Annotated in this window: 247 protein-coding genes, 1 tRNA gene, 1 pseudogene, 1 riboswitch and 2 other annotated features (1 of these 252 running past the window's edge); of the genes and pseudogenes, 211 read left to right on the plus strand and 38 right to left on the minus strand. The window is 46.6% G+C overall.

What is annotated here, in order from left to right:
* Positions 1–98: 98 nt before the first annotated feature.
* From ACKTT9_RS13815 to ACKTT9_RS13845, 7 genes are all read left to right on the plus strand, one after another.
* Positions 99–791: a response regulator transcription factor gene (locus tag ACKTT9_RS13815; RefSeq protein ID WP_407872044.1), complete on the plus strand. Its 693-nt coding sequence runs from the start codon at positions 99–101 to the stop codon at positions 789–791.
* Positions 784–2,340: an ATP-binding protein gene (locus ACKTT9_RS13820; protein ID WP_407872045.1), complete on the plus strand. Its 1,557-nt coding sequence runs from the start codon at positions 784–786 to the stop codon at positions 2,338–2,340. The genes ACKTT9_RS13815 and ACKTT9_RS13820 overlap by 8 nt, the downstream gene beginning before the upstream one ends.
* Positions 2,341–2,565: 225 nt before the next feature.
* A complete protein-coding gene (locus ACKTT9_RS13825; RefSeq protein ID WP_407872046.1) occupies positions 2,566–4,800 on the plus strand; it encodes a GDYXXLXY domain-containing protein in 2,235 nt (744 codons plus the stop codon).
* Positions 4,801–4,859: 59 nt separating this feature from the next.
* Positions 4,860–5,741: an EamA family transporter gene (locus ACKTT9_RS13830; protein ID WP_407872047.1), complete on the plus strand. Its 882-nt coding sequence runs from the start codon at positions 4,860–4,862 to the stop codon at positions 5,739–5,741.
* A gap of 48 nt (positions 5,742–5,789) precedes the next feature.
* Positions 5,790–6,010: a binding site (T-box leader), on the plus strand.
* Between the two features lie 54 nt (positions 6,011–6,064).
* Positions 6,065–7,954: an arginine--tRNA ligase gene (locus tag ACKTT9_RS13835; RefSeq protein ID WP_407872048.1), complete on the plus strand. Its 1,890-nt coding sequence runs from the start codon at positions 6,065–6,067 to the stop codon at positions 7,952–7,954.
* A 148-nt stretch (positions 7,955–8,102) separates the two neighbouring features.
* Positions 8,103–8,252 (plus strand): hypothetical protein, encoded by a 150-nt coding sequence (locus ACKTT9_RS13840; protein ID WP_315949087.1) that lies wholly within the window; start codon positions 8,103–8,105, stop codon positions 8,250–8,252.
* Positions 8,253–8,342: 90 nt separating this feature from the next.
* A complete protein-coding gene (locus tag ACKTT9_RS13845) occupies positions 8,343–8,975 on the plus strand; it encodes a hypothetical protein (RefSeq protein WP_407872049.1) in 633 nt (210 codons plus the stop codon).
* A 58-nt stretch (positions 8,976–9,033) separates the two neighbouring features.
* Here the strand turns inward: ACKTT9_RS13845 and ACKTT9_RS13850 are convergent, their stop codons facing one another.
* The 3 genes from ACKTT9_RS13850 to panD (ACKTT9_RS13860) form a co-directional block, all read right to left on the minus strand.
* Positions 9,034–10,245, minus strand: a complete 1,212-nt coding sequence (locus ACKTT9_RS13850; RefSeq protein ID WP_407872050.1) for a threonine synthase — start codon at positions 10,243–10,245, stop codon at positions 9,034–9,036.
* A 130-nt stretch (positions 10,246–10,375) separates the two neighbouring features.
* A complete protein-coding gene (locus tag ACKTT9_RS13855; protein ID WP_407872051.1) occupies positions 10,376–11,110 on the minus strand; it encodes a YheC/YheD family protein in 735 nt (244 codons plus the stop codon).
* On the minus strand, positions 11,103–11,504 hold the full coding sequence (gene panD, locus ACKTT9_RS13860) for an aspartate 1-decarboxylase (protein WP_157319858.1): 402 nt from the start codon (positions 11,502–11,504) through the stop codon (positions 11,103–11,105). The genes ACKTT9_RS13855 and panD (ACKTT9_RS13860) overlap by 8 nt, the downstream gene beginning before the upstream one ends.
* Positions 11,505–11,762: 258 nt before the next feature.
* Between panD (ACKTT9_RS13860) and ACKTT9_RS13865 the strand changes: the two genes are divergently transcribed.
* Both ACKTT9_RS13865 and ACKTT9_RS13870 read left to right on the plus strand, forming a co-directional pair.
* Entirely contained in the window at positions 11,763–12,392 is a 630-nt protein-coding gene (locus tag ACKTT9_RS13865; RefSeq protein WP_407872052.1) for an ATP-binding cassette domain-containing protein, read from the plus strand.
* 2 nt (positions 12,393–12,394) lie between these two features.
* Positions 12,395–13,138 (plus strand): ABC transporter permease, encoded by a 744-nt coding sequence (locus tag ACKTT9_RS13870; RefSeq protein ID WP_407872053.1) that lies wholly within the window; start codon positions 12,395–12,397, stop codon positions 13,136–13,138.
* 71 nt (positions 13,139–13,209) lie between these two features.
* On the opposite strand, the gene ACKTT9_RS13875 is transcribed toward ACKTT9_RS13870, so the two are convergent.
* The gene (locus tag ACKTT9_RS13875) at positions 13,210–13,974 is read right to left on the minus strand and encodes a sulfite exporter TauE/SafE family protein (protein ID WP_407872054.1); all 765 of its coding nucleotides are present in this window, start codon (positions 13,972–13,974) and stop codon (positions 13,210–13,212) included.
* Positions 13,975–14,175: 201 nt separating this feature from the next.
* Between ACKTT9_RS13875 and ACKTT9_RS13880 the strand changes: the two genes are divergently transcribed.
* The gene (locus ACKTT9_RS13880; RefSeq protein ID WP_407872055.1) at positions 14,176–15,510 is read left to right on the plus strand and encodes an MFS transporter; all 1,335 of its coding nucleotides are present in this window, start codon (positions 14,176–14,178) and stop codon (positions 15,508–15,510) included.
* 70 nt (positions 15,511–15,580) lie between these two features.
* On the opposite strand, the gene ACKTT9_RS13885 is transcribed toward ACKTT9_RS13880, so the two are convergent.
* Positions 15,581–16,702 (minus strand): MHYT domain-containing protein, encoded by a 1,122-nt coding sequence (locus tag ACKTT9_RS13885; protein ID WP_407872056.1) that lies wholly within the window; start codon positions 16,700–16,702, stop codon positions 15,581–15,583.
* A gap of 151 nt (positions 16,703–16,853) precedes the next feature.
* Here ACKTT9_RS13885 and ACKTT9_RS13890 point away from each other — a divergent pair, with 151 nt between their 5' ends.
* From ACKTT9_RS13890 to ACKTT9_RS13925, 8 genes are all read left to right on the plus strand, one after another.
* Positions 16,854–17,504, plus strand: a complete 651-nt coding sequence (locus ACKTT9_RS13890; RefSeq protein ID WP_407872057.1) for an HAD family hydrolase — start codon at positions 16,854–16,856, stop codon at positions 17,502–17,504.
* A 39-nt stretch (positions 17,505–17,543) separates the two neighbouring features.
* Entirely contained in the window at positions 17,544–17,969 is a 426-nt protein-coding gene (locus tag ACKTT9_RS13895; protein WP_407873037.1) for a GNAT family N-acetyltransferase, read from the plus strand.
* Between the two features lie 277 nt (positions 17,970–18,246).
* Positions 18,247–19,080, plus strand: a complete 834-nt coding sequence (locus tag ACKTT9_RS13900; RefSeq protein WP_127449553.1) for an electron transfer flavoprotein subunit beta/FixA family protein — start codon at positions 18,247–18,249, stop codon at positions 19,078–19,080.
* Between the two features lie 75 nt (positions 19,081–19,155).
* Complete coding sequence (locus ACKTT9_RS13905) at positions 19,156–20,268, plus strand: electron transfer flavoprotein subunit alpha/FixB family protein (RefSeq protein WP_407872058.1); 1,113 nt, start codon at positions 19,156–19,158, stop codon at positions 20,266–20,268.
* Positions 20,265–21,575, plus strand: a complete 1,311-nt coding sequence (locus tag ACKTT9_RS13910) for an FAD-dependent oxidoreductase (protein ID WP_407872059.1) — start codon at positions 20,265–20,267, stop codon at positions 21,573–21,575. The genes ACKTT9_RS13905 and ACKTT9_RS13910 overlap by 4 nt, the downstream gene beginning before the upstream one ends.
* Entirely contained in the window at positions 21,572–21,859 is a 288-nt protein-coding gene (locus tag ACKTT9_RS13915; RefSeq protein WP_407872060.1) for a ferredoxin family protein, read from the plus strand. The genes ACKTT9_RS13910 and ACKTT9_RS13915 overlap by 4 nt, the downstream gene beginning before the upstream one ends.
* Before the next feature lie 161 nt (positions 21,860–22,020).
* On the plus strand, positions 22,021–24,216 hold the full coding sequence (locus ACKTT9_RS13920) for an alpha-galactosidase (protein WP_407872061.1): 2,196 nt from the start codon (positions 22,021–22,023) through the stop codon (positions 24,214–24,216).
* Between the two features lie 67 nt (positions 24,217–24,283).
* Positions 24,284–24,796: a DinB family protein gene (locus ACKTT9_RS13925; RefSeq protein WP_407872062.1), complete on the plus strand. Its 513-nt coding sequence runs from the start codon at positions 24,284–24,286 to the stop codon at positions 24,794–24,796.
* A 45-nt stretch (positions 24,797–24,841) separates the two neighbouring features.
* On the opposite strand, the gene ACKTT9_RS13930 is transcribed toward ACKTT9_RS13925, so the two are convergent.
* A complete protein-coding gene (locus ACKTT9_RS13930) occupies positions 24,842–25,069 on the minus strand; it encodes a 3-dehydroquinate dehydratase (protein WP_127449564.1) in 228 nt (75 codons plus the stop codon).
* Positions 25,070–25,321: 252 nt separating this feature from the next.
* Positions 25,322–26,122, minus strand: a complete 801-nt coding sequence (locus ACKTT9_RS13935; protein ID WP_407872063.1) for an AraC family transcriptional regulator — start codon at positions 26,120–26,122, stop codon at positions 25,322–25,324.
* A gap of 134 nt (positions 26,123–26,256) precedes the next feature.
* Between ACKTT9_RS13935 and ACKTT9_RS13940 the strand changes: the two genes are divergently transcribed.
* A complete protein-coding gene (locus ACKTT9_RS13940; RefSeq protein WP_157319875.1) occupies positions 26,257–27,030 on the plus strand; it encodes a sugar phosphate isomerase/epimerase in 774 nt (257 codons plus the stop codon).
* A gap of 36 nt (positions 27,031–27,066) precedes the next feature.
* A complete protein-coding gene (locus ACKTT9_RS13945; protein WP_157319877.1) occupies positions 27,067–28,086 on the plus strand; it encodes a Gfo/Idh/MocA family protein in 1,020 nt (339 codons plus the stop codon).
* A gap of 69 nt (positions 28,087–28,155) precedes the next feature.
* Here the strand turns inward: ACKTT9_RS13945 and ACKTT9_RS13950 are convergent, their stop codons facing one another.
* Entirely contained in the window at positions 28,156–30,270 is a 2,115-nt protein-coding gene (locus ACKTT9_RS13950) for a sulfatase-like hydrolase/transferase (protein ID WP_407872064.1), read from the minus strand.
* A 258-nt stretch (positions 30,271–30,528) separates the two neighbouring features.
* Between ACKTT9_RS13950 and ACKTT9_RS13955 the strand changes: the two genes are divergently transcribed.
* Positions 30,529–31,374, plus strand: a complete 846-nt coding sequence (locus tag ACKTT9_RS13955; protein ID WP_246068925.1) for a YitT family protein — start codon at positions 30,529–30,531, stop codon at positions 31,372–31,374.
* Here ACKTT9_RS13955 and ACKTT9_RS13960 read toward each other — a convergent pair.
* Both ACKTT9_RS13960 and ACKTT9_RS13965 read right to left on the minus strand, forming a co-directional pair.
* Positions 31,371–32,072, minus strand: a complete 702-nt coding sequence (locus ACKTT9_RS13960) for a LuxR C-terminal-related transcriptional regulator (RefSeq protein ID WP_407872065.1) — start codon at positions 32,070–32,072, stop codon at positions 31,371–31,373. The genes ACKTT9_RS13955 and ACKTT9_RS13960 overlap by 4 nt on opposite strands.
* A gap of 11 nt (positions 32,073–32,083) precedes the next feature.
* On the minus strand, positions 32,084–33,442 hold the full coding sequence (locus ACKTT9_RS13965; RefSeq protein ID WP_407872066.1) for a sensor histidine kinase: 1,359 nt from the start codon (positions 33,440–33,442) through the stop codon (positions 32,084–32,086).
* 154 nt (positions 33,443–33,596) lie between these two features.
* Here ACKTT9_RS13965 and ACKTT9_RS13970 point away from each other — a divergent pair, with 154 nt between their 5' ends.
* Together ACKTT9_RS13970 and ACKTT9_RS13975 are read left to right on the plus strand one after the other, a co-directional pair.
* Entirely contained in the window at positions 33,597–34,493 is an 897-nt protein-coding gene (locus tag ACKTT9_RS13970) for a lysostaphin resistance A-like protein (RefSeq protein ID WP_407872067.1), read from the plus strand.
* A gap of 24 nt (positions 34,494–34,517) precedes the next feature.
* Positions 34,518–35,498, plus strand: coding sequence for an aldose 1-epimerase (locus ACKTT9_RS13975; protein WP_407872068.1), 981 nt, complete (start codon positions 34,518–34,520; stop codon positions 35,496–35,498).
* A gap of 53 nt (positions 35,499–35,551) precedes the next feature.
* Here ACKTT9_RS13975 and ACKTT9_RS13980 read toward each other — a convergent pair whose 3' ends face one another.
* Complete coding sequence (locus ACKTT9_RS13980) at positions 35,552–35,935, minus strand: YmaF family protein (RefSeq protein WP_407872069.1); 384 nt, start codon at positions 35,933–35,935, stop codon at positions 35,552–35,554.
* Positions 35,936–35,990: 55 nt separating this feature from the next.
* Complete coding sequence (locus tag ACKTT9_RS13985; RefSeq protein ID WP_407872070.1) at positions 35,991–38,090, minus strand: LTA synthase family protein; 2,100 nt, start codon at positions 38,088–38,090, stop codon at positions 35,991–35,993.
* A gap of 165 nt (positions 38,091–38,255) precedes the next feature.
* On the opposite strand from ACKTT9_RS13985, the gene ACKTT9_RS13990 reads away from it, so the two are divergent.
* The gene (locus ACKTT9_RS13990; RefSeq protein WP_407872071.1) at positions 38,256–39,665 is read left to right on the plus strand and encodes an MFS transporter; all 1,410 of its coding nucleotides are present in this window, start codon (positions 38,256–38,258) and stop codon (positions 39,663–39,665) included.
* Positions 39,666–39,771: 106 nt separating this feature from the next.
* Here ACKTT9_RS13990 and ACKTT9_RS13995 read toward each other — a convergent pair whose 3' ends face one another.
* Together ACKTT9_RS13995 and ACKTT9_RS14000 are read right to left on the minus strand one after the other, a co-directional pair.
* On the minus strand, positions 39,772–40,428 hold the full coding sequence (locus ACKTT9_RS13995) for a DsbA family protein (RefSeq protein ID WP_407872072.1): 657 nt from the start codon (positions 40,426–40,428) through the stop codon (positions 39,772–39,774).
* A 65-nt stretch (positions 40,429–40,493) separates the two neighbouring features.
* Positions 40,494–41,315, minus strand: coding sequence for an AraC family transcriptional regulator (locus ACKTT9_RS14000; RefSeq protein ID WP_407872073.1), 822 nt, complete (start codon positions 41,313–41,315; stop codon positions 40,494–40,496).
* Between the two features lie 126 nt (positions 41,316–41,441).
* Between ACKTT9_RS14000 and ACKTT9_RS14005 the strand changes: the two genes are divergently transcribed.
* From ACKTT9_RS14005 to ACKTT9_RS14050, 10 genes are all read left to right on the plus strand, one after another.
* Positions 41,442–43,469 (plus strand): beta-galactosidase, encoded by a 2,028-nt coding sequence (locus ACKTT9_RS14005; protein ID WP_407872074.1) that lies wholly within the window; start codon positions 41,442–41,444, stop codon positions 43,467–43,469.
* A gap of 96 nt (positions 43,470–43,565) precedes the next feature.
* On the plus strand, positions 43,566–44,372 hold the full coding sequence (locus ACKTT9_RS14010; protein WP_127449590.1) for a pyruvate, water dikinase regulatory protein: 807 nt from the start codon (positions 43,566–43,568) through the stop codon (positions 44,370–44,372).
* 1,115 nt (positions 44,373–45,487) lie between these two features.
* Positions 45,488–46,213, plus strand: coding sequence for a transposase (locus ACKTT9_RS14015; protein WP_407872075.1), 726 nt, complete (start codon positions 45,488–45,490; stop codon positions 46,211–46,213).
* A 92-nt stretch (positions 46,214–46,305) separates the two neighbouring features.
* The gene (yidD, locus tag ACKTT9_RS14020) at positions 46,306–46,554 is read left to right on the plus strand and encodes a membrane protein insertion efficiency factor YidD (protein ID WP_407872076.1); all 249 of its coding nucleotides are present in this window, start codon (positions 46,306–46,308) and stop codon (positions 46,552–46,554) included.
* 372 nt (positions 46,555–46,926) lie between these two features.
* Entirely contained in the window at positions 46,927–48,924 is a 1,998-nt protein-coding gene (metG, locus tag ACKTT9_RS14025) for a methionine--tRNA ligase (protein ID WP_407872077.1), read from the plus strand.
* A gap of 110 nt (positions 48,925–49,034) precedes the next feature.
* Positions 49,035–49,436, plus strand: coding sequence for a hypothetical protein (locus tag ACKTT9_RS14030; protein WP_407872078.1), 402 nt, complete (start codon positions 49,035–49,037; stop codon positions 49,434–49,436).
* A 143-nt stretch (positions 49,437–49,579) separates the two neighbouring features.
* A complete protein-coding gene (locus tag ACKTT9_RS14035; RefSeq protein ID WP_407872079.1) occupies positions 49,580–50,500 on the plus strand; it encodes a metal ABC transporter substrate-binding protein in 921 nt (306 codons plus the stop codon).
* Positions 50,501–50,534: 34 nt separating this feature from the next.
* Positions 50,535–51,314, plus strand: coding sequence for a metal ABC transporter ATP-binding protein (locus tag ACKTT9_RS14040; protein WP_157319907.1), 780 nt, complete (start codon positions 50,535–50,537; stop codon positions 51,312–51,314).
* A 12-nt stretch (positions 51,315–51,326) separates the two neighbouring features.
* Positions 51,327–52,127, plus strand: a complete 801-nt coding sequence (locus ACKTT9_RS14045) for a metal ABC transporter permease (protein WP_407872080.1) — start codon at positions 51,327–51,329, stop codon at positions 52,125–52,127.
* 1 nt (position 52,128) lies between these two features.
* A complete protein-coding gene (locus ACKTT9_RS14050; RefSeq protein WP_127449603.1) occupies positions 52,129–52,842 on the plus strand; it encodes a cytochrome c biogenesis CcdA family protein in 714 nt (237 codons plus the stop codon).
* Here ACKTT9_RS14050 and splB read toward each other — a convergent pair.
* Entirely contained in the window at positions 52,839–53,900 is a 1,062-nt protein-coding gene (gene splB, locus ACKTT9_RS14055; RefSeq protein ID WP_407872081.1) for a spore photoproduct lyase, read from the minus strand. The two genes, ACKTT9_RS14050 and splB, sit on opposite strands and share 4 nt — an antisense overlap.
* Before the next feature lie 163 nt (positions 53,901–54,063).
* On the opposite strand from splB, the gene mntR reads away from it, so the two are divergent.
* Positions 54,064–54,489 (plus strand): transcriptional regulator MntR, encoded by a 426-nt coding sequence (mntR, locus tag ACKTT9_RS14060; RefSeq protein WP_127449606.1) that lies wholly within the window; start codon positions 54,064–54,066, stop codon positions 54,487–54,489.
* 111 nt (positions 54,490–54,600) lie between these two features.
* Positions 54,601–55,569 carry a patatin-like phospholipase family protein gene (locus ACKTT9_RS14065; protein WP_407872082.1) on the plus strand — a complete coding sequence of 323 codons (969 nt, stop codon included), beginning with the start codon at positions 54,601–54,603 and terminating at the stop codon, positions 55,567–55,569.
* Between the two features lie 10 nt (positions 55,570–55,579).
* On the opposite strand, the gene ACKTT9_RS14070 is transcribed toward ACKTT9_RS14065, so the two are convergent.
* Together ACKTT9_RS14070 and ACKTT9_RS14075 are read right to left on the minus strand one after the other, a co-directional pair.
* Positions 55,580–55,840 carry a hypothetical protein gene (locus tag ACKTT9_RS14070; RefSeq protein WP_407872083.1) on the minus strand — a complete coding sequence of 87 codons (261 nt, stop codon included), beginning with the start codon at positions 55,838–55,840 and terminating at the stop codon, positions 55,580–55,582.
* Entirely contained in the window at positions 55,837–56,781 is a 945-nt protein-coding gene (locus tag ACKTT9_RS14075; protein WP_127449611.1) for a DUF1385 domain-containing protein, read from the minus strand. Before ACKTT9_RS14075 ends, ACKTT9_RS14070 begins: the two co-directional genes overlap by 4 nt.
* 152 nt (positions 56,782–56,933) lie before the next feature.
* Here ACKTT9_RS14075 and ACKTT9_RS14080 point away from each other — a divergent pair, with 152 nt between their 5' ends.
* The 5 genes from ACKTT9_RS14080 (at position 56,934) to ACKTT9_RS14100 (ending at position 60,999) form a co-directional block, all read left to right on the plus strand.
* A complete protein-coding gene (locus tag ACKTT9_RS14080; protein ID WP_407872084.1) occupies positions 56,934–57,422 on the plus strand; it encodes a YqhR family membrane protein in 489 nt (162 codons plus the stop codon).
* 77 nt (positions 57,423–57,499) lie between these two features.
* Entirely contained in the window at positions 57,500–57,934 is a 435-nt protein-coding gene (gene aroQ / locus ACKTT9_RS14085) for a type II 3-dehydroquinate dehydratase (protein WP_127449615.1), read from the plus strand.
* A 19-nt stretch (positions 57,935–57,953) separates the two neighbouring features.
* Positions 57,954–59,027 (plus strand): M24 family metallopeptidase, encoded by a 1,074-nt coding sequence (locus ACKTT9_RS14090; protein WP_407872085.1) that lies wholly within the window; start codon positions 57,954–57,956, stop codon positions 59,025–59,027.
* 15 nt (positions 59,028–59,042) lie between these two features.
* Positions 59,043–59,600 carry an elongation factor P gene (gene efp / locus ACKTT9_RS14095; protein ID WP_181646554.1) on the plus strand — a complete coding sequence of 186 codons (558 nt, stop codon included), beginning with the start codon at positions 59,043–59,045 and terminating at the stop codon, positions 59,598–59,600.
* Positions 59,601–59,742: 142 nt separating this feature from the next.
* Complete coding sequence (locus ACKTT9_RS14100) at positions 59,743–60,999, plus strand: aspartate kinase (protein ID WP_407872086.1); 1,257 nt, start codon at positions 59,743–59,745, stop codon at positions 60,997–60,999.
* Between the two features lie 9 nt (positions 61,000–61,008).
* On the opposite strand, the gene ACKTT9_RS14105 is transcribed toward ACKTT9_RS14100, so the two are convergent.
* From ACKTT9_RS14105 to ACKTT9_RS14115, 3 genes are read right to left on the minus strand one after another with little or no spacing between them, the layout of a single operon-like run.
* Positions 61,009–61,473: a DUF441 domain-containing protein gene (locus tag ACKTT9_RS14105; RefSeq protein WP_407873038.1), complete on the minus strand. Its 465-nt coding sequence runs from the start codon at positions 61,471–61,473 to the stop codon at positions 61,009–61,011.
* Positions 61,474–61,530: 57 nt separating this feature from the next.
* Positions 61,531–62,268: a 2-phosphosulfolactate phosphatase gene (locus ACKTT9_RS14110; RefSeq protein ID WP_157319920.1), complete on the minus strand. Its 738-nt coding sequence runs from the start codon at positions 62,266–62,268 to the stop codon at positions 61,531–61,533.
* Positions 62,269–62,271: 3 nt separating this feature from the next.
* Positions 62,272–63,075: a phosphosulfolactate synthase gene (locus tag ACKTT9_RS14115; protein WP_407872087.1), complete on the minus strand. Its 804-nt coding sequence runs from the start codon at positions 63,073–63,075 to the stop codon at positions 62,272–62,274.
* 354 nt (positions 63,076–63,429) lie between these two features.
* On the opposite strand from ACKTT9_RS14115, the gene ACKTT9_RS14120 reads away from it, so the two are divergent.
* From ACKTT9_RS14120 to ACKTT9_RS14250, 27 genes are all read left to right on the plus strand, one after another.
* A complete protein-coding gene (locus ACKTT9_RS14120; protein ID WP_407872088.1) occupies positions 63,430–63,693 on the plus strand; it encodes a YqhV family protein in 264 nt (87 codons plus the stop codon).
* Between the two features lie 72 nt (positions 63,694–63,765).
* Positions 63,766–64,749 (plus strand): stage III sporulation protein AA, encoded by a 984-nt coding sequence (gene spoIIIAA / locus ACKTT9_RS14125; RefSeq protein WP_407872089.1) that lies wholly within the window; start codon positions 63,766–63,768, stop codon positions 64,747–64,749.
* A 6-nt stretch (positions 64,750–64,755) separates the two neighbouring features.
* Positions 64,756–65,274, plus strand: a complete 519-nt coding sequence (gene spoIIIAB, locus ACKTT9_RS14130; protein ID WP_127449631.1) for a stage III sporulation protein SpoIIIAB — start codon at positions 64,756–64,758, stop codon at positions 65,272–65,274.
* A 59-nt stretch (positions 65,275–65,333) separates the two neighbouring features.
* Positions 65,334–65,537 (plus strand): stage III sporulation protein AC, encoded by a 204-nt coding sequence (gene spoIIIAC / locus ACKTT9_RS14135; RefSeq protein ID WP_029197158.1) that lies wholly within the window; start codon positions 65,334–65,336, stop codon positions 65,535–65,537.
* 10 nt (positions 65,538–65,547) lie between these two features.
* Positions 65,548–65,937 (plus strand): stage III sporulation protein AD, encoded by a 390-nt coding sequence (gene spoIIIAD, locus ACKTT9_RS14140; RefSeq protein WP_127449633.1) that lies wholly within the window; start codon positions 65,548–65,550, stop codon positions 65,935–65,937.
* A 24-nt stretch (positions 65,938–65,961) separates the two neighbouring features.
* On the plus strand, positions 65,962–67,161 hold the full coding sequence (gene spoIIIAE, locus ACKTT9_RS14145; RefSeq protein WP_407872090.1) for a stage III sporulation protein AE: 1,200 nt from the start codon (positions 65,962–65,964) through the stop codon (positions 67,159–67,161).
* A 13-nt stretch (positions 67,162–67,174) separates the two neighbouring features.
* Entirely contained in the window at positions 67,175–67,897 is a 723-nt protein-coding gene (gene spoIIIAF, locus ACKTT9_RS14150) for a stage III sporulation protein AF (protein ID WP_407872091.1), read from the plus strand.
* 4 nt (positions 67,898–67,901) lie between these two features.
* On the plus strand, positions 67,902–68,540 hold the full coding sequence (spoIIIAG, locus tag ACKTT9_RS14155; protein ID WP_127449639.1) for a stage III sporulation protein AG: 639 nt from the start codon (positions 67,902–67,904) through the stop codon (positions 68,538–68,540).
* A gap of 36 nt (positions 68,541–68,576) precedes the next feature.
* A complete protein-coding gene (locus ACKTT9_RS14160) occupies positions 68,577–69,344 on the plus strand; it encodes a SpoIIIAH-like family protein (protein WP_407872092.1) in 768 nt (255 codons plus the stop codon).
* Positions 69,345–69,500: 156 nt separating this feature from the next.
* Positions 69,501–69,998, plus strand: a complete 498-nt coding sequence (gene accB / locus ACKTT9_RS14165; RefSeq protein WP_127449643.1) for an acetyl-CoA carboxylase biotin carboxyl carrier protein — start codon at positions 69,501–69,503, stop codon at positions 69,996–69,998.
* Between the two features lie 41 nt (positions 69,999–70,039).
* Complete coding sequence (gene accC, locus ACKTT9_RS14170) at positions 70,040–71,398, plus strand: acetyl-CoA carboxylase biotin carboxylase subunit (RefSeq protein WP_157319926.1); 1,359 nt, start codon at positions 70,040–70,042, stop codon at positions 71,396–71,398.
* Between the two features lie 83 nt (positions 71,399–71,481).
* On the plus strand, positions 71,482–71,895 hold the full coding sequence (locus ACKTT9_RS14175) for an Asp23/Gls24 family envelope stress response protein (protein ID WP_127449647.1): 414 nt from the start codon (positions 71,482–71,484) through the stop codon (positions 71,893–71,895).
* Between the two features lie 88 nt (positions 71,896–71,983).
* Positions 71,984–72,544 carry an alkaline shock response membrane anchor protein AmaP gene (amaP, locus tag ACKTT9_RS14180; RefSeq protein ID WP_407872093.1) on the plus strand — a complete coding sequence of 187 codons (561 nt, stop codon included), beginning with the start codon at positions 71,984–71,986 and terminating at the stop codon, positions 72,542–72,544.
* 14 nt (positions 72,545–72,558) lie between these two features.
* Positions 72,559–72,786 carry a DUF2273 domain-containing protein gene (locus ACKTT9_RS14185; protein ID WP_127449651.1) on the plus strand — a complete coding sequence of 76 codons (228 nt, stop codon included), beginning with the start codon at positions 72,559–72,561 and terminating at the stop codon, positions 72,784–72,786.
* A gap of 164 nt (positions 72,787–72,950) precedes the next feature.
* Positions 72,951–73,409, plus strand: a complete 459-nt coding sequence (gene nusB / locus ACKTT9_RS14190; protein ID WP_407872094.1) for a transcription antitermination factor NusB — start codon at positions 72,951–72,953, stop codon at positions 73,407–73,409.
* Positions 73,410–73,459: 50 nt separating this feature from the next.
* On the plus strand, positions 73,460–74,326 hold the full coding sequence (gene folD / locus ACKTT9_RS14195) for a bifunctional methylenetetrahydrofolate dehydrogenase/methenyltetrahydrofolate cyclohydrolase FolD (RefSeq protein ID WP_127449655.1): 867 nt from the start codon (positions 73,460–73,462) through the stop codon (positions 74,324–74,326).
* An 8-nt stretch (positions 74,327–74,334) separates the two neighbouring features.
* Entirely contained in the window at positions 74,335–75,705 is a 1,371-nt protein-coding gene (gene xseA / locus ACKTT9_RS14200) for an exodeoxyribonuclease VII large subunit (RefSeq protein ID WP_407872095.1), read from the plus strand.
* Positions 75,692–75,946 (plus strand): exodeoxyribonuclease VII small subunit, encoded by a 255-nt coding sequence (xseB, locus tag ACKTT9_RS14205; RefSeq protein WP_407872096.1) that lies wholly within the window; start codon positions 75,692–75,694, stop codon positions 75,944–75,946. The genes xseA and xseB overlap by 14 nt, the downstream gene beginning before the upstream one ends.
* 10 nt (positions 75,947–75,956) lie before the next feature.
* Complete coding sequence (locus tag ACKTT9_RS14210) at positions 75,957–76,853, plus strand: polyprenyl synthetase family protein (RefSeq protein WP_407873039.1); 897 nt, start codon at positions 75,957–75,959, stop codon at positions 76,851–76,853.
* Between the two features lie 117 nt (positions 76,854–76,970).
* Entirely contained in the window at positions 76,971–78,857 is a 1,887-nt protein-coding gene (dxs, locus tag ACKTT9_RS14215) for a 1-deoxy-D-xylulose-5-phosphate synthase (RefSeq protein ID WP_407872097.1), read from the plus strand.
* Positions 78,858–78,895: 38 nt separating this feature from the next.
* A complete protein-coding gene (locus ACKTT9_RS14220; protein ID WP_407872098.1) occupies positions 78,896–79,729 on the plus strand; it encodes a TlyA family RNA methyltransferase in 834 nt (277 codons plus the stop codon).
* Positions 79,730–79,882: 153 nt separating this feature from the next.
* On the plus strand, positions 79,883–80,335 hold the full coding sequence (locus ACKTT9_RS14225; protein WP_407872099.1) for a hypothetical protein: 453 nt from the start codon (positions 79,883–79,885) through the stop codon (positions 80,333–80,335).
* A 2-nt stretch (positions 80,336–80,337) separates the two neighbouring features.
* The gene (gene ahrC / locus ACKTT9_RS14230; RefSeq protein WP_127449667.1) at positions 80,338–80,787 is read left to right on the plus strand and encodes a transcriptional regulator AhrC/ArgR; all 450 of its coding nucleotides are present in this window, start codon (positions 80,338–80,340) and stop codon (positions 80,785–80,787) included.
* A 15-nt stretch (positions 80,788–80,802) separates the two neighbouring features.
* Positions 80,803–82,533 (plus strand): DNA repair protein RecN, encoded by a 1,731-nt coding sequence (gene recN, locus ACKTT9_RS14235; protein WP_407872100.1) that lies wholly within the window; start codon positions 80,803–80,805, stop codon positions 82,531–82,533.
* A 118-nt stretch (positions 82,534–82,651) separates the two neighbouring features.
* Positions 82,652–83,992 carry a SpoIVB peptidase gene (spoIVB, locus tag ACKTT9_RS14240; protein ID WP_174806719.1) on the plus strand — a complete coding sequence of 447 codons (1,341 nt, stop codon included), beginning with the start codon at positions 82,652–82,654 and terminating at the stop codon, positions 83,990–83,992.
* 232 nt (positions 83,993–84,224) lie between these two features.
* Positions 84,225–85,028, plus strand: a complete 804-nt coding sequence (gene spo0A, locus ACKTT9_RS14245; RefSeq protein ID WP_157319935.1) for a sporulation transcription factor Spo0A — start codon at positions 84,225–84,227, stop codon at positions 85,026–85,028.
* 101 nt (positions 85,029–85,129) lie between these two features.
* Positions 85,130–85,357 (plus strand): helix-turn-helix domain-containing protein, encoded by a 228-nt coding sequence (locus ACKTT9_RS14250; protein WP_407872101.1) that lies wholly within the window; start codon positions 85,130–85,132, stop codon positions 85,355–85,357.
* 73 nt (positions 85,358–85,430) lie between these two features.
* On the opposite strand, the gene ACKTT9_RS14255 is transcribed toward ACKTT9_RS14250, so the two are convergent.
* On the minus strand, positions 85,431–85,523 hold the full coding sequence (locus ACKTT9_RS14255; RefSeq protein WP_145655433.1) for a YjcZ family sporulation protein: 93 nt from the start codon (positions 85,521–85,523) through the stop codon (positions 85,431–85,433).
* A gap of 202 nt (positions 85,524–85,725) precedes the next feature.
* Here ACKTT9_RS14255 and ACKTT9_RS14260 point away from each other — a divergent pair, with 202 nt between their 5' ends.
* The 4 genes from ACKTT9_RS14260 to ACKTT9_RS14275 all read left to right on the plus strand — a co-directional run bounded on the left by ACKTT9_RS14260 (position 85,726) and on the right by ACKTT9_RS14275 (position 89,092).
* Positions 85,726–86,820 (plus strand): MBL fold metallo-hydrolase, encoded by a 1,095-nt coding sequence (locus ACKTT9_RS14260; protein ID WP_407872102.1) that lies wholly within the window; start codon positions 85,726–85,728, stop codon positions 86,818–86,820.
* Positions 86,821–86,909: 89 nt separating this feature from the next.
* Entirely contained in the window at positions 86,910–87,335 is a 426-nt protein-coding gene (locus ACKTT9_RS14265; RefSeq protein WP_407872103.1) for a hypothetical protein, read from the plus strand.
* 124 nt (positions 87,336–87,459) lie between these two features.
* On the plus strand, positions 87,460–87,690 hold the full coding sequence (locus ACKTT9_RS14270; protein WP_157319937.1) for a hypothetical protein: 231 nt from the start codon (positions 87,460–87,462) through the stop codon (positions 87,688–87,690).
* Positions 87,683–89,092, plus strand: coding sequence for a cobyrinate a,c-diamide synthase (locus tag ACKTT9_RS14275; protein WP_407872104.1), 1,410 nt, complete (start codon positions 87,683–87,685; stop codon positions 89,090–89,092). The genes ACKTT9_RS14270 and ACKTT9_RS14275 overlap by 8 nt, the downstream gene beginning before the upstream one ends.
* A 41-nt stretch (positions 89,093–89,133) precedes the next feature.
* Here the strand turns inward: ACKTT9_RS14275 and ACKTT9_RS14280 are convergent, their stop codons facing one another.
* Entirely contained in the window at positions 89,134–89,400 is a 267-nt protein-coding gene (locus ACKTT9_RS14280) for a hypothetical protein (protein WP_407872105.1), read from the minus strand.
* A gap of 102 nt (positions 89,401–89,502) precedes the next feature.
* Here ACKTT9_RS14280 and ACKTT9_RS14285 point away from each other — a divergent pair, with 102 nt between their 5' ends.
* Positions 89,503–89,742, plus strand: coding sequence for a hypothetical protein (locus ACKTT9_RS14285; RefSeq protein ID WP_407872106.1), 240 nt, complete (start codon positions 89,503–89,505; stop codon positions 89,740–89,742).
* Here the strand turns inward: ACKTT9_RS14285 and ACKTT9_RS14290 are convergent.
* Complete coding sequence (locus ACKTT9_RS14290; protein WP_407872107.1) at positions 89,709–89,942, minus strand: hypothetical protein; 234 nt, start codon at positions 89,940–89,942, stop codon at positions 89,709–89,711. The two genes, ACKTT9_RS14285 and ACKTT9_RS14290, sit on opposite strands and share 34 nt — an antisense overlap.
* 114 nt (positions 89,943–90,056) lie before the next feature.
* Here ACKTT9_RS14290 and ACKTT9_RS14295 point away from each other — a divergent pair, with 114 nt between their 5' ends.
* Positions 90,057–90,245 (plus strand): hypothetical protein, encoded by a 189-nt coding sequence (locus ACKTT9_RS14295; protein WP_407872108.1) that lies wholly within the window; start codon positions 90,057–90,059, stop codon positions 90,243–90,245.
* A gap of 72 nt (positions 90,246–90,317) precedes the next feature.
* Here ACKTT9_RS14295 and ACKTT9_RS14300 read toward each other — a convergent pair whose 3' ends face one another.
* Positions 90,318–90,503, minus strand: a complete 186-nt coding sequence (locus ACKTT9_RS14300) for a hypothetical protein (RefSeq protein WP_157319941.1) — start codon at positions 90,501–90,503, stop codon at positions 90,318–90,320.
* Between the two features lie 121 nt (positions 90,504–90,624).
* Here ACKTT9_RS14300 and steA point away from each other — a divergent pair, with 121 nt between their 5' ends.
* Genes steA through ACKTT9_RS14315 form a run of 3 tightly spaced genes read left to right on the plus strand, consistent with a single transcriptional unit; the run spans position 90,625 to position 93,373 of the window.
* Entirely contained in the window at positions 90,625–91,785 is a 1,161-nt protein-coding gene (steA, locus tag ACKTT9_RS14305; RefSeq protein ID WP_407872109.1) for a putative cytokinetic ring protein SteA, read from the plus strand.
* Entirely contained in the window at positions 91,782–92,513 is a 732-nt protein-coding gene (locus ACKTT9_RS14310; protein WP_407872110.1) for a glycosyltransferase family 2 protein, read from the plus strand. Before steA ends, ACKTT9_RS14310 begins: the two co-directional genes overlap by 4 nt.
* Positions 92,483–93,373 (plus strand): hypothetical protein, encoded by an 891-nt coding sequence (locus ACKTT9_RS14315; protein ID WP_407872111.1) that lies wholly within the window; start codon positions 92,483–92,485, stop codon positions 93,371–93,373. The genes ACKTT9_RS14310 and ACKTT9_RS14315 overlap by 31 nt, the downstream gene beginning before the upstream one ends.
* 17 nt (positions 93,374–93,390) lie before the next feature.
* Here the strand turns inward: ACKTT9_RS14315 and ACKTT9_RS14320 are convergent, their stop codons facing one another.
* Positions 93,391–93,648 (minus strand): DUF2627 domain-containing protein, encoded by a 258-nt coding sequence (locus tag ACKTT9_RS14320; protein ID WP_407872112.1) that lies wholly within the window; start codon positions 93,646–93,648, stop codon positions 93,391–93,393.
* Between the two features lie 157 nt (positions 93,649–93,805).
* Between ACKTT9_RS14320 and lpdA the strand changes: the two genes are divergently transcribed.
* The 4 genes from lpdA to ACKTT9_RS14340 all read left to right on the plus strand — a co-directional run bounded on the left by lpdA (position 93,806) and on the right by ACKTT9_RS14340 (position 98,762).
* Positions 93,806–95,230 carry a dihydrolipoyl dehydrogenase gene (lpdA, locus tag ACKTT9_RS14325; protein ID WP_407872113.1) on the plus strand — a complete coding sequence of 475 codons (1,425 nt, stop codon included), beginning with the start codon at positions 93,806–93,808 and terminating at the stop codon, positions 95,228–95,230.
* Positions 95,231–95,335: 105 nt separating this feature from the next.
* Positions 95,336–96,346, plus strand: coding sequence for a thiamine pyrophosphate-dependent dehydrogenase E1 component subunit alpha (locus ACKTT9_RS14330; protein ID WP_407872114.1), 1,011 nt, complete (start codon positions 95,336–95,338; stop codon positions 96,344–96,346).
* 3 nt (positions 96,347–96,349) lie between these two features.
* The gene (locus ACKTT9_RS14335) at positions 96,350–97,330 is read left to right on the plus strand and encodes an alpha-ketoacid dehydrogenase subunit beta (protein WP_127458222.1); all 981 of its coding nucleotides are present in this window, start codon (positions 96,350–96,352) and stop codon (positions 97,328–97,330) included.
* Between the two features lie 67 nt (positions 97,331–97,397).
* The gene (locus ACKTT9_RS14340; RefSeq protein ID WP_407872115.1) at positions 97,398–98,762 is read left to right on the plus strand and encodes a dihydrolipoamide acetyltransferase family protein; all 1,365 of its coding nucleotides are present in this window, start codon (positions 97,398–97,400) and stop codon (positions 98,760–98,762) included.
* 1 nt (position 98,763) lies between these two features.
* On the opposite strand, the gene prli42 is transcribed toward ACKTT9_RS14340, so the two are convergent.
* Entirely contained in the window at positions 98,764–98,868 is a 105-nt protein-coding gene (gene prli42 / locus ACKTT9_RS14345) for a stressosome-associated protein Prli42 (protein WP_307719957.1), read from the minus strand.
* A 73-nt stretch (positions 98,869–98,941) separates the two neighbouring features.
* Here prli42 and ACKTT9_RS14350 point away from each other — a divergent pair, with 73 nt between their 5' ends.
* Positions 98,942–100,072: a M20/M25/M40 family metallo-hydrolase gene (locus tag ACKTT9_RS14350; RefSeq protein WP_157319948.1), complete on the plus strand. Its 1,131-nt coding sequence runs from the start codon at positions 98,942–98,944 to the stop codon at positions 100,070–100,072.
* 132 nt (positions 100,073–100,204) lie between these two features.
* Positions 100,205–101,329 (plus strand): DUF3866 family protein, encoded by a 1,125-nt coding sequence (locus ACKTT9_RS14355; protein ID WP_407872116.1) that lies wholly within the window; start codon positions 100,205–100,207, stop codon positions 101,327–101,329.
* Here the strand turns inward: ACKTT9_RS14355 and mciZ are convergent.
* The gene (gene mciZ / locus ACKTT9_RS14360) at positions 101,262–101,429 is read right to left on the minus strand and encodes a Z-ring formation inhibitor MciZ (RefSeq protein ID WP_407872117.1); all 168 of its coding nucleotides are present in this window, start codon (positions 101,427–101,429) and stop codon (positions 101,262–101,264) included. The two genes, ACKTT9_RS14355 and mciZ, sit on opposite strands and share 68 nt — an antisense overlap.
* A 102-nt stretch (positions 101,430–101,531) precedes the next feature.
* Here mciZ and ACKTT9_RS14365 point away from each other — a divergent pair, with 102 nt between their 5' ends.
* From ACKTT9_RS14365 to ACKTT9_RS14445, 17 genes are all read left to right on the plus strand, one after another.
* Positions 101,532–102,086, plus strand: coding sequence for an NUDIX hydrolase (locus tag ACKTT9_RS14365; RefSeq protein WP_407872118.1), 555 nt, complete (start codon positions 101,532–101,534; stop codon positions 102,084–102,086).
* Between the two features lies 1 nt (position 102,087).
* Positions 102,088–103,266, plus strand: coding sequence for an endonuclease Q family protein (locus ACKTT9_RS14370; protein WP_407872119.1), 1,179 nt, complete (start codon positions 102,088–102,090; stop codon positions 103,264–103,266).
* A gap of 63 nt (positions 103,267–103,329) precedes the next feature.
* The gene (spoIIM, locus tag ACKTT9_RS14375; RefSeq protein ID WP_309492296.1) at positions 103,330–103,971 is read left to right on the plus strand and encodes a stage II sporulation protein M; all 642 of its coding nucleotides are present in this window, start codon (positions 103,330–103,332) and stop codon (positions 103,969–103,971) included.
* A 105-nt stretch (positions 103,972–104,076) separates the two neighbouring features.
* Entirely contained in the window at positions 104,077–104,562 is a 486-nt protein-coding gene (locus ACKTT9_RS14380) for a Fur family transcriptional regulator (RefSeq protein WP_127458229.1), read from the plus strand.
* 166 nt (positions 104,563–104,728) lie between these two features.
* Positions 104,729–105,859: an alanine dehydrogenase gene (gene ald, locus ACKTT9_RS14385; protein ID WP_407872120.1), complete on the plus strand. Its 1,131-nt coding sequence runs from the start codon at positions 104,729–104,731 to the stop codon at positions 105,857–105,859.
* Between the two features lie 59 nt (positions 105,860–105,918).
* Positions 105,919–106,158: a DUF4227 family protein gene (locus tag ACKTT9_RS14390; protein ID WP_407872121.1), complete on the plus strand. Its 240-nt coding sequence runs from the start codon at positions 105,919–105,921 to the stop codon at positions 106,156–106,158.
* 77 nt (positions 106,159–106,235) lie between these two features.
* Positions 106,236–107,132 carry a site-specific tyrosine recombinase XerD gene (gene xerD / locus ACKTT9_RS14395; protein ID WP_407873040.1) on the plus strand — a complete coding sequence of 299 codons (897 nt, stop codon included), beginning with the start codon at positions 106,236–106,238 and terminating at the stop codon, positions 107,130–107,132.
* Positions 107,133–107,246: 114 nt separating this feature from the next.
* Positions 107,247–108,419, plus strand: coding sequence for a phosphopentomutase (deoB, locus tag ACKTT9_RS14400; protein WP_407872122.1), 1,173 nt, complete (start codon positions 107,247–107,249; stop codon positions 108,417–108,419).
* Positions 108,420–108,458: 39 nt separating this feature from the next.
* Positions 108,459–109,286 carry a purine-nucleoside phosphorylase gene (locus tag ACKTT9_RS14405; protein ID WP_407872123.1) on the plus strand — a complete coding sequence of 276 codons (828 nt, stop codon included), beginning with the start codon at positions 108,459–108,461 and terminating at the stop codon, positions 109,284–109,286.
* A 39-nt stretch (positions 109,287–109,325) separates the two neighbouring features.
* Positions 109,326–110,180: a purine-nucleoside phosphorylase gene (locus tag ACKTT9_RS14410; RefSeq protein ID WP_407872124.1), complete on the plus strand. Its 855-nt coding sequence runs from the start codon at positions 109,326–109,328 to the stop codon at positions 110,178–110,180.
* A gap of 224 nt (positions 110,181–110,404) precedes the next feature.
* Entirely contained in the window at positions 110,405–110,788 is a 384-nt protein-coding gene (locus tag ACKTT9_RS14415) for a hypothetical protein (RefSeq protein ID WP_127458235.1), read from the plus strand.
* 72 nt (positions 110,789–110,860) lie between these two features.
* Positions 110,861–112,162 carry a pyrimidine-nucleoside phosphorylase gene (locus ACKTT9_RS14420; protein ID WP_407872125.1) on the plus strand — a complete coding sequence of 434 codons (1,302 nt, stop codon included), beginning with the start codon at positions 110,861–110,863 and terminating at the stop codon, positions 112,160–112,162.
* 232 nt (positions 112,163–112,394) lie between these two features.
* On the plus strand, positions 112,395–113,525 hold the full coding sequence (locus ACKTT9_RS14425; RefSeq protein ID WP_246239195.1) for a D-alanyl-D-alanine carboxypeptidase family protein: 1,131 nt from the start codon (positions 112,395–112,397) through the stop codon (positions 113,523–113,525).
* A gap of 167 nt (positions 113,526–113,692) precedes the next feature.
* Entirely contained in the window at positions 113,693–114,046 is a 354-nt protein-coding gene (spoIIAA, locus tag ACKTT9_RS14430; protein ID WP_127458238.1) for an anti-sigma F factor antagonist, read from the plus strand.
* Positions 114,043–114,489 (plus strand): anti-sigma F factor, encoded by a 447-nt coding sequence (spoIIAB, locus tag ACKTT9_RS14435; RefSeq protein WP_127458239.1) that lies wholly within the window; start codon positions 114,043–114,045, stop codon positions 114,487–114,489. The genes spoIIAA and spoIIAB overlap by 4 nt, the downstream gene beginning before the upstream one ends.
* An 11-nt stretch (positions 114,490–114,500) precedes the next feature.
* Positions 114,501–115,256: an RNA polymerase sporulation sigma factor SigF gene (gene sigF, locus ACKTT9_RS14440; protein WP_029192952.1), complete on the plus strand. Its 756-nt coding sequence runs from the start codon at positions 114,501–114,503 to the stop codon at positions 115,254–115,256.
* Between the two features lie 156 nt (positions 115,257–115,412).
* Positions 115,413–116,843: a SulP family inorganic anion transporter gene (locus ACKTT9_RS14445; protein WP_407872126.1), complete on the plus strand. Its 1,431-nt coding sequence runs from the start codon at positions 115,413–115,415 to the stop codon at positions 116,841–116,843.
* A gap of 95 nt (positions 116,844–116,938) precedes the next feature.
* On the opposite strand, the gene ACKTT9_RS14450 is transcribed toward ACKTT9_RS14445, so the two are convergent.
* Entirely contained in the window at positions 116,939–117,148 is a 210-nt protein-coding gene (locus ACKTT9_RS14450) for a DUF378 domain-containing protein (RefSeq protein WP_127458241.1), read from the minus strand.
* Between the two features lie 177 nt (positions 117,149–117,325).
* Between ACKTT9_RS14450 and ACKTT9_RS14455 the strand changes: the two genes are divergently transcribed.
* The 14 genes from ACKTT9_RS14455 to ytfJ all read left to right on the plus strand — a co-directional run bounded on the left by ACKTT9_RS14455 (position 117,326) and on the right by ytfJ (position 130,554).
* Positions 117,326–117,961, plus strand: coding sequence for a stage V sporulation protein AA (locus ACKTT9_RS14455; RefSeq protein ID WP_407872127.1), 636 nt, complete (start codon positions 117,326–117,328; stop codon positions 117,959–117,961).
* A complete protein-coding gene (locus tag ACKTT9_RS14460; RefSeq protein ID WP_407872128.1) occupies positions 117,958–118,377 on the plus strand; it encodes a stage V sporulation protein AB in 420 nt (139 codons plus the stop codon). The genes ACKTT9_RS14455 and ACKTT9_RS14460 overlap by 4 nt, the downstream gene beginning before the upstream one ends.
* Positions 118,378–118,399: 22 nt before the next feature.
* Positions 118,400–120,019, plus strand: coding sequence for a spore germination protein (locus tag ACKTT9_RS14465; RefSeq protein WP_407872129.1), 1,620 nt, complete (start codon positions 118,400–118,402; stop codon positions 120,017–120,019).
* Positions 120,020–120,184: 165 nt separating this feature from the next.
* Positions 120,185–121,516 (plus strand): diaminopimelate decarboxylase, encoded by a 1,332-nt coding sequence (gene lysA, locus ACKTT9_RS14470; RefSeq protein WP_127458245.1) that lies wholly within the window; start codon positions 120,185–120,187, stop codon positions 121,514–121,516.
* A gap of 180 nt (positions 121,517–121,696) precedes the next feature.
* The gene (locus ACKTT9_RS14475; protein WP_127458246.1) at positions 121,697–122,128 is read left to right on the plus strand and encodes a peptidylprolyl isomerase; all 432 of its coding nucleotides are present in this window, start codon (positions 121,697–121,699) and stop codon (positions 122,126–122,128) included.
* A 978-nt stretch (positions 122,129–123,106) separates the two neighbouring features.
* Positions 123,107–123,288: riboswitch (FMN riboswitch) on the plus strand.
* Positions 123,289–123,522: 234 nt separating this feature from the next.
* Positions 123,523–124,632 (plus strand): bifunctional diaminohydroxyphosphoribosylaminopyrimidine deaminase/5-amino-6-(5-phosphoribosylamino)uracil reductase RibD, encoded by a 1,110-nt coding sequence (gene ribD / locus ACKTT9_RS14480; RefSeq protein ID WP_407872130.1) that lies wholly within the window; start codon positions 123,523–123,525, stop codon positions 124,630–124,632.
* A 16-nt stretch (positions 124,633–124,648) separates the two neighbouring features.
* Positions 124,649–125,320 (plus strand): riboflavin synthase, encoded by a 672-nt coding sequence (gene ribE / locus ACKTT9_RS14485; RefSeq protein ID WP_407872131.1) that lies wholly within the window; start codon positions 124,649–124,651, stop codon positions 125,318–125,320.
* A gap of 43 nt (positions 125,321–125,363) precedes the next feature.
* Complete coding sequence (locus ACKTT9_RS14490) at positions 125,364–126,590, plus strand: bifunctional 3,4-dihydroxy-2-butanone-4-phosphate synthase/GTP cyclohydrolase II (RefSeq protein WP_407872132.1); 1,227 nt, start codon at positions 125,364–125,366, stop codon at positions 126,588–126,590.
* Positions 126,591–126,639: 49 nt separating this feature from the next.
* A complete protein-coding gene (gene ribE / locus ACKTT9_RS14495; RefSeq protein WP_127451174.1) occupies positions 126,640–127,110 on the plus strand; it encodes a 6,7-dimethyl-8-ribityllumazine synthase in 471 nt (156 codons plus the stop codon).
* Positions 127,110–127,748 carry a site-2 protease family protein gene (locus ACKTT9_RS14500; RefSeq protein WP_407872133.1) on the plus strand — a complete coding sequence of 213 codons (639 nt, stop codon included), beginning with the start codon at positions 127,110–127,112 and terminating at the stop codon, positions 127,746–127,748. Before ribE (ACKTT9_RS14495) ends, ACKTT9_RS14500 begins: the two co-directional genes overlap by 1 nt.
* A gap of 15 nt (positions 127,749–127,763) precedes the next feature.
* The gene (locus tag ACKTT9_RS14505; protein WP_157319966.1) at positions 127,764–128,555 is read left to right on the plus strand and encodes a ScpA family protein; all 792 of its coding nucleotides are present in this window, start codon (positions 127,764–127,766) and stop codon (positions 128,553–128,555) included.
* Positions 128,539–129,141 (plus strand): SMC-Scp complex subunit ScpB, encoded by a 603-nt coding sequence (scpB, locus tag ACKTT9_RS14510; protein ID WP_315950364.1) that lies wholly within the window; start codon positions 128,539–128,541, stop codon positions 129,139–129,141. Before ACKTT9_RS14505 ends, scpB begins: the two co-directional genes overlap by 17 nt.
* Before the next feature lie 100 nt (positions 129,142–129,241).
* Complete coding sequence (locus tag ACKTT9_RS14515) at positions 129,242–129,943, plus strand: DUF2953 domain-containing protein (RefSeq protein WP_157319968.1); 702 nt, start codon at positions 129,242–129,244, stop codon at positions 129,941–129,943.
* A 116-nt stretch (positions 129,944–130,059) separates the two neighbouring features.
* Positions 130,060–130,554: a GerW family sporulation protein gene (ytfJ, locus tag ACKTT9_RS14520; RefSeq protein ID WP_407872134.1), complete on the plus strand. Its 495-nt coding sequence runs from the start codon at positions 130,060–130,062 to the stop codon at positions 130,552–130,554.
* 52 nt (positions 130,555–130,606) lie between these two features.
* Here the strand turns inward: ytfJ and ACKTT9_RS14525 are convergent.
* Positions 130,607–131,908, minus strand: a pseudogene (locus tag ACKTT9_RS14525) (ArsB/NhaD family transporter); the annotation flags it as partial.
* A 252-nt stretch (positions 131,909–132,160) separates the two neighbouring features.
* Between ACKTT9_RS14525 and ACKTT9_RS14530 the strand changes: the two are divergent.
* The 9 genes from ACKTT9_RS14530 to ACKTT9_RS14570 all read left to right on the plus strand — a co-directional run bounded on the left by ACKTT9_RS14530 (position 132,161) and on the right by ACKTT9_RS14570 (position 141,550).
* Positions 132,161–133,354 (plus strand): D-alanyl-D-alanine carboxypeptidase family protein, encoded by a 1,194-nt coding sequence (locus ACKTT9_RS14530; RefSeq protein ID WP_407872135.1) that lies wholly within the window; start codon positions 132,161–132,163, stop codon positions 133,352–133,354.
* A 24-nt stretch (positions 133,355–133,378) separates the two neighbouring features.
* A complete protein-coding gene (locus ACKTT9_RS14535) occupies positions 133,379–133,978 on the plus strand; it encodes a nucleoside recognition domain-containing protein (protein ID WP_127451185.1) in 600 nt (199 codons plus the stop codon).
* A gap of 6 nt (positions 133,979–133,984) precedes the next feature.
* Positions 133,985–134,518, plus strand: a complete 534-nt coding sequence (locus ACKTT9_RS14540) for a spore maturation protein (protein WP_127451186.1) — start codon at positions 133,985–133,987, stop codon at positions 134,516–134,518.
* Positions 134,519–134,579: 61 nt separating this feature from the next.
* Positions 134,580–135,326, plus strand: a complete 747-nt coding sequence (locus ACKTT9_RS14545; RefSeq protein WP_127451187.1) for a pseudouridine synthase — start codon at positions 134,580–134,582, stop codon at positions 135,324–135,326.
* Between the two features lie 86 nt (positions 135,327–135,412).
* Positions 135,413–135,946: a thiol-disulfide oxidoreductase ResA gene (gene resA, locus ACKTT9_RS14550; protein WP_127451188.1), complete on the plus strand. Its 534-nt coding sequence runs from the start codon at positions 135,413–135,415 to the stop codon at positions 135,944–135,946.
* A gap of 35 nt (positions 135,947–135,981) precedes the next feature.
* The gene (locus tag ACKTT9_RS14555) at positions 135,982–137,643 is read left to right on the plus strand and encodes a cytochrome c biogenesis protein ResB (RefSeq protein ID WP_127451189.1); all 1,662 of its coding nucleotides are present in this window, start codon (positions 135,982–135,984) and stop codon (positions 137,641–137,643) included.
* Positions 137,640–138,899, plus strand: a complete 1,260-nt coding sequence (gene ccsA / locus ACKTT9_RS14560) for a cytochrome c biogenesis protein CcsA (RefSeq protein WP_407872136.1) — start codon at positions 137,640–137,642, stop codon at positions 138,897–138,899. The genes ACKTT9_RS14555 and ccsA overlap by 4 nt, the downstream gene beginning before the upstream one ends.
* 40 nt (positions 138,900–138,939) lie before the next feature.
* On the plus strand, positions 138,940–139,653 hold the full coding sequence (locus tag ACKTT9_RS14565; protein WP_127451191.1) for a response regulator transcription factor: 714 nt from the start codon (positions 138,940–138,942) through the stop codon (positions 139,651–139,653).
* Position 139,654: 1 nt separating this feature from the next.
* On the plus strand, positions 139,655–141,550 hold the full coding sequence (locus ACKTT9_RS14570; protein WP_407872137.1) for an ATP-binding protein: 1,896 nt from the start codon (positions 139,655–139,657) through the stop codon (positions 141,548–141,550).
* 125 nt (positions 141,551–141,675) lie between these two features.
* Here ACKTT9_RS14570 and serA read toward each other — a convergent pair whose 3' ends face one another.
* Complete coding sequence (gene serA / locus ACKTT9_RS14575) at positions 141,676–143,256, minus strand: phosphoglycerate dehydrogenase (protein WP_407873041.1); 1,581 nt, start codon at positions 143,254–143,256, stop codon at positions 141,676–141,678.
* A 73-nt stretch (positions 143,257–143,329) separates the two neighbouring features.
* Positions 143,330–143,562, minus strand: a binding site (T-box leader).
* 238 nt (positions 143,563–143,800) lie between these two features.
* On the opposite strand from serA, the gene ACKTT9_RS14580 reads away from it, so the two are divergent.
* Positions 143,801–144,124, plus strand: coding sequence for a rhodanese-like domain-containing protein (locus ACKTT9_RS14580; RefSeq protein WP_246068971.1), 324 nt, complete (start codon positions 143,801–143,803; stop codon positions 144,122–144,124).
* Between the two features lie 77 nt (positions 144,125–144,201).
* Here ACKTT9_RS14580 and ACKTT9_RS14585 read toward each other — a convergent pair whose 3' ends face one another.
* Entirely contained in the window at positions 144,202–145,122 is a 921-nt protein-coding gene (locus tag ACKTT9_RS14585; RefSeq protein ID WP_157319974.1) for a hypothetical protein, read from the minus strand.
* Positions 145,123–145,211: 89 nt separating this feature from the next.
* Here ACKTT9_RS14585 and ACKTT9_RS14590 point away from each other — a divergent pair, with 89 nt between their 5' ends.
* On the plus strand, positions 145,212–145,823 hold the full coding sequence (locus ACKTT9_RS14590) for a CPBP family intramembrane glutamic endopeptidase (protein WP_157319975.1): 612 nt from the start codon (positions 145,212–145,214) through the stop codon (positions 145,821–145,823).
* A gap of 305 nt (positions 145,824–146,128) precedes the next feature.
* The gene (locus tag ACKTT9_RS14595; RefSeq protein WP_407872138.1) at positions 146,129–147,787 is read left to right on the plus strand and encodes a stalk domain-containing protein; all 1,659 of its coding nucleotides are present in this window, start codon (positions 146,129–146,131) and stop codon (positions 147,785–147,787) included.
* Between the two features lie 57 nt (positions 147,788–147,844).
* On the opposite strand, the gene ACKTT9_RS14600 is transcribed toward ACKTT9_RS14595, so the two are convergent.
* The gene (locus ACKTT9_RS14600; RefSeq protein ID WP_407872139.1) at positions 147,845–148,702 is read right to left on the minus strand and encodes a polysaccharide deacetylase family protein; all 858 of its coding nucleotides are present in this window, start codon (positions 148,700–148,702) and stop codon (positions 147,845–147,847) included.
* Positions 148,703–148,867: 165 nt separating this feature from the next.
* Here ACKTT9_RS14600 and ACKTT9_RS14605 point away from each other — a divergent pair, with 165 nt between their 5' ends.
* From ACKTT9_RS14605 to ACKTT9_RS14915, 63 genes are all read left to right on the plus strand, one after another.
* A complete protein-coding gene (locus tag ACKTT9_RS14605) occupies positions 148,868–149,212 on the plus strand; it encodes a hypothetical protein (RefSeq protein WP_407872140.1) in 345 nt (114 codons plus the stop codon).
* A 246-nt stretch (positions 149,213–149,458) separates the two neighbouring features.
* Positions 149,459–150,064, plus strand: a complete 606-nt coding sequence (locus ACKTT9_RS14610; RefSeq protein WP_127451207.1) for a genetic competence negative regulator — start codon at positions 149,459–149,461, stop codon at positions 150,062–150,064.
* A 132-nt stretch (positions 150,065–150,196) separates the two neighbouring features.
* Positions 150,197–151,699, plus strand: a complete 1,503-nt coding sequence (locus ACKTT9_RS14615; RefSeq protein WP_407872141.1) for a DnaB-like helicase C-terminal domain-containing protein — start codon at positions 150,197–150,199, stop codon at positions 151,697–151,699.
* Between the two features lie 95 nt (positions 151,700–151,794).
* Complete coding sequence (prsW, locus tag ACKTT9_RS14620) at positions 151,795–152,490, plus strand: glutamic-type intramembrane protease PrsW (RefSeq protein WP_127451210.1); 696 nt, start codon at positions 151,795–151,797, stop codon at positions 152,488–152,490.
* A 70-nt stretch (positions 152,491–152,560) separates the two neighbouring features.
* Positions 152,561–152,716 (plus strand): hypothetical protein, encoded by a 156-nt coding sequence (locus ACKTT9_RS14625; RefSeq protein ID WP_164819461.1) that lies wholly within the window; start codon positions 152,561–152,563, stop codon positions 152,714–152,716.
* Positions 152,717–152,825: 109 nt separating this feature from the next.
* Positions 152,826–154,199, plus strand: a complete 1,374-nt coding sequence (gene ypeB / locus ACKTT9_RS14630) for a germination protein YpeB (protein WP_407872142.1) — start codon at positions 152,826–152,828, stop codon at positions 154,197–154,199.
* 116 nt (positions 154,200–154,315) lie between these two features.
* The gene (locus ACKTT9_RS14635; RefSeq protein WP_407872143.1) at positions 154,316–154,969 is read left to right on the plus strand and encodes a flagellar brake protein; all 654 of its coding nucleotides are present in this window, start codon (positions 154,316–154,318) and stop codon (positions 154,967–154,969) included.
* A gap of 87 nt (positions 154,970–155,056) precedes the next feature.
* Positions 155,057–155,329 carry a hypothetical protein gene (locus ACKTT9_RS14640; RefSeq protein ID WP_246068972.1) on the plus strand — a complete coding sequence of 91 codons (273 nt, stop codon included), beginning with the start codon at positions 155,057–155,059 and terminating at the stop codon, positions 155,327–155,329.
* Between the two features lie 139 nt (positions 155,330–155,468).
* Positions 155,469–156,152 carry a (d)CMP kinase gene (gene cmk, locus ACKTT9_RS14645; protein ID WP_157319981.1) on the plus strand — a complete coding sequence of 228 codons (684 nt, stop codon included), beginning with the start codon at positions 155,469–155,471 and terminating at the stop codon, positions 156,150–156,152.
* Between the two features lies 1 nt (position 156,153).
* Positions 156,154–156,735 (plus strand): 1-acyl-sn-glycerol-3-phosphate acyltransferase, encoded by a 582-nt coding sequence (locus tag ACKTT9_RS14650; RefSeq protein WP_127451218.1) that lies wholly within the window; start codon positions 156,154–156,156, stop codon positions 156,733–156,735.
* 148 nt (positions 156,736–156,883) lie between these two features.
* A complete protein-coding gene (gene rpsA, locus ACKTT9_RS14655; RefSeq protein ID WP_127451220.1) occupies positions 156,884–158,194 on the plus strand; it encodes a 30S ribosomal protein S1 in 1,311 nt (436 codons plus the stop codon).
* Positions 158,195–158,225: 31 nt separating this feature from the next.
* Entirely contained in the window at positions 158,226–159,284 is a 1,059-nt protein-coding gene (gene fni, locus ACKTT9_RS14660) for a type 2 isopentenyl-diphosphate Delta-isomerase (protein ID WP_407872144.1), read from the plus strand.
* Positions 159,285–159,411: 127 nt separating this feature from the next.
* On the plus strand, positions 159,412–160,038 hold the full coding sequence (locus ACKTT9_RS14665; protein WP_407872145.1) for a hypothetical protein: 627 nt from the start codon (positions 159,412–159,414) through the stop codon (positions 160,036–160,038).
* On the plus strand, positions 160,038–160,943 hold the full coding sequence (locus ACKTT9_RS14670) for a YIEGIA family protein (RefSeq protein WP_407872146.1): 906 nt from the start codon (positions 160,038–160,040) through the stop codon (positions 160,941–160,943). The genes ACKTT9_RS14665 and ACKTT9_RS14670 overlap by 1 nt, the downstream gene beginning before the upstream one ends.
* Before the next feature lie 6 nt (positions 160,944–160,949).
* Positions 160,950–161,129, plus strand: a complete 180-nt coding sequence (locus ACKTT9_RS14675) for a capping complex subunit for YIEGIA (RefSeq protein WP_127451228.1) — start codon at positions 160,950–160,952, stop codon at positions 161,127–161,129.
* Between the two features lie 131 nt (positions 161,130–161,260).
* Entirely contained in the window at positions 161,261–162,586 is a 1,326-nt protein-coding gene (gene der, locus ACKTT9_RS14680; RefSeq protein ID WP_407872147.1) for a ribosome biogenesis GTPase Der, read from the plus strand.
* A 14-nt stretch (positions 162,587–162,600) separates the two neighbouring features.
* Positions 162,601–163,209, plus strand: coding sequence for a glycerol-3-phosphate 1-O-acyltransferase PlsY (plsY, locus tag ACKTT9_RS14685; protein ID WP_157319986.1), 609 nt, complete (start codon positions 162,601–162,603; stop codon positions 163,207–163,209).
* A gap of 54 nt (positions 163,210–163,263) precedes the next feature.
* Positions 163,264–164,307: an NAD(P)H-dependent glycerol-3-phosphate dehydrogenase gene (locus ACKTT9_RS14690; RefSeq protein WP_157319987.1), complete on the plus strand. Its 1,044-nt coding sequence runs from the start codon at positions 163,264–163,266 to the stop codon at positions 164,305–164,307.
* A 93-nt stretch (positions 164,308–164,400) separates the two neighbouring features.
* Entirely contained in the window at positions 164,401–164,667 is a 267-nt protein-coding gene (locus ACKTT9_RS14695) for a stage VI sporulation protein F (protein ID WP_127451790.1), read from the plus strand.
* 101 nt (positions 164,668–164,768) lie between these two features.
* Positions 164,769–164,948: a DUF2768 family protein gene (locus tag ACKTT9_RS14700; RefSeq protein ID WP_127451234.1), complete on the plus strand. Its 180-nt coding sequence runs from the start codon at positions 164,769–164,771 to the stop codon at positions 164,946–164,948.
* An 18-nt stretch (positions 164,949–164,966) separates the two neighbouring features.
* Positions 164,967–165,260: a 2Fe-2S iron-sulfur cluster-binding protein gene (locus ACKTT9_RS14705; protein WP_157319988.1), complete on the plus strand. Its 294-nt coding sequence runs from the start codon at positions 164,967–164,969 to the stop codon at positions 165,258–165,260.
* Between the two features lie 27 nt (positions 165,261–165,287).
* On the plus strand, positions 165,288–165,872 hold the full coding sequence (locus tag ACKTT9_RS14710; RefSeq protein ID WP_407872148.1) for a nucleotidyltransferase domain-containing protein: 585 nt from the start codon (positions 165,288–165,290) through the stop codon (positions 165,870–165,872).
* Positions 165,873–165,906: 34 nt separating this feature from the next.
* Positions 165,907–166,260: a 2Fe-2S iron-sulfur cluster-binding protein gene (locus tag ACKTT9_RS14715; protein ID WP_127451240.1), complete on the plus strand. Its 354-nt coding sequence runs from the start codon at positions 165,907–165,909 to the stop codon at positions 166,258–166,260.
* 25 nt (positions 166,261–166,285) lie between these two features.
* Positions 166,286–167,035 carry a hypothetical protein gene (locus ACKTT9_RS14720; protein ID WP_407872149.1) on the plus strand — a complete coding sequence of 250 codons (750 nt, stop codon included), beginning with the start codon at positions 166,286–166,288 and terminating at the stop codon, positions 167,033–167,035.
* Positions 167,036–167,299: 264 nt separating this feature from the next.
* Entirely contained in the window at positions 167,300–168,778 is a 1,479-nt protein-coding gene (spoIVA, locus tag ACKTT9_RS14725) for a stage IV sporulation protein A (RefSeq protein ID WP_090821662.1), read from the plus strand.
* Between the two features lie 247 nt (positions 168,779–169,025).
* A complete protein-coding gene (locus ACKTT9_RS14730; RefSeq protein ID WP_145655310.1) occupies positions 169,026–169,298 on the plus strand; it encodes an HU family DNA-binding protein in 273 nt (90 codons plus the stop codon).
* A gap of 154 nt (positions 169,299–169,452) precedes the next feature.
* Positions 169,453–169,526, plus strand: a tRNA-Pro gene (locus ACKTT9_RS14735).
* A 104-nt stretch (positions 169,527–169,630) separates the two neighbouring features.
* Entirely contained in the window at positions 169,631–170,548 is a 918-nt protein-coding gene (locus ACKTT9_RS14740) for a phosphatase PAP2 family protein (protein WP_407873042.1), read from the plus strand.
* A 78-nt stretch (positions 170,549–170,626) separates the two neighbouring features.
* The gene (gene mtrB / locus ACKTT9_RS14745; RefSeq protein WP_407872150.1) at positions 170,627–170,875 is read left to right on the plus strand and encodes a trp RNA-binding attenuation protein MtrB; all 249 of its coding nucleotides are present in this window, start codon (positions 170,627–170,629) and stop codon (positions 170,873–170,875) included.
* Positions 170,876–171,001: 126 nt separating this feature from the next.
* Complete coding sequence (locus tag ACKTT9_RS14750; RefSeq protein ID WP_407872151.1) at positions 171,002–171,535, plus strand: hypothetical protein; 534 nt, start codon at positions 171,002–171,004, stop codon at positions 171,533–171,535.
* Between the two features lie 97 nt (positions 171,536–171,632).
* Positions 171,633–172,499 carry a heptaprenyl diphosphate synthase component 1 gene (locus tag ACKTT9_RS14755; RefSeq protein WP_127451372.1) on the plus strand — a complete coding sequence of 289 codons (867 nt, stop codon included), beginning with the start codon at positions 171,633–171,635 and terminating at the stop codon, positions 172,497–172,499.
* 19 nt (positions 172,500–172,518) lie between these two features.
* A complete protein-coding gene (locus tag ACKTT9_RS14760) occupies positions 172,519–173,268 on the plus strand; it encodes a demethylmenaquinone methyltransferase (protein ID WP_407873043.1) in 750 nt (249 codons plus the stop codon).
* 7 nt (positions 173,269–173,275) lie between these two features.
* A complete protein-coding gene (locus ACKTT9_RS14765; RefSeq protein WP_315949259.1) occupies positions 173,276–174,151 on the plus strand; it encodes a UbiA-like polyprenyltransferase in 876 nt (291 codons plus the stop codon).
* Complete coding sequence (locus tag ACKTT9_RS14770; protein WP_127451375.1) at positions 174,148–174,750, plus strand: UbiX family flavin prenyltransferase; 603 nt, start codon at positions 174,148–174,150, stop codon at positions 174,748–174,750. The genes ACKTT9_RS14765 and ACKTT9_RS14770 overlap by 4 nt, the downstream gene beginning before the upstream one ends.
* Positions 174,743–175,606, plus strand: a complete 864-nt coding sequence (locus ACKTT9_RS14775; RefSeq protein ID WP_407872152.1) for a menaquinone biosynthetic enzyme MqnA/MqnD family protein — start codon at positions 174,743–174,745, stop codon at positions 175,604–175,606. Before ACKTT9_RS14770 ends, ACKTT9_RS14775 begins: the two co-directional genes overlap by 8 nt.
* Positions 175,603–176,580 carry a polyprenyl synthetase family protein gene (locus ACKTT9_RS14780; RefSeq protein WP_127451378.1) on the plus strand — a complete coding sequence of 326 codons (978 nt, stop codon included), beginning with the start codon at positions 175,603–175,605 and terminating at the stop codon, positions 176,578–176,580. Before ACKTT9_RS14775 ends, ACKTT9_RS14780 begins: the two co-directional genes overlap by 4 nt.
* 166 nt (positions 176,581–176,746) lie before the next feature.
* A complete protein-coding gene (gene ndk, locus ACKTT9_RS14785) occupies positions 176,747–177,190 on the plus strand; it encodes a nucleoside-diphosphate kinase (protein ID WP_407872153.1) in 444 nt (147 codons plus the stop codon).
* Positions 177,191–177,318: 128 nt separating this feature from the next.
* Complete coding sequence (locus tag ACKTT9_RS14790) at positions 177,319–178,104, plus strand: CheR family methyltransferase (protein ID WP_407872154.1); 786 nt, start codon at positions 177,319–177,321, stop codon at positions 178,102–178,104.
* Between the two features lie 95 nt (positions 178,105–178,199).
* Positions 178,200–178,364 carry a hypothetical protein gene (locus ACKTT9_RS14795; RefSeq protein WP_167053794.1) on the plus strand — a complete coding sequence of 55 codons (165 nt, stop codon included), beginning with the start codon at positions 178,200–178,202 and terminating at the stop codon, positions 178,362–178,364.
* 240 nt (positions 178,365–178,604) lie between these two features.
* On the plus strand, positions 178,605–179,768 hold the full coding sequence (gene aroC / locus ACKTT9_RS14800; RefSeq protein ID WP_407872155.1) for a chorismate synthase: 1,164 nt from the start codon (positions 178,605–178,607) through the stop codon (positions 179,766–179,768).
* A gap of 1 nt (position 179,769) precedes the next feature.
* Positions 179,770–180,879, plus strand: a complete 1,110-nt coding sequence (aroB, locus tag ACKTT9_RS14805; protein WP_407872156.1) for a 3-dehydroquinate synthase — start codon at positions 179,770–179,772, stop codon at positions 180,877–180,879.
* Positions 180,869–181,255, plus strand: a complete 387-nt coding sequence (gene aroH / locus ACKTT9_RS14810) for a chorismate mutase (protein WP_157319999.1) — start codon at positions 180,869–180,871, stop codon at positions 181,253–181,255. The genes aroB and aroH overlap by 11 nt, the downstream gene beginning before the upstream one ends.
* 293 nt (positions 181,256–181,548) lie before the next feature.
* A complete protein-coding gene (gene trpE, locus ACKTT9_RS14815; protein ID WP_407872157.1) occupies positions 181,549–183,096 on the plus strand; it encodes an anthranilate synthase component I in 1,548 nt (515 codons plus the stop codon).
* 27 nt (positions 183,097–183,123) lie between these two features.
* On the plus strand, positions 183,124–184,164 hold the full coding sequence (gene trpD, locus ACKTT9_RS14820; RefSeq protein WP_157320001.1) for an anthranilate phosphoribosyltransferase: 1,041 nt from the start codon (positions 183,124–183,126) through the stop codon (positions 184,162–184,164).
* Positions 184,154–184,960 carry an indole-3-glycerol phosphate synthase TrpC gene (gene trpC, locus ACKTT9_RS14825; protein WP_407872158.1) on the plus strand — a complete coding sequence of 269 codons (807 nt, stop codon included), beginning with the start codon at positions 184,154–184,156 and terminating at the stop codon, positions 184,958–184,960. The genes trpD and trpC overlap by 11 nt, the downstream gene beginning before the upstream one ends.
* A gap of 15 nt (positions 184,961–184,975) precedes the next feature.
* Positions 184,976–185,674, plus strand: coding sequence for a phosphoribosylanthranilate isomerase (locus tag ACKTT9_RS14830; RefSeq protein ID WP_407872159.1), 699 nt, complete (start codon positions 184,976–184,978; stop codon positions 185,672–185,674).
* The gene (gene trpB, locus ACKTT9_RS14835) at positions 185,671–186,867 is read left to right on the plus strand and encodes a tryptophan synthase subunit beta (protein ID WP_407872160.1); all 1,197 of its coding nucleotides are present in this window, start codon (positions 185,671–185,673) and stop codon (positions 186,865–186,867) included. Before ACKTT9_RS14830 ends, trpB begins: the two co-directional genes overlap by 4 nt.
* A gap of 3 nt (positions 186,868–186,870) precedes the next feature.
* On the plus strand, positions 186,871–187,680 hold the full coding sequence (trpA, locus tag ACKTT9_RS14840) for a tryptophan synthase subunit alpha (RefSeq protein WP_157320003.1): 810 nt from the start codon (positions 186,871–186,873) through the stop codon (positions 187,678–187,680).
* A gap of 224 nt (positions 187,681–187,904) precedes the next feature.
* Positions 187,905–189,005: a histidinol-phosphate transaminase gene (gene hisC / locus ACKTT9_RS14845; protein WP_407872161.1), complete on the plus strand. Its 1,101-nt coding sequence runs from the start codon at positions 187,905–187,907 to the stop codon at positions 189,003–189,005.
* Between the two features lie 23 nt (positions 189,006–189,028).
* On the plus strand, positions 189,029–190,117 hold the full coding sequence (locus tag ACKTT9_RS14850; protein WP_407872162.1) for a prephenate dehydrogenase: 1,089 nt from the start codon (positions 189,029–189,031) through the stop codon (positions 190,115–190,117).
* Positions 190,118–190,288: 171 nt separating this feature from the next.
* Positions 190,289–191,146 carry a polysaccharide deacetylase family protein gene (locus ACKTT9_RS14855; protein ID WP_407872163.1) on the plus strand — a complete coding sequence of 286 codons (858 nt, stop codon included), beginning with the start codon at positions 190,289–190,291 and terminating at the stop codon, positions 191,144–191,146.
* A 435-nt stretch (positions 191,147–191,581) separates the two neighbouring features.
* On the plus strand, positions 191,582–192,163 hold the full coding sequence (locus ACKTT9_RS14860) for an RNA polymerase sigma factor (protein ID WP_157320007.1): 582 nt from the start codon (positions 191,582–191,584) through the stop codon (positions 192,161–192,163).
* Positions 192,164–192,170: 7 nt separating this feature from the next.
* Positions 192,171–192,800, plus strand: coding sequence for an anti-sigma factor (locus tag ACKTT9_RS14865; RefSeq protein WP_127451407.1), 630 nt, complete (start codon positions 192,171–192,173; stop codon positions 192,798–192,800).
* A 50-nt stretch (positions 192,801–192,850) separates the two neighbouring features.
* Positions 192,851–193,432 carry a histidine phosphatase family protein gene (locus tag ACKTT9_RS14870; protein ID WP_407872164.1) on the plus strand — a complete coding sequence of 194 codons (582 nt, stop codon included), beginning with the start codon at positions 192,851–192,853 and terminating at the stop codon, positions 193,430–193,432.
* 139 nt (positions 193,433–193,571) lie between these two features.
* Entirely contained in the window at positions 193,572–194,726 is a 1,155-nt protein-coding gene (locus ACKTT9_RS14875; RefSeq protein WP_407873044.1) for a hypothetical protein, read from the plus strand.
* Between the two features lie 174 nt (positions 194,727–194,900).
* Complete coding sequence (locus tag ACKTT9_RS14880) at positions 194,901–195,089, plus strand: IDEAL domain-containing protein (RefSeq protein ID WP_127451411.1); 189 nt, start codon at positions 194,901–194,903, stop codon at positions 195,087–195,089.
* Between the two features lie 149 nt (positions 195,090–195,238).
* Entirely contained in the window at positions 195,239–196,318 is a 1,080-nt protein-coding gene (locus tag ACKTT9_RS14885) for an LCP family protein (RefSeq protein WP_407872165.1), read from the plus strand.
* A 72-nt stretch (positions 196,319–196,390) separates the two neighbouring features.
* Complete coding sequence (locus tag ACKTT9_RS14890) at positions 196,391–196,822, plus strand: DUF2487 family protein (protein WP_407872166.1); 432 nt, start codon at positions 196,391–196,393, stop codon at positions 196,820–196,822.
* Between the two features lie 281 nt (positions 196,823–197,103).
* Complete coding sequence (locus ACKTT9_RS14895) at positions 197,104–197,649, plus strand: ubiquinol-cytochrome c reductase iron-sulfur subunit (RefSeq protein ID WP_127451417.1); 546 nt, start codon at positions 197,104–197,106, stop codon at positions 197,647–197,649.
* Positions 197,650–197,666: 17 nt separating this feature from the next.
* Positions 197,667–198,338 (plus strand): menaquinol-cytochrome c reductase cytochrome b subunit, encoded by a 672-nt coding sequence (qcrB, locus tag ACKTT9_RS14900; protein WP_127451419.1) that lies wholly within the window; start codon positions 197,667–197,669, stop codon positions 198,336–198,338.
* Positions 198,339–198,358: 20 nt separating this feature from the next.
* Complete coding sequence (locus ACKTT9_RS14905; protein ID WP_181646563.1) at positions 198,359–199,249, plus strand: menaquinol-cytochrome c reductase cytochrome b/c subunit; 891 nt, start codon at positions 198,359–198,361, stop codon at positions 199,247–199,249.
* A 62-nt stretch (positions 199,250–199,311) separates the two neighbouring features.
* On the plus strand, positions 199,312–199,974 hold the full coding sequence (locus tag ACKTT9_RS14910) for a DUF1405 domain-containing protein (protein WP_407872167.1): 663 nt from the start codon (positions 199,312–199,314) through the stop codon (positions 199,972–199,974).
* 66 nt (positions 199,975–200,040) lie between these two features.
* Positions 200,041–200,931 carry a sporulation protein YpjB gene (locus ACKTT9_RS14915; protein ID WP_407872168.1) on the plus strand — a complete coding sequence of 297 codons (891 nt, stop codon included), beginning with the start codon at positions 200,041–200,043 and terminating at the stop codon, positions 200,929–200,931.
* 41 nt (positions 200,932–200,972) lie between these two features.
* Here ACKTT9_RS14915 and ACKTT9_RS14920 read toward each other — a convergent pair whose 3' ends face one another.
* Positions 200,973–201,845: a YitT family protein gene (locus ACKTT9_RS14920; protein WP_407872169.1), complete on the minus strand. Its 873-nt coding sequence runs from the start codon at positions 201,843–201,845 to the stop codon at positions 200,973–200,975.
* Positions 201,846–201,959: 114 nt separating this feature from the next.
* On the opposite strand from ACKTT9_RS14920, the gene ACKTT9_RS14925 reads away from it, so the two are divergent.
* From ACKTT9_RS14925 to ACKTT9_RS14990, 14 genes are all read left to right on the plus strand, one after another.
* On the plus strand, positions 201,960–202,298 hold the full coding sequence (locus tag ACKTT9_RS14925) for a nucleotide pyrophosphohydrolase (RefSeq protein ID WP_145655280.1): 339 nt from the start codon (positions 201,960–201,962) through the stop codon (positions 202,296–202,298).
* Positions 202,299–202,360: 62 nt separating this feature from the next.
* Positions 202,361–202,870 carry a hypothetical protein gene (locus tag ACKTT9_RS14930; protein ID WP_127451813.1) on the plus strand — a complete coding sequence of 170 codons (510 nt, stop codon included), beginning with the start codon at positions 202,361–202,363 and terminating at the stop codon, positions 202,868–202,870.
* A 26-nt stretch (positions 202,871–202,896) separates the two neighbouring features.
* Positions 202,897–203,700, plus strand: coding sequence for a 4-hydroxy-tetrahydrodipicolinate reductase (gene dapB, locus ACKTT9_RS14935; RefSeq protein WP_157320015.1), 804 nt, complete (start codon positions 202,897–202,899; stop codon positions 203,698–203,700).
* Between the two features lie 27 nt (positions 203,701–203,727).
* On the plus strand, positions 203,728–204,147 hold the full coding sequence (locus ACKTT9_RS14940; protein WP_157320016.1) for a methylglyoxal synthase: 420 nt from the start codon (positions 203,728–203,730) through the stop codon (positions 204,145–204,147).
* Position 204,148: 1 nt separating this feature from the next.
* Positions 204,149–204,841, plus strand: coding sequence for a bacillithiol biosynthesis deacetylase BshB1 (gene bshB1 / locus ACKTT9_RS14945; RefSeq protein ID WP_407872170.1), 693 nt, complete (start codon positions 204,149–204,151; stop codon positions 204,839–204,841).
* Positions 204,842–204,860: 19 nt separating this feature from the next.
* Positions 204,861–206,048, plus strand: coding sequence for an N-acetyl-alpha-D-glucosaminyl L-malate synthase BshA (gene bshA, locus ACKTT9_RS14950; protein ID WP_407872171.1), 1,188 nt, complete (start codon positions 204,861–204,863; stop codon positions 206,046–206,048).
* Positions 206,049–206,074: 26 nt separating this feature from the next.
* Positions 206,075–207,361 carry a CCA tRNA nucleotidyltransferase gene (locus tag ACKTT9_RS14955; RefSeq protein WP_407872172.1) on the plus strand — a complete coding sequence of 429 codons (1,287 nt, stop codon included), beginning with the start codon at positions 206,075–206,077 and terminating at the stop codon, positions 207,359–207,361.
* Positions 207,362–207,420: 59 nt separating this feature from the next.
* Positions 207,421–208,389, plus strand: coding sequence for a biotin--[acetyl-CoA-carboxylase] ligase (locus ACKTT9_RS14960; RefSeq protein ID WP_407872173.1), 969 nt, complete (start codon positions 207,421–207,423; stop codon positions 208,387–208,389).
* 257 nt (positions 208,390–208,646) lie between these two features.
* Positions 208,647–209,501 (plus strand): 3-methyl-2-oxobutanoate hydroxymethyltransferase, encoded by an 855-nt coding sequence (gene panB, locus ACKTT9_RS14965; protein ID WP_157320021.1) that lies wholly within the window; start codon positions 208,647–208,649, stop codon positions 209,499–209,501.
* A gap of 27 nt (positions 209,502–209,528) precedes the next feature.
* Positions 209,529–210,392 carry a pantoate--beta-alanine ligase gene (gene panC / locus ACKTT9_RS14970; protein ID WP_407873045.1) on the plus strand — a complete coding sequence of 288 codons (864 nt, stop codon included), beginning with the start codon at positions 209,529–209,531 and terminating at the stop codon, positions 210,390–210,392.
* Between the two features lie 5 nt (positions 210,393–210,397).
* Entirely contained in the window at positions 210,398–210,781 is a 384-nt protein-coding gene (gene panD, locus ACKTT9_RS14975) for an aspartate 1-decarboxylase (protein WP_127451443.1), read from the plus strand.
* Between the two features lie 79 nt (positions 210,782–210,860).
* Positions 210,861–211,454, plus strand: coding sequence for a tetratricopeptide repeat protein (locus tag ACKTT9_RS14980; protein WP_127451445.1), 594 nt, complete (start codon positions 210,861–210,863; stop codon positions 211,452–211,454).
* Between the two features lie 89 nt (positions 211,455–211,543).
* The gene (dinG, locus tag ACKTT9_RS14985) at positions 211,544–214,399 is read left to right on the plus strand and encodes an ATP-dependent DNA helicase DinG (RefSeq protein ID WP_407872174.1); all 2,856 of its coding nucleotides are present in this window, start codon (positions 211,544–211,546) and stop codon (positions 214,397–214,399) included.
* Between the two features lie 2 nt (positions 214,400–214,401).
* Positions 214,402–215,022 carry a redox-sensing transcriptional repressor Rex gene (locus ACKTT9_RS14990; protein ID WP_127451448.1) on the plus strand — a complete coding sequence of 207 codons (621 nt, stop codon included), beginning with the start codon at positions 214,402–214,404 and terminating at the stop codon, positions 215,020–215,022.
* Positions 215,023–215,067: 45 nt separating this feature from the next.
* On the opposite strand, the gene ACKTT9_RS14995 is transcribed toward ACKTT9_RS14990, so the two are convergent.
* Complete coding sequence (locus tag ACKTT9_RS14995) at positions 215,068–216,069, minus strand: anion permease (protein ID WP_407872175.1); 1,002 nt, start codon at positions 216,067–216,069, stop codon at positions 215,068–215,070.
* A 63-nt stretch (positions 216,070–216,132) separates the two neighbouring features.
* Entirely contained in the window at positions 216,133–216,759 is a 627-nt protein-coding gene (locus ACKTT9_RS15000; protein WP_127451452.1) for a DUF47 domain-containing protein, read from the minus strand.
* 244 nt (positions 216,760–217,003) lie between these two features.
* Here ACKTT9_RS15000 and ACKTT9_RS15005 point away from each other — a divergent pair, with 244 nt between their 5' ends.
* The 8 genes from ACKTT9_RS15005 (at position 217,004) to ACKTT9_RS15040 (ending at position 225,398) form a co-directional block, all read left to right on the plus strand.
* Positions 217,004–218,299, plus strand: coding sequence for an amidohydrolase (locus ACKTT9_RS15005; protein WP_407872176.1), 1,296 nt, complete (start codon positions 217,004–217,006; stop codon positions 218,297–218,299).
* Positions 218,300–218,339: 40 nt separating this feature from the next.
* The gene (locus ACKTT9_RS15010; protein ID WP_407872177.1) at positions 218,340–218,834 is read left to right on the plus strand and encodes a DUF5590 domain-containing protein; all 495 of its coding nucleotides are present in this window, start codon (positions 218,340–218,342) and stop codon (positions 218,832–218,834) included.
* A gap of 114 nt (positions 218,835–218,948) precedes the next feature.
* A complete protein-coding gene (locus tag ACKTT9_RS15015; protein WP_157320025.1) occupies positions 218,949–219,479 on the plus strand; it encodes a hypothetical protein in 531 nt (176 codons plus the stop codon).
* Positions 219,472–220,983 (plus strand): AAA family ATPase, encoded by a 1,512-nt coding sequence (locus tag ACKTT9_RS15020; RefSeq protein ID WP_407872178.1) that lies wholly within the window; start codon positions 219,472–219,474, stop codon positions 220,981–220,983. The genes ACKTT9_RS15015 and ACKTT9_RS15020 overlap by 8 nt, the downstream gene beginning before the upstream one ends.
* A 228-nt stretch (positions 220,984–221,211) precedes the next feature.
* On the plus strand, positions 221,212–222,084 hold the full coding sequence (locus ACKTT9_RS15025; protein WP_407872179.1) for a 3-hydroxyacyl-CoA dehydrogenase family protein: 873 nt from the start codon (positions 221,212–221,214) through the stop codon (positions 222,082–222,084).
* The gene (locus ACKTT9_RS15030) at positions 222,081–223,289 is read left to right on the plus strand and encodes an acetate kinase (protein WP_407872180.1); all 1,209 of its coding nucleotides are present in this window, start codon (positions 222,081–222,083) and stop codon (positions 223,287–223,289) included. Before ACKTT9_RS15025 ends, ACKTT9_RS15030 begins: the two co-directional genes overlap by 4 nt.
* A 99-nt stretch (positions 223,290–223,388) precedes the next feature.
* Positions 223,389–224,684 (plus strand): asparagine--tRNA ligase, encoded by a 1,296-nt coding sequence (gene asnS, locus ACKTT9_RS15035; RefSeq protein ID WP_127451466.1) that lies wholly within the window; start codon positions 223,389–223,391, stop codon positions 224,682–224,684.
* Between the two features lie 33 nt (positions 224,685–224,717).
* Positions 224,718–225,398, plus strand: a complete 681-nt coding sequence (locus ACKTT9_RS15040) for a DnaD domain-containing protein (RefSeq protein ID WP_407872181.1) — start codon at positions 224,718–224,720, stop codon at positions 225,396–225,398.
* A gap of 71 nt (positions 225,399–225,469) precedes the next feature.
* Here ACKTT9_RS15040 and mtnB read toward each other — a convergent pair whose 3' ends face one another.
* The 3 genes in view from mtnB to ACKTT9_RS15055 are tightly spaced (each overlapping or abutting the next) and all read right to left on the minus strand, a layout consistent with a single transcriptional unit that may run on beyond the window.
* On the minus strand, positions 225,470–226,105 hold the full coding sequence (mtnB, locus tag ACKTT9_RS15045) for a methylthioribulose 1-phosphate dehydratase (RefSeq protein WP_407872182.1): 636 nt from the start codon (positions 226,103–226,105) through the stop codon (positions 225,470–225,472).
* Positions 226,102–226,764, minus strand: a complete 663-nt coding sequence (locus ACKTT9_RS15050) for a 2-hydroxy-3-keto-5-methylthiopentenyl-1-phosphate phosphatase (RefSeq protein WP_407872183.1) — start codon at positions 226,762–226,764, stop codon at positions 226,102–226,104. Before ACKTT9_RS15050 ends, mtnB begins: the two co-directional genes overlap by 4 nt.
* A protein-coding gene (locus tag ACKTT9_RS15055; protein WP_407872184.1) for a 2,3-diketo-5-methylthiopentyl-1-phosphate enolase crosses the window boundary here: on the minus strand, positions 226,761–227,140 show its 3' portion. Its footprint extends 889 nt past the window's final position; the window shows 380 of its 1,269 coding nt (coding positions 890–1,269); its start codon lies beyond the right edge, outside the window; its stop codon occupies positions 226,761–226,763. Before ACKTT9_RS15055 ends, ACKTT9_RS15050 begins: the two co-directional genes overlap by 4 nt.

Genomic DNA, 227,140 nt, shown 5'->3' on the forward strand with positions numbered 1-227,140 from the left:
ACTAAACCTCATGATAGCTATCAATATTTTGATTGAATTTACGAGACCAACTTGATACGTTTAGTAACACAGAAATGATGTAAAGGAGGAAATTCGGCATGGCACAACCTACAATACTCCTAGTCGACGACGAGAAAGAAATTATAGATATGCTTGCCATTTATTTGAAAAATGAAGGTTATCAACTGCTTCGAGCATCTGATGGAGCAGAAGCCCTTCAGGTTCTTCAAAAGGAAGAGATAGATCTTATTGTTCTCGACATCATGATGCCGAAAATGGATGGGATCGAGGCTTGTTTAAAAATCCGAGAGCAAAAAAATATGCCGATCATCATGCTGTCTGCAAAGAGTCAGGATATGGATAAAATATGGGGCTTAAGCTCAGGGGCCGACGATTACATGAGTAAGCCATTTAATCCGTTGGAGCTTATCGCTCGCATTAAGTCCCAGCTTCGCCGCTACACTAGGCTTAACGTACCTCATGTGAACAAGGATCACGAGTTCGAAGTGGACGATCTGACGATTAACACACAGACGCATGAAGTCAGGCTGGAAGGTAGAGAAATCAAACTAACCCCAAGGGAATTCGCTATTCTTGAACTGTTAGTCCGCAACCGAGGGATGGTGTGGAGCTCGGAAAAGCTGTACGAAACCGTATGGAAGGAAGCCTACTATGACTCTGATAATACGGTCATGGTGCATATCCGCAAAATTCGCGAAAAAATTGAATCAAATCCAAGATCTCCGAGATTTATAAAAACGGTTTGGGGGGTTGGCTATAAAGTTGAATAAACGTTACGATATCGATCCTTACGCTAAAGTAAACCGATTTCCATTTACCTTTTTTCCCTTTAATCTTATTCGAAAGCTGATTATTTTGGTACAGACGCTCTATAAGATTACGATGGGGCAAGTTGAGCGGAGTATAAGAATGCAGTTGATGATAACCTTTGTCGTTTGTTTGTTGGCAGGACTACTGACTTATGGCATTTGTTCGAATCTTTTCGGAGAAATGAGGCAGACGGCTAATATTGATTATAAATACGGAATTGAACGAATAGATAATGAAGCCAGAAGCTTGGTTAATGAACTATCAACCCTCCAAAATCAACGAGATTTGCCCGGTGGTGAAGATTCTGGGATGAATGCTGAGTTCTTCGAAAATCATGTTAAGGGGATGAGTGATCAGAAGTTCAAAGTTCTAATAACGGATCTGGAAGGTAGAGTCGTTTATCGAAGTCAAAATGCAGCAGAAACAAATGTCGAAATTTACAATGTGATCGGCAACGCGATGAACGCCAGGACGGAACAGGATTATGGCCGAAAAGAATTTTCAAGTTTTTACCCTGTTAACTATAGGGGACAAAAATCTTATCTGATTGTCTCCGGCATCCCGGAACCGCACATTACGTATCAGAAGGGTGAAAGTCCGCTGTCCCTGTTGAGTGCTGTTGCTGTTTTTATCCTTTTGTTCTACTTCATGACGCAAAAGAAAATGCGCCACATTGAGGAATTGGCGGGTGGTCTGCGTATCATTGCAACCGGGAATTTGGATTACCGCGTCATTGAACGTAGTCAAGACGAGCTTGGTTCCCTTGCCCGGGATTTGAACTTTATGGCTGAAGATTTGCAGAAAAAGATTGAGGAGGAAAGAAGAAGTGAGCGTTTGAAGCGCGAGCTGATTACCAATGTTTCTCATGATTTACGCACGCCTCTGACGCTCATCATGGGGTATTTACGGCTGCTGCATGATAAAAGCTATGAAACACCTGAGCAGGCGGCTGGGTATATTAGTATTGCTTATCATAAGTCCGAAAAGCTGAAACTACTTATTGATGACTTGTTCGAGTTCACGAAGTTATCCAATCACGATGAACCTCTTTACAGAGAAGGGGTAGCAATCAACGAGCTATTGGACCAATTGCTTGAGGAGTTTGTCACATTGGCTGAGGAGCAACAGCTTAAGATCAACCGCACAATCCCGAAGGAGAAGCTGTTGGTTCGTATTGATGTGGATAAAATGATTCGTGTCTTTGAGAATCTTCTGGGAAATTCCCTGAAGTACAGTTTGAAGCCAGGGGCGATTACCGTTAGCCTGCACCATGATTATCGGTATGTCACTCTACAAGTCAGCAATCAAGCAGAAGTGATTAGCGATGATGCTTTGCATCAGTTATTTGATCGGTTCTATCGGGTTGATGCATCACGATCTTCCAATACCGGAGGCTCCGGTCTAGGGCTCGCGATTGCCAGAAGTATTGTGGAATCGCACGAAGGTGCCATTTGGGCTGAGCAAAGCAACGGCCAAATTCATTTTTTCGTGAAATTAAAGCTTGTTTAATGAAATAGACGTTTGAAGGGGATTTGCTATAAGACATCCCTTATACATACACTCAGCCGATTATTGCCCCTGAGGCAGAATTGGCTTTTTTCTTATGATTTTATAGTCAAGATTCGCAATGGAGCGTTATTAAAGGCTAATGATGGGGTACTAGGAATAGTTAGTACTTCTCAAAACGTATAACTCAAGTACAATGAGAATTAAGACGAGAGGGGGTTATGCATCATGAAATCGAAATGGATTACGATTCAATTAGGCTATGTGCTGGGAGCCAGTTCCCTGCTAACGGCCATTGTATATTTCTTCGCAACCAACTGGGAGCAATTAAACCGCTGGGAGAAGTTTGCGCCTGCCTTTCTGCTTATTCTCGGCTTCTATGGATTATCAGTTTGGCTTTCCCATCAAACGGGTCGGCAATTTCTAAGTAGGCTTAGCTTGTTTGCAAGCTGCGTTTCCTTTGGTGTAGGAGCGGGGCTCATTGGGCAGACCTACAATTCTCATGCCGACAGTTACACGTTGTTTGCGGTCTGGTTTATTCCGGCCTTTCTTTTTGCCATATGGACGAGGTGGCAGCCCTTTTACATCCTGTCGTATATTCTTGGACATTTGGCTTATTCCTTTTACTTTTTCCCTCATTGGCAAGGCGGATCGGATTCGGAATGTGTTCAAATTGCGATCTGGGTAGGCTTAGCAATTGTGAATGGTATTCTCTATCTGTTAACAGAGCGTGGGAAGCTGAACTCTTCGTTAATGAAGTGGATTTCATTTCAAGCGGTAATAGGTATACTGCTCCTCCTTTCAAATTCGTACGCATTCGAAGATTACGGGGTGTTCATGAATCTGCCCCTGATTGGAGCTCTTGCGGCAGCGGTATGGTACTCACATAAAATGCGCAACAAAGCTTATTTATTGTACTCAGGCTTATTTATTTCAGCCACGATTACGTTTAAATACATCGAACTCGTCGTTCGCCATTATAATGAGCTTTTTTTCATCATCAGTTTGCTATTTGTGATTGTATTCATCGGTGCCAATGTGAAGTTCATGACATTTATTCGGGCATGGCAGCCTGCTGAGAAGCCAAGGAATGAAGTACTCGAAGGTGAGGCAGGAGAGGACGTTAAACCGGAAGGTGATTTTACCAAATGGATTGTGCGTGTTCTCACGGTTTCCGTTGTTATCATCGGATCGCTGTTAGGCAGCCTGACGGTTATCGGGATTGTTACGTTGGTGCTGGGGTTTGAGAACCCTGAGAATGTGTTGATGGGTTTTGGACTTGTCGTTGTAACCAGCATGATCTTTTTGAAAAAGCTAAATGCGCTAGTGAGGTACACCATACTCATCAGCGGACTGCTTCTTGGAGCGGGGGCGGCTGTGTTTGCAGAAAATATTCCCGTCCAATTCGCTTTCTTAGCGCTTACAATCGCCGCGTTTATCTATATTGCCGGGATGGTGCATCGCATTTTTTTCTTCCTTGCGGCAATTTTGATCACAGCTGCGATACTAACCAATTGGCTCGATAGCAGCGTTGTCATTTTGTCAGTGATTACGGGCTTATTGTTCGTCCTGTTTGCAGGCGGGCAGGTCATCGGGAATGCTGCAGTTAGGCAGCCGGTGCTCTATAGCAGCTATCCATCGTTTCTCTTCACATTGTTTGTGTTAACTTTCATGACCGAATCTGCTTGGTATTATGTCACCAACGCCCTTTTCTTTATCCTTGTCGTGCTTGCCTTAGTTGTTAGCAGGCAGCTGCATAGCCGTTGGATTTTTGCTTGGTCGATGGGGTTCTGGACAGCTTTCCTCGTGTATAAATATTACGATTTAGCCTGGAAGCTGCTGCACAAATCGATTACGTTTGGCATGATTGGCATCTTGATACTGATCTTTACCGTTTGGTACGAAAAAAGGCATCGCCTTGAAGCTGTCGAACCCGAAACGGCTGCTGGGGCAAACGTGAAAGCAAATCGGCTCCTTATTGCCGTGCTGGTGCTGCTGCAGATCGCAGCCATGTCGATACAAATTGGCAAAAGCGAGTGGCTGCTCTCCCATGGACAACTCATCAAACTCCAGCTTGAACCGCTGGACCCGCGTTCGCTTATTCAAGGGGATTATGTACGTTTGCGCTACACGATTTCTGAGCCGCCTATTTCCGATTTGAAGAACGATGATGTGACATCTAAAAAGAAAATCTCTGTCGTGCTCGCTCCGAACACAGCTACTGATGTGTATGAATTCAAACGTGTCTATACGAAAGGGGAAGAACTTGCCCCAGGAGAAGTGCGTATGAACGGTACTTGGAAAGGGTATGAGGGGATCGAATATGGCATTGAAAATTATTTCATTCCAGAAGGAACAGGCCGTACTTACGAACAAAATGCCAAGTTTGCGGAAGTGAAAGTCTCTGCTAGCGGTGATGCCATTCTTGAGCGACTTGTGCTGCAACAAAGTGTTGTTCATTAAAGATTAATGTGGTAAAATTACCCGATCTTTGCAAGCAAAAGAGAGGGGTAGCTGTTCGGATGTGGCTCATGTATTCCGTACTTGCGGCTTGCAGTTTCGGGCTGCGAGGCATTCTGTATCACTGGTCCAGCCAGCAATCATTAAACCGGAATGTGCTGCTATGCGGCACATTTTTCATGGGGGCGTTAATTAGCGGCAGCTGCGCCCTTCTATTACATCAAGCTTGGACCGTGACTGCGCTGATTGGCGTTCAAATGGGGCTGTTTTCTTTCGGGGCCAATGCCAGTATGTTCAAAGGTTTTGCCGTAGGGAAAGCGTCATTGGTCGCGATTCTGACCGGTTTGCCCTCCGTCGTTGTGGTTTTCGTTGCGTATCTGATTTGGGATGAACGACTTAATATCATGCAGTTTCTAGCCTTTGTTATTATCGTTATCGGAATTTTAGTCGTGCGTTACTCCAATGACATTACGCTCAAAAATTTGCAAGGCGCCGGTTGGGGTGCGCTGGCCTTGATTCTTTTTGCCGCCAATGACTTGTCGAGTAAGTGGACGACCTTGGTCGCGGCCCCGCTGTTTCCAACGTTATTTTGTATGTTTGCTACCGGAACTGTTTGTTTTGGTCTGTGGTGGTTGCGGGATCAGAAGCAAAGTGATCAGCAGCCTACACAGGTAAAAGTGGCAGCTACCTCAGGCTGGACGGAACGACGGACTTTTCTATTCGGGATGATCGTGGGCATTACGAATGTGGTTGGCATGATTTTCATCCTTCATGGATTTGATCATGGCAAGGCAGGCTTGGTTTCAGCTGTTGTCGCATTGAATGTACTAATCGTTCTGTTGTACACGCGATTTGTTTTGAAGGATAAATTCTCAAAGATGGAACAGTCTGGATTGGCTTTGGCCTTTATTGGCATTTTAATGATGAAGGTAGTTGCCTCTTGACAACTCCAGCATATTGAAGTAATATTCAGTCAATTCATAACTTGATATGTAACATTGATGAACAGGACAGTAGTTCTTGTCGGACAGTCGCAGCGAGCCGGAATTGGTGGGAACCGGTACGAATGTCAGGAACGAAACGGACCTGGGAAATGGTCTTCCGAAATGAGCAGTAGGAAGATCCGGCATAAGCCGTTATCGTTGGAGGGGTTAAATCTGCAGATTTAACACTTAGAGTGGTACCGCGGGAATGAACAGCTCTCGTCTCTTATTTAGAGACGGGGGCTTTTTTGTATGCAAATGATGCCATTTGGGAGGAAACTACGATGATTCAGCAGCTATTAACCGTTGAAATTGAGCAGCACGTCGAAGCCATGTTTCAGGAATCCGGGACGCAGCGTCCAGCTACTTTAAAAATTTTAACCGAGCATCCGGCGCACCCGGAACATGGAGACTACAGCTCCAACATTGCCATGCTTTTGGCCAAAATATTGCGCAAGTCCCCCTTGCAGATCGCTGGGGAGCTTCAAAGCCGCATCGAACAGAATGGGCTTGTTCAAGGTTTGTTTAGCAAAGCAGCTGCTGTTGCACCCGGCTTTCTGAACTTTTATATCAACTGGGATGCCTGGGCTAATGGGGAATTTCAAGCTCCAACGAAGCGCACCAGCCGCAGCAAACAAAACAAGGTGTTGGTGGAACATACCTCCATTAATCCTAACAAAGCCGCACATGTGGGGCATTTGAGAAATTCATGTATCGGTGACTCTTTGTCACGTATGCTATCGCATGCCGGGTATGACGTGGAGGTTCATAATTATATTGATGACCTCGGGAACCAATTAGCCGATACGGTGGTAGGTATTCTTCATACGCAAACGGAGGGAAGTTTTCCGCGATTCGGGGATTTTTGTTGGGAAACCTACGCGAAGGTGAATCAGGCCTATAAAGATCAGCCGGCGTTAGCCGAGCAGCGTTCTGTGGTCCTTCATGCTATTGAAAGCGGGACATCGAATCTTGCGTGGATGGGTGCTTTGGTTGCGGAGCGAATTGTGCGTGAGCAGTTGGAGGAAATGAAGCAATTTGGCATCTCCTATGATGTGCTGGTGTGGGAAAGCAGCATTGTTCGTGCAGGATTCTGGGATACCACTTTCGAGCTGCTGAGTAAAACGGAAATGTTTCATAAGGTGACGGAGGGGAAACTGGCAGGCTGTTGGGTACTGAAGAACCTTGAAGAAGGCGGAGCTGAAACCCCAGCGGACAATCAGGATTTTCAAGGGGATAAAGTGCTTGTTCGTTCAAATGGCATTCTCACCTACACCGCGAAGGATATCGCGTATCACCTTTGGAAATTCGGACTGCTGGAAAATGATTTTGTGTATAAAAAATGGGAGGATGGCTTGTGGTCAACGGCTGCTCAAGGAAGTAAAAAAACGATCGGGCGCGCAGATATGGTCATTAATGTCATTGACTACCGTCAGCAGTATCCGCAAGAGATGGTGAAGCTGGCACTTGAAGTGCTCGGTTATCAACAGCAGGCCAGTCAACTCAAGCATGTAAGCTACGGTGTTGTTTCTTTAAGTCCCGATACAGCGGCTGGGCTTGGTCTGGATACTTCCGAAGGCAAAAGTTCCTATGCGATGTCAGGCCGTCAAGGCATTGGGATTAAAGTCGCAGACCTTCTTGATCGCATGGAGAAAGTGATTGATTCCAAACGTTCAAGGAAAGCGGGAATATCCAGCAGATCCATCGCCGCGGCTTCGATTCGTTACTATTTGCTGAAATATCAACTGCAAACCGAAGTGATTTTTGATCTGGAGCAAGCGACCGAAGTGACAGGGAATACAGGTGTTTATTTGCTGTATGCTTACGCAAGAGCGAATCGTATTTTGGACAAAGCGAAGGTGGACGATCGTCTGCAAGCCATAGCGGCCAAGTTCCACGGAACTCTTCTGGAAGATCAGGAATACCAGCTGCTGAGGCATATCGCTTACTGGCCGGAAACTTTGGAGAATGCCACTGCTCAGTTGGCTCCTAGTTTAATTTGTCATTATGCGTTTGAATTAGCATCGTTGTTCAATCATTTTTATAGCGCATGTCCGGTTTTAAAAGGGAGCGAAGAGAGCATTTCCCACCGCTTATGGATTACACAAACGGTGAAGGCTACCCTTCATGAAGCGCTTGAACTGCTCGGTATGCCGACTCCTAAACGATTATAAAAAGATCCCTTAGATAGAGCCTATTGTGCTCCCCTTATGTATTTGCTGATACAGCCTGTCAACGGGCTGCATAAAAAGCAGAAAAAGCGCTAACCCCTTCCGAGTTCGAGCATGAAGTGCCATGTTTGCTGAGAGGGGGTGGTGATGTATGCAGCGTAAAACAAACAAAAAATCGAGCTACAGCAGCGGAAAAACAAAAGTGAGAGTCAGACAATCCGCGAGTGCAACCATTGGTCAAGGCGGGAATTCGATCTCGGTGAACGCTTCTGAGGTTGGCGTCGTCCGCATTCGTCCTTAAAAATGCAACAATAGCTTTCTGATCTGGATTAAATGCGGTACAATAGGGATATTCGTGCCAATATGAATGATTCAGGAGGCTTTTACCACAATGACAGAAAAAGAGATCGAAACACAAACCGAAGAAAATAACGCACAAGATTTGGAACAAGAACAGGCCCAGATCATTATGACTTGGTTTCAGCACATAAACGAAGTTATGAAGGCGCAATTTCCCGAATATGAAGTCGAGGGACAAATCGGAAATAACCCAACGTATGGCCCGATGTTTGCTTTTACACTTAAAAAAGATGAGAAGTTCACGTCATGTGGATTTTTCCTCAATGAAATTATGAGAAATTTCCAAACCAATCCGAACGCTGGACTCTGGCTTTCTTCCTTCTTTGTGGACTTGCTGAGAAGCCCGGAGAATCATCTGCTGCCTAATCCGCCGCAAACGGAAGACCAAGCGAAAGAACTTCTGGATAAACATATTGTTCCTTACTGTGCATCAGCTGTTCGTGAAGAATTCCCTGATCAAAAGATTTATGTGGATTTAGAGCTTCATGAGGAGCATGGCCCGGTTCTGGAAGCCGGCTTCGTTGCTGTGCAAGACGGGAACAACACTTGCGCGCTTCCGCTGCAATATTTAATGACTTTATTCTTATTGAACCGTGATCCGGCAGAGCCTCTGATTCAAGCGATGTACCGTTTGTATGAGGAAAATAATCTAGGTCAAGCTTAGATTCGCTAAACATAAAAAGGACCATCAGGAGCAATTCTCTCCTGACGGTTTTTCTTTTTTAGCGCCCAAGCGACTTATAATCCGCATAGCTCCTTATCCTTGGAACGGAGGACATACGTTCCAACTGCGCATATTTCATGGCATGCGAAGTGTTAAACAGCACGACCGAGTCGGTGGGACGCAGCCAGCCACTGTCACAGAGCTCGATCAAGCCTGCCCAGGTGGCAGAACCTTCCGGCGAGGAAGAAATGCCTTGAGCGCCTAAAGCACGTGTGGCATCGGCGATCTGGTTCTTGGATAAGGCGAGCGCTGTACCGCCGCTTTCCTTAACGATCGACAAGATCAGAGGCAAATCAGGTGGCAGAGGAACTCGCATGCCTGTCGGACTAGGCTCATTGGTTGTTCCGGCCTGACCTCTTGCCGTTTGCGGCAGCAGACCGTCGACGATGGGTTGGCAGCCTTCTTCCTGCACGCAAACGAACCGTGGCATAGGTCCGTCAACCCAACCAAGCGCTTTGAGCTCATGGTAGGCTTTCCACATGCCAATAATCCCGGAGCCTCCGCCGGTCGGATAGATAATAACGTCGGGAAACGTCCATCCGAGCTGCTCGGCGAGCTCAAGTCCCATTGTTTTTTTGCCCTCTACGCGCCCTGGTTCCTTCAAGGTGCCAACGTTTACCCAACCCTGCTCCCCCTTGCCGGTTTCAATAATTGCTGCGGCGTCATGGATTAAGCCATCCACAAGAAAGGTTTCCGCCCCATAAAGTGGACACTCCTCTACGATGAGCGGAGGGCAATCCAAAGGGATGAATACCGAAGATTTAATCCCGGCATGGCTGGCATAAGCAGCGAGCGCGCCAGCGGCATTGCCGTTGGAAGGAACCGCCGCTCGGGTTGCTCCCGATTCTTTCAGGAGAGAAACGGCGACGGAAAACCCCCGTGATTTGAAGCTTCCCGTCGGGTTCTGTTCTTCGCGTTTAATCCACAGCTGCCTAAGGGACAGCTTTTGTTCCCAATTCAGTAAGCGTACTAACGGGGTCCAGCCTTCGCCAAGCGTGATGATACAATCCGGGTTGCTCACCGGAAGCAGTTCGTTGTATCTCCACATGGATGGGTAGCGAGTCTGTAATGCTTCCTTCTTCAATGATTTGCTCAAGCGCTCCAAGTCGTAATCGACCAATAACGTACCGCCGCAAGTACATTTCATGTCTTGATAGCGGAAAGGGAGCTTTGCCGAACATCGTGAGCAATAAAGCCCCAATTGTTTCATTCTCTGGGCCTCCTCGCCGTTTTCAGCGGGAAAACGAATGGTTAGTTAGCATGAATTCGCGTCTGCCAACTCTAATGTAGATTATTACAGCCGGGAGAAGATGGAGACGGCTTGTGTCTCTTGCATCTGTTTATTTTTTGTGAAAGGACTTGATTCGGCGGAACATCGACTTATCTTTTAGTTTCAAAAACAGTTCCAGCATCGGTGCATAGTTGACCTCAATGATCCAAACATGCCCCGATTTGTCAAAAGCCATGTCGATGCCCATCGTTTTTACCCACCGGTAGGAGGGGCCAAGCGTGGCAGCGCTCTTAAGTGCGACTTTATCGAGCTGTGCCAAAAGATCGGAGGATCGCATGGATTTTAGCTGAGAATGTTTGATAGCATGCTCCACGGATACAACTTTGCCGCTGCTCATGCGGATATTCGTCACAATAAAACCGCTGCCAGCGACTTTAGCCAGTTTACCGGTTACTTGCCACTTCGAATGGGGGTGCCGCTGCACCATCACACGCATATCAAAAGGCCGCCCGTTAACGGTAGCGAGTGGAATGCGCTGCTGGACAATGAAATTTTTGCCGGTTTTCTTTTTGAGAAAGGCGTTTACTTGCTCTTGATCGGTAAATCGCTTCTTTTTCGCCCCGTCCTGGAGTTCGTATCCGGAATCTTCCAATTTTTTAATTCGAATGACGCCATGTCCGCCATAGCTGCCAGTAGGCTTAATAATAACTTGTTGGTATTTGTTCAGCAGTCGCCAGAACGCGGATTCCTTCAGCCATTCGGTTTCCGGGAGGTACGCGCGGAGCTTCTCCGATTTGCGGAGCAGCTTGTATTTCGTCCACTTGCTGGTGCTGAGATTACTCATAGGGCTTCACTTCTTGCTCTTGAATGATGACATCATGCTCCTCGACCCTGAGCACCTGATTCTCTTCATCGACAAATACGACTTGTGGCTTTAAGGAGGCAATTTCAGCTTCATTCATCAGACCCATACTCAAAATGATGACAAGATCCCCGGGGTGGAAAAGATGGGCGGGCGGGCCGTTCAGTCCGATTTTTCCGCAGCCTTCTGTCGCAGGGATGGCATATGTTTTCCATCTGGTGGCGTTGCGCAGGCTGGTAACCTGAACCATCTCATAGGGTAAAATGTTTGCTTTACGCATTAACAAAGCATCTATGGTAATGCTTCCGACGTAATTCAGATCGGCTTCCGTTACCGTAGCGCGGTGGATTTTACCTTTACACATTAGTCGCTGCATATGCAGTAGCTCCTTTATCATCACATTGGGTGTTCATCACAACGTATGAATAGGGCAAGTCATCTTGTGTAGGCCAGCGCCTGTTTGCGAAAAAAATGGGTTCATACCACCGTGAAATGTTAGCTATGATATAATTTAGTTATCATATATGTTAATTCATCTAGGGAGTGAGACATTCTGCAGCCTTTTTTCGTTATTGAAAATGTACATAAGAACCATCCAAACGGAGGGGCAACTCCACTTTTTAAACAAATCAGCGTGGAAGTAAAGCCAAAAGATGTTATAGCGATCCAGGGGCCGTCCGGGCAGGGGAAAAGTACGCTATTACGAGTTTTAGCCGCATTAGATAACATTCAGAGTGGTCGTTTATCCTTACATGGACGTCCAGTTGAGAGTTGGGGACCCTGCGAATGGCGGAAACAGGTATGTTATGTGCCTCAACAACCAGCCATGCTGCCGAAAACCGTGGAGGACAATTTAGCTTTGGTGAGCAAGCTCCATCAGCGCAAGTTTGATCAGTCTCTAGCAAAGAGACTAATGGATGAGGTTGGGCTGGGGGATCTTAGCTGGTCTCAAAATCCGGCGGAGTTGTCAGGCGGACAAAAACAACGCGTTCAGCTTGTGCGTTCAATGTTGATGGGGTCTGACATCCTTTTACTTGATGAAGCGACCTCAGCGCTGGATGCACAGAGCAAACAAGCGGTGGAGTCGATGCTCATGAGATGGAAGGAAGAAAGGGGAACAGCGCTTGTTTGGGTGACCCATGAGCAGGAGCAGGCCGAGCGAGTGGCCAATCGGTTTTGGTATCTGGAGAACGGAGTGTTATCAGAAACAGTGAAAAAAGATGACTTATCTTCTTTTTCCCTTGGTCAAGGGGGAGTGGAGTAATTATGTCAGCAGTTGCCTTGGGTTTTACGCTTACTTTTATTATGATTACGATGGTTTTATCCAGATGGCAAAAACTGGGTCTTGAGAAGGACATTGCATGGGGAACGATTCGTGGCGCCTTGCAGCTATTATTCATAGGTTATGTGCTACATTTTGTTTTTCAAACTGAACATTTGGGACTTATTATAGGAATTATCGCGATAATGATCATGATCGCTACACAAAATGCGGGGAAACGAGCAAAAGGGTTAAAGGGAATCCATTGGCGAATCGCAGCAGCCATTGCCATAACGGAAATTCTAACGATGGGACTGATGCTCGGCCTCCAAATTATCAAACCAACGACGCAATTCATCATTCCTATCAGCGGGATGACCATTGGAAGTTCCATGATTGTTTGCGGTTTGTTTTTGAACCAAATGAATCGTGAGGTAGGGTCCTCCCGGGACATGATTGATGCCCTTCTTGCATTGGGAGCAACACCGAAACAGGCCATCCAACAAGCGCTTCAGCGCTCTGTGAAGGCAAGTATGATTCCTACAATAGACGGGATGAAGACGGTTGGATTAGTTCAATTGCCTGGGATGATGACAGGCATGATTATTGCAGGCTCAAGTCCGATTGAAGCGGTGAGGTATCAAATTTTGATTTTGTTTGCGTTCACGGCTTCGGCAGCAATGACAGGAATTATTTTAAGCATTCTCAGCTATAAATTATGGTTTACGAAAGAAATGACGTTGAAGTAAGGAACAGTTATTTCCCGGGGAATCCAAATGAAAAAAAAGCGTCCGAATACATTCGGGCGCTTATGTCATTCTCATATTAATTTAAGGCCACTAATTAATACCAGGCTGGCAATAATGGTCCGCAGGACGTTGGTCGGAGCCTTGGTAGCTAGCATGCTGCCGATTAGTACGCCAGGGATTGAGCCAAGTAGAAGATTGATAACGAGTGTGTAATTGACATTCCCCATGCTGGCGTGCAAAATACCTGCTGTCGTTGCCAGGAAAAATGCATGTGCGATATCTGTACCGACGAGTTGTGCTGGAGCCATGCGGAAGAAGTAAAGCATGGCAATGGCATATAAGGAGCCGGAACCGATGGAGGTCATGCCTACAATGAAGCCAAGAACCGCGCCAATGGTGATTGTCAGACCGCGTTTCTCTTTCAAGCTTTTGAGCTGCCAACGGTTTTCTTTGATCTTATGGCCGAAGAAAACTTTGAACAAGGTGGCAAAGGCAACCAGAATCAAGACGTAGCCGAGCGCGTGTTTGATAATGACTTCTTGATTATTATAAAACGAGTTGAAGAATTTCAGGAAGATTACCGCAACGATGACGCCGGGAATGCTGCCCATAGCTAACATTTTGACGAGCTTAAAATCGATCGTTTTCTGCCGCCAATGCTGAATGGTGCCGAAAAGCTTCGTGATGGAATTATAAAGCAGGTCTGTTCCGACAGCAATAGAAGGATGAATACCGATCATGATCAAGATGGGGGTGAGCAGCGAAGCTCCGCCAACACCAGTTAATCCAACCAAAAAACCAACAATTACACCCATAAATAAAATACTCAAAGTCATGTAGTCATGTCCCCTGTCAATTACCCACTAATTCAATTGGATTAATTTTATTATATGCATTAGCCATATGTAAAGAATTTTTTTACAAGCAGTTTCGAGTCATGGCGACCAAATCTTTAATCACGCTATTCATTAGATAGCGAATCAGTTACAATATATGGATGTGACTAGGAAGACAGCATAAGGAGGTACATAAGAAAAATGATGAGTAGTAACCGAAGCAATCGCACAACGGTTATGGTCAGCATCGTACTGGCGATGCTAGTGGCGTCTATGGATGCGACCATAGCCAATACGACGATGCCGATCATTGTGAAGGAAATTGGCGGTAGTGACCTGTTCGCCTGGGCATTTACCTCGTATATGGTGCTATCTACCGTACTTGCTCCACTAGCAGGCCGTTTATCCGATTTATTTGGTCGGAAAAAGATCTATGCCGCAGGGATCCTTTTGTTTCTTGGAGGGTCTGTTCTTTGCGGTTTATCCCAGAGCATGCTCCAGTTGATCTTGTTTAGAGCCGTCCAAGGGATAGGCGCAGGGGTGATGATGCCGTTTCCAGCGATCATTGCAGGAGATATATATCCCGTGGAGCAGCGTGGGAAAGTGCAGGCCTTTTTCACAGCGATGTGGGGGCTGGCGGCTGTATTAGCACCGTTATTAGGGACATTTTTTGTGACTTATTTGAGCTGGCGATGGATATTTTTCGTTAATATTCCGATTTGCTTGGTCTCGCTTTTAGCTTTGAAGCCGTATAAGGAAGTTTATCAAGCGAAGAAATCCGTGGTGGATTACGGCGGTGCCGTGCTGTTCGCCTTGGGGATCTCGCTGCTGCTCCTTACGACAACGGTTGAGCAATACAACTTTATTTACGGGGCATTAGGCGTAGTATGTATGGTTGCCTTTTTCTTTTATGAGAAAAGGCATAGCGCACCGATTGTTCCTTTGAACCTGCTTCGAAATCGGCCTGTGGCCATTATGATTGCGGTCTCGTTCATCTCCTGTGCAGCACTATTCGGGACTTCAAGTTTTATACCGCTATATTTGCAAAATCAAGGGTATTCGCTATTTGTGAGTGGGCTTGCTCTGCTTGGTACGTCGATTGGTTGGATGGTGGTTGCTGTTCCAAGCGGGAAATGGGTGCTCAAATATGGGTACAAACCGCTGCTGATCATTGGGAACGGTTTGCTCTTGGTTACGGCAATTATGCTTTATTTTATGGGTGAAAAAACAGCTTACTGGTACTCATTTGCGACGATGACGATGCTTGGGCTTGCTTATGGGCTCATCTTTACGGTTTCAACGATTGGTTCACAGCAGCTAGTTGAGGCGCACCAGAAAGGGATCTCTACTTCGCTGCAGCTATTCGCCCGTAATATTGGAACGGCTGTGAGCGTGACCATCATGGGGGCGATTTTGACGAAAGCGACTGCTTTTTACATCGGCTTCCATGGGATGTTCGTCTTTGGCTTCATTGTCTGCTTAATTTCCATGTTCATTCCATTTATGATTCAATCTACATCCAAACAGGCGGCTTAAGCGGGGAATAACGAAAATGACCAAAGAACCTGAGGGAGTCCCTCAGGTTCTTCGTGTCGATTAGGACGATTCAGGAAGCAGAAGCTGAATCAGAAGCTGAACGCTTCTGATTCGTTATATCCCTGATTGTTGCTGCAAACATCATTTTTCCTTTGAATTGGAAGCCGGTGATGGTGATCTCTGCCGGAAATTCGGAACGGTCTGCACGGTAGGCCGCCATTTCCATTCGTTTGCCGAGCAAAGCGGCATCTTGCCGTGATACCTGCTGAAACAAAGAAGCGGCCGCTTCGCCATTTCGATCAAAAGGAAATAGAAAATCAAAGACCGTTAAGGACAAAGCTTGTTTGCGCGTATAACCGAATGTTGCAGATGCTGCCGGATTACAATCAATAATCCAACCCCGGCTGTTAAACACCATGATGCTGTCGATGCTTGTATCCAGTAAAGAAGCTTTCAGGGCAAATTGTTCGGCAACCTTCTGATCGATTTTCATGGAATAAAACAAGTTGATGGAGAGAAAAATGATCGTTCCAAAAGCAATTAACAAGGCGAGAACATAACTGTCCATGCTCGTACGATAATGTTCTGCTAGCATGCTGCTATCTGGATATGTCATCTTCCCCGCAGACATCCCGAGGTAATGCATGCCAGTCAGGGTTAAACTGATGACAAGGCTACTAATGACTACTTTTTGCTTGGCGTAGGCGGATAGATATAAAGCGGTTATGGATGCTATGATAGCTATTAGAATAGTAAGGATAAATGGAATAGGCGCATAGCGAATTTCCACTTGATTGAGGGCACTCATATTCATGAAATGCATACCGGCTATGGACAAGCCCATAAATGTACCGCCGAGCAGAAATTTTGGGAATTCGAATGCGGCATAGTGCATGACTGTAAAGCCGATGATGGAGCCAATGATTACGATCGCCAGAGATGTAAATAAGGTTGTCATATCGAAGCTTTTAACAGACGGATATGGACAGGCCAATATCGCAATGAAATGCATGGACCAGATGCCTACCGCTAAGGTGGAAGCACATCTTAAAATCCATAATTTTTGTTGCCAGGGACTGGAGTCGGCAATTCTTTTGGTCAATTTCAGACTAGTACAAGAAGCTAACAGAACAACGACGAAAGCTAGAAGAATGAGGTACAAACTATAGGGATGAGCTTCTGCAAGATGCATATCCGATTCCTCTCATAGATTGATGGTGTGCCAGTCTGTGGTGGTTTTATTATAGTTGTCAGTCAATGGCGTGTATATAGCGGTTATTGTTAATTAAAATCGAATTGTGTCGAAATACACTAAATCTTGATATAGGGAGGAGGAAGCGCTGTTGAAAAAAGCTATAGCAATTCGTGGCATTATTTTTGATATGGATAATACTCTTCTTCAATCTCATATTGATTTCCCCGCAATGAAACAGGCAGTTGCCCGTTTTTTAGTTCAAGAGGGGATGCTATCGCGAGAGTTTGCGATTGACTCGCATACAACCTCAACTATTCTTGCTCATGTCAAAGAAGCGGGGGCATCGGATGAAGTACTGGCAGCCGCCTTGCAGATTGCTGAGGGATTTGAGCTTCAAGGTATGGAGGGGGCGGGTCTTGAGCCGGGTGCGCAGGAGCTTTTGGAGAAGCTTCAGGGAACTTATACACTTGCGCTTGTGACCAATAACTCTTACGCGGCCGCTATTAAAGCGTTGGAGACCACGGGAATTAAAGAACGATTTGATTTGATTGTCGGAAGGGAGCAGATGGACGCGATGAAACCCTCTCCCTCAGGGAATTTATTTGTGATGAGGCATTTTTCGGGAATTGCAGCGGAGAATTGGATGTCTGTTGGTGATTCCTGGATTGACGGCCAAGCCGCTAAGGAAGCAGGGATTCCTTTTATAAGTTATGGGAGTGGCGTGCCGTTGATGGTGGAAAAAGGCGTTAACCCAGCAGCTCAGATTGACAAGCTGTTAAGTCTGTTAGATTATGTATAGATACATATGAAGAAGAGAAAGAAGTGATCGTAAGTGTTAATGGATGTGAAGTCTCGCCTTCAAGAGAACCTTATTCAGGAACTGCTCAGCTACAGCGTTTTTCCTGATCCGGATGTATTGGAAGAGACGATTAAGAGATATGAAACGGATTCGAATATGTGGCTTTACGGGTATGAATCAGAAGGAGTACTTGTCGGCATTATCGGGTTTCGAATCAATGATAAGCAGGAAATGACGATTCATCATCTGGCGGTAGAACCTCATAGCAGAGGAGCCGGGTTTGGCCGGGGCATCATCCTCGAAATCATAGAAGAGATGCACCCAGTTAGAATCGTGGCGGAGACGGATGAGGAAACGGTTCAATTTTACCGGAGCATTGGTTTCGTGATTCGCAGTCTTGGCGAGAAATACCCTGGTGTTGAGCGGTTTGTATGCACCTATGAGATTGAGCCGGAAGATGAATAGCAGTTGGCAATTAGGTCGGTCAGGATGAATCCTGGCCGGCTTTTTTTTTATGCAGAATGTTCACAGTAACGCAGAACTAATAGCCCAAGCCAAAAGTAAATGTCATGTTAGATAGCAATTTGCATATATTGTTGTAGGCTGTTGCGTTATGAAGTTAGTCATGAAAGCGATTTCCATACGTCATTTAAGTGACATTTTTCACAATGATGACAAGCATTGCGGGTGTTTTGTCAAACGGTGTCATACAAGATTCCGGAAGAAACAGGAGGGTGCAGAAATGCTGCATATCGTAGTGTGTATCAAGCAGGTGCCTGACTCTAGAGAAATTCGCATTGACCCGAAAAATAACACGTTAATTCGTCAAGGCGTTCCCAGCATTGTGAATTTTTACGATATGCATGGGCTGGAAGAGGCGCTTCGCATCAAGGACGAAACCGGGGCAAGAGTGACCGTCGTGACCATGGGACCGCCTCCCGCTGAGAAAGGCCTGAAGGAGTGCATTTCGCTTGGCGCGGATGATGCCGTCCTCGTAACGGACCGCGGCTTTGCTGGAGCGGACACGCTGGCTACTTCTTATGTCGTGGCACGGACGATACGTAAAATCGCCGAGACGTGGGGGCCGGTGGATATTGTTTTTTGCGGGAAACAAACTCTCGATGGCGACACGGGTCAGGTCGGGCCAGGGGTCGCGTGCCGATTGGATTTGGAGCAGCTCACGTACGTGAACAAAGTGGTGGACGTTGATGAACAGAATCGCAAAGTTCGCGTGCACCGCCTTTTGGAAGACGGTATTGAAGTGGTTGAGACAAGCATGCCTGTGTTGATCACAGCACTGAAGGAGCTGAACAAGGTACGAAGGGCATCGCTGCCAGGCATGATTCGAGCGGCGCGATATAAGCCGACAGTGTGGACGACGGCGGATTTTCCAGACTTGGAGCGGGCGAAAATCGGTCTCAAAGGCTCCCCGACAATTGTTGCAAAGACTTGGGTGCCTGAAGTGAAGGCTGTTAAAACCAATATGATCGCTTATGATTCGCCGGAAGCGGGCGCGGCACAACTCGCTGACCAGCTTATGAGCAAGGAAATGCAGACGCTGCTTGACTGGGCTTAGGCAAAGCCGAAAAGCCGGAAGGATGCAAGAGCAGAGATGACAGTAAGGAACATGTAACGAATGGAGGAAGTCACTATGGCCAATGAACAAACGACGGAGCAGGCCGAAGCGGCAATGCCCGATTGGTCCGCTTATCGGGGCGTATTAATCGTTGTGGAGCAGCGGGACGGAGTAGCGAAAAAGGTGTCTTGGCAGCTGCTAGGCGAAGGCAAGAAGCTGGCAGCGAAGCTGGACGCGCCGCTCATGGCGCTCGTCATCGGCGAAGGTGTAGCCCACCTCGCCGATGAAGCCGTGCACTACGGCGCGGACCGGGTGTACCTCTGCGAAGCGCCGGAGCTTCGCACGTACCGAACCCGGCCCTACAGCCGGGTCTGTTTGAAGCTGATCGAGGAAGCAAAGCCCGAGATCGTGCTGTTCGGCGCGACAGCAACGGGCCGAGATCTGGCAGGCGCCATCGCGACGCACCTGCCGACGGGGTTGACGGCCGACACGACGCAGCTCGACGTGGAGCCGCCTCCGTCGCGGCTGCTGCTGGCCAGCCGGCCGGCTTTTTCCGAGAAGATGATGGCCACCATCCTCTGCAAGCAGTACCGGCCGCAGATGGCGACGGCGCGGGCCGGGGTGTTTCAGGCGCTGCCGAAGGACACGGCGCGCCAAGGCGAAATCGTCGCCATCGAGGCGGCGATGCGGGAAGATGAGATTGCCGCGCAGGTGCTGGACTTCCTGCACGAGACGGGCAAGCTGAATCTCGAGGACGCCGAGATTATTGTGGCCGGGGGCCGCGGATTAGGCGGCCCTGAGCCCTTCGGGCTGCTCGCCGAGCTGGCGGAGGCGCTCGGCGGTGTCGTTGGCGCATCCCGCGCGGCGGTGGATGCGGGCTGGATCGGGCATGAGCACCAGGTCGGGCAGACCGGTGCGACCGTGCGGCCGAAGCTGTACTTCGCCATCGGCATCTCCGGCGCTGTGCAGCATACCGTGGGCATGAGCAACGCGGACGTTGTCGTCGCCATTAACAAAGACGAGAAAGCGCCTATTTTCCAATTTGCTCACTACGGGATGGTAGGCGATCTGTTTAAGCTGGTTCCGGCGATCACGCAAGAGGTGAAAAAACGCCGCACCCTATTTGCCAAACCCGCTGCCGATACAACCGCTTCCGTACCAACGCTGGAAAGGAGTGAGGCCAAATGAATGAAAAATTCGATGCGATCGTCGTTGGCGGGGGCCCAGCCGGTGCTGCAGCAGCGTTAACCATGGCACGAGCCGGATTATCTGTTGTACTCCTGGAGCGGGGAGAGTTCCCCGGTGCCAAAAACATTTTCGGCGGCGTCCTCTACCGAAAGCAAATTGAAGAGCTCGTTCCCGAGTTTTGGAAAGAGAAAAACTTTCCGATGGAACGGTACATTGTGGAGCAGCGCATTTGGATGATGGGCAAGGAATCGATGGTTACATTCGGTCACCGCAATGAGGCGTACAAAGAGCCTTACAATTGTTTCACCGGTTTACGTGTCAAGTTTGATCAATGGTTTGCCGATAAAGCGGTTGCCGCCGGAGCCATCCCTGTGTATGAAACCGTTGCGCTGGATGTCATTCGTGAAGGCGATAAGGTTGTTGGGGTTAAAACAGATCGGGATGACGGCGATTTATATGCCGACGTTGTCGTGATTGCCGATGGCGTCAATTCCTTGCTCGGAAAAGCCATGGGCATTCATAAGGAATGGACGCCGGATCAAGTGTCGCTTGCCGTGAAAGAAGTGATTGCGCTGCCCAAAGAGAAAATCGAGGACCGCTTCGGGCTGGAAGGCGACGAAGGCGTGACGATTGAATTTATGGGCGAAACTTCACTTGGCATGGCGGGAATGGGTTTCCTTTATACGAATAAAGATACGATTTCTTTAGGCGTGGGCGTGATGGTCAACCATTTGCGCGATAAAAAAGTGAAGCCTTATGCCGTTCTGGACGCGGTGAAACAGCATCCGATGATTCGCAAGCTGATTCAGGGTGGAGAAACGAAAGAATACTCCGGGCATTTGATTCCCGAAGGCGGCTTTCACTCCATTCCTCCGCTCTCGGGCAGCGGCTGGTGCGTCTGCGGGGATGCTGCGCAGCTCATCAATTTCGTCCATCGGGAAGGCACGAATTTGGCGATGACTTCCGGCCGATTGGCTGGCGAAGCCATTGTGGAGGCCAAGGGTCGCGGGGATTACACAGCCGCTTCGCTGCAGGCGTATGATCAAAAGATACGCGAATCCTTTGTGCACAAAGATTTGCAAAAGTATAAGGGCATGCATCAATTCCTGAAGGAGCAGGACCCTGAACTCCTGTTTGATAAGCTGCCGAGAGCGCTGAATGAAGCGGCTTATAACATGTTCCTGGTAGATGGCATTGCCAAGGCGGATAAGCAGAAAATGGCCATGAAGCTGATTAAAAACGCCGCAGGCGGCACGGTGAACTTGATGAAGCTGGGCTACAAGGGATGGAGGGCGATGAACGGATGAGTCAAAGCGACATTTCTGATAAGCTGTTTACGATCCGTTACAAATGCGACGACAAGTCACACCTCGTCATTAAAGACAAACAAACTTGCTTGAGTTGTGTGACCAAGGATTGCAACTACTTTTGTCCGTCAGACGTGTATGAATGGGAAAAGAAACTCAAGATTACGACAGTCGCCTTTGAGAATTGCATTGAGTGCGGAACCTGCCGAATTGCCTGTCCGTCGCACAACATTGATTGGGTTTACCCCAAAGGTGGGTATGGCATGACGTATAAATTCGGCTAAATGGAAGGATTTATGGAAGGGAGCAGGGCTTTCGAGCCGCTGCTCCTTTTTGCTGAAATTAGGGAATACTATAGTAAAACTACATTTCTCCATATGTAAGTGTACAATCTCCATAGTGCGGATTGGCAAAGAATAAGATAATAAGGAGCAGGAGGGATATTATGCAGATAACTTTTGAACAGACACAAGGTATTTTCCATTTAAAAAACAGCCAGATGAGTTATGTGATTCAGCTTGTCCAAAATGCCTACCCGGCACATGTCTACTGGGGTCGCCCCATCCGGTCCGGGCAATTGGCCGCCATTTTACAATTTCATGAAAGATGTTCGTTCTCTCCGAACCCGGTTCCGGAAGACCGCAGCATCTCTTTCGATACGTTACCGCAGGAATATCCAGCTTATGGAACAAGTGACTTCCGGGAGCCTGCTTATCAAGTTGCGCTTTCGAACGGCTCAACAATTACTGAACTTATCTATGATAAACATCGAATTTACGCAGGTAAACCTGCATTAGAAGGTTTGCCAGCTACGTATACAGAGAATGAGAACGAAGCGCAAACGCTTGAGATAGAATTAGTGGATGCGTTGATTGGTTTGCGCGTCATTCTTTCTTACACCATCTTTGACCAGCATGCGGCATTGACTAGATCCGTGCGTTTCGTGAACGAAGGCACAGCTGATTTGAAGCTGCTTCGTGCGCTTAGTATGAGCGTTGATTATTCGCACAGCGAATTTGATCTGCTGCAGCTTTCAGGCAGCTGGGTGAGAGAGCGGCATATCGAACGCAGAGCGCTTGCTCCCGGCAAATTGACTGTAGAAAGCCGCCGCGGCTCCAGCAGCCATCAGCATAACCCATTCATTGCATTGCTTGCCAAAGAAGCAGGCGAAGACCATGGGGATGTATACGGGTTTAGCCTCGTGTACAGCGGAAATTTTGCTGCTCATGCCGAAGTAGAGCCGTATGGGAATACACGTGTATCCATGGGGATTAATCCGTTTGACTTCTCTTGGCTGCTTGAGCCTGGACAAGCTTTTCAGACGCCTGAAGCCGTTATGGTTTACTCCAGCTCCGGTTTAGGAGAAATGTCCCGGTCTTATCATAAACTGTACCGTACACGCCTATGCCGTGGGGAGTTCCGTGATCGTACGAGACCGGTGCTCGTGAACAACTGGGAAGCGACGTATTTCCAATTTAACGCGGACAAAATCGAAAGCATCGCCAAAGCAGGCAAGGATCTTGGGATTGAGTTGTTCGTCCTTGACGATGGTTGGTTTGGCAAAAGAGACAGCGATAATAGCTCCCTAGGCGATTGGTTCGTCGATAAAGCGAAACTGCCGAATGGATTGGAAGATTTGGTTTCCAGAGTGAACGGCATGGGGCTTCAATTCGGACTTTGGTTTGAACCGGAGATGGTGTCTCCGAACAGTGAATTGTACCGGAAGCATCCAGACTGGTGCTTGCACGTGCCGAACCGCCGCCGTACAGAGGGCCGGCAGCAATTAATTCTGGACTTCTCTCGCGAGGATGTTTGCGAGGCTATCTTGGGGATGATTCGCAACATTCTGAGCAGCAGCCCGATTACTTATGTCAAATGGGACATGAACCGCAATATGACGGAAATCGGTTCCGCAGCGCTGCCGCCTGAACGTCAAAGGGAAACGGCTCATCGTTATATCCTAGGGCTATATCGTGTTCTAGAATCATTAACGAAAGAGTTTCCGCATATTTTGTTTGAAAGCTGTTCTGGTGGAGGAGGCCGCTTCGACCCTGGTATGCTCTATTACATGCCGCAAACGTGGACGAGCGATAACACGGATGCCGTCTCTCGCTTGAAAATTCAATACGGTACAAGCATCGTCTATCCGGTCAGCTCGATGGGCGCACACGTATCCGCTGTTCCGAATCACCAGGTGCACCGCGAAACCTCGCTGAAGATGCGCGGTGATGTGGCGATGTCCGGCAACTTCGGTTACGAGCTGGATCTCACCCGTTTCACGGATGAAGAGAAAGAGATTGTTAAACAGCAAATCGCGAACTACAAAGAAATTCGTCCGCTTGTCCAATTCGGCGACTTGTATCGTCTCTTAAGTCCGTTTGAAGGCAACGAAACGGCTTGGATGATCGTCTCTGAAGATAAGAAACAAGCGCTGGTCGGCTACTTCCGTGTATTGGCAGAACCGAACGCACCTCTTAAATCACTGCGGTTAAAAGGGCTTAACCCAGATTTCGATTACCGCATTGCGGGCAAGGAAGAGGAGTATCCAGGCGATCACCTGCTTTACGCCGGTCTTCCCGTCAACGATTTGCGCGGAGACTTCCAAAGTAAAATATGGGTGCTACAGGCATCTTCTCAATGATCCAAATTTCCGCTATGATTAGTCTATTACATAAATAGACTGATTATGGAAGGGAGATTACTGCGCTATGTTGAAGCGGCCTGGGACAGATGAATACGCGCCATATTATGAACAGTACATCAGCAAAGTGACTGATGAGGAATACGAGGTGTTCTTAGATCGTCAACGTGATGAAATCCTTGCTTTATTTGGGGAGATCGACGATGAAAAGGCACGATATCGCTATGCGCCGGAGAAATGGAGCTTGAAGGAAGTATTAGGGCATATTACGGACACAGAGCGGGTAATGAGCTACCGGATGCTGCGTATTTCTCGCGGAGATTCGACGGTACTGCCCGGATTTGATCAAGACGTCTTTGTTGCGAATACTTCATTCGACGAGCTATCTATCGAGGATCTATTAAATGATTTCAAGGCGGTCAGGCAGGCGACCTTAACGCTTCGCCGTACGATTGCAGATTCCGCTTGGTCGCGCCAGGCGAACGTCAGCACGTTTGACATCACTGCACGAGGCCTTGCTTACGTGATTGCCGGTCATGCTGAACACCATCTAAGCATTGTGAAGGAAAGATATTTATAGAAAAAAAAGAGTTTGTCTGGGGGACGCCCTCGACAAACTCTTTTTTTAATATAGCGATAAAGCCAACGAATCGCGTTCGTTAAAGGAATGAAGGATCGCTTCACAGCCAACGATTTCGATGCTGATGATCGACTCCAAACATTTCTTAATGGTGGCTCTGCCTTTCGTAACTTTCGCTTCAAGAGCGGATTTCAATAGGTTGAATTTCTTTTTATTTTTCTCATCGGAGTAGACAGGCACGGGTTTGTTATGAATCGTAATAAACATTTTCATAGATTTTCACCATCCTAGGAATTGGATATACATCAAGCATATATGAGGATTATTAATTTAACCTTAAAATAGTTTTACAATTTTGAAACAAACTTGCATTTCATGTATATATGTTAAAACTATTCTAAATAATTCCTCATTTTGAATCTAGCAAACGGACCAGCTTTTTCCGTTGTCAAAGAATATACGATTTAGAAGGCAAAAAAGTTCCATACTCTAAGAAAAACTACATGAAAAATTTGTGAATTTTCTTTAATTTTGCGAATCTTTCTGCCGATACAGTTTTGGAGAGATCCCGAATCGATGTTTAAAGGCGCGATGAAAGTATGGATAGCTGCCAAAGCCGCAGCTCAAGGCGATTTGCTCCAAGGACATGGAGCTATCATGCATGCGTTCCACTGCACTGGATAAGCGGACTTCCAGGGCGTACTGAATCATGGTTTTGCCGAAGCATTCCTTGAACAAATGAACAGCGCGGGATACGCTGAGTCCCACATGGTCAGCAACATCGTCCACTTTGAAAGTGGCTGTTGCATGGGCCTCAATAAACCGTTTCATCCGGGTGCCCGTAAAAGGGCGTCCTTGCAAGGAGACGGTTTCCGTTGCCGCGCGTTCCACATACAGGCATAACGCTTGCAGCAAATACCCGCTAAGCTCCCGGTTTTCCTCTTCCATTCTGCGTTTTTCAAGAATAAGCTGGCGCCAAAGCGAAATGAGCCGCGCATCTAGATCAATTCGTGTGCAAGTTTGCTTGTAGCTCCGTTTCCACCAGGCGTCGATCCAGGCTCCTTTGCAAAATAAATAATAATCTCCGCTGGCGATTTTGCCGCCGGGGTTATCTTTCGCAGGTTCGATCTTTAACTCGTACGGATCGCCCGGCTTATATAGAAGCAAATGACCCGATTCGATTTGAATCATTTGCCCATCAACGAGAATTTCACATGTACCCTCTGTCTGTAAACGGAAAAGATAAGTATTGAGTCCGGATTTCGTACTCACATTAAACGGTTCCATATGAAAAGAATAGCCGCAGGTCAACAACTCTGTATCCATTGTAATCACCTTTCGTAGCCAAATAAGAGATGTTTTGATTATATCGTGAATGGTCATAATAAGCTATGTTCCGTTATACTGTCTACAAGGTTAAAGAAATGCATAAATTGGAATTTAAGAAAAGAGGGAAACAAATGGGACGTTTAGGAATCGGTCTTCAATTGTATACACTTCGTGATGATATGGCTAAAGACTTGGAAGGCACACTTCGTCATGTTGCGAAGTTAGGTTATGAAGGCGTTGAGTTTGCGGGTTATTTTGACAAGCCTGCTGCTGAAATGAAAGAATTGCTGGATGAGCTTGGCCTGAAAGCTATTGGCAGCCATGTAAGTCTGGAGAGATTCCGCAATGATCTGCAAGGCGAAATCGACTACCTGCACACGATTGGCGCGAAATATGCGATCTGCCCTTATGTAGGTGCTGAAGAACGAGAAAATGCAGAACAATGGAGAAAGCTAATTGCTGAGTGTGAGCAAATTGCGATTGAAGTTGGCAAACAAGGTTTGCAGTTCTTATACCATAATCATGATTTCGAATTTCATCATAAGGTAGACGGCGAGTTCGTCTTTGATGCGATGTACGCGGGGAAAGATGCGATCCAAGTGGAAATGGACGTGTGCTGGGTTAAATATGCCGGACAAGATCCATTAGCTTATATTGCCAAGTATGCTGGACGTCTGCCGCTGCTTCATTTCAAAGATTTCTCCAAGGATGCTGAGGGCAAGCTGGTTACGTTGGAGCTGGGCTTAGGCGAAGTTCCGCTGGAGCAAGTGATTAAAGCTGCTGAGCAAGCAGGCGTGGAATGGCTTGTAGTTGAGCAAGATCACTGCCAGAAGCCGCCGCTTGTGAGCATTGAAAACAGTTTGAACTGGGTTAAAGAGCACTACATCAACGTTGTTCCTAACTAATTCATAACTTATCTTTTAGAGGAGTGTACAATTATAATGAGTAAAATTAAAGTGGCCGTCGTTGGTTGCGGCTCGATTTCCAAACACAGACATATCCCGGAATACGCATTGAATCCTAATGTTGAGCTTGTTGCTTTCGTTGATCCGATTATCGAAAGAGCTGAGCATTACGCTCAGCTTCACGGCGGAAAAGCTTACAGCAGCTACGCTGAAATGCTGAAAGAAGAAAAAGTCGATGCTGTTAGCGTATGTACGCCTAACTATTTGCACGCAGAAGTTTCTATTGCCGCAGCAAATGCTGGCGCGCACGTACTTGTAGAGAAGCCAATGGCTGCTACAGCTGAAGAAGCGGAAGCTATGATTGAAGCTGCTAAGAAAAACGGCGTGTTCTTGATGGTTGGCCACAACCAACGTCTAATGGCGCCGCACGTGAAAGCGAAAGAAATTTTGGAATCCGGCAAGCTGGGCAAAGTGCTGACATTCCGCACCTCTTTCGGGCATCCAGGACCGGAAGGCTGGAGCGTTGACGGCCGCGAGAGCTGGTTCTTCCGTAAAGAAGAAGCCATCATGGGCGCAATGGGCGACCTTGGCGTGCACAAATCCGATTTGATCCGTTATTTGCTGAATGATGAAGTTGCACAAGTGGCAGCTTTCGTGGGCACTATTCACAAAGAGGGAACGGATGTAGATGATAACTCCACGTGCTTGCTGCGCATGAAGAGCGGCGCTACTGGCTCTCTAGTTGCAAGCTGGACGTACTACAAAGGCCAAGACAACTCCACGGTTCTCTGGTGCGAGAACGGCGTTATCAAAATCGATACAGATCCTAACGATCAAGTTATCGTTGAACTTCGTAACGGCACGGTTGAACGTTACAAAGTTGGTCAAGTGGCGACGAATGAGAAGCAAACGGTCAGCGGCGTAATCGATGAGTTCGTATCTTGCATCGTGAGTGGTACAAAACCGCGCATTTCCGGCGAAGAAGGCAAGCGTTCCTTGGAAGTTATCCTGGCTGCATTCGAATCCGAAGCAACAGGCAAAGTCATTACGCTCTAATTGCATTTTATATGAAAAAAGAGAGTGTCCCACAAGCCATGAATTTGGCTGTTGGACACTCTCTTTTGTTTATCTTCCGCCCATCTCAATCGGGAGCGTGTTCGATTTCCCCACTACCGTTTCCTTCGAGTCTTTCACTTGCACTTGGATGTCCCAAATGCCGGCTTTTAGCATATTGCCTTCCACCCTGGCCGTAACCATGTGTTCATCTTGCCATGTCGTCGGAATGGCTTTACCGTTCAGCGTTACAATGCTGAGAGGGGGCAAGTTATTGCCGCGTATCAGGAGTGTAACACTGGAGCGCCCTGAGATATCTTGGTCTTGTGTATCTGCCTCGACTTTATCAAGGAGTATGGGACCAAAACCTAGCATATATTTCGAATTAATAATAGGCACCTTGTAATCCTTGTAGGCATGTCGATCGCCAAACATAATGTCATACTGCAAGGTTTCATAGTCTTTTAAATCTTGTTCGTTGATGTGCATCGCCTCAAAATAATCTTTGGGCGGGATGATCGGGATCTTTTTCGAAAGTTGGCTCAAATAATTAGTATAATAGCTGCCTTGCTGTTTAGATAATTCAATAAGATAAGGACCTAGGAATGATGGGCTGATATCAAGCTTATCCTTGCGCTCCGTGTCGAAATTGTTCCAAACGACAAGGGGAACGCTGTACATTTTTTTCAAGAAATCCGGATCATCTTTACCACTAATATACTTGGTATCAATATAGGTGGCGTAATCATCGCCTAAGGCCGGCAAATGGTCGCCCCAGAATGCGATAATGGTAGGCTCGCCTTTTTTCTCATAATACTCGACAAGCTCTCTCAGCATTCTATCTGATGCACTGATGCCTTGAGCAAGCGTTTCGAGCATACCTTGAGAAGAAGGAGACATGTCCCCTGTGACATCAAACGTATTTTTCGGGAATTTACCCGGGAAGAAATGGAAATGATTTTCCATCGTGTTCGCGAAAACAAAGTCGGGACCGTCGCTAAGATCCGTCGCATGGATAATATTCGCAGCAACTTCACTATCCGCGATATAAGGGCCCGAATAGTTAGGCTTAAAATATTCAATCGGAATATACTTCGAGAAACCAAAGTCTTTATAGATGCGATTGCTGTTAAAATACCAGTTATAGAAAGGGCTAATCGCTGTAGATGTGTAACCTTGTCTTGCATAAATACTAGCCAAGGAATCCACTTCATTCGTAATAAATTGGTTATACGCAATCGATCCTTGCGGCAAGAAGCGCATCGAGTTCCCCGTCAAAACCTCAAACTCCACATTGGCAGTCCCACCGCCGTACTGCGGCGAAAGCATGGTACCGCTCGTACCTGTCTGCTGTAATTGGTGAAAAAATGGGATCGGATCCCGGCTGAATTGTACGCCTTTGATCACAGTAGGATCCCAGAATGCTTCGCTCAATACGACAATCACATTCGGCTTAACATTCGGATCGCCGGCTTTAATCGGCGGTTTAGGTGAGTTGCTGACGATGGCTTCGACCGCTTTATCGTCGTAACCTTCTCTTTTATCGCTGAACATCGACTTGGTATTCAGGAACGTGGCTAGCGCATAACCGTTGGTTTGCGTATTTTCAACCTGATTCCATACCGAAGCTTTAATGCCGCACCATTTCTGAACAGGTAGTGGCAAATCGGTATAAACCGCTGCCAACATGGCTAGCGCAATAACGGCGACAATTCCCCGTTCTTTTATATGAATTTTCTTCATAAATAACTGTGTGCGGTATAACAAGAAATAGCTGGCTGCAAGGAACAACACGATCATAAACAGCACATTGAAGGTGAAAATATTTTTAATATATTGCACCATATCGGATGCTTCGCCTGCTATTACAATATCCCAAGGTGTCAAAGGGACACCTAGTATTTTGAGTTTTATCCCGCTAATGAGTCCCATCACCAGCAGTATGCCTGAAAGAATCCAATAGGCTACTCTAGTACGGCCAATAATGGCGATGAAAAGCAGAAGCAGACTAAATACAATCCATTCATTATAGAGCAGCTCAATAATATGTTTATAGCTCCAGGTGAACATCTCTATATATTGACCGCGGCTTAAAATTTCCATGATGACCACAGGAATTAAAGCTATAAGAATAAAGGGCAGCCGCTGCCGGGACAGCTGCAGTAAACGTTCTAGATGTAATTTCATATTTTCTCCTATGGATTGTAGATAAATTGTAAAGGACATCTGACATTATACCATGGGAATCGGCAATATTCGATGGTAGTTTATCTAATTATTTTAAGGCATTTTGACGTGAAAAATTGGCTGCTTTAGGCAGGGAAATGATGGTCCCGACGAGAAGATAGTAAGTAGAAAAATGTAAGTGACGAAAGGGGATGAACGATGGCTAAAGAACAGATTCAATTGCAGAAGAGAGCTGCCATTAGAGCGCAGCATCGCAGGATGACCAAAACCAGCTTACTGCGGAGGGGTGTCTTTCTATTTATCGGTGCAGCCTTAATGGCTGTCGGACTCGAAATATTTTTGGTTCCTAACAAAATTATTGATGGTGGAATCACCGGTATTTCCATCATTTTGTCTTATTTAACCCACATTCAGGTAGGGATTTTCCTTACGCTATTAAATCTTCCATTCCTGTTTATCGGCTATAAAATGATCGGAAAAACGTTTGCGTTATCGACATTATTCGCTATTCTGGTGATGTCCGCAGGCACGGCCTTGCTTCATCCGGTTCATGAACTGACGAATGACCCTTTATTGGCTGCCGTATTTGGAGGGATTATCCTTGGGATTGGCGTCGGGATGGTTATCCGGTTCGGAGGATCGCTTGACGGAACAGAAATTATTGCGATTCTGATCTCGAAAAAGATTCCTTTTTCCGTCGGCGAGGTTGTGATGTTTTTCAACGTATTTATTCTAGGCAGTGCAGGTTTTGTATACAGCTGGGATCGCGCGATGTACTCATTAATTGCTTATTTTATCGCTTATAAAATGATTGATGTGACGATCGAGGGTTTCGACGAGTCCAAATCCGTTTGGATCATCAGTGATCGGTTTAGACAGATCGGTGAAGCCATTTTGGACCGTCTGGGGCGTGGTGTTACGTATTTGGAAGGGGAAGGCGGTTTCTCCGGAGACAATAAAAAGGTTATCTTCTGTGTCATCACGCGACTGGAGGAGGCGAAGCTGAAATCCATTGTTGATGAACTAGATCCATCGGCATTCCTCGCAGTCGGCAATATCCACGATGTCAAAGGCGGAAGATTTAAAAAGAAAGATATTCACTAGTCCTTTTCGCTATCACCTGTCTGTGTCGAGTTTCCTCGCTCGAACAGTCCTAATTCTCTCATTTTCTGAGCGGCATCCTTGCTGCTTGGACTTCCTAATTTCTTCAATATATGGCCCACGTGAATTTTCACTGTCCGCAGCGAAATGAAAAAACGGCTCGCAATTTCCGTTTGCGTATGGCCTTGATCAATCATTTCGAGTACTTGAAGTTCTGTCGGTGTAATCAGATCACGGGCTTCCTTGACCTTGAATTGATGTTCAAGCCGCTTGAGCCTGCGAAACTCTTCCCGCATTTGCTCGGCTACAGCGGCGTTAATGGACGCTTTCCGGGCATGCGCACCGCGGATGATATCCGGCAGTTCCTCAAATCTGGATTTGATTTGGTAATCGATGGCGCCGGCTTGGAAGGAACGGAAAATAAAGTCCTTTTCCTCCATGGAAGTTAGCATGATGACTTTGGCACCCCACGCCAAAAGGGCTTGCTCGGCAAGGCCGATCCCAGCGGGTTCATCCTGCAGCATAATATCCATAAGTACAACGTCAGCATCCGGTTCAGACGCCGTAAAGAGCTCTCTCGCTTCTTCTGCGGTAGAGAGGGTACGAATGACTTGCAGATCAGGCTGTCGGTCTAAATACGCTTTGAGGCCGCGCAGCCAATCCAGGTCATCCTCAACGATTAATATGCGAATTGGTTCCATCTTGAACCTCCTTAAGTTAGTATTCGGCTGCTTGGAAATGTAAGAAACACGCTCGTGCCTTTCCCCGGTGAACTGCTAAGCTCCAAAGACCCTCCATGTTTTTTCATGACGCTATAGCAATAGGCGAGCCCAAGGCCGAAGTTGTTGCGGCTGCCGCTTTTCGTCGTATAAAAAGGTTCCAGAACTTGTTTCAAAACATCTTTGTCCATCCCCATGCCGTTATCTTTGATTTCCAGGACGATATTTTTCTTCACGTGCAACGTGCGAATCATAAGCTCGCCATCATGCGGCATGGCTTCAATGGCATTCATCAGCACATTCGTTAACGTTTCCGCCATTTGAATGCGGTCAATTTGGAGCGTTAAATTTTCTGCGATGTTCAACTGAACGGCGACGTTCGCAAGAAAAGGCTGTAGAGGGAGAAGCACCTCATCGATCAGATCACCGATAGGAACAGAAGTGACTCGCAGGGGGAGCTCCTGTGTTTGTTCGTGGACCCGGGAAATCATATCGCGGATATGCCCGGAAGCGCCCATGACGACCTCAATGTCCTGCAAAAGCTCCGTTTGCTGGGTTTCTTCGGCATGCTGCTTCATTTTCTCCAGAAACAACCGCATTTTCCCGACATCATTTTTAATGGCATGATTTAATATAGCGGTCCCTGAGGTGATAGCACGAAGTGTCGAGTCCAGCTTACGACGTTCAATTAAAAGCCTCATCCCGAGGAAGCCATATTTGAAAAATGTGTAAACGAAAAAAGGAACGACAAAAGCAAGAATCCATACGTGGTACACCCACATCCGGTAGTAACCGAAACTTGGCATTACATAGTTCAACACACCAACACAGAGGATTGGCGGCAAGAGCGCAAGACATGTAAATAAATGCGTTCGTTTTAAAGCGGGCAGGCGCTCTGTTTTCATAACAATGAGTACGGAACCAATGATAAAATAAGGCACTGCCCATAACGCGACGACGGGGAAAGTAATCGGCATCTCCTCTGTGTATCCAGGTGTGAGCAGAATGCACATAATCACAGGCAGAAATAAAACAAATGGCAGCCATTTGCGTAAAACGGGTTTCTGCCATGTCGTATTATAGCTGAGCGAGAGCATAGCGAACGAATAGGGCAAGCCATAATAAGAAATTAGCGAGCAAATCCCCATGATGTGATAAAGCATGGTGCTAATGGAAGGATTAGGCACGGTTTGTTGAATGTAAGGGATGAAGGTTTCCGATAAGACGGCTGCGAGGGCGCCGAAACCACCTGTAAAAGCGATGGCGCTCATCCAGCGCATAGTGCTCGACCGGGGATCGACCATCACAAGGCCAAGAGCGATAATCCATAATGCAAATAGAACGAACAGCATGAGTCCTCCGTAGGCAAATCCAATATTTCCTCTATTGTGGCACGGAGCCAACAATTGCACAAGAGTTCCTTTGCCGGGTAACTGGCAGGATTTAGGTCCTTTTTCGCGAATAAGTGGGAGAAAGGAGTGAAGCCTCATCGATGTAAAGAAGCGAATGTCCTTATCCATTCTGACCATTTTGGGCAAAGTACTCTTGACCCTTGTTTTCATTGTTGTCATTACGGTTATCTTATCGATTGCGGCAGCGGTTATTGCGATTTTGAAGCAGCCGGAGCTGGAGAGGAGCATGGCGGCTGTTGCTGGCGATTCCTTTTTCGTTAAGGCAGCTTTGTGGGCGCAAATTATCGGATTCATAAGCGGCGTATTTCTCTCGTATGGGATCTTTGAACGGCGCAAAGGATGGACGCTAGGCTTACAGAGTCGCCATCTTGCGAGGCGATTGGGTGAAGGCTTCGTTGCGGGGGCGCTCCTTATCACAGTCTCCTGCTTAGGCATCTGGCTGCTCGGCGGCATTAACGTCCGGTCCAATTCATGGACCGAATCGATGCTGGCCGAATTAGTAGGAGGTTTCTTGTTGTTCATTGGCGTCGCTGTCAATGAAGAATTATTTGCCCGAGGTTATCTGCAGGGACTAGTGAAAGAAAGGTTTGGTGGGGCGGCTGCCATCACCATATCGACGCTTGTGTTCGCATTCCTGCACTCTTTCAATCCTGGGATGTGGAACACGCCTATGCCGCTATTGAACTTGATTTTGGCAGGATTGTTGTTCGGTTTGTCCCGCGAGCTTTCAAAAGGTTTGTGGATGCCGATCGGCATGCACTTGTCGTGGAACTTTATTCAAGGCTGCATTTTTGGATTTCAAGTATCTGGCACACCGATGCCTTCAATTTTCAAAGTCCAAGATCAAGGCAGCGCGCTTCTTTCCGGTGGCAGCTTTGGCGCGGAAGGCAGCTTGGTCACCATGATCATACTCGTAGTGGGGATACTGTTGGTCATGAGCTATTATGGACAACCAACCAGAAGACAGACCTACAAGAAAAGCTTATCTTAACCATAAACAAAGGAGGATTTAATAATGTCACGTTATGAACTTATCCATAGTGAATGGGACGGGGAGTCGACGCTTCGCCTCGTCGACCACGAAGCCCAAGCAACGGCCGAAATCATTCCGGCCGTTGGACTGCACCTGTTCCGCTTCGATGTGCGGAACCAGGCCTACATCGCGAAGCCAGCCAGCGTCGCTGAGCTTCGCGTCAAGTCTTCGCGCTACGGCGTGCCCATTCTGTTCCCGCCGGGGCGCGTCAAGCAAGCGGCCTTCACCTTCGAAGGCCGCGAATACCGGCTCCCCGCGAACCGGGAGCCGGATCACTCCCACGGCGAGCTGCGCGAGCGGCCGTGGAAGGTCGTTGCCAGCGGCGCGGATGCGGCTGGCGGGGCTTATGTCTCCGCGGAGTTCAATATCGCGGAGCACCCGGACGTGCTGGCGTATTTTCCACACGCCGCATGCTTTCGCTTTACGTACCGGCTGAAGGACGGTACGCTGTCCCTCAGCGGTGAAATCGCCAATGAGAGCGGCAGCACGATGCCGCTGTCACTTGGCTTTCACCCGTACTTTGCTTACGCGGACGGCGAAGCTAGCCGCGTGAAGGTGTTGATCCCCGCGGCGGCAGAGTGGCCGCTCAGCGCTGATGGCTACGCCGCTGGCGAGCCTGCTCCATCACCGCTCACCGCGGCGCTTCAGCAAGGCGAGCTCGTTACGGCGCTGCCGAGCTATCCAGGCGGCTCGCAGATGCTTAGCATCGAGCCGGGCCCTCAGACCTGCGAGATTCAGTATGAAGCTCGCGGAACCAAGCTTGTGTTCAACATGGGCGACAAGTTTCCCATTCATGTTCTGTTTACGGCGCCATGGACGAATGCCGTATCTCTGGAGCCATACACGAGCATCATGAATGTATTCAACGAGTCTTATGCACCCGAAATTTCCGGTGCACTGGGCTTAGCGGCAGGAGAGAACTTCACTTTCGAGTGGTCCATTCAAATCCAAACATTAGAATAATACAGCGAGAGTCAAGAGGAGGCCGTCCGGCTTCTGAACTTGGCTCTTTTTTTTCACCAAGGTTCATAGCCAAAACCTGCCGTAGAATACCCGGAATAAGTATGCTGATGCAACTCAGAAATCAGTCCTGTTTTTTGAGCGGAGCTTACAAGTGCACCCCCTCTAGATGTGTTATATGCATTAAGTTCTACGATTCCCTCTAAAAAATGGATATGCGTGCCGTTTTGCAGCGGAATGGCAGGACCTGTCGTACCAAAATAATTATGGTAATGCCCATATCGAATGCCGGTAATCCCTTGGTATTGGTGAACATGGCCATCATAAGCAGTGCCATTCACATTAAAGGTATATAGGCGTAATAAATGATTATGATCGAGAGTCATGGATGTCATGGCCTTAAAAAAATGAACGTGAGCAGGCGGAACATAACTGGACAAACGAAAAACCCCCTTGAAGCAGGATATGGTTCATCCTATTCCAAGAGGGCTATCGTCATGACTGCGGGAGCGGGTATAAAGGTGATTGGCCAATTTTCATCTTTTTATCGTCATAAACCCGAACTTCGACCTGATGAGGCTTGTCGTTATCGAGGACCGGATTCTCTTTATCCGTCAGGTCAACATACAAGGTATCTTCACCGTCAAAATTAGACTTAAACAACCTACCATCGATATACACATTGCAAGAAGAATAAAATGGCTTGCCCACAACCTGAAGTTTATTACCACTGCGAGTTAACTTAGTAATAACTGGATCTCCATACCCTAACACATATCCTGGCTGAACGATTGTGTCTTTGAAACCTTTGGCCTCATATCCGTAACGACCGCCAAATAAATTGTCATACTGAAGCTTCATATAGTCACTAAGATCGCTTGCTTTAATATTATATTTTTCCCACATGTCATTGGGCGGTATAACCGGAATCTTCTGCGATAAATCATACAAATAATCGGTGTAGTAACTTCCTTTGACACCAGCCATGTGAAGGAGTTTTGGACCTAGGAACGAAGGACTCATCTTGAGATTCAATTGTTCTTGGTCTGCAGGAAGGAAATTGTTCCATATCAAAAATGGCGTATAGTGAGTTTTTGTATATAGATCAGGATCACCCGGAAGAACATACTTCGCATCGCGGTACACTTTGTAATCATCTTCAAAAAAAGGAAAGTGGTCGCCGAAAAACAGCAGAATTGTAGGCTCAGATTTTTTGGAGTAATAATCCACTAAGGACTGAAGCGCTTTGTCAGTTCCCGAAATACCTTGAGCATACGTTTCCAAAATACCTTTGGATTCCGAACTAATATCCCCCGTCACTTCAATCGTGTTTTTGTTGAACTTCCCTGGCTTGTAAGGATGATGATTTTCCATCGTGTTTGCAAAAATAAAATCAGGTCCCGGGCTTTTTTCAGTTTCCTCAATAATCTTCTTCACGACAGCCCGATCTGCATAGTTCGGCCCCTCAAAATCATTTGGGAAATACTCGCTGGAAATAAACCGCGAAAATCCAAAATCCATATACACCTTTCGACTGTCAAAAAAATAGCTGAAGAAAGGGTTGATAGAAGTAGCGGTGTACCCTTGTCTAGTCATGATACTGGCCAAAGAATCAACGCCATGATTCATATATTGGATATAAGGCAATATTTTATCCGGAGATTTGCCGAAAAACCGCATAGAATTACCGGATAGTACTTCGAATTCTACGTTTGCCGTACTGCCGCCGAATTGGGGAGACAGCATCCAGCCGCTCGTGTACGTTTTTTGAAGTTGGTGCAGGTTAGGGATCGGATCACGGCTAAATGTTACGTTTTTCATCAGTGTTGGATCCCAGAATGATTCCCCAAGCATGACGATGATATTTGGTTTTTTATCACCTGCAGCCGGTTTCTCTGGAATTTTGCCTAAAATGTCCGCTATCGCTTTTTTACTATATCCCTCCGGCTTGGCTACATTCAGAAAACCTAGCATCTGCACGGATGAATAAAGGTATCCATTCTCATCATAGGTTATTGTTTGATCCCAGGGGACCGTGTATATCCCGTAAAGATTCATGAATGGAATTGGCTTATCCATATAAAGGCTCGATGCCATTACGATGGCAACAACAGCATAAATACCGCGTTCTATCCAGGTAAACTGGATACGCTGACGTCGCAGCACCAAATGAAATAACAAGGCGAGCAATCCGAGAAAGAGCGCGACAAATCCGAGTATTCGCAGATTGAGATACCCTTTCAAAAAGGGCACGTACGCCACAATTTGATTGTTAAAATAAAGATCCCACGGGTAATACGGGGCTCCTATCGCCTTTAATTTACTTCCGCTAATTGCACCAAGCGGTAAAAGGGCAGCACAAAGCAGCCAGAAGGATAAGCGGCTTTTGCCGGTAACAGCAATAAGGAAGAGATACAAAGTTCCTACTACGAAGTAGGCAAGAACCATGGAGAGAGGGTGGTTCATCACCCATTTGTGGAGCTCTTCATATGAGCCGCGTTCCAAATATTCGACCATCATCATCAGGAAAAAAGGCAAAATCACAATCATAATACGGGAGGGCAGCTGCTTGAGCCATTGAAGTAAAGTGGTCATTAAAGTAACTCCTGTTCGATTAGTGCAAGTCCATTCGTTCATTATCTTATATCTTGATCAAAGAGGGAAGATATCCCTTGACAGATTAAACTATAACAATTAACATTACAGTTAATTGTAATCTAAAAACTTACAGATAACTGAAGGAAAGTGGAGGTGAAAACCATGCAACACGTTGCTTCTGCAACTGAGGTGTCACAAGAGAAGGTTATAGATGCCAAAAAGGCTGTGCCATGGATTATTTTTCTTATCTTTTTTGCTGTACTAAACGAAACAGTTTTTAACGTTTCAACACCCGAAATCGCTAAGCAGTACGGGATTACGCCGACAGGAGTTAGCTGGGTGCTCACTACGTTTATCATCTTTTTCGGGATTGGGTCCGTCATATATGGGCGGTTATCCGATATTTTTTCTTTGAAAAAGCTGATTGTTGCCGGAATCCTCATCTATAGTATTGGATCTGCGCTTGGCTTTGTGCTTCAGGCCTGGTATCCGGCGGTCATCTTTGCGCGCGCCGTGCAAGGCGCAGGAGCCTCAGCCATACCAGCGCTCGTTATGGTCGTTGTTGCACGCTACTTTTCACCTTCGGATCGAGGAAAAGTTTTCGGGCTTTTAACTTCCACTGTTTCCTTTGCCATCGCCGTAGGGCCTGTAATGGGCGGATTTGTATCCTCGTCACTCCACTGGACGTACTTGTTCATTATTCCTTTGTTTACTCTGATTTCAATCCCGTTTTTCAATCAGATTTTACCTGAGGAAAAACGCAAAGAAGGCAGTGTCGACATCTTGGGAGCGGCGCTCGTTGCATTTTCCGTCGCTGGTATAATCGTCTACTTATCATTCCCTCATTGGTACTATTTGGCCGCGAGCTTAGCGCTATTCATTTGGTTTATTTCTCATATTCTTAAAGCCAAAGATCCTTTTATTGAACCGTCGCTATTCCGGAATAAACTGCTGCGGGGCGGTTTAATCGTTGGATTCCTCGTATTTTGCACCGTCATGGGGATCATGTTTGTCATTCCGCTCATGTTGGCCAAAGTGAATGAGCTTGGCACGAGCACAATTGGGCTTATTCTGTTCCCAGGGGCCATGTGTGCCGTTATTTTTGGTACAATTGGCGGAAATTTGGCGGACAAAAAGGGCAATAACTTTGTCGTGTTTATTGGTCTTGGGCTTTTAGTAATCAGCCTTGTGGCCATTGCTTTCTTGGTTGGCCATTCTCCATGGTTCATTTCTGCGGCGCTTCTTCCTACTTACGTCGGCTTCTCCTTCGTGCAAACGGCTCTGGCGAACCGGGTCTCCTTGACGCTGAGCGTTAGTGAAACCGGAGTAGGCATGGGACTTTTCAACCTGATCAGCTTTATTTCAGGGGCTGTAGGAACGGCACTTGTCGCCAAATTGTTGGATGGCGGCATGATGGAGTTTTACAAGAATCCTGTTCTGAATTCTGTAACAGCAATTCCTTACAGTAATCTGCTCATCATTTTTGCGGCAGTGATCATCGTTAGTGGATTGTTCTACTTGCGAATATTCACTAAAAAGGCAGCAGAAGTAGCATCAGAAGCAGCAGCCTAAATTGTAAATAAAAAAACCGACAGCTTTTCTTGGAGAAAAGCGAGTCGGTTTTTTGCTGCACAAATTTATAATTCGTTTTTATAATTTTTTTTATAATTCGTTTCTATTACTCGTTCTCATTACCGTTTTCCTCAGGTTGTTCAGCGCTAATCTGCTGTATGGCCTGCAGGAGCGTCGCGGATGGCTGTGCGCCAGTAAGCGCATATTTTCGGTTAATCACAAAAAAGGGAACGCCGGTGACGCCAGCTTGCCTAGCGAACTCAAAATCATCTTCAACCTGTTCCAGTCCTTCTTTCGCGTCCAAAAGCGATTTTGTTTTCTCACGGTCCATACCGAGTTGTTCTGCTGTGGCCAGAAGCTCATCCAACTGGCCAATGTCTTTGCCATCTTCAAAATAAGCTTTAAATAATGCGTCTACGACTGGTTTTTTTAACTCTTTTGGTGCAATTGCAATCAGTTGGTGAGCTTTTAGCGTATTCGGCATTTTCTCAACTTTGGAGAAGTCAAAATGCAAACCGGAGGCTTTGCCTGCTTGAGTGACCTGCTGCAGCATACCGTTTAATCGATCTTCGTCTGCTTGCATCTTTTTGTGCATGACCTCGCGGAACGGAGAGCCTTCAGTTGGGGTATACGGATCTAGTTGAAAGGCGCGATAGTGAACTTCAACCGGCTCCGCTGTAAAATTGGCTAGAGCATCTTCCAAATTCTTTTTGCCGATACGGCACCAAGGACAAACAATATCTTCAAAAATTTCTATCATCATAAAGAATTCAAACTCCTTCGATAAAAAAATAGTTACTATATTTTCATTATATACGATTAGCTTCTTTAATTCATCTGTCGGAACCTTTCCGGTGTCAGTCCGACGTGCTTGCGAAAGCTGGCTACAAAGTGGCTCGTATCACGGAACCCAACGTATTTAGCCACTTCCTTGACTGTTTTTGCAGGTTGGTGAATGAGGATTTCTTTGGATTTGCGAAGCCTCATCCGAATTAGATAGGAGTAAGGCGAGAGCCCGAAAGCGTGCTGAAACAACGTGTTCATATGCCGAGGTGTTATGGCTAACACTTCAGACATTTCTTCAAGACTTGTATCAGGGTTATGATAATGAATTTCAAGCCACATCAGTAAAGGTTGTAAAAGAGCAATTTGATTGCGAATCGAGGTGCGGTTATTGACCTGACCATGTTTCTTAAGCTGGATGAAAAAATGATATAAATCGGCTGAGGCGTCATACCCGGAGTACTCGGAGCTTGCATCCATTTGTTTGATTATTTGACCAATTGCCGTATTCATCGGACCACCCAAATCCCACCTGTAAACAGCAGAATCCAACAGATCTAAAGTGCCAAGGATGGCTTCAATACAAGCTCCGCCAAAGGTGACATACTGCGTGCACCATAATTCCGTAACGGCATAATAAGAATGCGGAACTCCCGGTAGCATGAAAACACCCGTTCCTTCCGGCAGTGAATATTTTTTGCCATCCAGGACGAACTCTCCTTCACCGGCATAGGTTTGGAGCCAATGATAATTGGGGAAGCCCTCCGGTCTAACCAATTTTTCCTGATCCTCATGATGTCCAATACTCTCAATAAAGATTGGAAACGGTTGCGCAGTTGAAGGCGTTAATTCATATCTTTTGTGCATGAGTAAGTCCACCTGTTCCATTTTATTATATGAATATGTAAAAATATTATATTTTAAGATGAAAAATAATCCAATACAATGGATTTATTCTTATATTTATTTATCCAATTTGATGAGGTGGCAGTTATGATCAATGAGAAACTCCCTAAGATTTGGTACGGCGGAGACTACAATCCCGAGCAATGGGATAAAGAAATCATGGATGAAGATCTACGCATGTTTAAGCTTGCGGGCATTGATGTAGCGACGGTTAATGTTTTTTCGTGGGCGAAATTGCAAAAAAATGAGGATACATACGACTTTGAATGGTTAGATGAAATCATAGACAAGCTTTATGAGAACGGGACTTATGTTTGCTTAGCCACAAGCACGGGTGCTCATCCTGCTTGGATGGCGCGTAACTATCCGGATGTTCTCCGTGTTGATTTTGAAGGAAGGAAGCGTAAATTTGGCGGGAGACACAACTCTTGCCCAAACAGCCCTTCTTATCGTAAATACTCTACGCTCCTCGCTGAGAAGCTGGCAGAACGTTATCAAAATCACTCTGCCATCTTAATCTGGCACATTTCAAATGAATACGGCGGGTATTGTTACTGTGAGCAATGCGCAGACGGTTTCCGCAGTTGGCTTCAAAAACGCTATACGACAATTGAAACATTAAATAAAGTTTGGAATACAAGCTTTTGGGGTCACACCTTTTATGAATGGGAAGAAATCGTTTCGCCAAATGCTTTGTCAGAAGAATGGGGTGTGGACAACACCAATTTCCAAGGCATTTCACTAGATTATCGGAGATACATGTCTGATAGCATGCTAGAGTGTTATAAGCTTGAATACAACGCTATCAAAAAACATACGCCTGATCTTCCAATCACCACAAATTTAATGGGATTATACAAAGAACTGGATTATTTTAAATGGGCCAAATATTTGGATGTGATTTCTTGGGATAACTATCCATCCCTGGACACGCCGATCAGCTTGACGGCTATGACGCATGACCTTATGCGAGGGTTAAAACAAGGACAACCCTTCATGCTGATGGAACAAACGCCAAGCCAGCAAAATTGGCAACCGTACAACTCACTCAAACGTCCAGGCGTTATGAAACTTTGGAGCTATCAAGCCGTGGCCCGCGGTGCGGATACCGTCATGTTCTTTCAACTTCGCAGATCGGTTGGAGCATGTGAAAAATACCACGGAGCCGTCATCGAGCATGCCGGTCACGAGAATACGCGGGTATTCCGCGAATGTGCGGAACTAGGGGCTGAACTGCAAATACTTTCAGATAAGCTGCTGGATACAAGAGTCCAAGCTAAAGTAGCTATCGTATTTGATTGGGAAAACCGTTGGGCAGTCGAACTTTCCAGCGGGCCAACCGTTGCGCTGAAGTATGTGAATGAAGTCCATAAGTACTACGACGCGCTTTTCCAGCAAAACATCCAAGTTGATATGATTGGGGTTGAAACCGATCTATCTGGCTATGACATCGTAATTGCACCAGTTCTCTACATGGTTAAAAAGGGCTATGCAAAACGTGTCGAAGACTTTGTACATGCAGGTGGGACATTCCTCACCACATTCTTCAGCGGTATTGTCAATGAGAACGATATCGTCACCTTAGGCGGTTACCCTGGTGAGTTACGTAAAGTACTCGGGATTTGGGCTGAAGAAATCGATGCGTTGTTCCCCGACCAGTCCAACCAAATCGTCATGAGAGAGCAGTGGGGAGAACTGAAAGGCGAATATCCATGCGGCATACTTTGTGACCTAATCCATTCAGAAGGCGCCGAGATCAAAGCCGTTTATGGCAGTGACTTCTATGCAGGAATGCCTGCACTAACCGTAAACACATACGGTTCTGGCCAAGCTTGGTATGTAGCTACCAGCCCGGAACCTTCATTTTTACAAGGACTCATTCGCAATTTGTGCCAGAACAAAGGAATTATTCCGCCTGTAGCACCTGTTGCAGGTGTGGAGATATCCGTAAGAACTCGAGATGAAGACACCTATATGTTCCTTCTGAATCATAATGATCATGAGGAAACAGTGGATTTAGGAGATCTCAAAGCAACAAATATGATAACCAATCACCAAATGGAAAACACCATCACGCTCCCGGCAAAAGCAGTTATCATTCTAAAAAAACATTAGCCATTAGCGAAAAACCTCTGTCGCTTTAAAGGATAGAGGTTTTTTTGCATTTTTGGTATAATTTCACGTATAGTAGGTTCAAAGGGGAGGTGCAGAGTGACCGAACAACAGCAGCTGTTTATTTGCTCAGATTCAATTGGAGAAACCGCCGATGCCGTTGCCAGAGCTACCGTTCGTCAATTCAATTCCGAACAGATGAGAATTAAACGTTACGGTCATATCAGCCAACAAAGTGAAATCGTTCAAATGCTGCAGGAAGCAGCTGCAGCCGGGGGCTTCGTGGCCTATACATTCGTGCAGCCCGAGCTTCGCGAAACCATGAAAAATGAAGCGCAACGCCTCGGTGTGCGAACAGTTGATATAATGGGACCGATGTTGGAAGCATTTTCAGAAACGTATGGACACCTACCTAAGCGAAAACCGGGTTTACTGCACGAGATGGACGCCGATTACTTCCGCAGAGTAGATGCCATCGAATTTGCCGTCAAATACGACGATGGCAAAGATAACCGCGGCATGCTTCAAGCCGAAGTAGTTCTTATCGGAGTTTCACGCACTTCCAAGACACCGCTAAGTATTTACCTAGCACACAAAGGAATTAAATCTGCTAATCTTCCTATCATCCCAGAAATAAAGCTACCACCGGAGCTTTTCAAAATCCCAAGCAAACGCATCATCGGCCTCACCATGGACGCCAACCAAATCCTGCAAATCCGTCTCGAACGCCTCAAAGCCGTCGGCCTCCCGGATGGTTCCCAATACGCCACCTTCCGCCGCATCCAAGAAGAACTCGACTATGCCGAGTCCATTATGAAGCAGCTCGGCTGCCCAGTAATCAACGTCACCAACAAAGCAATCGAAGAAACAGCTGGAATAATCCTGGATCTTGTTTCATTCAGATAAATGAAATCCTTCACCATAAACGATGCCCAATGAACCCTACCGTTCATAGGCATCTTTTTTATATTAAGCCAAACGAACCGGTGCGAACCGTCCCCCCAGACTTCCACGCATACTCAACCTACAGAAAACATCGACATCCACGATAACACTCGCTCCAGCGCATACCGCATAAACGTGCCCACCTCCATCTTATCTCCAACGCCCAAGCATACCAAACCTATAGAAAGCACCAACAGTCACAACAATCCAGACCCAAGCGCACCCCCAGCCTATCAACGTACCAATCCGCCACTTACCCCAGCCCCATGCTTACTCGACATACAGAAAGCACCAACAGTCACAACAATCCAGACCCAAGCGCACCCCCAGCCTATCAACGTACTGATCCGCCACTTACCCCAGCCCCATGCTTACTCGACATACAGAAAGCACCGACATCCACGATAACACTCGCTCCAGCGCATACCGCATCAACGTGCCCATCCCCATCTTATCTCCAACGCCCAAGCATACCAAACCTATAGAAAGCACCAACAGTCACAACAATCCAGGCCCAAGCGCACACCCTATCAACGTGCCGATCCGCCTCTTACCCCGGCCCCATGCATTCCAGACATACAGAAAGCACCGACATCCACGATAACACTCGCTCAGCGCATACCGCATCAACGTGCCCATCCCCATCTTATCTCCAATGCTCAAGCATACCCGATTACAAATAGTACCAATAACTACATCACTCCCCCGAGAGTGCATTCACAGTTACCCTCGACCAACACTACCGCGCCAACCTGCAGTCTAACACCCGCATTGACATTGAACCCACACGTATTTCTGTATCCTAAGTAAGCTCTGATGGCGACTCCATATAACTTGATTTAGCAAAATCTGTCGTATCTACAACAAGGAATTGTCGGTTTGAATTAACCTTTTATTAGTTAAGCATCTAAGCACTAGATAAACAGTACTTTTACTACTTTTGTATATATCACAGAAATCGTATTTCACCGACTTATCCTCCTCCAACTAAGGGGGGAAATAAAAAAACTTCCAATTAGAACATATGTTTGGTATAATGGAAATAAGAACAAAAGTTCTATTTGCGGGGTGAGAAGATGGAACAGCAATTTATGGATCTGAGCTCATACACATTTCGTTCGGAAGAAGAATGTGAGGAGTTTTTATTGAAAATGCGTTGGACAAATGGGTTTTGCTGTCCGCGTTGCGATCATAATGAGGCTTTCAAGATTCGAACTCGTAAATTGCTAGAATGCAAAGAGTGTAGAATGCAGGTTTCTTTAACTACGGGGACACTCATGCATAAATCGAAGCTTCCATTATTACTATGGTTCCAAGCCATACAATTTTTATTTAAAGAGGGAGTAGAGTGTACCGCTAGCGGTCTATCTCATGTTCTTGAGATTAATTATAGAAGTGCGCAATTATTGTTGAAAAAAATCCAGTTTGCATTCGAATATACTCAGAATAGAACTAAATTACTTAATAAACTTGAAACATCTAACCGCGAATCACAAAAATCTGATAATCTTTCAACCACGGATGAACCAAACCAATGCGCCCCGACTTCGCCAATTCCACCGACTCATAAAAAATCTTCAACTCGAGATCTGCATGCGTATCTTGAATCCAAATTAAATAGACTAAACAAGAAATTAACAATTTATAATAATCACTACAGCAATACACAACTAAGTAGATATATCGAAGATCAATTTAATGATAAGTGTGATCGTGAACGTTTTTTGATTAAGTGGATCAAAATGGCAATATCCAATTATTTTTATCCTACATTTCTTAAGTGTTTTCACATTCCTGAATAAGTATAATTCTTCGATTTGACCCGATACTGTTTTTGAGGCATGATGGTAGAGTATCATGTTCAATTAACTTTGGGTGAGGAGAGAGACATTATATGAAAAGGACGCTGCAAGCTCCTATTCATTTCTATCGGAAGTTCATTTCGCCGTTAAAGCCGCCGACCTGTCGATTCTATCCCACATGTTCGCAGTATGCATTAGAAGCTATTGAAGTGCATGGTCCTTTAAAAGGTTCGTGGCTCTCTATGAAGCGGATTTGTAAATGCCATCCATTTCATCCTGGAGGGATTGATCATGTGCCTCCGCGGGTGGAAAAATTAATTCATACTGATCAGTCGGCTTGACAGGTGGCTCTTTTTTTCGATATATTTGCCTTAAGATGTTATATATGGATTCGATGAACGGATAAGTACAGACGGAAGCCTATGAACAGAGAGCCGGGGAAGGTGAAAGCCGGCATAGGAGTAAGTTTGGAAGATGGTCCTGGAGAATAAGCCTTCGAGCGGCTCAGACTGCGTATGAGAAGTATCAATGCGCAAGATTGGGGGTAAGCTGGCTTCGTGTCCCAGCGTTAATGGGCAAGTCGTTATAGACTTACTGAGCCCCGAGCTTGTGAAAGGCGGGGGAAACTGGGTGGTACCGCGTGAGTTCAGCTCTCGTCCCAAGATGGATGAGGGTTTTTTGTGTTTTCTACATTTAGCTAGGAGGAATTCTGGATGACAACAAAATCAAAAACGTTTTACATCACGACGCCCATCTACTATCCAAGTGATAAGCTGCACATCGGTCATGCCTACTCAACGGTGGCAGGCGACGCTATGGCTCGCTACAAAAGGCTTCGCGGCTTTGATGTAAGGTACCTAACGGGGACAGACGAACATGGACAAAAAATTGAACGTAAAGCACAAGAAAAAGGAACAACGCCACAGGAGTTTGTAGATGGTATTGTTGCTGGAATTAAGGACCTGTGGAGCAAGCTTGACATTTCGTATGACGATTTCATTCGTACTACAGAAACTCGTCATAAGGATGCGGTGGGCAAGATTTTTCAAAGATTGCTTGATCAAGGGGATATTTACTTAGGGGAATATGAAGGTTGGTACTGTATTCCGGATGAGTCATTTTTCCCAGAGAGCAAGCTCGTGGATGGAAAATGTCCTGATTGTGGCCGTCCTGTTGAGAAAATGAAGGAGCAAACTTATTTCTTCCGGATGAGCAAATATGCTGACCGTTTGGTGCAGTATTATGAAGAAAATCCGGAGTTTATTCAGCCGGAGTCCCGCAAAAATGAGATGCTTAATAACTTCATTAAGCCAGGACTTGAGGATTTAGCTGTTTCTCGAACGACGTTTGATTGGGGGATCAAAGTCCCTGGGGATCCTAAACATGTGATTTACGTGTGGATTGATGCTCTTTCGAACTATATTACTGCACTTGGATATGGTTCGGATGATACGAGTAATTTTGATAAGTATTGGCCTGCCGATGTTCACTTAATGAGTAAGGAGATTGTTCGTTTCCATACGATCTATTGGCCGATTATGTTGATGGCGCTAGACCTGCCGCTGCCGAAAAAAGTATTCGCTCATGGCTGGCTGTTAATGAAAGATGGCAAAATGTCAAAGTCCAAAGGGAATGTTGTTGATCCTGTGACATTGATTGATCGTTATGGCTTGGACGCGCTTCGTTATTACTTGATGCGCGAAGTGCCTTTCGGGGCTGACGGAACATTCACGCCGGAAAGCTTTGTAGAGCGGGTCAATCATGACCTCGCCAATGATTTGGGGAATCTGCTTAACCGTACGATCGTCATGATCGATAAGTATTTTGCGGGCACGATTCCCGCGTATGTGCAAGGGGCTACCGAATTCGACGACAGTCTCTTGGAGACTGTTCAAACGACGGTAGCGAAGTATGAAGAAGCAATGGAAAAAATGGAGTTTTCCATTGCGCTTTCCGCGGTGTGGCAGCTGATTAGCCGCACGAACAAATACATCGACGAGACTCAGCCGTGGTCGATGGTTAAGGATGAAGCCAAGCGCGAAACACTTGGCTCCGTCATGTATGTGCTGGCTGAATCCCAGCGCATTTCGTCTGTACTGCTGCGTCCGTTCATGACGAAGACGCCGCAACTGATTTGGCAGCAGCTTGGCTTAGCTGCCGAGGATCTGCCGCGCTTAACCGCCTGGGAAAGCGTGCAATCATTCGGGCATCTCCCAACGGGTACAACCGTTCAAAAGGGAGATCCAATGTTCCCAAGATTGGACGCTCCGGCTGAGGTCGCGTACATCGTTGAAGCTATGGGCGGAGGAGCGGCAAACGCCGCCGATGAAGTGAAAGAAGCAGCACCTGCGGCTGCTGCTTCAACAGTACCCGCGCCAGAGCCTAAGGAGGAAATCGGGATTGACGATTTCGCCAAAGTGGAGCTGCGCGTAGCTCAGGTACTATCGGCGGAGCCTGTGAAAGGCGCCGATAAGCTTCTAAAACTGCAGCTCGATCTTGGATATGAGCAGCGTCAGGTTGTTTCGGGCATTGCGAAGTTTTACACGCCCGAGGAACTGGCTGGACGCAAAGTTATTTGCGTCACCAACCTCAAGCCGGCCAAGCTGCGCGGCGAGCTGTCGCAAGGAATGATTCTCGCGGCTTCGCACGGGGACCAGTTGACACTGGCCACAGTTCCGGATTCTATGCCTAATGGCGCGATTGTAAAATAATCAAGTCAGCACCCTTTCCCTATTTTTACATAGGTCGAGGGTGCTTTTTTTCGTATGGGGGTTCATATAAGTGGGGTACTCTAAGGGAAACTAACCACGGAGTGATATAGATGAGAGCGAGAAATTTCTTTAAGTTGATCTGTATTTCGGTGATGGTTCTTGTTTTAACGTCTTGTTCTATTTTTGGTGGAGGTTCGGATAAAAAGAAAGAGGAAGAGAAAGCAAAAAATGAATCTAAGTCCAAGGCATCGAGCACAAAAAAAGAGGATGATAGTGTCATTAATCAAGAGTTGAAAAAACAATATGAGATGTACAATGAGATTATTCAATATAAGGTAAAGCAAGAGAATAAGCTAATTAAGCAGTCGGAAGAGCGGTATAAGAAATTGAAAGAGGAAAGCAACAAAAAAACGGAATCCAAATCTGGAGACGGAGCCGATAAGGAAGATAAGAGTTCCTCCAAAGAAGATTCTGACAGTTCAAAGCAAAAGGATGACCAAGGGAAGCAGTAATTGAATTAAGTCCATGCTGTGACATTTCACGGCAGGGCTTTTTATTTTGCCTATAAGATGTATTGACTTCAAGTAGGGGGACTCGTATAATCAATTCGTTAATAAAAATTATTACGATTTAGAACGCGAGTGGAGTGAGGATTATGATACGTTCGAAATGGATTATGTCCATAACCGTTATGGTTATTTTATCTGTTATATTGGCTGGATGCGGTACTGCTGCAAGTTCAAAAGCTAAACTTGTTGAAGGTAAGGTTAATGTTGTAACAAGTTTTTATCCTTTATATGAGTTTACTAAGGCAATTGGCGGCGAATATGTGAATGCCATTAACCTGGTTCCGGCAGGAGTTGAGCCTCACGATTGGTCTCCGAAGAGCAGGGACATCAAAAATATGACGCAAGCACAGGTTTTCGTCTATCAAGGTGCTGGATTTGAAGGTTGGGTGAAAGATTTTCTGGGAAGTCTAGCACCAGATTCTACTTTAAAAGTAGTAGAAGCGAGTAATGGGGCAAATTTGATAAGAACCTCTGAAAATAAAGAGGAATTTGACCCACATGCATGGCTTAGCCCGTTAAATGCTGTGAAAATGGCTAATAATATTAAAACGGCACTAATTAGTGCAGATCCGGCACATAAAGATGCATTCGAGCAAAATTATGCGAGCTATGCTGCCAAGTTAACAGATCTTGATGCTCGCTATAAAAAAGAGCTGGGGCAAACCTCCAAAAAGGAAATTGCTGTTTCTCATCAGGCGTTTGCTTATTTATGCAGAGATTATGGCTTAACGCAATTATCCATTATGGGTCTATCGCCTGATGCCGAGCCAACCGCTCAGGACCTAAAGAATATGAATGAATACATCAAAGTGCATAACTTGAAATATATATTCTTTGAAGAGCTTGTATCCGACAAGTTGGCGAAGACGTTAGCCAAAGATGCCAAGGTAGAAACGATGGTATTGAATCCTCTTGAAGGATTAACGAAGGAGCAAGCTGACGCTGGCGAGGATTATATCTCGATCATGGACAAAAATTTGAAAAATTTAGTGACTGCCTTACAATAGAAGGGTAGTTCATTCTGAGTCAGGGGTTATGAACATGGAGATAAGCCATAAAGATTTCTGCCACCAAAGTATTGTGTCTATTGATGATGTTTCCTTCTCATACGAAAATAAGAAGGTCATTGATAAGCTTCGTTTTAATGTACTTGAACGAGATTTTGTTGGTGTCATTGGCTCCAATGGTGCAGGTAAAACAACGCTGCTTAAAATGCTCGTAGGGCTTCTTAAGCCTACGAGCGGGGAGATCAGGTTGTTTGACAGTCCACTAAGCCAATTCAAGGATTGGGAACGCATTGGCTATGTTCCGCAAAAAAATGCCTTCAATCCCTTATTCCCGGCTACTGTGCGGGAAATTGTTTTATCCGGGATGTATTCGAAGAAGCGGATTTACCGCAGGTTGTCCAAAGCTGACCTGCAAAAAGCGGAAGACGCGATGCTGGCCATGCGCATCGAGGACTTAGCTGACCGCAAAATCGGCCAGCTGTCCGGTGGACAACAGCAGCGCGCTTTCCTCGCGCGCGCGATCGTGAACAACCCGGAGCTGCTCATATTGGATGAGCCGACCGTGGGAATTGATGCGGAATCGCAGCTCGGATTTTTCCGGATGATCCGCCACATGCATCAGCATCATCATATGACGTTCATCATGGTGTCGCATGATATGGACATGATGCAGTCATATTTAGGTTCAGAGCCGCAGCAAGTTAGCGGCGGTATCAAGTTTCATGTGAAGCATACCCATGATCCCGAGGATTGCCGGGAAACGAATTTGACACATTCGATCGGCCAGATTCGCGAGATGATCGGAGTTCAGTAAGGAGCGGGCATTTTGGACATATTCTCGGAGTATTTTTTTCAACGCGCTTTAATTGGCGGTATATTGATCGGGCTGACTGCGCCATTAATGGGCGTTTTTCTTGTCCTTCGGCGATTGTCGATGATCGGAGATACGCTCGCTCACGTTTCCATTGCGGGGGTCGCCCTGGGATTTCTTATTAACGTGTACCCTTTGGGCGTTGGGCTTATTTTCGCCTTGTTAGCTTCGTTCGCAATTGAACGTCTGCGCAAAGCATACAAAACCTATGCAGAGCTCTCCATCGCCATTATCATGTCAGGCGGCGTCGCTCTGGCTACGATTCTTTTTACGCTGGGCAAAGGCTTTAATATGAATGTCATGAGCTATCTGTTCGGAAGCATCTATACGCTGGATCGGCAAGATCTATGGGTTGTTCTCGGGGTATCTGTGCTTGTTGTCGGAGTCATTGCTGTTCACTTTAAAGAGTTCTTTCTCATGTTTTTTGATGAGGATGCCGCTAGCGTAAGTGGACTTCCGCTTAAATATTATAATATGATGATTACAATGCTTACTGCACTCGTTATTTCGGTTGCCATCAAGATTGTAGGCGCACTGCTTGTTTCGTCTTTGCTCACGATTCCAGTCGCATGTAGTTTGCTAATCGCAAGAAGCTTTAAACACTCCGTTATTTTGGCTGTTATTTTTTCAGAAATTGCGGTTGTCATTGGGCTGGTTGTTGCTGGCGTTTGGGATCTAGCTCCAGGCGGAACGGTTGTGCTTACACTCATTGCTATGTTGATCGGGATCATTTTAAAAAGAGGATTGAGGATTTAACATGGACTCTGTGAATTTATGGATTGCTTTATGGGCGGGGATCGCATCCTTCATTTCGCCATGCTGTTTGCCATTATATCCTTCTTATCTTTCCTACATAACAGGAATCTCGGTAAGTGAATTGAAATCAGGTGAGACATCCTCACAGGTGCGCAGACAAACCATGCTGCATACGTTAAGTTTTATCGTCGGGTTTTCTATCATTTTTTATGCGCTTGGCTTAACGGCAGGATTTTTAGGTAATTTTTTCATTGATTATCGAGATTTGCTTCGGCAAATTGCAGCGTTACTGATTTTTATCATGGGATTGTTTTTGCTTGGCGTTTTCCAACCGCAGTGGTTGATGAAAGAACGCAAGCTGCAAATCAAGTTCCGTCCCGCGGGATATCTTGGTTCGGTGTTAGTAGGAATGGGGTTTGCTGCAGGATGGTCTCCTTGTGTAGGACCCATCTTGTCGGCGATTCTCGCTTTGGCAACTACAGAGCCTGGCACGTGGTTTCAGCTAACAACCGCCTACTCGTTAGGATTCGCTATTCCGTTTTTTGTCCTCTCCTTTTTTATCGGTTCAACCAAATGGATTTTGCGTTATTCCAACCTCATTATGAAAATTGGAGGGGGTTTAATGGTGGTGATTGCGGTTTTACTTTATACAGGTAAAATGACGCAGATCACACTTTGGTTAAACACCATAACCCCGGATTGGTTGAAGTTTTAAGTAAAATACTCAATTTTGGCTTGAGGGAATTTATCAAAGATTTGTTCTGTGATAAATTCCCTTAGCGCGTTTGCTTGCTCATCTGGATATACGTATTTGCCTTGTCCCCAGCGGCCCCATTTGTATTTTCGTTTTTCTTCATCCATCTCAAGCTTTGTTTTGGGATATCGTTTTTCAATGACGTTTTTGGCCGTTCTGGTAAATCGATGTTGAATCATTTCAAAGGTTAAATCTATCGTGGCTTCTGTTGGGAGTTCTTGGTGAAGCCGTTCCAAAAGGGTAGTATAACCTTCTTCCCAACCTTCGTGCCAAATGATGGGGGCAATAATGAAGCCGAGCGGATACCCGGCTTTGGCCACTTTTCCGGCAGCTTCGATTCTTTCGTGAAATTTGGAAGTACCCGGTTCGAAGTTTTTAATGACATAATCGGCATTCACACTAAAGCGAAAACGGGTATGCTTATTATGTTTGGCATCTAATAGGGGCTCTACATGGTGGTATTTGGTGACAAACCGTAATCGACCATGCTCTTGCTGTCCCATGAATTCGATAAGCTGCTTTAACGAGCCTGAAATATGCTCCAAACCTACAGGGTCCGAGGTACAGGCAGCTTCAAAACGGGTAATTTCGGGTACCCGTTCATCGATATATTTTTGAGCGGCGCCTAGAATATCGTCGATATTGACGTAAATACGAATGTAAGGCTTCGCCCCTAAAGTAGTTTGGAGATAGCAGTAATGGCAGTGTCCCATACAGCCAGTAGCGATTGGAATCGCATATTCGGCAGAAGGTTTTGAAGTGTCGAATTTAAGTGTTTTGCGTATGCCGACAACCAAAGTTCGTTTGGCTATACGATATTTTTCGAGTTCGGTATCACCCGGAAGATCGCGTATTTGATTATGCGAGGTTGTCATATGAATCTCTAACCCTTGCTGCTTGGCCCACTCATAGATCATCTTGCCCTTGGTATAATTCATGGCATCCGGTTCAAAATAAACAAGCTCTGGTACGAAGACAGCTGTGTTAGGTACGGGTCTACTAAGCAATTCTGTTGACATGCGATTCTCCTTTCAATCAGCCGGGATGAAGTTCGTTCCTGACATTTAGTTTGCCAGAGAACAGCGTGGATGAACCATGGGATATTTGACCGCATCTAGGTTGATGGATTATGATAGGTAAGCAAGTGGCAGGAAATAAAGGAAAGCAGGGGGAAATAAAGCAATGGCTACGCCTAGCATGGAAGACTATCTGGAGAGAATATATAAACTCATAGACGAGAAAGGTTACGCTCGTGTCTCCGACATTGCTGAAGGGCTTGAAGTGCATCCCTCCTCCGTGACGAAAATGATTCAAAAGCTGGACAAAGACAATTATCTGATCTATGAGAAGTACCGCGGACTTATGTTAACTCCAAAAGGTAAGAAAATGGGCAAGCGACTAGTTGAACGTCATCAACTGCTCGAAAATTTCTTAACAATCATTGGCGTCCAAGAGGACAATATATATAAGGATGTTGAGGGAATCGAGCATCACTTAAGCTGGGATTCCATCACATGTATCGAGACTTTGGTCGAATATTTCCGCAGAGATCCAGGTCGGACAGATGAACTCTTGAATGTTCGTAAAGAATTAGAAGCTGATAACTAGGCAGAGGCCGCAACGCGCGGCGCTCTGCCTTTTTATTGTGCATAGAAACAAACTGCCCCCGCATACATAACAAAGTAAGCCCTTTTGTTTGATTTCGGGGAGGGGTGTCGAATGTTAATCAATGGCGTGTTCGAAGGCGGCGGCGTTAAGGGGATCGCGCTTGCCGGCGGCGTCACTGCAGCAATGGAGCAGGGGCATGTGTTCCATCAAGTCGCAGGTACAAGCTCTGGATCGATTGTAGCGGCTTTATTGTCATCTGGTTATACCGGAGAAGAGATGAGAGAAATCATCCTCAGGACTCCTTTTAAATCGTTTATGCAGCGATCACCGATTTTTAATGCCAAAATCATCGGCCCGGCGGCGCGGCTGTTGATCAAGAAAGGCCTCTACTCCGGCGAAGCGTTAGAGCAGTGGGTGTCGGGGCTGCTTGCTGCCAAGGGCATCCGCAATTTCGGAGATCTCAAGCCCAATCAGCTGCGAATTATCGCATCCGATATTACGCAAGGCAAGCTGCTAATTTTGCCTGCGGATATTGCGCAGTATGGGATTGATCCGCGGAAGTTTTCAATCGCCAAAGCGGTGCGGATGAGCACGAGCATCCCCTATTTTTTTGATCCGGTCATGATTCGCCGGAAAATAAAAAGCTCTGCGAAGGCGGCGCCATTCGCAGAGCAGTTTTACTATATCGTTGATGGTGGGTTGTTGAGCAACTATCCCTTGTGGGTGTTCGACCAGGATACCGATCGTGAAGAAATCATTCCCGTTATCGGGTTTCAATTGGTCGGTAAAAGTGAGACGCCCACACACACCATTAGAGGACCGATTACGATGCTTGAGGCTTTGTTCGGGACGATGCTGAGTGCACATGATGAGCGATACATTGAGATGAAAAACCGGTTCCGTACGGTCAAAATTCCAACGCTCGGTGTGGGGAATACACAATTCAATTTGTCTAAAGAATTGAGTTTGTCCCTGTACGATTCCGGATATCAAGCGACCAATGACTACTTTACTAAATGGACCGCCAAAACCTACGAAGAGAATTATGAGAAATACGTACTTCGCATACCATCCAAGTGAAGCTCAAGGCTTAATGATATTTTGGATAATCATCCGAGTCTGAATCTTTCGTTCCGTTGATGACACGAAATTTTGCGGTTTTCCTTTTTGGCTTAGATGAGCCTCGGCTGCCATAGGAAGGTTTTTTCCAACGAGACGGTGGGAATTTGTATAGAAGAAATATAAGCCCTAATACGAGAATCGGAATGAATAAAGTTCGCAAACTTACCAACAATCCAATCGCAATCAAAACACCGATAGCGATCTCGACCGGCGAAAATCTTCTCCTCATACCCGTCCCTCCATTATTCTTTTTTCTGCTTCACGCATCCGGTTAAAAGAAGCGATGGACACCTCAACCTGGCTGTCTTCAGGTTCTTTGGTTGTCAACAGTTGGAGCCATAGTCCCGGATACCCCAGGTAGCGGAGAACCGGCACTTCACGAAGGGAGTTCGTAAATCTTAGCACTTCATAAGAAACCCCGATTACAACAGGTAGCAGCACTAAACGCTGCAAGATACGCTCTACATATCCATCATAGTGAAGGAATGAGTAGATAACGACGCCGATCAAAACGGTAAAAACAATGAAACTGCTGCCGCAACGATAATGCAGCGTGTTGAATTTCTGTACATTGCTGACGGTTAACTCGACGCCTGCTTCATAGGCGCTGATGACTTTATGCTCAGCTCCATGATATTGGAAAAGTCTGCGAATCATAGGTGTTAAGGATATGAAGTAGATATATCCGACAAGCAAAATAATCTTGATAACACCTTCTATAAGGTTATGAAGAATTTGATTGCTAAATACATTCCCAAACAAAAACTGTTCAATGATTGCCGGGACTAGGGTGAACACGAATTTCCCAAAAAGGAACGAGATCACACCTACAACCGCTACACCGAGGATCATCGAAATATTTGAGAAAAAGCCAGGCTTCTCATCTTTATTGGCTGAGGACTTGTCCTCGCCTTCTTGTTCAGCGAAGGATTCCGCTGAGAAATTAAGATGCTGAGCACCTTTGGCGCTGGATTCTATAATGCCGACGATCCCTCTGATCAATGGGATCTTCTTGAGCGATTGTACCCAGGGGATATCTTTCCTAGGGACTTCCAAGAAATCAAGTGAGCCATCTTTCTTGCGCACGGCGGTTACATGCACATTTTTTCCTGCGAACATGACGCCCTCAATGACGGCTTGTCCTCCGTATATACTGTTTTGTTCTGCCATGAGATCCACCTTCTTATCCTTCTCGAATTCGGTTTTTCGTACTTTCCTATTGTAACGGATTCACGGTTTGAATGCTACCGATAACGGTAGAACATACTATTCTTACCTGTGATTGACGTGCAATCTCTGTAGAGAAAGGAAGAGAACGACTAATGAATGAGAAAAATGTGGGGGAAATGAAAACAAATCGTTGGCTTTTCGTCTTATACATTGGCTTTTTCGCTGGCCTCATTTGGGGAGCAATGAAAATAATTGAACACTATTTTAAATTTACCAACATTGTGGTGGGTTTTCTTGTAGAGCCTTTTTTCAAACATGATTTTCTGCTGACTTGGCAGGGGGTACTCGTTGGCTGGGGCTTTTTTACGGTGTTTTCCATCATCGCGGCCTTCATCTATATGGTTACAATGTGGAAGCTGCAATCTGCCTGGTGGGGAATTGGGTATGGGGCGCTCTGGTGGGCGGCGATCTATTTGTTGATCGGTCCATTGGCGGGAATGACATACTGGATTACGGATCTGGACCTCAACAGCATTCTGACGGATCTATGTTTGTTCCTGGTGTGGGGAATGTTTATTGGATATTCCATCGCGATCGAGTACACAGATACAAGAACAAGACAACCTATACACAAGACATGAAAGTTATGGTAAAATATCAAAGGTTAAATAGGCGGATCAAGTCTGTGCAACTGAAAAATCCTGGGGAGTGATTCCTGTTGAAAAAGGTTCTGGTGATTAACGGGCCCAACTTGAATATGCTGGGCATACGTGAACCTGGTGTGTACGGAACGGTTTCCCTACCCGTCATTATTCAAGGCTTGACTGAATTAGCCGAAGTGCTTTCAGTTGAGATTGAGAGCTTCCAATCGAATCATGAAGGCGATATTATTGATAAAATTCATGAAGCCTTTGGCACGAAAGACGGCATTCTCATTAACCCTGGCGCATTTACGCATTATAGCTACGCCATTCGCGATGCGTTGTCTTCCGTTCAATTGCCTACCGTTGAAGTTCATCTATCGAACATTCATAAGCGCGAGGAGTTTCGTCATCACTCGGTCACCGCGCCAGTTGTTATCGGTCAGATTAGCGGATTTGGCGTGCAGAGCTATGAGCTGGGTTTGAGAGCACTTCTATCCCATATGCAGTAAAGAAGGAGTGGTGATTTCGATGCAGGAGAAACGTATTGAACGTCTTCGCAAGGTTATGCAAGAGCAAAATTTACCGGCTGTACTCATCACGAATGCCTATAACCGTACATATGTATCTGGCTTCACCGGTTCTTCCGGCTATGTTCTTATAACGTTAGATCGAGCAATTCTTTTGACAGATTTCCGTTATATGACGCAAGCCCCTCAACAAGCGAAGCTTTTTGAAGTGGTTGAGCATCAAGCTAAAGTGATGGAAACAGTTAAGGGACTATTGAATCAACAAGGAATTACACAACTTGCCTTCGAGCAAGGGGATGTGTCCTATGGTGACTTCCTGGGTTATCAAGCAGCTTTACCAGGGATTGAGCTTTTGCCGACAGCGAAACTCGTCGAGGGCATCCGAATGGTCAAAGACGATGTAGAATTGCAAGTGATGCAGGAAGCAGCAGATTTGGCTGACCAAACCTTTTCACACATTTTGTCCTATATCAAGCCAGGCGTGAAAGAACTCGATATTGCGCTTGAAATTGAAATGTTTATCCGCAAAAATGGCGGCACCTCGACTTCGTTCGAAACGATTGTTGCTTCTGGCGAACGCTCCGCTCTGCCGCACGGCAAAGCAAGCGATCGCGTGCTCCAAATAAACGAATTTGTCAAATTAGATTTTGGAGCGTATTATAAAGGGTATTGCTCTGACATCACAAGAACGGTTATGCTAGGAAAGCCAACGGACAAGCATAAAGAAATTTATGATATTGTGCTGGAAGCTCAACTCAACTGTTTAGCCAATCTCAAGCCGGGGATTACGGGCAGAGAAGGCGACGCTTATGCACGAGATGTTATCGTGAAGCATGGCTATGGCGATTACTTCGGTCACAGTACCGGACATGGTTTAGGCATGGAGGTTCATGAGTCTCCGCGCTTGGCGAAAACCGAGGATACAATTTTAACTCCTGGTATGGTGGTTACGGTGGAACCTGGCATTTATCTTCCTGGTTTTGGGGGAGTTCGAATTGAGGATGACGCAGTAATTACTGACACCGGCATTAAAATACTTACAAGCTCTACAAAAGATTTTCTTATTATTGACTAGCGGAGGGATTCACAAGTGATATCAGTAAATGATTTCAAAACAGGTCTTACCATTGAAGTAGAACACGATATTTTTACAGTTCTAGATTTCCAACACGTTAAACCAGGTAAAGGTGCTGCATTCGTGCGCTCCAAGCTGAAAAACCTGCGCAACGGCAACACGGTTGAGCGTACTTTCCGTGCGGGCGAGAACGTAGGCCGTGCACACATCGATAACCGCGAAATGCAGTACCTGTATGCAAGCGGCGACGAGTTCACGTTCATGGATACGGAAACGTTTGATCAATTCAGCCTTTCCCGCGAGCAATTGAAATGGGAATTGAACTTCCTTCTTGAGAACATGAACATCAAAATTTTGAGCTACCAAGGTGAAATTCTTGGGATCAATCTGCCGAAAAGCGTTGACTTGAAAGTTGTAGAAACAGAGCCGGGCGTTAAAGGAAATACAGCTCAAGGCGCGCTTAAAGGTGCAAAAGTGGAAACTGGCCTTGTTGTTCAAGTTCCACTGTTCATCAACGAAGGCGACGTGCTTACAGTTGATACCGAAGATGGCCGTTATATCTCCCGTGCCTAGTTTCAACTAGGACAAGCCTCTCTGACTTTTGACAAGTCAGAGAGTTTTTTTATTTTGTGTGTGCAAATTTTCACACAAAACTACATTTTATGCTATAATATTGAATTGTTATGCACTAGTATGCGTTAGGAGTGGGTCAGCTTTGTCTCTAATAGTGATGAAATTTGGCGGAAGCTCTGTCGGTGATGCGGAGCGAATGAAACGTGTTGCAAAAAGAATCGTTGAGCGAAAGCAAGCAGGTCACAGCTGCGTTGTTGTCGTATCTGCGATGGGAGATACAACGGACGATCTTATCGACCTGTCTAAGCAAATTTACGATGGAGCCCCACCGGCTCGTGAAATGGATATGCTCTTAACGACAGGAGAGCAGGTTTCTGTAGCCCTCTTATCGATGGCGATACATAGTTTAGGGGAACAAGCGGTTTCTTATACCGGTTGGCAGAGCGGGATTTTCACGGAAGATGTACACGCAAAAGCGAGAATCACGGATATTCAGCCAGCGCGCGTTCTGAATGCGCTCGAACAAGGCAATGTCGTGATTGTAGCCGGTTTCCAAGGTATGACGGAAGCCGGAGAGATTACGACGCTTGGCCGCGGCGGTTCCGATACGACAGCCGTTGCTCTTGCTGCTGCAATCAAAGCAGATCTTTGTGAGATTTATACCGACGTAGATGGTATTTACTCAACGGATCCGCGCATTGTGAAAGTAGCGAGAAAACTGAATGAAATTTCTTACGATGAGATGCTGGAGCTTGCGAATTTGGGAGCTGCTGTACTTCATCCAAGAGCAGTGGAATATGCCAAAAACTATAACGTTACCTTGGTGGTACGTTCCAGCTTTACTAACAATGAAGGTACCAACGTGAAGGAGGAAGCAGTGATGGAGCAAGGAATCGTTGTCCGTGGCATCGCCTATGACAAGAATGTGGCAAGAGTTAGTATTCTAGGTGTACCCGAGAAACCGGGCCAACTGGCAAAAGTATTCATGGCGCTTGCCGAGGTTCAAGTCGATGTAGATATCATTGTACAAAGCGGTGTACTCAATGGATCAGCGGATTTCTCATTCACAACGACGCTTGCTGACCGCGAAAAAGCTTTGGATGCGATTGAATCCATCCGCGGTGAAATCGGCTTCCGTGAAGTAACTTCCGAAGTGAACATGGTGAAAGTATCCATCGTTGGCGCCGGCATGGTTAGTACGCCTGGGGTTGCTGCTACGATGTTTAAAGTAATTTCTGACCTCGGCATCTCCATCTCGTTGGTCAGCACGTCCGAGATTAAAGTCTCTTGCGTCATCGAGAACTCGAACTTGACGGAAGTGATCCAATCTCTGCACACGGCTTACGGCTTGGACACAACGGAGCAAGCCTTCGTTGGCGGACCGCAAGATCGCAGATAATCCCAGTTCTCAACTGAATTTATCGGATATAAAATAAGCGACTTTTAATAAAAAAGCTGTGATTCCGGCTGCCATCAAAGGGCCGACCGGAATCCCCCGCAAAAAGATAATGCCAAAAATGGAACCAATGACAAGACCCACAATTAATTGTGGGTCTATTTTTAATAGCTCCAACCCTTTTCCGTTCATATACGTTGCAATCGCTCCCCCAAGTAGAGCAATGATTCCCGGCCAAGAGGTAAATACCGACATGATGTCCTTCATCGAGATTCGTTCACTCGCAAATGGCACAAGGACGCCAATGGTCAGAAATAGCAATCCCAGCTCCAAGCCTCTACGCTCCATTGTGGGGAAAAACCGCATTAACCCGACCAGTTTCAAGGCAAGCAGCATGCAAGAAGCAGTTGTAATAATCGGAGAACGGCCTATGAGTCCAATAACAATGAGTGTAACTAAGATTATATTGCCATTCATCATCAAAACCCCTCACCCTCATAACTTTCCATCTTAGTTTATGAGAGGGGCTTGTATTTAGAACGCAGGACGCCCTGAAGTCCCCAGCAGCACCATTTGATCACGTTCAAGGACCGGCACTTGATCCGTGATATTTGTTTTGGCACAGGCTTCAATATCCGCCTGAAAACCGGACTTGCACATTTTTTTTCCATTCGTGGAAGACAGCAGTGTATCGTATAAGGTTTTTTGGGCTTGCAAAAAACATCCTCGCATAGCTAAGCCGAAATCATTGGTTGCTATCTGTTTCTCGCCTAGAGCCAGGTTTAGCTCCTCAAGAATATGCCCAGCACAAAGTCCATCCTCTAGGGAGAAGACGTCTTGTGTCCCTGCGCACAAAATAACAGTGTCCCTCTTGAAGGCAATCGCGGCCGCTGCGCAAGCTTTACTATTTAAAAAAGAACCTGCCAGCACTTGATCGGCTTTTATCGCTTTTTGAATGCCTCTAGTGCCATTCGTTGTCGTCAGGATCACACGTTTGCCCTGTACAGCTTCCTTGGTATATTCCAATGGTGAATTACCGAAATCGAAACCAGGAATTTTCTTGCAAAAGCGTTCCCCTCCAAGCAGATCACCCTCTTGCTGCAGTTCTTTGGCCCTCAGAACGGTATCCACTGGAACGATGGCTTTGCATCCGTTAATCAATGCGGTGATGATCGTGCTAGTTGCACGGATAACATCAACGACGATGACGGTTTTATGAAGAAAATCGTCACTTCTTGCTTCGCCGATGTTGGCGACAACCTCGATATGCATCTTTTATTCCTTTCTGGTACCTAAGGACAACGTATCGGAACGCAATCCTCTGCGCAATGCTTCCAAAGCAATAAGCTCATCCGGTGAGATATTGCCCAAGTGGATATCTGCTCCAAGCATGCTAATCAAGTGCACCTGTTGACTTTTGAGCGGAGCCTCCCACAGAAGCCTCTGTCCGGGAACGGCGGAGAGCACTTGCCCGACTTCCTCATCCTTACATTTTCCCTGTGAATCAAAAATCCCGACACCCATCCCGGATTCACGAGCTTCAATCGTGACTAGGGAAGCTCCGAATTCGGTGTCTAACATAACGGTCTCGATTAATTCCTCTAATTCGATGGCAGAACCCCAGCCCTTTTTACCATATTCGGTAACAACCTCTAGTCCTTCGTCTAGCCCGCGCGCGATCAACTCATTTCTAAGCTTACGGTCGAAATCAATGGTGCCATTGGATATTTCAACACCGTTAAATCCGAGTGCGACAATCATATCGAAATAGGAAGCCACTGCGTGCTGTGTGATCGCAACTTCGAGAAAGGTGCCTCCCGGATAGATGCAAATGCCATTTTCTTTGGCGGCGTTAATTTTGCTTTTCAGCACATGCTGCGGATATAGAGGAGATGTGCCGAAGCCGAGTTTGATCATATCCACATGACTGCTGCCCGCGGTAAGCAAATCTTCAAATGCATTTGGCCCTAAGCCTTTATCCATTACCATAGTTTTACCCAGCGTTCTGGGTTTGGCCTGCCTTTGTCCTGTGGGGTCGGCCAGAACGGGATTCCAGTTCAAATAAGAGGTAACTTCCATCGGTATTTCTCCTCACTGTCCTTCGAAGGTTCAATTATGTGTACAGCATATGCATCTGGGCAAATGGTGGTGCCCACTATGCCTAAAATCAGACGAGCCCGCATAAGGTAGGGTAAAAAGAGTGTGCTGCCGTTGAACTTTGCTGAGCGTTAGAGTTACGCTGGCGTGCTTCGCATTGATATAAAAACCTCCAGGCTCCATTGTAAAACTGTTCCATTTATTAGATAGGTTCTTATGCGGTAGGAACAGTTTTACAAAAGTCGCTCTTCCGGCCTTTTATATCAATGCTCCGCGAGCTACTTTGGTGCAGTGCGGTTCAAAAGAGCTGTTCTTTTTACGAAAGGAGAAGAAAACATGAACAAAATTGTCCTAGCTATGGCGTCGCTGAGGCTGATGTCAGGGAGCATAGAGATCATAGCAGCGATCGTGATGCTGAGACTGGCGACTGTGGAGAAAGCGCTGCTAGTAAACTCTACGCTTGCTCTAGTAGGTCCTCTAGTACTACTAGCTACTACGACGATAGGTTTGGTAGGGATAGCAGAGAAGCTTTCCTATGGGAAGATGCTCTGGGTGATTGCGGGAGTAAGCTGTCTATTCATTGGTATTATAAAAAAGTAATCGGTCATATTTCTTTCTATCAAGCATAGAAATGAATATAGAAGACTGGACAACTTGGAGGGATGTTTCGCTATGCACGACACGATCATGCACATTCTTCCTCAAACGCTTCGGATTCTACTCTCATCTTTGCCGCCGGACGTACAAGCTAGCGTTGAGGAAATCAGGGTGAGAGAATCGCGCCCCTTCGAGCTGATCTGGGGGGACGGGTACGCTTTCGTTGATGAGAGAGGCCAATTGGTGACTGGGGAAGATCGGGCGTACAAGCCAACCCGACAAGATTGCCTGACCTTGCTTGAGATGCTGACGAACCATTCTATGTACACCCATGAAGAAGAACTGCGGAGAGGATATATCACCATAGCCGGAGGCCATCGCGTCGGACTAGCCGGGCGCACGGTGTTAGATCAAGGGGATGTTAAGCAGATTCGCGATGTTAGCTCATTTAACATCCGGATTGCTCGTGAGATTCAAGGGCTAGGCAGGCAAGTGCTGCCGCATCTCTTCGACCCGATTCGGAGAAGTGTCCATCACACGCTCGTGATCTCGCCGCCGCAGCAAGGGAAGACAACCCTGGTTCGTGACGTGGCCAGGCTCATCAGCCGCGGTGAGTGGGGCGTGAACAGCCTGGGGACGACAGGCAAGAAGGTAGGCGTAGTCGATGAACGCTCGGAATTGGCGGCTTGTGTCAGAGGAGTGCCCAGATTCGATCTCGGACCGAGAACAGACGTCATGGACGGCTGCCCAAAAGCGGAGGGCATGATGATGATGATTCGATCCTTATCGCCTGATGTGCTGGTCGTCGATGAAATCGGTCGGCCAGAAGATGCAGGAGCGATCCACGAGGCTGTCCATACGGGGATTCGCGTCGTTGCAACCGCGCACGGTGCCGATTATGAGGATGTGCGAATGAGACCTGTTCTGAAGCAGCTTTTGGAAGAGGGTGTATTTACGAGATATGTCATCCTGCATCGAAGAAAAGGCGAGCCTGCTGCCTATCGCATACTGGATCGGTCGGGTAAGCCATTGGAACACTATCCTGCACGTAAAGGATGATGAAAGATGCTGAAATTCGTTGGCGGGGTGCTCATTATCAGTGCCGCCACCTTGTATGGTTTTCTGCAAGCCGCTCACTACGTTAGGCGACCTAAACAAATTCGGATGCTAATTTCGGCGCTGGGACGCATGGAAACAGAAATCACATACGCAGTTACACCACTGCCCGAAGCCTTCTCCTCTCTTGGCAAACAAGTTGCTGAACCGCTGTCCTCCTTGTTTCGATTAACATCGGAGCGGTTGCTAGCGAGCGACGGGACATCGACTCGTGACATTTGGCATAGAAGCGTTAAGGATGTATGGGGAAGAACATCGATGAAGCAAGCCGAGCAGGAGGTTGTACTGCAGCTTGGGTCTGTACTAGGCGTGACGGATCGCAGTGATCAAATCAAGCATTTGCGGCTAGCTATTTCACAGCTTCAGGCAGAAGAGACCGAGTCTAGAGAAGATCAACGCCGTTACGAGAAAATGTGGAAAAGCCTGGGTGTCCTTATCGGAGCACTAATCGTAATTTTGATGTATTAAGGGAAGCGAGGAACTTACCCTATGCAGAAGTTCCTTGTCAACAGAGTGAGGTGCCTGGAATGAACGTAGATGTGAATGCCATTTTCCAGATTGCCGGCATCGGCATCATCATCGCGATGATCCATTCGGTGCTCAAGCAGATGGGGAAAGAGGATATGGCACACTGGGTCACGGTCATTGGCTTCGTGGTCGTGCTCTTCATGGTTGTCAGCATGCTCGATCATTTGTTTAAAGAAATCAAAACGATCTTCTTATTCCAATGAGGTGCGCCGTATGGAAATCATCCAGATTGTAGGCCTGGGGCTCATCGTTACGATACTAACGCTCATCATCAAGGAGCAGAAACCCATGTTTGCGTTCTTGCTGGCGGCCTTTACAGGCATCATGATTTTCTTGTTTCTGATCGGCAAAATCTCCAGTGTCATCCAGGTGCTTGAAGATTTAGCGCAAAAATCAAATATCAATATGGTGTTTCTTAAAACGATCCTGAAAATCATCGGAGTTGCCTACATTGCTGAGTTCGGCGCACAAATTGTGCGCGATGCCGGACAAGAATCCATCGCCTCCAAGATCGAACTCTCTGGGAAAGTGCTCATTATGGTAATGGCGATTCCGATCATTACCGTCATCATCGAGACTGTCGTTAAGCTGCTCCCTGCTTAGATGATCCATTTAGGAGTGACTCAAATGAACCTGCTTTATTCGCACCAGAAGCTGAACAACCGCTGGATCATCTTGTTCATCATGACAATGGCTTTGTGGCTTGGCATGTCGAACTTCTCGACCGCAGAATCACCGACAGACGCCATCATCAAGGAGCAAGCAGAACATCTGAATACGGAGCCTGTCGAGCAATATTGGGATAAGCTCATGAAAGATTATGGCGGCTACTTCCCCGAAAGCAAGACGCCAACCTTCATGGAACTGCTCCTGGGCACGAAGGGCGTCAGCATGAAAAGCATATTCAAAGGACTCTTACGCTACGTTTTCCATGAAATCATCATCAACGGCAAACTGCTCGCTTCCATTGTGATTCTAACGATTTTCAGCATGATTCTCGAAACGCTGCAGAGTTCTTTCGAAAGAAACACGGTAAGCAAGCTCGGCTACTCGATTACCTATATGGTCTTGATTATTATCGCGATCAATTCCTTCAGCGTAGCAATCGGATATGCCAAAACTGCAATTACATCGATGATAGAATTCATGATCGCAATCATGCCGCTGCTGCTAACATTGCTAGCTTCTATGGGAAATGTAACCTCAGTAGCCATCTTGCATCCGCTCATCGTTTTCATGATTCACTCGGTGGGCACAGCGATTTATGTCTTTGTTTTTCCGTTATTGTTCTTCTCGGCCGTTCTGCACATCGTGAGCTCGCTAAGTGAGAAATACAAAGTCACCCAGCTAGCAAACCTGCTTCGCACAATCAGTCTTAGCATGCTCGGGGTTTTCGTCACTGTTTTCCTCGGCGTGATTTCGATACAAGGGACTGCCGGTGCGGTGCGAGATGGCGTAGCCATCCGAACAGCCAAATACATCACAGGCAACTTTGTTCCTGTGGTAGGTCGTTTATTCTCCGATGCAACGGAGACGGTTATAGGCGCGTCTTTGCTTGTGAAAAATGCGATCGGACTTGTCGGCGTTGTCATTTTGATCATGCTGTGCGCGTTCCCGGCGATCAAGATTTTGACCTTGGCTTTTATCTACAACTTGTCTGCAGCGGTTATGCAGCCCTTGGGAGACAGCCCGATCATTGCTTGCTTGCAGACGATTGGCAAAAGCTTGATCTACGTTTTCGCTGCGCTGGCAGCTGTGAGTTTAATGTTCTTTCTGGCTTTAACGATCATGATTACGATCAGTAACGTCTCGGTGATGATGCGGTGAAAGGAGATTCGCTATGGACTGGTTAGGCGGATGGCTGAAAACGGTCATCATGGTCATCATGCTGGCCACCTTCGTTGATCTTCTGCTCCCCAGCAACACCATGCAGCGCTATGTAAAAACCGTCATGAGCTTATTCATCCTACTAACACTTTTAACGCCCGTCTTGCAGTTATTTCAGAAAGATTGGGATGTGGATCAATTGCTTAGCCAAGCCGAAAAGCAGCAAAACGAAAAGACGATGCTTGCCAGCGGTAGCGGAGGAAGTCCCTGGATGAAATCACTCGATGTGATTACGAAGGATGCCCAAAAACTTCAGGCTGCGGGCCAAGAGCAATCACAGCAGATGATCCAGACCCAACTGGCCGGACTGATGAAAGAGGACATTCAGAAACAGACGGACCTAACCGTTCATGACGTTCAGGTCGTCGCGCAAATAGACAATAATGGGAAGCCCTCCATTACGAAAGTCAGGGTCACCCTTGATGATATAGAAGTCAAAAGCAAGTCAAGTCCTGCTGCCGGGTCCAAAAGTATTGCCGCTATGGAACCGGTCAAGCCTATTGATCCGATAAGGATTAAAGCGAATGAACAAGAAACAACCGCATCTGCCCAGGCTGCAGCACCTTACGAGCAGGAGGTTGAAAGACTGAAACAAGGCATTACGCGCAATTGGCTGGTTGAACCTGCACGCATTGATATCCAAGTTGAACAAAGGAATGGAAGGATTGCGAGGTGAATCGATGGGAACATTGCTGCAATGGATGGAGAACAAATTCGGCGGAGGTCCGGGAGGGCCAAAACGTAAGAACACACTCCTATGGGTCATCATGATTGGACTTATGGGAGCGGCGCTGATGATTATGAATGCATTTATGACTGTAAAAGAGGTTGATCCCATCACTGCGGGCAGAGCCTCTCCGCCTCCCAGTAAAGAAACATTTCTCAATAATACATCCAAGGAAAACTCGAGCTTTCACGAATATGAACTGGCGTATCAGTCGCAGCTCAAAGATATTTTACAGAAAATCGTTGGTGTTGGCGATGTTGAAGTCCTGGTCACCATTGAGTCAACGGAGGAATTGACCGTCGACAAAAATTACAATGATAACCAGCAAATGACGACAGAACGCGACAATGGCGGGGCGACTCGGAATATATCCCAGGTCACGCGAAGCGGAGAAGTGGTTATCTATCAAGTGTCAGGCGACCAGAAGCCGCTTGTGCTCAAATATATCAAACCTAAGATCAGAGGGGTCATCGTTGTCGCGAAGGGCGCTGAGAATCTGACGGTGAAGAAAATGATTTCGGAAGCCGTTGAGCGCGGGCTTGATGTCCCATTGAATCGTATCTCCATTTTACCCCGGAAAACCGGTGAATAAATCCAATAGGTAATCAAAATTGAGGAGGAATATACAATGAACGCAAAAAGACAAACAATTTGGCTCGTATCTATGCTTAGCTTGATGGTGGTGCTCTCCGCGTACTACTTGTTCACTGAGGATGTGAATAAACTCGATCTGGCATCGACGGATACGACGAAGCAGAGCCAGGAAGTGAAGATTGATATGGCTCAGGTTGACACGGCAAATGCAGCGAAAACAGACGTAAAAGCAACTACTGGCACAGATACAAAAGTCGACACAAAAGCAACAACACCGCAAAATTCAACAAAAACAGACGTTAAGACAGACGCGAAAACGGATGTTAAAACAGATGCAAAAACAGATGTGAAAACTGATGCTAAAACAGACGTGAAAACGGACGCAAAAGCAGATGTGAAAACGGACGATCAAGTGCTGAAACAAATGGAAGAACAAGCGAAAACTACGTCGGCAAGCGACTACTTCACGAATGAACAAATGAAACAAAGTGAATATTTCGCCAAAGCTTCTTCCGATCTGATGGAAATCATCATTGACACGAAAAAAACACCTGAAGCGGTAGCGAAAGCAACGAATGATTTATCTAAATTGACAGATGTTCAAGAAAAAGTTGAAAATCTGCAAGATGTGCTGATGAAAGACTTTCCTCAAGCCATCGTTAATCAAGAAGGCAACAAATGGAAAGTAACCGTTCAAAGCGATAAATTGGAGAAAAGCCAAGGGGTTACTATCGTTGATATGGTCGTCAAAGAGCTTGGTGCTGCTCCGGAAAACATCAAAATTCAATACGTTCGTCCATAGTTTAAAAGAGCTATCAACATGGCAAGGGAGGGTACAGGAAAGGGTCCAGGTAAAACTGGACTCTTTCCATTTCTTGCGTTTATGGGTATAATACATACGTTGCGGCTATGAAACCGCATTTTTTACTGGTTCACCAACTTTGAAGGAGTGACATGAATGTTCAAATTGAGTGAAATCAAAGAGTTAATCAAACTCGTCGATCAATCCTCTTTACAAGAACTTGAAATTGAAAATGAAGGTGCTCGCCTGTCGATTCGCAAGCCGAATAAATCAGAGCCTGTATACGTAACAGCACCAGTTCAACACACATATGCTCCGATTGGTCAAGCAAGTGTTCCTCACGCAGCACCGGCTGCAGCTTTGGAAACTTCTGTACCTGCGACTACTGGACATGCTAAGCAAGAGGACTCATCTTTACATAAGATCGTCTCACCGATGGTAGGAACTTTCTATCAGTCTGCTTCTCCTGGCGCTGCTCCTTTCGCAAGTGTTGGTCAAAAAGTAGGCGATAAAACAGTTGTGTGCATCGTTGAAGCTATGAAATTGATGAATGAGATTGAAGCCGAAATCAAAGGTGAAATCGTTGAAGTACTCGTTGAAAACGGTCAACTTGTTGAGTACGGACAACCTTTATTTTTGGTGAGACCGGAGTAAGTTAGTATTTTGCTAACGGAAAACTCTTAGGAGGAAAATTAATGAAATTTCATAAAATCCTAATAGCGAACCGAGGAGAAATAGCTGTTCGTATTATCCGAGCTTGCCGTGAGTTGGGCATTTATACGGTGGCTGTATATTCGGAAGCAGATCGTGAAGCGCTGCATGTGCGACTTGCTGACGAAGCCTATTGTATTGGTCCGACTGCGTCCAAGGACAGCTACTTGAACTTCACGAACCTGATGAGTGTTGCCACCCTGACAGAATGTGATGCCATTCATCCCGGTTATGGATTTTTAGCGGAAAACGCCGACTTCGCAGAAATTTGCGAAAGCTGCAACATTACGTTCATCGGACCTTCACCTGACGCCATTAGCCGTATGGGCGACAAGGCAGTTGCCAAGCAAACGATGAAAGACGCGCGCGTGCCAATCATTCCAGGGTCTGACGGGTTGGTTGAAAACGTGGAAGACGCAATCGTCATCGCAAGAGATATCGGGTATCCGGTTATCATTAAGGCGACAGCCGGCGGCGGAGGTAAAGGGATTCGTATTGCCGAAAATGAAGAGACGCTTGTCTCCCAAATTACGGCTGCGCAGCAAGAAGCGCAAAATGCTTTCGGCAACGCCGGTATTTATTTGGAAAAATATTTAACGGGCATGAAGCATGTAGAGATTCAAATTTTAGCGGACAAACATGGCAACGTCGTTCACTTGGGTGAGCGTGATTGTTCCGTACAGCGCCGTAGACAGAAACTCGTTGAGGAAGCACCTTGTCCAATCCTGACGCCTGAAACGCGTGCAGCGATGGGGCAGGCAGCTGTTCGCGCAGCTCTGGCTGTTAATTACTCGGGTGCAGGAACACTGGAGTTCTTGCTTGGACCTGACGGTAATTTCTACTTCATGGAAATGAATACGAGAATTCAAGTCGAGCATCCCGTAACCGAAATGATTACCGGTATCGACATTATCCAAGAGATGATTAGCGTTGCCGAAGGCAATCCGTTATCCTTCTCGCAAGATGATGTTCGTATCAATGGCTGGGCGATCGAATGCCGTGTAAATGCGGAAGATCCGAACCGGAACTTCATGCCTTCGGCAGGCCAAGTGAAATTCTACTTGCCTCCTGGTGGATTCGGGGTTCGCGTAGACAGTGCCGTTTATCCGGGCTATACGATTCCACCACACTATGATTCTATGATCGCCAAACTAATCGTCTGGGGAAGTACGCGCGATGAAGCGATTGCCCGCATGAAAAGAGCGCTCACGGAGTTTGCCGTTGACGGTGTTAACACAACGATTCCGTTTCATCTGAAGCTGCTTGAACACAAGAAGTTCATCAAAGGCGACCATGATATTAAATTCCTGGAAGAGCACGATGTGAACGATGCAGATTCATAGATAATCATTTGTCATATTTTTGGCAAAATGGTATAGTTATAAATTAAGGATGGCTTATCCAAAAATTCTTAGGAGGTGCCACAATGAGCACAATCGCTCCGGATTACGTCAAAACAGACATGGGCAGCATCCAAATTGCCCCCGAGGTTATTGAAATCATTGCCGGTTTGGCAACGGTGGAAGTGCAAGGAGTAGCGGGGATGAGCGGTGGACTTGCTGGCGGCATTGCTGAATTGCTTGGACGCAAGAACTTGTCCAAAGGCGTAAAGGTAGAAGTCGGACAACGTGAAGCTGCCATTGACGTCTCCATCATTATCGAATATGGGAATCGCATTCCTGAGGTTGCTAGCGCCATTCAACAGAATGTGAAGCACGCAATCGAATCAATGACTGGACTTAGCGTCGTTGAGGTTAATGTTCATATTCATGATGTTCATTTTAAACAGGCAGAGAAACCGGTTGAAGAAGAAACAGCAGCTGCTGGTCGAGTGAAATAAGGCGGAATTGCTGCATCCATATGGATCATTGAAACCCCCTACAGCATGCAGGGGGTTTCCTCTAACTATAGGAAGGGGACAAGCTTACGTGGGTAAAATTGTGGACAGGCTCTTGCTGCTTCTCTATAGCCTAATTATTTTCGTTGCATCTATCCTTGTATTGTTCACAGCATCGAGCTGGATCCCATTAGAACAAGTAGGTCAACTGTTACATAATTTCTATTATGAGAAGAACTACGCATATCCGGCCATCGTGATCAGCTTGGTTATGCTGCTAATTTCTGTTCGGTTTCTTATTCTAACGCTTCGCCGCGGCCGCGCTCAAGCGCCATCGATTGATCAACGCACGGATTTTGGCGATATTCGCATTTCTATGGAAACCGTCGAGAATTTATCTTTGAAAGCTGCTGGTCGTTCGAAAGGTGCCAAGGATCTGCGCGCACGTGTAAGAGTGAATCAATCAGGACTTGAAATTACGCTCAGAACAGTGGTGGATGGGGAAAGTTCGATTCCTGAACTCACAGAAGAGATGCAAAGTACTGTGAAAAGTTACATAGAGGACATTACCGGCATTCCCGTAGCTTCCGTAACCGTATTCGTAGCAAATATCGTGCAATCAGCCCCAACGTTTAAAAGCCGAGTCGAATAGAGGTGAACCCACTCATGTGGAACGAATTGTGGGAGTCCCATAGGGGCAAAGTGATCGGAGTGGCAGCAGGCATTTTCTTCGGCTTCATTTATTTATTTTTTGGATTCTGGGATATGCTGATCTTTGGATTCATTGTTCTGGTCGGATTTTATATTGGGAACAAACTGGATCGCAAGGAAAGTTTCGTCATGCTTGAAGACATTTGGCGCTATCTCACGCAAAAATGGAGAATGTTTCGCTAAAATCCCTGGTACATCCATGGATTTTTTTGTTTGGATTGGCTCCATTATGACGTATACTAACAAAAAGAGCTTTAAAAAGGACGAAAACGGTTTTGCCTAGCAAAACTCAAAGTTAATGCTTACGAAGACAGTTTTGCTAAAGCAAAACTTTTAGGAGGAACAAAATGAAACGCAGAGTTGCACGAGAGCTTGCTGTACAAAGTTTATACCAAATCCAGATGAATGAGGCTACTCCTCAGGAAGCTGTCCAAATCGCCGTTCATGAAGCAGAAAATGACAATGAAACGCAATTGGAAATCAAAGGGGACAAAATTAATTCAGCTTACATTTTGGAGCTGGTTGAGGGGACATATAGCAACAAAGTTCGCATTGATGAGCTGCTTGAAGAGTATTTGAAAGGCTGGGCTATGGACAGGCTGTCACGCATTGATCGTGAAGTGCTGCGTCTGGCTGTCTATGAAATGCTCTACCGAGACGATGTTCCGCCGAAAGTTGTCGTGAATGAAGCCATTGATTTGGCGAAGCATTATGGCACGGACGATTCCGGAAAATTCGTCAACGGTGTTCTTGGTAAAATGATCAAGGAAGTCGAAGATTTGAAAAGTAAGGTCACACCAACTTAACTTAACAGCTTACGAAGATGATGTTCACAACATTTTTAGGGGGAAAAAACATGTCTGGTCAAGTTATTAATGGAAAAGAATTGGTAAGTTCTATTCGTGAGGAAATTCGGGCGGATGCTGCAGCGCTTACAGCGAGTGGCCATCAACCAGGCCTTGTCGTTGTGATTGTAGGGGAAGACCCGGCTTCGCAAGTGTATGTTCGAAATAAAGCAAAAGCATGCGACGACGTAGGCATTTATTCGGAAGTACACCGTCTGCCTGAAGCTACGACTCAGCAAGAATTAATCGCACTCATTCACAAATTTAATAGCGACAACAAAATTAACGGCATTCTTGTACAATCACCCCTGCCTAAACATATTGATGAAGAAGCTGTTGTGGATGAAATCGACCCATTGAAAGACGTGGATTGCTTTCACCCCGTGAATGTTGGGAATTTAATGATCGGTAAAGACGGTATGAAGCCTTGTACGCCTCACGGAGTTATCGAAATCTTGAAACGCACAGGGGTAGAAATCGCTGGCAAACACGCTGTTGTCGTTGGAAGAAGCAATATTGTTGGAAAACCAATGGCTATGTTATTGCTGCGCGAGCATGCAACGGTTTCTATTGTTCATTCACGTACCCCGAATATGGAAGAAATTACGAAGCAAGCGGATATTCTTGTTGTTGCCGTAGGTAAAGCGCATCTAATCAAAGCTAATCACGTAAAACCAGGCGCTGTTGTCATCGATGTGGGGATGAATCGTCCTGCTGACGGCAAGCTGACAGGCGACGTTGATTTCGAAGCGGTAAAAGAAATAGCAAGCGCGATTACACCGGTACCGGGCTGTGTGGGACCGATGACGATTACGATGCTGCTTCGCAATACGGTGGATGCTGCAAGCCGCGCCGCTAAAGTGAATGTGAGTGTTTAACCGAGCTTATGGGTAGAAACGAGACGAAGATTTTTTCTGTCAAGGATTTAAACCGTTACATTAAATTGCTGCTTGAAGGCGACAATCGCCTTCAGGATGTTTGGGTGCGAGGAGAGATTTCCAACTTCACGCATCATTCCAGCGGCCATATGTATTTTACGCTGAAGGATGCCGATGGCAGACTGAAGAGCATCATGTTCGCCTCCCATAACCAGAGGCTAGGCTTCATTCCCAAAGAGGGTACCAAGGTGATTGCCCGAGGTAATATTTCCGTGTATGAACGGGACGGCGCTTACCAGTTCTATGTGACGGCGGTGCAGCCGGATGGCATCGGCAGTTTGTATTTAGCTTTCGAGCAGCTGAAAAAGAAGCTCGAAACGGAAGGGCTGTTCGCGGCGGAGCGCAAAAAACCGATTCCTCGGTTTCCACGTGCGATCGGCGTGATCACCTCCCCGACGGGGGCTGCGATCCGTGATGTCATCATCACGCTTCAGCGGCGCTTTCCGTCGGTGCAAATCCTCCTGTACCCCGTTTTGGTACAGGGGACAGGGGCAGCTCCTTCGATCGTCAAAGCGATCGAAGCGATGAACCGCCTCGGTGAAGCCGACGTGCTCATCGTGGGCCGCGGAGGCGGCTCACTGGAGGAGCTCTGGGCGTTCAACGAGGAAGCCGTGGCGCGGGCGATTGCAGCCTCCGCGATTCCTGTCATCTCGGCCGTCGGCCACGAGACGGACTTCACGATCGCGGACTTCGTCGCCGATCTGAGAGCTCCTACGCCCACGGCGGCGGCGGAGCTCGCCGTGCCTAGCACGCTGGAGCTGAAGCAGCAGCTATCGCAGCAGGCGCAGCGCCTGCACTACGGGCTGCTCCAGCAGCTGCGCCGCAAGCAGGAACGGCTGGAGCGCGCGAAGCGCTCGCCGTTCTTGACGAACCCCCGCAGGCAACTGCTGATGCAGCCTGCGGAAAGGCTCGACCGGCTGGCGGAGCAGCTCGGTTACCGGATGCGCCAGCGCGTTCAGCGGCTGGCGGAACGGCACATGAAGCTGGAGCGTACGCTCAGCAGCTTCAATCCCAAAGAGCAGGCCGTGTTCGCAAGACGGCGCCTCGATACCTCGGGGCGGCAGATGCTCACGGCCATGCAGACCCTCCTGCGTGCGAAGAAGCAGGAGTGGCAAGCCAGCGTCCGTCATCTGGACGCCCTCAGCCCGCTGAAGGTCATGCAGCGCGGCTACAGCTTGGCGTATGACGAAGAGGATCAGGTCCTCATTCGATCCGTTAGCCAGGTGAAGGTTGGGGACCATGTGAAGATTCGCCTCAAGGACGGCAGATTGGACTGCCAAGTATCGGGGATGGAGGAGAACCAAAATGTCAACGAATGAAACGGAAGTAAGCTTTGAAGTCGCAATTGAGCAGTTGGAGCGTATTGTGGCGCAATTGGAAAGCGGCGACGTGCCTCTGGAGAAAGCGATCGAGCTTTATCAAGAAGGTGTGCGGCTCTCTCACTTGTGCGGCGTGAAGCTAGAGCAAGTCGAGAAGAAAATTGAGATGCTGGTTGAAGGGGAAACAGGCACTGTAAACAGGAAGCCTTTCCAACCTGCCTTGGAAGATAAGGGGAATTAGGTTGAAGACAATGTCCACTATTCGTGAATATATTGCTTCGAATGCTGAACTGGTCGAAGCAGCACTAATACAAGCACTCCCTGCGCAATGGAATGTACCTGCCTCTCTGCGTGAGTCCATGAACTATTCGCTGATGGCTGGCGGCAAACGGCTGCGGCCTATTCTCGTTCTGGCGGCAGCTGAGGCGCTTGGCGGATCTCAAGCAGCGGCATTACCTGCAGCACTTGCGATTGAAATGGTACATACGTACTCCTTGATTCATGATGACCTCCCTGCGATGGATAATGATGATTACCGCAGAGGGAAACTGACGAATCACAAAGTATACGGGGAGGCCATGGCTATCCTGGCCGGAGACGCTCTGTTGACACATGCCTTTTACAGCATCACGCAAGCTCACAAAGTACATGGCATCCCAGCGGAACGCGTGCTGTCCATCACGGAAGAACTTGCTGCATACGCGGGTGCAAGAGGTATGGTTGGCGGTCAAGCTGCTGATATGCTTGGAGAACAGGGCTTAACGAAGCTTGAAGAGTTGGAGTTCATCCATCTGCATAAAACAAGTGATCTTATCGTATTTTCGCTGCGGGCGGGCGCACATATTGCCGGAGCCACATCAGGGCAGCTAGCTGCGTTAAGTGAATTCGGGAATGCAATCGGACTTGCTTTTCAAATTCAAGATGATATTTTGGATATTATCGGGGATGAGCAGAAGCTCGGCAAGCCGGTGAAAAGCGATGAGAAGCAGCAAAAGGTGACCTACCCGTATTTTATTGGACTCGAAGCTTCCGAGATGAAGGTCAAAGAATTGACCGAGAAGGCTAAGAAAGCGCTTCTGCAAGGCGGGTTTACCAATCCGGAGAGGCTGTTTCAGCTTGCTGATTATTTAATGGAAAGAGATCATTAAAGGTTTATTTTACATATTTTGTTGTTACTTTGGGTGGATTTTCACGATTTGCCCAAAACTATGATATAATGGTCAAATGAATCACAGTATTTTCACATTGAAAGTGAGGAAACAAGCGTGCTGCTCGAACAAATCAATCGACCTGAGGATTTGAAACGGTTATCCATGGCGGAGCTTGAGGTATTGGCTGGTGAAATCCGTCAATTTCTGATCGAAAAGTTATCCGTTACAGGTGGACATCTGTCCTCGAACTTAGGTGTGGTTGAGCTCACCATCGCTTTACATACCTTGTTCCACAGCCCCTATGATAAATTGCTTTTTGATGTGGGTCATCAGGCGTATGTGCACAAAATTTTGACAGGCCGCAAGGATAAGTTTGATACATTGCGTAAGTACAAAGGCTTGTGTGGGTTTATCAAGCGATCTGAAAGTGAACATGACGTCTGGGAAGCCGGACACAGCAGTACCTCTTTATCCGCAGCGATGGGCATGGCCATGGCGCGTGATCTCAAAGGCGAACACAACAAAGTCGTTGCCATCATCGGTGACGGTGCCATTACTGGCGGCATGGCGTTAGAAGCCATGAATCATATTGGTCATGAGAAGAAGAATATTATGGTCATTCTGAATGACAACGAAATGTCCATTGCGCCCAACGTCGGGGCGATTCATAACTATTTAAGCAAGATTCGTTCGGATCGCCATTATTTGAAGGCGAAAGAAGAAGTTGAACATTTACTTAAGAAAATACCTGCCATTGGCGGCACGTTGGCTAAGACAGCGGAGAAGCTCAAGGACAGTCTCAAATATTTTGTGTTAAACGGAGTTTGGTTTGAAGAGTTAGGCTTTACTTACATCGGTCCTGTAGACGGACATAATTTGCCTGTTTTACTGGATACTTTGAAGCAAGCAGAGAAAGTTGTCGGGCCCGTACTTGTGCATGTCGTCACTATGAAAGGAAAGGGTTACACGCCTGCTGAGCAAGACTCTCATAGCTGGCATGGACCGGGACCTTACAAAATTGAGTCAGGCCAAGTGCTGAAATCGGTTGGACCTCCCATGTATACAGAGGTGTTTGGTAACACACTGATCCAAATGGCTGAACAGGATTCCCGCATCGTGGCGGTTACACCTGCGATGCCAGGGGGATCAGGCTTACTCAAGTTTGCCAAGCAATTCCCAGACCGCATGATCGACGTTGGGATCGCGGAACAGCATGCGGCTACGTTATGCGCAGGTTTGGCCAGCGAAGGATTAAAGCCGGTGTTTGCCGTGTATTCTACCTTCCTGCAAAGAGCTTACGACCAAGTGGTCCATGATATTTGCCGTCCGAAGTTGAATGTGGCCTTTGCCATTGACCGCGCCGGTTTTGTAGGACCTGATGGCGAAACTCACCAAGGCGTATACGATATTGCCTTCTTGCGCTCATTGCCTAATATGGTGTTAATGATGCCGAAGGATGAGAAAGAATTACAGGATATGATGCAGACAGCTCTTGAATATGACGAAGGACCAATTGCCTATCGTTATCCTCGGAACAGCGGAGTCGGGGCGAACCTCGATGAAGCGCCGAAAGCAATCCCTATTGGAACTTGGGAGACGCTGCGTGATGGCGATTATGCCGCTGTTTTGGCGGTGGGTCCGATGGTTCAAGTTGCCTTAGAAGCTTCTGAGCAATTAGCCAAAGAAGGAATCAAACTTCGCGTTGTGAACGCTCGCTTCATTAAACCTCTGGATGAAGTATATTTACACCAGTTGGCGAACGAATCGATACCGATCATCACGATGGAAGAAGGCGCCATTCAAGGCGGGTTCGGCAGTGCTGTCATGGAGTTTTTTGCAGCTAATCATTTCACAGGATTACATGTTAACGTGATGGGGATTCCCGATTACTTCGTTGAGCATGGATCGGTGAAGGAACAACGTGAAGAGGTCGGACTTACTGCACATAATTTAATTGCCGAAGTGAAGAAGCTCGTGCCTCGCAAAAGACAACGGGCCTAAACGCTGCAACGCTACGAATAGGAGTAAAGACAAACACAATGTCATCGGATAAAGAACGATTGGATTTATTGCTCTTGGAGCAAGGCTATTTTGAAAGCAGGGAAAAAGCAAAGGCCGCCATTATGGCAGGCCTTGTTTTTGCTGATGAAGAACCCGTAGATAAAGCAGGGATGAAGATCAGCCGGAAAGCTGTGCTGAAAGTGAAAGGTGCGCTTCATCCTTATGTAAGCAGAGGCGGCTTGAAGCTGGAAAAGGCGTTAAAACAGTTTGAGATCAATCTGGCTGGCGCTGTCATGATCGATATAGGCGCATCCACAGGCGGTTTTACAGATTGTGCGTTGCAGAACGGCGCTTCCAAGGTTTACGCGGTTGATGTAGGTTACAATCAATTGGATTGGTCGCTGCGCAATGATGAGCGTGTTCAAGTGATGGAGAGAACGAATTTCCGTTACACCACAATGGAGGACCTGAATGGCCCGCGGCCAACTTTTTCCAGTATTGATGTCTCTTTTATTTCTTTGCGCATTATTTTACCTCCTCTGAAAGAAATTTTATTGAACGAGGGTGCCGTTGTAGCGCTCATTAAACCGCAGTTTGAAGCAGGACGAGAGAAAGTGGGTAAATCAGGTGTTGTCCGGGATCCAGATGTGCATACTGAAGTTTTGACCACAGTGCTCACTTTTGCAGAAGAGCTTGGTTTTCGATTAAAAGGATTAACATACTCACCGATTACGGGTGGGGAAGGAAATATTGAATTTCTAGCTTACTGGTCAAGCGATTCGAATGATGATGCCACGCTTGCTGACGCTGCTTCGCTGAAAGACCTCATTGCCCTTACCGTAAAAGAAGCACAAAAATTGCATGGCAAATAAACTCATCTTTGAGCACCCTTTTTGCGGCCCAGAGATGGGTTTTTTCAGTTGACAAACGCGCTCGCCCAAAAAAGCACGACGAAGTCGTTTTTCCTTGCTTCATAAAAAGGATTTACGGATCATATCCGCGAATACTATGGCGAGGTGAGGGACATGGAGAAGGGCGATGTCACAGTCATTTTGCTGATCCTGATTGTAGGTATAGGTTTTCTTTTTTTTCGATTTCAAAGGTGGTTGAATGGGCCAACGAAAAAGCGAATCCGAATTCCAAAACATTCAGAAATTCCTCAGGATGAAGTTGTTGAGCTGCTGGAAGGAGCTGGCTTTGACGTGTTGGCCGGTAAAACCAAAATTCCAATCTCCATGACCTTGAACGATAAAGAGCAGCTGGAAAGCAGGCTATTTATTGACTATTTTGTCCAGAAGGATGATCGCATTTACCTGGTTAAAGTAGCCAAGGAACGGAAGCCGCTTGAAATGACAGGCAGTTCCATTCGAGATATGCTGCTGGCTTACAGTCTTATTTATCCGGAGGCTGACGGGGTGCTTTATGTCGATATGGCCATGAATAAAATCAAAAAAATCACATTCCATATAGAGGTGTAGGCATGAAAGGTCAAAGGCATGTAAAAATCAGGGAAATCATTACGAATAACGAAATCGAGACACAAGATGAATTAGTGGAGTCCCTGCGGGCGGCTGGTTTCCACGTTACCCAAGCGACGGTTTCCCGGGATATCAAAGAGCTTCATCTGATTAAAATCCCGCTGGATGACGGGAGATATAAATATTCGATGCCGGCCGATCAACGGTTTAACCCTATGCAAAGGCTGCGTAGAGCGCTCAGCGATCATTTTGTGAGCATTGATAGTACCGATAATCTGGTTGTGATGAAATGTCTGCCGGGAACTGCAAACACCATCTGTGCACTGATCGATAATTTGGAGTGGGAAGGTGTCATGGGAACCATTTGCGGTGATGATACGATTCTTGTGATTTGCCGCGGCAAAGAGAAAAGCGTTTCTTTTGTAAACGAAGTTATGTCCTTATTATCTTAAAGCCAGGAGGAATACATGCTTACAGAATTATCGATTCGTAATTTGGCGGTTATTGAACACGTGCATATCCGTTTTAAAATGGGGTTTCATGTCCTTACAGGGGAAACAGGCGCGGGGAAATCCATCATCATCGATGCGTTAACACTCATTGTTGGCGGTAGGGGTTCTTCCGATTTGGTCCGTTATGGAGCAGACAAAGCTGAGATTGAAGCCATGTTCGAGCTTCCGCCGACTCATCCAGTTTGGGATACGCTGACTGAGCTCGGCATTCAAGCGGATCCGGGCGAGCATTTGCTGATCCGCCGGGAAATTACGGCTACTGGGAAGAGCTCCAGCCGAATTAACGGTCAGCTCGTGAATCTTACGATGCTGCGTCAAACAGGGGAATGGCTCGTTAATATCCATGGACAGCACGAGCATCAATCGCTGCTCAACGATGAAGAGCACATCCATTCTCTTGATTTGTTCGGGGATGTGGAAATAGCTGCTGCTAAAAAAATCTATCAATCTACTTATGATGAATATATGAAATTGCACAAGGATTTGCGCGAGCTTCAGGAAACGAGTAAACAAGCGCTTCAGATGCTGGATTTATATCGTTTCCAAATCGATGAGATATCGGCTGCGAAGCTGAAGGCTGGCGAAGATGAAACTTTGGCGGAAGAGAAGCGCAAACTGGCCAACGCCGAAAGGCTGTATCAAAGCACTTCCGAAGCTTACGATTTCCTTTATGCGACGAACCGTGGCTTGGATGCTGCCGGCAAAGCGGTTTCTCGGATTCAGGATATCGTTCAATTGGATCCGGCCAATCTTACGCCATTGCTTGAACAGGCGCAATCCGCCTACTATCAGCTGGAGGATGCCGCTTACCAATTACGCGATTATCGAGAAGGCATTGAGTTCAATCCGTCACGTTTGGATTTTATTGAACAAAGATTGGATACAATCACGTCTCTTCGCCGAAAATATGGAGAGAATATAAAAGAGATCCTGACTTACTTGGAGAAAATAAAAACAGAAGTCGACACGATCGAGAATAAGGACGAGCATATTCAGAAAATTGAGGGGAAGCTTGCTGCGCTCGAAAAGCAATTAGGCGTCGCTGCGCTTGATCTTTCTAATTTGCGCCGCGGAATTGCTCAGCAGCTCGCTGTTCAGATTGAGCATGAGCTTCGCGATCTGCAGATGGAACGCACCCAGTTCCGCGTCCAAGTCGAGCAAGTGCTTGACGAGCGCAACGGGATCGAAGTCGAAGGGAAGAAAGTGAAATTTTCGCGCCAAGGGATCGATCAGATTGAATTTATGATGGCGCCTAATCCGGGGGAACCGCTTCGTGGACTTAGCAAAATCGCTTCAGGCGGGGAATTGTCGCGAATCATGCTGGCCATGAAAACTATTTTTGCGCGAATCGATCAGATTCCTGTACTTGTCTTCGACGAGGTTGACACAGGGGTAAGTGGACGCGCGGCGCAAGCGATTGCTGAGAAAATGTCTAATTTGTCAGGCAGCTGTCAAGTTTTCTCGATTACACATTTACCGCAAGTCGCCAGTTTCGCTGATGTTCATTTCTATATTCGCAAAGAAGTTGATCAGGACAGAACCTTCACCCGGGTGCAAGATATGCCGGATTCCGGACGAATTGAAGAGTTGGCGCGGATGCTCGGCGGGGTCGAAGTGACGGAAACGACGCTGCATCATGCGGGGGAAATGCTTGCCATGGCAAGAAATAAGAAAGCAAGGGCATGAAAGTATAGATAGTCATCATTTTCAGTTATAAAACAGGGGGAGTGGGGTTAACTTATAGGTACGCATTTGACGACGAAGTTCGTCAGGGCCTAAGGATGTGTGAGGGAGCGTGAAGATATTGCAATCCAGCAAAAGGAAAAGATTGTTCGGACTCCTGCTCGTCTTCTTCGTTTGTATGGTAAGTTTGTCTCCGCCTTTTCAAAGTTTTGCCTCTTTCCCCCAAGAGCTCCGCTTGTTTAGCGGTCAAGGGAAGCAGCTACAATTAACGATGCCCGTTAGCGCTCAAGTGACGGTCAAAGACACGGACATTGTGAAAGTAAATGGCAATGCTGAGCACTCATTTCAAGTTAATCTGAACGAACCCATTTCATTACAGTCCGATCGCTCTGGGCAAACGGAAATGAAGCTCAAGCTGTTCGGCGCAATACCGATTAAAACAGTGAAAGTGAATGTCGTACCTGATTTGAAAGTCATTCCAGGTGGCCAAACCATCGGAGTGAAGATTAAGTCTGCCGGTATTCTGGTCGTAGGTCATCACTTGGTCACTGTTGCCCCAGACCAAAAAGTTTCACCTGGTGAAGAAGCCAAAATTCAAGTCGGAGATTTGATTACCAAGATCAATGGCAAGGATTCGAAGGATGTCAGTAAGGTTGCGGACTTGGTTGCCAAATCCGGAGAGAGCAAAACGCCTCTGGATCTCAAAATCCTGCGCAACAATGAAGAGATCTCGGTTAAGCTTCAACCCGTTTATGATGTTGTAGACAAGTCTTATCGTTTGGGATTATATATCCGCGACTCAGCTGCAGGTGTTGGCACTCTGACCTTCTATGCGCCTGATCAGGGTGTATATGGAGCTCTGGGACATGTCATCACGGATATGGATACCCAGACGCCAATTATTGTAGGTGACGGGGATATCGTGTATTCTAATGTGACTTCAATCTCCAAAAGCCACAACGGTGATCCCGGCGAAAAACATGCTACGCTTTACAAAGATAGCAAAGTGATTGGCAATATCGAACGTAACACAGCTTTCGGTATCTTCGGCAAAATGTATGCAGCACCTGATCACAGCTTGGATAAAGAAGCTATTCCTGTTGCTTTCGCTGAGGAAGTGAAGGAAGGTCCGGCACAGATTTATACCGTCGTTGAAGGCCAGAAGGTTGAGAAATTCGATATTCAGGTTGTTCATGTCTCTAAACAGGACACACCCGGAACAAAAGGCATGGTCATCAAAATCACAGATCCTCGTTTGTTAGATAAAACGGGTGGTATTGTGCAAGGGATGAGCGGCAGCCCCATCATTCAAAATGGGAAACTCATTGGTGCCGTCACGCATGTGTTTGTTAATGATCCTACCAGCGGCTATGGCTGCTTTATCGAGTGGATGCTGCAAGACTCAGGGATCATTCTTAGACCATCAAATGGAGCGACTTTCAAAGAATCAAAGGCGAGCTAAAGCCTTTGGTTCTTTGTTTTATTTTAACCGGATTCTACAAAGGAATATCCGTTTTACTGTGAATTTGTCGAAAAATGTAGTATGCAGAAGATAAATATATTATTATATAAGAAAGTGAAATAAAAGAAAAGAAAAATAATATTCGACAGAAGGAATTTAAGTTGGGGTGTCGAATACCTTTCTTAAGAGAGAAATAACCAAACCTGCCCAGTAGCTAAAGGAGGATTTTACGTTGCAAAAAATTCAAGTTTTACTAGCCGACGATAACCGTGAGTTTACCCATTTATTATCCGAGTTCATTGGTGAGCAAGAGGATATGGAAATTGTAGGGGTTGCGTACAACGGTAATGAAGTTCTTCGTTTTCTCGAACAACAACGCGAATTACCAGACGTACTCATTTTAGATATTATTATGCCTCATCTGGACGGTTTGGGTGTACTCGAAAAAATGAGGGAAATGAACCTCCCTACACAACCCAAGATCATCATGTTGACAGCGTTCGGTCAGGAAAACATTACGCAAAAGGCTGTACAGCTTGGAGCCTCTTATTACATACTAAAGCCTTTTGACATGGAAACGTTAACGAATCGAATCCGCCAACTGGTAGGCAATACGCAGACCAATGCGACAACCTCCTCGGCTTCAACACCTCGCGCGAATGTCGTACATATGCCTAAAGGAAAAAATTTGGACGCAAATATCACCAGCATCATACATGAAATCGGCGTTCCTGCACATATTAAAGGATATCAATATCTTCGCGAAGCGATTACGATGGTGTATAATAACATCGAAATTCTAGGCGCGATCACCAAAACGTTATACCCAGCTATCGCTGAAAAGTACAAAACGACGCCTAGCCGCGTTGAGCGCGCGATTCGTCACGCGATTGAAGTCGCTTGGACGCGCGGCAACATCGACAGCATTTCGTTTATTTTTGGCTACACGATTAATATCTCGAAATCGAAACCGACGAATAGCGAATTTATCGCGATGGTGGCGGATAAGCTCAGAATTGAGCATAAGGTTTCTTGAGACAGTTAGAATCTTTATAACCGTATATGGACCCAATGAACCAATTTGGTTTATTGGGTTTTATTGTTTCCTACAACGAGATGAAGCGGAGGATGTTATCCATGAAATATGAACTCGGCAGGTGTCTGTTAAGTGAGCGTTTGCAAGAAAAGGGGATGTCGATGGAGGAATTAGCACAAGATTTGCAGTATAAGCCGGAGAAGCTCTCTGATTTCGCGGAAAATAAACGAATTATGCCGCTCAAGTCGGCAATTTCGATTGCCGTTACTTTGGGCTGCGAAGTAACTGAATTATATGAATTAATCACAAGCGAGTCCGCCGTGAATTAACTTAAAAGGGCAAGTTGTAGATGGAATGTCAGAAAGACTACCTATCAAGTAGGTAGCCTTTCTGTAAATTTAATTACCAAACGAATGCGCTAGTGATGATTACCAGCAAAATGAAAAGAACCAAGATTGCTGCTGAAGAATTATACCCACCAGTTCCACAACTCATCCGAATCAACCTCCAACTGAGATTTGGTTTGTGTTTCGAGATAGCTTATGACTATTTTCAAATGAATGTTTGGGCGAGAGGACTGATTGTGCTTTTGTCCCGAATTGCAAAAAAATTGGAACCAAACTTTGCAAATTTACGTTATACATCTAAGTCAAAACATACTAACCACCGTAAGGTAAAGCTTGGAGGCGCGAAGAAGTTGTTATTAACATTAGTGATTGTTGTGGTGCTTATTGTTGTTATTGTGCTAGTTATGTATGGATACCCGGTTTTTGGACGACGGCCTTCCAAAGAAAAAGCGTTGAAATTATCGCGTTCTCCCCAATTTGTTCAAGGGAAATTTCAAAATCCTGCTCCGGCCATGATGGAGATGAACTTAAAAACGACATTGGGTATTTTGCGTGATTTTACCAAAAGTGCCCCTAATCGTCGACCGTCCACTCCCTTGGCTATGGATGCCCCGCTTCTTCAAAAGGATACCGAAACGAAAGTAACATGGTTTGGCCATTCCGCGTCACTGCTAACAATCGATGGAAAGGCACTTTTGCTCGATCCTATGTTTGGCCGAGCTCCATCTCCTTTTCCTTGGTTTGGGAAAGGAAGATATAGCGGCGGGTTGCCTTTTGAAGTTGCGGAACTGCCTGTCATTGACGCCGTAGTATTATCTCATGATCACTATGACCATCTGGATTACGGCACTATTCTGAAAATTAAGCACAAAGTAAATAAATTTCTGGTCCCGCTAGGGGTCGGAGGCCATTTGGAACGCTGGGGTGTGCCACCCGAAAAAATTGCTGAATACGATTGGTGGGATGAGTTCACCTACGATGGGCTGACATTTGCCTGTACGCCAGCGACGCATTTTTCAGGTAGAAGCATGACAGACCGTGGGGCTACACTCTGGTGTTCCTGGGTAATCAAAGGCGAGCAATCTAATGTATTTTTCAGCGGAGACAGCGGGTATTCCCCTCATTTTGAAGCAATTGGCCGGAAGTATGGCCCTTTCGATGTTACGTTAATGGAATGCGGCCAATATGATAAACGCTGGGCTGATATTCATATGCTGCCTGAAGAGACTGTACAGGCCCATCAGGATGTGAAGGGAAAGCTGCTCATTCCTATTCACTGGGGTGCTTTCACCTTAGCGCTGCATGATTGGTTCGATCCAGTGGAGCGGGCAGTGAAAGCGGCACATGGAAATCACGTCCGAATCGCAACGCCGAAAATCGGCCAAACTGTGCGTATTCTTGCGGATGAAGTACCGAACACTGCTTGGTGGAAGGTGCGGGGGTAGTCGCCAGGTTGGTAAGAAACTGGATACTGGGTCTTCAGCATGGTATGATGGGTAGATCTAGACAAGTAATCAGGAGAGAAGAATAATTTATGGTTAAGCAAAAAAGTGAAAGAAAATTTCATTTCCTGGGCGTGCTGTTAGGTGTTGCGGTTGATAATGTGGGGACTTTGGTATCAACCGTTTTATTTGGCAGCCTATACTTTGGAAGCAACCCGGTGAACGAGCAGGATATTAGCACATTTTATTCAAATGTCATGCTTTTACTGTTGTTTTTAGTCATTGGCCTTTTCTGGTCGTTTCTTGGCGGATATGTCGCTGCCAGGGTAGCGAAACGTGCGGAATATTTTAATGCGGCATGTATTGGTGTCATTGGGGCGGCGATCGGGTTCGATTCGATGCTGAGCAATAACGGTATCCCATTATGGTATGAGCTGATTGGCTTCTTCGCGATCGTGCCGGTCTCGCTGTTAGGCGGCTATCTGGCATTGAAGAGGAAAAAGGCGCCATTGAAATGAATATGGTTTTCAAAGAGACTTGGGAAGGGTTCGTTTACCGAGTCTTTTCTTTTTTTTGGATGTTAGATCAAGAAATAAGTTATACTAGGAAACATGAATTTATTAGTTTGAGAGGAATCCAACCATGCCTAAATATGCTAATGCAAGTGCGGAAGCAACTGAATTTTTGCGCCAAAAAACAGGAAGCAGCCAGCTCGAATGCTACACGTATATTGACCCGGATAGGGCGGAAGACAGTTTTTTTATTGTTAAAACGAGCAACAAAGTCACTCATGTGTCTTTCTCGGAAATAACCTATGAAGCGAGCAGCTATCAAAGTTTACTAGAGGGGCTTTATCGGGCTGTCTATGAATAAAGGCGTGACACGTAGATTGGTTGTTGCGGGAACGGGAAGCGGTGTAGGCAAAACTACGCTAGCAATTGGCATCATGGCCGCTCTACAAAAAAGCGGGCTGGCGGTTCAAGGATTTAAATGCGGTCCCGATTATATTGATCCGACCTATCATACAGCCGTGACAGGTAGACCTTCCCGCAATTTGGATTCATGGATGGTAGGTCGTGAAGGGGTAAAGGAATTGTTTGTTCGCGGCAGCAGCGGCTCCGATATTTCGATTATCGAAGGCGTCATGGGGATGTTTGATGGAAAAGATCCAGCAACCGATGAGGGAAGTACGGCTGACATTGGCCGAATTCTCGGTGCTCCTATCGTTCTCATTGTGAATATTGCGAGCATGGCCAGAAGCGCAGCAGCTATTGTCAAGGGCTTTCAGCAATTTGGTCAAGGCGACAACATTGTTGGAGTCATTGCCAATCGTGCGGGTAGTGAAGGCCATTATAAAATGGTGAAACAAGCAATCGAGCAGGAATGCGGCATTCCTGTCCTTGGCTGGATGCCGCGTGATGCGAGCATTGAGCTGCCGGAGAGACACCTGGGGCTTGTCCCCTCGATCGAGAGAGGCGAGCTGCAGCCCTTTTTTGACAAGTTGGCTGATCAGGTAGCCGCTACCGTGAACTTGGACCAACTGCTTGAAGTGGCAGTGGTAAAACCGGTTGAAAGTCAGCCGCGGCTGTTTCCTGGCGCAGACCCTGGTGCGCGTAAGCGTGTGAGAATTGCGGTAGCCAAAGATGCCACATTTCACTTTTATTACCCGGAGAACCTCGAACTTTTGGAGGAGGGAGGCGCGCAATGCGTATTCTTCTCACCTCTTGCAGGCGAGGAGGTTCCGTTGGATGCGGATGGCTTATATGTCGGAGGCGGGTTTCCAGAAGAATTTGCTGACCGTCTGGGAGCCGATGAGCGGGTAAAAGCGTCTTTCCGCAATCGCATTACGGAAGGTCTTCCAACGTTGGCGGAATGCGGTGGCTTCATGTATTTAACGGAGCAAATTGTAGATACGACAGGAAATGCTTATAACATGGTAGGAATTGTTCCTGGAAAAGTGACCATGCAAAAGAAGCTAGCGGCATTATGTTACCGTGAAATTACGGGTACGAATGAAGCCAACTTTTTACTCTCACCCGGGGCAAAAGCACGTGGACATGAGTTTCACTACTCCACTTTTGAACCGGCGGAGGGAGTGGTTATACCGGCTGCTTTTCAATCAAGTGGACGCATGGGGATTCGAACGGATGGATATGCGAGCGGGAGTCTTGTGACTGGCTACACGCATTTACATTTCGCTTCGAATCCGGGGATTGTAGAAAAATGGATCCGCGCCTGCGAGCGATATAAAGGTGAGAAAAAGCAAAATGGTTGATCAGGATATCCTCCTGACCAACCATTTTCTAGATGCAGCAATTATTTTATGAGAGTTAAAGCTTGATCTGCGATGGATTCTTTGTACCGGTCTAGGCAGTTGCAAAGGTAATCTTTGCGGCAGATCGGGCAAGGTTCTTTCATCAATCTATTCAGGTCGGTCACTTTGCCGATTCCGGTTTCGGAATCTCTTTCAAAGAATAAACGGCATTTGTTCCGGTCTTTCAATGAAACGACCACTTCGAAAAGACCATTTTTTTTATTATCACTAACGATTGTTGCGTCTACTACTTGCGGATCATAAGCCATTAGTAATTCCTCCTACTAGCATGCCCTTATCTTTATTAGCTTGGGCGCGTTAGTATATTATATAAATAAAAAAGATTTTATTCAATAGGAGGCCTTACGCTGGTGATAATCGATTATTGTGAGCAGGAAATCGTGGAGGGCAAGGTGCAGCTTCATATCGGGCTGCAGTTCGAAGATGAGCCTGATTCTTTATATGTAGCCGAGTTGGCGGTGGATGATGAGGGAGTCGTCACGGAGTGGAAGCTGTTTTTTAATGGATTTGATTGCAAGTATACATTTCGTCCCGACGAAAAAGAAGCATGCATCCATTATGCAGCTGAACAGGGCATTACGATTTCATGAAAAAAGGAATCGTCCCCATGATGATGGTTCAAATTCCTTGATTTGTGTTTATGCAGCTGTTTGGCTTGCAATTCTTTCAGGCTTGGGGTCTTTTTGGATACGGGATTCACGCCGTTCCAGTGTAGACGCTGAATGGCAGGATCAAGTTTACCTTCTCGTAAATGGCGCTGCCGCAGCTTTTGCGCTTGCGATTTGGACATGGATCTTCCTCTTTTCGTTGTAGAATATTTGTAGTACCTCTTCATTCTAAATATTCAGGAGAGCAGCCGCAATGGAAAGTTTTTTTAAAATGAAAATAGATGTGAGTCGAAGAGGTGAGTGATTTGCGTATCAGCATTCAATTGGCTGTGGCCGGCGACATGGTGAAGCAAGATGTGTTGGAAATCGCTGAGCATAAGCTAGGGGAAATGACAGAGGAAGAAATAGAGAGCGCGATTGAAATCAAGATCAGGACTTGGGTCGACCGCATGATCCAGGTGGAATGGGAAGTTATCGAGGAATAACGGTGAAAAAATAGCTCCGAGTTTGGCATGCGATCAGCCACTCGGAGCTTTACTATGTGTGTCTATGTATGTTTAGTGAACGATATTGCCCACTCCTGTTTTTTGCAAGGCGTGTTCCCAGCTTGGGTAGTAATACAGGGCGTTTTTCATAAGATCAGGATGCAGCTTTTTCACATTTTTCTTGGCTAGTGATTCCCCTGTGCTGTGAAGCTGCACAATATGGCCTAGCACTTCCTCTGCACTCATGTTTAGCTCCATGGATGTTAATCTCCTTTCCTCAAGAATATAACCTCAATGCTTGCCATTAACTGCGCATATTATACATAGAATTTCATGGCAGAGGGCAAAATAGACGTATCTATAGACGAAAGGAAAGTCGGTGTCTATTTTGAATTGGTCCTCGCTGTCATTGTTTTCTTCTAAGCCGCTGCCGCAGTGCAGAGGGAAAATTAGCGCAGGAGCGATCACGAAAGTACTGCTTCGTGATTTACCCCCTGGACGCATTGTCGTGCTCCGGCATCGTGACCTCGATGAAGTAGCCGCTCAAGAGCTTATCGATCAGAAAGTCAAGGCAGTCATTAATTGCGATCTGACAATGAGCGGCAGGTATCCGACTCTCGGTCCTCTTAAGCTGCTTCAAGAACAAATTCCGATTTGGGAAGCAGATAGCGCTGTATTCGAAGCTTTCAAGACTAATTCGGAAATTTCGGTTTATGAGGATCGGATCCTAATGGAGGATCAAGTGATTCCTTGCAGCGCTTTTACACGTGAAAAATGGCTTGGCATGCAGCAGCAAGCGAATGAACGGACGACGCAATTGATGGAGCATTTCATTGATAATACGTTATCTTACGCCATGCGTGAAATGCATGCGGTGATGGAGCCGCTCCCGCAGATTGCTATCCAAACAAATTTGGAAGATAAGCATGTGTTGATTGTTTCCAGAGGAAAAGGGTATAAGAAGGATTTGCTTGCCGCAAAAGCTTATATTGCTGAAGTAAAGCCAGTGCTGATCGGGGTGGATGGCGGGGCGGACGCTCTTCTCGAGTGTGGCTACTTGCCTCATTTAATCGTTGGCGATATGGACAGCGTGACAGATAAGGCGCTATCCTGCGGCGCTGAAATTGTTGTGCATGCCTATGCGGATGGATCTGCGCCGGGACTTTCGCGAATCGAAGATTTGGGGCTGTCCGCCCATGTGCTCCCATGTTTTGGTACAAGCGAGGATATGGCGTTGTTGTTTGCTTATGAGAAAAGGTGTGAAGTGTTAGTCACGGTAGGTGCGCGCACGCATATGATTGATTTTCTGGAAAAAGGGAGAGCGGGCATGGGGAGCACGCTTCTGGTCAGAATGAAAGTCGGGGCGCGATTGGTGGACATCAAGAGCATAGGCATGCTATATAAGTCTCGCGGTTGGACGAAAGAGATTAGCTCAACTTTGTTGCTTTCCCTATTTTTTATCGCATTGAGTCTATTCCAATTGCATTGGATCGTGAAGCGGGTCGCCCATGTTGTATGGAAACTTGGAGGTGAAGGATGAAACCTTACATATCCATTATCATTCCTGCTTGGAATGAGGAAGGAAGTATTGAACATACGCTTCGGCACCTGCAGGATCAAGTGGATCTGATGTATAATCCGGGAATGCGAATTGAAATTATCGTAGTGGATGACGGGAGCTGCGATAAAACCTATGAAGCCGCTTGGCCGTGGGCGGACAAGCTGATTAAGCATGAACGCCGCTGCGGGAAAGGGGCGGCCATGCAGTCAGGCGTCGCCGAAGCCAGAGGCGATCTGCTGCTTTTTCTGGACGCCGATCTGCGGGCTACCGCCGGGCGGGCGCTCGTTCTCATCGAGCCGCTGCTGCGGCACGAAGCGGACATGGCGATCGCGAAGCTCCCGCCGCCCCGCACCAAAGCCGGCTTCGGCTTGGTGAAGGGCTTAGCCCGCCGCGGCATCCGCCGACTCAGCGGCTATGAGACCGAAGCTCCCTTGTCCGGCCAGCGCGCAGTGCGCGCAGATCGGCTGCGGGAGCTTGGGGAGCTTCGGCGCGGCTTCGGCGTGGAAGTCGCGCTTACCATCGATGCGGCGCGGCACGGCCTGCGCATCGTCGAGCTGGACGTGCCAATCACGCACCGGGAAACGGGGCGGGATTGGCACGGATTCATGCATCGCGGCAAGCAATTTGCCGCGGTCAGCTTGGCGCTGCTGTCTCGCTGGAAGGAGAGGAAGCAGCTATGGTACTCATCGGATCGCTCCTCGATCTGATGGTGATTGCGGCAGCCGGGCGATGGCTGCTGCCGCACGTTCTGAGGTTCCTGGAGGGCCATAGACAAGTGGAAACTAACTATGCCGGACAGGTAGTCCCGCGCGGGCTGGGAGCGCTGCTGTGGCTGCTTTTATGGCTGCAGGAGCTTATACTGCAAGTGGCCAATCGCGTAATTGCATATTCACAGCTAGGCCCCTTGACAAGGGTGGAATCGCTCGAAACGAACCATCAGGTGTTTGTTTTTGCAGCTAGCCTCATTTTCTTGCTGGGTTGGACGGATGATTTAATCGGCAGTAAAGCTGTGAAAGGCTTAAAAGGTCATTATCGTTATTGGAAAGAGACGAAAACGTTCTCCATGGGAGCCGTCAAGGCGCTAGGAATCGCCACGGCTGCGGGATGGCTGGCATTGTCGGCCGAAAACGAGCGAACCCCTATCTGGTGGATAGGGGGGCAGATGCTTTTGCTTATGCTGATGACGAACGCTTTGAACTTGCTTGATGTGCGTCCTGGGCGTTCGCTGAAGTTTTTTTTCACAGGTGTAGTGACTGTAGGGGTTGTATCCTTATGGATGGAGGGCGGTAACATCCCTCTAGTTTTTCCTATTTGGCCAGTATGCCTGGGCGGTTATTTGGTATATGGCATGGATGTTCGAGGCAAGGGCATGCTGGGGGACGCCGGAGCGAACCTGCTTGGATTTACGCTCGGATATACCGTCATCATGACCCTTCCTTGGGAGATGCAATGTCTGATTGTGATCGTGCTCATCTTGCTGCATAAACAGGCTGAAGTGAGCTCCATTACCGCTCTGATCGAGCGTAACCGATTCTTAAATTGGCTAGACCGTCTAGGCCGGACTTGAGAAATTGAGGGTCCGGTCTATTTGCGCCGTTTGGCTTTAAACCTGGGATCCAGATAGTTGCGTTTGCGGTCGCGGAAGAAAGTCCATCCACCAATAAAGGCGACACCCAATAGAAAAAGAATTAAGCCTAGAAAAAATTTCCCCCACAACATGTGGCCGTCCGTGTCGAACTGTGCGAAAAAAGCGTCTTTCATGGAGAGAAAACCATAAGTTGCTGTCAAACCGGGAATAACGAGTAGAAGAATGGCGATAAATCGGTAAAATGGTGCTTTCATAGCTGCTCCTTACATCTAGGTATCATGGTATTTCTATCATCATACTCTGAAACGGTTTGCCTGTCTAATTCACAAATAAGACTATGATTTCCGATCCAAAAAAGGGTAATATAGTAGAGACTATGATGGCACAGAGGGCAATAGGAGGAATTATATAATGAGTGAACATAGATATGATGTTGTTGTACTAGGCGGCGGAATCGGCGGTTACACGGCTGCTATCCGGGCTGCTCAGCTGGGGAAAACGGTGGCGGTTGTTGAAAGAGAGAAACTGGGGGGCACTTGTCTGCACCAAGGCTGTATTCCAAGCAAAGCCTTGCTTCGAAGCGCCGAAGTGTATGCAACTATGAAAAAAAGCGACGAATACGGGATCACTGCAGGCTCTATTGAACTCAAGTTCGAGAATGTGATTGCGCGCAAGCAGCGTATCGTTGATCAACTGCACCAAGGGCTGCAATTCCTGATGAAGAAAAATAAAATTACCGTTCATTACGGAAATGGACGTATCATCGGTCCTTCCATTTTCTCGCCACGCAGTGGAGCCGTGTCTGTTGAGAAGGAAGACGGCGATATCGAAACACTGCTTTCGAGCAATTTGGTGATCGCGACCGGCTCCAAACCTCGCAGCTTGCCAGGGCTTGAGATTGACGGCACACATATTATGACAAGCGAAGATGCGCTGCGGATGAACGAGCTTCCGAAATCAATCATCATCATTGGAGGCGGTGTGATTGGCGTCGAGTGGGCTTCGATGCTGCGTGATTTCGGTGTTGAGGTGACAATTGTCGAGTATGAGAAACGTTTGGTAAGTCTGGAGGACGGCGATATATCCAAGGAGCTGGAGCGCTTGTTCAAAAAGCGCGGCATTAACTTGGTGACTGGCGCAAAAGTGCTGCCTGACTCTGTGAAGATCGCGGAAGGTTCGGTCACGCTGCAAGCGGACAAGCAAGGCGAGCTGATTGAGCTGCAAGCTGATAAAGTGCTTGTTTCTGTTGGCAGAGCCGCCAATATTGAGGGCATCGGACTTGAAAATACAGATATCAAAGTAGATAAAGGCGTCATTCGTGTGAATCGTTTTATGCAAACAACGGAATCCCACATTTATGCGGTCGGCGATGTGATTGGCGGGTTAATGCTGGCGCATATGGCAGGGCATGAAGGGATTCTTGCTTCAGAACATATCGCAGGTCAAACACCTCACGAGCTTCAGGCGCATCTTGTCCCTAAATGTACGTATACGAGACCTGAAATTGCCAGCGTAGGGTATACGGAGCAGCAAGCAGTCGATCTTGGCCATCAAATAAAAGTGGGCAAATTCAGCTTTAAAGGGATCGGGAAAGCGCTTGTTTACGGCGATAGCGACGGCTTCGTGAAAGTGATTGCCGACAGTGTGACCAATGACATTCTCGGTGTGCATATGATCGGACCGCATGTGACAAATTCCATTACCGAAGCGGCTTTGGCTCAGGTGCTGAACGCGACGCCTTGGGAAGTTGGACAAACGATTCATCCGCATCCGACTTTGTCTGAAGCTTTAGGCGAGGCAATGCTTGCTGTGGATGGAATTGCCATTAGCGGATAAAAAATTGTAATCATAAGCGTTTGCGTTTATAATAAGCTTATAGAGTCAAGTCTTAGGACCAGGTAATAAGAATAGCATCTAAATTATTTTAAGGAGGCAACCTCCATGTCCATTGGTCAGCTTTATAAGCATAGAACATTAGGGTTATCTGACGAAGTCGTTATTCGTATGTATAGAGTCATGTGTCTTGCGGCTAAATATGATGAACGTGCTTTTATGCTTCAACGTGCGGGCAAAATTCCTTTCCATGTTTCCGGAATGGGGCAATATGCAGGTCAAGTAGGGATGGCTTTCGCCATGGAAGCCAAGAAAGATTATTTCCTGCCTTATTATCGTGATTATGCGTTTGTTCTTGCGGTTGGTATGACCGTGAAGGATCTTATGCTTGCCGTATTTTGTAAAGCAGAGGATGTTAACAGCGGCGGCAGACAGATGGCGGGGCATTTCGGTGACCGGAAAAATCATATTGTAACAGGATCTTCTCCTGTAACGACGCAAGTCCCTCATGCTGCTGGTATCGCGCTTGCCGCCAAAATGAAAAAGCAAGATTTGGTTACTTACGTCTCTTTCGGTGAAGGCTCCAGCAACCAGGGGGATTTCCACGAAGGGTGCAACTTTGCCGGGGTACATAAACTGCCTGTCATTTTTGTTTGTGAAAATAATCAATACGCCATTTCGGTCCCCCTACATAAACAAGTAGCCGGGAAAATTTCAGATCGCGCACTTGGGTATGGTTTCCCGGGCGTTCAAGTTGACGGCAGCGATGTGTTGGAAATGTATCGTGTTACCAAGGAGGCCAGAGATCGCGCAGCTCGCGGAGAAGGTCCTACCCTGATCGAAATGATGTCCTACCGTCTGATGCCGCACTCCACTTCCGATGATGATATGCTGTATCGCACGAAAGAGGAAGTTGAGGAAAATCGTCAAAAAGACGGAATTGTCAAGTTCAAAGAATATTTGATGGAGTGCGGTCTATGGAGCGATGAGCAGGATCGTGAGCTTCAGGAAGAACTCAAGCAAGAGATTAACGAAGCTACGAAATACGCGGATCAAGCTCCATATCCGAAGCCGGAAGATACGCTTCGCCACGTTTACGCAGAAGGAGATGACCACTAATTTATGGCAGTCATTACTTATTTGGAAGCTATCCGATCTGCGATGCAGGAGGAAATGCAAGGGGACGACAATGTTTTCGTCCTCGGTGAAGACGTTGGCAAAGGCGGTGTTTTGAACACCACCAAAGGGCTTCGCGATCAGTTTGGAGAAGATCGCGTGTTGGATACACCGTTGGCGGAATCCGCTATCGTCGGTGTAGCGATCGGTGCGGCTATGTACGGCATGAAGCCGATTGCCGAAATTCAATTCGCCGATTTCATCTTCCCGGCGACAAATCAAATTCTAAGCGAAGCGGCAAAAATCCGCTATCGCTCCAATAACGACTGGTCTTGCCCGATTGTGATTCGTGCGCCTTACGGGGCGACCGGCGCAGGCGCCTTGTATCATTCACAGTGTCCGGAATCGGTTTTCTTCGGCACGCCGGGTTTGAAAATCGTCGCGCCTTCTAATCCGTATGATGCGAAGGGATTGCTCAAGGCAGCGATCCGTGATGCGGATCCCGTGCTGTTCTTCGAGCACAAGAAGGCGTATCTTGCGCTGTCCGCTGATGTACCGGAAGAGGACTACATCGTGCCGATCGGCAAAGCTGACGTGAAGCGTCAAGGTACGGACATTACGGTCATCGCCTATGGGATGGTCGTGAATTTTGCGCTGCAAGCCGCTGAGGAGCTTGCGAAGGAAGGTATTTCTTGCCACGTGCTGGACTTGCGAACTTTGCAGCCTTTGGACAAAGAGGCAATCCTGGAAGCTGTGAGAAAGACGGGCAAAGTGCTCATCACGCATGAAGATAACAAAACAGGCGGCGTTGGCGCTGAAGTGTCCGCCATCATCGCCGAAGAACTGCTGTTTGAACTTGATGCACCGATCGCTCGACTTTGCGGACCGGACGCACCGGCTGTGGGCAGCAACCCTCCTATGGAGAAGTTCTTCTTGCTCAATAGCGATAAGCTGAAGGAAGCTATGCGCCAGCTTGCCATGTTTTAATCGCTTTACAATTCCTTTGGTCTAATTTTATGCCATTGATCATTTCCTGAACTTAGGAGGTACACCCATGAACCAAACGAACGGTCGACTCACAGAGGTAACAGTTCCGCATTTAGCGGAAAGCCTCGTATCGGCTACAATCGGCAAATGGCTGAAAAAGCCAGGCGATTATATCGAGCAATATGACGTACTTTGTGAGCTTTTCACAGAGAAAGTAAATACAGAAATGCCTTCACCGATTGAAGGCACCTTAGTGAAAATTATTGTCGGCGACGGTGAAACAGCGGCTGTCGGCGAGGCCATTTGTTTGATCGAGGAATCGGCAGGAGCAGCGGTTGGTTCGCCAGCTGCTGCTGCGGAACAGGCTGGCAGCACGAGTGTGTTCGTGCCGGAAGAAGGCAGCGACCAAAGCATGCGCGGCCGTTATTCACCGGCTGTTCAGCGCCTGGCCCAAGAGAACAACGTAGATTTATCACGTGTGCCTGGGACAGGGCTTGGCGGAAGAATTACGCGCAAGGATGTCGAACAATTCGTCGCAGGCGGCGGCTCCAAATCGGCTCCGGCAGCTGCGGCTGTTCATGCGAATCAGCAAGCAGCACCGATAGCAAGCAGTGCGCCGGCTCCGCAAGTTGAGACGCAGCCTGCCAATCTGCCAGTGCGCAGCTCCGGCATCCATCTGTCTGCGAACCCGCAAACGCCGCTCATTGAAGCGGAAGGTCATTCGCTGGACTCACGCAATGAGCACTTCATCGATGTAACGCCAATTCGTAATGCCATTGCTACTCGCATGCGCCAAAGTGTAACGGAAATTCCGCATGCATGGACGATGATCGAAGTGGATGTTACGAATCTCGTCGTTCTGCGGAACAAAGTGAAGGACGACTTTATGCGCCGCGAGGGTATTAATTTAACCTATTTGGCTTTCATGATGAAGGCCGTCGTGAATGCGATCAAAGATTACCCGATTATCAACTCGGTATGGGCCGTAGATAAAATTATCGTGAAACGCGATATTAATATCTCTCTGTCCGTAGGTACGGAAGACTCGGTTATGACGCCAGTGATCAAGAAGGCGGATCAAAAGAATATCGCCGGACTGGCTAGAGAAATTGATGAATTGACGAAGAAGACGCGTGCCGGCAAGTTGTCCTTGAATGATATGGTTGGCGGAACGTTCACTGTTAACAACACAGGCTCCTTCGGTTCGATTCTGTCTTATCCGATCATCAACTACCCGCAAGCAGCCATTGTGACCTTCGAATCGATTGTGAAGAAGCCTGTCGTTATTCAAGATATGATCGCAGTCCGCTCTATGGTTAACCTGTGTCTGTCGCTTGATCACCGCATTCTGGATGGTGTGATCTGTGGTAGGTTCCTGCAGAGAGTCAAAGAAAATTTGGAAAGTTACAATGCCGATACAAAAATTTATTAAACTAGGAATCAAAAAATAATCCGGCAGTAAACAATATGCTGGATAGCAGCATGGTGATGAGCATTACGTAAATCACGACTTTAAACCAACGTCTATTCTGCAACATGAAGAGTCACTCCTTTATCGTAAAAGCTTGTACCGTATTATTGTAACCCATAGTGAGTATCGGAGGAAAGTACATGATTCAGCAAAACCGTTTAGTGGAAGAATTCATATCGCTCGTGCAAGTAGACAGCGAAACACGCTTTGAGCAAGAAATTTGTGTGGTGCTGAAAGAGAAGTTCAGTCAATTAGGCTTAAAGGTCGTTGAAGATGATTCGATGGCAAAAAGCGGTCACGGATCAGGCAATTTGATCTGTACATTGGAAGCGACGGACAGCAATGCCGCAATCCCGACGATTTTCTTTACATCGCACATGGATACCGTTGCTCCAGGCAAAGGCATCAAGCCGCAAATTGGCGAAGATGGATACATCCGCAGCGACGGAACTACGATCCTGGGCAGTGACGACAAAGCAGGCATCGCAGCTATGCTCGAAGGTATTCAAGTGCTTAAGGAGCAAAACATTCCTCATGGACGTATTCAATTCGTTATTACGGCAGGGGAAGAAAGCGGCCTGAAAGGCGCTCGTGCCATGGATCGCAGCATGATGGAAGCCGAATTCGGCTTCGCGCTGGATTCTAACGGCAGCATCGGTGATATTGCTACAGCAGCGCCGGGCCGTGCGGAAATCGAGATCATTTTCCATGGCAAATCAGCACACGCAGGCGTTAATCCGGAAGATGGCATCAGTGCCATCCAAGTAGCCTCCAAAGCTGTTTCGCGCATGTCGCTTGGTCGCATTGACAACGAAACAACGGCGAATATCGGCAGTTTCTCCGGCGTAGGTCCACTTAACGTCGTGTGCGATAAAGTGAAGATGGAAGCGGAAGCTCGCAGCATCGTGCAGCATAAGCTGGAAGCGCAAATCGCTGCGATGAAAGAAGCTTGTGAATCCGCAGCGGCAGATGCAGGAACGACTTGCGAGTTTAACGCAGACATCGTTTATGCTTCTTACATGCATGATGACTCTGCTCCAATCGTTCAGCTTACATCCAGAGCGTTGTCTACGCTTGGATTAACAGCTCGCACGTTCCACTCCGGCGGCGGCAGCGATGCGAACATCTTTAACGGCATGGGGATTCCAACGGTGAATCTTGCCGTAGGTTATCACGAAATTCATACGACCAAAGAGCATATCGCCATTAGCGATCTGGTCAAAACGGCTGAATTGGTCGTTGCTCTTGTGAAAGAAGCTGCAAAGGTTTAAAGCGATAGATACCGATTAGTTGATGCCAATTGTTATGTTGGCGCGCTAATCGGTTTTTTTTGATAATAAGCTTAACTCTGCGCTAAGTCACATATGCTGCAAGAAGGAAAGAGCTGCAAGGGGGAGATAGGGATGCTGAGGCGGGCGGAAGGCAAGGTAAGCACGATCATTTTGGTTAGGGAAGGGCTGCAGGTCGTCCGTGTGATCATGCGGCATAGCGGCAAGGAGGAGCGCGCTGTCCATTATACCGATAGTTCACCGCCGCTTCGTCCCGGTGATGTGGTTATTCTGAATGTAACGGCTGAGGAGCTTGGATTAGGCTCAGGAGGTTATCACATCGTCCTCCCTGCTGACGCAATGGACAGCGTTCTCCCTGTTGCTGAACGTCTACCCGACGGACATATTATGAAACTCAAATACACCCCGTTGCAGCGGAGTGTGCTTGCTGTGGAGGAAGAGAACAGCAGGTTTCATCCTCTTTTTCAAAAAGAGAAAACGCTGGAGGGGATGCCTGTCTTACTTGGGGAATTACATAGTATGCTGCCTGTGGCGCTGTGTTGGCTTCGATACCGTGAACAGAAATCGAATCAACCGGTTAAAATGGCAAGCAACGTTGCCTATATCATGACGGACGGCGGAGCACTCCCGCTAGCTTGGAGTCAGCATATCGCACAACTGGAGGTCATGGGATGGCTTCAAAGCACAATAACGTATGGTCAGGCTTATGGTGGGAAGTTGGAGGCAGTGAACAAATTTAGCGCGTTGATTGCTGCTAAGCATGCTGCCAAAGCGGACATATGTCTCGTAACAATGGGACCTGGGATAGTTGGTACAGGCACACGATACGGCTATTCTGGAATCGAAGTCGGTGAGCTCGTTAATGCCGTATACGCCTTAGGCGGGACTCCGATTGTGATTCCGCGCCTTTCCTTTGCCGATGAGCGGCCACGGCATCGAGGGATTAGCCACCATACCCTAACGGCTTTGGAGCTTGCTGCGAGATGTCCAGCGATCTTGCCTTTCCCGCAATGTATTGCAGAGGAATATGCGATCATTCAAGAACAGCTGAAGCGTTTGGAGACGCATCAAATCAGGATGATGCCGTCTGTACCGACGGAGCAAATCGCAGAATCTTTTCGCTCCTATCCGCTGCCGATTACCTCGATGGGAAGGGGGTTATGGCAGGACCCTATTTATTTCCAAGGTGTTTGCGCTGCGGTGGATTGTGCAATCCAGCTGCATAGTCCATCAACGTGATGTTTGGCCCGCCTTGCTTCAGCATGAGCTGGAGATGACGTTTGACTTCCCAGGCTTTACCCACTAGACGAATTTGTTTTTCCGCGATATAGCTCTTCATATCGATCTTCCTCTTTTCCGGTTGAAATTTGATATAATGATCGATATGCAAAAGTAGGACAAGTTATGCCATTTTAGAAATTGATGAGGATGAGGTGTCGAAATGACCGTACATAAGAAATTCGAAGAAGTTACTGTACAAACGGAATCCATTTATAAAGGCAGAATCATATCCCTTCAGCTAGACACTGTTACTCTGCCAAATGGGGAAACAGCAACAAGAGAAATCGTGAGGCACCCTGGTGCTGTAGCGGTCATTCCATTAGTTGGGGATAAAATGATCGTCGTGGAGCAGTATCGAAAACCATTGGAGAAAAGTCAGGTTGAAATCCCGGCGGGCAAGCTGGACGCAGGGGAAGAACCGCTGAAAGCGGCTTTACGCGAGTTGGAGGAAGAAACGGGATATCGGTCTGACAACGTAAGGTTGGTGAGTTCCTTTTATACGTCGCCAGGATTTGCGGATGAAATTATCCATCTCTATATCGCGGAAGATTTGGTCAAAGGGGACGCTAATCCCGATGAGGATGAATTTCTGGAATGTGAAGCCATTACCCTGGAGCAAGCTCAGCAGTATATGCGGGAAGGGCGTATCAGCGACGCCAAAACCATTATGGCTGTGTACGCTTGGCAACTATACAAGTTAACGGGCCAGATCTAAGATGAAGTCTTATTACGTAGACCTTCATATCCATATTGGACGAAGCGAAAGCGGTCAAGCAGTGAAGATTAGCGCCGCGAATAACCTTACTTTTTTCAATATTGCCCATGAAGCGGCCGTTCGCAAAGGGATGGAGATCATCGGCATCATCGACTGCCATTCGCCTTCCGTGCAAAAAGACATCCTGACCTATTTGGATCGTGGCGAGATGGTGGAACTGGAGGGCGGAGGTATCGGGTACCGGGATACAACCGTCTTGCTGGGAAGTGAGATTGAAGTCAGGGAACCTGGCATGGGGCCGGCACATTTGTTAGCGTACATGCCCAATCTTGAGGTCATGCAGGGATTTACAAACTGGATGAAGGGGTATATGAAAAATGTAGAGCTCAGCTCACAGCGAATCTATGTGCCTGCGCGAGTCTTGCAGGAGGAGGTGCTTGGCAGAGGGGGAATCCTGATTCCCGCTCACATTTTCACACCTCACAAAAGCGTCTACGGCAGTGCAACGAGCAGGATGGAAAATCTGCTTGATTTGGAAGGTATCTCTGCCGTGGAGCTTGGACTAAGCGCCGATTCGGAGATGGCGGGACTGATTTCTGAGCTGGATCCTTTTACATTCATAACTAATTCGGATGCGCATTCGCTGGGTAAAATCGGGCGTGAATATAACGAGATACAGCTGGCTGCGCCTACTTATGATGAGCTCGTTAAGGCGCTTCATCGCCAAGAAGGGCGTGGCGTGGTCGCAAACTACGGGCTGAATCCCCGGTTGGGCAAGTATCACAGAACCTACTGCTCCTTGTGTGAAGCCGTTCTGGATGAGCAAGAGGGCACAGTAGAGCGCTGCGCAGATTGCGGCAGCAATAAAATCGTTCGTGGCGTTATGGATCGCATACTGGATTTGGCGGATCGCCAAGAGCCGTATCTGCCACCTTACAGGCCGGCGTATCATTTTCAAGTCCCACTGGAGTTTATCCCTGGACTTGGTCCTAAGAAATTGAATCAATTGCTTCACCGTTTTGGAACGGAGATGAATGTGCTGCATCGTACGACGCAGGAAGAGTTGGTTAGTGAAGTTGGTGAAGAAATAGCCGCTTACCTTGTAGATGCTCGTGAAGGTACGCTTTCGCTGGAGGTTGGCGGAGGCGGTAGATATGGCAAAGTGAAAAATCGTTCATAGTTTCCAGCTCTCGCTCATAAGCTTGTCTTTGTAGAGGTTGTACACACGGGAGGAGCTGCGAGAGTGAATAGGAACCTAACGATGAAACAATATATGAAGGATAATTTGCCGCTGTTTATATTCGTCTCCGTACTCTTTCTCATTGGTGTTGTGTTCGGTGCCGTGATGGTTAACGCGCTTTCATTGGAGCAAAAGCAGGAAATGACGCGTCATTTGGGAAGCTTTTTCCATGAGATTAATGATGGCGGCGAATTTGACAGCAGGCAGTCGTTCGTTCAATCCTTTGGCATGCACATGAAGTGGATTTTACTGATCTGGTTGTTTGGGCTGTCCGTGATTGGCCTTCCGCTCATACTTGTGCTGGATTTCCTCAAGGGTGTGCTGATCGGCTTTACAGTCGGCTATCTGGTCGGTCAAATGTCCTGGAAAGGCATGTTGTTCGCGCTGGTTTCTGTAGCTCCGCAAAATTTGATCGTCATTCCGGCGATTCTCTTCTGTAGTGTTGCAGCGATGTCTTTTTCCATTTATATGATCAAAAATCGGTTTATGAGCCGCAATGGCAACATGTACCAACCCTTCATGCGTTTCACAACATTGACCTTGCTAATGGGTGTTTTCCTTCTTGGAGCAGCACTTTGGGAGGGATATGTGTCGCAATTGATGATGAAATGGGTCACGCCGATGCTGGTTCCGCTCTATGGATGACAGAAAACAACATGTTTCTGTTTGACTTTGTCAGTAAGCTCCCCCTATAATGAAAAGAGTGGCTAAAATTGGGCTTGGATGCCCACCTTTCTGAGGGGGAGGCATATGGAAGCAAGGATTGAGAAAATTAAGCAGCAGTTGCAATCCCAAGGGTACAAGCTTACCCCTCAACGGGAAGCGACTGTGCGTGTACTATTAGAAAATGAACAAGATCATCTAAGTGCCGAAGACGTGTTTATGCTTGTGAAGGATAAAGCTCCGGAAATCGGTCTGGCAACCGTGTACCGAACATTAGAGCTGCTGAGTGAGCTGCATGTCTTGGAGAAAATGAATTTTGGCGATGGCGTAGCTCGTTATGATTTGCGCGACGACAGCACGCGTCACCATCACCATCATTTAATCTGCGTTCAATGCGGGACCGTGGACGAAATTATGGAAGACTGGCTCGGGCCTTTGGAAGAAAGGCTGGATAAGGATTTTCATTTTCAAGTACTGGATCATCGACTTGATTTTCAAGGTATATGCTATCGCTGTAACGAACGAGGGAAACCGGACTCATTGGACAAATCCAAAAATAACAGCGCGGAATAAAGCTGTTTATACAAAGAAAATGCCTGTAAGCACATGTGGTGCGTACAGGCATTTTTGCATATTTCTCATATACTGGATATTAGAAAATAGAATCTCCTTCCACATAATTGGACTGGAAGCATGGGTACATTATGACTAACGTTCATGAGAAAGAAGGTAGACGCGAATGACGGAGCAATTATTTGTGATCGGCGTCCCAAAGGAAATAAAAAATAATGAAAACCGCGTCGCATTGACTCCCGGCGGAGCAACGACGCTTATTATGGCAGGACATAAAGTGCTCGTTGAAGCCGGTGCCGGAGCGGGCAGCGGGTTCAGCGACGAGGATTATGCCAAGGAAGGCGCCGTTCTTATAGCGGATGCCGCTGAGGTATGGGCGCGCAGCGATATGATTATGAAAGTGAAAGAACCGCTCCCCGCCGAATATGGCTATTTTCGCGAGGGACAGGTGCTTTTCACTTACTTGCATTTGGCAGCAGCGGGAGATTTGGCAGACCACCTGTTGAACAAGAAGGTGACAGGTGTTGCCTATGAAACCATTCAGCTCGCCAATGGATCGCTTCCTCTGCTAACGCCAATGAGCGAAGTTGCCGGTCGTATGTCCGTCCAGATCGGCGCTCATTTTCTGGAGAAGTTTTATGGCGGGCGCGGCATTCTATTGGGCGGCGTGCCAGGCGTGCCGCCAGCGAATGTTGTCATCCTTGGCGGAGGCATTGTCGGAACCAATGCAGCCAAGATGGCGCTTGGTTTAGGAGCTAATGTCGCCATTATCGAACGGAGCGCGGATCGGATGCGTGCTTTGGACGATATTTTCGGTGGCCGGCTGAATACCTTGATGTCGAATCCGTTTAATATAGCAAGCGCCGTTGCCAAAGCAGATCTCTTGATCGGGGCCGTGCTTATTCCGGGAGCGAGAGCGCCAAGACTGGTGACAGAGGCGATGGTCAAAACGATGAAGCCAGGCGCTGTCATCGTGGATGTCGCCGTGGATCAAGGCGGTTCGATCGAGACGATCGACCGGGTGACCACGCACAGCAGCCCTACCTATGAAACACACGGCGTCGTGCATTATGCGGTAGCGAATATGCCCGGCGCAGTTCCACGCACTTCGACGCTTGCGTTGACGAACGTAACCTTGCCCTACGCTTTGGAGCTTGCCAATAATGGATTAACAGAGGCAATCACAGCTAATTATGCTCTGCAATTGGGGGTTAACACGTACAAAGGCAGCGTAACCCATCCAGCTGTTGCTGAAGCGCTGGGAATGCCGTATGTGAAGTTGTCCGATCTGTCATAAACAGGGCCTGAGCCTCATATCCTGTCCTAAAGAAAAGGACAGAAATGGGGACCTGGCCTATGATTTTTTCCTATCGAAAATTACTTGTTCGCTTGCGCTTTATATTGCTTTTCATGACATTGACGGTTGTTTTGTATCAAGTGATGGTAGTACTCACCAGCTGGATCGAGCCTGTGAACCGCTACCGCGCGCCAGCGGGAAATTCCGTCAAGGTATTTGGACAGCATGAGCATGCCTCGTTTCCGGAGTCAGATAAAATGAGTGACAGGCTTCGGTTATTTTATTGGTATGGTGAATAAAAGAGGAGTTCGGAGGTCCATCGTTGAATGCTATCTGTTAGAAATATGGCAGGTTAACGAAGGAGCTACATAACATGATGTTGGTTGATTTGCAATCCTTCATCCGATTTTTGTCTGTAGAACGCGGACTATCCAAGAATACACTGGAATCTTACGAAAGAGACCTGCAGCAGTTTGTTGACTATTTAGAGCGGCAGGGGATTACAGCTTGGAAAGAAACAAGCAAAGCCAACATTGCGGGTTTCTTATCCCAATTAAAATTGTTAGGCAGAGCTACAGCTACCTTGTCTCGGAATCTCGTTTCGATCCGTGCTTTCTATCAGTATCTGGTGAGAGAACGTTTGGTGGACGCAGATCCATCCCTTTTCATTGAAGCGCCTAAGCCCGAAAAGAAGCTGCCCAAGGTGCTTTCCGTCGAAGAGGTTGGCAAGTTGCTGGATGCGCCTCATCTTGAGCTTGTGAGCGGCGTGCGCGATAAAGCGATGCTTGAACTGCTGTATGCAACGGGAATTCGCGTCTCTGAACTGATCTCGATGAACGTTGATGACGTTCAATTGCAACTTGGCTTCATTCGCTGTATGGGAAAAGGAAACAAAGAGCGTAATATCCCGCTTAGTTCAATCGCTATTCGCTGCTTATCCGCCTATATACATAAAGATCGCAAGAAATTGTTGAAGAAGTCGGCGGACGAAGAAGCTTTATTTATTGGACACTTAGGGACCCGGATGACGAGACAGGGCTTTTGGAAAATTTTGAAAAGATACGCAAATGAGATGAAGATTGAAAGTGAAATCACACCTCATGCCTTGCGGCATTCTTTCGCTGCCCACTTGATCGAAAATGGCGCAGATTTAAGATCCGTCCAAGAGATGCTCGGACATTCCGATATTTCGTCCACTCAGCTGTATGTACAAGTTACCAAGCTCAAAATGAAAGATGTTTACAACCGCGCTCATCCGAGAGCGAATATGTAAAGATGACAGCGGCGATTTCCTGATGGAAAAGGGAAAGCTGCTGTTTTGCATTCATAGAGTGGAAATGCGATAATCAAGGGTGGATAACATTGTGAACAATTTGGAGGGACAAGTGTGCGCTTTGAACGAATAGGTTTAATCGTATTGGATAGCGTAGGCATCGGCGAATTACCGGATGCCAAAGCGTTTGGCGACACAGGCAGCCACACGCTTGGACATATCGCGGAGAGAGTGAGCGGATTCTCGCTTCCTAATTTGCAGCGTATGGGTCTAGGCAGTATCGCTGAGATAAAGGGCATCCCGGCCGCTGACGCGCCAGAAGCTTATTATGGCAAAATGGCCGAGGTGTCGGTTGGAAAAGACACGATGACGGGGCATTGGGAATTGATGGGGCTACGAATTTCTACACCGTTTAACGTATATCCGGATGGATTCCCGGAAGCATTGATTTCGCAGTTTGAGCAGGAGACAGGGCGCAAGGTCATTGGAAATAAACCGGCCTCTGGGACAGAAATTCTAGATGAGCTTGGCGAAGAGCAGATGAAAACAGGGGCTTGGATCGTCTACACGTCGGCGGATAGTGTATTCCAGTTGGCGGCTCACGAAGATGTGATCCCACTTGAAGAGCTGTACCGCGCTTGTGAAATTGCCAGACGGCTAACCCAAGGTGAATTTGCAGTTGGCCGAGTTATTGCGAGACCTTATGTCGGCCAGCCGGGCGCTTTCAAGCGTACGCCGAATCGGCATGACTATGCGGTGAAGCCGCCGGAGCCGACCGTGATGAATCACTTGAAGGACGCGGGATATGATGTCATTGCTATCGGAAAAATCAATGATATTTTTGACGGCGAGGGCGTCACGAAAGCGACATCCACAAAAAGCAATTTAGACGGCATACAGAAGACGATTGAAGTGCTTGGCGAGCCGTTCAAAGGGTTGGCTTTTACCAACCTTGTTGATTTTGACTCGTTATATGGTCATCGCCGCGATCCTGAAGGTTATGGCCGAGCCTTGGAGGAATTCGACAGCTTCGTACCGCAGCTCAAAGCGCAGCTAGGGCCGAAAGACTTGCTGATCCTTACAGCGGACCACGGCAACGATCCCGTGCACGCGGGAACAGACCATACACGTGAGTATGTGCCTATTTTGCTATACAGCCCGAGCTTTGAGGCTCCTGTTTCTCTGGGAATCCGTGGAACATTCGCTGATCTTGGGGCTACCATTGCCGACAATTTCGGCGTAAAACCTACAGATCAAGGCGAGAGTTTCCTGCATCTTCTCAAATAAAGCGACTGCCGAACTGAAAAAGCCAAGGAGGAATATAACATGTCAGATACATCCATGATTCAAAAGATTCAAGAGGCTGCTGCCTTTATTTCGAAAGAAACAAAGATTAAACCGCAAATCGGACTTATTTTAGGTTCAGGACTCGGCGTGCTTGCGGACTTAATCGAACAGCCGATCGTCGTTGACTACTCGCGCATTCCGCACTTTCCGGTATCTACTGTCGAAGGTCATGCGGGGGAGCTGGTCGTTGGTACGATTAAAGGCAAGCAAGTACTGGTTATGAAAGGCCGTTTCCATGCCTATGAAGGGTATGGGGCTGAAACCGTATCATTCCCTGTTCGTGTTATGAAAGAGCTGGGTGTGGAAACGTTGATCGTCACGAACGCAGCTGGAGGCATTAACGAGTCTTACCAAGTCGGGGATTTGATGGTTATCAGCGATCACTTGAACTTGACGTACCGCAATCCATTAATCGGACCCAATGATTCCGCACTAGGCGTTCGTTTCCCGGATATGTCGGAAGCGTACAGCAAACGTCTGCGTAAATTGGCGCATGACGTGGCGGCATCGCAAGATTTTAAACTGCAAGAAGGTGTTTATGTCGGACTGCTCGGACCTAACTATGAAACTCCGGCAGAGATCCGTATGTTCCGTACACTGGGTGGTGACTCCGTAGGTATGTCTACTGTACCTGAAGTGATCATAGCCCGTCATGCAGGCATTGAGGTGCTTGGTTTCTCGTGCATTTCCAATATGGCTTCCGGAATTTTGGATCAGCCTCTTTCCCACGCAGAAGTGATGGAAACTACGGAGAAAGTTAAACCTAAGTTTTTGAAATTGGTACTGGGCATTATTGAGGCTATTTAATTACAAATTAAGGCTATTTATCAGATAAGGAGATTCAACATGGCATTGACGTACATAGAGAAAATTAATGAAGCAGCAGCGTTTATTAAAGGGAAATTAGGGGATGTCGCACCTGTTATTGGGCTGGTTTTGGGCTCAGGACTTGGCGATATGGCGAATCAGGTGGAAAATCCGATTGCGATTGATTACAGCGAAGTGCCGCACTTCCCGGTTTCAACAGTTGAAGGGCATGAAGGCCGTTTTGTCGCAGGAACACTTGAAGGCAAGCAAGTCATCGTGATGCAGGGGCGTTTTCATTATTACGAAGGTTATGATATGAAAAAGGTTGTCTTCCCTGTGTATGTCATGAAAGCAATCGGCGTTCATTCCGTTGTTATGACGAATGCAGCAGGTGGCATGAATCGCGGCTTCAAAGCCGGTGATCTCATGGTGATTAGCGATCATCTCAACATGACGGGTGACAATCCGTTAATCGGACCTAACCACAGCGAGTTGGGTGTTCGCTTCCCGGATATGTCCGAAGCGTACAGCCGCGAGTATCGCGAGCTTGCGCATAAGCTGGCCCAAACGGTAGTGGGAGAGGACGGCGTGCCTCTGAAGCTTCAGGAAGGCGTTTATGCAGGGATTACAGGACCTACTTACTGTACACCGGCTGAACTGACGATGCTGGCTCGAATTGGCGGCGATGCGATCGGGATGTCCACCGTAGGTGAAGTCATCGCAGCACGTCATGCGGGACTTAAGGTGTTAGGGATTTCGTGTATTACTGATATGGCGGTGGGCGAGGAGCTTGAGCCTCTAACACACGAACAGGTTGTTGCGGTGGCTAATCGGACGAAACCGAAGTTCATTGCTTTGGTCAAAGCCTTTGTGCGTGACGTGCAACTGGGATAAAGGGTTCGGCGGCTTCCAAATTCGGGAGAGGCTGAACGGTGTGTAATTTACATCCGTGTGGGAAATAGTAAGGTTAATATCCCCCGATAAGGGGGATGTTTTTACGAGGATTCATTCACAATTCCGTCACAAAATATTCAAAGATTTGCCACTAAACCTGTATGGGATTGTCTCGCGATGTTAGGTAGAATAGATGAAGTGAACACATTATGAGGGGGATATGCATGCAAAAGTGGATTTTCTTTGTGTTATTTATCGTTGCGGGCGCACTGGGGCTGGGAGTCCTCTTTCAAGATATCTCTGAACGCCAAGAGGCGAAAGCAGCAGAGGAAGCCGGCAGCAAAATTCAACAGCTTAAGATTGCAGCCTCTAACTGGCAATTTGACTCGACCGATTACACGATCAAAAGTGGCGAGCCTACGAAAGTTTCCTTGTCTTTGAAAGAAGGCGTACACGCAATCGAAATTAAAGGGTTAGATGTTAAGCTGGATAAAGAAAACCCTTCAAAAGAAATTACGTTTGACAAACCGGGAACTTATGAGATTGATTGCGTACTACCATGTGGCGAAGGTCACGCTAAAATGAAAGCTAAATTAGTTGTACAATAAAAGAGAATACTAGTACAAAGGGGGGCTCAAGCAGCTCCCTTTTTTCGATTTATTATTGAAGGAGGAACTCACATGAGAATGGTTGATTTAATACATAAGAAAAGGTCCGGTGAGGTTTTAACCGAGCAAGAGATCACGTTTATCGTACAGGGTTACACAAAAGGGGATATTCCGGATTACCAAATGTCAGCGCTGTTGATGGCGATTTTCTTCAATGGCATGATCAGTGAGGAGATATCCGCGTTGACGATGGCCATGGCTGGATCAGGGGAAATGATTGATCTGTCGGAGATTGCCGGGATTAAAGTAGATAAACATTCGACTGGCGGAGTAGGGGATAAAATCAGTCTGATTGTCGGCCCGATCGTCGCTTCTATCGGCGTACCGGTCGCCAAAATGTCAGGCAGGGGCCTTGGCCATACTGGCGGTACCGTTGATAAGCTGGAATCGATTCCGGGCTTCCGGATTGAATTATCGAAAGAGGATTTTATTACAGCAGTCAATACGAATAAAATTGCGATTGTTGGCCAGAGCGGCAACTTGGCTCCTGCGGATAAGAAGATGTACGCTCTAAGAGATGTAACAGCGACAGTAGATTCCATTCCGTTAATTGCGAGTTCCATCATGAGCAAGAAAATTGCCTCGGGCGCAGACGCGATTGTCCTTGATGTGAAAATCGGCTCCGGCGCTTTCATGAAAACCGTCGATGATGCAAGAGTGCTTGCCCGCACAATGGTCGATATCGGCGTGAAATTGAATCGCAATACGATTGCGATGATCACGGATATGGAGCAGCCGCTTGGCCGCGAAATCGGCAATGCGAACGAGATCCGCGAATCCATCGAAGTGCTGCGCGGCACTGGCGACAAGGAGCTAACTGAAGTCGCGATTTCCGTAGCGGCATATATGTCGCTGCTAGGAAAAGTGTTTGAGAGCTTTGAAGAGGCGCAGGAGGCTGTTCGCGACATTGTCATGAACGGGAAGGCGCTGGAGACGTTCAAACGGTTTGTAGCGAGCCAAGGAGGCGATCCGAGGGTGGTTGATCAACCGGAGCTGCTGCCGACAGCGAGCTATCGTTTTGAAGTGCCAGCCGAGCGGGATGGCTATGTGAATCAAATCGATGCCGAGCATATCGGAATCGCGGCTATGCTGCTTGGCGCAGGACGCGCCAAGAAAGAGGATCAGATCGACTACGCAGTAGGTCTGACTTTGAAGAAGAAGATTGGCGACGCTGTCCAGGCAGGAGAATCGATTTGCACCATTCATGCCAATCGAGAAGATGTACAGGAAGTTACGGCAATGATTCAAGGGGCTTATCGGATTGCTCCTGGTCAGCCGGCTCCCGTGCAATTGATATATGATGTGATCGTGTAGATCAGGTTCACACTCGTACTTATGCAAGAGGCTATCTCTCAGGTTTTTAGACCTTTGAGATAGCTTTTTTATTTTCCCTCCTTTGGAATATTTTGATGGAAAATCGTCAAGACTGATTAGCAGTCATTCCAGCTGCAAGCGTCTGGTTTTCACTTCATAATCTCACAGGAGGGGTACAAAGGCTATGCGAAAAAAAGGGCTAATAAGTTTAATCTGTTTACAGTTATGTGTGATGCTGATCTTACCGGCTGCTTATGCGGAAGAGAAAAAAGCGCCTACGGTCGACTTAACGCCGAACGCGCAATCCGCGGTATTGATGGATGCAGACACGGGCACAGTCATTGCGGAGAAAAACAAAGACACCAAACTTCCGCCAGCTAGTATTACGAAAATCATGACGATGCTTCTCATCATGGAAGCTATTGACAAAGGCAATATTAAAATGGATGAGAAAGTCCGGGTCAGTGAATACGCAGCTTCTATGGGAGGTTCACAAATCTTCTTGGAGCCTGGCGAAGAAATGACGGTTCAGGAAATGCTGAAGGGCATTGCGATGGCATCTGGCAACGACGCTTCAGTGGCGATGGCCGAGAAGATCGCAGGATCCGAAGAAAATTTTGTGCAAATGATGAACGAACGCGCGCAGCAGCTTGGCATGAAAAATACCCATTTTTCAAATTGCAACGGACTGCCTGTCGCCAATCACTATACAACCGCCAATGATATTGCGGTCATGTCCCGAGAACTGCTTAAGCATGAAGGGATAACGAAATTCACAGGTGCTTATCAGGATTACCTGCGGAAAGAATCACCAAACCCTTTCTGGTTGGTAAATACGAATAAGCTTGTACGCTTCTATAGCGGCGCAGACGGCCTCAAAACCGGCTACACCAGCGAAGCGAAGTTCTGTTTATCGGCAACAGCCAAACGGGATAATTTGCGTGTCGTGGCTGTCGTGCTCGGAGAACCGAACACCAAAACGCGAAATGCGGAGGTCACGAAGCTGTTTGACTACGCTTTTGCCCAATATACCAACTATCCTTTATTCAAATCAGGCGATAGCCTGGGGAATTTTACCGTAAACAAAGGCCAGGTTTCGACAGTGCCGTTAGTTGCGAAGCAAAATTACAGTATTTTAATGAAAAAGGGCACGGCAACAGATAACATTCGACATGAGCTGCAGTTGGAGCCAAACTTGCGAGCACCGATTACGATGGGCCAACCGATTGGTAAAATTGTCGTATACAGCGGGGATAATGTGCTGACGGAGTACCCTCTTGAGTCACCGGTAGCTGTGGATAAAGCGTCTTGGTGGAAGCTGTTCAAGCGGACGACCTCGCACATGTTCCATACAGATAATTGATGAGATTTCGCGAATAATCAGGCTTTTCTTCTAGTTTTAGCGCTTTTCTTCTAGTTTTGTCGGGGTGGCAGGAGTTCCCAACTCAGTTGTAGAAACTTAAGTTTCAAGACTTATTTAGGGATCTTTGAGTGTAGCTCAAAGTCTCTCAGCTGAGGGGAGTGAACAGGTTGAGCCTGCAAATTGAATTCGAGCAAGGCCGAAGAGCGCTGATTGTTAGATTGAAAGGCGAGCTGGACCACCATACTGCCGATGTCGTCAAAGCCAGGATGGAGGAAGCGATTGCCAAAGAGCATACGCATCACTTGATCCTGAGTTTGAAAGATCTTACGTTCATGGACAGTTCAGGTCTGGGCGTCATTCTCGGTCGCTATAAGCAAATCACGAGTAAAGGCGGCAAGATGGTCGTATGTGATGTTTCGCCTGCTGTCTATCGCTTGTTCGAGCTCTCCGGAATGTTCAAGATCGTATCAATTCAGGATAACGAACGTAATGCAATGTCCAGTTTGGAGGTTGCACTATGAGTGAGCACAATTTTATGACGCTGCAGTTTGCCAGCCGTTCCGAGAATGAGGCCTTTGCACGTGTCGCTGTTGCTGCTTTCGTTTCACAATTGGATCCAACCTTGAATGAACTAACGGATATCAAAACGGTCGTTTCAGAAGCTGTGACGAATTCGATTATTCATGGGTATAACAATAAACCGGATGGTGTCATTACCATTACAACGAAAATTGAGGATGACGTAGTCCGAATTACGATTGAGGACCAGGGCTCAGGCATAGATGATTTGGAACAAGCGAAACAGCCACTCTACACATCCAAGCCAGAACTCGAACGTTCCGGAATGGGATTCACGATTATGGAAAATTTCATGGACGAAGTGGAAGTTGTGACGGCCGTCGGAATCGGAACCAAAATAAACATGTTGAAGCGAATTGAATCTAAAAAAGCTTTATACAATTAGGGGTTTGATCTATGGATGTCGATCTGAAGCATGCTTCTCACAGTTATTTAGACGATTCGGAAGTCAAACGGTTAATCGCCCTCAGCCAATCCGGAGATGGACTCGCCAGAGAAACACTCGTCAGCTGCAATATCCGCTTGGTCTGGTCTGTGGTTCAACGCTTTTTGAACCGGGGATACGAAGCCGAAGATTTGTTCCAGATCGGTTGCATCGGACTGCTCAAGTCCGTTGACAAATTCGATCTGTCCTATGATGTGAAGTTTTCAACCTATGCGGTGCCGATGATTATCGGCGAAATTCAGCGCTTCCTTCGGGATGACGGAACACTCAAGGTTAGCCGTTCGCTCAAAGAACTGGCTAATAAGATTCGCAAGACGAAGGACGAGTTATCGAAAAGGCTTGGCAGGCTTCCTACGATTAAAGAGGTGGCAGAAGAGCTTATGATCACGGCGGAGGAAGTTGTTTTCGCGCAAGAAGCGAATAAGCCGCTTTCCTCAATTCATGAGACCGTTTTTGAAAACGACGGGGATCCCATTACGTTAATGGATCAAATCTCCGACGAAAGCGGAGAGAAGTGGTTCGAGAAGCTTGCGCTCAACGAAGCCATCGGGACACTCTCCGAGCGGGAGCGGCTCATTGTCTACCTCCGCTATTTCAGGGATCAAACACAGTCGGAGGTTGCTAGCAGACTGGGGATTTCCCAAGTGCAAGTATCGCGATTGGAAAAGAAGATTTTGCAATCGATCAAAGATCAGATTGCGCAATAACGAAAATAACCGTTCTCCATCAGGAGGACGGTTATTTTTTGTGCGTAGAGACATTGGCGAGATTTATGTATAATAAGTACTGCCAATAACGGTGTGGATTTTTCTGAAAGCGAAAAATCAAAATCAATGCTTTTATCAGTCGAGGAGTGAATCTAGTTGTACGGGAAATGGAAGGATTCGTGGTTTTTTAATGTACGAAAGGATGTTTTGTCTGGAATAACGGTGGCTTTGGCTTTAATCCCTGAAGCGATTGCGTTTTCCATTTTAGCTGGGGTAGATCCGATGGTTGGCTTATATGCTTCGTTCATCATTGCGTTAGTGATCTCATTCACCGGTGGCCGGATGGGGATGATTTCGGCAGCAACAGGCGCGATGGCCTCTCTGATGGGGCCTTTGGTAGCGAAGTATGGCATTGAATATCTATTCGCCGCCAGCATTTTAACCGGTATCATTCAATATCTCATGGGTGTGTTCAAATTCGGCAAATTTATCACTTTCATTCCGCATTCTGTTGTCATTGGCTTTGTAAATGCCCTGGCCATTATTATTTTCATGGCTCAGCTCCCTAGCTTTGCAGGTGCGGGTTGGCAGATGTACGCGATGGTAGCAGGTACCTTGGTCATCGTGTATGGACTGCCGCGGATAACCAAAGCCGTCCCTTCTGCGTTAGTCGCGATTATTGTGATGACCATTATATCGATCAATTTGCATCTGGATGTACGCACGGTAGGAGATATGGGGGAAATCACGCAGACACTGCCGTTTTTCCATGTCCCTGACTTCCATCTCTCTTTGCAAGCCATAGGGGTGATTCTTCCGATTTCCTTGGCTTTGGCCGTGGTCGGTATTACGGAATCCTTGATGACGGCTACGATCGTGGATGAAATGACAGAAACAAAAAGCGATAAAAACAAAGAAGTTCGCGGGCAAGGCATTGCCAATGTGTTTTCCGGTTTTTTTGGCGGGATGGCAGGTTGTGCGATGATCGGTCAAACGGTGATTAATGTGAAATCAGGAGGAAGGTCGCGTCTATCCACCTTTGTGTCCGGCGTGTTTTTGCTATTTTTGATCATGGTGCTTGGTAATGTCGTTAAGCAAATTCCGATGGGGGCATTGGTCGGGGTCATGTTCATGGTCTCCATAGGCACTTTCGATTGGAAATCTCTGAGAACGATAGCCAAAATTCCAAGAAGCGACGCATTAGTCATGGTGATCACTGTCGCTATCGTTGTTGCAACGTCCAACTTAGCCATTGGGGTATTGTCCGGTGTTACGCTAAGTGCGCTCATTTTTGGTTGGAGATCGGCCAAGATTAAAGCTTTTACCTCGATAGACGCTAACGGAGCCAAAACATATCGGGTTTCCGGTCAGCTGTTTTTTGGCACAATGACTTATTTTATTGATTTATTCGATTATCGAAATGACCCGGAGACAATTACGATTGATTTTAGCAGTTCGCACGTCTGGGATCACTCCGCTGTTACGGCTATCGCTAAAACCATTGCGAAGTATGAGCAGCTGGGCAAAACGGTGATTTGCATTGGATTGAATGAGGAAAGTAAGCTTTTGGTGAAGCAAGCAAATTAAATACTGTCACAGCTATTTTTATAGAAATGAAAAAGAGCCGCTATTTACCCGTCAATCTACTGGGTATGGCGGCTTTCTTTTATACACCTATACGTCTATCGTGCAGAATATCTGTTGTCGGAATAGAATCTTACGCAGTAAATGCCACATAAGCCGACGATGGTATAGATGATGCGACTTAAAACCGAAGATTCCCGATGTGAATCCCCACCCAATATAGCTGAAACTAAATCCCATTCGAAGAGCCCAACTAAAAGCCAATTCAGCGCACCGATAATCACTAGAGTTAACGCTACTTTTGCCATGTTATCACCTTCTTTGTATGGAATAAGTTATCGTTATTCATTTCTTACTATGTCAATTTGAGGAGAGCTTTATTCCTGGAGAATTTACCATTGCAGCGGGTGATTATGGGTAGGAAACATTTTGCATACTACTCCTATACATGGATGATACCCGTAAGTAGTGAAGGGAGTGAGACCATGGCTAATAGTGGAGCTCCATACCTGTATATCCGGCTCAGGCGTAAAGCGAGTGTTCGCAAAGGAAGTGTCGTTCAGCTGCGGCATATCGCGCAAATTATTGTGGAACCTGACTATGAAACAGCCTTGAACGAGCTGATTATTCATAAGCCGCAGCAGGAGGATGGCAACCGCGTCCTGATTGATATGATGCTGATTGTTCGAAAAGTGAAAGAGCGGTACCCGGAGCTGCAAATTGAGCATTTTGGGGAACCTCATGTGCTCCTTGAAATTTTTTCTGATAATAAAAAAGCAAGTCCAGTACTCATCGGATTGGTATGGCTGCTGCTGTTCATCGGTTCAGGGCTGGCCATCATGAATTTCCATGCCGATGTCTCCATGCTGGAGGTTCACCAGAGGATCTACGAGCTGATGACGGGTAAAAAGGTAGACCATCCGCTCATTCTGCAAATACCGTATTCCCTCGGCATAGGTGTCGGGATGGTGATCTTCTTCAACCATTTGTTTAAAAAGAAATTCAATGAGGAACCAAGTCCGCTTGAAGTGGAAATGTTCATGTACCAGGAGAATATTAACCATTATGTGATCACCGAAGAGTATATGAAAATTCATGAGGAAGGGGAGTCGAAGGGATGACTCTCCTTGGAGAAGTCCTTCTGATTGCTTTTATCGGTTTAGCGGGAGGAATTGCCGTGGGCAGCGGGATGGTGGCCTTTCTTGTGGTTCTGGACATTATTCCGAGGTTGGCACAGATCACACGAACATTCTCAAAAATACGTGCGTATGAAGCTGCGGTTGTGTTAGGTTCCCTTTTGTTTACTTGGGTGGATTTTAGCGATATGAAGGTGCATCTATTTCCGATAAGTGCTGCGCTCATTGGACTATTTGCCGGCTGTTTTGTAGGGATGTTAGCAGCAGCGCTTACTGAAATTATTAATGTGCTGCCGATCCTTGCCAAGAGGGTGGGTATGGGTTCCTATATGATTTTGCTGCTGATGGCGATGATTTTCGGCAAAGTATTTGGATCCTTGTTTGAGTGGTTGTTTTATTAAGGATTGAAGGAGGCGCACGGACATGAAAGTAATCGTCAAGACTGGGAATGACCATGAACATGAACACGATAATGTGAACGAATCCAAAGAAAATTTAGATAAACTGGCCATTGATGAGGAAGGGAATTTATCGGAATATAATCCAATCACGAATATGACGCCTGAGGAAAAGGAGTTGAAAACTCAGGAAGATATTCCCGATAATTTAGAGGATGTCAAACGAGTTCTGGAAGAGCGCGTTGGCCTCAATCGCAGCTTCGATCTTGTGATGAGGGAGATGGTGTTCGGATCAAAAAGAGTAGGGATCTTCTACTGTAACGGGTTCGTCAAAGATACGGTTTTATCCGATATTCTGACACGCCTTTCCTATGCTAGTGAAAAAAGTGTGAACCACCACACGGTCGAATCTTTCATGGATTATCTAATCCCTCATAATCAAGTCAAGTCCTACAAAAAAATGTCCGAAATCGTAGGGCAGGTGCTCATGGGTGGAACCGCACTCTTCATTGAAGGGGAAACGGCCGCTATCGCTATCGACGTCAAGAGCTATCCTGTTCGATCCATCGGCGAGCCAGATTTGGAGCGGGTTGTCAGAGGTTCACGGGACGGTTTCGTAGAAACCTTATTATTGAACGTAACACTCGTTAGACGAAGAGTGCGCGATGAGCGGTTGAAGCTGGAGATTATGCAAATAGGCAAACGAACCAAAACGGATGTCTGCATCGGTTATATAAACGATATTGCAAATGCGGATTTGGTCGATGCGATTAAAGAGAAAATTAGCGAAGTGAAGATAGATGGTCTCCCCCTTGGCGAAAAGCAGCTGGAGGAACTTATCGTGAATAAAGGCTGGAACCCATATCCGATGGTGCGCTTTTCGGAGCGTCCCGATGTTGTGTCCGCACATTTGATGGAAGGGCATGTGTGTCTATTTGTGGATACATCTCCAAGCGTCATGATTTTGCCAACGACCTTCTTCCATCATGTGCAGCATGCAGAGGAATATAGACAAACGCCGTTTATCGGCACTTATTTAAGGTGGGTGCGGTTTGCCGGAATCATGTCCTCCATTTTCCTGCTTCCGCTTTGGTTTATGATGGTGATGGATCCTTCTTTAAAACCTCCCGGTTTAGAATTTCTCGGGCCGCAGAAAGAGGGAACACTTCCACTTCTAGTTCAATTCCTAATCGCCGATATCGGGATCGATCTGATGCGGATGGCCGCGGTGCATACCCCGTCTCCGCTTGCCACGGCTATGGGCTTGGTAGCAGCCATTCTGGTGGGGGATATAGCTGTTAAAACAGGATTATTCATCAATGAAGTGATTCTGTATCTGGCTCTTGCCTCCATTGGTATGTTTGCCACTCCAAGTTATGAATTGGGGCTGGCTAACCGGATTGTCCGGCTGGGGCTGCTTATTGCTGTGGCTATCTTCCATGTCCCGGGTTTTGTAGTCGGATCAACATTGTGGCTGCTCTGGCTGGCTACAAGAAAATCCTACAATGCGCCCTACATGTGGCCGCTCATTCCTTTCAACGCGAAAAGCTTCTTTTCGATTATTCTACGCCGTCCCGTATTGGCAGCCAAAACGCGTCTAAGCATTACAAAACCGATTGACGGCACACGTCAACCCAAATCTTAATAAACTAAAAGGACAAGAGCATTCTTCTTGTCCTTTTTACGATTTAGGGCCGCGAGGATATTGTCAAATGCGCTTTTCCTATGTTAATTTAAATAGTAATGCGCATTCGGCCGTTTGAGCGAAATATGAGCAGCAGCAGGTTCAGGGTGAGGGGGAAATGAAGCTATGTATTTGCATGGTACAAGTAAAATTAACGGTCAAGGTCACCTTGAAATCGGTGGTGTCGACGCAACGAAGCTGGTTGCGGAATATGGGACACCTTTATATGTGTTTGACGAAGCTCTTGTACGTGAACGTTGCCGCGAGTTTGTAGATGCTTTCAAAGCGTCCGGTCTCAAATTCCAAGTGGCTTATGCGAGCAAAGCTTTTTGCGTGATGGCGATGTGCCGGATTGTTGAAGAAGAAGGAATGTCCCTTGATGTTGTATCGGACGGTGAGCTGTATACAGCTCTTCAAGCTGGATTCCCGGCAGAGCGGATTCATTTCCATGGCAACAACAAAACGATTGACGAGATTGAGATGGCGATTGATGCGAAAATCGGCTGTTTCGTTGTAGATAATTTTATCGAGCTTCAAATGCTGAACGCCATTGCCGGTGAGAAACGTCAGAAAGTGAAAATTTTACTGCGTATTACGCCAGGTGTCGAAGCACATACGCATGAATATATTTCCACAGGCCAAACGGATTCCAAGTTCGGTTTCGATCTAGGCAACGGTTCCGCATTCCGCGCGGTGGAAGAGGCTTCCAAGCTGAGCCATTTGGAACTGCTCGGTATTCATTCTCATATTGGCTCGCAAATTTTTGAAGTGGAAGGCTTCCGCATGGCGGCCGAGAAAATGGCCAGCTTCGCCGTTCAAGTTCGTCAAGAAATTGGCGTGACGTTCAAAGTCATTAACCTTGGCGGAGGCTTCGGTATCCGTTATGTGAACGAAGATACTCCGCTTCCGGTATCCGTCTACGTGAAAGCTATCACGGATGCGATTAAAGACAATTTCGGACGCAACGAATATCCGCTTCCCGAAATCTGGGTGGAGCCGGGCCGCAGCATCGTTGGCGATGCAGGAACGACCTTGTACACCGTTGGAACGGCGAAAGATATTCCTGGTGTACGTAAATATGTATCTGTCGATGGCGGTATGACAGATAACCCGCGCCCTGCTTTGTATGAGGCTGTGTATGAGGCAATGTTGGCAAACCGCGCAACCGAAGAGCCTACCGAGGTCGTATCGATTGCCGGCAAATGCTGTGAGAGCGGCGATATGCTGATTTGGGACGTGAACCTCCCGAAAGTGAACTCAGGCGATGTGCTTGCCGTGTCTTGCACAGGCGCATATAACTATGCGATGGCTAGCAACTACAATCGCATCCGCCGTCCAGGCGTAGTTTTCGTGAGCGAGGGTCAAAGCGATCTCGTCGTGAAGCGTGAAACGTTCGACAACATTGTCGGGAACGATCTAATTCCTGCTAGAATGAAACAAGTGAGCAAAACGGTTTAACATAGAACACAGCTGGATTTTCAGGCTGAGAACGGGCTATCCCTTAGGTCTTAAGGACTTGAGGGATAGTTTTTTGTGTGCTCACGAAACTAGAGTTCTCTATTCAGCTGAAAGGCAGATTTGTGAAATGCATCTTTTCATAGTAGAATAAGATATTATTGTCTAAAGGAGTGGACCACAATGGCCAAACAAGCAAAAATTAAACTAGCAGGCGGTGGCGAAGTTCTAATCGATCTTTTCGAAAATGACGCGCCAAATACCGTTGCCAACTTTGAAAAATTAGCAAACTCCGGTTTCTACAACGGACTTGTTTTTCATCGCGTAATCCCAGGATTCGTTGCACAAGGCGGTTGTCCATCCGGCACAGGAACTGGTGGCCCAGGCTACCAAATCAACTGTGAAATCAACCCTAACAAACATGAGCGCGGCTCCCTGGCTATGGCTCATGCAGGCAGAAACACAGGTGGAAGCCAATTCTACATCGCTTACCAACCACAACCTCACCTTGATGGACAACATACTGTCTTCGGTAAAGTGTCCAAAGGTATGGAACTCGTTGATGCTTTCAAGGGCAGAGACTTGATGGAAAAAGTAGAAGTTGTAGAAGTTTAATATTGGAGAATGGGAATAGCCTGCTGACAGTTGTCAGCAGGTTCTTTTATTTGAGGGGCTGAACATGGAAATTGGCTATGAAATGGCTGAATAAGAGCAAGTCTGCGCACGTAGTCTAGTGCTGGTGAGAAGCTGAGCTCCCTGGAGTCGACCTGGCATGAGCAACTTCAACGATGCAAAACATCGTTGGAAGCCGCCGAAGGTGGGGAAGTTTCAGAGTGGAAGGTGCTGCAGGATGTCAGCCAACGGACAGAGATGACCTTATTCGCAGAAATAAGGCTCTGTGAAATTCTAACGGACTGGAGAGGTGCTATTCATGATAATTGTGATGAAAATGGCCGTGAATTGACTGAATAGCGACTCTGGAGTCCGTTAGAGCTGAGAAATGCGCGAAATAACGGGTATAGCGGCTGTGTGGTCCGTTAGAGAGTGGTGAGCCTGCGCACGACATGCTAGCGAAGGTGAGAAGCTGAGCTCCAACGAGTAGACCAGGCATGAGCAACTTCAACGATGTAAAACGTCGTTGGAAGCGGCCCAAGGTGGGGAGCTTCAGAGTGAAAGTTGCTGCAGGAAGTCAGCTAACGGACAGAGATGACCTTATTTTGCAGAAATAAGGCTCTGTGAAATTCTAACGGACAGGAGAGCCGCTATTCACGATGATTCCGACTAAAATGGCCGTGAATGGACCGAATAGCGACTCTGGAGTCCGTTAGAGCTGGGAAATGCGTGAAATAACGGGAATAACGGCTGTGAGGTCCGTTAGAATGAGGGGGATGTGGGCAGAGCCTGCACAGGTCAGTATGTACTATTTGGAAGGGGAATATATCCAGTTTTATACAAATTATGCTACCAAAAACATAGGCGCAACCGAGTTGTAGCAATGCAAAATGAGTCGTTTTTTGTAGGGCGAGGTAAAAAAGACCTTGCTTTTTCGATGAGTGAGTGATAAATTTTTCATAAGTTACTTTTCATATGTGTGCAAACCTTCGGGGCGTGGTGAAATTCCACACCGGCGGTGATTTGATGGCAGGCTGATCTGGCTGCTTTCAATTAGTCCGTGACCCGTTTTGAAGCTAGCGGTACCTGATATACAGCTTCGCTACGGCTGACCCGGTGAGAATCCGGGACCGACAGTATAGTCTGGATGGGAGAAGGAATACGCGAACATTAGATTCGCTATGCATACTTGTACATTTTTTCACGAGAACAAAAATTCGGCAGGTCTATGCTTTGGCATGGATACGTCGTGCTTGTTTGATTTGATCAAAAATGCAGCAAGTGTGGATGGATGAAGCTTCTTCGTGTTACCTAAACAATCTCTGGCCCCTATCCGATATACGGAGGGGTCTTTTTGCATTCTATTTCAAAATAGCTTGGAAAGGCAGTGAACACACATGCATGTCTTGAATGATGAAGCTTATATGAGGCTCGCTCTGCAAATGGCTGAGAGTGCTCTTGGCCAGACAGGGATTAATCCCGTTGTTGGATGCGTCCTGGTAAAAGACGGGCGTATCGTGGGGATGGGGGCGCATCTGAAGCGGGGACATGGCCATGCTGAGGTTCTTGCTTTGCAGATGGCGGGCGAAGAAGCGAAGGGCAGTACGGCGTATGTTACGCTCGAGCCGTGCAGTCACTACGGCAAGACGCCGCCTTGCAGCGACCGTCTCATTGAGGCCGGTGTTGTCCGCGTTGTCGTTGCGGGCACCGACCCGAACCCGCAGGTTGCGGGCACGGGTATTGCCAAATTGCGCGCCCACGGCATAGACGTATCCGTTGGGCTGCTGGGAGAGGAAGCCTCGCTGATGAATGAGGCTTTTAATAAGTACATCGTCACGCGTATGCCTTTCGTGACGCTGAAAACAGCCAGCACGCTCGACGGCCGCATTGCCTCGAAAACAGGCGACAGCAAATGGATTACGTCGCCTGCGTCGCGCGCATTCGTGCATACTCTGCGCCATCGGCATCAGGGCATCATGGTCGGCGTCGATACTGTCATCGCCGACGACCCGCGCTTAAGCGCGCGCGGCGACGTACCGGCTGTGCAGCCGGTACGGATTATCGCGGACTCGCGCTTGCGAGTCCCGCTGGGCGCCCAGGTGCTCACCGAGCAGGATCGTCAGCCGACGATCCTGCTCGCCACCGCACAGGCGCCCGCAGAGCGGCGTGCCGCGCTGGAAGCGCGCGGCATCACGGTCCTCACCTGCGGCGACGGCCCGCAGGTGGATCTGACGCTCGCCATGCGGCAGCTCGGCGAGCGAGAGATCGGCTCCATCCTCCTAGAGGGTGGAGGCAAGCTGAGCGGCGCCATGCTGGAGCGGCGCCTGTTGGATAAGCTGGTGCTGATGTTTGCGCCGAAAATTATCGGCGGCGGGCAAGCAGCACCTATGAACATCACCTTCGAAGGCTTCGCGAAGATGGATGACGCAATTACGCTCGACCGGTTAAAGGTTGAGCAGTTCGGACCGGATGTATGCCTAACCGGGTATCCGGTTTATAAGAGCTAACGAATGGAGGGCTGTCATGTTTACCGGCATTATTGAAGAAATCGGCCACATGCGCCGCATTCATAGCGTAGGTCAAGCTATGGTATTAACGATTGGGGCAAAAAAGATCCTTGAGGATGTGCATCTGGGAGACAGTATTTCGGTGAATGGCGTTTGTCTGACAGTCATTTCGTTTGATCAGGAATCTTTCTCCGTAGATGTGATGCCGGAAACTTACCGCAAGACGAATTTGCGCAAGCTGCAAGCCGGTACACGCGTGAATTTGGAGCGAGCGATGGCGGCAAACGGCCGTTTCGGCGGACACATTGTGCAGGGACATGTAGATTCAACAGCAACGATTATTTCGCGGATTCCAGAAGAAAATGCGGTTGTTTATCGGTTCGAACCGGAGGATAAACACATTTTCCGATATATTATAGCTGGCGGCTCGATCACCATTGACGGGATCTCCCTTACGGTTGTCGATGTCACAGAACGCGATCTGGCGGTTTCGATTATTCCACATACACTGGCTCAAACCGTTCTGCATGATAAAAAAGCAGGAGATACTATTAACATGGAATGCGATGTTCTGGGCAAATATATGGAACGACTGCTAAAGTTCGGTCCTGCTGATGCCTCAGCGGGTAACGGTAAAAAGCAAAGTACGCTATCTGCAAGCTTTCTGGCGGATCATGGCTTTATGTAAGGGTAATTAGCTTACAAAGATAGTTCGGTTAGGAGAGGTGAAGATGACAGAAATAAAATTCAGCACGATCGAAGAAGCACTGAAAGATCTCAGTTTAGGGAAAGTCATTATCGCTGTGGATGACGAAGATCGCGAGAATGAAGGGGATTTTATCGCACTGGCGGATAAAACGACCCCGGAAGTGATTAATTTCATGATCAAAGAAGGCCGCGGGCTGGTGTGCACACCGATTACGGAAGAACGGGCGAAAGAGCTTGACTTGCCGCCGATGGTCGCTAGAAATACCGATTATCATGGCACTGCCTTTACGGTATCTGTAGACCATGTTGAGACGAGTACAGGGATTTCCGCACATGAGCGTTCAAGAACGGTTATGGGCTTGATCGATCCGGATACGAAACCGCAGGATTTCCGCAGACCGGGTCATATTTTCCCGCTAATCGCCAAAAAAGGCGGCGTACTCCGCAGAGCTGGACATACGGAAGCAGCGGTTGATTTGGCTGTTTTATGCGGATCCTATCCTGCCGCGGTCATTTGTGAAGTTATCAAGGAAGACGGAACGATGGCTCGGGTTCCGGATCTTATGGAAATCGCCAAGAAACATGATTTGTGCATCATCACGATTCAAGATTTGATTCACTACCGCAATCAACAGGAGAAATTGGTTGAGCGTGAAGTTGAAATTAAGCTGCCTACGGATTTCGGCACTTTTAAAGCAATCGCCTATACCAATCAACTGGATAACAAAGAGCATGTTGCCCTTGTCAAAGGAACAATTGACCCTTCCAAACCAACGCTGGTTCGTGTGCATTCCGAATGTTTAACTGGTGATGTTTTCCATTCACACCGCTGCGATTGCGGTCCTCAACTCGATGCTGCATTAAAACAGATTGATGAAGAGGGCAATGGTGTATTATTATATATGCGACAGGAAGGTCGCGGTATCGGTCTGATCAACAAATTAAAAGCTTATGCTTTGCAAGAGCAGGGATTAGACACTGTAGAAGCGAATATTAAGCTTGGATTTGCTCCAGATCTTCGTGATTATGGCATTGGCGCGCAAATTCTGAAAGATCTTGGCATTACGCAGCTGCGTTTGTTGACGAACAACCCTCGCAAAATTAAAGGGTTAGAAGGCTATGGTCTCGAAGTTGTTGAACGCGTTCCGATTCAAATGCCAAGCAAAGAGGACAACGTCAATTATTTGCGAACAAAAAAACAAAAACTTGGCCACATGCTGAGCTTCCATGATTCCGGCAGCGGGATCTGATCTTTACACTTCAAATAACGGTTTTTATATAGAAAAGGAGAATTTAATCATGGCTACAATTTATGAAGGACATTTAGTATCGCAGAATTTGAAATATGGTATCGTCGTAGGTCGTTTCAATGAATTTATTACTTCCAAATTGCTTGGCGGCGCACAGGATGCTTTGAAACGCCATGGCGTACAGGATAGTGAAGTGGATATTGCTTGGGTACCGGGCGCGTTCGAACTTCCGCTTATTGCTCAAAAAATGGCGGAGAGCGGGAAATATGATGCGGTTATTACCCTTGGTGCCGTTATTCGTGGTTCAACGCCTCACTTTGATTATGTGTGCAGTGAAGTTGCAAAAGGTGTATCTGCCATTAACCTGAAAACAGGCGTTCCAACAATCTTTGGTGTTTTAACGACGGATTCCATTGAGCAAGCGGTTGAACGCGCGGGAACAAAAGCTGGCAACAAAGGTTGGGAAGCGGCAGTAACGGCAATTGAGATGGCGAACTTGACGAAACAATTCACTTCCTAATGCTTTCTTATTATCATCTGGAATCACTGCTTCCCAGGCTGCTCGCCTTCCTGATTGCGATGACGCTCCATGATGCTGCACATGCAGGAGTTGCTTGGCTGCTCGGAGACCGAACAGCCCGGGACAGCAAACGCTTATCGCTTAACCCCTTGGTACACTTGGATGCCTTGGGGTTGGCGATGATTGTTTTTGGTCCATATGGCTGGTCGAAGAAAATGCCGGTAGAGGCTACGCAGTTTAAAAAGCCAAAACTTTATCATACAATTGTGTATGCAGCAGGTCCTTTTACCAATTTGCTGCTCGCTTTGTTTTTCTGGTGGCTCTATTTCTTTCTTCCTGATTTTTTCGGAGGAGCATCCGAGTCGATCACCGTGGAACAATGGCGAGTCTATTTGCAGTACGGCGTCATTGTCAATCTCATGATTTGTCTTATACATATGTTACCGCTTTATCCGCTAGATGGTTGGTATATCCTTAAAGGCCTTATTCCTCCGAAAAATCAAAGATGGATGGATCGCAATCAGCGATATGCACTTATTCTTGTCATCGTTTTGATGATTACACCTACCGGGCAATGGGCCTTGGAACGTATTTATCCGTTTGCCGCGCAGTTTGTTATGAATATATTTTCACTATGACAAGGGGGAGATTACATGAAAGTTACCTATAAGTTAGAAGCTTTTGAAGGCCCCCTTGATCTTTTGCTTCATCTTATCGATAAAAATGAACTCGACATTTATAATATTCCTGTCAAAGAAATTACAGATCAGTATTTGGCATATGTACAAGCCATGCAAGAGTTGGAGTTGGAGATTACAAGTGAGTTTCTAGTCATGGCCGCTACACTTCTCTCTATCAAAAGCAAAATGCTGCTGCCTAAACCGCCTGTTATTGAATTTGACGAATATTTTGATGATATGGAAGACGAGCTTGATCCTCGCGCAGAGTTGGTCGCTAAACTTATTGAGTACAGAAAGTACAAGTCTATTGCTGATATGCTTAGAGATAAAGAAGTAGAGCGGAGTCTGGTGTATACACGTGAGCCTGAAGACCTGACGCCATTCCTGCCGCATGTGCAGGAGAACCCTGTTGAAGGGCTGGACGTTGCTGATTTGCTATTCGCTTTTCAACGGACGCTTCGCAAGCTTGTGAACCGCAATATTGTTACTAGAATTCGAAGAGACGAAATATCTGTCAAAGAACGGATTAGAGAGGTTATAGATTTGCTAAAAGTGAAAGGCGGCAAACTGCTTTTCTCGAAATTGTTCGATTATGAAATGACTCGGGAAGAGATCGTCGTCACATTTTTGGCCATTCTTGAATTAATGAAAATGAAAAAAGTCGTATGTTATCAATATCAATTATTTGAAGATATCGTGATTCAAGCCAAAGAGGAGGGTTCAGACATTGACACTCAGTTTTCCACAGATGAAATCGATTATTGAGGGACTCCTCTTTGCCTCTGGTGACGAGGGATTGGATGCCAAACAAATAGCTGAGGTCATGGAGCTTGATTTGTACATCGTTCGCGATTTGCTTAAGGATATGCGCACGGAATTTAAACGCAAGGGAAGAGGAGTCCAGATCGTTGAGGTAGCCGGTGCTTACCAGTTAACGACTTTGGCTGAGCATGCGCCATATTTTGAGCGGCTGGCTTACACACCTTCACGTTCATCCTTATCGCAAGCTGCACTGGAAACCTTATCCATTGTTGCTTATAAACAACCCATTACCAGAGTAGAGATCGAAGAAATACGCGGCGTGAAATGTGATCGTGCTTTGGCTACTCTGGTAGGAAAAGATCTTATATTGGAAGTTGGACGTGCAGATGCAGTAGGAAAACCGATCTTGTATGGCACATCCAAACAATTTCTTGAGTATTTCGGGCTCAGCTCCATCCAGGAACTGCCGGATTCAGGCAGCTTCCAAGGAGAGTTTGATCTGGAGGAAGAAACTCGCATGTTGTTTGATCGGATGGGCGGAGATCAGAAACAGATTACACTCGAGGATGTTTCGGAGGAAACCGAGTAACGATAAATGCATTTCATTTCCTAAATTAGCTCATACTAACTCTACTTGCCAGAAGATCTCTTCTGGCTGTGGAGTTTTTTTGTTAAGGGGGAGAATGGGGTTGTTGTGGGTAGGATTCGTGCTTCTAATCGTCATCCTTGCCATTATCATTGCGCTGCTCAGTTTCATTCGGGGAGAGTTTTATTTCTCCAGAGTGAAAGATAATGACACACTTACTGTGGAGATGCGTGCTTTATTTGGATTAATCCGTTATCGCTATGTCATCCCCATCATACAGTTCAAGGGATTCACGAAAGGGATCCTGATCAAATCGGAAATTGTGAATAAAACATACGCAAAGCTGAAAGATGAGAGCAAGGATCACATTACGAAGGACAAAGTGATTCAATTTTATAAGGAAACCAAAGACTTGCTTGTTCATACGCTCAATTTGTATGATTGGACGCGGCAGACTTTAGCTAGAGTGGAATGTACCGAGTTAAAATGGGTAACGCGCGTCGGCGTGGGAGATGCTCCGGAAACGGCTATTACGACGGGAGCCATCTGGGGGATTAAATCGTCGCTCTTAGGCTTTACAATGCGCTATGTTCAGGTGAGGGCAACGCCGCGGGTAGACGTGATTCCGCAATTTAATGAGAAACACTTCTCAACGGAAGTACGGGTTGCTGCCCGAATCCGCGTCTGGCATATGGTTTTTGCAGGCGTCAGGCTGATGGTCAGGGCTGCTAAAGTAAAAGGCGGCATACGCACCTGGATTCAAATGGCTCTGAAAGCAAGGTCAAGATTTAAAACAGCTTCGTGATGTACATAACGATATTCCTCTAAGGGTACTCTAAAAAAGAACCAATATTGGTCTTAGACACTTAAGCTTCCGATGCCAGTTTTTAATGGCGAAAAACGCTAAGGAGGAATATTATCATGTCAGAACACCCGATTCAAGGACTCATGAAAGTCGCCATGGAAAATATCAAGGAAATGGTCGACGTTAACACGATTGTCGGAGACCCTGTTGAAACTCCGGACGGCAGTGTCATTATGCCAATATCCAAAGTCGGTTTCGGATTTGCAGCGGGCGGCAGCGAGTTCGTGACCGATTCCGAAATTGAGATTGAAGGCGGCTCGATGGGCAAAAACGATGCGCTGAACGCCAAGGTTGCCCTTCCTTTCGGAGGAGGCAGCGGCGGCGGGGTCTCCATTACACCGATTGCCTTCCTCGTTGTTGGCAAAAATGGCGTTAAAGTTGTTCCTCTCGACAACCAAACGCATATCCTGGAACGCCTCATCGATTCTGCGCCGCAGGTTGTAGACCGCATTCAAAGCATGGTTAAAGGCTTTAACACGAAATCGGGAACAGTCGGAACAAACGGCGCCAACAACGTAACGAATATTGAGAATCAAAATTTCATCGTATAAGAATCGGTTATCGTCTGGGCTGTCCTCTGTGACAGCTTTTTTTTATGCGTAATCACAGCAAGTAACGAAGATAAATGTAGACATGCGCGAGCAGCAATGAAACCAGCGTAATGGGAACGCCTACTTTTAAAAACTCCAAATAACTAAAACCTTTCCCCTCTTTGGCCGCTAGGCCAGCCACGATGACATTCGCTGACGCACCTATGATGGTGCCGTTTCCTCCTAAACATGCGCCTAATGCAAGCGACCACCACAATGTGTTGATTGGCGCTGAATCTACCGCAAGGCCAAGCCCATCCGCCATATCTTTGATGAGAGGAATCATCGTTGCGACAAATGGAATGTTGTCGATGGTTGCCGAAGCCAATCCAGAACCCCAAAGGATGAGCAAGGAGGCGCTTTGAATGTTGCCTTCTGTTACATCCAGGGCAAGCATGGCCAGCTTTTTAATCAGTCCAACCTCTTGCAATCCCCCCACTAAGCTAAATAATCCCGCGAAAAAGAAAATCGTCACCCACTCAATCGAAGCGAAAGCTTTCTCGATATCGTGTTCTTTTAATCCGAAAAGCATTAGCAAAATCGCACCTGTTATCGCAACGACGGCCGCGTCGACATGAATGACCGCATGAAGCATAAAACCGATGAGGGTTAGCGCTAAAACAATCAAGGATTTGACCATGAGCCGCTGATCTTGGATGGTTTCTCGTTCATTCATTTCCATCAGTTTGGCTTGCAATACGGGATTGGGATGCATCTGTTTGCGGAACATGAGGTAAAGCATGACAAGCGATACAATCATAATAATGAGTGCAATTGGCCCTAGATGAATAAGAAAAGCATTGAACGTTAAATGCGGGTTCGCGGACCCAATCATGATATTAGGCGGATCGCCTATTAATGTAGCTGTTCCTCCGATATTGGAAGCAATGATTTCAGCCATCAGAAAGGGCACAGGGTTTATTTCCAATATGCGCGTGATCGCGATGGTAACTGGGACAACAAGCAGAACCGTCGTTACATTGTCCAAAAGGGCGGAACCAAAAGCGGTTAACGTAGATAGAACAAGCAAGATCTTCATCGGATCGCCTTTGACGGCTTTGGCCGCGCGTATGGCAACAAACTGAAAGACGCCTGTCTGGTTCGTGATACCCACGAGGATCATCATTCCGATTAAGAGTGTGATGGTTTCCCATTCTATATATTGCACGAAAATTTTATGAACATCCAGAATACCCGCGAAAACCATGATCACAGCACCCAATAAGGCAATCGCAGCACGGTTGACTTTTTCCGAAATAATGAGTGCATACGTGACTAAAAAAATAATAAGAGCTATCCAAGTGAGCATAATTAACCTCCATCTTCTTCCATTTTAGTTATTGCACAAGCACATAGATACTAAACCATTTTCCCGGTAATATCCGAAAAATGGCAAAAAGGAGCCTGCAATGACAGGCTCCTCCGGTGATCTCGTTATTCAATTCCAACTCATTATACCGATGGATTCTCCTTTTGTAAATAACAGGACTTGGACATATCCCCATTTTCAAAGCATATACTTGTACAAAGTTTTTGTCTTGTCTATTTGGTAAGTAGGGGGATAACGATGAAGAAAAGTGTCGGGTTCATCATCTTGTGCAGCGCATTGATCAGTCTATTGCTCGCACCTTGGGCGCAAGTGGAAGCAGCGCCGCCAGGCATTCGAACCAATGCGGTTGGTGCCTCGCTCATTGACGTGGAGTCTGGACGCATCCTTTATAGTGAAAAAGGGGACACGCCTATGCGGATTGCCTCCTTGACCAAAATCATGACCGCCATTATCGCGATTGAACAAGGGAAGCTGAACGATAAAGTGAAGGTTAGCAAAACGGCCTTCGGCAAAGAGGGCTCATCGATCTACCTGAAGCTTGGCGAAGAGATGAGGCTGCATGATATGCTGTATGGCTTGATGCTGCGCTCGGGGAATGACGCTGCTACGGCCATTGCCGAAAATGTGGGCGGAAGCGTAGAAGGCTTCGTCTATCTGATGAACGAGAAAGCGCGTTCGCTTGGCATGGATCATTCGCATTTTACGAATCCATCCGGGCTCGATGAAGGCGAAGGCCATCGTTCGAGTCCTAACGATATGGCCAAGCTTACGGCTTATGCGCTCAAGAATCCAGTGTTCAAGGAAATTGTCTCGACGAAGCTGAAAAAAGTGCCGAACCCGAATGAAGCTTGGGATTATTCGTGGTTGAACAAAAACAAGATGCTCTCTCTTTTTGAAGGAGCGGACGGTGTGAAAACAGGGTATACAAAGCTTGCGAAGCGCTGCCTTGTTTCTTCAGCGACTAGGAACGGCCAACAGCTCGCCGTCGTCACGCTGAATGATGGCGATGATTGGGCCGATCATGCAAGGCTGCTGCAATACGGTTTTACCTATTATCCGCTGCAGACGATCGTGAGCAAGGGCGATGCCATCGAGGGAACGCCATGGGTAGCGGGCAGAACGTTCTCTTATCCGCTGGCGGAAGGCGAAGCGGCTCAGTTGACGCATCAAGTGAAACTGGTCGATCCTTCTTCAACGGCATACCGCTTGGCTGAGCGGGGGAGCATACAGTTTTCATTGCAGCAGCAACTGATTCAATCGGTGCCGCTATACGATAAAGCGAGTCCGTTATTACAAGCGCAGAGCCAGTCCACGTTCTCTTTCCAAGAGAGCAAACCTTATCAAGAAACGCTGCTCACCCATTATAGTTTAATTTGCCGGATGTTAATTCAGGAGTTGTTTTCAATCTCTAGATCAGAGTGGGCGGACTAGAGGGCTCACAAGGAGGCCATCGATATGGTGAATTGGATTTGGTTGTTTTTTATCGTCATCGGCTTCGTTGTTGCTGCTTTGAATGGGAATGTTGAAGCCGTTACGCAAGCTGCTTTCGATGGCGCAAAAAGCGGCGTGACGGTCTGCTTCGGACTCATTAGCGTGCTCGTTTTTTGGATGGGAATGATGCGAATAGCCGAAGATGCCGGTCTGCTGAGCAAACTTGCCAGATTGCTGCAGCCTGCGGTGCGATTTTTGTTCCCGAGCGTCCCAAAAAACCACCCGGCTATCGGTTATATCATGTCGAACATGAGCGCCAACATTCTTGGTCTGGGCAATGCGGCAACGCCGATGGGCATTAAGGCCATGCAAGAGCTGCAAAAGTTGAATGCGGATAAAGACACGGCAAGTACAGCGATGTGTACGCTGCTTGCATTGAATACGTCAAGCATCACGTTAATTCCTACAACGTTAATTGCCATACGCATGAATTACAATTCCGTTAATCCTGCGGAAATCGTGGGTACGACGCTGATTGCTACGATAATCTCGACGGCTGTTGCTATTTTTGTGGATCGATGGTACCGAAGGTCTCGCTCTCCCATCCCTCCGCTGAAAGGATGATTCCGCATGTATGCCTTCGTTTCGCTCATCTCTGCATGGGCTATTCCCATCATGATCGTGTTCATCCCTTTATATGCGGCTTATCGCAAAGTGCCTGTCTATGAATCGTTCGTTGATGGCGCCAAAGAGGGCTTTGATACGGCGATCAAAATCATTCCGCATCTGGTCGGTATGATGGTCGCCATTTCCGTCTTCCGCGCTTCGGGTGCGATGGATTTGTTAATCGGCTGGATGCGGCCTTTCTTTGAAAGCATCGGTGTTCCTACCGAAGTGCTGCCGCTGGCGATTCTACGGCCGATCACCGGAGCGGGTTCGCTCGCTTTTACGACCGATTTGATTGAACAATTTGGTCCGGACTCAATGATTGGCCGAATCGCTTCTACCGTTCAAGGCAGCACGGATACAACTTTGTATGTAATTACGGTGTATTTTGGAGCGATTGGCATTCGTAAGGCAGGGTATGCCTTGAAGGTAGGGCTCATTTCAGATATTGTCGGCTTCGTTGCCTCGATTGTCATCTGCTATTTAGTGTTTAGCTGAGCAGGTGCTCTTGTGATTTGCAGTCAACTCCGTTATCATTAGCTTGAGGTGAAAGCGGATAATGGAAAGACTGCAAAAGGTATTAGCCGAAGCGGGGGTCGCCTCCCGCCGGAAATGTGAAGAAATCATCACTGCGGGGCGTGTACAAGTGAACGGTGAAGTTGTCACGACGCTTGGCGTGAAGGTGAACCCGGCTGAGGATGAAATCAGAGTCGATGGACGAGCTATCGGCCAACAAAAGAAGATTTATGTGATTTTACATAAACCGAAGGGTGTCATTACAAGCGCGACGGACCCTGAGGGACGTAAAGTAGTTACAGACTTCTTGCCAGGAATCAAAGAACGCGTGTATCCGGTCGGACGATTGGATTATGATACGGAAGGCTTGCTCATTTTAACCAATGACGGGGAATTTGCTCATCTGCTCACGCATCCTAAGCATCATGTGCCGAAGACGTATCAAGCAACTGTCAAAGGAGTGCCGCACGGGACGTTATTAGACAAGCTAAAAACGGGCATACAGTTAGAAGACGGGATGACAGCACCGGCTGAGGTTGAGTATGCGGATGTGAATTTAGAGAAGAATGAGTCCGTCATTCAGATCACGATCTACGAAGGCAGGAATCGGCAAGTCAGACGGATGTTCGAAGCGATTTCCTTCCCGGTGATTCGATTGAAACGGATTAAATTCGGTCCAATCTTTCTTACAGGCCTGCCAAGAGCGAAGTTTCGCCACTTGACGCCCAAAGAGGTTGAAGAGCTTAGGAACGAGGCTCTCAAGACACATAACGTTCAAAAAGGCCAATAAGAATTGGCCTTCTTTTCGTTATAATAAAGGTATTACCCTATGTGAAAAATCTAACATAGCTAAAGAAAAAGTGAAGGTGATTAATCGTGGGTGCAAGAAAGAAATGGGTACAGATCGGGATCTTTGCGATCGTGCTTATTATTGGCGTGTTTACCATTATTACGAATTTGTCGGCTTCTGACAGTAAAAAATACCCCCAAGTTGGCGACAAAGCGACGAACTTCTCATTAGTCGGCTTAGATGGCAAGACACATGAGTTATCGGAATACAAGGGAAAGCCGGTTTTAATTAATTTCTGGGGCACTTTTTGTCCGCCGTGTAAGGAAGAAATGCCTGCGCTGCAAAAGCAGTATGACAAATGGAGCAAAGAAGGCGTTATTTTCCTGGAAGTAAATGTCGACAAAAACAAAGTGACCGTTCAAGGCTTCATGGATCAGTATAACTTGAACATGCCTGTACTGTTGGATGCGAAAGAAGTTGTGCGCAAGCAATATGGCGTAATGGACTATCCGACGACCTTCTTTATCGGCGCAGACGGCAAAGTAGCCGTCAAGAAAATTGGGCAAATGACCGAAGCTTTTGTCGATGAAACGCTTTCGAAGCTTGCCGTTAAGTCTTAATAGAAGTGAATGCTTAGAGTTTTCAGGAGGTCATCATGTTCTACAACACCAAATGCGATTGTGGGCATCAGAACCCCACAGGAACTACGCTCTGTGAATCCTGCGGGAATCCGCTGATCGATACGGATGGCAGAGATATACTCGAAATGCGCTATGACGGTATGGCCCGCCGCTCGCAGAAATCGAACCCCTCAATTTTAGATAAAGTCTGGAATTTCTTCTCCTCGGTTAAAATAGCGGTATGGATTATTTTCATCACCTTGCTAGCTTCTGCCGTTGGCACGATATATCCGCAGGAAAACACATTTTTGGATATGGATCCTGCGCAATATTATTCGGAAACGTACGGGAAACTGGGAACAATTTATCATTTTCTTGGGCTCTCGCACACATTCAGCTCATGGTGGTTCATCACCTTGCTATTTATGATCGGGACGTCGCTTGTCATCTGCAGTTTGGATCGTGTTTTGCCGCTCTACCGCGCATTATCCAAGCAGCAAATCCGCAAGCATCTCAATTTCTTGACCCGGCAAAAGGTGACCCTAGTGACCGACTTGCCGTCAGGTACAGATGAGGAAGCATGGACCGATAAGCTCGGCGTGATTTTACGCAAAAAAAATTACCGCATACATAAAGATGGGACGGCACTGCTTGCCGAGAAATACCGTTTCAGCCGTTGGGGCCCATATATTAACCACATTGGTCTTATTATTTTTCTGATCGGTGTCTTGATGAGAAGTATCCCGGGCTGGCATATGGATGAGTATATGGGTATTTTGGAAGGTGAAACCAAAGCCATCCCCCATACTTCTTATTTTATAAAAAATGAAAAATTTACGTTAGAGCTTTATGACGAAAAAGATTTGCCTGAAAGCATAAAGTCCAAGGGACAAATCGTTCCCAAAACATATGAAACACAGGCTGTCTTATATCACTGCTCGGCGAATTGTGACGATTCAACGAAAGAGCCGGTTCTAGAAGAAGTGCATAAAGCGAATATTCTCGTGAATCATCCTTTGGATTATAAAGGCTTGCAAGCGTATCAATTTGACTACAAAGCCACACCGCTCCTGATTTCAGTCAAGCCAACACTTAGCAATCCTGCAACAGGCGAAACGTATGGAAGCTTCGATCTTCCGATGAATAATCCGAAGGATGTTTATCAAGTTGGCCCTTATAAGCTGACTTTAAAAGGGTTCTTCCCTGAGTTTGGCCTAGAGAAAGGACAACCTATCTCCAAATCGAATGAGCCGAAAGCCCCGGCATTTATTTTTAGCATCACAGGTCCGGGATTGGCGGCTAATGGTGAACCGTATTTGTATTTCCCAAGACAAATTGACAAAGAAGCATTCTCCCAAGATACGATTAACGGTGCGATTAGCCAGAAACTAAAGATTGCCGTTGGGACTATGGAAGGCGTCCAGTTTGCCAATTATACGACTTACCTTAACATTCGTGTTGACAAAGCTATGCCTTATATCTGGGTAGGATCTGCGATCTTCATGATTGGGGTTATTATGGGCTTCTACTGGCAGCATCGCCGTATCTGGATTCGCATCGACCAAGGTAAACTTACGCTCGGCGGACATACGAACAAAAACTGGTTCGGCTTACGCAATGAGGTTGCAGCAGCCTTAAAGAAAAATAATTTGGACATACTGCCGAAATCATTAGACAATGGAGGGAACCAGGGGTGAATGTCAATTCAGTCAGCAGCACCTTTTTACTTATCGCATTTTTCGTTTACCTGGCAGCATTTTTGCTTTTCGTCCTCTCGATTACCGGGAAAAAGTGGAGCAATCGTGATCCGGAACAGCATCAGAAACAATGGGGCTTCGTAGCCTTCCTTACCTCTGTTGTCGGATTTGCTTGCCAAGTGACATTCTTCTTTACAAGATGGGCGGAAGGGAATCACATTCCGACTTCGAATATGTACGAATTCATGACCTTCCTCGGGATGATGATCATGTTCGCTTTCTTGATCGTGTATCTCATTTATCGAACGCCTGTACTTGGTGTTTTTGCATTGCCGATCGGTTTTATTATCATTGCGTATGCCTCTGTTTTCCCAAGCGAGGTTCAGCCTCTGATTCCGGCACTGCAAAGTTACTGGCTGAAGATCCATGTAACGACAGCGGCAACCGGTGAAGCCTTCTTCGGCGTCGGTTTTGCCGGCGGACTTATGTATCTCCTGCGTGCCGTGGACTTTAAAGGCACCACCAAAACAGATAAGCGTGAACAAAGAGGCGTAGAGCTAACACTCTTTTTTATCCTAATGCTAATCGCTTTTATTGCTTCTATTTTTACATTTAACGGTTCGGGCTATAAAGCTGTATTCTCCAAAGAAGTGACGGTTATGGATGCGCAAGGACAGCAGCAAACGAGCACTCAAGAAGAGACTTTCGTACTACCACCGATCGTGAAGCCTTACAATACGAAGGTAGTTGAAATGAAGCCATTCTTGGGCATGACAGAACCGCTGTTTACAGCACCGTCCTGGATGGAAGGCGCAAGCGCGGGGCGTAAGTTGAACACGGTGATTTGGTCCGTTCTAGGAGGTCTAGTCCTTTACTGGCTGGCTCGACTGATAGCCCGCAAACCGTTAGGGGCTGCTATTGGCCCTATCGTGAAAGGGATGGATCCTGAGGATCTCGATGAAATCAGTTATCGCGCTATTGCCATCGGCTACCCGATTTTCACATTGGGCGCATTGATTTTTGCGATGATATGGGCTCAGGAAGCGTGGGGACGATTCTGGGGTTGGGATCCCAAAGAAGTATGGGCACTGATTACTTGGTTATTTTATGCCGTATTTTTACATCTTCGGTTGTCTAAAGGCTGGCAAGGCAAGAAATCAGCTTGGTTAACCGTTATCGGTTTTATCGTGGTTATGTTTACGTTAGTTGGGGTAAACCTTGTTATCGCTGGGTTGCACTCCTATGCAGGTGTATAAAATCAAATCGAACTTAATTTAGATAAGGATGTGAAGCTCCATGGAAATGAAAGCTAGCATACTCGTTGTTGATGATGAAGAACGAATTCGGAGACTGCTCCGCATGTATTTAGAAAAAGAGGGCTATATCATTGAAGAAGCAGAGGACGGAGAGAACGCTCTGCGCATGGCGACAGAAACGGACTATGACCTGGTGCTTCTTGATGTCATGCTCCCTGGAATAGATGGAATTGAAGTTTGCGCGCGCCTTCGCCAGGTGAAATCTACGCCAGTCATCATGCTGACCGCCAAAGGGGAGGAAACGAACCGTGTCAGCGGATTTGAAGTGGGTGCGGACGACTATGTCGTGAAGCCGTTCTCTCCTCGCGAAGTGATTTACCGGGTTAAAGCCATTTTGCGCCGTTCCTCAGCGACAGCTTATCTGTCTAAGGATGCAAGCTCAAGCAACAATATCGTGTTTCCAAACCTGATCATTGAACATGATGCCCATCGTGTAACGGCAGGTGGCCAGGAAGTGGCGTTGACGCCAAAAGAATACGAACTGCTGCACTATTTGGCTGTGTCACCGGATAAAGTGTTCTCGCGTGAGGAGCTATTGAAGGATGTTTGGAACTATGAATTTTTTGGAGATTTGCGGACGGTCGATACCCATGTGAAAAGACTCCGCGAAAAATTAAACAAAGTTTCCCCGGATGCAGCTGCGATGATTACGACCGTGTGGGGAGTAGGCTATAAGCTAGAGGTGCCTAAATAACGTGTTTATATTCAGAAGCGTCGTAGGTAAGCTTTGGTTGACCATCATTGGCCTAGTTGGGGTAGTACTGCTCATACTAGGTCTTTTTCTTGTCAATTATATGGAAAATTATTTCTCCCAAGCCAAGGATCAAACCGCCAATATCGAGAAGCTTGCTCGGAATTTCTCAGAAGAAGCCTCTCATCATATGTATAATGAACAGTTTTATCAGTTGAGCAATGAACTTTTAGGTTTCCAGGATGCGAAAATGCTGGTGATTTCCAAGGACATGAAGGAAATGACGTTGCCATCCACTCTAGGAAATACGTTAGGCGGTTTCCACGCCAGGGATCTGTACACGGATATTGAACTGCAGCGTGTATTTGCCGGTGAAACCATTGACAAATCAATTAACAAGTCCAAAATTGGCCGTTTAAAAGCCGGTGAAGAGTATCTGGTTGTAGCTGTTCCGCTGAAAAATTTGCAGGGCAGCATCGCCGGAGCGACGATTATTTATCAATCCTTGCAATCTCTCGAAGCGACACAGTCTTACATGCTTAGATTGTTTATTTACGTATCCATTGTTGGTTTTCTGATGACAACCTTTTTTGCCTTCTTCCTGTTCGCCAAAATTACAAGACCGCTTCAGCAGTTGAAAAAAGCGGCGGATTTCATCACCAGAGGAGAATACGGGACCAGAGTTCCTATTATTTCCAAGGATGAAATCGGTGAATTGGCAAAGACGTTTAACCATATGGGAGAGAAAATGCAGGAAAGCATCCGTGAGCTATCCCAAGAGAAAGAGCACTTATCCAGCATCTTGCACAGTATGACTGATGCGGTCATCACCTTGGATGCGAATGGGTCTGTTATGTTGACGAATCCTCAAGGGGAGAAAATCGTGCAGGAGTGGAGCACCATCGAGTGGTCGGAGGATGATGAGGAAACCAAACGCTACCGTAAGCCGGATACAGCGCTTGGTGATTGGGGATTGACCAGCTACAGCAATCCGTTCCTGGTTCCGATTCCCGTCCCGTTGATCCCGCTGTTTGAGGCGGTTGTGGACGAATCATCGGAAGCCGCAACCAAGCTCCATGTGCAGAACGGCGTATGGTCTGTTGCCATGACGCCCTTATACATGAGCGAGCAAAGCGAAGAGGTGCGCGGCGCGGTAGCGGTTCTCCGTAATGTGACGGAGGAAGAGCTCCTCGACAAGCTGCGCAAAGATTTTGTGGCGAACGTCTCGCATGAGCTGCGTACGCCGATCTCGATGCTGCAGGGCTATAGCGAAGCCCTGCTGGATGATATCCCCACCACGCCGGAAGAGCGCATGGAGCTTGTGCAGGTCATCCACGACGAATCGCTCCGCATGGGGCGCCTCGTCCGTGACCTGCTCGATCTGGCGCGGATGGAGGCCGGCCATCTCGAGCTGGTATTCAGGGAGGTCGAAGTCGACTCCCTGATCCGGCGCATGCACCGCAAATTTTCGGTGCTGGCCAAAGAGCGTGGCATCGCGCTAAGCATGGCGCTGCCAGATGAGCCCCTCATCCTCGAACGAGGGGATGAGGACAGGCTCGAGCAGGTGTTGACGAACCTGCTCGATAATGCTTTCCGGCATACGGCCTCAGGGGCCAGTATTGCCGTGAAAGCAGAGCGGGCTAAGTATAAGAATAAGCCCGCAATTCGCATTGAGGTCTCCGACCAGGGGCAGGGGATACCTGCCAATGACCTGCCGTTCATCTTCGAACGGTTCTACAAAGCCGATAAAGCCCGTACGCGCGGTTCATCGGGAGGAACAGGCTTGGGTCTTGCCATCGTTAGAAATATTATAGAATCACATTTCGGAATCGTTACAGCCCAAAGTGTGCTGGGGCAAGGAACAACGTTCACGATTTTACTGCCTTGTGAACCCAATTAATGTCACAAATTCGACACAAAAAAGGCGTTTGCTGTGAAAACTCACAGCAAACGCCTTTCATTTTGTAGAATATTCAGACAAAATCTTGTTGTTCGTGAAACACTTTGTACCTTTAAGCGAGTGGTTTATACTTTAAGCGCACGAACATTCACGATTTCGGCTTGGGTCGACAGTTCGGCCAACACTTCAGCAGGAGCCGATTTGTCGATTGTCAGAACCATGATAGCGGAACCGCCGATCACTTTACGACCTACTTGCATCGTTGCAATGTTCACGTTGTTGCTTCCAAGCAGTGTTCCTACGCGACCGATGATCCCTGGTTTATCGTTGTGGGAGATAAGCAGCAGGTTTCCTTCAGCAGAGAAGTCAACCGGATATTGATCGATACGTACGATACGTTCGCCATAACCGGAAAGCAAAGTTCCAGCAAGCGTTTTTTCTTCTTGTTTTGTTTTTACGGTAACTGTTACAAGGTTTGTGAAAGAGCTGGATGTATTTGAAGTTTGAACAACGATGTTCACATCGCGTGATTTAGCCAAGTGCATCGCGTTGACGATGTTGATGCCTTCCAATTGGTTCTCGAAAACACCTTTAACAATGTAACGAGTTAATTGGCTTGTATCTACATCAACGAGATCGCCTGCATAATTGACGACAATTTCATATACAGCGCCTTGCGCGATTTGACCCAGAATGGAACCGATCTTTTCGCCAAGTCCGAAGTAAGGTTGAAGTTTGTTCAAAACATTTGCCGGTACTGGCGGCAAGTTAACCGCATTTTTGAACGGCTCGTTGCGCAGGATATGAAGAACTTCTTCAGAAACGTCGATCGCCACGTTTTCTTGCGCTTCAATCGTAGAAGCACCAAGGTGAGGAGTTACGATTACTTTTGGATTGTTCAAGAACGGGTGATCCTTCTGCGGAGGTTCTACTTCGAATACGTCAAAAGCAGCACCAGCTACGATCCCTTGATCGATAGCTTCAACCATCGCCATTTCGTCAATAATTCCGCCGCGAGCACAGTTGATCAGGCGCATGCCTGGTTTCATGATCTCGAATTGAGGCTTGGAAATTAAGTGACGTGTTTCTGGCGTAAGTGGTGTGTGAACCGTGATGAAGTCAGCTTTAGCTACGATTTTATTTACAGTCCCAAGTTTTACGCCCAGTTTCTCAGCGCGCTCTTCTGTCAAGAACGGGTCATACCCGATAACTTCCATGCCGAATACTTTCGCGCGTTTTGCTACTTCGCTTCCGATACGTCCCATCCCGAGGATACCGAGTGTTTTGTTGCGAAGCTCAACACCGATAAATTTGCGGTCCCATTCGCCGCCGACTGTTTTCTTATAGGCTTGTGGAATCATACGAGCTGTAGACATCATCATGGCAAAAGTAAGCTCGCAAGTTGCAATTGTATTGCCGTCTGGTGCGTTGATAACAATAATACCGCGTTTTGTTGCAGCTTCGAGATCAATGTTGTCGACGCCTACACCAGCGCGGCCGATTACTTTTAATTTTGACCCCGCACTCATAATTTTCTCTGTTACTTTCGTTTGGCTGCGAACCAGGAGAGCATCATATTCGCCAATGATGGCAACAAGCTCATCTTCGGATAGACCCGTTTGTTTTACCACTTCAACGTCAGCTGCATCATAAAGCATTTGAATTCCCATGTCACTAATTGGATCGGATACTAGAACTTTGTACATCATTCGAACCTCCTTAGAATATGAACATAAAAAAAACTCCCAACCCTCCGGAACAGACACGGATGTCTATATCCAAAGGGACGAGAGATTGCTTTCGTGGTACCACCCTAGTTCGCTGCCCATTCGCATGAGAAGCCTCAATCGGTCTTGCGACCTGGAACTGTAACGTGTTCCTGTTCCGATTGCATCTACTTTCGTTCAATGCAATAACTCTGGAGTGCTCCGCAAAATGTTCGCTACCGATTCGCACCAACCATCGGCTCTCTGAAAACTACTTTACTTGCTTGGCTCCGTCAACGCTTTACTGTGATAGAATTTTCATTAGATTACCATGCTGTTGAAATCGTGTCAATACATGTCGAATCATTTTCATCAAATTCACATGAAAGCCATATTTGACAACGATGCGAAAGCATTTTTGTTTATTTTAAAGCAAGGATCCTCAGAAAGCAATGGTATTTTTGCTTGAATTTTACTACGAATTTCGCTATTGTACTGGATAAATAGGTATTGCATTGCAGCAGGTAAGAAAGGAAGTGCTATAGTGGAGATTGCCAGTATTCACCCGCAGAAGTTTGTTGAAGCGTTGGATCAACAGACATTGAAGGATAGCATCATTATCGATGTGAGGGAACCCCATGAATGGGATTATTATCATCTGGATGAAGCCAAACTGATCCCAATGGGACAAATCCCCCATCGTTTAGGCGAACTGCCTGAAGATCAGGACATTTATCTCGTATGTGCACATGGCGTGCGCAGCTATCGGGTTGCTGAGTATTTGCAAGAGAACGGCATAGAGCGCGTTATTAATGTTGACGGTGGAATGGCAGCAGTTGGGATGCTACGTGGATTTCAATACGACTGAGCTTCATTATTGGCACCAAAAAGGAGTTAAGCACCTTGAGGCCGCTTAACTCCTTTTTGCTCATGTTATGTATTCGTTTAAGTGACATCCGAGAAGAACGGGAGCTGTGGCAGCGGTTCGTTCGCATACCATTTGGCTTTGCCTTTCACAAAATCGCCGGATCGAACGGCATTCGTACTAAGCAGAAGGTCCATCGTTTGATTGACATCATTCACGTTCAGTTTCTTGGCTTCTCCGGAGGCGATAAATTCATCTATACGAATCGTCAAATCCTGTGGGTAAAAGGGAGCAAACGATTTGTTTTTCAGCAATTTTGCTGTGATGTACAGATTTTTGACATTTAGATTCATTGCACGCCATTGATCTAAGTTCGCATTATTGTTAGGGTCGAAGTTTTCAATATCAGGATCGATTGTGCCATTCCAAGCAACAATAGAATCAAAGTAATTTTTCTGAGCTGTTAGCGCTTGTGTTTTGGCTTCTACGAAATAAGCATCTTTTTGAATAGCATCAAGCAGCTGTGGTCCGCTTAGCCCATTGGCTTTGCTCTGATACCCTTTCAACGTATCCGCAAAGAGCTTCAAGCTCTTGAGATATCCTTGATGCGATTGGACGAGAAGCGGCGAGGTCGCCGGCATATTTTTGCTTTGGAGGGCGGTATATTTCTCGTCAGCCAGCTTGCTCAATTCTTTGAGAACGGCCGAGGCATCGACGGTTGAATTGCCGGCTTCGATTTGACTCATTAATTCAAACCATTTATTCTGAAATTCCCTAAAGGGCAAAAAGATGGTATGGTAATAAGAAACGAGAACTTGCTGGTCGTAGGCTCCATATTCCTGAGCAACCGCTTTGTCAGCGTGCAATATTTTCTCGTATTTCTGATCCGATTTTTCCTGCCCGATTTTCAATCCGTAGAAGAAGGCGCCAAGGATACAAACAAGCATAAAGATAAACATGAGGGCAAATAAATAATCAGTGCGGGTAAGACGCTTATCCATAATCAAGCTCCTTATTCTCTCTTTTTCTTTTAACTTAGTATAGGTGAAATAGGTATAAAAGGGAATATGTGAGGAAAGAGGCTGCATCTATGAAAAAATTCGATTTTAAGAATATCCGCTTCGGAAAAGTCGATGTGAATGATCTCAATGACCGAACTTTACTGCTCAATCTGTACATAACCCAAGTGCTTACGCTTATTATCGGAATTATCATCATTTTTTTTCAGAGCAATCATAACTTTATTTCCATGTTCACGATTCAGGGCGGTTGGAAAATCCCGATTTGGGGGACTTTATTTGCAATAGCCGTTCTTGGGATTGATATGTTAATCTCAAGGTGGGTGCCCAAAGAAGTGTCTGATGACGGCGGAATCAATGAGATGATTTTCGGGCGGCGTCCGATCTGGCATATCGCGCTCATTTCATTTATTGTTGCCATATGCGAAGAAGTACTCTTTCGCGGAGCTATTCAGCATGCCTGGGGCCCTTATTGGACCAGTATATTGTTCGCGGCGATTCATATCCGCTATTTGCAGCATTGGCTCATGACAGGGATGGTGTTTAGTATAAGCTACGGCCTCGGCTGGATTTATTTACAAACCGGGAGTCTCTGGACGCCTATTATTGCCCATTTCATCATTGACTTTGTCATGGGATGCATACTTCGTTTTGGTAAGGAGGAGGAAGAACAGAGCACATGAATGCAGAGGGAAAAATGCCTTCTCGTTCTCAACGAAGGACGATTGAAATGGAGGAAGATGACACCTATTTACCGCCGCGGAAAGCAGTGCATCCCTCTGAACGGGGAAAATGGACCCAAATTTTTTATGTTACATTGCTGTGGTTATTTGTAATTCTTGTCATTAGTTTAACAATATGGGGGATTAAGAACTATTCGTAAAATCTGCCAGTTGAGTTAAGTTTGTGTTAAGTAAATAGAGAAGCTATGATAGATTCATAGCTTCTTTTTTATGGGCTCATTTTGTCATGGGAGGATTTAGTTGCAATGAATGCGATTCAAGCGAGAAGAAAATGGACTACTTCTGTCAAAATAATAGCTGCGCTTTTTGTTTTATTATCCAGTTTCATTTGGCCGTCAAAGCCGTCTTACGCGTTTTCCTATGGGTATTTGGCTTATCCGCAGGGAAATGTAGGCTTATTGAGACCGGATATCGGGGTGGATTTAGAGTTAAGTGAAGGGAAAACGCCAGACAGCTATCATTTTTATCTCAATGATCAGGAAGTGCAAGCTACTTACGATCCTGTTTCTGTTAAATATGTATATCAACCAAAAGAAGATTTGGCACCTGGCACGTATTCAGCCCGTTTGTCTTTTAAATTTGACGGTTATGATCCTGTTCAAATGAATTGGAGTTTTACCGTGGTACAAGGTGCTGCCAAGCTATCTTCGGAGACAAGTCAGGAGCAGCAAGATGGCTTGCAGGCGATTAATGATTATCGACTCAAAATGGGCTTGCCCCAAGTAAAATTCAGTGATGCCCTGAATCTAGCGGCTCAGAAGCATGCGCAATATTTGTCGCAAAACAAAATCGATCCGATCAAAACGGCAGTTTCCCTGCATGATGAGGATCCGGCGCTGCCAGGTTATATCGGAAAGTCGTTAAGAGAACGCTCGCAATTTATCGGATACGCTCGTGCGAGCAGCGAGGATGTTGCTTACAATCAGGTTTCGCTCGTTGAAGCCATTGATAGTTTGTTTGATGCGCCTTATCATCGAACGCCATTCATGGTCCCTGGTCTCATCGAAATTGGTGTTTATCGAGTAGGAGCCTATCATGTGATTGAATTTGGATTTTCAGATGGAGCAGCACCTGAACTTGTTGTTTCGCCAGGAAGCAACGACGTTTATGTGCCAACTGTCTTTGATGGACATGAAACGCCAGATCCGATTCGTATTCATGCTGAAGAGGCCTATCCGGTCGGTTATCCGATCATGGCTTCAATCAATGGGCCGGACGTGAAGAATGTGAGTTTGGACGAGGCAGAATTAAAGGATGAAAACGGCCGTGCTGTCAGCCTCTTGAAGAACGAACCAGGCACAGACGATCATTTGAGTACAGAGGTTATCTTGATGCCTTCTAAGCCGCTAACGTTGGATACGACCTATGAAGCGAAAGTTAAACTGACAGCAACGATGAAGGATGGCAGCACCAAGTCTTACGACAAGGAATGGACATTCCGCACAGAGCCGCGCGAAGGATTAGGTGTGCTAAAACTGCATAGTGATCCGGCTTCTTATGTCCTGCAAATGGGCAATTTCGGGCTAAATCGAAATCATACCGTTTCCTTTGCCTTGTCCGGCGATAAATATGTTCTTGACCTCATTCCATATACGATGAAACAGAAGCCTTATATTCAAGAGGGTACTTCGTTTCTCTATATTCGAGATCTTGCCGCGGCACTAGGTGCAACGGTCGAGTGGGATGATAAGCTCAAGGCTGCGGTTTATAAGAAAAAAGACAAAACGATCATGTTCTATACGAACCGTGATGCGTATAGCTTGAACGGGGTGGAGCATCAAACCGGGGCCGCGGCCAAGTTGGTGAATGAAACAACAATGATCCCGGTTCGCCTGCTGTCTGAAGCGCTTGGAGCGAAAGTTACCTATGTGGAAAGCTCGAAAACGGTCAATATCAGCTATTAATAGAAAAAGCTTTGCATGCCCTTTGTGTTAGGAAAGAGGGCTGCAAAGCTTCTTTTTTTAGCGCATTTCGAGTTCAATGGCATTGGGATCGACGAACGTATACCCTTTCTCCTCTAACTGCGTCAGGAGAGTGTCCAGGGCTTTGACCGTCCAAGGCAATTCATGCATCAGAATATTGCTGCCGCCATGCAGCTGCTTCATGACATTCTCAATGACCTTGTTCGGATCATTTTTTTGATTGGTCATTTCCCAATCCAATGAACCGTTTGACCAAGTCATATAGAGCATATGATTAGCTTTGATTTTGGCTTTCAAATAGTCATTGCCTGAACCGAATGGCGGACGAAAAAATTGAGGAGCTTGCCCCGTCAAGTCTGTAATCGCTTTTTGAACATCGTCCACTTGCTGATCAATTTTGGCATTCGGCATGTCTTTCATATTGTCATGATCCCAGGCATGGTTACCGATGACATTTCCGCTTTCATGGACGAGCTTAACGAGTTCGGGTTTTTGCTTAATCCGGTAGCCGTTGAAAAAGAAAATCGCCTTCGCGTTATGTTTTTTGAGAATATTGATTAACGATTGATTCATCTCTTGCTCTTTGGGTCCATCATCAAAAGTCAGGAGAATAATTTTTTTGTTTCCGTTAGGGTCATTTGGGACGATATCATAATTTTTGTTCATATGATAGTCCTTCTTCACTTCTTGCGGGACTGCTTTCGTTGGCTCCGGCGTAGGTGTAGGAGCCGGAGTTTGGGTAGGTGCCGCCGTAGGAGTAGGGCTAGCAGCAGTCGTAGCTGCCATTGTTGGTGTCGCACTGGCTGTGGAAACTGGGCTCTTGGCCGGTTGGCTTTCACTGCAGGCCGTTAGGAATATTATCATGCTGATCAACAGGACACTGGCTTTGTTAGTCATTTCTCGTTCTCCTCAGGCAAATTAACTTCTTATGTCTCTCCTTATAGTACCACATTTCTTCCAGAACATATCTCCTTTGTTTTCCTCTTGTTTGAGCGTATGCCCTTTCTTCAACTCGCGCAACCTATGAAGGATTCATACTAAATTAACATGGAGGGAGACTCAATGAAAATAGGTACTTTCTTGTTAGGTGGCATTGCCGGAGCAGCGGCGGTCGTATACCTGAATCGCAAAAGTAAATCCATGTTGTTCTCCGCGTTCAGCTCATCCAGTGAATCGATGGGGAAGGTAGTGGATAAGGCGAAAGATACCTTTGCGAGCAAATCATTTGGCGATTCACCGGTCCGGAATTTCTCAAGTACAAGCGCCAATTCGAGTGCTAACTCAAGCGCAAACTCAAGCGGAGGGCTCAGCCAGGTGGAAAAAATCGTGAAAGAAGATCCGCATTTGAGTGTAACGGTTAACGAAATTTTGCAAGCCAACAAAGAAAATACGTCGACAATTCAATAAATTCTCGCAGCAGGCACAGTCAGGCAAACCCACGGGGCCGGCTGTGCTTTTTCTTTTATACATAACTTGCGCGTGCAATTGGAATCAAATAGTGTTAACATGGTAGGTGAAAACGATAAAAGAATACTTGTCCAAATCTTACTTCAAGGTTCACATTTTTATTTTTTTATCATATTCTGTTTTAATAAGATGACCATGCTTTCGATGCAAGCTTTCCAATCGGAAGGCTCAAAGGAGGATCCTATCATGAAAATAGAACGCTTAAGTCAGGATAAGATACGGATTTTCCTAACATTCGATGACTTAACTGAACGCGGAATTCAAAAGGACGACATGTGGAGAGAAATCCCCAAAGTACACGAACTATTCAGTGAAATGATGGATCAAGCCTATTCAGAGCTCGGATTTGACCCGTCCGGACCTCTAGCTGTTGAGGTGTTTGCACTGCCAGCCCAGGGAATGGTTGTCATTGTAACAAGAGGCAAGCTTGATTTGTATGCGAATTCAGATTCGTATGATGATCATGAAGCTGAAGAAGTGTATGAGATGGAAGTAACGCTTGAACAAAGCGATTTAGTCTCCTATGCGTTCCGTGATTTTGAAGATCTGCTGCGTGTCTCCAAAGTAATCAATCCGCTTCTTATTGAAGGCGGTACCCTTTATTCCTACAAAGGGAAATATATTTTACAACTAGAACCTGTTGACCTTGAAGATACGAAGTACCAAGCGTTAATCGCGGTCCTGTCCGAATTCGGGGAAGCTGCTTCCGTCACACAAGCGGTGCTTGAAGAGTATGGGAAGACGATTATTGCCGATGACGCCGTGAAGGTGCTCTGTCAGCACTTTAAATAAAGGCCTTCCTCTTTTTCTTTTGTTGTTGAATGAAACAAGCATCTTCAAAAACAACCGTTTTTGTTGATGCTTTTTTTAATTGGATAGAAAGTGGTTTTGCATCCTTGTGAAGAGACGATGGGGGAGAAAATCATGACGAACTTAGAGCATAAACGCCTGGCGCCAACATTGGCAGCGGTTGATTTGGACAGTTTACTTAGCTATTACCAGAAACAGATGAGAGAAGAAGCCTATTTGTACTTGCAAAAAAGGGGCATCACCGAGGAGACCGCTCAATTATTCCGGATCGGTTTTGAAATCGGAAAAATTGGGTTCTATGTCGATCAGAATCAGTTAGGCGATTATTTTGAGCATCGAGTGATCCTGCCAATCCGAAATTACGACGGTGAGATTGTCGACTTAATCGGACGCTCAATTGACAATAAGGAACCAAAATACAAGGCTTTGTACGGGGTTGATCAATACCTTTTTAATTACTCCGCCTTGGAAGATTCCGATGAAGTTATTTTGTGCAGCGGCATTTTCGATGTGCTTTCTCTTACGCAGGCCAAAGTCCCGGCTGTTTGTGTGCCGGATTATGGGATATTCAAAGAACATCATCTCTCCCTTTTTACGGGAAAACGCGTCTATATTTGCATGGGGAATGATGAGTACGGACGGAGAGAGTCTACAAGGATTGAATCTGTTCTGAGAGAGCAGGGGAACGAAACCTACATTATCTCCTTACCAGAGACTATTCGGGACATCAATGATCTGTTCATCAGAGCGCAGAACCCGGTTGAAGCTCTCCTGGGGCTCGTGAATCAATCTGTTGAAGAGGCTATGTTGGCTCCTGTAGCGCCGGATATCAAGAATAGTACGGTTTATTTGGAAGAATATATGAAAAGATTCCGCGGGCAAGTAGCCTCGATTCGAACGGGCTTTGATAAGTTGGACACGCTCCTATTCGGCGGATTTGGCAACGGTTTGTACCTTCTTGCAGGGTCAGGATCAATTGGCAAAAGCATGCTGCTGAAACAAATGGCTGATCATATCGCACTTGAAGAAACGCCGGTTATATTTGTTTCCTGGGACATGACGAATTTCGAATTGTGGTCCCGCAGCATTGCGCGGATTATCGGTGTAGCGCCGCAGAAAGTGCTTGGAGGAAAAATTGATCCCGAACAAGTGGCTGAGGCGAATAAGCAGTACGGCAAGATTAGTAAAATGCTATGGATGCTTGAGTGTACGATGAGTACAACGCTGGATCAAGTAGCTGCAAATATTGAGCGAATCGCCGTGATCGTGGGCAAAGAACCCGTCATTTTCATTGATCATTTGCAACGAATTCCAATGGGCGAAACCGCGGCGGCATTAACTTGGCAGCAGCAGCAAGCAGCTATCGCGTTTACGCTTAAACAATGGTCCCGCGAATGGGATTGCCCGATTATCGCAGCTACCGCACTGGAGTTAGGTCAAGATAACGTTCCAGACCGGGTGCAGGCTTCCGCCGATGTCGTGATGATCATGCAGCCTGTAGCATCGGATGTGGAGGGCGGGCAGGCGATATCGCTTGCATTAACCAAAAACCGAAATGGCACAATAGGGAATATCCCTCTTGTTTTCCATAATGATTGCGCACTCTTTACGGAATAAATCATAGAAAAGTCATTTCAAAATGACTATAATGGAATATAAAATGACTGTACTGAGGGTACTTCATAACTTCTAGCATAAGGGGGAAGCCGCATTTGCAAATACTACCGATTGTTCTTGCAGCCGTAGCCCCAGGCCTCTCACTGCTTGCCTATTTTTATCTAAAAGATAAATACGAAACGGAACCCATCCATTTGGTTATCCGCATGTTTTTATTTGGTGTGCTGCTTGTATACCCAACTATGGTGCTTCAAAATGCTTTGGTTCAAGAATTTGGCGAGGGAACTTTTATTTCATCGTTTCTCCTTTCCGGGGGCATTGAAGAGTTCATGAAATGGTTCGTTCTGTATCATCTGATCTTCAGACATGAAGCATTTGATGAACCGTATGACGGTATCGTATACGCGGTTGCGGTAAGCTTGGGTTACGCGACATTAGAAAATATCATTTACGCATTTTTAAATGCAGCATCCTTCTCCGCGCTAATGATCCGCGCTTTGCTGCCGGTTTCGGCGCATGCGCTGTTCGGGGTTATGATGGGTTATTATTTGGGGAAAGCCAAATTCGTTCCTAACAAGGCCCAAAAGTACCTGTGGTTCTCGCTTCTGCTGCCCATCTTCTGGCATGGATTGTTTGATTACATTTTGCTCTTTTTCAAATCCAACTGGATCTGGGTCATGATTCCGGTTATGACATTTCTATGGATTCGGACGATTTGGCGGGTTGACCGGGCGAATGCGCATTCCCCACTACGCGTCGCATCAGCAGATGAGAAGATTAAAATGAGTTAATTTGGGCAATACTGGACTGTATAGAACGCGATTCCTGGCTCATAGGCTCGGAAGCACCGGGAGGGTGTACATGTCCATAACACGAGTGAAAGTAAAGATCCGCTGTAGACAATGCGGGGAAAAGTTCGTGCTGAAAGGTAAAAGAGAAAAAGGTAAAATTGAAACGGGATTCAGGCAATGTATATGCAGCAATGAGCATGACTTTGAAATAGAGACGGATGAATAACGAGAGGCCATTCTTTACGAATAGGCCTCTTTTTGTTGTCAATCTTGTATAAACCTGTCTATCCGCGCAAAAACTAAGCGCAAGTTTAGGGGATGAAAGGGGTATTCACGTGTATAAAAGATTGAGCATTGTCATGTTTCCATTTCTATTAGTTGCCTTAATCGGTGCATCGGTTTGGGGCTACTTGGAGCATCAGGAGAAAAATACGATTTTGATTAAAGCAGAGAACCAATATCAGCGTGCGTTCCATGATCTCTCCTTCCATATGGATAAGCTGCATACGGAGCTAGGGAACACACTTGCTGTTAATTCGACGGCGGAGCCATCATACCGCAAAGGACTTGTGAATGTATGGCGGTTGACCAGCCAGGCTCAAAGTGACATTACACAGCTTCCGTTAACCCTGCTGCCTTTCAACAAGACCGAGGACTTCTTAGCGAATATGGCGAATTATTCCTACCGGATGTCCGTCCGCGACATGACCAAGCAGCCGTTAACGGAAACGGAAATAAAAACGCTAAGTTCGCTTTACGATCATTCCGCAGAGATTACGAAGGAAATACGCGGGGTTCAGGACAAAGTAATGACGAACAATTTGCGTTGGATGGACGTAGAAATGGCCTTGGCTTCCGAAAATGAAGTGCATGATAATGCGATCATTGACGGTTTTTCCATTGTTGATAAAAAAGTTGGCGCCTACGAGGAGTTGAATTGGGGCCCAGGCAGTATGGGCATGCTTTCCCAGAAAAAAATAAGCATGCTGTCCGGCAATGATATGACGGCAGATCAAATTAAGCAAAAGGCGGCTCAATTCCTGGGGCAAGCCGACACGGCCAATATGCAAGTCGTAGAAAACGGCGGGAATACGCCTGAAAATCAGAGCTTTAGCGTTGTGGTTCCGAGCGGAACGAACGGAGCCGACAGTGCACAAATGGATTACACGAAAAAAGGCGGTCATTTGATTTATTTCATGAAGCCTCGTGATGTCAAAGAGTCGAAATTTGATCTTAGACAAGCTCGCGATATCGCGAATGAGTTCTTGGATCAGCATGAATATAAAGATATGAGTGCAGTTAGCTATGATCAATATCAAAACATTGCGAATATTATTTTCGCTAAACGTGAGAATGATGTTACCATTTATCCGCAGCAAATCAGCGTAAAGGTTGCGCTGGATACGCTCGAAGTGATCGGACTTCAAGCGACGGATTTTATTTATGGCCAAGTCCAGCGGAATATCGGGCAACCCAAAATTACAGCGGCCGAAGCGCGGAAACAACTTAGTCCGAATATGAAAGTGACGGGGGAATCTCTCGCCATCATCAAAAATGATCTGGATGAAGAGGTTCTCTGCCATGAATTTATCGGGAAAATGAACAATAATCTATATCGTGTTTTTATCAATGCTGATTTGGGAATGGAAGAAAAAATCGAGACGATTCGTCCGGATCAAGCACAAGCTGCGGCAAATAAAACAACATAAAGTCGAAAAAGAGAAGTGGGTTCGAGCAGATTCGAGCCCATCTTCTTTTTTTTTGCTATTCAAATAAGGGCGCCGTGGTTATAATTGTGTCATCATATGTTTCGGAGGTGCAGGGATTGCTGCCCAAGGTTAACCAAATTTTACATATACAAGTCAACAGTATTGATGATGAAGAATCCAGGATTGAATACAAAGCCAGAATCGCCGATGTAACGGATAACTCAATCTTGATAGAAATTCCTATGAATGAGCAGACGGGCCGTCTCAAGAAGCTGTATTATGGCGATGAGTTGAACACCTTCTATATTGCACAAGGCGGTGTGAAACATTATTTCACAACATCGGTTACGGGGTTTCGGGAAGACGTGTTACGGTTAGTCGAACTTCATAAGCCCGAACCGGAAGCTATTACGCAAGTCCAACGCCGAAGTTTTCTAAGGGTGCCAGCTGAACTGGAAATTGCGGTCAAAGTGTCTGACCAGATTCAATTTATCGGTGTGACGGACGATGTTGGCGGTGGCGGCATCTCGATGGAATATGACGGCCAAATCCCGCTTGGCATCAACACGATTATTTCTTGTTGGCTGCTCGTTCCTTACAAGAACGGCAACATTGAGCATATTCCATTTAACGGAGAAGTTGTGCGCGTCAAGCAATTGGAAACCGGCAAGCAGCTTGCCATGGTCCGATTTGTTGAAATTTTGGACAGGGAGCGCCAGAAACTGATTCGTTTTTGTTTTGAGCGCCAGATGGATTTCCGCAAAAGATAAGATAGGGATCTTTTGACGAAGTCAAAAGTCTCTCATCTTGTATGAAAGTCAAAAGTCTCCTGCCTGTAAGCATGAGAGTAGGCTCGTATGGGTATACTACCAGACAATATGCCTATTCGAGCAGGTGAGAAGCTCTTGTCCAACGATCGGGAAGCGAAGTCCTATGAGCAGTTGTTTATTCTCTTTTCTGCGAAAGTAGAAAAGGTGATTATTCGAACAACTCTCGTATGTTTTATCGTGCTTATTTGCGTGCAGTTATTGCTCCAAATCCCTTATGTACGCAAGCATTTTACACGGGTTGAACCCCTGGAAGGCAAGCCTTATATGCTGCCTCAAAATGCTAAGGGAGAGCGCTCTTAAGCAGGCTGGGTTGCAATCTATTATGCGTCCAAGTTTTGCATATACCTAGGTAGTGTGATATAATTTGAATCAATTAGCAGGCAGTGCCTGCTTTTTTGTTCGTAAGGTATTGTGGAGTATCGTTGGGAGGAACAGCAGCTTGGATAAGTTCAATATTGCCATTGATGGACCTGCTGGTGCCGGTAAAAGTACCATTGCTCGGCTTGTTGCCGGAGCACTTGGATTCGTTTACGTGGATACAGGGGCCATGTATCGGGCAGTAACATGGAAAGTACAGCAAGAAGGGCTGCTACCTGATCAAGAGGCAGAAGTGGCTGCTTTGGCCAATCGTATGAAGATTGAGCTCATTCCTGGAGAAGAGGGTCAACAAGTTTTTGTCGATGGCGTCGATGTGACGAAAGCAATCCGTACGACTGCCATTACAGATCATGTTTCCCAAATTGCCAGTTATGGCGCGATACGCGAGCTGCTGGTCAATTTGCAGAAACAAATGACGATTTCTAAAGGCGTTGTTATGGATGGCCGGGATATCGGTACTCATGTGATGCCGGATGCAGAAATCAAGGTGTTTCTGACAGCCAGCGTGAAGGAACGCGCAGAGCGACGCTTCAAAGAGATGCAGAGCAGCGGTACTTGTACACTAACGCTCTCCGAACTTGAACAGGACATCGCTCGTAGGGACCAATTGGACCAAGATCGAGAGATTTCTCCGCTCAGACGTGCTCATGACGCTGTGTTGATGGACAGTACCTCAATGACAATCGAAGAAGTTGTGGACGAGATACTTGGGCTTTGTAAAGACAAAGTCGGAGGTGGCAAATAAGATGCTATATCGCATCGGCAGGGCCTTGTTTCGCTGCTTTTTCACCTTGTTTTTCCGGTTGCGTGCCATCGGCATGGAAAATGTCCCTAAACATGGTGCAGTAGTGCTTTGCGGCAATCATACAAGTTTATTGGATCCTCCATTATTAGGAACACCGCTCAAACGTATGGTACATTTTATGGCGAAAGCCGAACTCTTCGACATTCCTGTTCTGGGCGCGGTTATTTCAAAAGTAGGCGCTTTTCCAGTTAAACGCGGTGGCGTAAGCAGAGATTCGATCCGCCTCGCGGTGCAATTGCTCCGTGATGGCAATATGTTAGGCGTTTTCCCGGAAGGCTCGCGTAATAACGCTGGGGGAATGGGCAAGAAGGGCGCTGCTTCTCTTGCATTGAAATCCGGAGCTGCTGTCGTTCCTGTGGCAATTGTTGGTACTTATTCTTTATTCCGCCGCATGACCATTGTGTACGGCAAACCGCTTGATTTGAGTGCTTACGCGGGAGCCAGCTCAGAAGATTTGGAGCTCGCGACGGAAGCCATTATGAAAGAAATTCGCCGCTTACACAGTACATATAGCAAGGCATAGGCCACATGTATGGAAATGAAAGCTTGGAATTATACTATCTTCAAAAGCGAATGATGATTGTTTTGTTTGAAACAGAGTAGAAGCTTACATACTGCTTTGTGACTTATAAATTATTTTTTGTTGGTTGTAATTAGAGGAGGCTAATCTCATGTCAGATGAAGTAAAAGTTCAAGATCAAACGCAAGAAGCTCAAGAAACAGCCGTATCGCAAGCAGAAGCGGAGCACGCAATGAACAATGTTGCTGTGCTGAAGAAAGGCGCTACCGTGAAAGGCAAAATCGTTAAGGTAGACGCAGATCAAGCCTTCGTGGATATCGGTTACAAATACGATGGTGTTATTCCGGTTCGCGAACTGTCTTCCGTAAGCTTGGAAGATGCTGGTCAAGCGGTACAGCTTGGACAAGAAGTTGAGTTGAAAGTTGTTTCCATCAACGATGCGAAAGAAACATTGGTTCTTTCCAAACGTGTAGTAGACAGCGAAAAAGCTTGGGAAACGCTTCAAGGCCAATTGGAAAGCAAAGAAATTATCGAAGCTTCCGTTGCTGAAGTGGTAAAAGGCGGTTTGGTTGTGGATATCGGCGTACGCGGTTTCGTACCTGCTTCCATGGTTGAGCGTCAATTCGTTGAAGATTTCTCCTCCTACAAAGGTCGCACATTGCGTCTTCGTGTGAAAGAAATTGATCGCGAGAAAAACAAAGTCATCCTTTCCCAAAAAGATGTATTGGATGAAGAATTCGAAGCAAATAAAAAGAAAATCATCGAAGGATTGCAAGTAGGACAAGTTCTTGATGGAACGGTTCAACGCTTGACACAATTCGGTGCATTTATCGATATCGGTGGCATCGACGGTTTGGTACACATTTCCGAGCTTGCTTGGCACCATGTAGATCAAGCTTCTGACGTTGTCAAAGAAGGCGACAAAGTTAAAGTGCAAATCCTTAAACTTGACCCGTCCAACGACAAAATCAGCCTAAGCATCAAAGCTACACAAGCAGGCCCTTGGTCCAATGTGGAGAATGATTTCAAAGCTGGCGATATCGTAACAGGTACAGTGAAACGTCTTGCTGCATTTGGCGCATTCGTTGAAGTGGCTCCTGGTGTTGAAGGTCTTGTGCATATTTCTCAAATCGCACACCGCCACATCGGAACACCACATGAAGTATTGAAAGAAGGCCAAGAAGTTCAAGTGAAAATCTTGGAAATCAATGCTTCCGAGAAACGCGTTAGCCTAAGTATCAAAGAAACAGAAGAAGCTCCTGAAGCTCCTGCTGGCGCAGCTGCTCCGTCCGCTGCGAAACCGGAAAGAGAAAGACAACCAAGAGGCGACCGTGACCGCGGTAACAGCGCTAGCCATCAAAAAGAAATCGCTGGCAACGAGAACGTTTCTCTTAGCAACCAAGGTTTGTCCATGACACTTGGCGAGCGTTTCGGCGACAAATTGGCTAAATTTAAAAAATAAGTGATACTTGGATTTTAGGGGGACCAAAGGAATGCGCATCTCACGCAAAATGGAGCATGTCCATTACGCGCTGGAGCTTGGTCAATCCAGACAGCAAGGGCTGTCGGATATCAAGCTTGTGCATAACTGTTTACCTGAGACTTCAACGGATCACATTGCACTAACGACTGAAATCGGCGATCTCATTATGAGTTCGCCGATTTTAATTAATGCGATGACCGGAGGAGCTCATGAAACAGAGAGCATCAACCGCGAGCTAGCGATTATGGCAAGGGAGAAAGGTATGGCGATGGCCGTCGGCTCCCAAATGTCAGCGCTAAAAAACAGCGAGGTAGCGTCCAGCTACCAAGTCGTACGGCGCGAAAACCCGAAGGGTGTCGTGTTTGCGAATTTGGGCAGCGAAGCCACCGTTGACCAAGCTGTTAGAGCCATTGACATGATTGAAGCCAATGCGCTGCAAATTCATTTGAACGTCATGCAAGAGTTGATCATGCCCGAAGGAGATCGCAGCTTCGTAGGTATGCTGAAGCGGATTGAGGCTATTGTTCGGCACGTTCAGGTGCCGGTCATTGTCAAGGAAGTCGGCTTCGGCATCTTGAAGGATAACGCCAAGCAATTACAAGACATCGGTGTCCGCGTCTTGGATGTTGGCGGTTCCGGCGGCACGAATTTCGCCGCCATCGAGAATGCCAGACGTCCAGCTGCGATAGAGTGGCTGAACGACTGGGGAACCCCGACAAGCATCTCGCTTTTGGAGGCGCTGTCGGTTTATCCAAGAGGCGCAGTCATCGCCTCAGGGGGCATTACGAACGCTTTGGAAGCGGCCAAAGCGCTTGCACTTGGCGCCTCAGCCGTCGGCATGGCGGGCGTATTCCTGAAGGTGCTGCGCGAGCAAGGCACCCACAGTCTTCATCGTTTTGCAGACGAGCTTCACCAAGGACTTATCTTAATTATGACAGCGCTAGGCGCCCCTACAATTAAGGATTTGGGGCATTGCCCCGTCGTCATTATGGGAGAAACGGCGGAATGGTGCCGCACCCGTGGAATTGATTTAACTTCATACGCAGATAAAACCAATCGGAGTAAATAATCGAAAGATTGCCATACTAAGGATCAAGATGTGCTTCCCTCTACTAAGAAGAGTGGAAGCCGTAGATCCGCAGGCAAGCGGTGATAGCTATCATCGGTTCGCCAATGCCTTGTAGGGTGGTCAGATTATGAACTCCGGTTATTTGTCTCTCATTCTCCTTTGCATCACGTTGATTTTGTTTGCCAGCGGTTGGAAGGAGCTGTACATCAGAAGTATATCGCATAAGGGCATGCTTCTTTTTTTTGCCCTGTGGATTGCAAGTTCGTGCCTATCCGTGACGATTAAGCATGTGCATATCCAACTCGTCTATATCTTGGTTTTTGCTATTAGCATTGCTATTCTTTTCGTGATTCAAGGCTTCATACATAAGCTTCATTTGCTGTCTATCGGGCTTCTGCTGGGTTCGCTTCATTTCTTGCTGCAGCAGCTGCTGGAGATGGATCCGATCCTCATTGTGCGCAATTCAGATTGGGACATTGCTTTATTGCTCGCTTTCATAGCGGTTGTTTTACAACGCAATCCTTTGGAGCAAATTGCTGCTCTCTCGATGGGCTACTTGCTTGGTGATATGTATCAGGCGAGTATTCATCCCGTAGAGGGCTACCATCATGTCGGCCATTCGACATTTCAAGACCAATGGTGGTTATCTGTCTTTGCTGCGCGAACAATGACGATTATTCTGCAAGCGGTCTACACAGGCTGTCGAAGTATGGTAAGAAGCTGGATAGAGCGAAGAGGAGGCTGGAGAAAGTAATGGACTGGTTGTATTCACACCGGTATACGATTGGTATTGTGGTTGGTGTTATCTTTGGAATTTTAGCCAGGCTCAATATGCTTCGAACAGATTACAGACAATACCCGACATATCCGCATGGAAAAATCATACATATTTCCCTTGGTGTCATTGCGGCAGGTTTAGGAGCTGTCGCAGTGCCTGCTTTGCTCGACAAAAACTATACAGCGGTTACGTTTCTTTCCTTAGCTGCGCAGCAGTTCCGTGATGTGCGTAATATGGAAAGACAAAGCTTAACGAAAGTGGATGAACTGGAGTTAGTTCCCAGAGGTGCTGCCTATATCGAAGGCATTGCCATGGTTTTCGAGGGAAGAAACTATTTGGTCATTTTCTCGGCATTTCTGGCGTCCCTCTTCAGCATTTTGTTTGCCTGGTACTGGGGAGTTCTTGCCGGTATTTTATCGATCTGGATTGCACACTTTTTTAAATCGGGTAAAAAGCTTGGGGATATTGCGGATATTGAAGCCGTTCCGATTCGGATGGATGGACCTGATTTGTTTGTTGGATCCGTTTATATCATGAATGTGGGGCTGCAGGATAGCCGAAGTAAGATTCAAGAGCATGGGGTAGGTTTTCTGATCAAACCTAAAAATCGTAATTCTCGCGTAACTCTGGCGAATCTGGGTCAAAGACAGGCGATATTACACGATATTTCTACGCTATTTGGCGTTTATCGAGATGAGGGGGAGCCCTCTTTGCGGCCTATGGCCAAGTTGGATATAAATACAGGCATTCTCGGAGTGCTGCTGCTGCCGCAAGAGCAGGATGTTGACAAAACATTTGTTGCTTTGCATCGGGTTCCCGTGCTGGAGAGCGCCGTACGAATGCCGTCTGAGGCCGGCGTAAACAAAAATAAGGGGGCGTGACTCGCCATGTCGCAAATTCTTGCTGTTGTGACATTAACGAAGGATCGGGTTGGCGGAGGTGCGCCAATATTTGTGGTAGAGCAGGAGGATGACCTGCAGAAAGTTTCTTTCTCGCTGGAAAAAATATTGGATGCGAACGCGCATGATTTGAAAAATGGCACGATGATTTTGGTCAAACATACCTGAAAGGTTGATTTGTTATGATCAATTTGGCGATAAGTCTCAAAAGAGATTAGCCAATCCGTGTCTTTTTTGTTATGATGTAAGTTGCGTATTTTTCCATGGCTGATCATGGAATCAGGAGGAGTGAATGAGAATTGGCTAGACCAGTACTTGCAATTGTCGGCCGACCGAATGTCGGAAAATCCACCATTTTCAATCGGATCGTAGGCGATCGCCTTGCGATTGTAGAAGATAAACCGGGTGTAACACGTGATCGACTCTATGGTGTGGGCGAATGGCTGAATACGTCATTCAGCGTGATTGATACAGGCGGTATTGAAATTGATGGCGAGGATGCAATCCTCAAATCTGTTCGTGTGCAGGCTGAGCTTGCGATTGAAGAAGCGGATGTTATTGTGTTCATGGTAGATGCTAAAGCGGGTGTAACCCCATCGGATGAAGAAGTAGCTCAGCTGCTGTTCCGTTCCAAGAAACCGGTTGTCCTTGCCGTGAACAAAGTGGATAACCTTGCGCGCCAGGATGATATCTATGAATTCTACGCTCTGGGATTCGGCGATCCGGTTGGGATCTCGGGTTCGCACGGGATTGGGATCGGCGATCTGCTCGAAGTTGTCTGTGGGCTTTTCCCTGACAAAAAGGATGACGAATATGGAGACGAAGTCATTAAATTTGCGCTGATCGGTCGTCCGAACGTCGGCAAGTCGTCCATGACGAATGCCATTCTCGGCGAAGAACGTGTTATTGTCAGTGATGTTGCCGGCACGACACGCGATGCCATCGATACGCCATTTGAGCGGGATGACCAGAAATTTGTTATCATTGATACCGCTGGTATGCGCAAAAGAGGCAAGGTCTACGAGAACACGGAGAAATATAGCGTCATGCGCGCAATGAAAGCAATCGAACGCGCAGATGTTGTGCTCGTTGTTATTGATGGCCAGGAAGGCATCATTGATCAGGACAAGCACATCGCTGGATATGCGCATGAAGCAGGAAAAGCGATTGTTATCGTCGTAAATAAATGGGATATCGTTGAGAAAGACGATAAAACCATGCAGCATTTTACACAAACCATTCGCGATCATTTCTTGTTCTTGAGTTATGCTCCGATTGTCTTTGTATCAGCCAAAACAACACAACGCTTACATAAGCTGTTGCCGGTTGTTGTTCAAGTGGCGGAAAATCATGCCCTGCGTGTTCAAACGCATTTGTTGAATGATGTGGTCTCCGATGCCGTAGCCTATAATCCGCCTCCAACGGATAAAGGCAAGCGCCTGCGGATTAACTATGTGACTCAAGTTGCCGTTAAGCCTCCTGTCTTTGTGCTATTCGTGAATGAGCCTGAGCTCATGCACTTTTCATATGAACGGTATTTGGATAACAAAATTCGTGCCGCCTTTGGTTTTGAAGGAACGCCGATTCGTATCCTAAGCCGTAGAAAGACTTCGGACAAAGAATAAGGAGATGTTGCAGCTTGCTTTTAATTTCCATAATAACAATCGTAGCAGGTTATTTATTAGGGGCTATCAGCTTTAGTTATTTATTTGGAAAATGGTTTAAAGGCATCGATATCCGCAAGCATGGAAGCGGCAATGCAGGCGCAACCAATACACTTCGCGTATTGGGTAAGGGTCCGGCGATCATGGTATTGCTCCTGGACGGTTTGAAGGGGGTTGCTGCCGTTTGCCTTGGCATTTGGGCAGCTCCCGGACCGGACGATATGTGGGTTCGCGTACTGTGCGGACTTGCTGCCATCATTGGGCATAACTGGCCGGTGTATTACGGGTTCCGCGGCGGCAAAGGGATTGCCACGACAATCGGCGTAATGGCCACGCTTTGCTTCATTCCTACGTTAATTGCAGGTTTAACGGCTATCGTCATTATTGCTATAACCCGTTTCGTCTCGTTAGGTTCCTTGATTCTAACTGCACTCTTACCTTTTCTTATTTGGGGAATGGATCGACCGCTACCGGTTTTGTGGATTAGTATACTGCTATGCGCGTTTGCCTTTATGCGCCATCGTACCAACATTGTGAAGCTCGTTCAGGGCAAAGAGAATAAACTGGGGCAGAAAAGAGCATAGTCTGATCTTACATCACCCGGTAATTCCAATGCATAACGTTTAGGAGGGGTAACCATGTCAAACAAAGTATCGGTTCTAGTAGCAGGTAGCTGGGGAACGGCTCTTGCCACGGTACTGGCGGATAATGGACATCAAGTGTTGTTATGGTCTCGTAATGAGGAGCAAGTGCAAGAGATCAACGAACAACACAGGAATAGCCGTTTTCTCCAAGATGTGGAGTTATCACCGTTAATCGTAGCGACGAATTCGCTGCAGGAGGCGGTAGAAGGAGCAGATGCGATTATTATGGTCGTTCCTTCGTCCGGAATGCGTGAGGTTGCATCCAACGTGCGTCCTTTTTTGAAAAAGGATGCTTTGCTGATTCATGCGACCAAAGGCTTTGAAACGGGATCCCTCAAGCGGATGACCGAGGTATTGGCAGATGAACTGCCTGACATCAATCCGAATCGGCTTGTGGTGCTTTCCGGCCCCAGTCACGCAGAAGAAGTCATACGGAAATGCCCGACAACCGTCGTTGTCGCGGCACAAGATCTGGAAGCGGCTGAAGCCGCGCAGGATTTATTGATTAACTCGTATTTCCGCGTCTATACGAATCCCGATGTTGCAGGCGTTGAAGTCGGCGGAGCCCTCAAAAACATCATCGCCCTGGGTGCAGGGCTGACAGATGGCTTGGGCTTTGGCGATAATGCCAAAGCTGCGCTGATGACCAGAGGACTGGCCGAGATCGCTCGCTTAGGTACAACGATGGGGGCTAACCCTTTGACTTTTGCCGGATTAGCTGGAATCGGTGATTTGATTGTGACTTGTACGAGTCAACACAGCCGGAATTGGCGTGCTGGAAATAAATTGGCTAAAGGCATGCCTTTAGATGCGGTTCTGCAAGAGATGGGAATGGTCGTGGAAGGCGTGAAGACAACGAAAGCTGCTTATGAGTTGTCTCGCAGATATGATGTGACAATGCCAATTACAGATGAGTTGTACAAGGTGCTTTTCGATGGAAAGTCGCCGCAGTTAGCCGCGCAGGACCTTATGGGCCGTGTCAGAACGCATGAGATCGAAGAAGTGGCTACGGATGCCATTACAAATGTATTGAAGTAGCCTACACCACATGCTTCCCGCACTCATACTATACCGTATAAGTATTTAGTTCTTATCAGGTATAGGGAGGCGGCACATTTGGCAAATAAAGATATGTCTAAAGACGTATTGAACGTGGTGAAGAAGAAAACAGGGAAATCCGTTTCACCTAAAGATATCGAGAGAATTGCTAGCGGTGTGAAACCTTCAACACTTCAGAGTGAGACTCAGCTGCGTCAGCTGATCAAACAAGTCTCTGGCCTTGTTAATGTTAAAGTATCCGAAGAGACAATCAATGATATCATTCAGGCAGTAAAAAGCTCTAAGCTCGACAGCAACAACATGCAGCAGCTTATGAATATGATGATGGGCAAAAAATAAAAAGCATAAAGGGGAGCTTGCTGCCCTTTATGCTTTTTTTCTCATCCTATGCTATACTTACTGTTGATAATTTGAAAGATTATACATAAGGGGTTAAAAATATGTCAAGTTTGGACAAAATGTGGGCGTCTTTTGTAGCCATTGGACTCATGGTTGTCGCATCATTATTGATTTCGTACGCAAGAACGCGTACCCAAGGATGGGTTCGTGTCGTTCTATCGACTGTTGCCTTTATTTTATTCATTCCCATTTTACTCTATATGCTGCTATCATTGTTCTAACTTGGAGGCGATACATACATGCTGGAATTAAAAACGCGCAAAGCGCAAAAAACGATGGAGCCGGAAATTGGGCTAAGTATCTTGGATCATGCGCTCAAAAACGACGTGGAATGGGGCTTCTCATGTACACGAGGCACATGTGCCAGATGCCGCTGTTACGTAGCTGCTGGACGTGAGCTGCTTTCCTTACCTTCCGATGCGGAAGAGAATCGGCTGGAGCCCGAAGAAATCGAGCAGGGCTATCGACTTGCTTGCCAATGCATGATTAAGCAAACAGGTGTCATTTCCGTTACACATAAGCCCTATTTTTAAAATATCTGCCTGAAAGGTGTGGGCATCTTGGTCCTGCTGGAACCGTTAGTACCAACGATTACGACCATTCATACACAATTATTGCAAGCACCTAGCGTACGATGGCTCATCGGTGGCAGCTGCGGACTGCTTATGCAAAACGTAGATATTGGAAGAAGTCCGAGAGATCTGGATATTTATGTGGATAAGAAAGATGTATCCGCCATTCATACTTCTCTTCAGGAGTATTCCGTTGATACACCTGTGTATAGTCAAACAAACATATATGCTTCGATCCTCAGCCATTATCAAATTCATGGAGATGCGGTTGAAGTAGTAGGGGACTTCAAGGTTCAAGCACTGGATTCCTCCTATCAAGTGGAGGCGGCGTACCTATGGGAGGACCATAGCCATACAGCTATGATCGGCAGCCTCGAAGTGAAGGTAATGCCGTTAGCTCATGAACTTCTCTTTAATTTATTGAGAAAGCGGCCTGATCGTTACGAAGCTATCTATAAGACGATGATGGCTGCTCCAGAGCTGCACATGCCGGCATTACATGCGTTATTGCAAAGAAATAGTTGGGGACTAGCGTTTGAGCACAAGCTTGAGGAATTACTAGATTCGCACTGAGATTAGGAAGTTGACAGATAAGTAGGTGGACCTGATGAGTGGATTTGAAGTGCATTTCTGGCCAGACGACAAGAAAATAAGTGTTCGGGCAGGCACGACTTTATTGGATGCCGGAAGGAAGGCCAAGGTCCATATACGCACACGATGCGGAGCCAAAGCCGCATGTCTGATGTGCAAAGTGAAGGTGAATGACGCCAGCAGCAAGGGGCTTGCCCCCATGAATGTGAATGAACGGCTGAAGCTTGGCTCACAAGCGGAGGAAGGCTACCGCCTCGCCTGCCAAGCACGTGTGGTTGGCCCTGTACAGGTGACGATTCCGGAGGACCCTCTGAAGGCTGCTATACGTGCTCAGCTTGCCAGACAAGCCGAAGATGATGATTTATTTTAGAGAACAAAGATAGGATGATGGATGCGTGAAAATAGCTCGAGGCGTTGGATATGGCAGATGGATAGGCATTATTCTTAGTATGGTTCTGCTGTTAAGCGGTTGCGCTTATCCGAAAGAACTGCGTAAGGAGAATCAAATTAACCCTGCTGAGTTTATTACCGTTGTTCAGCAAGCCGTTGATCTTTTCCATGAGAAAACCGGTGTTCTGCCTATAAAAAATAGTGATATGACTACGCCGCTCTATGAGAAATATGTCATTGATTTTGCAAAGTTGAAAAAGTCAAACTATTTAAGCACCGTACCGGCAAACGCTTTTGAAAGCGGTGGTATTTTCATCTATGTGCTTGTTGATGCGGAAACGAAACCGACGGTGAAGCTGATGGATTTATCGGCTTATCAAAGCGTGGAAGATGTCCAAAAGAAAATAAATGATTATAAAGCAAGCCATGATGGGAAGTTGCCTGCTGGAATTGCTGTCAATGAAGCGTTCGAGTATGTGGATTTCAACAATCTGGGGATGAAAGCACCTGAAATCAAGTCGGTTTATAACCGCCAGAACCTCGTAACCTATTTGGTGAATAAGCAAACGGGCGAGGTTGCTATCGATTATGCAATGGATATCATGAAGTTCATTCAAGACCAGGGTTTAGCCAGTTCCCTGAAACCGGATCAGGATTTACGAGAGATTCTCGTGAACAAATCTTACTTTGTGCCGATTCGCAGTTTTCCTTATCATTGGCAGAATAATCAGCCACTTCCCCAAGTGGCGCCATAAATATCGATTCCTCTTACAGTATTCTGTAGGAGGTTTTTTTCATTTTTCAGAATATCGCCGTCGATGCAATCATATATTTTTTCAATGTGGTGAGGAAAGCCCTGTATGTGCTTCATAAAATATGAGCGGTAAAAAAAGATATACAACATCTATCATATTTCTATCGAAAGTACATATATTTCTTACTAGTCCAAATGAATGTACGAGTAGTCAATTGTTAACGTCTCAAAGTCAGTTGACGACCAAACTGTAGGAGGGATTCTCTTGGAGAAAGTGGATATCTTTAAGGACATTGCAGAACGAACGGGAGGGGACATTTACCTGGGGGTTGTTGGAGCAGTCCGTACAGGCAAATCAACCTTTATTAAGCGTTTTGTGGAATCTGTAGTGCTTCCGAACATTCAAAGCGAAGCGGATAGGATCCGGGCTACCGATGAACTCCCGCAGAGCGCTGCTGGCCGCACGATTATGACAACGGAGCCAAAGTTCGTGCCGAATACGGCGGTCCAAATTTCTGTGGCCGAAGGGCTGAATGTGAATGTGCGCCTTGTTGATTGTGTAGGTTATGCGGTTGATGGCGCCAAAGGCTATGAAGACGAAAACGGTCCACGCATGATTAATACGCCATGGTTCGATGAACCGATTCCATTCCAGGAAGCGGCTGAAATCGGAACTCGCAAAGTGATTCAGGAGCATTCAACACTAGGCGTTGTGGTGACAACCGATGGTACGATCTCGGATATCCCACGGTCATCCTATGTGCTGGCGGAAGAAAGAGTAATTAATGAGCTGAAGGAAGTGGGCAAACCTTTCATCGTCATTATCAACTCTCAGAAGCCAAACAGCGAACCAGCGCTAGAGCTGCGCAGCGAGCTGCAAAGCCGCTATGATGTGCCAGTAGTGACAATGAGCGTTGCAAGCGCAGGCGAAGAAGAGATGGTTTCTGTCCTGCGTGAAGTGCTCTATGAGTTCCCTGTTCATGAAGTGAATGTGAATTTGCCAAGCTGGGTCATGGTTCTAGACGAGAATCATTGGCTGCGTACTCAATTCGAAAACTCCGTACGTGATACGGTTCAAGATATTAGACGCTTGCGCGACGTGGATCGTGTCGTCAGCCAGTTTGCTGAATACGAGTTTATTGACAAAGCGGCACTTGCTGGGCTTAATATGGGTCAGGGTGTGGCCGAGATTGATCTCTTTGCGCCGGATGAACTCTATGATCGCATCTTGGTGGAAGTGGTCGGTGTTGAAATTCGCGGCAAAGATCACCTTCTGCAGTTGATGCAGGACTTCACGCACGCCAAACGAGAGTATGATCAATTCGCTGAGGCGCTGGAAATGGTCAAAACAACCGGTTACGGTATCGCACCTCCAACACTCGCAGAGATGGCGCTGGATGAGCCGGAATTGATCCGTCAAGGCTCTAGATTTGGTGTCCGTTTACGGGCAACCGCTCCGTCGATTCATATGATTCGGGTGGATGTCGAGTCTGAATTCTCTCCGATCATTGGAACCGAGAAGCAAAGTGAAGAGCTTGTCCGCTATTTGATGCAGGATTTTGAAGATAACCCGCTCAAAATTTGGGAATCCGATATTTTCGGAAGATCCTTGCATTCCATTGTGCGTGAAGGCATTCAAGGTAAACTTGCGCAAATGCCGGACAATGCGCGCTACAAGCTGCAAGAAACACTTGGCCGTATTATCAACGAGGGATCTGGCGGCTTAATTGCCATAATTTTGTAAGAAAGTAGACAAAAAAACACTCGCGAGAGTGTTTTTTGTCGTTTTATAGCAAAAATACCCACATAAAATGGAAAACGATACTTGAAATTGATGTCGTAGTATATTACTATGAATTTATTCGTCTGCTTTCGATGTTCATTTTTACTAAGAAAATCAACGTTTTTTCATGGATTCATGTATATTTTCTGACGAAACGGTGAAAACAGGAAGTAACGGAAGTAAGAAATCTTGGGGGGAGGTGAATGGCATGAATAAATCTGAATTGATTAACAAGGTTGCTGAAACCTCTGAGCTTTCCAAGAAAGATGCAACGAAAGCAGTTGATGCTGTTTTTGAAGCAATTTCCGAAGCGCTGCAAGGCGGGGATAAAGTACAATTAGTTGGGTTTGGTAACTTTGAAGTTCGTGAACGTTCCGCTCGTAAAGGACGTAATCCACAGACTGGTGATGAAATCGAAATCCCAGCAAGCAAAATTCCAGCTTTCAAACCTGGTAAAGCACTTAAAGATGGCATTCAATAATTGCGTTTTACATACTATTGAACGTTATATAACAACAAAGCCGTGGCCGCATTTTGCTGTCACGGTTTTATTCATTTATAGGCAGAAAATGCCTTTACAATTCGAAAATCTCCTACTATAATTACAAAGTGAATAAGTAGCATGGGGATACAGACGGGGTATGGCGCAGCCTGGTAGCGCGCACCCTTGGGGTGGGTGAGGTCGCACGTTCGAATCGTGTTACTCCGATTATGAAAAAGACATCGAAAGTCCGATGTCTTTTTCTCTTGCAGAGGCTTGTTCCGATTGATAAGCACTTCTTAGATGATTTAGGGGGAACAGTCTTGAATAAGGTGAAACTGAACGAGCTAGTAAAGTCCCAAGATTGGACAATGTTCGGTATTATTGCATCGATTTATTTGGTTTGGCGAATTGGCGTGGTTGGCAACTGGAGTAAAGAATGTTGGATCTTGTTGTTGATCTGCTTGCTAGGAGTTCGCAAAGATCAAATTGATGTGGATTGGAAGCGGTTTTTTCTTTTCGGTATACCGCTGCTCGGCGTGTTTTATTATTTCTACGGGTCCGGCAACGGATTTTGGTGGAAAATCGCCAACTGGATGTTTGAAAATAACCGCCATCCCTGGCACTGGGATGAATATATGAATGCGATTCCTCTGAACACGGGCGGATGGGCGAGATTGATTGCTACTCCATTCCTGGATAAAGCCATGGTTTGGATTTATAATTATGGCTTCGTTTTATCCCTATGGATCTGCATTGTGAGAAGCTTTTGGACACGCAGTATCAAGAAAATGCTATCCTACGCATTATCCGGTCATATGCTGCAGTTTCCGCTAATTTTGCCATTCTACAACCTTATTTTGCTGCATGAAGTGTGGTATGTGAATAAGCAACCGGATTTATTAAATCGTGTATTTGCGGATCAGAACTCATTGCTTGTAGCTGTGATGAACTGTTTTCCGAGTATGCACACTTCGATCTCATTTGCTATGCTTCTTCTGGCCTTACGAGAGAAAGATCGTATTTTCAAAACGATGATGGTGACTTACTGTGCTGCAATCATCTTCTCAACGCTGTATTTGCAAATCCATTGGTTAATCGATGTATTTGCCGGCATGCTATTCGCTTATGGGACGGTCAAACTATCGGATTTCCTTATTCGATTGGGTTCTACGCGCGTGCTGCCAGCCAGATTCAAAAAATATTACGGCAATGGCCTACAAACGACTTCAAATGAAGTTTCAATTTAGGTTAGTTGACTTCGGGATGCTTTTTTTGGCATCATTAGGTAAGGATAGATGAAGTGAAGGCAAGAACGGAGGATGAGAATGGACGATACGAACAAAATGAACCAAACGAATACGAACGGCAATGAATATTTCGTTATCAAAGCCAAAGATAATGGCGTTCATGTTATTGGACTAACACGCGGTCAGGACACACGCTTTCATCATACGGAGAAATTGGACAAGGGCGAGGTTATGATTGCCCAGTTTACAGAGCACACCTCCGCAGTTAAGGTCAGAGGTAAAGCGCTTATCATTACGAAATACGGCACTGTAGATACCGAAGAATAATTTATTATTGATAAAGCAGGCATAGCCTGCTTTTTTTCTTTGTACAATGGTGTATAGAGCTTGTAACAGAAGCAATGTTTATAGTCCGATTTGCTCTTGCTGAATAGCCAGGAGGTGCAATATGATATGAGATGGTCGATGCGCATCGTGATGACGTTAGCGGTATCTATTGTCATTGTCGTTTGTTTATCTTTACTGCCCAAAATGGATAGCTCAATGGGATTAAGCTCACCTTACCGCTGGCCAAGCAATCGAATCGGGCAAGTGACGGATAATAATTTACCGGATCTACTCGTTCAAGTGCCTCTGCAAATGCGGATTCGCAAAGTCGAGTTGACCAACGCCCGCATGTCGCTTGATTTGAGCTTGCCTAAAAATGCAGACTCGGCAGCCGTCTACCGGGATTTATACACAATCGCTCAGACGATGCTGATGAAAACAAAAAATGTGAACCAAGTCTGGGTTCGGGTGATCGATTATTCCAATGCCTCGGATAGCGCATCAACACAGCTTGTTCTTGCCATGGTTGCCGAGCGTGAATCTGGGAAGGATATGGAGAAGGGCGCAAATGAGCTCAGCCTTATTCAACTTGAACAGGAGCTGCAGAATCGGTTTCGGATTACGTATACCTCGAAATGGCAGCAAAGATATCCTTTATAATTAATTGTGCGTCTCTTTACGTGTTATGATATAATGATTTGAATTGAAACTTGACCAACCTTAATGAGATTTGGCACACGGTTACGGAGGCTTTTGCATGAATTCTTATCGGATCCCAGAGATCGCTAAGCAGTACACGGAGTATGATATGATCCAAATTCACACAGACTTGCCCGATTTCCCGGAGCTGCGCACCCGTCTGTTGTTTGCATTCTTGAACGGAAATAGTAAATTGAGCACCTCCAGTGAGTTGTACACGTTAGCTACATCACTTGTGCAGCTTGCGCTCGACACCCATGAATTGGTTACGGCTTCAAATGACATTAAAGAGAAAAAAGCGGCAAGATCCAGACAGCTTAAAGTTCTTGCTGGAGATTATTTCAGTTCTCGCTTCTATCATCTCCTTGCCGGTGCCGGCCAAATTGACATGATTAAGCAATTGTCGAATGCCATTTGTGATGTCAACAGGTTAAAGATGAATACGTACATGAAAATGAAGCAACTGAAATTATCGGCAGAAGATTACATTCACCAAACGGTGGAGATTAAATCTCAGCTTTTTTTGTCATTCTCGGAGTTCATGTCTGAGGTGTATGACCAAGCTTGGCCGGAGATTTTGAGAAGTTATACGAAATGTGAAGTGCTCTTCGAAGAGATATTCCGACTGGAGTCTGCTTCGGATTTCAAGGGCAGTTGGGGATTCTGGCACATTTTGCAGCACGGTACGAAGGATGAGCGGAAGCAGCTCCAAACCGAGGAGTCGGATCAAGCGAAAGTCCGTACACTGGTGCACAAATATCATATCCCTTCGCAACTGTATCAAATGCTGGACTCTCAGACGAAGCTGCTGCAAGCTAAAGTGAAGCAGCTTGAATCGGACAAACTAATAAGTGAACTGTTTCACATAGGCGAGCCGTTTCTGCGTTTTTTAGCCAAGCAGCCCAAAGTGCTGGAAGAAATTTGAGGTGAACTGACAGATGAATATGACAAAATCAAAAACACCCGTTAAAAACTCGAAAACCAAAGAAGAGTTCGTCCACTCGGTCTTCGAGAGCATTGCGCCAAAGTATGATTTAATGAACAATATTTTAAGCTTCAACAGGCACAAAGCATGGCGTAAATTTACGATGAAAAAGATGAATGTTCAACCTGGCGAGACAGCGATTGATTTATGCTGCGGCACTTGCGATTGGACCATCTCACTAGCCAAAGCAAGCGGCACCGGCAAAATGGTGGGGCTTGATTTCAGCCAAAACATGCTGGATTATGGTGCAGAGAAAATTAAGCAGCTTCACTTGGACAAGCAGATTCAGTTAATTCAAGGCAATGCGATGAGTCTTCCCTTTGACGATAACACGTTTGACTATGCAACGATCGGATTTGCCCTCCGTAATGTACCTGATTTGGAGCAAGTCATTCGTGAAATGCAGCGTGTCGTTAAGCCAGGAGGACTAGTTGTGTCTCTGGAATTATCCAAACCGACATGGCAGCCGTTTAAGTCCATCTATTATTTTTATTTCCAACGCGTCCTGCCTTTCTTAGGTAAGATGATTGCTCAGAAATACGAACAGTACAAATGGCTGCCGGAATCATTAATTCATTTTCCCGACCACAAACAATTAGCGGCTATATTTACAAACCTAGGATTAAAGAGTGTACAGGCTTACCCGTTAACAGGCGGGGTTGCGGCCTTGCATATTGGCACCAAGGGGAATACGAAATCAGGAGAGTAATGCGCATATGTTTACTAAACTAAAAATCTTTCTGGAAATGATTAAATTCGAACACAGTGTCTTTGCACTGCCTTTTGCATTCATGGGAGCGATTCTGGGTTCCGTAGTATTAAATGGACATTTGCCGAGTTGGGCTCAAATTGGCTGGATCACACTAGCAATGGTGGGAGCTAGAACCGCTGCGATGGCCTTAAATCGTGTAATTGATAAAGCGATTGATAAGAAAAACCCGCGCACCGAGAATCGCGCAATACCCGCCGGGTTAATCTCCATTCCGCAAGTTATTATTTATATTATTATTTCTTTTGCTTTGCTCTTCTGGGCAACTTCCAATCTAAGCTCGTTATCCATGAAACTGCTGCCTATCGCAGTGTTTTTTCTTGTCTTTTACTCGTATACCAAAAGATTTACCTGGACCTGCCACTTTGTGCTCGGTTTGACTTTAGGCTTGGCACCGCTTGGCGGCTGGATTGCCGTAACAGGCCAATTCACATGGGCATCCATCGTATTTTATTTGACGGTCGTTTGCTGGAGCGCTGGATTTGATCTCATCTATGCGTGTCAGGATGCAGAATTTGATCGTAATGAAGGTCTTCATTCCTTGCCTAGCCGCTTTGGCATCAAGGCAGCATTGAATACAGCTCGTATCCTGCATGTACTGACAGCGGTTGGTCTGGTTACCTTATTCTTTATTACACATTTGAGCTGGTTTTATCTAGTAGGACTCGTAATCGCTTATTTTATTTTGTACAAAGAACACAGACTTGTTTCCCCACAGGATTTATCTAAATTGAATACAGCCTTTTTTACAATGAACGGTGTGCTTAGTCTTGTGATGTTTGCTTTTACACTGCTTGATGTGCTTGTGAGAGAGTACCTATGAGCGGCGGCAATTGGGTGGTAGGGATTACTGGGGCAAGCGGAGCTGTTTATGGCGTTCGGTTGTGTCAGGTCATGCTGGATCAAGGCTTGGATGTGCATTTGATTGTCACAGAGGCCGGTTGGCGAGTGCTGCATGATGAGATGGGCTGGCAGGCAAGCAAACGCAAAGAAATGCTGCAAGAGCATTTTGGCGGCCGTGCAGGCTCATTCGAGCACCATCCGATTGCTGATATTGGAGCAACCGTTGCCAGTGGATCCTTTCGGACAAAGGGGATGGTTGTCATCCCTTGCTCGATGGGCACGTTATCTGGCATCGCGCATGGCTCATCCGATAATTTGCTGGAACGGACAGCCGATGTGATGCTGAAAGAAGGAAGAAAATTAATTCTGGTTCCAAGGGAAACGCCATTGCATGCCATACATTTGGAAAACATGCTGACCTTGTCTAGAATGGGCGTACGTATGATTCCGGCTATGCCAGCCTTTTATCATCGTCCAAGCTCTATTGAAGAGATGGTCGATTTCTTGGTAGGCAAGGTGCTGGACAGTATGGACATTGAGCATTCCTTGTACCGAAGATGGGGTGATAACGATGAGTAGCTCTGACCCGAAAATTCGAATTGGCCGTATCAATTATACCAACGTTTGGCCGATCTATTATTATTTTCCTGAACTGATGAACACGTCCGAGGTCGATATTATTGAGCAGGTTCCGACTTCGTTGAATAAAGCGATGGCTGCCGGAGACATTGACATGGGGCCAATCTCTTCTTTTGCTTATGGAGAGTCCTTTGAGAATTATTTGTTATATCCGGATCTTTCCGTAAGTGCATATGGAGAAGTAAATTCAATCCTGTTGTTTCATGAGAAGCCGCTCCGCGAGATTGCGAACGGGCATATTTTGCTGCCCACAACTTCAGCTACATCGGTAAATTTGCTCAAGATCATCCTTGAGAAATTTTACGAGGGGAAACCCACCTATGAATATGCAACACCCGATGTCGAGCAGATGATGGCGCTTGGGGACGGTGCATTGCTCATCGGAGATGATGCAATTAAAGAGAGTTGGCGCAATAAAACGTATATGATTACGGATCTTGGGCAAGAATGGGCGAAATGGACAGGACAATGGATTTCGTTTGCCGTATGGGCGATACGCAGGGAGACGGCAGACCTGTATCCGGAACTTGTGGCAAATGTGTTTAATGCATTCATGGCAAGTAAAGCGAAAGCACATCGTAATCCGGAAGAAATGATTGAGGAGGCACAAGCTTCCGTTGGCGGTACGGCTTCCTATTGGCATCATTACTTTCATACGTTATGTTATGATTTTGGTCAGGAACAATGGGAAGGTCTTGCCACCTATTACAAGTATTGTTATGAGCTTGGGTTCCTGCCGAAGCCGGTAAACATCGCTTTATGGTCAGAGAATAAAGTGGCACGGGTGACAGAATGAAAAATTTAATCGATATTTATTCAAGAAAGAAAAAAGATATAGCGGCTATTGAAAAAACGCTGGAGGAAAGCGTATACTCCGATCACGCCATGTTGAGAGAAACGTCAAATCATTTATTGAAAGCTGGCGGCAAACGAATTCGTCCTGTTTTTGTACTGCTTTCGGGCGAGTTCGGCAACTATCAGTTGGAAACGATGAAGCGCGTGGCTGTGCCGTTGGAGCTCATTCATATGGCATCGCTTGTTCACGATGATGTTATTGATGATGCGAATACAAGACGCGGGCAATTAACAGTCCGATCCAAATGGGATAATCGGATTGCGATGTATACAGGGGATTACATATTCGCAAAGGCATTAGGCGTCATCACTCAAATTCACAAGCCAGCAGTACATCAGATCATGTCTAAAGCGATTGTAGAGATGTCCATTGGTGAGATGGAACAAATTCGCTTCTTTTTTCACTCCGAACAAACAATTCGTGATTACTTATTGAGAATCAGGCGCAAAACAGCGCTGCTTATCGCTATTTCCTGTCAATTGGGTGCAATGGCTGCGGATGCGCCGGATTGGATTAGCAATAAACTTTATGGTTTTGGCTACAACGTGGGGATGGCTTTCCAAATCAGAGACGATATTCTGGATCTTATCGGGACCGAGAAGCAGATCGGGAAACCGCCAGGTTCCGATGTGAAGCAAGGTAACATTACGATTCCTGTCTTGTTTGCTATGCAGGACCCCGCTCTTAAACCGCTTATTTTGGCTGAATTAGACCGTATACATAAATTAGATGGACAAACAGATGTTAGCACTTTTTTGGATATCATCCGTCACAGTGAAGGTATTGCTATGGCAGATACGCTGTCGCAGAAATACATTGACAAGGCAATTGCTTCTTTGGATAAGCTGCCGAACGGGCAAGCCAAAAGAGATTTAATCGAAGTTGCACATTTCATCGGCAATCGCTCGTACTAAAGTGATTTGAGAAAAGCTGCCAGAAAGTGTAAACTAAGAGGGAATACATAAGATTTAACCCTTTTGGGCGTACAGGCCTACGATGGAAGTCAGTTTTCTAACGAAAACTCAGTAGTTGCTTATGAAGCAAGTTTTCTAAAGAAAACGCTAAGGAGGATATCGTTACATGGAAAAAACATTCTTGATGGTGAAACCGGATGGCGTACAGCGCGGCCTGATCGGCGAAATTGTAAAGCGCTTTGAACAGAAAGGCTTTCAACTAATTGGCAGCAAATTGACGATGGTCTCGAGAGAACAAGCCGCATTTCATTATGCTGAACATGAAGGCAAAGATTTCTACGAAAGACTCGTTAATTTCATTACCTCCGGTCCTGTTTTCGCAATGGTGTGGCAGGGAGATCAAGTTATTCCTTTATCCCGCACGTTAATCGGCAAAACGAATTCATTGGAAGCGGCACCTGGTACGATTCGTGGCGATTATGCGGTACATACGAACTTCAATCTCATACATGGCTCGGATTCACCGGAAAGCGCTGAACGCGAGATCGGTAATTTCTTTAAAGCGGACGAGCTCCTCGACTATACGAAAGTCATTCAACAGTGGATTTAGCAATTCGAAACCTGAAGAACCTGACATCTTTCCAGATGCAGGTTCTTTTTTTGTCGTGCTTTGAAGGAATTTGGCAACGAATGAAAGAATGTATGTTATTTAGACAAAGACCAAGGTAGGTGGACAGCATGGAAGAAGATCAGGATTTTTTGTTATTTATAAAAAAAGTAAAAGAACATACGTCCATAGATCTTGCTCTTTATAAAGAGGCACAAATGAAAAGACGTCTGACAACACTTCGAATGAAACGTGGTTATCAAACGTTTGTTTCCTTTTTTGATGCCATGATGAAAAATAAAGAACTCTTTTATGAATTTCTGGACCGGATGACTATCAACGTTTCCGAGTTTTGGCGGAACCCGAATCGCTGGGAGCTGGTGGAATCAAGATTCATTCCCGAAATGCTCAAAAAGAATCGAAGACTGAAGGTTTGGAGCGCTGCTTGTTCTACAGGAGAGGAGCCTTATACGTTAGCCATGATTCTGGCGGAGCAAGGGGCCTTGAACGATGTCCATTTGCTTGCGACGGATATCGATGAGGGCGCCCTGGATAAGGCGCGCAAAGCGGCCTACCTCGATCGCTCCTTGCGAGATGTTCCCGAGAAATATGTGAAGAAATATTTTTGGCAGGATCAGCTTATGTATCATGTTTCAGATGAATTGAAAAAAACGGTAAAATTTCAAAAGCAGAATCTGCTTGTCGATACGTTTGATACCGGGTTCGATTTGATTGTATGCCGAAATGTGATTATTTACTTTACTGAGGAAGCGAAGCATGTGTTATATCAGAAATTTGCAAAAGCATTGAAGCCAGGAGGGTTACTATTCGTTGGGTCGACTGAGCAAATTTTTTCGCCTGGGCAATATGACTTAGAACCGGCTGATACTTTCTTTTATCGGAAAAAGGGTGTATAAGATCTTCCATATCTTCCAATACTAAGATGTAGCAAAACTCAGTGAACGTTAATGAGTACAATACATAAAAATGATGCAACTCTTAGGGGGCTCTTATGGACAAACGCAAAGTGATAACCGCTTATCGCAGGGGAATGATCTCCATTCAGGAATGTGCACAAATTTTGGGAGTAGATTCGTCGCAAATCATGGGTTTGATGAATGACCCACAAATGGCAGAACTTCCAAGAGTTGTCCAAAAGCAGCCCATGCACGGGTAACCATTGCTCCTGAGCCGATGTTAACACGCTTGCGCCTAAGGGAATACCCCTTATATGCAAAGCGTGTTTTTGCGTTTGTGCTGTTGCCAAACCAGAGTACCTATACTATAATGACTAAAAGATAATCGCGCGTCAAAGCGCTAAAGCGTTTGGAAACAATTTCAAGTTGAAGCGTCAGTAACTTCATCTTGGCAGCACTTATAAGCAAATGCTTCACCAAATTATAGGGGGTAACGGATTGTGAGATATTTAACGGCTGGAGAAACACATGGACCGCAGCTCACTGCGATTATTGAAGGGTTTCCAAGTAATGTAACCCTTAACTTTGAGGATTTGAATTTTCAATTACATAGACGTCAGAAAGGGTATGGCCGTGGTCGTCGGATGCAAATCGAGAAAGATACGGCTACGATTGCCGGCGGTGTGCGCCATGGCAAAACAACAGGTGCTCCAATAGCATTGGTTGTTGTCAACAATGACTGGAAGCATTGGACAACCGTTATGGGCATTGAGCCGGTCGAAGAGGATAACGAAGGCAAACGCCGCGTGAACCGTCCTCGTCCAGGGCATGCCGATTTGAATGGCGGTCTGAAATACAATCAAAAAGATCTGCGCAATATTTTGGAGCGCTCGAGTGCCCGCGAAACGACCATGCGCGTAGCGACTGGGGCTGTAGCACGCCAATTGCTGGCAGAGTTCGGAATCAAGGTAGCTGGACAAGTCATCCGCATCGGGGATGTAGAAGCACAGCGTCAAGAGCTTCCGATCGATGAACTGATTGCCATTACCGAGGAATCACCGGTACGTGTTGTTGACAAAGAAGCGGAAGCCAAAATGATCGCGGCTATCGACGCTGCCAAAGAGGATGGCGACACACTTGGCGGTATCGTTGAAGTTATTATTGAAGGTGTTCCTGTAGGATTGGGCAGCCACGTACAATGGGATCGCAAATTGGATGGGAAAATTGCGCAAGCGGTTCTATCTATTCAAGCATTCAAAGGCGTGGAATTCGGAATTGGATTTGAAGCTGCGGAGCGCAGAGGATCGAATGTCCATGACGAAATTTTATATACAGAAGAAAGCGGCTTTAGACGCAGAACGAATCGTGCAGGCGGATTCGAAGGCGGGATGACGACTGGCGAGCAAATTATCGTTCGCGGTGTGATGAAGCCGATCTCGACACTCTACAAACCTCTGCAAAGCGTTGATATCGATACGAAAGAAGTATTCACAGCGCAGGTTGAGCGTTCCGATACTTGCGCAGTCCCGGCTGCGGGCGTCATTATGGAGAATGTTATTGCCTGGGAAGTGGCGAATGCCTTCTTGGATAAGTTCGGCGGGGACTCCATTGAGGAAATTCGTGCGAATCTCGACAACTTCTTGAAACAAGTGGAGAACTACTAATATGAGAGAGCTTACGGTAGAGCTTGGCGAACGTTCTTATCCGATCTACATTGGTCAAGGCGTCCTGAACGATATCACGGCTTTGTTCGACCGCGCGAAGCTCAGCCGCAAGTCGCCTCTACTCGTCGTCACCGACAGCGAGGTGGCTCCGCTGCACCTGGAGCGCGTCATGGCGCTGCTCCGCGAAGGCGGCTTCGCCGCAACGTCCTGCGTCGTTCCCGCAGGCGAAACCTCCAAATCCCTCGCGCAGCTCGAGGGAATTGTCACCACCGCCCTCCAGGCGGGCCTTGATCGCAGTTCTGCGATCGTCGCCCTTGGAGGAGGCGTGGTTGGCGATCTCGCCGGCTTCGCAGCGGCGAGCTTCATGCGCGGGATCCGCTTCGTGCAGATCCCGACGACAATCCTTGCCCACGACAGCTCTGTCGGCGGCAAGGTTGCCGTAAACCACCCGATGGCGAAGAACATCATCGGGGCGTTTCACCAGCCCGAGCTCGTTCTCTTCGACATCGATTTGCTTCTGACTTTGCCGCCGCGCCAAGTGAAGGCGGGCCTCTCCGAAGTGATCAAGCATGGCTTGATCTGGGATGCTGCGTTCACGCAGTGGTGTGACGACAATGCGGAGCGGTTGTTATCTCTTGATCCAGAAGCGCTTAGTTATGCGCTGTATATAGGCTGCAAAGTGAAGGCGATCGTCGTCTCTCAAGATGAACGGGAGAACGATTTGCGCGCCATCTTAAATTTAGGACATACGATTGGCCATGCTTTGGAAGCAGTGGCTGGTTATGGCGAGCTGCTGCATGGGGAAGCGATCTCAATCGGTATGGTTGGGGCTGCCAAGCTGGCCCAGGAATTTGGATACTCTGAAGAAATTCATGAAGTAACCAAGGGCCTGTTCTTGAAATACGGACTGCCAGTCAGCATTCCGCCTCATTTGGACACGGATAGCATTATGAGCGCGATGATGCACGATAAGAAATTCAAAGAGGGCACAATGGTCTACATTATTCCTATGGAAATTGGTAAAGTCGAAATCCGTAAGGATGTTACAGTAGAGCAAGTCAGACAAATTGTCGAGCTTCTGAAAGGGGAGAGTGTAGCCGATGTTTTGTAGGGGAATTCGTGGCGCAACAACAGTTGAACACAATGAAGCGGAAGAAATTTTGACCGCTACTGGAGAGCTGCTTCGCGCCATCGTAGAGGCGAATGATTTTCGCCCAGAGGATATTTGTTCGGTTTTTATTACAGTAACGGAAGACATAACAGCAACATTCCCTGCACGGGCCATTCGTACGATGGTTGGCTGGGAACTCGTGCCGTTAATGTGTTCATTGGAAGTTCCGGTTGAAAATTCATTGCCAAAATGTATCCGTCTCATGGTTCAAGTGAACACAACGAAGAGCCAATCGGAAATCAACCATATTTATTTAAAAGAAGCCAAAGCACTTCGCCCTGATATTGTTAAATTGACAAATGAAGCCGCACGGTAGTATAGTGTAGTTAGATGAGATTAGGTAAGTAGAGCAGAGCAAGTTTAGTTGAGTAGAGCAGAGCCCAGTTGAGATGAGAATAATAGCAGAGAACTGTATGAAGATGAACACGACTCATTCGGAGACGTTTGTTTTGTCATACATTCAACGTTTATTTTTCATATTCTTCTTAATCTTCTACATAAAACTAAAAGCCAGCCTCTACTTCGGTAGAGGCTTTTTTGTTATTCAATTAGAGTTTGGAGCACCTCGGAGAACGACGGAAGGCTCACAAGCTGAGAGGGGATGTAACCATGTATACACCTGAAATTCAAGAAGTGATTCGATTATCCAAAGACTATAACCTCATTCCTGTGGTACGCCATCTATTAGCCGATACAGAAACCCCGATTCGTGTTTTTCAACACTTGTACCAAGAGAAGCGTGCGTTCCTGTTAGAAAGCGTTGAGGGCGGCGTGAAATGGGCTCGATATTCCTTCATTGGAAGCGATCCTTTCCTGATGATTAAGGCGAAACATGGGAAAACGGTCGTTGAGACACAAACCGAAAACAAGGTGACGGATGAGAAACCCATCGATGTGTTGAAGGCGTACCTAAGATCCTACTCCAGTCCTCAGCTTGCGGATCTGCCGAGGTTCACGGGCGGCGCTGTCGGATTCTTTGGATACGATCTTCTGCAATACTATGAGAAGCTGCCGGCTCATCAAATTGATGATTTGCAAATGAACGACATTCAATTTATGTTCTGTGATCAAGTTATCGTTTTCGATCATTTTAAACAGCAAATCAAAGTGATTGCTAACGTACACGTGAAGCCTTTTGCAACGGATGCAGAGATCGCTCAAGCTTATCATGCGACTTGTGAGAAAATCGATGCGACGATCGAGAAGATTAAAAGGCCGCTTGGCACGGAAACGATGACACACAATCCGATTGTAATGGAGCCGGATCTTGGCGACATTCGTTCGAATATCACAAAGGAAAAGTACATTGCCAATGTGAATAAAGCGAAGGAATATATTCGTGCCGGTGATATTTTCCAGGTTGTGCTGTCACAACGCTTTGAGATGGAAACTACGGTCTCACCGCTGCAGGTATATCGGGTCCTGCGTACGATGAATCCATCTCCTTACATGTATGTGCTCAAAATGGATGATGAAGTCGTCGTTGGCACATCACCTGAGCTGCTTGTAAGGGTTGAAGAGGAAAAAGTGGAAACACGCCCGATTGCAGGAACAAGGCCGCGAGGCAAGACGCCGGAACAAGATTTAGCTCTGGAAAAAGAGCTGCTGGCGGATGAGAAAGAACGCGCCGAGCATTTGATGTTAGTGGATTTGGGACGTAATGACATTGGTCGTGTTTCGGAATTTGGCACGGTAAAGTGCGATACATTCATGGATATCGAGCGCTACTCACATGTCATGCATATCGTTTCCAACGTATCTGGAAAAATTGCGAAAGATAAAGATTTCTTCGATGCTTTTCTTTCCTGCATGCCAGCAGGGACGGTGTCTGGAGCGCCAAAACTGCGAGCTATGGAGATTATTGCTGAGCTGGAGCCTGAAGCACGCGGGACTTATGCAGGGGCTATTGGCTATCTAGGATTCTCGGGGAACTTGGACACATGCATTACGATTCGGACAATTGTTTTCAAACACGGCAAAGCTTATGTGCAAGCAGGCGCAGGAATTGTGTGGGATTCAGTTCCGGAAAGCGAATACCAGGAAACGGTGAATAAAGCGACAGCTTTGCTCAAATCGATTCGAATGGCAGAAGCCATGTTTAGTCCAGAGCCTAGGCCTGTAAGCGATATTAACAAAGATTACTTTGTTAACTCTTAAGGGAAGAAGTAGAGGAGGAATAACGTCATGAGTGAACTTATTCAGATACAGCAAGCGCTTGGTAAAGTAATTAGCGGCAGCCATCTTTCCAGGGAGGAAGCACGAGGCGTCATGTCGGAAATTATGGAAGGCGCGGCGTCGCCGGCTCAAATCGGCAGTCTGCTGACAGCTCTTCGCATTAAAGGCGAAACGCTGGAAGAGATTACAGGTTTTGCTGAAACAATGCGGAACAAAGCAATCCAGGTGAATGTGCGGCAGCATGATCTGTTGGATACATGCGGCACAGGCGGCGACGGAGCAGAGACGTTCAATATTTCAACGACAGCGGCGATTGTTGCTGCAGCGGGGGGCATTCGTGTAGCCAAGCATGGCAATCGAGCGATGTCATCCAAAAGCGGCAGCGCGGATGTGCTGGAAGCTCTTGGTGTGAAGATTACGCTAAGCAGCGAGCAAGCGGCGAAATGCTTGGATAAAACGGGTATTTGTTTCATGTTCGCGCAAGCTTATCATCAATCCATGAAGCACGTCGCGGCACCACGCCGAGAGCTGGGTTTCCGTACGGTATTCAACTTGCTGGGCCCGCTTACGAATCCTGCGGGAGCGGATCGTCAAGTGCTGGGCGTGTTCGATCGTACGAAGACGGAATTAGTCGCACAAGCGCTGCAAGCTTTGGGGCTGAAGCGGGCTTTGGTTGTAGCGAGCGAAGATGGATTGGATGAATTCAGCATTTCGGCGCCGACCAAAGTTACGGAGCTGAAAGCAGATCGGATTAGTACGTATTCCATTACACCTGATGATCTTGGCTTACGAGCTCACAGTATTAAGGATGTAGGCGGTGGAGATGCGATACTGAATGCAGAAATCATCCGTCATATTTTTGCCGGCGAGCGCGGTCCTCACCGCGATATCGTGCTTGCAAATGCAGCCGCATGCTTCTACGTGACAGGCCATGTTGGAAGCTTACAGCAAGGGGTTAAATTTGCGGCTGACGTCATCGATTCCGGTCGTGCGGAACAAAAGTTGAACGACTTAATCCATTTCACAGGAGAACTATGCCATGTTTCTTGATAAAATTGTTGCCACCAAACGAGCTGAAGTTGAAGCCATGAGCAGCTTTTCCATAGCGCAAGCGGAGAAAACCATTTCCGAGATGCCGTCTTGCTTAGGTTTTGAAAAAGCTTTGACGACACGTAAAAATCGGGCGATGGGTTTGATCGCTGAAGTTAAAAAGGCGTCTCCGTCCAAGGGTTTGATCCGCGAGGATTTTGATCCGGTTTTGTTGGCCAGCTCCTATCAACGTGCGGGAGCTGACTGCATCTCGGTGCTTACGGATGTGGATTATTTCCAAGGAAGCAATGCTTACTTGAAGGCTGTACGCCAAGCGGTGAATGTGCCTTTGCTGCGGAAAGATTTCACGATCGATCCGAAACAAATCTATGAAGCACGCTTGATTGGGGCAGATGCGATCTTACTGATTGCGGCCATCTTGACAACTGACCAGATGAAGCAATATTTGAAGCTCGCAAGCGATCTTGGTTTGGATGCATTGGTTGAAGTGCATGATCGTGAAGAATTGGAGCGTGCGCTCGAACTGGACACCCAATTAATTGGGATCAATAACCGGAATTTGAAGTCGTTCGTTACCGATTTGAAAACAACGGAAGAGTTGATTCAATACATTCCGGCCGGCAAAACCATCGTTAGTGAGAGTGGAATCTCGTCCGTCCAAGACATGGCTTATCTGCAGCAAATTGGCTCGCAAGCCGTGTTGATCGGCGAACATTTCATGCGCCAGCCTGTTGTTGAGCAAGCAGTTCACGATCTGATGGGGCCAATTGTTAGTACAACGAATCAGACGGTTTAGAAAGAGGCGAATAGGATGCCAGCAGACACGATGCCAACGGTTAAAATCTGTGGACTTCAAAGCGTTGAAGTGTTAAAATCAGTCATACATTTGCCAATTGATCATATCGGATTGGTCTTTGCACCAAGCAAGCGTCAAGTCAAGCCAGACAAGGCTGCGGAGCTTGTTTCCTACTTGAGAAATGAAGCGGATCATGGTGTTCCCGTGCCTCTAACCGTAGGTGTGTTCGTGAATCCGAGCCAAGAGCAGCTTACGGAAATCATGGCGGTTGCTCCCCTTGATGTCGTTCAATTGCATAGTCAGGAAACTCCTGAGTTCTGTAAATGGGTACGTGAACAGTTCGATGTCCAGGTGTTCAAGTCCGTGTCCATTTCCAAATCAGAGAATAGAATTCCGTCCAGTGCAGAGGTAGCTGCTCAGTTGGATCCGTATATCGGATCGGTTGATGCTGTGTTGCTTGACACTTTTGACCCCGTATATGGGGGAGGATCCGGGAAAACTTTTGCCTGGGACTGTATTCCTGTTTATCAGGAGTGGGCTCGTACAGCAGGTGTCAAATTGCTAGTAGCAGGCGGATTGCAGCCTGACAATGTGGATCAACTAGTGGAAGCCTATCGTCCTGACGGCGTGGATGTGTCCAGCGGTGTAGAGACAGATGGTGTGAAAGATATTGCGAAAATTACCGCATTTGTGGAAAGGGTGACCGGAAAGTGACGCAAGTACCTGATAAACACGGCAGATTCGGCAAATTCGGCGGCCGTTACGTACCTGAAACATTGATGAATGCTTTGACGGAGCTGGAAGAGGCTTATAACCAATATAAAGACGATCCTGAATTTATTGCTGAAGTTCGCTATTTGCAAAAGCAATATTCCGGCAGACCAACTCCCCTTTATTACGCAGAGAGACTCTCTGAGCAGCTGGGTGGAGCCAAAATTTACTTGAAACGAGAAGACCTGAATCATACGGGCGCTCATAAAATTAATAACACCATCGGACAAGCTGTGCTCGCGAAAAAGATGGGGAAAAAGAAAATCATCGCTGAGACGGGTGCAGGCCAGCACGGTGTTGCCTCGGCAACAGTCGCCGCGTTGATGGGCTTTGAATGCAAGGTCTTCATGGGCGAAGAAGATACGAAGAGACAGCAATTGAACGTTTTTCGGATGAAATTGCTCGGCTCTGAAGTCATTCCCGTTACTTCAGGAACTCGTACACTGAAAGATGCGTGCAACGAAACGCTGCGTTATTGGGTTAGCAATGTACAGGATACTTATTATATCCTGGGTTCCGTTACAGGTCCTCATCCTTACCCGATGATGGTCCGTGATTTTCAACGCATTATCGGTGACGAATCGCGCGAACAAATTCTGGAAACCGAAGGCAGGCTGCCGGATGCCGTTGTTGCTTGCGTAGGCGGCGGAAGTAACGCCATGGGGATTTTTTATCCGTTCGTTCAGGATGAAACGGTTAAACTCATCGGCGTTGAAGCTGCTGGACGCGGTATCCATACGGAAGAGCACGCCGCGACGATGACCAAAGGCTCGCCTGGCGTATTTCAGGGCTCGCTGAGCTACCTTTTGCAGGATGAATACGGGCAAGTGCTGCCGGCTCATTCCATCTCGGCGGGGTTGGACTACCCTGGCATCGGACCGGAGCATTCTTACCTGAAAGATATTGAGCGCGCTACGTATTATCCAATTACAGACCAAGAAGCGCTTGACGCACTTCAATTGTTAAGCCGTACGGAAGGTATTATTCCAGCTTTAGAGAGCGCTCATGCGATTGCTCATACGGTAAAACTAGCTCCAACGATGTCCAAGGATCAAATTATTGTCGTAAGCCTGTCTGGCCGTGGCGATAAAGATGTAGAATCCATTATGAGCTATCTTGGCGCAGGGGAGGAATAAGCCATGAACCTAATTGATAAGCGTTTTGCTGAGCTTAAAGAGCGTGGGGAAACAGCTATGATCCCTTTCCTGACCATTGGTGATCCAACGATTGAAGCTTCATTAGAGCTTATTCTTGAAATGGAGCGGGCTGGTGCTGATTTAATCGAGTTGGGTGTTCCATATTCGGATCCCCTAGCCGATGGCCCTGTCATCCAACGTTCATCTGAGCGTGCGCTGCTTCGTAAGATTACGATTTTTGACGTTATTGATGTTGCTCGCCAGGCGCGGAGCAGAGGTTCCAAGCTGCCATTCATTTTATTCACTTACTATAACCCTGTTCTGCAAATCGGACTGGAACGCATTTTCAAAACGATGCAGGAAAATGAAATCAGTGGCATTATTATTCCAGATCTACCGTTGGAAGAGGATAGCGAGACGAGAGCGATTGCAGAATCTTATGGTGTCCATTTGATTCCATTGGTTGCGCCGACTTCGAATGAACGTGTGAAACGTATTGCAGCTGGAGCACGTGGATTCGTTTACTGTGTTTCCTCACTTGGTGTAACCGGTGAACGGGCTGAATTTTTCGGCGGGATTGAAGATTTCCTATCTACGGTGCGAGAAGCGGCGAACGTGCCGATCGTTGTCGGATTCGGTATTTCCAACCGGGAGCAGGTTGAGCGGTTCGAGAAGCTGTGCGACGGTGTTGTTGTAGGGAGTGCGATTGTCCGTACGATTGAAAGCGCGCTGCACCATTTCCAAGAAGATGCTGCTCATCCAGAAGGGTTACAGCAAATTGGCGGCTTTGTAGGCCAACTAAAAGGCAGATAATGAAATCCCTCTAGACACTGGTCTAGGGGGATTTTCTAAAATTACCTATTTACTGTTAAGCGTTAAAGCAGTACACTATTATGTGTTGATCATTGAGACTTTTGTCTGCAATGAGTGGCTAAAGCAATATTCCTTCTACATAAAAAGGAACCACATTTTACAACGGTACTAGTTTTGTGGGACAATTACAAAATTCGGACAACTAATTGATGAGGTGGCTACCAATGAAACCGAAACAAACGATTGTACATTTGCCGGTCTATCAACCGGGTAAACCTATTGAAGAAGTAAAAAGAGAGCTGGGATTAACGGAAGTGATTAAACTCGCATCCAACGAAAATCCATTTGGCTCGTCGCCAAAAGTAAAAGCGGCAATTGAAGCGGAAATCGCTAACATCAGCTTGTACCCTGACGGTGGGGCTGTACAGCTGACAGAAGCAGTGGCTGAGTATCTTGGCGTTGCGACGAATCAACTCATTTTTGGTGCAGGTTCTGATGAGGTTATCCTCATGCTGGCACGCGCTTTCCTCGTACAAGGCGATGAAACGGTGATGGCTTCTCATACCTTCCCGCAATATAAGCACAATTGTGAGATTGAGGGAGCTGTATCCATCGAGATCCCATTGAAAGATGGCACTCACGACCTGGATGGCATGCTGGCTGCTATTACTGAGCGTACGAAGATCGTCTGGATCTGTAATCCGAATAATCCGACAGGTACGATGAATACCGATGCGGAAATTAAAGCCTTTTTAGCCAAAGTTCCTGAGCATGTATTGGTCGTTCTGGATGAAGCTTATTGCGAGTACAATACGACGGGAGAATTCCCGGATAGCATCGAGCTGATTGGTCAGTATCGCAATGTCATCGCACTGCGTACTTTTTCGAAAATATACGGTTTGGCTTCCTTACGAATCGGTTATGGCATTGGGCACCCGGATGTGATCCGATCCATTAATCAAGTTCGTGAGCCTTTCAATACGACAAGATTTGCTCAAGCTGCTGCTTTAGCCGCGATTAAAGACCAAGATTTCATCGCAAGCTGCCGCGAAGCGAATACAGCAGGTTTAAATTATTTAACGGAGCAGTTTAACGAAATGGGGTTAAAGGCTTTCCCTGCACACGGTAACTTCGTTATGGTGAATGTCGGACGCCCAGCGGCAGAAGTATTTAATGGTTTGCTGCGCAGAGGCATTATTGTCCGTGGCGGACATATGCTTGGCTTCCCGACGTCCATCCGAGTTACCATCGGCTCAAGTGAACAAAATGAGAAATTCATTGCAGCTTTGCAGCAGGTGATTGCTGAGGTTGCTGTTCAAGCCTAATACAAATTAAAGGTTGATTTCTTATGACGAAAATTGCGATATTTGGTGTAGGGCTTATCGGCGGTTCACTGGCCTTATGTTACAAAGGAAAACCGGGTTTTACCGTTGTCGGCCATTCTCCGAATCCGAAATCCGTTGAGAAACTGCTCAAACGAAACGTGGTTGATGCTGCAACAACGAATATGGCTGAGGCGGTAGACGGGGCTGACTATATTTTTCTATGCGTGCCAGTTGGGATGTTAGAAGAGTATGTTCAGCAGTTGATGAATCTTCCGCTCAAGAAAGGCTGTATCATCACGGATGTGGGGAGCACGAAAGCAACCATTACGGAAAGCGCAGAAACGATGGTAAAAGATGGCGTTTTCTTTATCGGTGGTCATCCAATGGCAGGCTCCGAACGTCACGGCGTTGAGGCAGCGTCTTCGCATCTTTTTGAAAATGCCTTCTATGTGTTGACCCCGGCAGAGGGGACACCGCAGGCAGAGGTTGACCGCTTAACCGAGCTGCTCAAGACGACGAAAGCACAAATCGTGCAGGTTGGAGCACGGGAACATGATGATATCGTTGGTGCGATTAGCCACCTGCCGCATATTATTGCGGTTGCGCTGGTTAACCAAGTCAGAGGATATAACGAAACCAACCCGTTATATCAGAATCTGGCAGCGGGGGGCTTCAGAGACATCACGCGCATTGCTTCAAGCGAGCCGATGATCTGGCGGGATATATTAGTGAACAATCGGCAGGTGCTGCTCAAATTGCTTGCGGATTGGAATCTAGAAATTTCTCGTTTTATTGAGCTCATTGAGAACAGTGATGGCGAGGGAATTGTTGAACAATTCCGCATTGCCGGTGAATTCAGAAGCCAACTGCCGGAGCGCAGAAAAGGCATGATCACATCATTGTTTGATATTTATGTCGATATTCCGGATCATCCCGGCATTATTGGTCAAATTACAACATTATTAGGTAATGCTAGAATTAATTTGAGCAATATTCAAATTATTGAGAGTCGCGAAGATGTGCCCGGTATTTTGCGTCTGTCCTTCCGCAATCAGGAAGATGCAGATCGCGCCTCAGAGCTGCTGAGCGGGCCTTACGCGGTTCATGTATAACTGAACTTGTACACACAAATAAGCTGATTTCTCCTCTTGAAGAACGTCCCAAAAGAGAAGAAATCAGCTTATTTTTTATTCTATTGAAATCGATTCTCAAATAAAAAACTTCGTGCTATAATGACATCGTTCATATTAATATTACAAACTTCTAAGTGTGGGGCGAACGAGATGAAGCTGTGGATGATGGTAAAAAGCACGTTAATTGTTATTGTTATTTTTGTTAATTTTTTCCCCTCATTTGTAAGTGCGAACAATGTCATCTACTCCAAGGAAGTGGCTGTTCTCGTATATCATCACATCGATGATCAGGTTGAGGGCTCTGTGACCATTTCAACCAAATTATTTGAGCGTCAGCTAGGTGCATTACAGCGTCAAGGGTACAATTTTATCACGATGGATCAGTTTAAGAGTTTTATGAAAGATGGGGCGAAAATACCAGACAACGCTGTTCTCATCACTTTTGATGACGGGTATGAAAGTTTTTATACGAATGCGTATCCCATTCTCAAAAAAATGCGAATACCAGCCGTGAATTTTGTGATTACCAAAGACTTGGATAACCCGACAGCGACGTTACTGCCATCCTTGTCCAGGGATCAAATTCGGAAAATGAGAAAAGAATTCTCAAATATTGATTTTCAGCTTCATTCGGATCAATTGCACGCAATGAAAGATGGCAAGCCGATGCTGAACAACAGAATGACAACGAATGGCGTTACTGAGACGCAGGAAGATCTTAAGATAAGGGTTATTTCGGATACGAAAACATGTATGGCAAAGCTTCGGGAGTTGGATGCCGCTAAATCTATCGATTCCTATGCTTACCCGTTTGGCAGCTATGATGATTTCACCATTTCCTATCTGAATGAAGTCGGAGTTAAATATGCGTTCACGACCAAAGCAGGATTAACTTCCAAACAAACGGATCCGATGCAGATTCCGCGAATTAATGCAGGCAGCCCATATATTCGGCCTCATTCCATTAATAATTTAATTAATCAATCCATAAGGCATCAACTGAAATAGAGCATTTCTTCATGCAAAAAAAGACCAGGTAAACGTTTTCAAAAAAGTGTTGACAGAATGAAACCGTATACATATAATAAAAGTACAGTATGGTTTCTCTCCACTCCTATCCGATAATCGCACCATAAGTGCAGCCGCCAATTTGGCGGTTTTTTTTTGTTCATAAATACCATATTTTTCTGATATTCATATATAATGGATAGGGTGGGTTGTTGCTTTCAACAGACAAGCTTAGAATGTGAATTTTTTTCAACAAATTGTCGAATGGAGCAGGAATTTCGCAATTCATCGAGAAGAATTTAATAGGTCATAATTTACATATTGATCCTTTCACATTTATTTTACAAATGAACGCAACTTTTCACTCTAATTGCAGTACAACATGTATGAGCAGTTGGAGTGGTACCCGGGAACCGTTAGGAGGGTCGCCACGTAATGACCGATTCCCAGTTGATCAGAGAAATCAAGGATGGAAATGTTCAGCTTTATGACGAGCTTATGCGTCGTTACGAGCGTAAAATCCTTGCATTCATCTTTCATATGCTCAAAAGTACACAAATGGAAGCTATTGCTGAAGATTTGTGTAACGAAACGTTTTATAAAGCGTACCGCAGTTTGCACTCTTTTCGAGAAGTTGAAGCCTCCTTTTCTACCTGGTTGTATACAATTGCCCGGAATACAGTATTGAGTGAGCTGCGCAAAAATAAAAGTGTGCAAGTCTCGTTAGAGCAAAGCGGATTGACGCCCCATGCTTCGTTTGATGCCATGCCGGAGCAAGCCATGCTGCGAAACGAGAAAGTATCGATGGTTCGAGATGCGATTAACAGTTTGCCAGAGAAACAACGATCTGCTTTGATCTTAAGAGAGTATGATCAGATGGATTATCAGGAGATCGCCAACATTTTAGGTCAAACCGTAAGCTCGGTGAAGTCTCTTTTATTTAGAGCCAGAGCATCCGTCAAGCTACAGTTGGACCCTTACTTCAGTGAACCGATATTCGAAGAATCGAAGGGATGAAACAGCGATGAAGTGTAGTGAGATCCAGGAATTATTTGGGGTTTATTGGGACTTGCCGAATGATGACCTGCGACGTACCGCGGTGGATGAGCATATTGCAACATGCGCCGAATGTGCGGAAGAATTTCAGATTTGGGAAGAAAGTACGATCCTCATACGTACTGCTGCAATCGAGAGCGAGCTTCCTGATTATGAACCGATGGTCTCAGGCAAGGTCATGAGTCGAATTTATGAGGATGAATCATGGCGTATTCCGGTTTCCGAGCGCATGTATACGATCTCTTACAAGCTTCGCCGCAATCTTACGGCTGTCATTGCTTTTTGTTTAGCGTTATTCGTATTCAGCTTTTTATTCGCTGTTGTCTATGACGGTACGCCCAAGTCGTCAATAGCTGCGGCCGACAATACGCTATTTGATTTGCAAGCACCGCAAGCTATGAAGTCGACGGGCTCAGAAACGATGAATGGCCATAAGATGGTAGATGCCGTAGCAAGCCTTAACCCTAGCTTTATGGAGCCGTTGCGATTCCATGTAGGGCCAATTCATTCATATCCGCATTATTTGCTTGTTGTATCCATTTTGGGTCTAATTGCAACAATCATCATCATGAACTGGTTATCGCGAACAAAAGCCTAGTGCTCCGGAAGGGGCATTTTTCATTTTATTGACTGATGGAGGAATTGGGAATGACAACGATTGGATTTATCCGGCATGGAAGCACGGAATGGAATCGATTAGGGAAGCTGCAAGGGCAGTTGGACACGGATTTGACCGATGAAGGAAGAGAGCAGGCCAGGCTGCTTGGAAACCGATTAGCCAACGAATCCTGGGACGGGATCATCTCGAGTGATCTAAAACGAGCTAAGGAAACGGCCCAAATCGTGTCTCAGCTATCGGGAATTCCGGTTATCGGGACGGATAGCCGGCTTCGCGAGCGGAGATATGGCCAGGTCGAAGGAACAACAGTAGCCGAAAGAGAAGAACGTTGGGGGCCAGAATGGAAGCTTCAGGATTTAGGCCAGGAGTCGGATGATGAACTGTGGAAACGATGGTCCGAATTAGAAAGTGAGCTGCTAGAAGCTTATCCGAATAAGAAAATATTACTGGTTTCACACGGGGGATTCATTGTGCAGGTGCTCAGAGTATTGCGCATGGATAGCGAGCAATTCCTGCAAAATACGTCCCTAACCATCCTGCTGCGTCAGGAAAAAGGGTGGGAGCTTCAGCTGTACAATTGTTTATCTCATCTGGAAATCGTACACGAATAATTGCGAGATAAGAAGTATGACTCTGTTATAGAGTCATGCTTTTTTTGCGTGGCTTGGAATATTTTCGGGAAAAATTCCCATAATGGTTACTAGAAACCACGGAGCTGAAAGCTTCGCCAAATGGGGGATGTAGATGGAAATGAACCTAGCGGACATGCTCAGCTACGCCGATATCCACGAGCTAGGCCGAATCGCTAACACCTATGAGTGTGAGTGCAATGGCCATTCAAAAAACGAGTTGATTCAGTCGATTTTGAGTACAGCCCTGCGCAGAGAGATTTTCGAGAAGCATATTCAAAGCTTGAACTTGGAGGACATCCGATTTTTGAATTCTCTCCTCTTCGATCCTCGCAACGCATTCAGTATTGAAGAACTGATCGCTAGAGTTCAACAGTCACGGTTTCAGAAAGATGAATCCGTTGAATGGAATCCCCGCGACATGGTCGTTAAATTTAAGAAACTCGGCTGGTTGTTTAATGGGTATTCCCAACAAACCAAATTTTTGTTTCATGTGCCAAATGATTTGAAACGGAAATTTAGCGATGTGCTTACAGGACAGTTCAAACAGAGCTTGAAACAAACTCCTGAGCCTAACGTTTATCGAGACGAGCAGTTACTCATTATTGAGGATATCTTTCATTTTTTGACGTTCCTTTCTCAGGTGCAGGAATTGCCTTTGACAGTTGAAGGATCCATGTACAAGAGGCAGCTTCAGCAAATACTGGATCGCATGTCTGTGCAGGAGGAAATGGTGTCCAAAGGAGCTTGGCGCTTCGGATACGGACGCATGTTCAAAGACTATCCGAACCGATTTTCATTCATCTATGACTACTGCTATTATCGGCAGCTAATCAGCGAGCAAGGCCAAGTGCTCAGTTTGACGGAGGAAGGAAAATCACGTTTGCTGGAAGGGAAAAAAGAGAATCTGGCGGATGTGTATAAGTTCTGGCTCAGGCTCTATAAGAACCCTATTCCCAATGTACAAAGCCTCGCGGGATGGGTTGACCGCCTAAGCGGCCAATGGGTCACTTTAGCCTCTTTAAGCGAAGTGTTATGTAAATTGGTCAAGCCATTTTATTATGACAGTTCGGAATCCATCGTAGAGCAGCGTATTTTACAAATGATGATGCATCTTGGGCTCATACGTATTGGAGAAGATTTGGAGAACGGCATGGTCGTGCAAGCGACTAAGATGGGCTCTAAAGTGATTCAAGGTACTTTTGTTGCGGAAGAAGACAAGGTGGTCCTTTTTCTGGACCAAGAGAGCGCAAGGTTCAAAGGGGATATTAAGTAGTAGGTAAAGACACATTCCTAATCAATCGGGCTTTTGAACGAAGCGCGAATGTACGGACTGAATATGATAAAAGTAGGAGCACACAGGGGTTGGCAGACACCTAGGAACGGACTTTCATGTTTTTGCGAAAAAGAAGCTCCTGACAAACCGCGTACACATTTGGAGGTAGGTCTCATGGGAAAAATGAATGTATCTAACAACGCGCTGCTGGCACTTTTCGCTGAAATGGTTTGGGATGACGCCATTCGCAAATATAAAGAACAGAATCTCTACAAAGAGATTGATCTTGCATTAGCAAAAGGGGATCAACCGACATTCCTTGCTCTTACATCTGAGCTTAAAATGCTGCAATCTTCAGGATAATGATCGTGGTGGCAGCCACAATAAGGACAAAAGACATGTGAAACCATTTCACATGTCTTTTTTTGCAGGAAAGGTGATAAAAAAGAACTATTTTGTTACTCCATACGTCGATTAGTTAGACTATATTGCGACGCAAAAGGAGAATACAAATGAGAAAGCTCTTGAAAACCATGCGGAAACGGAAAGTCTTATCATCGTTTCTTCTATTTACTTTACTCGTTGTCGGGGCAGCATCCGGCTACGCCGCTTTTCTGATGAATAAATGGAACCATGCCTTGGATCAAATAGCCGCTCCTATCGCGCCTGCTTCAAACGAAATCGACACAAGCGATTATCCTGTATCGCAAACGTCCCAAACATCCGGTGCGACAGAGAAGGAAGAGAAATCGCTTACCCTGCTATTAACGGCAATTGACGAGCGGTCAGGTAGCGAAGGATCGTTAAATACGGATGTCATGATGCTTTTTCGAATTGATCCGGTAACGCATCAGGGGACAGTAGTATCGATTCCTAGAGACCTTGAGGTATCAGCAGAAAAGTCAGGTTTAGAAACCTCGCATAAAGCTAATTATTTCTATGCTTATAACTATAATAAAAACAAAGAAACGGCTCTTGATGAGACAAAGCAGTTGTTCAGCAAGATTTATCAAGTTCCGATTGATCATATGGCTGTTATTAATTTTGATGGATTTCGCAAGCTTATCGATCAGTTAGGCGGTATGACGGTTGATGTCGATATGGATATGAAATATCAAGATGAGAGTGATGGAACAAATATTAATTTGAAAAAAGGCACGCAGCGCTTAAATGGCAAGCAAGTGCTTGATTATATTCGCTACCGCAAATCGAATATGGGTACAGCGGAATCGTCCGATTTGGAACGGAATCAGCGAGAACAATTTGTACTTAATGAATTACTTGATAAATTAACTTCACTTAATGGAGTAACCGCGTGGGGGAAAGTGCTTGATATTATGGGCAGTTCCATTAAAACAGACATCCCGGCGGACGAGCTTCGCACCTTAACCAAATCGTACCGTGAGTATAAGCCGGCTAATGTCCAGTACATTCACCTGGATGGGACATGGGAGAGTCCTTACCTGGTCGTGAAACAGCAGGATCTGGAGGAAGCGCTGGAAGCATTGCGCGGACAAACGGACAGCTTGAATAACAGTTCATTCGACAGCTCGATCGACAGTTCAATTGACAGCCATTTGCAGACAGATTAAAGTGTACAAGAAGCGATGGCTATTGCTACATAGCAAACGCATTTTTGGTAAAAGATAGAGGGGGAAGCACGGTTGAAGTTTAATGAGATTTCTGCGCAAGAATGGTACGATTTAAAACCATACTTGGACACATGTTTGCTCCCAGTAACGGGGTTGACCGGATTCGAAGACCCCGCACAAGTAACTTTGGCGTTGGAACAGCTCCGAGATGCACTGGAAACCATCGAAATTCCATACAAAGGAAGGGTAGTAACGTACCCGGCGCTTCATTATATGACGGCGGTGAGCATGAGGGACCAGCTAGAAGCCCTTTCTCTTCATTTAAAAAGGATGGGATTCCGCTACGTCATCGTACTGACCATACATACGGAAGCTTCAAGCTGGAAGGCAGAACAAACCGATTTGTTGATTGCTGTCGACATGGAGCAGTGGGAGAGCAAAGCCGAACAGATCAAAGCAAGTATTTCTAAGCAAGTTCAGCACTTATGGCAGCATAGTGATTAACTTTAGCTGGTAAGCGTATTATTGGAAAAAAAATTGCACAGGATAAGGGAAGTAATGGCGTACATTGGCTGCCAAAAAGTTGTGACAATTTCGTTAAAATTTGTCCAAACGCCAAGTTTTCAATGGCTCAAAAGGAGTTCTGGATTCTTGACGACCTAGTAGTCGTAGGATATTATTAGTAATGTCCTAGTTATGTAGTGTAATGTCGAACGACACGTGATAGAGGTAACTGACGTCCGAGAGGGTTGGACATCGGCCAATGTAGGAGGGTAGACCTGAGAATGAGTGATCATAACAATCACAATGAAGAACAGCATGGGAAGAAACCCGGGACTAAACGCGAAATGTCTCGTCGACAATTTCTATCCTACACCCTAGGTGGCGCTGGAGGATTCATGGGGGCCGGCATCATTATTCCGATGATTCGGTTTGCGGTAGATCCTGTGCTTCAGAAGAAGTCAGAATCAGATTGGGTTAAAGTTGTCGAAGAAAGTAAAATTACAAATGTACCACAATCGTTTACGTTCCAAGTTCATCAAGTGGATGGTTGGTACGAAAGTGACGCTGAATTGGTTGCGTGGATTTCCAAAGACAGCAGCGGCAAGCTCTTTGCATTGAATCCTACTTGTAAGCACCTTGGATGTACGGTCAACTGGAACGATAACCCGGCTTACAAAGATCAGTATTTCTGTCCTTGTCATGGTGCTCACTATACGCAAGATGGTAAAAACCTTGCTGTCGCACCAAAACCTTTGGATGAATACACAACCAAAGTTGAGAATGGGTTCGTTTATGTGGGACAACTGCATGCTAACACAAGAGTATAAGGAGGCGTCACAGTCAGATGTTTAAAAACGTATACAACTGGATTGACGAACGTCTTGATATTACGCCTATGTGGAGGGATGTAGCAGATCATGAGGTTCCAGAACACGTAAACCCTGCTCATCATTTTTCCGCTTTCGTGTATTGCTTCGGCGGATTGACGTTTTTCATTACAGTCATTCAAATCTTATCAGGTATGTTCTTAACGATGTATTACACACCTGATATCATCAATGCTTATGCAAGCGTTGACTACTTACAACATAAAGTAGCTTTCGGTGTTATCGTCAGAGGTATGCACCACTGGGGAGCTAGTTTAGTTATCGTAATGATGTTCTTACATACCCTGCGCGTGTTCTTCACAGGTTCTTACAAAGCACCACGTGAAATGAACTGGGTAGTAGGCATGCTCATTTTCTTCGTTATGTTAGGTCTAGGTTTTACGGGATACCTGCTTCCATGGGATAACAAAGCATACTTTGCTACACAAGTAGGTATGAAAATTGCAGCGTCCGTACCTTTAGCGGGTCCGTACATTGAAACGTTGCTGCAAGGCGGAAGCATCGTTGGTGCACAAACACTAACTCGTTTCTTTGCCATTCACGTGTTCTTCCTGCCTGGCGTTCTGCTCGCTTTGCTTGCTGGACACTTCTTCATGATTCGCAAACAAGGTATTTCCGGACCGCTATAAATTAGGGAGGGGCGAATAGCGTGGCGCATGGTCATAAGTCAGACGAGAAAATCGTTTACGTTGGGGATTCCCGCGTAATTAAGAAAACACAAGAACAAAGATTAATCCCTCGCGATTACTCTGCGTATCCGGGAAAATCGGAAGCCTTCATTCCAAACTTCTTGTTAAAAGAGTGGATGGTAGGGGTCGTTGTACTAGTCGGAATGTTAGTGTTAGTCATGTCCGATCCGGCTCCGCTAGGTTATCCTGCGGATCCTAAGAATACAGCGTTTATTCCGATGCCTGACTGGTACTTCTTGTTCATGTATCAATTGTTGAAATACCCGTATACATCCGGAGATTACGTAGTACTTGGAGCGGTTGTTGTACCTGGTTTGCTGTTCGGTGGCTTGATGCTGGCTCCTTTCTTGGATACAGGCAAAGAGCGTCGTTTCTACAGAAGACCAATCGCTTCAAGCTTGATGATTTTATCTCTAATCGCTTGTACATACCTGACGTACACATCTTGGGATCACTACCAATTTGAGTTGAAAGAGAAAAACATCATTCCTGAGCACATCAAGCGTGAAGAAGAATTGCACGCTAACAAAGGCGCGGCTGCTGGCGGCGGCGCGGCGAAGGATACGAAGAAAGCTCCTGCTATCGTAGCAGCAGATGATCCGGGCGCTGAAATCTACAAAAAAGCAACTTGCTTGTCCTGTCATGGTGCTGGACTTAAAGGGATGCCGGCTTCAGGCGTACCAGCATTGCTTGGTGTAGGTGACAAGCATTCGCAAGATGAGATTTTGAACATTGTTAAGAACGGTAAAGGGAACATGGGTAAACAATATCAAGCCAACATTGATAAAGGCTTAACAGATGCCGATATCACAAAGCTGACTGAATGGTTATCCAAACAAAAGGCCCAATAAAATAGGGAAACCTGATCGCGAAAGCGGTCAGGTTTTTTTAAATCACCGGAGGAGGAGCTTACTTGCATCAAGGCGTGTCCATTTCATATTTTTGGAGTAAGGATTTTTTGTTAAGCAAAACGATGCTGTGGCTGTTTTGCATTATGAATCTGCTTGGTACTGTGTATGGTTATGAGTGGTATTGGCTTCAAATGGTGGACACTATAGCCGAAAAACCACTTTGGTACGTCTATTTTGTACCAGATAGCCCGACAGCCAGTTTGTTCTTCACTTTGTCGGTCGGTTATTTAATCTTAGATCGTTCAAGAGGCAGCCGGTCCGGGAAAGTGTATAAAGCCATTAGAGGCTTTGTGGAAGCCTTTGCTCTTATCACTTCATTTAAATATGGCGTATGGGCAGTAACCATGATTTGGGCAGGCGCTTGGCAAGGAGTTCCTGTTGGCTGGGATGGTTGGATGCTTACATGCTCCCACTTGGCTATGGCAGTGGAAGCGCTATTATTTGTTAGATGGTATGCTTACAGGATCCCGGCTATCCTGCTTGTTGCCTGCTGGACGTTGTGGAACGACTTCATGGATTATGAACGAGGGGTATTCCCCAGATTGCCTGAAGTGCTTGTAAACAACTACTATAGAACAATAGAAGGCTTTACAATCAGCTTAAGCGTTATAGGTATTTTGATAGCTTTCATCTGTTTGGGTTTGCGTCAGAAGAAACAACGATAATCACATAACCGATGGTCTAAATTGGGACGAACCTCCATATGATGATGGTGAAGGAGGGGATGTCCCATGTTTATGTTTACCGGGGGAATTAAACGACTGACGGTCACGCTTTTGCTGGCAGCAGTCGTAAGTATAAGCTCTGCATGCGCAGCCAGCACCAGCACGATAGGACAAGCTGCTAAACCCGTAGATCCGGAACAGTTGAAGCGGGTTGAGTTCTTGAATCAAATTGCTGATGAAATGTACAAGCAAACGATGGACGGCCAAGTGCTTGAGGCACGGAATAAGCTGAAGCAAATGTCAGATCAAATTCCAAAGATACAATTTGAAGGAATAACCTCCGTAGAGGGGCTTAATGCGCTTACCGAAACAATTACACAGGCCAAGAGAGTCTATAGCGCCGCGAGCTACTCACCGGAAGAAGCTCAGATGGCTGTAGCCAAAATTCGACTTGCAACGGATGCCCTAACCCATAAAAATCAGCCCATGTGGCTGCAATATTATAAAGTGCTGCAAAATGACACGGCTGCATTGACACAAGCTGTCAAAGCTGGCAAACAGCAAGAGAGCATTGCGGACTTCGGTAAGCTTTCTCAACATATCGCCATTATTCATCCATCTTTACTGATTAGCAGGGATGCTTCCTCTGTCGAGAAACTTGACTCTGTCATTGTGTTTTTAAGGAAAAACATTAATAGCCAACCGATGATTGGCCGTCAAGTAGAAACGGGACTGGAACATTTGGGCCAAGTGCTGGACGAATTATTTCTGAAAAATAAAGATGCCATTGCTTTCGTTCCTATCACTGATCCTAAGCATCCGATCATCTGGTCTGCTGGGATTGGACTGATCATCGTCAGCGTTTTATCTTTCGTGGGCTGGCGAATGTACCAATCCGGTCGGCACATCGTTCCAATCAAACATTCGAGAGAGCGGGAACAGGAATTTGGTGATTAACATAAAAAGGTTGAGCAGATAGCCAGATCTGCTCAACCTTTTTATTGTGCTTTAAAGCCCTCGCCTATCACATCATGAACTTCCCCAATGATGATAAAAGCACGAGCATCGATGGATTGGATGAGCTCGCGAAGTCGTCTTGTTTCATGGCGATACACGACGCAATACAATACTTCTTTGTTGTTACCCGAATATGCGCCCCTGGCCGGGAACAAAGTCACGCCTCTGTCTAATTCCTTCGTAATTGCTTCAGATAAAGGCACGGCTTGATCGCTTATGATCGTAAAAGCCTTAGCAGCATGAGCGCCTTCTGAAATGTAATCAATGAGGCGAGAAGTAACAAAGACGGCTACGAGTGAGTAGAGGACTTTTTCCTTCGGCAAATAGAGAAAGGAAGATCCAATGACGATAACGTCAATAATTAAGATGACTTGTCCGACGCTCCAGCCCCTCTTCTTATTGCCGATACGAGCTAGGATGTCTGAGCCGCCTGTTGTGCCGCCGAATCGAAAGACTAAGCCAAGTCCGGTGCCTAGTGTAAGCCCGGCATATAATGTAGCCAGAAAGTAATCCTGTGTGGTATGAAATGGGATTATCCAATTGTTATGTATGAGCTGTTCCATCACCCAGAGGAAAAACGACAAGGAAACTACGCCATAAATCGTGTACAGCATCGGGCCTTTCCCGAAAACACGCCACCCGAGATAAAATAAGGGGATATTAACTACCAAGGTTGATATAGATGGAGGAACATTAAACACATATTTCAGCAGCAAAGCTACACCCGTAACGCCGCCTTCCATGAGCTCATTTGAAATCACAAAGTAATGTAAACCAAATGCATAAATTGCGGTGCCAATCGTAATGGCAAGTACATTTGTAAACTGATCAGATAATCTTTCCTTGAAAATCATGTTGGTTCCTCCAAACCTCATACTTCGGTTCTGTCAAAAAAATTTGTCAACTTTTCTTGTTTAGTTTAACATAGTAATGATATCTTGGTGAAGAAGAAGGAAAGAAGGGTGAACATGTCGGAACGCACGCTGAAAGATATACAGAAAGAAGTCGATACTTATATTTCCCAGTTCAAGGAAGGATATTTCAGTCCTTTGGCTATGCTCGCTAGAATGTCCGAAGAAGTGGGAGAGTTAGCCCGCGAAGTGAACCATTCCTACGGTGAGAAGCCGAAAAAAAGCACGGAAGCGGACAACTCCATTGAGTTGGAACTCGGCGATATTATGTTTATTACGATCTGTTTCGCAAACTCACTGGGGATTGATTTGACGGAAGCGCATGATAAAATCATGCATAAGTTCAATACGAGAGATGCGGGTAGATGGACTAAAATTAACACCGAAATTACATAAGCTTCATAAACTATACCATCCCCTCTGAAGGGAGACTCTCTTTCGATAAGGAGGATGGGCAGATGAATGGAGAAGATCAAATACAGAAAGCGTACGAATCTATACTTTCACAAGACTTCGAAAAAGCCATCGAATGGTTTGAAAAAGCGATAATCGCAGAACCCGACAATGCTGCCTATCACTACAAACTATCGATAACTTATGGAAGAAGCAATAAGCTGAGCAATGCCATTGAACATGCGTCAATAGCTACTCAGTTGGAACAAGACAATCAAGTGTACCGTTATCATTTGCAAGTGCTGCATGCCAGAGAATTAGTCGATAAAGCTCGCAGGCAGTTAAGCACAGAATCCGAACACGCGGAACGAGCGATTTTCTTGCTGAAGGAAGCGATTGTGCTCGATCCTTTGACGATTGAAGCTTATCTAATACTTGGGGAAGCCTTCGCTTTCCGAAATGATTACGGGAGAGCCTATCAAACGGTCATGGAAGCCGTTCGACTGGAGCCAAATCACGAACTAGCCAAGCAGCAGGCTGCTCGCTACCAACAAAAGATGAAAAATAGAGTCTGAAACATACACAAAGGAGAAACATCGTCATGGATCGTAAAATTCGAGTAGCCGTCATTGGGGCAAGTGGAAGAATGGGGAGAGAGGTCGTTAAGACCGTGCTCACGGAGTCCGATATGGAATTAGTGGCGGGGGTAGACCGCTCCTCAGGCCCAATTGATCTTGGAAGAATGGTAGGATTTGAAGAATGCGGCGTCAAAATGAGCAACGATTTGGAGCTTGCGCTAACCGAATCCAAACCGGATGTATTAGTAGATTTTACAGGTCCGCATACGGCCTTTTCGCATACCAGTTTAGCGATTCGGTTGGGCATCCGTCCCGTAATGGGGACTACTGGATTTACTCCGCAGGATATTGCTGAGTTGGACAAGCAGTGTCAGGATAAAGGAATCGGTGGAATTATTGCTCCTAACTTTTCCATTGGAGCTATTCTGATGATGAAATTTGCTGCGCAAGCGTCCAAATACTTTCCTCACTTGGAAATTATCGAGTATCACGGGGACCAGAAGCTGGACGCGCCTTCAGGAACTTCCGTGAAAACCGCTGAACTGATCTCTGAAGTAAGAGAAGAGATCCGACAGGGTAATCCGAAAGAAGAAGAAACGATTGAAGGTTCGCGCGGCGGGTATTACAATGGGTTTAGAATACATAGCGTACGTCTGCCGGGTATTTTTGCTCAACAGGAAGTCATTATGGCTGAACAAGGGCAGGCACTTAAGATTAGACATGACTCTTATGACCGTGCTGCCTACATGCCGGGTGTAGCGATTGCTGTTCGCAAAGTAATGACATATAGCGGTATGATTTATGGATTCGAGCATTTTATAGATTAAGAAAGACCTAGGGGAGTGGAAGTCAGAATGTTAAATATCGCGCTAATCGCTCACGACCGTAAAAAAGATGAGATGGTCAATTTCGTTACGGCGTATGAACATGTCTTTGCAGGTCATAACTTATATGGAACAGGCACGACAGGACAGAGAATCATGGATAATACGAAACTCGATGTCCATCGCTTTATGTCGGGTCCACTTGGCGGTGACCAGCAAATTGGTGCTTTGGTTGCTCAAAATGAAATGGATCTGATCATCTTTTTGCGCGATCCGTTAATGGCACAGCCGCATGAGCCGGATATCATTGCTTTACTGCGCTTATGCGATGTTCAAGGAATCCCATGCGCCACCAATATTGCCACGGCGGAGATCCTCGTTAAAGCGCTAGATCGCGGGGATTTTGCCTGGAGAGAACTCGTACATAAATATAAACCGGGTCTTGAATAAGATGAGTGAACAATTAGATATTCTTATTTTTGGCGCACATGCAGACGATGCTGAGATTGGAATGGCCGGGACGATTGCGAAGCATACCGCGCTCGGCTACCGGGTGGGTATTTGTGATCTAACCTACGCAGAGATGTCCTCCAATGGGACGGTCGAGATGCGGAAAGAAGAAGCGGAGCAAGCGGCACAACAGCTTGGTTTGACTGTGCGAACGAATCTGGGGTTGCCGGATCGTGGCTTGTTCGTGACTCCCGATCATATCGAACGTATTACGGCGGAAATTCGAAAATACAAACCTAGAATTGTCTTTGCTCCTTATTGGCAAGATCGCCATCCCGATCATATTGCTTGCTCGGCACTTGTTCAAGAAGCTGTCTTTAATGCCAAACTGCGCAAATATTTGCCGGAGTCTGATCCAGTCCATGTGGAGAACATGTATTTTTATTTTATAAATGATGTGTATGAAGCTGACTTTATTGTCAATGTAACCGATTATTATGAGACTAAAAAGGCTGCGCTGAGCGCTTATCGTTCGCAGTTTACAACGGGGCAAGGTACCGTAGCGACACCGCTGAACCAAGGCTATGTAGAACGTGTAGTGGCCCGTGACCATTTATTGGGACAAAAGCGGATGCTTCAGTATGCAGAAGGTTTTGTTTCTAAACTGCCTATGGTGGTTGATCGATTCGATTGATCTGGAAAAGAGGTGCAAAATGAGCGACAAACTTAAAAGCGATAAACTTAAAATTGGAATTACGTGTTATCCGACGTTAGGCGGTTCAGGCGTTGTAGCAACAGAACTCGGCAAGCTGCTTGCCGAAAAAGGGCATGAGGTTCATTTTATTACGCACAGCATGCCGTTTCGCCTGGGTAAATTCCATAAAAATATATTTTATCATGAAGTGGAAGTCAGTCAGTACTATGTATTCCGTTACCCGCCTTATGATCTTTCCCTTGCAAGCAAACTTGCCCAAGTGGCCAAGATGGAAGAGCTTGACCTGCTTCATGTTCACTACGCCATTCCACATGCCGTGTGTGCACTGCTTGCCAAACAGATGGTTGGCAGCAAGCTGAAGGTCGTCACTACGCTTCACGGAACGGATATTACGGTGCTGGGCCAAGATCAGTCCATTTCAGATTTAATTCAATATGCGATTAATGAGAGCGATGCGGTTACGGCAGTATCGAAGGATTTAATTAAGGAAACTAGGGAATTACTGGATATTGAACGTGATATCGATTTGACCTATAACTTTGTTGATAAACGGGTGTATTACCCGAGAGACGTTACGAAACTTCGCGGGGAGTTTGCCAGACCGGAAGAGAAGATCCTCATTCATATTTCCAATTTCAGACCGGTCAAACGCGTTCAGGATGTCGTGGATATCTTTGCGAATGTAAGCAAGAGAATTCCTTCAAGGCTTCTGTTTGTCGGAGAAGGTCCTGATTTGTCTAAAATGATTGCCAAGGTGAAGGAACTGGGTCTTACCGATAAGGTTACGTTCTGCGGCAAGCAGGATGACGTCTCACAGGTGATTTCCCTGGCGGATGTTATGCTTCTGCCTTCAGAGAAAGAGAGCTTCGGATTGGTCGCGCTGGAAGCTATGGCTTGCGGAGTGCCTACCATCGGTTCAAATGCAGGAGGAATCCCAGAGCTGATTACGCATGGGGAAACCGGTTATCTAGCCGAAGTCGGCGATACGGAAGCGATGGCAGATCATGTCGTGAACCTGCTCAGCAACCAAGTACTGTATGAGCAAGTGGTGCAAAATTGTTTGGACCGTGCTAGATACACGTTTTGTAATGATATCACCACACAGCAGTATGAAGAAATTTATTATCGCGTATTGGGAAGAGAACTTCCGGAATCTCACCGGATTACAGCCTCGTCCTGTCAATAAGAGGATGCAAGCTGGTTAGGAGTAACATGTTGGATGCTGGAAAAATTTTGGAGGGAGATCGTGGGGCTTCCTATGTGCTGGCTAAGCTTACGGAGGCAGGTTATGAAGCTTACCTCGTAGGCGGCTGTGTACGGGATGCCGTGCTTGATCGACCGATTAAAGATATTGATATCGCAACGTCAGCCTTGCCGGAGCAGGTGATTGCCATCTTCCCGCGGACGGCGCCGACAGGGCTTCAACACGGAACGGTCACCGTCATCCTGCAGCAGGGGACGTATGAAGTGACGACGTTCCGCCAGGAGGCGGAGTATGAAGGCTTTCGCCGCCCGACTTCTGTCGCCTATATCTCCGACTTGACGGAGGATCTGAAGCGGCGCGATTTCACCATGAACGCGATGGCGATGGACCGCGGAGGCGAAGTGATCGATCCGTTTGCAGGGCAAAAGGATCTCGCTTTAGGCGTGCTCCGCTGCGTAGGCAAAGCGGAGGAACGCTTCGGCGAAGATGCGCTGCGCATGCTTCGCTGCATTCGTTTTGCCTCGACTTATGATCTGCAGGTCGAGGAGAGCACATGGCAGGCGCTGCTCGCGCAAGCTCCGCTGCTGCGCCACATTGCGCTGGAGCGCGTGCGCAGCGAGCTCCAGCGCATGATTGACGGCCCAGCCCCTGCGCGGGCTGTCCGCCTGCTTCTGGCGAGCCGCCTGACGGCGCACCTCAAAAAGCAGCTTCCGCTGCCTTTTGAGCGCTGGCTCGCCTGGGATGACGCGCTGGACGCCGTCAGCGCGCTGGAAGAGCAGCATGACCGCTGGTCCATGCTGCTGATGCTCCTGGAGGTGCCGGCGGACGTGGTCCGCACGGCGCTCCAGGAGCTGACCTTCTCCCGCGCCGACGGCGACGCGGTAGAGGCTGTGCTGGCCCTGCGCGAAGCAGTGGCCGCCTCACCTGCAGACCCTGCTCCGCTGGAGCGGGTCTGGAAGCTTGGCGCGGTGCGCCGCGGCGTAGCCGCCGCCCGCGCACTGCTGCGGCTGCTGCTTGCGCTGCAGCCCATAGCCGGCCAGCGCGGCGAGCTCGCGCTGTTTCTTGAAACCACCGCGCCGGAGCTGGTGCGCCGCGGGGAGGAGTGGCTGAGCGAGGTACCTTGCTTCAGCCTGAAGGAACTCGCCATATCCGGCAAGGATTTGGCGTCAGAGCTGGGCATGCAGCCGGGCCCATGGATGGGCAAGCTGCTGCAGGACCTGCTGGAACGAACCGCGCTCGGTGAATTGCCGAACGAGCGAGAAATGCTTTTACAAGCCGCGCGTGCTGCAAAGTAGCAGTGCGCGTGGTTTTTTCCTTTTGTTTTTCCAACTAGTCTTTAATTGGAGTGAAAAAGATGAATGAGCGGATTTTAGAACTGTTTCAAGAGTCTCCGGAAGCTTATGTGTCTGGAGAGGAGATCAGCCGAAGATTAAATGTGAGCCGTACGGCGATTTGGAAGCATATCGAAGAGCTGCGGGCCGCTGGTTATAATTTTGAGGCAGCACCTCGCAAAGGATATCGGTTGGTGAGCAAACCGGATAAATGGCAGGTAACCGAGCTGCTGCAAGGGTTGAAGACGAAAGTGCTCGGGCAAAAAGTGCATGTGTACGGAGAAGTAGACTCCACACAGACCATTGCACACGCTCTGGTGGCTTCAGGGGCTTCTGAGGGCACGCTTGTGCTGGCCGAGGCACAAACAGCCGGGCGCGGCCGAATGGGGCGTGCGTGGCATTCTCCCGCAGGCAAAGGGATCTGGATGAGTCTGGTGCTAACGCCAAAGGTGCCTGTTTACTTCATGCCTCAACTAACCTTGCTGAGCGCAGTCGCCCTCTGTCGGGCGATTCAGAAAGTATGCCGTGTGGACATAGGGATCAAATGGCCGAATGATTTGCTGATCAAAGGAAAAAAAGTCAGCGGTATTTTGCTGGAAAGCAGCGGCGAGGATGAGCGGCTGAAATATGTCATTGCCGGGATTGGGATCTCCGTGAATTTGAAAGTCGATGACTATCCGGAGGAATTGCGTTCAGTTGCAACTTCCTTGGCGATTGAATCTGGAACGGATATCAAAAGAGAAACGTTGGTACAAGCCTTTCTTCTAGAATTCGAAGAGCTGTATGCTTTGTATTTGCAAGAAGGTTTCTCCCCGATCCGATTGCTTTGGGAAGCTTTGAGTGTTACGCTCAAGCGTCCTATTCGCACGCACACACCAATGGGTGTAATTGAGGGTATTGCAGACTCTTTGGATGACACTGGCGCGTTAACGGTGATTAAAGGGGACGGAGAAAGAATCAAAGTTTATTCCGGCGATATTGAACTGCGGTAGAAAAAATGAGGTATCAATTGGAAGCTACATTTGGTATAATTGAATAACGAGGCGGTATCCTTAAAGGAACTGCACTTGCTGCTAAACAAGCGTAGTAACATGTTCAACTCAGCCAAATAATGAGTAAACAAGAGGTTGGATTCTGCTCTGAGCCTACGGGACCGAGACAGAAGAATCATTGGATTCTTTCTGCATGCGATCCTTTTAGCTCTTAGCTAAAAGGTTTTTTTATTTTATATGAGGAAGCTGGGATACAAATGGAAAAGCGAAAGCCGCTAACAACAGCCAGAATGAGAAAAATGAAACAAGACGGTATACCGATTACGATGGTAACAGCTTATGATTACCCGTCAGCTCGCTTGTCGGAAGAAGCCGGCGTTGACGTGATCCTCGTTGGAGATTCACTGGGAAATGTTGTATTGGGGTATGATTCGACCCTGCCTGTGACGCTCGATGACATGGTTTATCATACTCGTGCTGCCGTACGCGGGGCTTCAAACACGTTTATCGTAGCGGATATGCCATTCTTTACGTACCACGGAAGCTTGGATACTACCCTCAAAGGTGTCGCCCGCTTAATGCAAGAAGGTGGCGCGAAAGCCGTGAAGCTGGAAGGCGGAGCTGAGATCGCGGCAACGGTCAAAGCGATTACAGAGGCTGGGGTGCCTGTTGTCGGCCATCTTGGCTTAACCCCTCAGTCTGTTCATCAACTCGGCGGTTTCCGGGTACAAGGCCGCAGCTCCGAGCAAGCAGAGAAGCTGCTTAGCGATGCGAAAGCCATTGAGGAAGCGGGAGCTTTCGCGATTGTGCTGGAGCTGGTTACCGATGAGCTAGCCGAATGGATCTCCAAACAGTTATCGATTCCGACAATAGGCATTGGGTCAGGGGTTCACTGCGATGGGCAAGTTCTGGTCTACCATGATCTTTTGCAGTATGGTTCTGACAGTGCGCCCAGAAAGTTTGTAAAAGCTTATGCGAATATCGGGGAAACTATCCGTGAGGGCATTCGTGAATATGTAAAAGAAGTGAAAGAGCGGACGTTCCCTACACAGGAAAATACGTTCCACATGGATAATGATGTAGTTCAATATTTGTACGGCGATAAGGAGTAGTGAGCGGCCATGAAAGCGATCCAGACGATGGAAGTGATTCATTCGATTGCCGATTTGCGTTCCCGTATTCGGGAATACCGACGTAAGAATGATGGATCTGTAGGTTTTGTGCCTACGATGGGTTATTTACACGAAGGCCACGCCAGCTTGTTGCGCAAAGCGCGGTCACAGAGCGGGCTTGTCGTTTTAAGCATTTTCGTCAATCCGCTGCAATTTGGTCCTGGGGAGGATTTTGAGCGATATCCGCGCAATACGGAGCGGGACCTCGAGGTGGCTGAGGCAGCCGGCGCTGATCTTGTTTTTATGCCTTCTGTGAGTGAAATGTATCCGACCCCGACACGTACGACGGTTGCCGTGTCAGGGCTTACCTCGAGGCTCTGCGGGGCTTCGAGGCCGGGGCACTTCGACGGCGTTGCGACTGTGGTTAGCAAGCTGTTTCATATCGTACAGCCGGATCAAGCCTTTTTTGGGCTAAAGGATGCCCAGCAAGTTGCCGTCATTAAGCAAATGGTGCAGGATCTGAATTTGCCGGTTGAAATTGTCCCTTGCCCAACCCTGCGAGAACAAGATGGCCTCGCCATGAGTTCACGCAATGTGTACTTATCGGACGAAGAGCGGAAGCAAGCGTTAGTCTTGTCCCAAGCTTTGGATAAAGCAAAGGAGTTCGTACAGTCTCGCCCAAACTTCAATGCCGCCGAGCTTGAAAGCCTGGTTAGGAACCATATCGCGACAGCGCCGTTAGCTGTTATTGATTATGCGGAAGTACTTGCATTTCCGACGTTGGAACCTTTTGAGAACAGCACTCATATTGATTCAATCATTCTTGCCCTTGCCGTTAAATTCGGCAAAACACGTCTAATCGATAATGTCATTATACAATTGAGGAAGTGAAGTTTATGTTTCGCACAATGATGAAAGCTAAGATCCACCGCGCTACCGTAACAGAAGCAAATTTGAACTATATTGGAAGCATCACGATTGATGAGGATTTGCTTGATCTTGTTGACATGCTGCCCAATGAGAAAGTGCAAATCGTGAATAACAATAACGGTGCCCGCCTTGAAACGTATATCATTGCAGGTCCACGCGGGACAGGAGTCGTCTGTTTGAACGGTGCCGCGGCACGTTTAGTGCAAGAAGGAGATACGGTCATTATTATGACGTATGCCATGATGACGGACGAAGAAGCCAAGAAGCATCAACCAACGGTTGCGATCATGGGAGCAAATAATAAAGTTGCCCAATTGTTAAAAGAAGAGGAGCATTCCACCATCCTTTAAGATGGTCCTTTCCATGCATGAAATCGGCTCTGTTTACAAAGAATGAGGGTAAGCTTTCGAAGCAAAGGTGGGATGCCAAATGTTTAAGCATTTATTTTCCACAATGAACGAGGTTTTGGAAGAAATCCAAAAAGAATATCCGAATAGTGATGTGGAGAAAAGAGCGGAGCTTGACGAACAGTTGCAAGTGTTGAAAACAATGAGTGATGAGTTCATTGAGGCGTGGCTGCTTTTTGAGGAGAAACTGGGAAAGTTCTATGGGGCCGTGCCGATCAGTACCCAAACCCTTCATAAAGAACTGATGGATCTGGATCTGTCCGGGAAACAAACGGATGAATTTGTCCGGGGGCAAGGGTACTACAAGCTTTATATGTATGATCAAGCGATCAAGGAGTTTGAGGTCTTGATTCGCAGGCAGCCTGATTTTTTGTTGGCGAGGGTTTATTTGGCGATGGGGCATCTGCGTAAAGGGGAGTTTGGAGAAGCGTACAGGCACTTCAAATTCCTCCTGCCTCTAACGGATAATTCCAAGATGAAAGCTATTTCCTACAACGCCATGGGAGTCATACAGGTGCAGAATCAGAATATAGAAAAAGCTTTCGAGTATTTTCAAAAAGCGTACCATACCGACCCATCATGTATGGAGCCTCTCATCAATCTGGACGAGTCCTGAAACCAAAGTGGCGATCAGGTATTCCCTTTTCCTAATAAGATTTGGTATGCTAGGAGAAGTGCAGGACGAAGGGATTGAAGATACACGTCATGAAATTTGCAGTTTTGGATTTTGAAACGACAGGAAGTCAGCCTACGGATGAGATCATCCAAGTTGGACTGGTCATTATAGATCAATTTCAAATTATCGACAGGTATACTTCTCTGGTTCATCCAGGGATGGGTATACCTTCTTCCATTACGACACTTACTGGCATTACGGATGAGATGGTTGCTGACGCTCCCACGCTTGATCAAGTGATGTCGGATATGTTCCCACTTTTGTTTGATTGCGTCCTTGTGGCGCACCATGCGGCATTTGACGTTTCTTTTTTGCAAAGGGGACTGACCAAAACCGGGTACCCGCCATTCTCAGGCCGAGTACTGGATACGATGGATATGCTTCGCATTTTATTCCCATCGATTTCCAGTCTTCAATTGAGTATGGTAGCCGGTTTGTTTGGCATTGACCATGAACGGCCTCATCAGGCTGATAGCGACGCAGAGGTTACTGCTGAAATTTGGATCAGATGTCTGGAAAGGCTGATTGGACTGCCTCTCCTTACGGTTCAGCGGTTGCAGCATATTTTTGAGAATAGCTCCAGCGATTTGGGTTGGTTTTTGGACGAAATATGTTTATATAAAGAATCGATTACGAGCATTGATACGGATACGAATCGTTATTTCCGCCAATTTACGCTGAATGTCACGGATTGGGGCGAAGAGGATGATATCCGCGGTCCTTCGGATGAAGATGGGTTAGGCGCTTCTTTCCAACAATTTCATCAAGGCTTGAAGCTGGCGCTTCAGCAGAAATTTGAGATTTTCGAAGAGCGGGAATCACAAGAGCAGATGATCTACGAAGTGGAGAAATCGCTGGAGAACGATCAGCATTTGATGATTGAAGCCGGAACGGGCACAGGGAAATCGCTTGGTTATTTGATACCAGCCCTTTATTATGGCATCAAATATGAGAAGAAAGTGGTTGTCTCCACACACACGATTAACCTGCAAGAGCAGCTCAGAGAGCGGGATATTCCGCTGCTGAAAGAGATATTTCCGGTTCCTTTTAGGGCGGCTGTGCTTAAAGGAAGAAGTCACTATTTGTGCTTGCGCAAATTTGAGACGAAACTGACAACGCGTGATTACGAGAATGGCAAAGAGGATCCGATCACAGCGGCACAAATGGTCGTTTGGCTGAGTGAAACGGAACACGGGGATGAAGAGGAAATCCATTTTGGGAATAAAGGCGCTCAATTCTGGTATTCGGTAGCCAGCGATACAGACTCGTGTCTAAACCGGATGTGCCCTTGGTACAAAAAGTGCTTCTATCATCGTGCGCGTAATGACGCCAACACGGCTGATGTGATCATTACGAACCATTCCCTTCTGTTTACCGATATGAAGGCGGAGAACCGCCTCCTACCGGCTTACAAGCACCTTGTGATTGATGAGGCGCATCATTTCGAAGAAGTGGCGAGTAAACATCTCGGTATTGAGCTGCATTCCTCAGCGATGTATCATTCCTTGACCTGGCTTTACAAAGATAATCGGAGCGGCCAGCTGCCGATGTTGCGGTTTAGACTGCAGAAATCGGATGAGCAGCAAGAACGGGCAGCGGCATGGAGTCATACGATTGATGGTCTTTTCCCAAAAATCGTGCAAATCAAAGAGGATTGGGATCGTCTGAGCGAATCGCTCTATGAGCTGCTGTCGTCCAAAAGCGATCCGTCGCAAACGGAGAATTCCACGTATGTCCTGCGCATGAAGCCGGAGACATTGCCGCCTAATTGGCACGAGCTGCTGACGATGGAAGACAATATTTATCTGAACGCAAATGATTTGCTTCGCACGCTGGATAAATTGTTAAGCGATGTGAAGGAGCATCAGGACGTGTTCGGGGTCCAAGGCTTAGTGACGGATCTTAACGGCACCGTGAAAGAGCTCTATGAGCATCGAGATGCCCTTCATTTCTTTATGAAAATGGCGGATGATGGTTATGTCTACTGGATGGAAGCAGGGACGTACGCCAGGGCGAAGTCGCTTCAGCTGAATTCAGTACCGACGGATGTCAGCGGCTTGCTTCAGCAGCATTTCTTTGAGACAAAAGAAAGCATCATCATGACCTCGGCGACTTTGTCCGTGAACAAATCCTTTCAATACTCCGCTGATCAATTGGGCCTGGTGATTCCGCAGGATGAAGAGAGCGGTAAGCTCAAAACGGTTCAATTGCCTTCTCCTTTTAACTATCGTGAGCAAGCTTTGGTGGTTATTCCAAGAGATTTTCCTACGATTAAGGGAGCAGGGGATCCCGTTTTCATTGCATCCCTCATTGAATCCCTCAGTGAAGTCGCTATCGTGACCAAAGGTCGAATGCTGATTTTGTTCACATCCAATCGGATGCTCAAACAGATTTATGCCGGGATGAAAGACTACTTGAAAGCCTATGGGATTACTGTGCTTGGCCAAGGGGTAGACAGCGGCAATCGCAGTAAATTAACCCGTATGTTCCAGGATAACAAGATGTGCGTGCTGCTTGGCACCAGTTCATTTTGGGAAGGTGTAGACATTCCTGGAGATGCGCTAAGCTGCTTGGCCATTATCCGGCTGCCGTTCCAACCTCCGAATCATCCGCTCGTTGAGGCTAAATGCGAAAATATTAAGAAACGGAACGAGAACCCGTTTATGAAATTTTCTGTGCCGCAGGCGGTCATTCGATTTAAACAAGGCTTCGGCCGGTTAGTTAGACGCGCATCAGACAAAGGGATTGTGATCATCTACGATACGCGTGTCATCGAAACCTTCTATGGCAAGCACTTCCTCTACTCCCTGCCAGGACCCAAAATTGAGCATATGACAACGGAACAAATGTTACCAAGGATTGAGCAGTGGATGGGGGAGGCGTAGAAATGAAATCACAAAAAATATCGGAAGCTGTTGTTCGCAGACTGCCCATCTATCTACGGTTCCTGAACGAGCTTGCCATGAAAAATGTCGCAACGGTATCTTCGCAGGATTTGGGTCAAAAACTTGATCTGAATCCGGCCCAGATTCGTAAAGATTTGGCCTATTTCGGTGAGTTCGGTAAAAAAGGCATCGGATACGATATTGCTTATTTGATCGAAAAAATAAGACAGATTCTCAAGCTGGACCGGCATATCCAGGTGGCTCTTGTTGGAGCGGGGAATCTTGGCCGGGCATTATGCAATTATAATACTTATCTGCGAAACGATATGAAGATTGTCGCTGTTTTTGATGCGATGCCCTCCAAAGCCGGGGAGACGATTAATAATTTGACCGTTCAACCGATGGGGGAAATGAAGGCTGTTTTATCGGAGTTAGGCGTGCGAATCGGGATTATAACGGTGCCTGCGAGCGAAGCTCAAAATGTGGCCAATCAGTTTGTTGCTTGCGGCATTGAAGCTATTCTGAATTTTGCACCGGTCATAATTAAGGTTCCTCCGGAAGTTCGTGTGCATTATGCGGATTTTACAACGGAACTGCAAAGTTTAGCGTACTATTTAGACTAAGAAATAAAAAGAAACCGTCAGGATTCCCTGACGGTTTTTCTGTATTTAGAAGATCAATCTGAAAATAAGGAAGTAAATGGAGTACGCGAGCGCAATGCTGATCGGTATGGTAATGACCCAAGTAATCAACATGCGGGTGACGGTTCCCCACTGAACTTCATGGAAACGCATGACACTGCCTGTCCCAATAATCGCGGAGGAAATAACATGTGTTGTTGATAATGGTTTTCCGATATGGGTGGAGAATTGAATGACGAGTGACGATGTGAGATCGGATGCGAATCCGTTAATCGGCTCGATTTTGACAATTTTCCCGGATACGGTCTTAATGATTTTCCATCCACCGATCGAAGTTCCTAGTCCCATTGCTAGTGCCGCTGAGATTTTAACCCAAAGCGGAACGTCCAATGTCGTTTGAACATCGGCTGCGACTAGACCGAAAACGATAATACCCATCGCTTTTTGTGCATCGTTACCGCCATGTGAGTAAGAGAGCAGCCCGGCAGAGATAATCTGTAAAGTCCTGAAAATGCGATTAAGCTTGGATCTGGACGTATTTCCCGACCAGATGACGATGTACTTGATCAAAAGCATAATGACGTAACCAAGGGCGAAGGCAATGATCGGTGAAAGGATCAAAATGATAATGATCTGCGTAAAACCGCTCCAATTGACAGAATGCACGCCAGCTCCAGCGATAACCGCGCCGGCAAGGGCTCCGAGCAGAGTGTGAGAAGAAGAGGATGGAATCGCAAGATACCATGTCAGAAGGTTCCATATAATCGCCGCGAGCAGGGCTGCGATTACGATTTCAACGCCATTGGCAATTTGAGCAGGGTTAGCAATACTGCCGCCGACCGTTTTGGCCACTTTGGAGGATACCATTGCGCCAACAAAGTTAAGCGTCGCTGCCATGGCAATAGCTACCCGTGGACTTAGTGCGCGCGTAGAAATGGATGTGGCAATCGCATTGGCTGTATCGTGAAATCCATTGATGAAATCAAAAAGCAAGGCTAGTACAACAATTACGATCAAATAAGTTAACATGATTTCCTCCTAAGAGTTTTCCATTTGGAAAACTATCCTTCGTACACATAGACCGGTTAAGTCTTATGAATAACGAAGTACTACGCTATCTAGGATATTGGCTACGTCTTCACAAGCGTCCGTTGTTTCTTCCAAGCGCTCATAGATTTCTTTTAGTTTAAAGTCTTCGTATACATCTTTACGCGTGATGAAAATTTGACGGATTCCTTCGCGCATCAAGCGATCGCCGTCATTCTCAAGGGAGTTAATGGCAACCGTATGTTCAGGGATTTGCATATATTTTTTCTTCGCAAGCAATTTGAATGCATCAAGCATATGTTGGCAGGAATCCACGATGACAGCCGAGAAGTCTTTCATATATGTATCCGTATGCGAGACGTTCAAATAGTCAAAACGAGCGATTGTAGCTTCAATACCATCCGTGACATCATCCACTTTGGAGGCAAGAACCATGATGTCCTCACGATCGATCGGTGTAATGAACACTTTATTGAGTCCTTTGAAAATTTCGTGAGTGATGGAGTCTCCAGCATGTTCAAGATCGTGAATGGACTGAACGTAGTCTATAGGGGATTTGTCACCCATCATGGCTGTGCGGAACAGCTGTGCAGTTTGCAATGCGTTTTCTGCAGCGCGGATGAGCAATTGCAAGAAATCGACTTCGTTCTTTTTTGTGAATAACGTGGTCATAAATGCCTCCTAGTATTTACTATATGTACAAGATTTTGATCGAATTTATAAGATAAACAGACCAACTTGTTGAAAAAACTCACAAAATTAAAAATATCATAATAATTGCACCGAAAGCAACGAAAATTCCGTGACATTTTACAATTTCTTAACATTGTATACTTCCTTGATTTTACAAGCCTTAAGATGTAAAGTTTATAAAGCGGTGTTTAACTTAGAATGAGCATAGAGAGGGTTTTTTAGTATGAAAAAAACATTAATTATGAACGGTCATTTCATTTCTACTATTGAAGGTAAATCATCAATCAAAGGCTGCATGGTCATAGAAGGCGATCTGATTACATATATCGGTGAACAAATTCCTGAACCTAAGGAAAACTACAATGAAATCATCGACGGTACGAATAAGTTGTACATGCCCGGTTTGGTCAATACGCATGGTCATGCCGCGATGTCGCTGCTGAGAGGTTTTGGCGACGATTTAGCCCTGCAAATTTGGCTGGAAGAGAAAATGTGGCCGATGGAAGCGAAATTTACCGCCCAAGATGTGAAATGGGGGACGAGTCTGTCCATTCTGGAAATGATGAAGGGCGGGACTACGACTTTTGTCGATATGTACGACCATATGAATGAAGTGGCGAAAGCTGTCGAGACATCAGGAATGCGCGGCGTTCTTGCCCGCGGTGTGATCGGACTGTGCCCGGTTGATGTACAGACGGCTAAGCTGCAAGAAGCCACTGAGTTTGCAAAAACATGGCATGGTGCTGCAAATGGACGTATCACGACGATGATGTCTCCTCATGCGCCTTACACATGTCCTCCGGATTATATTGAACGAATCGTTCAGGCTGCCCACGATTTGAATTTACCGATCCATACGCATATGTCGGAAACAAGCCGTGAGGTGCAAGGAAATGTAGATCAATACGGACTGCGTCCTGTTGCTCATCTGGAGAAGATCGGCGTGTTCAGCCGACCAACGCTTGTAGCGCATGGAGTTCATTTAACGGATGAAGAAATCAATGTTCTCAAACAATATGATGTTCGCGTTTCTCACAATCCAGGAAGCAACCTGAAACTTGCTTCCGGCGTAGCGCGTGTGCCTGAATTGCTTCGCGCAGGAGTGAAGGTTTCACTTGGTACGGACGGCGCAGCTTCAAATAACAATTTGGATATGTTTGAAGAAATGAGACTCGCCGCGCTGATTCACAAAGGCGTTTCTGGTGACCCGCTGGCAGTACCCGCTGCTGAAGCACTGATGCTAGGTACGAAAATGGGGGCGGAATCCATTTGGTTGGATAACGTAGGATTACTGCAGCCAGGCATGAAAGCGGACTTTATCGCGCTGGATATCGATCAGCCACATTTCCTGCCAAAAACAGATTTTGTTTCACATGTTGTTTATTCCGCTTGCGCCAAAGATGTCGTCGATGTCTGTGTGGACGGCAACTGGCTTGTCCGCAAAGGGGAATGCTTAACGATGGATGAAGAAAAAATCAAACGCGAATTTGAATTGTGTTTTGACAGATTAATTGGATAAAAAGGTGCCGGCAATTCGGTTGGGGAGGTGAGCGGCGCTGATGGGTGCAAAGCGAACGAGAATCATTACTTTTGGCGTGTTTATTGTATTGACGCTTGGCGTCGTGCTCAGCCGCTTCTACTTAAATGTGCAGAAGGATCATTGGGATAACAAACGCATGGCGGTAGAGACTGCTTTTGAGAAAAGCATCATGACGAAAGCGGCAAAAGTGGATTTCTTTTATGGAGATGAGCCTTTTCGGATCGTCTATGGCGAAGATAAGATCGGCCAAGGCGTCATTGTATGGGTATCCGATAAGGACGTTCACACGGAGATGGCTTCTGAAGGCTTCACGGAAGCTCAAATTCGAGATACCGTTATGAAGAAAAATCCGGGCGTGGAGATTGAGCGTATCATGCCGGGGAAGCTTGGCCAGGAATACGTTTGGGAAGTTTTTTATAAAAAGACAGACGATAGCGGTACAAGATATTTTTATGATTATTATAAATTCAAAGATGGACTTTATTTGGATACGTACAGACTCAGCCTTCAATAGGCTGAGTTTTTTTGTTTCCACTCATTTCATAAGGTCACAGTATATATCGCATGATATACTACTCGTATGGAATTGAACGCAACATAATATATCGAGAAAGGGGGACGTTGACTGATGAAGCTACGTCTCTTACCTGTTGTACTGAGTGTAATTATTTCTGCCGGCGTATTATTCGGAGGCTGGTTCGCGTATACAAGTTTCGCTATGGAAAACCCATTATCAGATATCATCAGTAAAGTTCCCGGTGTGACAAGTTCAACGATGAAATTGGACAAAGATCGTGTTGATATAGATGTTAGTTTACAAGCGGATGCGAATTTAAGAACGGTTGTTGAGCGGATTAACAAAGATGGCGCATCGATTATTGGCAAACGGACAGTAAATATACAAATTAAAGATAATCCGTCCGAAAAGCTTGATCAATGGTGGTCCAAAGCTTTATTTGAAGTCGCTCAAGCCATGGAAACCAAACATTATGCAGACATCCCAACGACTCTACAAAAATATGCTTCTGATATGCCTAGTATGAAAGTTGAAAGTGAAATGGACCAAACTTATGTTTATATTCGATTGACAGATGGCGATGCCACTAAATTCATAATGCTTCCTAGATCCACGCAGATGGGAGTGTGGCCGAATGAGTAAAATTTATAAAGAGATTGGCATAGGCGCTATTCCGGTACTGCTAGTTTTCTTAATTTTCTTAGGGGTCAACATTATCCCTATTTTATTTGTCGGCGTATTGGGCGTTTCATTGTTTTATATGATTAGAGGCCGCGGCGGCATTGGTATTTCCGGTGGCGGTGGTGGCGGCGATCGTAAAAGCAAAACTCGGACACCGGCGTTTCTCACGTTTGACGAGATTGGCGGGCAAGACCGGGCGAAGAAAGAATTAACCGAGGCTCTTGATTTTTTGATTAAACACGAAGAAATTAAGAAGTTGGGCATTCGTCCTCTCAAAGGGATTTTGCTGACAGGTCCTCCAGGGACCGGTAAAACACTGATGGCGAAAGCAGCAGCTCATTATACGAATTCCGTTTATTTAGCAGCTTCAGGCAGTGAGTTTGTGGAGATGTACGTCGGTGTAGGTGCAAGCCGTGTACGTGATCTCTTTAAGGAAGCAAGAAGCCGCGCCGTGAAGGAAGGTAAGGATAACGCGATTATTTTTATCGATGAGATTGATGTTATCGGCGGTAAGCGTGACGGGGGGCAACAGCGCGAGTATGATCAAACGCTGAACCAACTGTTAACCGAAATGGATGGTATTCATACGAATGATGCTCCGCGTATTTTGATTATGGCGGCAACGAACCGGAAAGAAATGCTCGACAGCGCGCTGCTTCGTCCAGGGCGTTTTGACCGTCATATTGAGGTTGATTTACCGGATAAAAAAGGGCGTCTTTCTATTTTGAATATTCATGTGAAAAATAAGCCGTTGGCTGTCGGAGTTTCTTTAGATACGATTGCCGAACAAACGTTTGGATTCTCGGGTGCTCAGCTGGAAGGCGTTCTGAACGAAGGGGCCATTTATGCGATGCGTGAGGATAAAAAGGAAATTGAGCAGCACCATTTGGCATCTGCAATTGATAAAGTCATGATGGGTGAGCGGACCGATAAGGAAACCGCGCAGGATGAGAAAGAACGCGTTGCATACCATGAGCTGGGCCACGCTATTATCGCTGAGCTCGTGCGTCCTGGCTCGGTTTCGCAAGTAACCGTCAGCCCGCGCGGGAAAGCGCTCGGTTATGTGCGTCATAATCCTCCGAAGGACCATTATTTATACACGAAGGATTATATTGAGCAGCAAATCATGATCGCTTTAGGCGGGGCCGCGGCGGAAGAAATCTTCTATGGCGGACGCAGCACGGGCTCACGGAATGACTTTGAGCAAGCTCTTTCTATGGTGCGCAATATGATGGATTCCGGCCTGACGTCGCTAGGTATCATTGACCGTGAAATGGTTACCAAGGATCAACTGATGAAAGAGAACACAGCCATTCTTGATGCGTTAATGATTCGTACCAAGTCGCTGCTGGAGCAGCAGAGAAAAGTATTTGATCATTCTTTCGCTATTTTAATGGGGGAAGAAGTCATCTCAGGTGATACGTTCCGTAAGTTATTTGATGCTTCAGTTATACAAAGTGCATAGAGAATAAGACTTGAGGTTGTCCACAAAGGTAGCGAGAAATAAGCTGCTTGCGGGACAGCCTTTTTTTCTACGGGGAATTGTGTCAAAGCTCGTAAAGGTTCCGCAAGGTTTTGTGACGGGTAATGAAATCTGGAAGTAAAAATTGTATGATATGAGTGGGTTCCTTAGGTTGTATTGCCCTACAGTTGTGAATGATAAGAATGAGCCTTAAAGAAGGAGAAATCTGGCATGGTGTTTAAAACGATTGGTGTAGTTGGCGGTGGAACAATGGGGCAAGGCATTTCTGAAATGCTTGCAGCCAGCGGCCTGGAAGTATTGCTTGTTGAGAAAACAGTAGAGAAGCTGGATCGCGCGCTCGAGCAAATCCAGGTTAGTTTAGATAAACAAATCGAACGTTGGGCTTTGACGGAAGCAGAGAAGAAGCTCATTTTAACTAAAATAAAGAAAGCGGATTCCCTGCAGGATATGGCGACATGCGACATGGTCATAGAAACCATTACGGAGGATTTGAATGCCAAGAAGCATGTTTTCTTCCAATTGAATCAAATCTGCGATCCTTCTATTATTTTAGCAACGAATACATCCACACTTAGCGTAACCGAAATTGCTGCCATCACAACCCATCCGCAAAGGGTCATTGGCCTGCATTTCCTGCATCCGGTGGCGAAAGTCAATCTCGTCGAGATCATTCGGGCGATGAAAACATCCGACGAAATCTTTGAGCAAACGAGAAGATTTGTAGATGAGTTTATTCATAAAAAAGGTATTAAAGTCAATGAATCACCCGGCTTTATTACGTCGAGATTGATCTGTACGCTCATCAATGAGGCATTGCACACACTATCCGAAGGTGTAGCAACGGCGGAAGATATCGATGCCGCGATGCGGATCGGATATGATTTCAAATACGGCCCATTAGAAATGTGCGATCGATTCGGCTTGGATGCTGTGCATGATGCGCTAGAAGGGATGTTCCGCGATTATGGGGACATCAAATATCGGCCATCGTTTCTACTCAAGAAAATGGTTCGTGCCGGCCATTTAGGCGTCAAAACGGGAGAAGGATTTTTCGTTTATGACAAGGATGGTGACAGGCTATGAATATTCTAGTTATTAACGCGGGCAGCTCTTCGCTCAAATATCAGCTATTTCATATGGAAGATGATACGGTTCTGGCCAAAGGCCGCGTAGAGCGGATTGGGATGGAAACCGCCATCCTGCTGCATGAACCGAAGGACAAACCGGAAGTTCACGAGGTCAGTGAAATTTTGGAACATACCACTGCGATCCGCAAGGTGCTTGCGCTGCTCGTTCATCCTGAGCACGGCGTAATCGCGTCAACCGCAGAGATTCACGCCGTCGGCCACCGCGTCGTTCACGGCGGTGAAAGCTTCAAGAGCTCCGTCCTCGTGGACCACGAGGTGAAGCAGGAGATCAAGCGGCTCTTTGATTTGGCGCCGCTGCACAATCCGGCGCATATGCTCGGCATATCCGCCGTAGAGGCGAACATGCCGGATGTTCCTCAGGCTGTCGTATTCGACACAGCCTTCCATCAGACCATGCCGGCGCAAGCCTACCTGTACCCGGTACCGATGGCGCTGTACCGGAAGCACAAAGTGCGCCGCTATGGGTTCCACGGCACTTCGCACAACTACGTCAGCGAGCGCGCCGCAGCCTTTCTGGGCCGCCCGCTGGAGCAGCTGAAGCTCATTACCTGTCACATCGGTAACGGAGCTTCCTGCGCCGCCATAGAGGGCGGCAAGTCAGTAGATACGAGCATGGGGATGACCCCGCTCGAAGGATTGATGATGGGCACGCGCAGCGGCGATCTGGATCCTGCGATCGTGCCCTATGCGATGGGCAAGGAGGATCTGACGCTAGGTGAGATCTCGTCCATGCTGAACAAGCACAGCGGACTCCAGGCGATCTCAGGGTTATCCAGCGATATGCGGGAGATCACGGAAGCGATGGAGGCTGGAGATAAAAACGCCAAGCTGGCTTTTGAGATGTATGAATATCGCCTGCGCAAGTACATCGGGGCTTACGCCGCGGCCATGAATGGTGTGGATGCCATTGTATTTACAGCAGGTGTCGGCGAAAATTCGGAAGTGCTCCGCAAACGGGTTTGCGAGCATCTGACTTATCTCGGCGTGGAATTCGATGATGCCGCTAACCGCACAGGAAGAGGGTTGGAACGACGTATTTCAACCGTAAATTCCAAAGTGCAGGTGCTGGTTATACCAACGAATGAAGAATGGGTTATCGCCAGAGACACCTATCATTTGGTTCAATCAACGACACACTGAATCTTTGCTTGAAATAGTGTACAATAGAAAAGCGCCGAATTTAGCGACAGGGGCAACCCGGCTGAAGAAGGTTTGCACGAAAACTCAAGGAGGTACTTAATCAGTATGAAATGTACGATAGGTGAAGTAAAACATCACGTCGGCGAGTCAGTTACAATTGGCTGTTGGCTAAACAAGAAACGGTCTAGCGGTAAAATTCAATTTTTACAACTTAGAGACGGTTCAGGATATATACAAGGTGTTGTAGTGAAAAGTGAAGTCGGAGAAGACGTATGGGAAGCGGCGTCCAAGCTGACACAAGAAAGCTCGCTGTACATAACAGGCAAAGTGAAAGAGGATACGCGCAGCAAAGGCGGCTTTGAGCTTGATGTTACTGGCGTTGAGATCATTCAAGTAACGGAAGAATATCCAATCACACCGAAGGAGCATGGCGTCGATTTCTTGATGGATAACCGCCATCTGTGGATTCGTAGCCCGCGTCAACGTGCGGTTCTCGTCATTCGCGCGCAGATTATTCAAGCCGTTCAGCAATTTTTCAATGATCGCGGCTTCCATCTGGTAGATCCGCCGATTCTGACGCCTTCCTCCTGTGAAGGTACGACTAATTTGTTCCACACCAAATACTTTGATGAAGATGCCTTCCTGACGCAAAGCGGACAGCTGTATATGGAAGCAGCTGCGATGGCGCTTGGTCGCGTGTATTCATTCGGTCCTACGTTCCGGGCAGAAAAATCGAAAACAAGAAGACATCTAATTGAGTTCTGGATGATTGAGCCGGAAATGGCTTTCGTTGACCATGCAGAAAACCTTGAAGTTCAAGAGCAATTCGTATCTCACATCGTACAAACGGTACTCAAAAATTGTGCGCAAGAGCTGGAAACCTTAGAGCGCGACACGTCCAAATTGGAGAAAATCAAAGGCTCCTTCCCGCGTATTACGTACGATCAAGCCGTTGAATTCCTGCAAAAGAACGGCCATGAATTCGAGTGGGGCGAAGATTTCGGAGCGCCGCATGAGACAGCTATTGCCGCAGAGTATGAAACACCTGTGTTCATTACACATTGGCCAACGGAAATTAAAGCTTTTTACATGAAACCAGATCCTAGCCGTCCGGAAGTCGTGTTATGTGCGGATATGATTGCTCCTGAAGGGTACGGAGAAATTATCGGAGGCAGCCAGCGGATTGATGATCCGGAATTAATGGAACAACGCTTCCAAGAGCATGATCTGCCGAAAGAAGCTTACCAATGGTATCTCGACCTGCGGAAATACGGAACTGTGCCGCATTCCGGTTTCGGCCTAGGTCTTGAACGTACCGTTGCTTGGATTTGCGGTCTGGATCACGTTCGTGAAACGATTCCATTCCCACGTTTGTTATACCGTCTATATCCGTAATCCGTTATCAACCAAAGGTAGAAAGGAGACCGGATGAGTAAATCGTTCCATACACAGCAGCAGATCGAGGCCGTCCTATTGGCCAGCTTCCAGGAGGGCAGCGTCGCGGTACCGCTTCTTCTGCTGAAGAACTATCGTGCCCTCCAGTTAAGCGAAGTTGAGGTCATGACGCTAATCCATCTCATTTCCTTTTTGGATAAGGAAAAGTACGATTTTCCAACCCCGGATGAGATTCAATCCCGCATGTCGGCTTCTCCTGATCTGGTCATTGCCAGCTTGCAGAAGTTGATTCATGAGCAATTCATTGCTATTGATGAAGACATGGAAGTATCGACGGGAATTCGGAGTGAGAGATACAATCTTACTCCGCTTTACCGAAAGTTAGCCAAACAGGTAGCTGAGCAAGAACTGGCTAAGCTATCGGCGGTGCGCACATCGTTGCCGACCGATGAGGGAGCCAGGAACATTTTCACTACGTTCGAAAAAGAATTTGCACGTCCATTAACACCGATGGAGCTGGAAACGATCAGCGGATGGTTAGACAAGGATCAATACAAGGAAGAGCTCATAATGACGGCATTGAAGGAAGCTGTTTTTGCCGGCAAGGTCCATTTCCGATATATTGACCGCATTCTGCTGGAATGGAGCCGTAATCGCGTGGGCACCGTGGATCAAGCGAAGGAATATTCACAACGTTTCAGGCAATCAAGATAAAAGAAGAGGCTGTCTCTTGGGTCATTTCAGACCTTGGAGACAGCCTCTTTGCTTAACTTTAGATCAGCCAATTATTTATTCAGCAAATGAGAGCGATATACGTACTCAAAAAGGAATTCGAATGCTTCCAAGTGACGTTTAGCCTCGAACGCATTCGCGCCCCATGCATAAATCCCGTGCTTGCGCAGAACAATTCCAGGGATACGCGGGACGATGGCATCTTCAACGAGCGCGGCAATGCGTGGAATTTCTGCATAATTCGGTAAAATCGGAATCTCAATTTGAGCTTCTTCATCCCAGATGTTGAAGGCTTTGATCAGCTCAACGCCGTCGACAGGAATGCTTTTACGCTCCCAATAAAGCTCTGAAACCAAGTTGTTGAAAATGGTATGCACATGAAAAATAGCGCCAGCGCCTGTTAAGCGATAAATCTCGCTATGGATCAGCGTTTCCGCCGAAGGCTTCAGGCTTGTAGCCTCCGTAGCGATACCTTTCTCATTAACAAGCAGGAAATCTTCCGGCGTCTGCACGGATTTATCTTTGCCGCTTGACGTAATGGCGAAAGTGAATTGCTCAGGCTCGAAGCCGCCTACACGAACGGATAAATTGCCGCTTGTCGCAGGAAACCAGCCTCTGGCAGCTAAATTGGCTTTAATCTCGCGCAGTTCAGCGAAAGCGCGTTGTTTCTCTTCCAGTAAAATACTCATACTACAGGTTCAGCCTCCAATTGCTTCATAATATCGAAGAAGTTCTCGAATGGGTAATACGCGTATCCGAGCTTCTCACACATCTCGACAAGATGGGAGCGTGCAAAAATCGTATCGACCAGCTTAGCTCCTTCGAAATCCGTAACGCTATCTCCGATGATGATTCGCTCATACCGATTGGCATCATAGGAACGAATGATACTTGTTTTACACATGCCACAGTCCGTTTGGCAATGCTCATCACATTTGTTAGGCCACAGTATTTCAATGACGCTGCCCTCGAAGGAGGAGGCATTGCTATAAATGTTCTCATGTGGAATCGGAAAAGGCTTTAGCAGCGGGTAAATAAAGAAATCGATGCCTCCGCTTGTAATTAATAGCTTGATATTTTGTTCTTTGCAATAGTCGACGAATTCCTTGAAGCCGTCCCGAATGACTGCATTGCTGATGGCATAGTCAACAATTTCATCCTTGCGCGAAGTGGGCAGCAGGGCGAACATGTCGCCGACGCCTTGACGAATAGATATGCTTTTATTCAAAATGCGTTCTACAATTATGTCCCAACCTGGCGGGTTAAAATGTTTCATGATCGCCACAATGTTATCATTTACGGTAATGGTTCCGTCAAAATCGCAAAAAATGATGCGTTCCTTACTCATTCTCTAATCCCCCAAGTGTCAATAGCTGTTTGTAATTCTGGATGTGTTTGGGCGTAATCGCGAAGGTGTATCCCTTGCAGCGTTGCATCTATGGCTTGACGGAATGCTCGCCCTCCGGCAATTGTACCAAGCGGATGGCCATGGATGCCTCCGCCTGCATTCACAATCACGTCGTGACCGAAGTCTCTCAGAATGAGAGGGACCAAGCCAGGGTGTATGCCCGCAGACGGTACAGGGAACGAAGCAGCCAGTTTCAAATGAGCGTCCGCCGTAGCCTTGTAGCTGTAATCGGTATGTAGATCATTTGTTAACAGGACATGTTTAATGGCCAGGTTTTCTTCTCTCGGCATAACCACAGAACCGTAAGGAGATGGGA

This window comes from Paenibacillus sp. P36, from assembly GCF_045866505.1.
In the GTDB taxonomy this organism is placed as follows: domain Bacteria; phylum Bacillota; class Bacilli; order Paenibacillales; family NBRC-103111; genus Paenibacillus_E; species Paenibacillus_E chondroitinus.

Coding starts and splice junctions, on each gene's coding strand:
- ACKTT9_RS13990 (WP_407872071.1), top strand. CDS start 38,256: ATGCAACACGTTGCTTCTGCAACTGAGGTGTCACAAGAGAAGGTTATA.
- ribE (WP_407872131.1), top strand. CDS start 124,649: ATGTTTACCGGCATTATTGAAGAAATCGGCCACATGCGCCGCATTCAT.
- ACKTT9_RS13875 (WP_407872054.1), bottom strand. CDS start 13,974: ATGACTTTGAGTATTTTATTTATGGGTGTAATTGTTGGTTTTTTGGTT.
- ACKTT9_RS13905 (WP_407872058.1), top strand. CDS start 19,156: ATGGCCAATGAACAAACGACGGAGCAGGCCGAAGCGGCAATGCCCGAT.
- ACKTT9_RS14370 (WP_407872119.1), top strand. CDS start 102,088: ATGAAGTCTTATTACGTAGACCTTCATATCCATATTGGACGAAGCGAA.
- ACKTT9_RS13955 (WP_246068925.1), top strand. CDS start 30,529: ATGACCAAAACCAGCTTACTGCGGAGGGGTGTCTTTCTATTTATCGGT.
- ACKTT9_RS14280 (WP_407872105.1), bottom strand. CDS start 89,400: ATGGCTTATGATCCGCAAGTAGTAGACGCAACAATCGTTAGTGATAAT.
- ACKTT9_RS14980 (WP_127451445.1), top strand. CDS start 210,861: ATGTTTAAGCATTTATTTTCCACAATGAACGAGGTTTTGGAAGAAATC.
- ACKTT9_RS14675 (WP_127451228.1), top strand. CDS start 160,950: ATGTCGCAAATTCTTGCTGTTGTGACATTAACGAAGGATCGGGTTGGC.
- ACKTT9_RS14210 (WP_407873039.1), top strand. CDS start 75,957: ATGTCCACTATTCGTGAATATATTGCTTCGAATGCTGAACTGGTCGAA.
- ACKTT9_RS14030 (WP_407872078.1), top strand. CDS start 49,035: ATGAGAGCGAGAAATTTCTTTAAGTTGATCTGTATTTCGGTGATGGTT.
- ACKTT9_RS14695 (WP_127451790.1), top strand. CDS start 164,401: ATGTCTAAAGACGTATTGAACGTGGTGAAGAAGAAAACAGGGAAATCC.
- ACKTT9_RS14410 (WP_407872124.1), top strand. CDS start 109,326: ATGGCATTGACGTACATAGAGAAAATTAATGAAGCAGCAGCGTTTATT.
- ACKTT9_RS14160 (WP_407872092.1), top strand. CDS start 68,577: ATGAACGCAAAAAGACAAACAATTTGGCTCGTATCTATGCTTAGCTTG.
- mtrB (WP_407872150.1), top strand. CDS start 170,627: ATGGACGATACGAACAAAATGAACCAAACGAATACGAACGGCAATGAA.
- ACKTT9_RS15005 (WP_407872176.1), top strand. CDS start 217,004: ATGAAAAAAACATTAATTATGAACGGTCATTTCATTTCTACTATTGAA.
- accC (WP_157319926.1), top strand. CDS start 70,040: ATGAAATTTCATAAAATCCTAATAGCGAACCGAGGAGAAATAGCTGTT.
- ACKTT9_RS15050 (WP_407872183.1), bottom strand. CDS start 226,764: ATGAGTAAGGAACGCATCATTTTTTGCGATTTTGACGGAACCATTACC.
- ribD (WP_407872130.1), top strand. CDS start 123,523: ATGCATGTCTTGAATGATGAAGCTTATATGAGGCTCGCTCTGCAAATG.
- ACKTT9_RS14265 (WP_407872103.1), top strand. CDS start 86,910: ATGGTTAAGCAAAAAAGTGAAAGAAAATTTCATTTCCTGGGCGTGCTG.
- ACKTT9_RS14750 (WP_407872151.1), top strand. CDS start 171,002: ATGAGATGGTCGATGCGCATCGTGATGACGTTAGCGGTATCTATTGTC.
- ACKTT9_RS14050 (WP_127449603.1), top strand. CDS start 52,129: ATGGACTCTGTGAATTTATGGATTGCTTTATGGGCGGGGATCGCATCC.
- ACKTT9_RS14640 (WP_246068972.1), top strand. CDS start 155,057: ATGGGTATACTACCAGACAATATGCCTATTCGAGCAGGTGAGAAGCTC.
- mtnB (WP_407872182.1), bottom strand. CDS start 226,105: ATGAGTATTTTACTGGAAGAGAAACAACGCGCTTTCGCTGAACTGCGC.
- ACKTT9_RS14000 (WP_407872073.1), bottom strand. CDS start 41,315: ATGCACAAAAGATATGAATTAACGCCTTCAACTGCGCAACCGTTTCCA.
- ACKTT9_RS14450 (WP_127458241.1), bottom strand. CDS start 117,148: ATGGCAAAAGTAGCGTTAACTCTAGTGATTATCGGTGCGCTGAATTGG.
- spoIIIAG (WP_127449639.1), top strand. CDS start 67,902: ATGGGAACATTGCTGCAATGGATGGAGAACAAATTCGGCGGAGGTCCG.
- ACKTT9_RS13960 (WP_407872065.1), bottom strand. CDS start 32,072: ATGGAACCAATTCGCATATTAATCGTTGAGGATGACCTGGATTGGCTG.
- trpE (WP_407872157.1), top strand. CDS start 181,549: ATGTATACACCTGAAATTCAAGAAGTGATTCGATTATCCAAAGACTAT.
- ACKTT9_RS14760 (WP_407873043.1), top strand. CDS start 172,519: ATGACAAAATCAAAAACACCCGTTAAAAACTCGAAAACCAAAGAAGAG.
- dinG (WP_407872174.1), top strand. CDS start 211,544: ATGAAATTTGCAGTTTTGGATTTTGAAACGACAGGAAGTCAGCCTACG.
- ACKTT9_RS14460 (WP_407872128.1), top strand. CDS start 117,958: ATGACTCTCCTTGGAGAAGTCCTTCTGATTGCTTTTATCGGTTTAGCG.
- ACKTT9_RS13885 (WP_407872056.1), bottom strand. CDS start 16,702: ATGCATCTTGCAGAAGCTCATCCCTATAGTTTGTACCTCATTCTTCTA.
- splB (WP_407872081.1), bottom strand. CDS start 53,900: ATGTCAACAGAATTGCTTAGTAGACCCGTACCTAACACAGCTGTCTTC.
- ACKTT9_RS14075 (WP_127449611.1), bottom strand. CDS start 56,781: ATGGCAGAACAAAACAGTATATACGGAGGACAAGCCGTCATTGAGGGC.
- ACKTT9_RS14310 (WP_407872110.1), top strand. CDS start 91,782: ATGAAACCTTACATATCCATTATCATTCCTGCTTGGAATGAGGAAGGA.
- ACKTT9_RS13870 (WP_407872053.1), top strand. CDS start 12,395: ATGTCAGCAGTTGCCTTGGGTTTTACGCTTACTTTTATTATGATTACG.
- aroH (WP_157319999.1), top strand. CDS start 180,869: ATGTTTTGTAGGGGAATTCGTGGCGCAACAACAGTTGAACACAATGAA.
- ACKTT9_RS14365 (WP_407872118.1), top strand. CDS start 101,532: ATGACCGTACATAAGAAATTCGAAGAAGTTACTGTACAAACGGAATCC.
- ACKTT9_RS14585 (WP_157319974.1), bottom strand. CDS start 145,122: ATGGATAAGCGTCTTACCCGCACTGATTATTTATTTGCCCTCATGTTT.
- ACKTT9_RS14115 (WP_407872087.1), bottom strand. CDS start 63,075: ATGGAAGTTACCTCTTATTTGAACTGGAATCCCGTTCTGGCCGACCCC.
- ACKTT9_RS14420 (WP_407872125.1), top strand. CDS start 110,861: ATGAGAATGGTTGATTTAATACATAAGAAAAGGTCCGGTGAGGTTTTA.
- trpD (WP_157320001.1), top strand. CDS start 183,124: ATGAGTGAACTTATTCAGATACAGCAAGCGCTTGGTAAAGTAATTAGC.
- ACKTT9_RS14955 (WP_407872172.1), top strand. CDS start 206,075: ATGTTGGATGCTGGAAAAATTTTGGAGGGAGATCGTGGGGCTTCCTAT.
- metG (WP_407872077.1), top strand. CDS start 46,927: ATGACAACAAAATCAAAAACGTTTTACATCACGACGCCCATCTACTAT.
- ACKTT9_RS14940 (WP_157320016.1), top strand. CDS start 203,728: ATGTTAAATATCGCGCTAATCGCTCACGACCGTAAAAAAGATGAGATG.
- ACKTT9_RS15025 (WP_407872179.1), top strand. CDS start 221,212: ATGGTGTTTAAAACGATTGGTGTAGTTGGCGGTGGAACAATGGGGCAA.
- ACKTT9_RS14535 (WP_127451185.1), top strand. CDS start 133,379: ATGGTGAATTGGATTTGGTTGTTTTTTATCGTCATCGGCTTCGTTGTT.
- ACKTT9_RS14340 (WP_407872115.1), top strand. CDS start 97,398: ATGAACCAAACGAACGGTCGACTCACAGAGGTAACAGTTCCGCATTTA.
- ACKTT9_RS14290 (WP_407872107.1), bottom strand. CDS start 89,942: ATGTCCAAATCGCAAGCGCAAAAGCTGCGGCAGCGCCATTTACGAGAA.
- bshB1 (WP_407872170.1), top strand. CDS start 204,149: ATGAGTGAACAATTAGATATTCTTATTTTTGGCGCACATGCAGACGAT.
- ACKTT9_RS14015 (WP_407872075.1), top strand. CDS start 45,488: ATGGAACAGCAATTTATGGATCTGAGCTCATACACATTTCGTTCGGAA.
- ACKTT9_RS13970 (WP_407872067.1), top strand. CDS start 33,597: ATGTCCTTATCCATTCTGACCATTTTGGGCAAAGTACTCTTGACCCTT.
- ACKTT9_RS14920 (WP_407872169.1), bottom strand. CDS start 201,845: ATGATTTTCAAGGAAAGATTATCTGATCAGTTTACAAATGTACTTGCC.
- spoIIAB (WP_127458239.1), top strand. CDS start 114,043: ATGAGTGAGCACAATTTTATGACGCTGCAGTTTGCCAGCCGTTCCGAG.
- ACKTT9_RS14595 (WP_407872138.1), top strand. CDS start 146,129: ATGAATGCGATTCAAGCGAGAAGAAAATGGACTACTTCTGTCAAAATA.
- panD (WP_127451443.1), top strand. CDS start 210,398: ATGTTTCGCACAATGATGAAAGCTAAGATCCACCGCGCTACCGTAACA.
- ACKTT9_RS13895 (WP_407873037.1), top strand. CDS start 17,544: ATGGATGTGAAGTCTCGCCTTCAAGAGAACCTTATTCAGGAACTGCTC.
- ACKTT9_RS14185 (WP_127449651.1), top strand. CDS start 72,559: ATGTGGAACGAATTGTGGGAGTCCCATAGGGGCAAAGTGATCGGAGTG.
- panB (WP_157320021.1), top strand. CDS start 208,647: ATGGAAAAGCGAAAGCCGCTAACAACAGCCAGAATGAGAAAAATGAAA.
- ACKTT9_RS14475 (WP_127458246.1), top strand. CDS start 121,697: ATGGCCAAACAAGCAAAAATTAAACTAGCAGGCGGTGGCGAAGTTCTA.
- ACKTT9_RS14555 (WP_127451189.1), top strand. CDS start 135,982: ATGTTCTACAACACCAAATGCGATTGTGGGCATCAGAACCCCACAGGA.
- ACKTT9_RS14405 (WP_407872123.1), top strand. CDS start 108,459: ATGTCAGATACATCCATGATTCAAAAGATTCAAGAGGCTGCTGCCTTT.
- ACKTT9_RS14390 (WP_407872121.1), top strand. CDS start 105,919: ATGATTTTTTCCTATCGAAAATTACTTGTTCGCTTGCGCTTTATATTG.
- ACKTT9_RS14775 (WP_407872152.1), top strand. CDS start 174,743: ATGAGTAGCTCTGACCCGAAAATTCGAATTGGCCGTATCAATTATACC.
- ACKTT9_RS13975 (WP_407872068.1), top strand. CDS start 34,518: ATGTCACGTTATGAACTTATCCATAGTGAATGGGACGGGGAGTCGACG.
- ACKTT9_RS14885 (WP_407872165.1), top strand. CDS start 195,239: ATGAGAAAGCTCTTGAAAACCATGCGGAAACGGAAAGTCTTATCATCG.
- panC (WP_407873045.1), top strand. CDS start 209,529: ATGGAAGTGATTCATTCGATTGCCGATTTGCGTTCCCGTATTCGGGAA.
- ACKTT9_RS13910 (WP_407872059.1), top strand. CDS start 20,265: ATGAATGAAAAATTCGATGCGATCGTCGTTGGCGGGGGCCCAGCCGGT.
- lpdA (WP_407872113.1), top strand. CDS start 93,806: ATGAGTGAACATAGATATGATGTTGTTGTACTAGGCGGCGGAATCGGC.
- ACKTT9_RS13900 (WP_127449553.1), top strand. CDS start 18,247: ATGCTGCATATCGTAGTGTGTATCAAGCAGGTGCCTGACTCTAGAGAA.
- xseB (WP_407872096.1), top strand. CDS start 75,692: ATGTCAACGAATGAAACGGAAGTAAGCTTTGAAGTCGCAATTGAGCAG.
- ACKTT9_RS14110 (WP_157319920.1), bottom strand. CDS start 62,268: ATGCATATCGAGGTTGTCGCCAACATCGGCGAAGCAAGAAGTGACGAT.
- trpA (WP_157320003.1), top strand. CDS start 186,871: ATGAACCTAATTGATAAGCGTTTTGCTGAGCTTAAAGAGCGTGGGGAA.
- spoIIIAA (WP_407872089.1), top strand. CDS start 63,766: ATGCACGACACGATCATGCACATTCTTCCTCAAACGCTTCGGATTCTA.
- ACKTT9_RS14895 (WP_127451417.1), top strand. CDS start 197,104: ATGAGTGATCATAACAATCACAATGAAGAACAGCATGGGAAGAAACCC.
- prli42 (WP_307719957.1), bottom strand. CDS start 98,868: ATGTTGCAGAATAGACGTTGGTTTAAAGTCGTGATTTACGTAATGCTC.
- ACKTT9_RS15015 (WP_157320025.1), top strand. CDS start 218,949: ATGAAGCTACGTCTCTTACCTGTTGTACTGAGTGTAATTATTTCTGCC.
- ACKTT9_RS14880 (WP_127451411.1), top strand. CDS start 194,901: ATGGGAAAAATGAATGTATCTAACAACGCGCTGCTGGCACTTTTCGCT.
- ACKTT9_RS13950 (WP_407872064.1), bottom strand. CDS start 30,270: ATGAAATTACATCTAGAACGTTTACTGCAGCTGTCCCGGCAGCGGCTG.
- recN (WP_407872100.1), top strand. CDS start 80,803: ATGCTTACAGAATTATCGATTCGTAATTTGGCGGTTATTGAACACGTG.
- ACKTT9_RS14500 (WP_407872133.1), top strand. CDS start 127,110: ATGCTTTCTTATTATCATCTGGAATCACTGCTTCCCAGGCTGCTCGCC.
- ACKTT9_RS14990 (WP_127451448.1), top strand. CDS start 214,402: ATGAAATCACAAAAAATATCGGAAGCTGTTGTTCGCAGACTGCCCATC.
- ACKTT9_RS14925 (WP_145655280.1), top strand. CDS start 201,960: ATGTCGGAACGCACGCTGAAAGATATACAGAAAGAAGTCGATACTTAT.
- ACKTT9_RS13840 (WP_315949087.1), top strand. CDS start 8,103: ATGCAGCGTAAAACAAACAAAAAATCGAGCTACAGCAGCGGAAAAACA.
- ACKTT9_RS14915 (WP_407872168.1), top strand. CDS start 200,041: ATGTTTATGTTTACCGGGGGAATTAAACGACTGACGGTCACGCTTTTG.
- ACKTT9_RS14005 (WP_407872074.1), top strand. CDS start 41,442: ATGATCAATGAGAAACTCCCTAAGATTTGGTACGGCGGAGACTACAAT.
- ahrC (WP_127449667.1), top strand. CDS start 80,338: ATGAAAGGTCAAAGGCATGTAAAAATCAGGGAAATCATTACGAATAAC.
- ACKTT9_RS13830 (WP_407872047.1), top strand. CDS start 4,860: ATGTGGCTCATGTATTCCGTACTTGCGGCTTGCAGTTTCGGGCTGCGA.
- ACKTT9_RS13935 (WP_407872063.1), bottom strand. CDS start 26,122: ATGGATACAGAGTTGTTGACCTGCGGCTATTCTTTTCATATGGAACCG.
- accB (WP_127449643.1), top strand. CDS start 69,501: ATGTTCAAATTGAGTGAAATCAAAGAGTTAATCAAACTCGTCGATCAA.
- ACKTT9_RS14850 (WP_407872162.1), top strand. CDS start 189,029: ATGACGAAAATTGCGATATTTGGTGTAGGGCTTATCGGCGGTTCACTG.
- ACKTT9_RS13835 (WP_407872048.1), top strand. CDS start 6,065: ATGATTCAGCAGCTATTAACCGTTGAAATTGAGCAGCACGTCGAAGCC.
- ACKTT9_RS14530 (WP_407872135.1), top strand. CDS start 132,161: ATGAAGAAAAGTGTCGGGTTCATCATCTTGTGCAGCGCATTGATCAGT.
- ACKTT9_RS13850 (WP_407872050.1), bottom strand. CDS start 10,245: ATGAAACAATTGGGGCTTTATTGCTCACGATGTTCGGCAAAGCTCCCT.
- ACKTT9_RS14545 (WP_127451187.1), top strand. CDS start 134,580: ATGGAAAGACTGCAAAAGGTATTAGCCGAAGCGGGGGTCGCCTCCCGC.
- ACKTT9_RS14715 (WP_127451240.1), top strand. CDS start 165,907: ATGAGTGGATTTGAAGTGCATTTCTGGCCAGACGACAAGAAAATAAGT.
- ACKTT9_RS14565 (WP_127451191.1), top strand. CDS start 138,940: ATGGAAATGAAAGCTAGCATACTCGTTGTTGATGATGAAGAACGAATT.
- yidD (WP_407872076.1), top strand. CDS start 46,306: ATGAAAAGGACGCTGCAAGCTCCTATTCATTTCTATCGGAAGTTCATT.
- ACKTT9_RS14455 (WP_407872127.1), top strand. CDS start 117,326: ATGGCTAATAGTGGAGCTCCATACCTGTATATCCGGCTCAGGCGTAAA.
- ACKTT9_RS14730 (WP_145655310.1), top strand. CDS start 169,026: ATGAATAAATCTGAATTGATTAACAAGGTTGCTGAAACCTCTGAGCTT.
- ACKTT9_RS13940 (WP_157319875.1), top strand. CDS start 26,257: ATGGGACGTTTAGGAATCGGTCTTCAATTGTATACACTTCGTGATGAT.
- ACKTT9_RS14650 (WP_127451218.1), top strand. CDS start 156,154: ATGCTATATCGCATCGGCAGGGCCTTGTTTCGCTGCTTTTTCACCTTG.
- ndk (WP_407872153.1), top strand. CDS start 176,747: ATGGAAAAAACATTCTTGATGGTGAAACCGGATGGCGTACAGCGCGGC.
- serA (WP_407873041.1), bottom strand. CDS start 143,256: ATGTACAAAGTTCTAGTATCCGATCCAATTAGTGACATGGGAATTCAA.
- ACKTT9_RS14040 (WP_157319907.1), top strand. CDS start 50,535: ATGGAGATAAGCCATAAAGATTTCTGCCACCAAAGTATTGTGTCTATT.
- ACKTT9_RS14795 (WP_167053794.1), top strand. CDS start 178,200: ATGGACAAACGCAAAGTGATAACCGCTTATCGCAGGGGAATGATCTCC.
- spoIIIAC (WP_029197158.1), top strand. CDS start 65,334: ATGAACGTAGATGTGAATGCCATTTTCCAGATTGCCGGCATCGGCATC.
- ACKTT9_RS14600 (WP_407872139.1), bottom strand. CDS start 148,702: ATGACTAACAAAGCCAGTGTCCTGTTGATCAGCATGATAATATTCCTA.
- ACKTT9_RS14705 (WP_157319988.1), top strand. CDS start 164,967: ATGCTGGAATTAAAAACGCGCAAAGCGCAAAAAACGATGGAGCCGGAA.
- ACKTT9_RS14780 (WP_127451378.1), top strand. CDS start 175,603: ATGAAAAATTTAATCGATATTTATTCAAGAAAGAAAAAAGATATAGCG.
- ACKTT9_RS14960 (WP_407872173.1), top strand. CDS start 207,421: ATGAATGAGCGGATTTTAGAACTGTTTCAAGAGTCTCCGGAAGCTTAT.
- ACKTT9_RS15010 (WP_407872177.1), top strand. CDS start 218,340: ATGGGTGCAAAGCGAACGAGAATCATTACTTTTGGCGTGTTTATTGTA.
- ACKTT9_RS14870 (WP_407872164.1), top strand. CDS start 192,851: ATGACAACGATTGGATTTATCCGGCATGGAAGCACGGAATGGAATCGA.
- ACKTT9_RS13945 (WP_157319877.1), top strand. CDS start 27,067: ATGAGTAAAATTAAAGTGGCCGTCGTTGGTTGCGGCTCGATTTCCAAA.
- ACKTT9_RS14320 (WP_407872112.1), bottom strand. CDS start 93,648: ATGAAAGCACCATTTTACCGATTTATCGCCATTCTTCTACTCGTTATT.
- ACKTT9_RS14090 (WP_407872085.1), top strand. CDS start 57,954: ATGCAGGAGAAACGTATTGAACGTCTTCGCAAGGTTATGCAAGAGCAA.
- ACKTT9_RS14270 (WP_157319937.1), top strand. CDS start 87,460: ATGCCTAAATATGCTAATGCAAGTGCGGAAGCAACTGAATTTTTGCGC.
- ACKTT9_RS14300 (WP_157319941.1), bottom strand. CDS start 90,503: ATGGAGCTAAACATGAGTGCAGAGGAAGTGCTAGGCCATATTGTGCAG.
- ACKTT9_RS15020 (WP_407872178.1), top strand. CDS start 219,472: ATGAGTAAAATTTATAAAGAGATTGGCATAGGCGCTATTCCGGTACTG.
- spoIIIAD (WP_127449633.1), top strand. CDS start 65,548: ATGGAAATCATCCAGATTGTAGGCCTGGGGCTCATCGTTACGATACTA.
- ACKTT9_RS14995 (WP_407872175.1), bottom strand. CDS start 216,069: ATGTTAACTTATTTGATCGTAATTGTTGTACTAGCCTTGCTTTTTGAT.
- dapB (WP_157320015.1), top strand. CDS start 202,897: ATGGATCGTAAAATTCGAGTAGCCGTCATTGGGGCAAGTGGAAGAATG.
- fni (WP_407872144.1), top strand. CDS start 158,226: ATGCGCATCTCACGCAAAATGGAGCATGTCCATTACGCGCTGGAGCTT.
- ACKTT9_RS13845 (WP_407872049.1), top strand. CDS start 8,343: ATGACAGAAAAAGAGATCGAAACACAAACCGAAGAAAATAACGCACAA.
- ACKTT9_RS14120 (WP_407872088.1), top strand. CDS start 63,430: ATGAACAAAATTGTCCTAGCTATGGCGTCGCTGAGGCTGATGTCAGGG.
- ytfJ (WP_407872134.1), top strand. CDS start 130,060: ATGTCAGAACACCCGATTCAAGGACTCATGAAAGTCGCCATGGAAAAT.
- ACKTT9_RS14225 (WP_407872099.1), top strand. CDS start 79,883: ATGGAGAAGGGCGATGTCACAGTCATTTTGCTGATCCTGATTGTAGGT.
- sigF (WP_029192952.1), top strand. CDS start 114,501: ATGGATGTCGATCTGAAGCATGCTTCTCACAGTTATTTAGACGATTCG.
- ACKTT9_RS14755 (WP_127451372.1), top strand. CDS start 171,633: ATGAATTCTTATCGGATCCCAGAGATCGCTAAGCAGTACACGGAGTAT.
- rpsA (WP_127451220.1), top strand. CDS start 156,884: ATGTCAGATGAAGTAAAAGTTCAAGATCAAACGCAAGAAGCTCAAGAA.
- aroB (WP_407872156.1), top strand. CDS start 179,770: ATGAGAGAGCTTACGGTAGAGCTTGGCGAACGTTCTTATCCGATCTAC.
- ACKTT9_RS14425 (WP_246239195.1), top strand. CDS start 112,395: ATGCTGATCTTACCGGCTGCTTATGCGGAAGAGAAAAAAGCGCCTACG.
- qcrB (WP_127451419.1), top strand. CDS start 197,667: ATGTTTAAAAACGTATACAACTGGATTGACGAACGTCTTGATATTACG.
- spoIIIAE (WP_407872090.1), top strand. CDS start 65,962: ATGAACCTGCTTTATTCGCACCAGAAGCTGAACAACCGCTGGATCATC.
- ACKTT9_RS13930 (WP_127449564.1), bottom strand. CDS start 25,069: ATGAAAATGTTTATTACGATTCATAACAAACCCGTGCCTGTCTACTCC.
- ACKTT9_RS14605 (WP_407872140.1), top strand. CDS start 148,868: ATGAAAATAGGTACTTTCTTGTTAGGTGGCATTGCCGGAGCAGCGGCG.
- ACKTT9_RS13855 (WP_407872051.1), bottom strand. CDS start 11,110: ATGAGTAATCTCAGCACCAGCAAGTGGACGAAATACAAGCTGCTCCGC.
- ACKTT9_RS15000 (WP_127451452.1), bottom strand. CDS start 216,759: ATGACCACGTTATTCACAAAAAAGAACGAAGTCGATTTCTTGCAATTG.
- ACKTT9_RS14855 (WP_407872163.1), top strand. CDS start 190,289: ATGAAGCTGTGGATGATGGTAAAAAGCACGTTAATTGTTATTGTTATT.
- ACKTT9_RS14665 (WP_407872145.1), top strand. CDS start 159,412: ATGAACTCCGGTTATTTGTCTCTCATTCTCCTTTGCATCACGTTGATT.
- ACKTT9_RS14315 (WP_407872111.1), top strand. CDS start 92,483: ATGGTACTCATCGGATCGCTCCTCGATCTGATGGTGATTGCGGCAGCC.
- scpB (WP_315950364.1), top strand. CDS start 128,539: ATGAAATCGATTATTGAGGGACTCCTCTTTGCCTCTGGTGACGAGGGA.
- ACKTT9_RS14070 (WP_407872083.1), bottom strand. CDS start 55,840: ATGAGGAGAAGATTTTCGCCGGTCGAGATCGCTATCGGTGTTTTGATT.
- lysA (WP_127458245.1), top strand. CDS start 120,185: ATGTATTTGCATGGTACAAGTAAAATTAACGGTCAAGGTCACCTTGAA.
- ACKTT9_RS14335 (WP_127458222.1), top strand. CDS start 96,350: ATGGCAGTCATTACTTATTTGGAAGCTATCCGATCTGCGATGCAGGAG.
- ribE (WP_127451174.1), top strand. CDS start 126,640: ATGGCTACAATTTATGAAGGACATTTAGTATCGCAGAATTTGAAATAT.
- ACKTT9_RS14490 (WP_407872132.1), top strand. CDS start 125,364: ATGACAGAAATAAAATTCAGCACGATCGAAGAAGCACTGAAAGATCTC.
- ACKTT9_RS14690 (WP_157319987.1), top strand. CDS start 163,264: ATGTCAAACAAAGTATCGGTTCTAGTAGCAGGTAGCTGGGGAACGGCT.
- ACKTT9_RS13965 (WP_407872066.1), bottom strand. CDS start 33,442: ATGCTGTTCGTTCTATTTGCATTATGGATTATCGCTCTTGGCCTTGTG.
- panD (WP_157319858.1), bottom strand. CDS start 11,504: ATGCAGCGACTAATGTGTAAAGGTAAAATCCACCGCGCTACGGTAACG.
- ACKTT9_RS14830 (WP_407872159.1), top strand. CDS start 184,976: ATGCCAGCAGACACGATGCCAACGGTTAAAATCTGTGGACTTCAAAGC.
- ACKTT9_RS14770 (WP_127451375.1), top strand. CDS start 174,148: ATGAGCGGCGGCAATTGGGTGGTAGGGATTACTGGGGCAAGCGGAGCT.
- hisC (WP_407872161.1), top strand. CDS start 187,905: ATGAAACCGAAACAAACGATTGTACATTTGCCGGTCTATCAACCGGGT.
- ACKTT9_RS13825 (WP_407872046.1), top strand. CDS start 2,566: ATGAAATCGAAATGGATTACGATTCAATTAGGCTATGTGCTGGGAGCC.
- bshA (WP_407872171.1), top strand. CDS start 204,861: ATGAGCGACAAACTTAAAAGCGATAAACTTAAAATTGGAATTACGTGT.
- ACKTT9_RS14330 (WP_407872114.1), top strand. CDS start 95,336: ATGTCCATTGGTCAGCTTTATAAGCATAGAACATTAGGGTTATCTGAC.
- ACKTT9_RS14255 (WP_145655433.1), bottom strand. CDS start 85,523: ATGAGTTGTGGAACTGGTGGGTATAATTCTTCAGCAGCAATCTTGGTT.
- folD (WP_127449655.1), top strand. CDS start 73,460: ATGTCTGGTCAAGTTATTAATGGAAAAGAATTGGTAAGTTCTATTCGT.
- ACKTT9_RS13815 (WP_407872044.1), top strand. CDS start 99: ATGGCACAACCTACAATACTCCTAGTCGACGACGAGAAAGAAATTATA.
- ACKTT9_RS14790 (WP_407872154.1), top strand. CDS start 177,319: ATGGAAGAAGATCAGGATTTTTTGTTATTTATAAAAAAAGTAAAAGAA.
- ACKTT9_RS14865 (WP_127451407.1), top strand. CDS start 192,171: ATGAAGTGTAGTGAGATCCAGGAATTATTTGGGGTTTATTGGGACTTG.
- ACKTT9_RS14035 (WP_407872079.1), top strand. CDS start 49,580: ATGATACGTTCGAAATGGATTATGTCCATAACCGTTATGGTTATTTTA.
- ACKTT9_RS14175 (WP_127449647.1), top strand. CDS start 71,482: ATGAGCACAATCGCTCCGGATTACGTCAAAACAGACATGGGCAGCATC.
- trpC (WP_407872158.1), top strand. CDS start 184,154: ATGTTTCTTGATAAAATTGTTGCCACCAAACGAGCTGAAGTTGAAGCC.
- ACKTT9_RS15040 (WP_407872181.1), top strand. CDS start 224,718: ATGAGTAAATCGTTCCATACACAGCAGCAGATCGAGGCCGTCCTATTG.
- ACKTT9_RS14540 (WP_127451186.1), top strand. CDS start 133,985: ATGTATGCCTTCGTTTCGCTCATCTCTGCATGGGCTATTCCCATCATG.
- ACKTT9_RS14765 (WP_315949259.1), top strand. CDS start 173,276: ATGTTTACTAAACTAAAAATCTTTCTGGAAATGATTAAATTCGAACAC.
- ACKTT9_RS14355 (WP_407872116.1), top strand. CDS start 100,205: ATGCTGAGGCGGGCGGAAGGCAAGGTAAGCACGATCATTTTGGTTAGG.
- ACKTT9_RS14930 (WP_127451813.1), top strand. CDS start 202,361: ATGAATGGAGAAGATCAAATACAGAAAGCGTACGAATCTATACTTTCA.
- ACKTT9_RS14415 (WP_127458235.1), top strand. CDS start 110,405: ATGCAAAAGTGGATTTTCTTTGTGTTATTTATCGTTGCGGGCGCACTG.
- ACKTT9_RS13985 (WP_407872070.1), bottom strand. CDS start 38,090: ATGACCACTTTACTTCAATGGCTCAAGCAGCTGCCCTCCCGTATTATG.
- ACKTT9_RS14220 (WP_407872098.1), top strand. CDS start 78,896: ATGTCATCGGATAAAGAACGATTGGATTTATTGCTCTTGGAGCAAGGC.
- ACKTT9_RS14350 (WP_157319948.1), top strand. CDS start 98,942: ATGATTCAGCAAAACCGTTTAGTGGAAGAATTCATATCGCTCGTGCAA.
- ACKTT9_RS14105 (WP_407873038.1), bottom strand. CDS start 61,473: ATGAATGGCAATATAATCTTAGTTACACTCATTGTTATTGGACTCATA.
- ald (WP_407872120.1), top strand. CDS start 104,729: ATGACGGAGCAATTATTTGTGATCGGCGTCCCAAAGGAAATAAAAAAT.
- ACKTT9_RS14080 (WP_407872084.1), top strand. CDS start 56,934: ATGAATGAGAAAAATGTGGGGGAAATGAAAACAAATCGTTGGCTTTTC.
- mntR (WP_127449606.1), top strand. CDS start 54,064: ATGGCTACGCCTAGCATGGAAGACTATCTGGAGAGAATATATAAACTC.
- ACKTT9_RS13920 (WP_407872061.1), top strand. CDS start 22,021: ATGCAGATAACTTTTGAACAGACACAAGGTATTTTCCATTTAAAAAAC.
- ACKTT9_RS13995 (WP_407872072.1), bottom strand. CDS start 40,428: ATGATGATAGAAATTTTTGAAGATATTGTTTGTCCTTGGTGCCGTATC.
- ACKTT9_RS14275 (WP_407872104.1), top strand. CDS start 87,683: ATGAATAAAGGCGTGACACGTAGATTGGTTGTTGCGGGAACGGGAAGC.
- ACKTT9_RS14860 (WP_157320007.1), top strand. CDS start 191,582: ATGACCGATTCCCAGTTGATCAGAGAAATCAAGGATGGAAATGTTCAG.
- ACKTT9_RS14465 (WP_407872129.1), top strand. CDS start 118,400: ATGAAAGTAATCGTCAAGACTGGGAATGACCATGAACATGAACACGAT.
- xseA (WP_407872095.1), top strand. CDS start 74,335: ATGGGTAGAAACGAGACGAAGATTTTTTCTGTCAAGGATTTAAACCGT.
- ACKTT9_RS14700 (WP_127451234.1), top strand. CDS start 164,769: ATGTCAAGTTTGGACAAAATGTGGGCGTCTTTTGTAGCCATTGGACTC.
- ACKTT9_RS14590 (WP_157319975.1), top strand. CDS start 145,212: ATGAAAAAATTCGATTTTAAGAATATCCGCTTCGGAAAAGTCGATGTG.
- ACKTT9_RS14875 (WP_407873044.1), top strand. CDS start 193,572: ATGAACCTAGCGGACATGCTCAGCTACGCCGATATCCACGAGCTAGGC.
- nusB (WP_407872094.1), top strand. CDS start 72,951: ATGAAACGCAGAGTTGCACGAGAGCTTGCTGTACAAAGTTTATACCAA.
- ACKTT9_RS14505 (WP_157319966.1), top strand. CDS start 127,764: ATGAAAGTTACCTATAAGTTAGAAGCTTTTGAAGGCCCCCTTGATCTT.
- mciZ (WP_407872117.1), bottom strand. CDS start 101,429: ATGAAGAGCTATATCGCGGAAAAACAAATTCGTCTAGTGGGTAAAGCC.
- spoIIIAF (WP_407872091.1), top strand. CDS start 67,175: ATGGACTGGTTAGGCGGATGGCTGAAAACGGTCATCATGGTCATCATG.
- ACKTT9_RS13880 (WP_407872055.1), top strand. CDS start 14,176: ATGATGAGTAGTAACCGAAGCAATCGCACAACGGTTATGGTCAGCATC.
- xerD (WP_407873040.1), top strand. CDS start 106,236: ATGTTGGTTGATTTGCAATCCTTCATCCGATTTTTGTCTGTAGAACGC.
- ACKTT9_RS13925 (WP_407872062.1), top strand. CDS start 24,284: ATGTTGAAGCGGCCTGGGACAGATGAATACGCGCCATATTATGAACAG.
- ACKTT9_RS14625 (WP_164819461.1), top strand. CDS start 152,561: ATGTCCATAACACGAGTGAAAGTAAAGATCCGCTGTAGACAATGCGGG.
- ACKTT9_RS15030 (WP_407872180.1), top strand. CDS start 222,081: ATGAATATTCTAGTTATTAACGCGGGCAGCTCTTCGCTCAAATATCAG.
- ACKTT9_RS14065 (WP_407872082.1), top strand. CDS start 54,601: ATGTTAATCAATGGCGTGTTCGAAGGCGGCGGCGTTAAGGGGATCGCG.
- ACKTT9_RS14615 (WP_407872141.1), top strand. CDS start 150,197: ATGACGAACTTAGAGCATAAACGCCTGGCGCCAACATTGGCAGCGGTT.
- ACKTT9_RS14380 (WP_127458229.1), top strand. CDS start 104,077: ATGGAAGCAAGGATTGAGAAAATTAAGCAGCAGTTGCAATCCCAAGGG.
- ACKTT9_RS14610 (WP_127451207.1), top strand. CDS start 149,459: ATGAAAATAGAACGCTTAAGTCAGGATAAGATACGGATTTTCCTAACA.
- ACKTT9_RS14250 (WP_407872101.1), top strand. CDS start 85,130: ATGAAATATGAACTCGGCAGGTGTCTGTTAAGTGAGCGTTTGCAAGAA.
- ACKTT9_RS14670 (WP_407872146.1), top strand. CDS start 160,038: ATGGACTGGTTGTATTCACACCGGTATACGATTGGTATTGTGGTTGGT.
- spoIIIAB (WP_127449631.1), top strand. CDS start 64,756: ATGCTGAAATTCGTTGGCGGGGTGCTCATTATCAGTGCCGCCACCTTG.
- ACKTT9_RS13915 (WP_407872060.1), top strand. CDS start 21,572: ATGAGTCAAAGCGACATTTCTGATAAGCTGTTTACGATCCGTTACAAA.